This is a genomic window from Pseudomonas sp. DCB_BI, from assembly GCF_026240995.1.
GTDB lineage: Bacteria > Pseudomonadota > Gammaproteobacteria > Pseudomonadales > Pseudomonadaceae > Aquipseudomonas.
In genome coordinates this window covers 1-230,686 of record NZ_JAPFCG010000007.1, presented here as the reverse complement: position 1 = coordinate 230,686, position 230,686 = coordinate 1, and the positions used below count along the sequence as shown (strand labels likewise).

Sequence of the window (230,686 nt, the reverse complement as noted above, 5' to 3'; positions counted from 1 at the left end):
CGGGCCAGGGGATCGTGCTCCAGGCTTTGCAAGTAGCGCTGACTGGCGTTTGCATAGTTGACCACCGCGGCCAGTGGCTGATTGATCTCGTGGGCAATGCCCGAGGCCAGCTCACCCAGGGTGGACAGGCGCGCACTATGGGCAAGGCTTTCCTGCGCTTCGATGCGCAAGGTGATGTCGCGAGACACACTGACTACCTCCACTACCGCGCCGGTGTAGGTCTCGCGGATCGCCCGGCTGGCGATTTCGAACCACCGGTAGCCGCCGCTCGCCTGGCGTACCCGGCAGGTCATGGTGTGGTAGCCGTCCTGGTCCAGAGCCGCGGCCGCCTGGCGCAGCACCTGGCGGCGCTCCCGCGGGTGCAGCAGGCTGTGCACGCGCAGGCCACGCAGTTGCTCGGGCCACAGCCCCAACAGGCGGTAGGCGGCCGGTGAAGCATCGAGAAAGCGGCCATCTGGGCTGTGCCGCGAGATCAGGTCGGTGGTGTTTTCGATAATCAGCCGGTACAGGCGCCGTGCGCGGCTGGCTTCGCGTGCACCTTGGCGCTCTTCGCTGGCGTCACGGCAGCGGCCCAGCACGCGCTGGCCCTGATCGTCCGGCATGAAGGTCCACAGCACGACGCGCTCGCCAACCTGCACCTCGACGTCACTGATTGCCCGGTGCTGCCGCAGGCAGGCACGTACCAGCGCCGCGCAGTTTGCCGGCAGCCAACTGTGCAGCGCCGGCCCTTCGGCGACCCACGCCTGCAATGCCGGGTTTAGCGCCAGTGGGCTGGCATCGCCGGCCAGCAGCAGGCTGGGTTGGGGGTCGTTGGCGAGCAAGGGGGAAACAGTGTTATCCAAAGTGGCCGGCTCTTTTTATAGTAGTTTTACTATATTGCTATAGTCGATATTCCTACTACCATAGCGAATCGCGTAAAACTGCGACAGAGGGAGCGGCCCACCGTCCGGTTCCCTGCACCCTGAACAGAGCTAACAATCAGCCACCGGGGGCCAGGCAGCACAGCTGCGCCTGCCTCCCTTACAGGACTACCGCATGTCGATCTATGCCCAGGGCCTGATGCCCGCTGCCGTCAACCATATCGCCTTGACCCCGCTGAGCTTCATCGAGCGCACCGCTGCCGTGTACGGCAGCTACCCCGCAGTGATCCACGGCGCCATCCGCCGCAACTGGCAGGAAACCTACCAGCGCTGCCGGCGCCTGGCCAGCGCCCTGGCCGGCCGCGGTATTGGTCGAGGCGACACCGTGGCGGTCATGCTGCCCAACACCCCCGCCATGCTCGAAGCCCACTTCGGCGTGCCCATGACCGGTGCCGTGCTCAATACCCTGAACGTTCGCCTGGACGCCGAAGCCATCGCCTTCATGCTGCAGCATGGCGAGGCCAAGGTACTGATCACCGACCGCGAGTTCCACACCGTCATCGAGGCTGCCCTGGCGCTGCTGCAGCACCCGCCGCTGGTAGTCGATGTGGATGACCCGGAGTACGGCGAAGGCCGCGCGGTCAGCGCGCTGGACTATGAAGCCTTGCTCGCCGAAGGCGACCCGGAATTTGCCTGGGAATGGCCGGATGACGAGTGGCAGGCAATTTCGCTGAACTACACCTCCGGCACCACGGGCAACCCCAAGGGCGTGGTCTACCACCACCGTGGCGCCTACCTGAACGCCCTGGGCAACCAGATGACCTGGGCCATGGGCCACCGCCCGGTGTACCTGTGGACCTTGCCGATGTTCCACTGCAACGGCTGGTGCTACCCCTGGACCATCACTGCCCTGGCCGGTACCCACGTGTTCCTGCGGCGGGTCGATCCGCAGAAAATCCTGACCCTGATCCGTGAACACCGGGTCAGCCACTTGTGCGGCGCGCCGATCGTGCTCAACGCGCTGGTCAACATGCCCGAAGCGGCCAAGGCTGCCATCGAGCACCCGGTACAGGCCATGGTCGCCGGCGCCGCACCACCTGCCAAGGTCATTGGCGCAGTGGAAGAAATGGGCATCAAGGTGACCCACACCTATGGCCTGACCGAAGTCTACGGCCCGGTGACCGTGTGCGCCTGGCACGACGAATGGGACGAACTGCCACTGGAAGCGCGCGCACGGATCAAGTCCCGCCAGGGCGTGCGTTACCCGACCCTCGATGGCCTGATGGTCGCCGACCCGCAAACCCTCGAACCGGTGCCGCGCGACGGCGATACCCTGGGTGAGATCTTCATGCGGGGTAACACGGTGATGAAGGGCTACCTGAAAAACCCCGAGGCCACCGCTGAAGCCTTCCGGGGTGGCTGGTTCCACACCGGTGACCTGGCGGTGTGGCACGCCGACGGCTACGTCGAGATCAAGGACCGGCTCAAGGACATCATCATTTCGGGTGGCGAGAACATTTCCACCATCGAGGTCGAAGACGCGCTGTACAAGCACCCAGCAGTGCTCGAGGCCGCCGTGGTAGCCCGCCCGGACGAAAAATGGGGCGAAACACCGTGCGCCTTCGTTGCCCTCAAGCCAGGCCGGGAAGACACCCGTGAGGCCGACCTCACCACCTGGTGCCGCGAGCACCTGGCCGGGTTCAAGGTGCCGAAGACCGTGGTGTTTGGCGAGTTGCCCAAGACCTCCACCGGCAAGATCCAGAAGTACCTGCTGCGCGACCGGGCCAAAGCACTCTGACGCCCGCGCGGTCAACCTCACTTTTTCAAGAGCAACCGATGACCACCTATTCCGCCCCCCTGCGCGATATGCGCTTCGTCCTGCACGACGTGTTCAACGCCCCGGCCCTCTGGGCCCGCCTGCCTGCCCTGGCCGAGCGCATCGACGCCGACACCGCAGACGCCATCCTCGAAGAAGCCGCCAAGGTCACCAGCCAGCTCATCGCACCGCTCAGCCGCAACGGTGACGAGCAAGGCGTACGCTTCGATGCCGGTACGGTTACCACCCCCGATGGTTTCCCTGAAGCCTGGAACATCTACCGCGCGGGCGGCTGGGTGGGCCTGGGCGGCAACCCAGAGCACGGCGGCATGGGCATGCCCAAGATGCTCGGGGTGCTGTTCGAAGAAATGCTCTATGCCGCTGACTGCAGCTTCAGCCTGTATTCGGCGTTGAGCGCCGGCAGTTGCCTGGCAATCGACGCCCACGCCAGCGAGGCACTCAAGGCCACCTACCTGCCGCCACTGTACGAAGGCCGCTGGGCTGGCACCATGTGCTTGACCGAACCCCATGCCGGCACCGACTTGGGGCTGATCCGCAGCCGCGCCGAACCCCAGGCCGATGGTAGCTACCGTATCAGTGGCAGCAAGATTTTCATCACCGGTGGCGAACAGGACCTGACCGAGAACATCGTCCATCTGGTGCTGGCCAAGCTGCCGGATGCGCCTGTCGGCGCCAAAGGTATCTCGCTGTTTCTGGTGCCCAAGTACCTGGTCGAGGCCAATGGCGGATTGGGCGAGCGCAACGCTGCCCATTGCGGTTCGATCGAGCACAAGATGGGCATCAAGGCGTCGGCCACCTGCGTGATGAATTTCGACGGTGCCACCGGCTACCTGGTCGGCGAGCCGAACAAGGGCTTGGCAGCGATGTTCACCATGATGAATTACGAGCGCCTGTCCATCGGCATCCAGGGTATCGGCTGCGCCGAAGCCTCCTACCAGAGCGCCGCCCGTTATGCCAACGAGCGCCTGCAAAGCCGTGCGGCCACAGGCCCGCAGGTGCAAGACAAGGTCGCCGACCCGATCATCCACCACGGCGATGTGCGGCGCATGCTGCTGACCATGCGCACCCTTACCGAAGGCGGCCGGGCGTTCGCCGCCTACGTTGGCCAGCAGCTTGACCTGGCGCGCTACGCCGAGAATGCCGGTGAGCGCGAGCATGCCCAGGGCCTGGTGGCACTGCTGACCCCGGTCGCCAAGGCATTTTTCACCGACAACGGCCTGGAAAGCTGCGTACTCGGCCAGCAGGTGTACGGCGGCCATGGCTATATTCGCGAATGGGGCCAGGAGCAACGCGTGCGTGATGTGCGCATTGCGCAGATCTATGAAGGCACCAACGGCATCCAGGCCCTCGACCTGCTCGGGCGCAAGGTGCTGGCTGATGGCGGGCAGGCACTGGCCAGCTTTGCCGCGGAGGTGCGGGCGTTCAGCGTGAGCGCACCCCTGCACCGTGAGGCTTTGCAGGCCAGCCTGGCGCGGCTGGAGGTGACCAGCGCCTGGCTACGGGCACAGGCCGTTGAAGATGCCAACCTGGTCAGCGCGGTGGCGGTGGAGTATCTGCACCTGTTCGGGCTGACCGCCTATGCCTATATGTGGGCGCGGATGGCGGCAGTGGCGCTGGCCAGGCGCGAGCAAGACAGCGCTTTTTACGGGGCCAAGCTGGCGTGTGCGGCGTTCTTCTTCCAGCGGGTATTGCCGCGGGGGTTAGGGTTGGAGGCCAGTATTCGGGCAGGCAGCGCCAGCCTTTACGGGCTGGAGGCAACGCAGTTCTGATGAACCGCCGGGGGCGCATTGCGCCCCCTTCCCGACCTGATGCCGCTCTCCCACCTCAGGCACAGGCGCGCGAAGGGTTCTCAAACACTGGAAAACCGTTGCAAATCCGACGAAAAACCGTCACAACTGATAGTCATTCGCCATTACGCCGGTTCTCGGGGGCCCTTCAGCAAGGGTAGAATGCGCAAAACCCGGAGCCGCAATGAACCACGACCGCCTCAATCCCAGCCCAGACGATGCCATCACCGACGCCGCCGCGCATTGGTGCATGCGCCTGCATGCCGAAGATTGCACAGCGGCCGAGCGTGAGGCATTCGCCCGCTGGCAGGGGGCTGACCCGCGGCATGCCGAGGAATACCAGGCGATGCTGGAAATCTGGCAAACCGCCGATCTGCTGCCGCGCACGGCCACCGTCATCGACTTCAATCCGCCCGTCAGGCCAGCCGCGCGCCCGCGCAGCTGGCGGCCGCTGGCATCGGCCGCCGCCATCGCCCTGGCGGTGCTGCCGCTGGCCGGCTGGATGGGGTGGGAGCAGGGCTGGCTCCCCAACCACTACCAGCACTTCGAAGCCGGCGATCGCATGCAGACCGTAGAGCTGAGCGACGGCAGCACGGTGCAACTCAACCTCAATACCGAGCTTACCTACCTCAACTACAAGGATCAGCGCCAGGTCACGCTCAAGCGTGGCGAGGCGTTCTTCAAGGTACAGCACGACAGCAGTCACCCGTTCGTCGTACGTGCAGGGCGCGGCCAGACGCGCGTCACCGGCACCCAGTTCAACGTGTGGAAGTATCAGGACCAGGTCAAGGTGACGCTGGTGGAAGGTTCGGTGCTGGTTTCCAGCGACGGCAGCGCCGGCGGCTATCGCCTCGGCCCTGGCATGCAGGCCAGCTATCACAAGGGTGATTTCGAGCCGCAACTGGAACAGAGCGACGACTACAGCAATAGCCTGGCCTGGCGCAACGGCAAGCTGGTACTCGACAACCTGAGCCTTGAACAGGCACTGCCGATGATAAACCGCTACCTCGATGCGCCGCTGCTGCTGGCCGATGCCAGCACCGGGCGCATTCGCATCAGCGGCGTCTACAACACCCGTGAAGTGGGGCGCCTGGTCAATAACCTGCCCAAAGTGCTGCCGGTCTACCTGACCCGCAGCAAGGACGGCAGCACCGTGCTCAACCGCATCTCGCCGCCGCCCGACAAGGGCTGACGCCCTCCCCGTCTTACAAGGTCATCGCCGCCAGCCAGCCGAACACCAGCAGTGGCAGGTTGTAGTGGATGAAGGTAGGCACCACGGTGTCCCAGATGTGGTGGTGCTGGCCATCTACGTTCAACCCCGAGGTCGGGCCCAGGGTCGAGTCCGAGGCCGGCGACCCCGCATCGCCCAGGGCACCGGCAGTGCCGACGATGCACACGGTGGCCAGCGGGTCGAAGCCCAATTGCACGCACAGCGGCACAAAGATCGCGGCCAGGATCGGCACAGTGGAAAACGACGAACCGATGCCCATGGTCACCAGCAGGCCCACCAGCAACATCAACAACGCGCCAACACCCTTGCTGTGGTCTATCCACTGCGCCGAGGTTTCCACCAGGCTTTGCACCTCACCCGTGGCTTTCATTACGTCGGCAAAACCGGACGCGGCAATCATGATGAAGCCGATCATGGCCATCATCTTCATGCCTTCGGTGAACAGGCCGTCGGTATCCTTCCACTTGACGATGCCCGACAGCGAGAAGATCAGGAAGCCGACCATGGCGCCGATGATCATCGAATCCAGCAACAACTGGACAATGAACGCGGCGGCGATTGCCAACCCGGCCACCAACAAGGTGAGCGGGTTGTACTGCACACTGACCTGCTCCACCTGCTCGATGCGCGCCAGGTCGTAGTCACGCTTGCGGCGGTAGCTGACGAACACCGCCAGCAACAGGCCGACGAGCATGCCGGCGGCCGGAATGGCCATGGCATGGGTGACATTGACGCCACTCACATCGATACCGGCCCGGGCGACGTTGGCCAGCAGGATTTCATTGAGGAAGATGTTGCCGAAACCCACCGGCAGGAACATGTACGGGGTGATCAGGCCGAAGGTGATCACGCAGGCGATCAGGCGGCGGTCGATGCGCAGACGGGTCAGCACGTACAGCAGCGGTGGTACCAGCAGCGGGATGAAAGCGATGTGGATGGGCAGGATGTTCTGCGATGAAACCGCGACCACCAGCATCAGGCCGATCATCAACCATTTGACCTTGCCGCCATGGGTGTGGCCCTGGCGGTCGATCATGGCCAGGGCACGGTCGGCCAGGGCATGCGCCAGGCCGGACTTGGCAATCGCCACGGCAAAGGCGCCGAGCAGCGCGTAAGACAAGGCCACCGTGGCGCCGCCACCCAGGCCGCCGTTGAAGGCCTTGAGCGTGCCTTCGATACCCAGGCCCCCGACCAGCCCACCGACCAGGGCCCCAATGATCAGGGCGATGACCACGTGCACGCGGGACAGGCTGAGTATCAGCATGATGCCGACCGCGGCGATCACTGCATTCATGGTTGGCTTACCTCATTGCGACAGAAAAAAGCGCGAACTCTGAAGCAGTGGGCGGCAGATGTCAAAAATGCCACGTCGCGGCGGCTTACCAATGCCTGGCGCGAGGACCGCATCGGCAGAAATTAAATTGAACGTTTGAATAAAGAAAAATGCACGCGCGCCGACACAGTCGCTAGCCACACTCTTATTACAAGGGATCCGCCCCATGCCTTTGCGACAACTTTCCATCCAGTGGAAGATCACCCTGCTCGCCGGTCTCTGCCTGGCCGGCATCGTTACCCTGCTCGTCGGCCTGTCGCTGTACCGCATGGACCACAGCTCGGACCTGGTCAAGGCCAGCAGCATGCAGATGCTGAGCGAAGCGGCGCAGTCACGCATCGAGTCGCAAGGTGAAGTGCAGGCGCTGAACATCCGTCGCCAGTTCATGGACGCCTACCAGTACGGCGCAGGATTTGCCCGCCAGGTGCTGTTCCTGCGCGAGCAGGCAGAAAAACGCTTTCTCGATGCGTTCGACCTGCGCGAGGACATGACCCGCCAGGTACGCGCCGCCCTGCAGGCCAACCCCGACCTGCTCGGCCTGTCGCTGGTGTTCGAGCCTGACGCGCTGGACAACAAGGACAGCCTGTTCGCCGGCAAGGCAGAACTGGGCAGCAACGAAACCGGGCGCTTTGCCCTGTATTGGTCGCAACCGCGCGCCGGCCAGTTGACCTCGATGGCCCTGCCCGAACATGACATGGCCGACACCAAAATCGGCCCCAGCGGCCAGCCGGCCAACACCTGGTGGGTATGCCCGCGTTCGTCCGGCAAGGTCTGCGTGGTCGAACCCTATTTCTACAACATCGATGGCCAACAGGTGCTGATGACCAGCATCGTCTTCCCGCTGGCGGTCGATGGCAAGATCATTGCCACCCTGTCCATCGACATCAACCTCGACAGCCTGCAGGCCCTGAGCCAGGAGGCCAGCCGCAGCCTCTACGAAGGCCGCACCACGGTCGGCATCCTCAGCCCGGTCGGTTTGCTGGCCGGCTACAGTGCCGACGCCAGCAAGCTGGCCCAGCGCTTCGACCAGGTCGACCCGGCCAAAGGCGCCGAACTGGTACGCAAGCTGGCCGATGGCAAGCTGAGCATCCTGCACGACCAGCAGCGCCTGAAGGTGCTGGCGGCATTCCGGCCGATCCCCGACGCTCAGCCTTGGGGCGTGTTGCTGGATGTACCGGAAAACGCCCTGACCGGGCCAGCCGAAACCCTGAAGCAGGAACTGGACGCGCTGAACACCAGCGGCACCCTGCTGGAGCTGGGCCTGGGGCTGGCCGCCGCAGTCATCGGCCTGCTGCTGGTCTGGCTGATGGCCCGTGGCGTTACCCGGCCGATCCTGGGCGTGGCCGCCATGCTCAAGGACATCGCCAGCGGCGAAGGCGACCTGACCCGTCGCCTGACTTACCAGAAGCATGACGAACTGGGTGAACTGGCCGGCTGGTTCAACCGCTTCCTCGACAAGCTGCAGCCGACCATCGCCGAGGTCAAGCGCTCGGTGCAGGCCGCCCGCGGCACTGCCGACCAGTCCTCGGCGATTGCCACGCAAACCAGCGCCGGCATGGAGCAGCAGTACCGCCAGGTCGACCAGGTAGCCACGGCCTCGCACGAAATGAGCGCCACCGCCCAAGACGTCGCTCGCAGCGCCGCCCAGGCCGCGCAGGCCGCGCGCGAGGCTGACCAGGCGACCCGTGAGGGCCTGGCAGTGATCGACCGTACCACCACCAGCATCGATACCCTGGCCGCCAACATGAGCGACGCCATGGCCGAAGTCGAAGGCCTGGCACAGAACAGCGAGAAGATCGGCTCGGTGCTGGAGGTGATCCGCTCGATCGCCGAACAGACCAACCTGTTGGCGCTCAACGCCGCCATCGAGGCAGCCCGCGCCGGTGAGGCCGGCCGTGGATTTGCGGTCGTCGCTGATGAAGTGCGTAACCTGGCCCAACGCACCCAGGAATCGGTGGAAGAAACCCGCCAGGTCATCGAAGCGCTGCAGAACGGCACCCGTGAAGTGGTCGGTGCCATGGACCACAGCCACCGCCAGGCACAAGGCGGCGTGGAACAGGTCGGCCAGGCGGTCACCGCACTGCAGCGCATCGGCCAGGCGGTCACGGTGATCACCGACATGAACCTGCAGATCGCCTCGGCCGCCGAGGAACAAAGCGCGGTGGCCGAGGAAATCAACAGCAACGTGGCAACCATCCGCGATGTGACCGAGTCGCTGTCGGGCCAGGCCAACGAGTCGGCGCGGGTCAGCCAGTCGCTGAACAGCCTGGCCAACCAGCAGCAGGCACTGATGGACCAGTTCCGCGTTTGAGGCAAAGGGGCTACGCCTGTGGCCCCGCAGCTGGCTTCACCTCGTCGTCTACACTTGCCTCCACTGTCGACGACGAGGTATGCATGAAAAGAATTCCAGCACTGCTGGCCGGGCTGCTGATGACAGTGGGCCTGGCCAGCACCGATAGCGCCGCATCCGCAGAAAAGCCAGCCCCCATCCATTTTGGTGCCATCACCTGGGAAAGCGGCGCACTGACCACCGAAATCCTGCGGGTTATTGTCGAGCGTGGCTACGGCTACCCCACCGACACCCTCCCAGGCAGCACCGTCAGCATGGAAGTGGCTTTGGCGCGCAACGACATCCAGGTAATCGCCGAGGAATGGGCCGGGCGCAGCCCTGCCTGGGTCAAGGCCGAACAGGCCGGCCAGGTGATCGCAGTGGGCGACACGGTGAAGAATGCCGAGGAAGGCTGGTGGGTGCCGGCCTATGTGATCGAGGGCGATGCTGAACGCAAGCTGAAACCCGTGGCCCCCGAGCTGCGAAATGTCGAAGACCTGAAACGCTACCCGCAGGTGTTCCGCGACCCCGAATCACCCGACAAAGGGCGTTTTCTCAACAGCCCCAGCGGCTGGACCTCAGAGATCGTCAACACCCAGAAGCTCAAGGCCTATGGGCTGAATGATCTGTATAGCAACTTCCGCAGTGGCTCCGGCGCTGCCATGGATGCCGAGATCGCCTCGGCCATCCGCCGCGGCCAACCGGTGTTGTTCTACTACTGGAACCCGACGCCGCTGATGGGCCGTTACAAGCTCATCCGGCTGGAAGAACCACCATTCGACGCCCAAGCCTGGGCTACGCTCACCGACGCCAGCAACCCCAACCCCAAGGGCAGCCGCTCCCTGCCGGCGAAACTGTCAATCGGCGTGTCCAAGGCCTTTCATGAACAATACCCACAACTGGTAAGCGTGTTCGAACAGGTCGACCTGCCCATCGACAAGCTGAACAAGGCCTTGGCTGAGATGAGCGAGCAACGCACGCCGGCGCGCGAGGCTGCCCTGGACTTCCTGCGTGATAATCGCGAGGTGTGGAAACCCTGGCTGCCGACGGACGTTGCCGCCAAGGTCGAGGGCAGCCTGTGAGCGGGGGCTTTCCGCAATCCCTGCAGTTCTCGTTTGCCGACATCGTCAACCGCCTGGTCGACTGGCTGGTGCTGAACTACGGCGACCACCTGCGCAGCGTCTCTGACCAACTGCTGCAAGTGCTGGTCGGCCTGGAAAACCTGCTGCGTCTGATTCCCTGGTGGCTCCTGTTGCTGCTGGTCGGGTTGCTGGCCTGGCATGCCAGCCGCAGCCTGCTGCGCAGCGCCGTGCTGGTGGTACTGCTGGCACTGATCGGTATGCTCGGGTTGTGGGACAAACTGCTGCAGACCTTGGCCCTGGTGCTGGTGAGCACCGGCTTGTGCGTGCTGGTAGGGGTGCCGCTGGGTATCCTGCTGGCTTACCGGCCAATGGCCAGGCGGTTGCTGTTGCCGGTACTGGATGTGATGCAGACGCTGCCGGCTTTCGTCTACCTGATTCCGGTGCTGATGCTGTTCGGCCTGGGCAAGGTGCCCGCCGTGTTCGCCACGCTGATCTATGCCCTGCCGCCGCTGGTGCGCCTGACCGAACTGGGTTTGAGCCAGATCGACCCGTCGTTGCTGCAGGCCGCGCACGGCCTGGGTGCCAGCCGCTGGCAGCGGTTGCGACGCATTGCCCTGCCGCTGGCGTTGCCGAGCATCATGGCCGGCCTGAACCAGTCAGTGATGATGGCCTTGTCGATGGTGGTGGTGGCGTCGATGATTGGCGCCCGCGGGTTGGGTGAAGATGTACTGGCCGGGATCCAGACCCTGAATGTCGGCCAGGGTGTAGAGGCAGGCCTGGCCATTGTTGCCCTGGCCATGGTGATCGACCGGATCAGCCAAGCCTATGGGCGCAGTACACGCTAAGCGGTGTTGACCGCAACCGACCACGGAACACTGACCATGCTGCACCTGCTGCTGACCACCTTGCTACCGATCATCCTGCTGATTGCCCTGGGCACTTTCCTGCGCCTGAGGGGGTTTCTGGCAGAACACTTCTGGCCCGGCGCCGAGCGCCTGAGCTACTACGTGCTGCTGCCGTCACTGTTCCTGCACGGCTTGGCCACCGCCAACCTCGATGGCGTACCCGTGCTGGGCATGGTCGGCGCACTGATGCTCTCGACCTTGGCCGGTGCAGCATTGCTGGTGCTGTACCAGGGAATGGTGAGCCACGATGGCGCCGACTTCACCTCGGTGTTCCAGGGCGGTATCCGCTTCAACAACTACATCGGCGCCACCCTGGCCGCGGGCATCTACGGCAGTGCCGGGATTGCCCTGGCGGCGGTGGCCAACGCGGCCATCGTGCCCTTGGTCAACCTGCTTTGCGTGCTGGTGTTCGCCCGTTTCAGTGCCCGCCACAGCTCACCGGCCGACGTACTGCGGGCGATCTTCGCCAACCCGCTGATTGTCGGCTGCGCGGCCGGCCTGCTGCTGCGGGTTACCGGCCTGGGTCTGCCGCCGGGCATCGAACCCACCGTCAAAGCCTTGGGCCAGGCCGCCCTGCCACTGGGCCTGCTGTGCGTGGGGGCGGCACTGGGTGGCGCCAGCCTCGGGCAGCAAGTGCGCCCGCTGATGGCGGCGTCGATGTTCAAGTTCATGGTCATGCCACTGACCACCTGGGGCCTGTGTCGTTTGCTCGGCCTGAGTGGCCAGGCGGCGGTGGTGGCCGTGCTGTTCCAGGCGCTACCTACCGCTTCGTCGTCCTATGTAATGGCCCGGCAGATGGGCGGCAATGCACCTCTGATGGCGACCATCATCGCCCTGCAGACCGTGGCGGCCGCCGCCACCCTGCCTTTGGTGTTAATGCTTACGCTTGACTAGACTGTGACTCATCCCACAGTTCGGAAACTTGCCCATGCGCTTTTCGTGGATGGTGATCGGTTTGATCTCGGCCCTGCTCGCAGGCCCATTGCATGCGGCCGATCCGGCCAAGGCCGCGGTTGCCGAGGACAAGGCCGAAGCGCTCGAAGAAAAGGTAGTCGAGGATGCACCACCGCCGCAAAAAGCAGAGAAGCTGACCCCGAGCGAAGCACAGGCGGTCGACCCGGCTGGCAAGGCACCGCTGGATGACAGCATCACCTGCCTGGCCCGCACCATCTACTGGGAAGCCAAAGGTGCCGACAAGGAAGATATGACGGCCGTGGCCAGCGTGGTGCTCAACCGACTGGGCCACGATGGCTTTCCGGATACCATCTGCGGTGTGGTCAAGCAGGGTGTGGAAAGCAAGGCCTGCCAGTTTTCGTGGTGGTGTGACGGGCGCTCGGACCAGGTCGAGGAAGCGCAACGCTACGACGTGGCCAAGGAGATCGCGCGCAAGGCGCTGAACCAGCAGTTACCGGACCCTACCGGGGGCGCGTTGTACTTCCATGACCGCACGGTGAGCCCGGATTGGGCCAAGGCTTATCGCCGCACGGCCAAGACCACGCATTTCCTGTTCTACAAACCCAACCAAGCGCTGGCCCGTTGAACAGGCAGATCAGAAGGCGATGCTGCAGGTTGACGTTGCCGTTCGCGCCGGCACTGGTCGGGCTGGGTCCGATAAGTTTCGGCATTGCTTCCAGCCGATGTTACGAATGATTACCAAGTAGTCGCACTTTTCCGCAGGCCAGTGGTCTACTCCCTCTTTTGCCGCCAGCAACGATTGCCGGCGTTTTCATTGCTTTGCACGAGCCCGGGCCAAAAGCCGCGGGCTTGTGTAGGATGAGCAGCGCATACCACGACGCTGCCAGTCATAGGGAGATCCACATGCGCGTCCTGTCATCCGTTGCCGCCTTGTCGCTGGGCCTGCTCGTTTCGAGCGGGGCACTGGCTGCCACCGGCGAAGAGGCGCAACTGATCGATTCGATCAATGTCTACCGCAGCCAGGCCCAGCCCTGCGGCGGCGAGGCATCGCTGGAACTGCCGCCCCTCAACAGTGACACTCGCCTGGCACTGTCGCCAGAGGGTACCCGCGACCTGCAGCAGGCGATGACCCGCGCCGCCTACCCCATGGTCAACGTGCAGGCCATCAGCCTGTCAGGGCCGCGCGATGCGCGTGCGGCCATGCATGCCATCGAAGAAAGCTTTTGCCAGGTGGTGCTCGACCCGCAGTTCGTCGATATCGGCGTCAGCCAGGAAGGCCGCGACTGGCGCATCGTGCTGGCCCGGCCACTGCTCAGCGGCCGCCTCGGCGACTGGCAGGCCGAAGGGCAAAAGCTGCTGCAGGAGATCAACGCTGCGCGCCAAGTACCGCGCCAGTGTGGCGGCCAGCCCTTCGCCGCTGCGCCGGCTTTGAGCTGGAGCACGGTACTGGCCGGGGTCGCCGCCAACCATACGCGGGCCATGGCCAACCAGAACTTCTTCGACCACATCGACAAGGATGGCCGCACCCCCGGTGACCGGGCAGAACTGGCCGGCTACCTGTACCAGCAGATCGGTGAGAACATCGCCGCCGGGCGTGATACTGCGCGCAAGGTGGTCGATGGCTGGCTGGACAGCCCAGGGCACTGTGCCACGCTGATGAACCCGGACTTCCGCGAGCTGGGAGCCGCCTATGCGGTAGACCCGAAGAGCGATGCCGGCATCTATTGGACAGGGTTGTTCGGCACGCCGCAGTAAGCCTACCTGAGGGCGATCGATGCGGGAGTGAGGAATGGCGCAGGGCTTCAGACCGCTTGCCTGCCCTCACGCAGCCCCAAGGCGGTACAGCCGAACCGCCGACGTATGCACTTGCCCAAATGGCTGGCATCCCCCAACCCCACTTCATCCGCAATCTGCGCCAGGCTGTGGCTGGAATTGAGCAGCCGCCAGCGCGCCTGTTGCAGGCGTATTTCCAACCACCAGGCCTTGGCGCTGACGCCGTGGCTGGCCTGAAACTGCCGGTCTAGCTGGCGCCGGCTGATGCCCAGCTCTGCGGCCAGTTGCTCCACGGCCAGCGGCGAACCCAGGTGATGACGCATCAGCGCCTGCGCCCGCTGCACCTGGCGCCCCTGCCCGGCATCCAGGTCCAGCGAGCGCAAGGCATGACGGCTGTCACGGGTTTCGTCCACCAGCATGTCGGCCAGCCCCTTGAGCGCGCGCGTTCGCCCACAAGCCCCTGACAGCAGCGCGACAGCGAGGTCGATGGCAGCAGTGCCGCCGGCACAGGTTATGCGATTACCGTCGATGCAGTACAACTGCTCACGCAGTACCTGCAAGTGCGGGAATGCAGCGCGAAACTCGGCTTCGTGGCGCCAATGCACCACCACCTTACGCCCCCGCATCAGGCCGCAGGCGGCCAGCAGGAAGGCGCCGTTATCAACCCCCACCAGCTTGACGCCGGCCTTGCCGGCCTGCCTGAGCAATGCCTGGTAGCGGGGGGCCAGTGCGGCCGTGGCCATGGCATTGCGCCCGCCAAATACTACCAGGTAGTCGAAACTGCCCAGGTCGAGCTGGCCGGCAACGGCCTCGACCTGCACTACTGCGCCGCTGCTCGATGTCACCGGGTCAAGGCTGAGCCCTGCCACGGTCCAGCTGCAGTAGCGTTGCTGGCTATAGTCCTCGTCATCGGCGCTGAAGCGCAATTTGTCGAGAAAGGCGCCAAATGGGAGCAGGGCAAAATCCGGTAACGGCACGATCAGCAAGCGGATGTCGGGTTGCACGGTTAACGTCCAGGAACGACCATTGAATGTCCAGATCATACTCTTGCAGATTAAGGGGTGCGCCATAGACTGACGCCCTCCCTGTCTTCTGGTATTTCCGGCATGGCCCTCGACACTTGGCTCATCTACTTGCTCGCCAGCATCGGCCTGTCGCTGACCCCTGGCCCGAACAGCTTGCTGGCGCTGACCCACGGTGCCCTGTACGGCGCGCGGCGGACATTGTTCACCATCGTTGGCGGGGTGTTCGGCTTCAGTGCCCTGATTGCCCTGGCAATGTTCGGCCTCAGCGCATTGCTGCAGACCTCGGCCTCTGTGCTGGGTGTGCTGAAGTGGGTCGGTGGGGCTTACCTGGTCTGGTTGGGCGTTCAGCTGTGGCGCAGCCCAGCCCTGCACCTGGAGCTGACCGGCCGCAGCGCACAACTGGGTAACGCGGGGTTGTTTCGCCAAGGCCTGCTCTCGGCCATGGCCAACCCCAAAGTGCTGCTGTTCTATGGCGCTTTCCTGCCACAATTCATCGACCCGCAGCGCGGGCTGGTGCTGCAGTTCGTGGTGATGGCGGCGACCTTTGCGAGCATCGAGTTTCTGGTGGAATACCTGCTGGCGCGCCTGGCGTTTCGCATTCGGCCCTGGCTGGCCAAAGGGGGCAAGGGCTTCAACCGTTGTTGCGGCAGTTTGTTTGCGTTGATTGGCGTGGCATTGCCGCTAAGCCGATAGCCTGCACCGCCCCTCTTGCCGCGACTGCCTTGGCGGGTTAGCGGTCACCCCTGACGTGCCTTGAACAGAAACACCAGCAACGCCAGGCCCGGCAGCGCGGCCCCCACCAGTGCCACCCCCGTCCAGCCAAACTGGCTGAACAGCGCGCTGGCCACTGCAGAGCCCAGGGCCCCGCCCAGGAAGATGCTGGTCATGTAGACCGCATTCAGCCGGCCGCGGCTGGCCGGGTCCAGCGCGTACACTTCACGCTGGCCGATGACCATGTTCATCTGCACCGCAAAGTCCAGCAGCACACCGGTCAGGCCCAGGCCAATCACGCTGTAACCCGGCACCGTCAGCCCCAGCAACAAGGCCACCGGCGCCAGCAGCAGCGCCAGCAGCGAACCGGCGCGGGCATGTCCGGCATCGGCAAGGCGACCGGCCATCGGCGCCGCAACCGCACCCACCGCACCGACCAGGGCGAACACGGCGATCTGGCTCTGCGACAGGCCATGCGCACCGGCCAGGGCCATCGGCACCGCCGTCCAGTACAGGCTGAACGCAGCGAACATCAAAGCCTGGTACAGCGAACGCTGGCGCAGCAGTGGATAACGGCGCAGCAAGGTCAGCAGCGACAACATCAGCCCGGCATAACTGGCCTTGTGCTCGGGGCGCCGCTGCGGCAGGGTCAGCGCCAGCAACAGGATGATCGCCAGCATGACTGCAGCGGCGCCAATGAATACCGCGCGCCAGCCAAAGTGGTCTGCAACCAGGCTCGACAATGGCCGCGCCAGCAGGATACCCAGCAGCAGGCCACCCATGATGTTGCCGACCACCCGCCCCCGCTGCTGCTCCGGCGCCAGGTGCGCGGCCAGCGGGATCAGCATCTGTACCGCCACTGAACTGAAGCCGATCAGCAATGCATAGGCCAGGAACAAGCGGCCCTGGCCGCTACTGCTGGTGCCCGCCAGCAGCAGGCTGATGCAGGCCAGCACCGCGGTAGCCACCATCAGGCGGCGGTTTTCCAGCAGATCGGCCAGCGGCACAAGCAGCAGCAGGCCCAGGGCGTAACCCAACTGGGTGAGGGAAACGATCAGGCTGGCATGTTCGGTGGACAGCCCGAGGTCCGGGGCGATCAGGCCGACGATGGGCTGGGCATAATAGATATTGGCGACGATTGCGCCGCAGCAGAACGCCAGCAGCACGATTAGCGCCCGGCTCAGGCCGGCGGCGGCCGGTTGCGCTGCGGCAAGTGAAGGGTTCATGGGTGGTTCCTCGACAAGCAGTGGAATATGTCGGCCACCTTACCCTTGCGCCATGGCGCCCGGAATCCAGGCCCGGCGCAATGCGCCTTTGCGTACTGCGCAACACCGCACGCCCTAGTTCAGCAATTTTGCGCAAAACTCGATAAAGGCATTCACTCGCCGCGAGCCACGGTGGTTGGGCAGGTAAAGGGCACTGATACTGTCGCTGGCCGTGCCAGGGCTGGCTTGCCAATCGGTGAACACCCGCTGCAGGCGCCCGGCCTGCACATCATCACGCACCAGCCAGTCAGCCAGCAGCGCGATGCCGCTGCCCGCCAGCGCCGTTTCGCGCAACATGTCGGCATTGGCACTGCGCAACGGCCCGCTTACGTCCAGCTCCAGGCTGTCCTGGCCGCGCGCCAGGCGCCAAGGTCGCGCTTTCTGCCCATAGCGAAAGCGCAGGCAGGCATGGTCGAGCAACTGGCTAGGGTGTTGCAGCGGCTCGCGCCCGGCCAGGTAAGCCGGGCTGGCCACCAGCCAGCGCTGGAAGCGACCCAGCTGGCGGCATACCAGTTCGTCATCGGGCGCGGGGTCACCCAGGCGTATTGACAGGTCATAGCGCCCGTCGAGCAGGTCATCCAGGCGGTCGCTGAGGTCGATATCCAGTTCCAGGCCCGGGTAGCGTGCCAAAAACGGCCCCAGGTGCGGGGCAATGACCCGCCGGCCAAACTCCACCGGCAGGCACAGGCGCAAGACACCGACAGGCTCTTCGCCGCGATCGGCGACGCTGGCATCGGCCTCGTCCAGCGCCTCGAAGATACCCCGTGCACGTTCGTAGTAACGGGCACCGGCCTCGGTCAGGCTGACCTGACGCGTCGAGCGGTTGAGCAAGGTAGCGCCCAACGCCGCTTCCAGGGCATCGACCAGGCGCGTCACCGACGATGTCGCCAGCCCCAGCCGGCGTGCGGCAGCAGAAAAGCCTTGGGCATCGACGGTAGCCACGAACATCTTCATCGCCATGAGTTTGTCCATGTGCTGGCCGCCTTCCAAAACTCGGAAAGTTCTTACAAATCGCTGGGTAGGTCAAGCAGCGCGGAGCACGGCAATTGCGTCCATAGTGGACTTATCTCCATCCAAACGAGGCATGCCATGACACCGACCAACCTGCTGACGCCACTGCCACCTTGCGACCCTTCCCGTGCCGAGCAGGTCGACGAACTGCTCAACCGCCCGGGTGTGCGCGTGGAGCGTATCGTCTCCAGCGGCCAGGCCAGCCCGCCTGGCTTCTGGTACGACCAGGCCGAAGGTGAATGGATCGTGTTGGTCAGCGGCGCGGCCGGCTTGCGGTTCGAGCACGAGCCCCACACCCGCCTGCTGGCCCCGGGCGATTGCCTGGATATCCCGCCCCACTGCCGCCACCGGGTCGAATGGACCGCACCCGGCACGTCCACCGTCTGGCTGGCGGTGTTCTACAGCAGCGCGACCCCTTGGCCAGTTTGAGATGGCTGCTGCCACGGCGGGAGGAGGATGCAGCACGCCATACCCGACCAAAGTATGAATCGCATTGCATTGCATATATGAACACCTCGTTTAATGCATTTTTCGCCGCCTGATCTAGACTTTTCACCACAAACCAGCAAGTTCAGCCCTGCGACAATCAGCCTCACAAAATTATGTACCAACTTGTTAATTAGCAAGCTAAGGGCTTAAACTGCGCGCATTCCACCTGCTGAGATCCCTGGCATGAACGAAACTCCGCGCGCCTCTGGCGCCACAAACATCATCCTGATCGGCCTGGGCGTAATCATCGCCCTGCTCGGTCTCCTCCTGGCTGCGGGTGGCGTCAAGCTCGCTGGCCTGGGTGGCTCCTGGTACTTCCTGATCGGCGGCCTGGCCATGGCCATCGCCGGTGTGCTCATTGCTCGCCGCAAGAAGGCAGGCGCCTGGCTGTACGCCCTGTTCCTGGTGGGCACTGCCATCTGGGCGCTGATCGACGCCGGCCTGGTGTTCTGGCCACTGTTCTCGCGCCTGTTCATGTTCGGCGCGATCGGCATGGTGGTGGCATTGGTCTACCCGCTGCTGGCGCGCGCCAATGGCGCGAGCGCTGGCCGTGGTGCCTACGGCATCGCCGCAGTCATGGCAGTGGTGCTGGTGATCGCCGCAGGCAACATGTTCGTTGCCCACCCAAGCGTCGCCCCTAACGGCAAAGGCCCGGGCATGACCCCGGTCGAAGCCGGCAAGGAACAGAAGGACTGGGCCCACTACGGCAACACCGAGGGGGGCAGCCGCTTTGCCGCGCTGGACCAGATCAACCGTGACAACGTCAACAAGCTGAAAGTGGCCTGGACCTACCACACCGGCGACGTGGCGGTCAGCGACGGCAACGGTGCCGAAGACCAGCTGACCCCGCTGCAGATTGGCAACAAGGTGTTCATCTGCACCCCGCACAACAACCTGATCGCCCTCGATGCCGACACCGGCAAAGAGCTTTGGAAGAACGCGATCAACGCTCAGTCCAAGGTCTGGCAGCGCTGCCGTGGCATGGCGTACTTCGACGCCACCGCCGCCATCGCCCAACCAACCCAGCCGAACAGCTCGCCGGTCACCGGCGGTACCGTACCGGCTGGCGCCAACTGCCAGCGTCGCCTGCTGACCAACACCATCGATGGCCGCCTGATTGCCGTCGACGCTGACACCGGCGAGTTCTGCCAGGGCTTCGGCAACAACGGCCAGGTCAACCTGATGGCCGGCCTGGGTAACGTGCCAGACTCCTACTACCAGCTGTCTTCGGCACCGCTGATGGCCGGCACCACCGTGGTGGTTGGCGGCCGTGTTGCCGACAACGTCCAGACCGATATGCCAGGCGGCGTGATCCGCGGCTTTGACGTGATCACCGGTGAGATGCGCTGGGCTTTCGACCCGGGCAACCCGGAAGACCGCCAGGCTCCGCAGGGCGACAAGACCTACGTGCGCAGCACCCCGAACAGCTGGGCACCGATGTCCTACGACCCGGCGATGAACACCGTGTTCCTGCCGATGGGCTCGTCGTCCACCGACATCTACGGTGTTGAACGCAGCAAGCTGGACCACACCTACGGCGCTTCGGTGCTGGCCCTGGATGCCGCCACCGGCAACCAGAAGTGGGTGTTCCAGACGGTGCACAACGACCTGTGGGACTTCGACCTGCCGATGCAGCCGAGCCTGATCGACTTCACCAAGGACGACGGCCAGTCGGTACCGGCGGTGGTGATCGGCACCAAGGCCGGGCAGATCTACGTGCTCGACCGTGCTACCGGTAAGCCGCTGACCCAGGTCGACGAAGTACCGGTCAAGCCAAGCAACATCCCGAACGAGCCGTACTCGCCAACCCAGCCGAAGTCGGTGGGCATGCCACAGATCGGCGCGCAAACCCTGACCGAATCGGACATGTGGGGCGCTACCCCGTATGACCAGCTGCTGTGCCGTATCGATTTCAAGAAGATGCGTTACGACGGCCTGTACACCGCGCCAGGCACCGACCTGTCGCTGAGCTTCCCGGGTTCGCTGGGTGGCATGAACTGGGGCAGCCTCTCCACCGACCCGGTGCATGGCTTCATCTTCGTCAACGACATGCGCCTGGGCCTGTGGATCCAGATGATCCCGTCGCAGAACAAAGGTGGCGCGGCTTCCGGTGGCGAAGCACTGAACACCGGCATGGGCGCAGTGCCGCTCAAAGGCACCCCGTATGCGGTGAACAAGAACCGCTTCCTGTCGGTTGCCGGTATTCCATGCCAGGCGCCACCGTTCGGCACCCTGACCGCTATCGACATGAAAACCCGTCAGGTTGCCTGGCAGGTCCCGGTGGGCACCGTTGAAGACACCGGTCCGCTCGGTATCCGCATGCACCTGCCGATCAAGATCGGTCTGCCAACGCTGGGCGGCACCCTGTCCACCCAGGGCGGCCTGGTGTTCATCGCCGGTACCCAGGACTTCTACCTGCGTGCCTACGACAGCAGCAACGGTAACGAAATCTGGAAGGCTCGCCTGCCAGTCGGCAGCCAGGGCGGCCCGATGACCTACGTCTCGCCGAAGACCGGCAAGCAGTACGTGGTGATCACTGCTGGCGGTGCACGCCAGTCGACTGACCGCGGCGACTACGTGATTTCTTACGCCTTGCCGTAAGACCGCGTCGCCCCCTTCGCGGGTGAGCCCGCTCCCACAAGGCCAACGCTGGCCATGCGGGAGCGGGCTCATCCGTGAAGTGCCCTGAATAACAACCCGAGACACAGCAATGCCATCCGCACTCCGCATCACCCCTACCCTGCTGCTGGCCCTGGCCAGCACCACTGCCCTTGCCAACGACGACCTGCTGACCCGCAGCACCCTGACCGGTGACTGGGGTGGCCTGCGCCACCAGCTGGAAGAAGACGGTGTGAAGATCACCGGCGACTACAGCGGTGAAACCGCCTACAACGCCCACGGCGGCCTGCACCGCTCGGCGCGCTACTCGCAGAACGTCAAGCTTGGCGTGCAGTTCGACCTGTCGAAACTGTACGGCCTGGACAACGGCGGCAAGGTCCAGCTGACCATCAACGACCGCCGCGGCAACAGCGCCTCGGAAGACCTGGTCGGCAACCGCCTGCCAATCCAGGAAAACTACGGTGGCCTGTACACCCGCCTGACCGAGCTGAGCTACGAGCGCACCCTGTTCACCCCCGCGCTCAACGTCAAGCTGGGCTACATGGCCATGGGCAACGACCTCGGCGGCCTGGACAGCGGCATCCTGTGCAACTTCATGAACGCCGGTTTCTGCGGCCACCCGCTGAACATGTCCGGTGGCAGCGGCTGGACCAACTACCCCAATGCCCACCTCGGCGTGCGGGTGAAGTACGACCTGTCGCCAGCCTGGCAGCTGCGCGTGGCGGCGTTCAACGTCGACCCCGAGAGCAACGGCAACTCCAGCCGCGCCTGGCACCTGGGGCCCAAGCACACCACCGGCACCGTTGTACCCGTGGAACTGGTGTACAAGCTGCAAGGTGAGCTGCCGGGCGAGTACAAGCTGGGCTACTACTACGACAGCTCAGACGTGAAACGCATCGGCAGCGACGACGAAGTGTCTGGCCGCGGTGGCCACTACCTGCTGGTCGACCAGGCGGTGTGGAACGATCAGGCCTCGCCTGGCCGCAGCCTGCACGCGTTCGGCCAGTACTCGGCTTCCAGCAAGGCCGCCTCGCCGTTCACCAAGTGGTATGGCGCCGGCGTGGTGTTGTACAAGCCATTCGAAGGCCGCCCGAAAGATACCCTGGCACTGGGTTACGGCCGCGCGGTGCCCAACCCGCGTAGCCGCGATGTGCTGGAAGATGCCGCGTTCGATGCAGGCCAGCAGTTCCCGGATATCGACAGTGCCGAGCAGTTGATCGAGCTGAGCTACGGCTACCAGGCCACGCCATGGCTGAACCTGCGCCCGGATGTGCAATACATCATCGAGCCGGGGGCGTTCTCCGGTAAGGATATCGACAACGCGCTGGTGGTAGGCCTGCAGGTCAAGGCTACCTTCTGAATCGCCAGGGCCGCGCTGCGGCCCATTCACCCCTGCCTGAGGTAATCCGCCAGCCGCAGCAGCATGGCATCACAGCCCTGCAACTGCTCGACGCTGACAAACTCATCCGGCTTGTGCCCCTGGTCCATGCTCCCAGGCCCGCAGACCACGGTCGGAATGCCCGCCTGGTCGAACAAACCACCTTCGGTACCAAACGCTACGGTGCCGAACTCCTCCGAGCCACTGAGCAACGCCACCCAACGCGCGGCCTCGCTGTCTTTCGGCGTGGCCAGCCCCGGGTAGGCACTGAGCGGTTCAAGGCGGATGTCGCTATCGGCGTGAACCTGGCGCATACGCGGCAGCAACTCGGCCTCGGCGTATGTCTGCAACTGGTCGGCCACCGCCTGCGCCTCGAACCCCGGCAAGGCGCGGACTTCGAAATCGAACGAGCACTCGGCCGGCACGATGTTCAGTGCCCTGCCCCCTTTGATTACCCCAGTCTGTACCGTGGAGAAGGGTGGGTCGAAACGCGTGTCGTGATGCGCCGGCAAGGCCAGCGCATCGCCAATATCGCCCAGCTTGCCGATCAGCCTGGCCGCATACTCGATGGCGTTCACCCCGTATGGCGCATACGCAGAGTGGCAAGCCGCGCCCTGCACCTGACAGCGCATGGCAAGCTTGCCCTTGTGCCCCAGCACCGGCTTGAGCTCGGTGGGTTCGCCAATCAGGCACAGGCGCGGCTTGTGCGGGCGCTGCTCCAGCGCTGCGAGCATGGAGCGTACGCCCAGGCAGCCCACCTCTTCGTCATAGGAAAACGCCAGGTGCACCGGCATGCGCAACGGCTGGGCAAGAAACGCGGGCACAGCGGCAAGTACCGAGGCAATGAAGCCTTTCATGTCGGCTGTGCCACGGCCATACAAACGGCCATCGCGCTCGCTGAGGGCGAACGGCTCCACGGTCCAGGCCTGGCCGTCCACCGGTACCACATCGGTATGCCCGGACAGTACAACGCCGCCAACATCTTTTGGCCCAATGGTCGCGAACAGGTTGGCCTTGGTGCCTTCCGGGTTGTGGAACAGCTCGCACACCACGCCCTGCTCTGCCAGGTAGTCACGGATGAAACCGATCAGCGCCAGGTTGGAGTCGCGGCTGACCGTGGCAAAGCCGATCAGCCGGGCCAGCAGCGCGCGGCTGGGGAACTCACTCATCGCCCGGCACCCCGTAGCTTGGCGCGGCGGTCGGGTTGAGCGCGCGGGTGACATAATCCTGCATCTGTGGGCGATAGGCTTGCCACAGGCCATCGAGCACCCCGATCGGGTCGCTATCGGCCCAGTCGACGCGCAGGTCCACCAGCGGCCAGGTCAACTCACCGGCGATTTTCAACGCAGCCGAGTGCACCGGCCCCGCCTCACCGCCAGCAGCCATCGCTGCGTGCATGGCAGCCAGAAGGCGGTCGGCCAGGTGCCCGCCGGCCTGCTCGAAGGCCTGCACCATCGCTTCGATCACCTGGGTCGAGGACAGCAGGTTGCCCGCCGCCGCGCATTGCTCGCCGGCCACGGCATTGTGCGTACCCAGCGCCTCGCGCCCCGTGAACAAGGCTACCTGGCCATGACTGTCGATCACCGTCACCTGGCGATATTCGCTCCAGCCATTGGCGCTCAGCACGCGGTCCAGCGCTGCTGCGGGCGGTAACTGAGCCTGCTCCATGGCATCGAGAATCTGCGGGCCCAGCGCCGGCAGGGTGATGTTCTGAGTAGAGACTGCGCCTACGCCTGCACGCACCCACGGGCAACGGGCCCCCACGGCGATACTCGACGAGCTGATGGCGATACCGACCTGGCCGGTTTCCTGGCAACGACCGATGATGGAGAACGTCATGTCTTGGTTCCTGTTGTGCTGTGCGATACAGGGCATTCTGGGCGCAACGTTCTTCACCACGAAACCAACATTTTCCGAGGGGTTAGGCAGGAAAAAGCTAGGTTCTGCCAGCGTTCGAGCGCCGCCCGCGGGGTGTTCGAACCCTGCGCCATTTCAAAAACCACGACGTGCACTGGGTCGCCCTCACCGCAAGCCACAAAATCCAAGGCCTTCGCCGTTTTATCGGCAAGCAGCAGCTAAATACTATTTTCGCCATTTCCACAGCATCCCTAGTCTGGCCCCAGGCAACGGCGGTCCTCCAAACCGACCTGACAAAAACCGCCTGAACAAGGGCTCGGACATGACACTGAACAATCTCGAAATCGATACCCTCGTGGTCGGCGCCGGCCAGGCCGGCGTGGCCATGAGCGAACACCTGAGCAAACTTGGCGTGCCGCACCTGGTGCTGGAGCGCAACCGCATCGCCGAAGCATGGCGCACCGGCCGCTGGGACTCGCTGGTGGCCAACGGCCCGGTTTGGCACGACCGCTTCCCGGGGCTGGAATTCAACCTCGACGCCGACGCCTTCGCCGGCAAGGACCAGGTGGCCGACTACTTCGAACAGTACGTACGCAAGTACAACCTGCCGGTTCGCACTGGTATCGAAGTGAAGAAAGTGCAGCGCAACAGCGACCGCCCCGGCTTCACCATTGAAACCAATGAAGGCGTGATCCGCGCCAACCGCGTGGTCGCCGCAACCGGCCCGTTCCAGAAACCGGTCATCCCGGCCATTGCACCGAAAGACCCCAACCTGCACCAGATCCACTCCGCTGCCTACTTCAACCCCGAGCAACTGCCTGAAGGCGCTGTGCTGGTGGTGGGGGCCGGCTCTTCCGGTGTGCAGATCGCCGAGGAGCTGATGCGTGCAGGCCGCCAGGTGTACCTGTCGGTCGGCGCCCACGATCGCCCGCCCCGCGCCTACCGCAATCGTGACTTCTGCTGGTGGCTGGGCGTGCTGGGTGAGTGGGACGCGGAAATCGCCAAGCCCGGCCGCGAGCACGTGACCATCGCCGTGAGTGGCGCGCGTGGCGGCCACACCGTGGACTTCCGTGCCCTCGCCCACCAGGGCATGACCCTTGTCGGCCTGACCCAGTCGTTCGAAAACGGCGTGGCGCGCTTCCAGGACAACCTGGTCGACAACATCAACCGTGGCGACGAGAACTACCTGGCCCTATTGGATGCCGCCGATGCCTACATCGAGCGCAACGGCCTGGACCTGCCGGAAGAGCCCGAAGCGCGCCAGCGCCTGGCCGACCCAGCATGCATGGTCAACCCGCTGCAGCAACTGGACCTCGCCAAGGCCGGTGTCAGCAGCATCATCTGGGCCACCGGCTACGGCGTGGATTTCAGCTGGCTGCAGGTCGATACCTTCGATGCCAACGGCAAGCCCCAGCACCAGCGCGGCGTGGCCCGCGAGCCGGGTGTTTACTTCCTCGGCCTGCCATGGCTGTCACGCCGTGGCTCGTCATTCATCTGGGGCGTGTGGCACGACGCCAAGCACGTCGCTGGCCATATCGCCACGCAGCGTACCTACACCGCCTACCGCGACCGCGATCAGCGCGCAGCGGATGAGCAACAACCCGCCAAGTTCAGCAACGTCAGCACCCTCGGAGCCCACTGATGCCTACCCATACTCGCATCCGCATGTTCAACACCAAGGAAACCTACCCCAACCAGACCCTGGACAACGACCTTTGCCAGGCGGTGCGTGCCGGTAACACCATCTATGTGCGTGGCCAGGTCGGTACCGACTTCGAAGGCAAGCTGGTGGGCCTGGGTGACCCGCGGGCGCAGACCGAACAGGCGATGAAGAACGTCAAGCAACTGCTTGAGGAAGCCGGCTCGGACCTGTCGCACATCGTCAAGACCACCACCTACATCACCGACCCGCGCTTCCGCGAGCCGGTGTACAAGGAAGTCGGCAAATGGCTCAAAGGGGTATTCCCGATTTCCACCGGGCTGGTGGTGGCGGGCCTGGCCCAAGCCGAGTGGCTGATGGAGATCGATGTGATCGCCGTGGTACCCGATCAGGCTTGACCGGCAGCCGGCGTGGCGGGTGGCGACGGCCGCCCGTCACGCAACCACGCCTGGGTTACCTGCCCCGCCGCTTGCAGGCGCTGTTCAGCGTGCACGCCGGCACCAGGCACTTCCACGCTGATACACAGGTCCTCAGGCAAGGCCGCGAGCAACTGCGCCAGCGGCAGTTGCCCTTGCCCCGGCAGCAGGCGCCCCTCACGGGCTTCCGGAATGATCAGGCTGTCGGCAGGTGCCTGCAAAGGCGCATCGCACAACTGCACCGCTTGCAGCAAACGCGGGTCTACTGCCGCGATATCCGCCACCTGGCCACCAGAACGGAACAGGTGCAAGGCATCCACCAGCACGCCAGCGTTGCCCTGCGCCGCCCCTGCAACCACCGCGCAAGCCTGGTGCAGGTTTGCCACCGGGCGCCAGCGCATGAATTCCAGGTCCACGCGCAAACCGTGGCCTCGCGCCATTTCACACAACGCGGCAAAGTTGCCGGTCAGCCGCGCAAAGTCGTCATCGTCCCCGGATACCGTCAGGCTGTGCGCGCCAAGTTCGGCGCCTGCTGCCAACAGCGCCTCGTAGTCGGCGACCTGTGTCTGTGCCGTCAACGAAACGAACTCGATGTCGGCAACACGCACACCTTCACCCGCCAGTACCGCGCGCAGTTCACGCATCACCGGGCTACCGGCTGCCACCGGGTAGGCCAAGGCCCCCGGCAGCACCGGGTGCAGGCGCAGGCCGACCGCGCTGAAGCCGGCACGCCGCGCCTCACGCACCAGCCTGGCCGGCGCCAGCTGCAACGCCGTCAGGTGTGCGACACCCAGCCCTCTCAATAGGTCGCCCTCCCGCCACTGAGGTCGAACACGAAGCCGGTGGTAAAGCTGCATTCCGGGCCGGCAATCCAGCTGACCATGTTGGCGATCTCCTCGGCCTTGAGAAAGCGCCCCATGGGGATCTTGGCCTTGCTCGCAGCGATGTGTTCTGCGGTCATCTCGGCCATCAGCGGCGTCTCGACCATGGCCGGTGCCACGCAGTTGAGCAGCACCCCGTCCTGTGCCAGCTCCTTGGCCGCCGCCTTGGTGAAGGCGATGACCCCGGCCTTGGCGGCGGAGTATGCCGAGATGTACTGCACGCCATCCTTGCCGGCCATGGAGGCGATGTTGACGATGCGCCCGTAGCGGTTCTGGCGCATGTGCGGGATGGCGGTACGGCAGCAATAGAACACACCGTTCAGGTCGATGGCGATGACCTTGTCCCACGCTTCTGGCGGGTATTCCCACGAGGCTACCACTGGGCCGTTGATGCCGGCGTTGTTGACCAGGACATGCACCTGGCCAAGGCGCGCCAGCGTCTCGGCGAAAGCCGCCTCTACCGAGGCCAGCGAGGCGACATCCACCGCTTGGCGCAACACCGGCTCGAAGCCGTTTTCGGCGTGGCTCCAGCCATCGACGGCGAGGTCCCAGATCACCACCTGGGCGCCGGCAGCATGCAGGCGTTGGGCGATTGCCAGGCCGATGCCGCGCATGCCACCGGTCACGATTGCGGTCTGGCCTTGCAGGTACTGGCTCATTGTCTTGCTCCATTTTCAGCAGAAGGAATATCCGGCAAGCGACGCAGGTCGCTGACCATGAACAGGTAGCACAGCGCCCCGAGCACGGTGATCGACGCCACGAACGCCAGGGCCCAGACGAACGAGCCGGTCAGCGAAACGATGATGCCGATGGTCAATGGCGTGACGATGCCGGCCGCGTTGGCGAACAGGTTGAACAGGCCGCCGCTGAGGCCCAGCAGGCCTTTGGGAGCGATGTCGGAAACGATCATCCAGGCCAGCGCCGACATGCCTTGGGCGAAGTAGGCAACGCACAGGATGGCGATCACCAAGGCATCGGACTCGACATAGTTGGCCAGCACGATCACCGAAGCGGTCAGCAACCCGGCGATCACGGGCAGCTTGCGCGCCACGTTCAGCGAGTAGCCCCGGCGCAGCAGGGCATCGGAAAGCCAGCCGCCGACCAGCGTGCCCAGCGAAGCGGCAATGAACGGTAGCACCGCCACCCAGCCGACCTTGAGCCAAGGCATGTGCCGCTCGGTCACCAGGTAGGTGGGGAACCACGTGAGGAAGAACACGTTGGTCGAGTTACAGGCGAACTGGCCAAGACAAATGCCGAGCATGTTGCGGTGTTTGAGCAGCGCCGGTATCTGCGACCAGCTGAACGACGTGGCTTTCTGCCCGCCATCGACGACCCCGCCGCCCGCGGCGATGTAGTCCAGCTCAGCCTGGTTGGCCGTGGTCGACTGGTACGGCTCGTGGTATTTGCGCCACCACACCAGGCCATAGAGGATGCCCAGCAGGCCCACGGCCATTAGCAAAAAGCGCCAGCCATAAGTGTGCAGCACCCAGAACAGAAGCGGCGTCAGGAACGCCAGGCCGGTGTATTCAGCGAAGGTGTAGATGCCGGTTGCCCTGGCGCGCTCGCTCTGCGGGAACCAGGTGGCCACCACCCGGCTGTTGGTGGGAAAGCACGGGGCTTCGGTCGCGCCCACCAGAAAGCGCATGCCCAGCAGGGACAAAAAGCCCTGTGCCAGCCCCTGCAGGCCGGTGAACAGCGACCACAGGGTCAGTGCCAGCCAGTAGGTCAGCTTGGTACCCAGCCGGTCGATGAGGATGCCACCCGGGATCTGCGCGGCGGCGTAGGTCCACGAAAAGGCGGAAAAGATCACCCCCATCATCGCTGCGTTCAGGCCAAGGTCGGCACTGATGCTGGGTGCGGCAATGCCCATCACGCTGCGGTCGAGGTAGTTGATCATGGTGCCGCCGGAAATCAGCGCCAGGATCATGAAACGGGTGCGTGTGCGCTGCTGGGCGCGCGCCGGCGTGTCGAACACCCCGAGGCTGGCGTTCTGTTCAGTGTTCATGACGAATGCTCTCTTGTTATTGGAATGGCAAAATCGCGCGCTTGCAAGCGTGGGGTCCGTGGGGCTGCCATTGGCTGACAGACATCAGTCTTCAGCCGAACCCGAACAACCGACAGGGGGTATCCCACATCACCGCGCGGCGCTGGCGGGCATCGGGCATCAGGTGTTCGGCAAGCTTCAGCAACGGGCCGTAGTCCACCCGCGAGCGCTGGCGAATGAAGGGCCAGTCCGAGCCCCACACGCAGGCCTCGGCGCCAAACGCTTCGAGCAGGGCCTGCACATAGGCGCGGCTCTCTTCCAGCAAGGCATCGGCCGCAGCGAACTTCTGCATGCCCGACAGCTTCACGCACGCGCGGCCACTGTCGGCCAGCCGCAACAACGCTTGAAAACCGGCTTGCTGCACCCCGGCCGCTACCTCGGGGCGGCCGCAGTGGTCGATCAGCAGAGGTGCCTTGGCGTTTTGCAGCAAGCCATGCAGGGCCAGCAGCTGGTCTTCGCACACTTGTACCTGGGCGAACATGCCAAGCTCGGCCAACTTGCCGAACAACGGGTCAACGCCCTGCAGGCTGGAGACGCCGTACAGCGCAGGGTTGAAGGCGATGCCGACCACGCCTTGCGCCTGCAATGCCGCCAGCGCGTCGAGGGTGATATCCGCCTCGACCACCGCCACGCCCTTGAACCGCCCCTGGCCGGTGGCCAGGGCATGCAACAGGCAGCGGTTGTCGGTGTGGTAGCCACTGTTGGGGCCCACGAGCAAGGCGTGCTGCACCCCGTAGGCGTCCATCACCCGGGTGAACTGCGCCTGGGTGGCGACTTCCTGGCCGGAGGGTGCATAGGGCGCGTCTGGGTGGTAAGGGAAACGCTCAGGGTCAAACAGATGGTTATGGCAATCGATCTTCGCTTCATCAAAGATGTTCACGCAGCACTCCCTTCAAGCGCCACTGCGCTTGCTTGCAGATCTTGTTATTGTGCGCCGCAAGGGCGATCAGGACGGGTTCACGATACTGTGTGGCGGGGTTTGGCGCTCATACCCAGATGGCGAAAACCATAACCAAAGGTAATACACATGCTGCTTGGCAACGAAGGCGCAGATACCAGCCCTATGGTGTTCAAACTGCGGCACATGGAGGTGTTCCGGGCGGTGATGCTGACCGGCTCGATCAGCGCTGCGGCCAAGTTGCTCTACGTGTCGCAACCAGCGGTAAGCAAGCTTATCCAGTACATCGAAGGGCGCCTGACCTACCCGTTGTTCGAGCGGATCAACAACCGCCTGGTGCCCACGGCCGAGGCGCAGGTGCTGTTCCGCGAAGTGGAGCGGGTGTACCAGGCAGCGCTGGAGGTCAACGAGTGCGCCCTTGCCCTGGGCGCTGGCGGCCAGCGCAAACTGCGTATCTCGTGCAGTGCATCGTTGTCGACGGTGGTAATTCCTATCGCCCTGGCCCAGCTCAAGCGTGAATCACCGTCGCTCAACATCGAATGGCAGACCTCGCTGATGGGCGAAATGCCCAACCAGATCCTGTCGAAGAAGGTCGACTTGTCGATTGCCGCCCTGCCGGTGGTACACGACCACCTGCATTCACAGGCGTTCATGCGCGGGCGGATGGTGGTGGTGATGCCACCCGACCACCCGCTGGCCGGGCAGCCCGCGCTGACCCTGCAGCAGCTGGAAGGCCATGCCCTGCTGCTGTTCCGGCCCGACATGCCGTTTGGCAAACTGCTGGCCGGGCATATCGAGCGGCGCGGTTTGCAACTGAAATCGCTGTTGTCGTTTACCAACGCCAACGAGGCTGTAGCGCTGGTCAGGCAAGGCATGGGCATCAGCGTGATCGACGAGTTCGTGGCACAGGACAGCGGGCTGGCGGTGGTGCCACTGGCCGATGAGATTCACTTTGATATCAGCTTCGTCCACTCGCGCTTCGAGCCCCCGTCGCATGCAGCGCTGCATTTGATGAGGGTGCTGCAGGGGCAGGCGCAGAAGCTGGGGCGGGCCATCTCAGATTGAGGTCATTGGGGGGCCGCACAACGGCCCCGGGCGTTTGAGCTAGAAGCCGACTGTCGCCGACAGCAGATAGGTGCGCGGCGTGGACAAGGTCAACCCCGGCTCGCTGTCATCCGATGCCCCCGCCGAGCTCCAGTAGCGGTCATCCAGCACGTTCTCGACACTGGCGCGCAAGGTCACCTCGGTTGCATCCACCTTGAACGCATAACGCGCGCCCACGTCATAGCGTTCCCAGCCATCGATCTGCTTGCTGTTGTTCTGGTCCAGGTACTGCGAGCTGGAATGAATGCCGCGCGCCGTGAGGGTCAGGCCGTTCACCCCGGGCACGTCCCACTCGGCACCGAGGTTGACGTTGTACTCAGGCGTGGCCGGCGCGCGGTTGCCATCGTACGCCCCGCCGACGGTGTCGGTCAGTTCGCTGTCGATGTACATCACCCCACCCAGTACTCGCACGCCCTGCACGGGCTCACCGAACACACTCAGCTCGATGCCACGGTTGTCACGCTTGCCATTGGCACCGAACACCCGCGTGGTGGGGTTGGTCTCGTAGGCCGGCTGGCGAATGCGGAAGGCACTGGCAGTGAATGCCAGCCGGCCAAAGTCGTACTTGGCCCCTACCTCGACCTGCCGACTGATGAACGGCGGGAAGATCTGATCTTCGTTGATCGAGGTCGACGGGGCGATCTTGCCTTGGCTCAGGCCTTCCATGTAGTTGGCGTACACCGACAGCTGGTCGGTGACCTTGAGCAGCACACCGCCCGAGGGCGACACCTTTTCTTCGTCGTAGGCCGTGGCCCCCTTGATCCCGTCACTCCAGTCATCCACCTGTACCCGCTGCCAGCGCGCGCCCAAGGTCAGCAGCAAACGGTCGTCGAAAAAGCCCAGCGTGTCGGCCAGGGCTACACCCGAGAAACGGTTTTCCGTGTACACCTCGGGGTCGATGCGGGTGGGCGTGCCCGGCGTCGGTGTGGCCACCGGGTTGTACAGGTTGCTGGGCGCCGAGGCATAGCGCGCACCGCCGTTGGTGAAATCCATGTAATAGTAGCTGGCGGCCAGGTTCAGTTCGTGGCTGACCGGCCCGGTATGGAACCAGTTGCGCAGGCCGGCCATGGCGGTGCGTACCGACTCGTCCCGCGTGAAGTCGCGTGGCTGCACGGTGAAGTCGCCAGCATCATTGGTGATCGACACGTTGTGGCGCAGGAAGTCATGGTTGCTCTTGCGCGCGCCGACCGCGCCATAGGCCAGCAACGACTCGCTGATGTCGTACTCGGCATGCAGCGCGCCAAAGGTGTCGTTGGTGCGTGCCTTGCTCCAGGCCTGGGCATAGTTGCGGCGTACCTCGTTGGCATCCGGTACCCGGGCATTGGCACCGATCAGCACGCGCTCCTGCGGCGCATCGGTATTGCGCTCGGTGTGCCCCAGGTCTGCCGAGAGGCGCAGGCGCTCGCCGCGAAAATCCAGGCCCAGCACGGCCATTTCACGCTCGACGCTTTGATGATCCCATTCGGTATCACCTGACTGCTTCACGCCGTTGAAGCGCACGCCGAACTGGTCGCCCTCGCCAAAGCGGCGCCCGATATCCACGGCGCCGCCGGCCTGGCTGCCGGAGGCATAACTGCCGGTGAACTCGGTAAGCGGCGTGTCGCCTGCGCGCTTGGGCTGCACATTGATGCCACCGCCCACGCTGCCACGCGGCGAAATACCGTTGATCAACTGGCTGGGGCCTTTGATGATGTCGACCCGATCGGCCATTTCCATGTCGATGGAATAGGTCGGCAAGATGCCGTACAGGCCGTTGTAGGCCACATCGCTGTTGAACAGGCTGAAGCCGCGGATGGTGAATTGCTCGAAACGCCCGCCGGCCGGGTTGGTGGCGCGTACCGACGGGTCACTGGCAATCAGCTCGCCCAAGGTGCGCGCCTGCTGATTCTTTACCAGCTCGCTGGTATAGCTGGTGATGCTGAATGGCGTTTCCATGAAGTCACGAGAGCCGAGCAGACCTTGCGCCCCTTGGCGTGCGACCTGCCCGCCCGCATAAGGTTGCGCCTCGCCGCCAGTCGCCAGGCCGCCAACAATACTGGTCGGAGCGATTTCCAGCGCCTCGCCCGCCTGGGGCGCAGGCACCAATGTGAAGGCGCGCTCACTCACCGGCAGCAACTGCAGGCCGCTGCCGCGCAGCAGTTGGGCGAAGCCTTCGTCGATACTGTAGTTGCCAGACAGGCCGTTGCTTTGCCGGCCTTGCACCAGTGCCGGGTCCAGTGAAAGGCTCACGCCCGCCTGATCGGCGAAGTGGGTCAGTACGGCCCCAAGGCTGGCTGGCGCTACCTGATAGGTGCGGCGGACGGGTTCATCGGCCCAGGCCGGTGAACACATCAACAGGCTCATGGCGAACAACGGATGCGCGGCACGCGCCAGTGGGCGCAGGCGGCAAGACTTTACTGCAGGCATTGAACAAGGCTCCCCTTTATTTTCTCCTACCGGTAATGACCGGCGAGTGAAAAAAAGGGGACAGCCTTACGCACGATTTTCTCGCGCAGACAGGGTGACCCAATAACGTGTGCGTGACTGCACCTGCAACGGCAGGCTGGCAGCAAGCAAGGCCAGCACCCGGTCGGTATCGTCCAGGCGGAAGGTGCCGGTCACGCGCAGGCGCTCAAGCGCTGGCGCCCAGCGCAGAAGCCCGGGGCGGTACCTGCGCAGTTCCTGCAGCAACTCGCCCAGCGGGCGGTCGTCCAGCCGCAGCACGCCTTCGCGCCAGCCCAGCGGCCAGGTGTCAAACGGTCTCGCAGGGCCGACGCCCGCCGCCTGCAGGCTGGCCTGCTGCCCGGCCTGCAGCAGCACCGTCGAGGCCCGCAACGGCTGCAGGCGGGCCGCACCGTTGAGCACCGACACCTGGCAGGCATCATCGAACAGACGCAGACAGGCCTCACCGTCACTGAGCATCACCTGGCCGTAAGGCACCTGCAAGGCCAAGCTCAAGTCAGCGGGCACCTTGACCGCCACTTCGCCCCGCAGCAGTGTCAGGCGGCGGGCGCCCAGGTCAATATTCACGGCACTGTCGGTGTTCAACTGCACGAAAGTACCGTCGCTCAGCAGCACCTGCCGTCGCTCCCCTACCGACGTGCGCAGGTCGGCAGCCCAGGCATCCAGCGGCAGTTCCCGGCTCACCAGCCATGCTGCGGGCAATAGCGCCGCCACGCCCAGGGCCTGTTTGAGCAACGCACGGCGGCCAGCATCCGGGCGGTCCAGGGTGGCCATCGCCAACGCCCCGGGCAACCCGGAGAACCGCGCACGCAACGCCGCCGCCTTTTGCCAGGCGTCTTCGTGCAGGCTGTTGCTGGCACGCCATTGCGCCAGGCGCCGCAAGTCTGTTTCACTGGCGCCGCCAGAATCCAGCAACGCCAGCCAACGGGCGGCAGCACGCACCGCCTCGCGGGTTTCGGGAGCATGCTGGGTCACTGCAGGTCGGCCAGCAGGCAATGCTCGTAGGCCTGCGCCATGTAGCGCTTGACCGAGCGCTCGCAAACGCCCAGGCGCTTGCCGATTTCGGCGTAGCCCAGGCCTTCCAGCTGGCTCCAGAGAAAGGCCTTGCGTACCGGCGCCTTCAGGCCGTCGAGCAGTTCATCCAGTGCTTGCAGGGTTTCCAGCACTATCCAGCGTTGCTCTGGCGAGGGCACATGCTGTTCGGGTAGTTGCACGATGGCATCAAGGTAGGCCTGCTCAAGGCTGCGGCGCTGATGGAAGTTGCTGAGCAGGCGCTTACCCACGGTCAGCAGGTAGGCGCGTGGTTCGCGAATGTCTGCCAGCGGCTGGGCACTGGCCAACACGCGCAGGAACGTATCCTGGCTGAGGTCGGCGGCATCCCAGGCATTGCCCATGCGCCGGCGCAGCCAGCTCTCCAGCCAGCTACGATGCTCCCGGTACAGGGCAGGCAGGCTTGGCTCCGGTGGCGGCGCGGCGTCGATCATGGGGAAGGCCCTGCGGCGGCGTAAATAGGATTAATTCTAATTTACATCGCGCCACAGAACCAAGCGGTTTGTTACCGGTCAGGCAATTGCCGCGTCCACCAACACCTGGGCTTCCTGCACCAGGCGCTGCAAGTGCGCCTCGTCGATGAAGCTTTCGGCGTAGATCTTGTAGATGTCTTCGGTGCCCGACGGGCGCGCAGCGAACCAGCCATTGGCGGTCATCACTTTCAGGCCGCCAATGGCCTGCCCGTTGCCTGGGGCGTGGCTGAGAATCTGCACGATCGGCTCACCGGCCAGTTCGGTCGATTTCACCTGCTCCGGCGCCAGCTTGCTCAACAGGGCCTTTTGCCGGGCGTCGGCCTTGGCCTCGACACGGGTGGCGAATGGCTTGCCCAGGGCTTCGGTCAGGTCGGCGTAGGCCTGGCTCGGGTTGCGCCCGGTGCGGGCGGTCATTTCGGCGGCAAGCAAGGCCGGGATCAGCCCGTCCTTGTCGGTGGCCCACACCGAGCCATCGCGGCGCAAGAACGAAGCACCCGCACTCTCCTCGCCACCAAAGCCCAGCGAACCATCGAACAGGCCCTGGGCGAAGAACTTGAAGCCAACCGGCACTTCGTACAACTTGCGGCCCAGGCGCTGGGTAACGCGGTCGATCAGGCCACTGGAAACCACGGTCTTGCCAACGGCGGCGTCGCTGCGCCATTGCGGGCGGTGGCGATACAGGTAGTCGATAGCAACGGCCAGGTAGTTGTTCGGCTGCAACAGGCCGTCGGCGGTCACGATGCCATGGCGGTCGTGGTCAGGGTCGCAGGCAAAGGCCACGTCGAAGCGCTCGCGCAGGCCGATCAGGCCCTGCATGGCGTACGGCGAGGACGGGTCCATGCGGATCTGGCCGTCCCAGTCGACGGTCATGAAGCGGAAGGTTGGGTCGACCTCGGTGTTCACCACTTCCAGGTCGAGCTGGTAGTGCTGGGCAATCGCCGACCAGTAGCGCACCCCTGCCCCACCCAGCGGGTCAACGCCCAGGCGCAACTTGGCATTACGGATGACGTCGAAGTCGATGACGTTCTCCAGGTCGGCCACATAGTTGCTCAGGTAGTCATGGCGCTGGGTGGTGGCTGCCTGCAGCGCCTGGGCATGGTCCATGCGCTTCACGCCCGCCAGGTTTGCCGCCAGCAGCTCGTTGGCCTTGGCCTCGATCCACTTGGTGACGTCGCTGTCGGCCGGGCCGCCATTGGGCGGGTTGTACTTGAAACCACCGCTTTGCGGCGGGTTGTGCGACGGGGTGATGACGATACCGTCGGCCAGGCCTTGGGCGCGGTCACGGTTGTGGCAGAGGATGGCGTGCGACACGGCCGGCGTTGGCGTGTACTCGTCATCTTTGGACAGCATCACCTGCACGCCGTTGGCGGCCAACACTTCCAGGGCGCTGGCAGTGGCCGGTGCCGACAGGGCATGGGTGTCGGCGCCAATGAACAGCGGGCCATCGATGCCCTTCTCCTGGCGGTACAGGCAAATGGCCTGGGTAATGGCCAGGACGTGGTACTCGTTGAAGCTCAACTCAAGTGAAGTGCCCCGGTGCCCCGAGGTGCCGAAGGCCACCCGCTGGGCCGCCACGGCAGCGTCGGGGCGGCCGGTGTAGTAGGCGGTGAGCAGCCGGGGAATATCGACCAGCACGCTGGCCGGAGCCGGCTTGCCTGCCAAAGGACTGAGCGTCATGCAAAAACCTCGAGTTCAACGGATGTTGGTATTTGAGCATGCAGTGTACTGAGAGTTGCAATGCCGTGCGATGGGCGACCTCAAAGAAAACAGCAGGTAACGCGCCCCTTTCCTGGGAGCGGACTGCCGTCGCCCAAAGGCCGCAAGGGCGACCCCACAAACACCCTGTGAACCAGTACCCAGGCCGCAACGGTCTAGAGTAGAAGCCACACCCACAGTAAATGAGGCCCCATGGCTTTCCACCGCCTGACCCGAACCCACCCCCGCCTTAGCCTGGCCGCCGCCGTTGGCCTTCTCGGCGCCTGGCTGATCCCCGCCGGTGACACCGTGCAGCACATCCTCGCTGGCTGGAACCTTGGCGTGTGGCTGTACCTGCTGCTGGTACTCTATCTGACCTGTACCGCCAGGCCGGAAAAGGTCCGCAAGGTTGCCCGCGTCGAAGACGAAAACGCAGGCATCGTCCTGCTCACCGTGTGCATCGCCGCCATCGCCAGCCTCGCGGCAGTCACCCTGCAGCTGGTGTCGAGCCGTGGCCTGCAAGGCAGCGCGCTGGCACTGCATTACCTCTACACCGGCCTGACCGTGGCCGGCTCGTGGCTGCTGATCGGCTGCATCTTCAGCCTGCACTACGCCCGGCTGTTCTACACCGGGCAAAACCACGAACCACCGCTGCGCTTCGCCGATGGCCAACGCAACCCGGATTACTGGGACTTCCACTATTTCTCGTTCACCATCAGCGTGGCCGTGCAAACGTCCGATGTGGGCGTTGCCGGGCGGGGGTTGCGGCGCGTGGTGCTGGCGCATTCACTGGTGGGGTTTGTGTTCAACACGGCGATTTTGGGTTTTACCATCAATATCGCCGCTGGCTTGCTGGGCTAAGCGCACCGTTCGTCTGAAAGCGCTGAGCGTGCAGCGTCGGTGAAATCGGTAAAAACCACCGGAACCAACGGGGCATTCCGGCCGGGAAAACGTTTGCCATGCGGCCCCTTGAAAACCTGCAGCCGAGACAATGATGTGACGCTAGTCATGCATTAGCACATTTGTCGTATTTGCAGCCGAGAATCGCGCGTGCCAAGTGCTATGTTTACTTTCCCGGCGGCCGCATCGATGTGGCCACCCGCTCACCACGTCCAGGCACGGACAAGGAGGCAGGCATGAACAAGATGACGTTCCCAAACGCCTGCCAGGTGATGCGCTGGCATTTCCACCCGCTGGGGTTCGAGGCCAGCATGGATGCGCCACGCAGCATGATTGCGCGGCTGTTCGACCGCGCCACCGGTGAAACCGTGCTGGCGATAGCCGGCATCCCCTGTGCGGCAATCATGGCCGCCGCCGATGTAGAGCGTATCATCGAGGCCGTCGAGGCGGAGATGGATGCGTTCATCCCCGCCTTCACCTTGCGTGACGCTGTTTAACCCGTAGCCCTGCTTTCCTGGCCAATGGCCTGCAACTTGCCCATGAACTGCTCGGGCGGTACTGGCTGGCCCAACAGGTAGCCCTGCAGCGAATCACAGCCCAGTCGGGTCAGGAAATCTTGCTGCCGGTCGGTCTCTACCCCTTCGGCAACGATGCGCAGGCCCAGCGCCTGGCCCAGCGCGACAATCGCCGAGACGATCGCCGCATCGTCGCTGTCGTGCTCCAGGTCGCGCACGAAGCCACGGTCGATCTTCAATTCGTTGGCCGGCAGCCGCTTGAGGTACATCAGGCTGGAATAGCCGGTACCAAAGTCATCGATGGACAGGTCCACACCCATGTCGGACAAGCGCTGCAACACGGTCAGGCTGGCATCCGCGTCGTGCATGGCGGTGGTTTCGGTGATTTCCAGGGTCAGGCAGTTGGCTGGCAGGCCGTTCTGCTGCAGGGCCCGGGCGACGCTCTCGACCAGCCCGGCGTGGCAGAACTGGATAGCCGACAAATTCACCGCCATGCGCCAGCCATGATGCCCCTGGTCCAGCCACTGGCGCATCTGCCGGCAGGCTTCATCGAGCACCCACTCACCGATAGGGATGATCAGGCCGGTCTTTTCTGCCAAACCGATAAAGCGGTCAGGCAGCAGCAGGCCCTGCTGCGGGTGCTCCCAGCGCAGCAGCGCCTCGGCCCCGATCGGCTGGCAGGCCTGGGCGTCGAACTTAGGCTGGTAGTGCAGGCGGAACTGGCGCTGCTCCAGGGCCTGACGCAAATCCTGCAAGAGTTGCAATTGCTGGCGGGCGTTGCTGTTCATCGACACGTCGAAGAAGCTGTAACCGTTCTTGCCGGCGCTCTTGGCGTGGTACATGGCGGCGTCGGCATTGCGCAGCAGTTCATGCTGGTCCTGGCCATTGCCCGGGTACAGGACGATGCCCAGGCTCGCCGACAGTTGCAGGTCATGCTCGGCCACGCGGAATGGGCGCGACACCAGGTTGACCTGCTTGACCGCCACGTCCATGGCATCGTCCGGTTCCTGCAGCTCTACCAGCAGCACGAACTCGTCGCCACCGATGCGCGCCAGGGTGTCCTGGCTGTGCAGGTGGCCGCGCAGGCGCGCCGCCACGGCCTTCAGCAGCAAATCGCCGATGTGGTGGCCAAAGGCATCGTTGACCGGCTTGAAGCCGTCCAGGTCGATGAACATCAGGGCAAAGCAGCCGCCCTGCTCCGCCACCTTGGCAATCGCCTGCTCGATGCGGTCGGCCAGCAGGGTACGGTTGGGCAGGTCGGTGAGGGTATCGTGCAGGGCCAGCTGGGTGAGTTCCTGGTTGGCCAGGGTCAGCGAGCGGGCCAGCTCGGCAGTACGCGCTTCCAGGCGGGCATCCAGCACCGAGGTCAGCAAGGCCGCCGCCAATACCGCCAGGGTGGTGATCAGCACCAGGTAAACCAGGCCGTCGCCTTGCAAGCCGCCACCCGCCAGCGCACCACAGAAGCTGCCATCAGGGAAGTTCGCTGCCGCCATGCCGGTGTAATGCATGCCAACGATCGCAAAGCCCATCACCACCGCCGCCAGGCCCCGAATCTGCCGCACATAGGGGGTGTGCGCACGCAGGCGAAAGGCGATCCACAACGCCGCTGCCGAGGCCCCCACGGCGATCAGCAGCGAGGCGCCAAACAGCGTCGGGTCATAGTCGATGCCCGGCAGCATGCGCAGCGCAGCCATGCCGGTGTAATGCATGCACGCGATACCGGCGCCCATGATCAGCGCGCCAAACGCCAGCTGCAGCCCCGGCATGCTCGGCTGGCTGACCAGCCACAAGGCAAAGCCCGAAGACAACACGGCAATCAGCAGCGAGAACGCGGTCAGGGCCAAGTCGTAGCCCAGGTCGATGGGCAGGCTGAAGGCGAGCATGCCGATGAAATGCATCGACCACACACCGATGCCCATGGCCAGCGCCCCGCCGCCCATCCACAGGTAGGCAGCGCGGCCCTTGGCCGTGGCGATGCGGCCGGTCAGGTCAAGGGCGGTGTAGGACGCCAGGATCGCCACGCACAGCGAGATCAACACCAGCGAAGAGGAGTAGCTACCGGTCAGCATTGGGAGTACCAGCATCGGGACAAGGGGGCCCGGAAAAGGCTGACGATTGTACTCAAGCGTTGGCGAAACGCACGGGGTTTTTGCGAATGGGAATGGATCCAAAGGAAGAACCCGATACGCTCCGCCAAACACCGATGTGTAGCCCATCGCTGGCAAACCCACTGCCACTGCCAGTGCGCCGCTGCAAAGGCCTGCGCCTGAGCGGCTGGAGCTGGTTTGCCGGCGCTGCGGCCTGCACGGTCAATACGAGGACCAGATTACCGGCCCTGCTCGGCAAATGCCTGCCCTGCATCCCAGCCACCGCCCAGCGCGGCCACCAGTTGCACGCTGGCCACCAGCCGCCCTTGCAGCAGGTTCAGCACGCTGCGCTCGTTGCTCAGCGCCGTGGTCTGCACGTTGACCACATCCAGGTAGCCGATCAGGCCCGCGCGGTATTGGTTCTCGGTCAGGCGCAACGACTCGCGGGCAGCGTCCAGTGCCTCCTGGCGCACCACCGCTTCATCGCCGTACACCTTCAACTGCACCAGCAGGTTCTCCACTTCCTTGAAACCGTCCAGCACGGTCTGCCGGTACTGCGCCACGGTCTGGTCATACACCGCCACCGTGCGGTCCACCTCGGCGCTGCGCTTGCCGGCGTCGAACAGCGTCAGCGCCAGCTGCGGGCCTACCGACCAATAGCGGTTGGGCAACTCGATCCAGTTGCTGAAGCTGCTGCTGGAGTATCCGCCGCTCATGCTCAGGCTGAGGTCCGGGAAGTACGCCGCCCGCGAGACACCGATGTTGGCGTTGGCGGCCATGACGTTACGTTCCGCAGCGGCAATGTCCGGGCGCCGCTCCAGCAATTGCGAAGGCAGCGCAACCGGTATCTGCGGCAGCGCCGGAATATCCTTGCTGTCGGCCAGGGCGAAGTCGGCCGGGGTCTTGCCCAGCAACACGGCAATGGCGTTCTCGAACTGCGCGCGCTGCCAGATCAGGTCGATCAGGTCAGCCTGGGTGCTTTTCAGCTGGGTACGCGCCTGGGCCACCGCATCCGGGCCGGCAACACCGGCGCGGTACTGGTTTTCGTTCATCCGCAACGAGCGCTCATAGGCCGCCACGGTGGCTTCCAGCAAGCGTTTCTGCTCGTCGATGACGCGCAATTGCAGGTAGTTCTGCACCAGTTCCGACTGCTGGCTCAAGCGGATCGACGCCAGGTCGGCGAAACTGGCTTCGGCACTGGCCTCGTTGGCATTCAGGGTTTCCCGCAGCTTGCCCCACAGGTCGATCTCCCAACTTACGCCCAACTGCGCGTTGTAGGTATTGCGAATGCCACTGCTGTTGTTGGAAAGGCTGGAGCTGGAGCTGCCGGTACCCTGCGCCGAGCGGTTCTTGCTGGCGCTCAGGTCAAGGCTTGGGAACAAGGCCGCACGGCTGCTGCGTACCAACGCCTGCGCCTGGCGATACTGGGCTTCCGATTGGGCCACGGTCTGGTTGCTGCGGTTGAGCTCCTCGACCAGCGCATTGAGCCCGGCATCGCCATAGATTTCCCACCAGGCGCCACGGGCGATGGCATCGGAAGGCGTAGCCTGGGTCCAGCCTTCGGCGTGCTTGAACTGCGCCGCCGTGCTGTTCAGCTCGGGGCGGTGGTAGTCCGGGCTCAGGGTGCAGGCACTGAGCAGGGCCACGCACAACCCGGCGCCGAGCAGGCGCGAGCCACGCCCACGGGTCAGCGCTTGCAGGGCACGGTGAAGTGGGGTCTGGGCAAAAGTCATAGCGGGGTTTCCAGGGCGGCGTCGGTGCGCACGCCGCGCCAACGGTTGAAACGGTGACGCAGGCGGTCGAGGTACAAGTAGACCACCGGTGTCGTGTAAAGGGTGAGGATCTGGCTGAAGACCAGGCCGCCGATGATGGTCAGGCCCAGCGGCTGGCGCATTTCTGCGCCTTCGGCCTGGCTCAGCAGCAGCGGCAAGGCGCCAAGGATGGCCGCCAGGGTGGTCATCAGGATCGGCCGCAGGCGCAGCAGGCAGGCGCGGCGGATCGACTCCTCCGGCGATAGCCCTTGGTGGCGCTCAAGCTGCAGGGCCAGGTCGATCATCAGGATAGCGTTCTTCTTCACCACGCCAATCAGCAGGAACAGCCCCAGCAACGAGATCAGGCTGAACTCGCCACCGGTGACATACAGCGCCAGCAAGGCACCGACGCCGGCCGAAGGCAGCGTCGAGAGGATGGTCAGCGGGTGGATGTAGCTTTCATACAGAATGCCCAGCACCAGGTACACCAGCAGCAACGCCCCCAGGATCATGAACGGCTGGCCCTGCTGCGTCTTGGCAAAGGCATCGGCGGTGCCACCCAGCTTGGCAATCACTTCCTCGGGCAGGCCAAGGGTGGCCACTGCCCGCTCCACAGCAGCCATGGCCTGGTCGGGGCTATAGCCTTCGGCAACGTCGAAGGCGATGTCCTCGGCGGCGAACTGGCCTTCGTGGCTGACCCGATCGTTGGCCAGGCTGTTCTCGTAGTGGGCAATGGTCGACAGCGGCACGCGCGCGCCGTCGGCGGTAATCACCTGCACTTGCTCCAGGGTACTCGGGTCCCAGGCATATTTCGGGTTGATCTCCAGCACCACCTGGTACTGGTTGAGGCTGTCGTAGATGGTGGAGATCTGCCGCTGGCTGTAAGCGTTGTTCAGCACGGTGGTGACCATGTCCATGTCGATACCCAGGCGCTTGGCCTGGTCGCGGTCGACCACCAGCGTCACCTGCTGGGTGCCGGCACCGTCGCGGGCGTCAATGGCGGTCAATTGCGGCAGGGCGCGCAGGGCCGCAACCACCTTGGGGAACCACTCGCGCAAGGCCGTCAGGTCGCCACTTTGCAGGGTGTACAGGTATTGCGACGAGGTCTGGTCACGGCCACCGCCGCCCAGTTGCAGGTCCTGGTCGGCCATCAGGAACAGCCGCCCGCCCGGCACCTTGGGCATTTCCTTGCGCAGGCGCTCGATCACTTTCTGGGCGTCCAGCTTGCGCTCGCTGATCGGTTTCAGGCGCACCAGCACCATGGCATTGTTGGTGCCGCTGTTGCCGCCGATGAAGCCGGCAACGCTCTGCACCGCGGGGTCGGCAAGCAAGGCGCGGCGGTAGATTTCCATCTTCGGCTGCATCACGCCGAACGACAGGCCATCGTCCCCCCGGATAAAGCCCATCAGCTGACCGGTGTCCTGCTGTGGCATCAGCGTCTTGGGTACCACCACATACAGGGCGATATTGAGGCCAATGGTGGCCAGCAGGCTGAACAGGGTCAGACGCCTGTGGCGCAGCGCCCAGCCCAGGCTGCGGTCATAGGCGTCGACCATGCGTTGGTGGAGCTTGTCGCTCCACCGCTGCAGGCGGGTCTGCTCGGCCTGGTGGGCCTTCAGCCAGCGTGCGCAGAGCATTGGGGTGAGGGTCAGCGACACCACCAGCGAGACGATGATCGCCGCGGCCAGGGTAATGGAGAACTCCTGGAACAGGTTGCGCACGATGCCACCCATGAACAGGATGGAGACGAACACCGCCACCAGCGACACGTTCATCGACAGCAAGGTGAAGCCCACTTCCCTGGCGCCGAGGAAGGCCGCCTTCATCGGCGGCTGGCCGTCCTCGATATGCCGGGAGATGTTCTCCAGCACCACGATGGCGTCGTCCACCACCAGGCCGGTGGCGAGGATGAGCGCCATCAGCGACAGGTTGTTGAGCGAAAAGCCACACAGGTACATGACCGCGAAGGTACCCACCAGCGACACCGGCACCGCCAGGCTGGGAATCAGCGAGGCGCGCAGGCTGCCGAGGAACAGGTAGACCACCAGGATCACCAGGACCACCGCGATCAACAGGGTATGCTCGGCTTCCTTGAGGCTTGCCTTGATCACCGGCGAGCGGTCCATGGCCACGTTCAGTTGCACACTGGCTGGCAGCAGCGACTGCAAGGCTGGCAGCTGCGCCTTGATCTGGTCGACCGTCTCGATGATGTTGGCACCCGTCTGGCGGTTGACCACCAGCAATACCGCAGCCTGGTCGTTGAAGAAGCCACTGTTGTAGCGATTCTCGACCCCATCGGTGATGGTTGCCACGTCGGTCAAGCGCAAGATGGTGCCGTTCTGCTGGCGGATCACCACCGGCTCGTAGTCCCTGGCCGTTTCCAGCTGGTCATTGGCCCGCACCTGCCAGTTGCGCTCGGCATCCTCGACAAAGCCCATGGGCCGGCGCTGGTTGGCATTGGACACGGCAGTGCGCACTTCATCCAGCGACAGGCCGTACTGGTTGAGCAGCTGGGGCTCGACGGCAATGCGCACCGCCGGCAACGAACTGCCACCGATTTGCACCTCCCCTACCCCAGACACCTGCGCCAGGCTCTGCGACAGGATGGTGTCGGCCAGGTCATACAACTGGCCTTTCTGCAGCACGTCCGAGGTCAGCGACAGCACCATGATCGGCGCTTGCGACGGGTTGATCTTCTTGTAGGTGGGCATGCTGCGCATGCCACTGGGCAGCAGGTTGCGGGTGGCGTTGATTGCCGCCTGCACCTCGCGCGCCGCCCCGTCGATATCACGCCCCATCTCGAAGCCGATGATCACGCGGGTCGAGCCCTGGTTGGAGCTACTGGTCAGCGTGGTCACCCCGGCGATACTGCCCAGCTTGCGCTCCAGGGGCGTGGCCACGGTAGAGGCCATCACCTCGGGGCTGGCGCCGGACAGGTTGGCCGACACCACAATCACCGGGAAGTCCATTTCCGGCAGCGGTGCAACCGGCAGCAGCTTGAAGCTGACACCGCCCAGCAACATGATTGCCAGGCTCAACAGCATGGTCGCCACCGGGCGACGAATGAAGGGTCCCGACAGGTTCATGCCTCGGCCTGCTTCGCGTCAGTGGCCGGGCGCCAGCGGCGTGCCAGGCGGTCGAAGTACAGGTAGATGACCGGGGTGGTGAACAGCGTCAGCACCTGGCTGACCAGCAACCCGCCCACCATCACCAGGCCCAGCGGCTGACGCAACTCGGCGCCGGAACCGGTGGCGAGCATCAACGGCACGGCCCCGAACAGCGCCGCCAGGGTGGTCATCAGAATGGGCCGGAAGCGCAGCAACGCGGCCTGGTAGATGGCATCGCGCGGGGTCATGCCCTGATGGCGTTCGGCCTCGAGGGCGAAGTCGATCATCATGATCGCGTTCTTCTTGACGATACCGATCAGCAGGATGATGCCGATAATGGCGATCATGCCCAGGTCGTTGCCGCTGATGAGCAAGGCCAACAAGGCACCCACCGCTGCCGAGGGCAGGGTCGAGAGGATGGTCACCGGGTGGATGTAGCTCTCGTACAGCACCCCCAGCACGATGTACATGGTCACCACCGCCGCCAGGATCAGCAGCAAGGTGCTCGACAGCGACGCCTGGAAGGCTTCTGCCGCGCCCTGGAAGCGGGTTTGCACCCCTAGCGGCATGCCGATGTCCTTCTGCACCTGCTCGATCACCTGCACCGCCTCGCCCAGCGAAGCACCGTGCGCCAGGTTGAAGGACATGGTCACCGCCGGGAACTGGCCAATATGGGAAATGGCCAGTTGCGCCTGGCGTTGTTCCACCCGCGCCAGGGCCGACAGGCGCACCTGGCCGCCATCGGCGGCCTTGACGTGGATCGACTCCAGCGCCTGTGGGCCGATGACTGCTGCATCTCTGGACTGCAGCACCACCCGGTACTGACTGGCCTGAGTGTAAATGGTCGAGATCTGGCGCTGGCCAAAGGCGTCGTACAGGGCGTTGGTGATCTGCGACACGCTGATGCCCAGGCGGCTGGCCATGTCACGGTCGATCAACAGGTAAACCTGCAGGCCCTTGTCTTGCAGGTCGCTGGCCACGTCGGCCAGTTCCGGGCGCTGCTGCAGCGCCTGTACCAGCTTGCCGCTCCAGTGCGCCAGCAGGTCGGCGTCGGGCGACGACAGGCTGAACTGATACTGGGTGCGGCTGACCCGGTCTTCGATGCTCAGGTCCTGTACCGGTTGCATGAACAGGCGGATACCGACCAGTTTGTCGACCTGTGGCTGCAAGCGGCTGATGACCTCGCCGGCAGTGACATCGCGCTCACCATGGGGCTTGAGGTTGATCAGCAAGCGGCCGCTGTTGAGGGTCGCATTGTCGCCGTCGACGCCGATGTAGGACGACAGGCTCTGCACGGCCGGGTCCTGCAGGATCACCTTGCTCAGCGCCTGCTGGCGTTCGCTCATGGCGGCGAACGACACGGACTGCGGCGCTTCTGAAATCCCCTGGATCACGCCGGTGTCCTGCACCGGGAAGAAGCCCTTGGGCACCACCATGTACAGGAACACGGTCAGCGCCAGGCTCGCCACCGCGACCAACAGGGTCAGCGGCTGGTGCTTGAGCACCCACTGCAGGGCGCCGCCGTATTGCTTGATCAGCCAGTCAATCCAGGCGCCACTGGCGCGGTAGAAGCGGCCCTGCTCCTGTTCCTTGGGTTCGCGCTTGAGCAGCCGGGCGCACATCATCGGCGTCAGGGTCAGGGACACCACCAGGGAAATCAGGATGGCCACCGCCAGGGTGATGGCGAATTCGCGGAACAGGCGGCCGACCACGTCAGCCATGAACAGCAGCGGGATCAGTACCGCAATCAGCGAGAAGGTCAGCGAAATCAGGGTGAAGCCGATCTGCCGGGCGCCCTTGAGGGCGGCCTGCATCGGCGTCTCGCCTTCTTCTATATGGCGAGAGATGTTCTCCAGCATGACGATCGCGTCATCCACCACGAAACCGGTGGCAATGGTCAGCGCCATCAGGGTCAGGTTATTGACCGAGAAACCCGCCAGGTACATCACACCGAAGGTGCCGATCAGCGACAGCGGCACGGCGATCGACGGAATCAGGGTGGCACTGAAGCGACGCAGGAAAACGAAGGTGACCATGACCACCAGGACGATCGCGATCAGCAGTTCATGCTGCACGTCCTTGACCGCGGCGCGGATGGTCTGGGTGCGGTCGGTCAGTACCGAGACGTCAAGGCCGGCCGGCAGGTTGTCAGTAATCGACGGCAACAGGTCCTTGATGCGGTCGACCACTTCGATCACGTTGGCACCCGGCTGGCGCTGGATATTCAGCAATACGGCGTGGTTCTCGTTGGCCCAGGCGGCCAGGCGCTCGTTCTCTGCGCCATCGACGATTTCTGCCACATCCTTCAGGCGCAGCGGCGCACCATTGGTGTACGCCAGGATCAGGTTGGCGTATTCCTCGGGGGAACGCAGCTGGTCGTTGGCATCGAGCATCGACACCCGGGTCGGGCCGTCGAAATTGCCCTTGGGCTGGTTGACGTTGGAGGCACCGATCAACGTGCGCACGTCATCCAGGTTCAAGCCGTTGGCCGCCAAGGCATCGACATTGACCTTGATTCGCACGGCCTGGCGCTGGCCGCCAGCGATGCTGACCATGCCCACGCCACTGATCTGCGCCAGCTTCTGCGCCACGCGGGTATCGACCAGGTCGTTGAGCTTGGGCAGCGGCATGGTCTTGCTGGAAATGGCCAGGGTCAGCACAGGCGTATCGGCCGGGTTGACCTTGTTGTACACCGGCGGTGCCGGCAGGTCGCTGGGCAGCAGGTTGCTGGCAGCGTTGATCGCGGCCTGCACCTGTTGCTCGGCCACATCCATGTTCATGTCGAGGTTGAAGCGCAGGGTCAGCACCGAGGCCCCGCCGGAGCTGGTCGACGCCATTTGCTCCAGGCCCGGCATCTGGCCGAACTGACGCTCCAGTGGCGCAGTGACGGCACTGGTCATCACTTGCGGGCTGGCCCCGGGGTACAGGGTCATGACGCGGATGGTGGGGTAGTCGACCTGCGGCAAGGCCGACACCGGCAGCAGCTTGTAGGCGATCAGGCCGGCCAGGACGATCGCCAGCATGCTCAGCGTGGTGGCGACCGGCCGCAGGATGAACAGGCGCGAAAGGTTCATGCGCCCGCCTTGCCTGCTGCTTTACCAGGGTGCGCTTCACCGCCCTGCGCCGAGCCATTGGCATCCTGCCCCTGCAGGTGCTGCCCAGGCGTGGTGGGCACTTGCGAGCTGTCTTCGACCACCTCCACCTTGGTGCCTTCACGCAGGCGGTCGGTGCCTTCCAGTACCAGACGGTCGCCGGCCTTGAGGCCGTCGAGGATGACGCTGTTTTCGCCATCGCTGGCGCCAACCTTGAGCTTGCGCACGTTCACGGTATTGTCGGCGTTGACCACGTAGGCGAAGGTGCCGTCGTTGCCGAACTGGATGGCTGCTGCCGGAGCCAGGACCACCTGTTTGAGGGTATCGGCCAGCAAGCGAACGTTGACGAACTGGTTGGGGAACAGGGCCAGGTCCTTGTTCTCGAAGCGGCCCTTGAACTTCAAGGTGCCGGTAGTGGTGTCGATCTGGTTGTCGATGCTGCCAAGCACACCCGTGGACTGCAGCTTGCTGTCGCTGCGGTCCCAGGCCTCGACGGGCAGGCTGGCACCGCTGCGGTAGCGCTCGAGCACGGTGCTCAGCTCGGTTTCCGGCAGGGTAAAGGCGACGCTGATTGGCTCGGTCTGGGTAATCACCACCAGCGCGGTAGTGTCGTTGGCGGCTACCAGGTTGCCCAGGTCGAGCTGGCGCAGGCCTACACGGCCGTTGATCGGTGCGCGGATCTGGGTGAAATCGAGGTTCAGGCGAGCATCGTTGACCTGCGCCTGGTTGGTCTTGACCAAGCCGAGGAACTGCGCGACCTGGGCTTCGGCGGTATCGAGGGTTTGCTTGGCGATGCTGTCTTCGGCATACAAGCCTTTATAGCGGGCCAGGTCGACCTGGGCGTTCTTCAACTGCGCCTGATTCTGCGCCAGCGTGCCTTCGGCCTGTTGCAGGGCAATACGGTACGGGCGCGGGTCGATTTCGGCGAGCAGGTCGCCGGCCTTGACCTGTTGGCCTTCCTTGAAGTGAATCTTCACCAACTCACCCGCCACACGGCTACGCACGTTGACGGTGTTGGTCGCGGTGACCGTACCCAAGGCCTTGTAGTACAGCGGGAAATCACCCACCTTCACCGGTTCGACGCGCACGGGCACCGGGTCGGTGGAGCCGCCAAAACCTGGGCGGCCGCCCATGCCCATGCCCACGCCTTTGCCACCGCGCCCACCACCGGCTTCTTTATGCACAGGCGCCGCTGCGGGCCACAACCACCAGGCGAGGGCCGCCACCAGCAGCAGGATCAGCAGGCCGACGAGCCAGCGACGAGGGGAACGGGAATTGGACGCTTGCATGGGTTGAACGAACCTTGTTCGGAATGACGACTTGGGGAGGATGAACCATAAGCACTGGCATTGTTTTAGCAAAGGGCCTTTACCAGAGGTTTACCTTTGGCTGACGTAGCCAAGATGCGGAATTTTAAATGAAAACGGCCCGGAACGTGTTCCGGGCCGTTACAGGGTGTTGCTTGGAGCGGTGGCGGGCTTAAAGGTTTCCATAGGCCTTACCGGCCTTGAAGCAGGCAAGCCCGCGCCAACGCCGGAACAGGCAACAAGTGCCCGCCCTGCCCCCCACAACCCTTACTTCAGTACAGCCAGCGCGGCGTCGTAGTTCGGCTCATCGGCAATTTCGCCAACCAGCTCGCTGTGCAGCACCTTGTCGTTCTCGTCCAGCACCACCACGGCACGGGCGGCCAGGCCGGCCAGCGGGCCGTCGGCGATGGCTACGCCGTAGTTTTCGAGGAACTCGCGGCCACGCAGGGTCGACAGGTTCTTCACGTTTTCCAGGCCTTCGGCGCCGCAGAAGCGTGCCTGGGCGAACGGCAGGTCAGCCGAGATGCACAGCACCACGGTATTGCCCACTTCGTTGGCCTGGGCGTTGAACTTGCGCACCGAGGTGGCGCAGGTCGGGGTGTCCACGCTTGGGAAAATGTTCAGCACCTTGCGCTTGCCGGCGTAGTCTTTCAGCGACTTGTCAGCCAGGCCTTCACCTACCAGGGAGAAAGCCGGTGCCTGGGCGCCGGCCTGTGGCAGGTTGCCGTTGACCTGGACCGGGTTGCCTTTGAGAGTCACTTGAGCCATGACGAAATCCTTATGCGGGGTTTGAAAAGGACACTGAGTTAAGCATGAAGGCGGCCGGGTGCCTATGGGGGGATGTGAAATTGTTCCAATTCCGGACTATTTTTGTGGACAAACCATGCCGCAATCAGCCGTCACGCCCCTGTTACTTTTCAGTTGGCGAGCGCCTGTCCAGAGCTCCAGATATGGGCCCGCTACAACGCGGGATATCTAATTGCTCAGGGCTGTACAAGCCTGCCATCACTCTTGAAGTAAAGATTCCTACAACCCTATCGGAACTTTCGCTAACAAGTTCACCTTGTGCATCTTCAAGATGACGCTACCATCAGGTGCGCGGCAAAAACAACACTTAATTGGGGATACCTAGATGAAATGAAAAGGTCCTATTTTTTGCTTTTCAAAACTCGGCAGTCGGCGGGATTGGTCGTATGAGCCGCCATCCGGCTTCCCTACAATGCCATTTGAATTCTGTGTTGCTAATTCTGATGTGTCTTTTAGGCGTATTTCCGTTAGATGTGATCCTGCCATCATTCCCAGCGCTCGCAGGCACATTTCGGGTCGACCCCAAGCAAATAGCGTATTCGGTGAGCGCTTTCGCTATTGGTGTCGCCATGGCGCAAATAGTGATTGGCCCTCTTTCAGATCGCATCGGGCGCAAGCGTTTGCTGCTTGCCGGATTGGGCGTATCCATTGCGGGGGCGCTCGGTTGCGTATTTTCAACCCGCTATGAAACGTTCATGGTCTTTCGTCTGGTGCAGGCCCTGGGTTGCGGCAGCCTCGTGCTAGGCCAGGCGCTTGTGCAGGACCTCTACAGCGGTACACAACGCAATGCCATGCGCATCCTGTTAACAAGCGCGAGCGGGTTGTTCATCTCCCTGTCACCGCTGGCAGGCGCTTTTCTTCAACAATCTTTCGGCTGGAAGGCAAGCTTTACGGTATTCGTGGTAATCGCTGTAATCGTTTCACTTTTATCGTGTGTGCTGCTTCATGACACACCTGCGTCGCATGACCGGGCGCCAAGTATATCCAGTTATCGGGTGATGCTGCGAGACACCAACTATCTCGCGCACTCCATACTGTCCAGCCTCGCCTTTGCCTGCCATTTTTCCTTCATCGTCATAGCGCCATTGCTGCTGATGGATAGGCTGGAGCTCACGACTTATCAATTTTCTATTGTATTTATCGGCTATGGGTTGGCCTACATCGCTGGCGGCATGGCTGCGACCTACCTGAACAGTCGCGTAAGCACGCAAGCTCAAATAAAAGCAGGCCTGCTGCTTATAAGTACTGCCGGCATTACCCTTTTGACGTGGGAATGGGTGGCAGGTTTATCTGTGCTAGGGGTTCTACTGCCGATGATTGTCTGTACCACCGGCACAACCCTGGTACGCCCCGCTGCAACGACCCAGGCTTTGGCGCGCTATCCGCGTCAGGCAGGTGCGGCAGCGTCGCTCCATACGACACTGCTGTTTGCTGGCGGCGGTTTGACGAGCAGTCTGGTCACAGGCTTCGAAAGCGCGCTGCCGGCGGGCCTGGCTGTGCTGTTCGTGATGGCCAGCCTGTGCGGAGGGTGGCTGCTTGCGTGCACCAAGGACGATGCAATGCAACGCTGCTGATACCTTGATGAGGCAAAAAAATGCCCGGGTGGCGACAAGCGACCCGGGCATTCTTGAATGAAACGGTGAATCAGCTTACAAGGCCGTACATCACCGAAGTCAGCGCAACAAGGCCCACCACCACAACGAACACGTTGGAGGCCGCACCGCTGTACTTGCGCATCGATGGCACCCGGCGGATGGCATACATCGGCATCAGGAACAACAGCACCGCGAGAATCGGGCCGCCGAGCGACTCGATCATGCCGAGGATGCTCGGGTTGAGGGTGGCGACTATCCAGCACACCACCAGCATCAGTGCAGCAACTACGCGGTCCAGGGCCTTGGCGCCCGGACGCGCACCGGTCTTGGCGATAATACCCTTCAGGCCTTCGCTGGCACCGATGTAATGGCCCAGGAACGACTTGGCGATGGCCACGAAGGCGATCAGCGGCGCAGCGAACGCGATGGTCGGGTTGCTGAAGTGGTTGGCCAGGTACGACAGGATCGACAGGTTCTGCGCCTTGGCTTCGGCCAGCTGGGCGCTGCTCAGGGTGAGCACGCAGCTGAACACGAAGAACAGCACCATCACCACCATCAGCAGGTGCGCGCGGCGCAGGATCTGGCCGCTGCGCTCATCGGCGTGTTCACCGTAACGGCGCTTCTGGTCGACGGCAAAGGCCGAGATGATCGGCGAATGGTTGAATGAAAACACCATCACCGGAATGGCCAGCCACAGGGTGTGCAGGAAGGCCGAGGCCGGCGGCACCTGAGTGGCGCTGTCGAGAATGCCACCGGTCCAGTGCGGCACCAGGTACAGGCCCAGCAACGCGAGGGCGACGATGAACGGGTAGACCAGCAGGCTCATGACCTTGACCGTGGCCTGCTCCCCGCAGCGCACGATGGCCAGCAGGCCGAGGATCAGCACGAATGACAGGATTGCCCGTGGTGGCGGCTGCATGTGCAGCTGGTGTTCCATGAAGCTGGACACGGTGTTGGTCAGCGCCACGCTGTAGATCAGCAGGATCGGGAAGATGGCGAAGAAGTACAGTACGGTGATCGAGGCACCGGCGTGACTGCCGAAATGCTCCTTGACCACTTCGGTGATGTCGCCGCCATCACGCCCGGAAAGGACGAAACGGGTCAGCCCGCGATGGGCGAAATAGGTCATCGGGAAGGCCAGCACGGCCAGGATCAGCAGCGGCCAGAAGCCGCCAAGGCCGGCGTTGATCGGCAGGAACAGTGTCCCGGCGCCGATGGCTGTGCCGAACAGGCCCAGCATCCAGGTGGTGTCGTGACGCGCCCAGCTGCCGAGGGTGGCGGGGGTCGATTCTACAAAGCGTTGTTCAACGCTTGGGGCCTGCTCATTCATTCCGGGTGAAGCTCCACTCGCAAGACTGCAACAGGCTGAGAATGGCGAAATAGACCTTTCGCCCAACTCAACCGGAAAAGAGGGGCGCGATTGTGCACGGAAAGGTTGCACTTGCGAAGCCCTTTTCCGAGGAGCGGTTGCACTTGTCTTTACAAGTGGAAGGCATTGCTGGTGTCGTTCGGTGGAATGTCGCGGCCTGGGGGCCTGTGGGAGCGGCCTGTGGGAGCGGCCTTGCGTCGCGAAAGGGCCGCAAAGCGGCCCCAGCAATGTCAGCGGCAAAGCTGCAATCGTGGGGGCGCTCCGCCCCCCTTTCGCGACACAAGGCCGCTCCCACAAAGTCCAACCGCGCCCCGCAGGAGGGTCCGTGGCTGGCGAGTTACTTCTGAACGGCAGCGAACGCTTCGGCAACCCGTTGCAGGTTGGCCGGGCGCAGGCCGGACATGCACACGCGGCCGCTGTCGATCAGGTAAACACCGAACTCGTCCCGCAGGCGGCGCACCTGCTCGACGCTGAAGCCGGTGTAGCTGAACATGCCGCGCTGGCGCAGGAAGAACTGGAAGTCCTTGCCTGGCAGCAGCACGGCCAAGGCATCGACCAGCGCCTGGCGCATGTCGAGGATACGCTTGCGCATCACTTCGACTTCTTCGGCCCACTGGGCATTCAGGCCGGCATCGCTGAGTACGCCAGCTACCAGCTGTGCACCGAAGTTGGGCGGGCTGGAGTAGTTGCGGCGCACGGTAGCCTTCAGCTGGCCAAGCACGCTTTGGGCAGTGGCCTCGTCGTCGCAGACCACCGACAGGCCGCCAACCCGTTCGCCGTACAGCGAGAAAATTTTCGAGAACGAGTTGCTGACCAGGCAGGGCACGCCAGCGCGGGCCATTTCGCGGATGGCGTAGGCGTCCTCCACCAGGCCTTCGGCGAAGCCTTGGTAGGCGATGTCCAAAAACGGGATCAGCTGGCGCGCCTTGACCACTTCGACCACTTGCTGCCACTGATGTTGATCCAGGTCGGCACCGGTGGGGTTGTGGCAGCACGGGTGCAGCAGCACCACGCTGTTGGCCGGCAGGGACTGCAGGGTGGCCAGCATGCCGTCGAAGTCCACACCGCGGGTGGCCTGGTCGAAGTACGGGTAGGTGTGCACCTTGAACCCGGCACCCTCGAAGATGGCACGGTGGTTGTCCCAGGTCGGGTTGCTGACCCAGACTTCCGACTGCGGGAAGTAGCGCTTGAGGAAGTCGGCACCGACTTTCAGAGCGCCGGAGCCGCCCACGGTCTGCACGGTGGCTACGCGGCCGCCGGTCACGGCGGGGTGATCGGCACCGAACAGCAGCGCCTGGATCGCCTGGCGGTAGCTGGCCAGGCCTTCCATCGGCAGGTACAGGGAGGCTTCGTGGTCCTGGCCGGCGATGCGTTTTTCCACCGCATCCACAGCCGCCAGCTGCGGCACCACGCCGGCCTCATCGTAGTACAGGCCGATGCTCAGGTTGACCTTGTCGGCGCGCGGGTCGGCCTTGAAGGTTTCCATCAACGAGAGGATCGGGTCGCCGGCATAGGCATCGACATGTTTGAACACAGCGTGCAGCTCCTTGGATCAGGACAGTACGAAAAGTCAGCCCTGAGCATACCCGGAGTGCGGGCTCAGGAACATCCACTAATGTGCAAGGTTGTCTATGCAACATTGCATGACTGGGAAATTGCTGCGCTGTCACGCAGAGAACACTGGTCATTGTGGGAGCGGGCTTGTCCCGCGAAGGGAAGCGCGCGGTGCATGGCACCGGCCTTGCCGGTGTTCGCGGGGCAAGCCCGCTCCCACAGCGGATCAGCCCAGCAACTCTTTCAGGCCCTGCAACTCTTGCTCGGTCACCGCCACGCCCTCTTCCTCGGCCACCTCACGCTCACGATACCGCCGCTCGCCCGGCATCCGCGTCAGCCCCGCAGCCTGCATCTGCTCGACCAGCTCGCGACTGCGCTGGGCAAACCGCTCGCCTTCGGCCTTGCCCGGATCGATGACAATGATCAACTGCCCCGTCCATGGTGTTTTTGCCCCCGGGTGCCCGGACCAATCGAACTCCCAGGAGAAATTACCGCCGGTCAGTGCCGCTGCCAGCAGCTCGACCATCATCGACAGTGCCGAGCCCTTATGCTCGCCAAATGGCAGCAAGGCGCCGCCTTCGAGAATCGCCTTCGGCTCGGTGGTGGGCTCGCCATTGGCGTCCACGCCCATGCCCTCAGGCAACTGCTGGCCCGCACGCGCGGCAATCTGCACATCGCCGTGTGCCATGGCGCTGGTGGCCATGTCGAAGACGATCGGGTCATGTTCGGCACAAGGTGCCGCAAAGGCGATGGGGTTGGTACCGAACAGTGGCTTGCGCGCGCCATGTGGCACCACGCACGTCATGCTGTTGACCACACTCAGGGCCACCAAGCCCTCTTCGGCAAACGGCTCCACATCTGGCCACAGCGCGGCAAAGTGGTGCGAATTGTGAATCGCCAGTACGGCAATGCCCGCATTACGCGCCTTGGCCACCAGGAGGCCGCGGGCCGCTGCCAGCGCCGGTTGGGCAAAGCCGCCGGCGGCATCGACGCTGACATAGCCGGCAGCTATGTCACTCACCTTCGGCCGGGCCTGGCCATTGACCCAGCCACTGTTCAGCGTGGAGACATAGCCAGGCATGCGGAACACCCCATGGCTGTGGGCGCCATCGCGCTGGGCGCTGGCGCAGTTATAGGCCAGCACCTGGGCCACGCTGTCGCTGCAGCCGTGGCGCTGGAAAATGGCCTGCAACAGATCCTGCAGCTCGGTAAAAGGCACGCGCACGACGGTGCTGGTGGACGGTGCGGACATCTGAAGCTCCTTGTTGATTTTGGAATGGCTACAGCGTTGCAACGACAAAAACTTTCCTGCATGTGACAGCAATCTGTCAAATGTTGACTTGATGACAGAAAACATTCATTTTCTTCCCAAGCCTTACCCTCTGGAGCCGCAGCATGAGCCAACCGATCAAGCAACGCCTGGAAAACAGCCTCGAAGGGGCTGCTGCCTCAGGCCGCAAGATCGCTACCTACATGCTCGCCAACCTGCACGAGTTGCCGTTCCAGACGTCGGCCAGCATCGCCGCCAAGCTAGGCGTCAGCGAATCCAGTGTCGGGCGCTTCTGCCGCTCATTGGGTTATGCCCATCTCAAGGCACTTAAGCAAGACCTGCAGAACGACCTGGGCGATGGCCCGTGGCTGGTGGGTGACCGCTTGCAGGATTACCGTCAGAGCCAGGACGCCAGCGACAACGGCGGCAGCCTGGAGCTGGAAATCGCCGCCTTGGTACGCGTGCACGAGTACCGCCAGAGCCCGGCCTGGCACAGCGTGGCGCAACGCCTGGCGAGCAAACCGCGGGTATTCGTCGCCGGCTTCCAGACCGAGCGTGGCGTCGCCATGTGCATGAGCCACTTGCTGCAATACCTGCGCGACGGCGTGCAACTGGTCGACCTTGGCGCCGGCCACTTCGGCGAAGTGCTGCTAGGCCGCGCCGAAGACAGCGCCCTGGTGGTGTTCGAAGCGCGCCGCTATTCGCGCCACGCCTTGCTGCTGTGCCAGAAGGCGCGCGAGGCTGGCATTGCGGTCACCCTGGTGACCGACACCTTTTGCGACTGGGCCGATGCCAACGCCGACGAGGTGTTCCGTATCCCCACCGAGTTCAATCTGTTCTGGGAATCCACCTCGGCGATGCTGTCGTGGGTGCACCTGATGGTCAACGAGGTCTGCAAGAAGCTCGGACCGGATGTTGAAAAACGCTTGGAAGCAACTGCCGCTCTACATAACGCATTCGTCGGCTACACCTCGTGGTCGGCGGGAAAACAACAATAGCAAGAGTGCAATGAGGTGCGAGATGAACAAGTCCATGGCCTTGGTGGGTGCGTGCGCCCTGCTGCTGGCGGGTGCCGCCAGCGCTGAAACCCTGCGGTTCGCCACCGAGGGTGCCTACCCGCCCTTCAACTATGTAGACGCCGATAACAAGCTGCATGGCTTCGATATCGACATCACCCACGCCCTGTGCGAGCAGATGAAAGTCGAATGCACGCTGGTGGCCCAGGACTGGGAAGGCATCATCCCCGCCCTGATGGCGCGCAAGTACGATGCGGTGGTGGCGTCGATGATCGACACCCAAGAGCGACGCAAGAAGATCGCCTTCACCGACCACTACTACCGCACGCCACTGACCGTGGCGGTTGCCAAGGACAGCAAGATCGACAGCGCCCAGACCGACTTTGTCGGCTACACCGTCGGTGCGCAGTCATCGTCGACCCAGGCCATCTACGCCGAAGACGTGTATGGCAAGGCCGGTGCCGACGTGAAACTGTACCCGACCATGGACGAAGCCAACGCAGACCTGGCGGCAGGCCGCCTGGACGGCGTGATTGCCGACAAATTCCCGTTGCACGAGTGGATGAGCAAGAACGGCGGGGATTGCTGCAAGATCCTTGGCGACGTGGCCGACACCAAGGCCGATGCCGCTATCGCTGTGCGCAAGGACGACGAAGCCTTGCGCCAGCGCCTGAATACCGCGCTGCAACAGATCGTGGCCAACGGTACGTATCAGAAGATCGCCAGCAAGTACTTCGCTTTCGATATCTACAACTGATCTTCAGGAAGTTGTGCGAACTCCCTGTAGGAGCGGCCTTGCGCAGCCCTTTCGCGACGCAAGGCCGCCCCCACAAGGCCGCATAACCTGCCCAAGAGGTTCGTCATGCTCGATCAATTGTCCTTGCTGTCTTTCGCCAGCGGAGGCTGGGGCCAGGCGTTGCTGGCCGGTGCGCTGGTTACCGTTTCCCTGGCCCTGGCCTGCCTGCCCATCGGCCTGCCCCTGGGCCTGGTGGTCGCGCTGGCGGCGCGCTCACGCAAACGCCTGCCACGGGCCTGGGCGACCACCTTTTCTACCGTGTTCCGCGGCCTGCCCGAGCTGCTGACGCTGCTGATCATCTATTACGGCTGCCAGATTGCCGCGCAGAAGATCCTCGCTGCCATGGGCTACCAAGGTGAGTTCATCATCAACACCTTCCTCGCCGCCATGATCGCTTTCAGCCTGGTGTTCGCTGCGTTTTCCAGCGAGATCTGGCTGGCCGCCTTCAAGACCCTGCCCAAGGGCCAGCTGGAAGCCTGCTCGGCGCTTGGCCTGAGCAAGCGCACCGGGTTCTTCAAGGTGGTGCTGCCACAACTGACCCGCATCGCCCTGCCCGGCTTGTCAAACAATTGGCTGTCGCTGCTCAAGGACACCTCGCTGGTATCGACCATCTCGCTGGTCGACCTGATGCGCCAGACCAACCTGGCGGTGAGCGTGACCAAGGAGCCGATGTTCTTCTATGGCGTCGCCTGCCTGGGCTACCTGCTGTTCGCGGCACTGTCCGGGCGGGTGTTCGCCTTCATCGAAAGGCGCAGCAACCGCCACCTGCAAGGAGCACGCGCATGAGCCTTGATCAACTGCTGGCACTGGTGCTCGACCCCGACTTGCTGGAGCGCTATGGCCCGCGCTTCCTCGACGGCCTGCTGGTGACCGCCAAGCTGGTGGCCATTTCCTTCAGCCTGGGCGCCGTGCTCGGCCTGCTGCTGGCCCTGGCGCGCATGTCGCGCAGCCTGCTGCTGCAGCGCATGGCCGCAGGCTATGTGTACTTCTTCCGTGGCTCGCCACTGCTGGCCCAGCTGTTCCTGCTGTACTACGGCCTGGGCTCGCTCAAGGGCTTCTGGCAAGACGTCGGCCTGTGGTGGTTCTTCCGCGAGGCGTGGTTCTGCACCTTGCTGGCATTCACCCTGAACACAGCCGCCTACCAGGCCGAGATCTTCCGCGGCAGCCTGATGGCCGTCGCCCCTGGCCAGCATGAGGCTGCACGCGCACTGAACCTCAAGCGCTCGACCACCTTCTTCAAGGTGATCTTGCCGCAGTCGCTACTGGTGGCGATCGGCCCGCTGGGCAACGAACTGATCCTGATGATCAAGGCCAGCGCGATTGCTTCGCTGGTGACCATCTACGACCTCATGGGCGTGACCAAACTGGCCTTCTCGCGCAGCTTCGACTTCCAGATCTACCTGTGGGCTGCCGTGCTCTACCTGGTGATCGTCGAACTGGTGCGGCGCCTGCTGAAACACTTGGAAGCCCGCCTGGGCCGCCACCTGAACTGACCGAAGGATACGTTCCATGCATTGCCAGACCCTTGTCCTCGGCGCCGGCATCGTCGGCGTCAGCACCGCCCTGCACTTGCAGGCCCGCGGGCGCCAGGTGATCCTGATCGACCGCGACGAACCGGGCAGCGGCACCAGCCACGGCAACGCCGGGCTGATCGAGCGCTCCAGCGTCATTCCCTATGCGTTCCCACGGCAACTGGGTGCGCTGCTGCGCTACGGCCTGAACCGCCAGCCCGATGTGCGCTACAGCCTGATGCACCTGCCCAAGGCCGCACCGTGGCTGTGGCGCTACTGGCGCCAGTCCGCCCCCGGGCGTTTGGCGGGGGCTGCCGCCGACATGCTGCCGCTCGTGCAACGCTGCGTTGAAGAACACGATGCGCTGATTGCAGCTGCCGGCCTTGAGGGCCTGGTGCACGCCAAAGGCTGGATCGAGGTATTCCGCGACCCGGCGTTGTTCGAGCAGGCCAAGGCCGATGCCAAGGGCCTGAGCCGTTATGGCCTGCAGTTTGAAATTCTCGAATGCGCCCAGTTGCAAGCCCGCGAGCACCAACTGGACGCCACCGTGGTCGGCGGCATCCACTGGCTCGACCCGAAGACCGTGAACGACCCCGGCGCCCTCACCCGTGGCTATGCCGCGCTGTTCAAGCGACGCGGCGGGGAGTTCCTGCATGGCGATGCGCGCAGCCTGCGCCAGGCAGGCGACAAATGGCAGATCGGCAGCCGCCGCGGCCCGATCATCGCCGACGAGGTGGTAGCCTGCCTTGGCCCGCAGTCGGCCGACGTGTTCAGCGGCCTGGGCTACCAGATCCCGCTGGCGATCAAACGTGGCTACCACATGCACTACGGCACTCGTGATGGCGCGCAGCTGGAGCACTCGATCTGCGATACCCAGGGTGGCTACGTGCTGGCGCCGATGGCGCGCGGTGTGCGCCTGACCACCGGCATCGAGTTCGACGCCGCCAGTGCGCCTGGCAATGAGATTCAGCTGGGGCGCTGTGAGGCCCTGGCGCGCAAGTTATTCCCGGCCCTGGGCGAACGCCTGGATGACACACCGTGGCTGGGGCGCCGCCCCTGCCTGCCCGACATGCGCCCGGTGATCGGCCCGGCGCCGCGCCACCCGGGGCTGTGGTTCAACTTCGGCCACGCCCACCACGGCCTCACCCTGGGCCCGGTCAGCGGCCGCCTGCTGGCCGAGCTGGTCACCGGCGAGCGCCCCTTCACCGACCCCGCGCCGTACAGCGCGACCCGTTTCGACTGAACCCACGCGGGAGAACAACAAGATGACCGCACCCTTGAGCCTTGCCAACCTTGCCCCCGAACCCGACCCGCGCCCGGTGCTGATCCGCATCGAAGGCCTGAACAAGCACTACGGGGCGTTCCACGTGCTGCGTGACATCGACTTGCAGGTGCGCGAAGGCGAACGCATCGTGCTGTGCGGGCCGTCGGGCTCGGGCAAGTCGACACTGATCCGCTGCATCAACCGCCTCGAAGTGGCCCAGCAGGGCAGCATCCAGGTAGACGGCATCGACCTCGCGTCCACCGGCCGGGAGGCAGCGCAGGTGCGCAGCGACATCGGCATGGTGTTCCAGCATTTCAACCTGTTCCCGCACATGAGCGTACTCGACAACTGCCTGCTGGCGCCTACCAGCGTGCGCGGGCTATCGCGCAAGGACGCCGAGGAACGGGCGCGCATGTACCTGAGCAAAGTCGGCATCGAAAGCCAGGCGCACAAGTACCCCAGCCAGTTGTCTGGCGGGCAGCAGCAGCGCGTGGCGATTGCCCGGGCGCTGTGCATGAAACCGCGGATCATGCTGTTCGACGAACCGACTTCGGCGCTGGACCCGGAGATGGTGGCAGAGGTGCTGGATGTGCTCGTGCAACTGGCCGGCACCGGCATGACCATGCTTTGCGTGACCCATGAAATGGGCTTCGCCAGGCAGGTGGCCGAGCGCGTGCTGTTCCTCGAGGGCGGGCAGATCATCGAGGACAGCCCGCCGCAGGTGTTCTTCAACCAGCCGCGCACCGAGCGGGCCAAGGGGTTTCTGGCGCAGATACTGCATTGATCGAAGCCCTGTCACCTCGGCCCCACAAGGACCGAGGTGACTTAAAGCGACCTATCATTGCACCGCTGCAAAGACCCGACTGCATCGTTAAATATTATTGACCTTACCCCCCGCCAAACCCACGCCACGACAGGCCCGCATCGGTTTCAGCCCCCGAAAAACGGCGCCTCCCCTGCGGTAAAGCCCGCTTGCGTCGTTTGACATATCGAACGGCTCTGGCAAGCTATCTACAGGCCCCGACCGGAATCGTCACCACGACGAGCCGGCAGTGCTCGGGGCTACAGGCAGCACTCAGAGCCCCGCGCCGTGCGCCTGCACAACAACGACAGGCTGAACCTGTCCCAAGGTGACATATGTCCAACAGCAACATTGGCAACAAGCAACCTTCCCTGCGCAAACCCGTCGTCCTGATGACCATGGGCAGCCAAGAGCGCAAAGGCCATGACTATCAGGTCATGACCCACAAATACATTACCCCGCTGGTCGAATTCTCCGATTGCGTCCCGGTGCTGGTCCCCACCTGCTGCGGCACCGAAGACCTCGACACCTACCTGGACATGGCCGACGGCGTGTACCTGACCGGCGCTGGCAGCAACATCGACCCGGCCCTGTACGGCCAGGAAAACCAGACCCCCGGTAAAGGCCAGGACCAGAATCGCGACCTGTTCGATATTCCGCTGGTCAAGGCAGCGCTCAAGCGTGGCCTGCCCATCTTCGGCATCTGCCGTGGCATGCAGGAAATCAACGTGGCGCTGGGTGGCGACATCTACCAGAAGGTGTACGCAGAGCCTGGCTTCAACGACCACCGGGAAAACCCCGAAGACCCAGTCGAGGTGCAGTACGCCCAGGTGCACAGCGTGAAGATCAAGCCGGGCAGCTGGCTTCGTGACACCCTGGGTACTGACGTGATCCGCGTCAACTCGCTGCATGGCCAGGGCCTGCACAAGCTCGGCGCTGGCATTGAGGCCATCGCCCACGCCGAAGACGGCCTGGTCGAAGCCATTCATGCCCCGAGCATCTCGCCGTTCCTGTTCGCCGTGCAGTGGCACCCGGAGTGGCAAGCGGCGAAGAACCCTGATTCGATCAAGATTTTCCAGGCGTTCGGTGATGCCTGCCGGGCCCAGGTACGTAAGGCGCAGATCAAGCGCGCAGCCTGACCTTCGGTTTCCTCTGCTTTGATCGCGGGGCGGCGCAAGGCCGCCCCCGTTTCCCCGGTCACCCTCTGCTGGTCCCAGAACGCTTCCCGTGGAATCGGGCGGTAGGCTTGTGCCTGTCTCCGCGATCGTTTTTTCTCCCCACCTCAAGAGATACGATGACTCCCATGTGGTTGTCGTCATATCTGCTGCGCCGGTGAGATCGCGCGCCGCGCGGGCGGCGCCGGATATCCGCGCCACCGCCATTCTCAAACTGAACACCTCGGCACCTGAACACCTAAACACCAAAACAAAAAATTCCGAAAAGGGGCTAGTCATCTTTGAGGTTGTACGATAACTTACCTCCAACGCAAAACAACACCTTCACCCAAGCGCCACAGGATGCCAACAACAATGAATCCCCAAGAACTCAAATCCATCCTTTCCCACGGCCTGCTGTCTTTCCCGGTCACCGACTTCACCGCCCAGGGCGACTTCAACCAGGCAGGCTACATCAAGCGCCTGGAATGGCTGGCCCCCTACGGCGCCAGCGCCCTGTTCGCCGCCGGTGGCACCGGTGAGTTCTTCTCCCTGGCGGCCAGCGAATACAGCCAGGTGATCAAGACTGCCGTCGACACCTGCGCCACCTCGGTACCGATCCTTGCCGGTGTTGGTGGTTCCACCCGTCAAGCCATCGAATACGCGCAAGAAGCTGAGCGCCTGGGTGCCAAGGGCCTGCTGCTGCTGCCGCACTACCTGACCGAAGCCAGCCAGGACGGCGTCGCCGCCCACGTTGAAGCCGTGTGCAAATCGGTGAAGATCGGCGTGGTGGTCTACAACCGCAACGTCTGCCGCCTGAACGCCGACCTGCTGGAAAAACTGGCCGAGCGCTGCCCCAACCTTATCGGCTACAAGGACGGCCTGGGTGATATCGAGTTGATGGTGTCGATCCGTCGCCGCATGGGCGATCGCTTCAGCTACCTGGGTGGCCTGCCGACCGCCGAAGTGTATGCTGCCGCGTACAAGGCGCTGGGCGTGCCGGTCTACTCCTCGGCGGTGTTCAACTTCGTGCCGAAGACAGCCATGGACTTCTACAACGCCATCGCCCGCGACGACCACGCCACCGTGGCCAAGCTGATCGATGATTTCTTCCTGCCGTACCTGGACATCCGTAACCGCAAGGCGGGCTACGCCGTGAGCATCGTCAAGGCCGGCGCCAAAATTGCCGGTTACGACGCCGGCCCGGTACGTACCCCGCTGACCGACCTCACCGCCGAAGAGTACGAGATGCTCGCCGCGCTGATGGACAAGATGGGCCCGCAGTAAGCCGCCTGCGGCCTGCCAGATGCCGCGCCCGGAGTGGGCTAGCCCCACTCCGGTTACAATTCGTGAGCCCGCACAAAAATAACTAGTGGGAGTATTACCAGCATGCAAGCGACTAAGAAGACGCATGTGCGCTACCTGATCCTGTTCATGCTGTTCCTGGTGACCACGATCAACTATGCCGACCGCGCTACCATTGCAATCGCAGGCTCCAGCCTGCAAAAAGACCTCGGCATTGACGCCGTAACCCTCGGTTATATCTTCTCCGCCTTCGGATGGGCTTACGTGGCTGGCCAGATTCCTGGTGGCTGGCTGCTCGACCGCTTCGGTTCCAAGAACGTCTACGCCTTCAGCATCTTCACCTGGTCGCTGTTCACCCTGTTGCAGGGTTTTGTCGGCGGCCTGCCGGTGGCCTGGGCGGTGGTGACCCTGTTCACCCTGCGCTTCCTCGTCGGTTTCGCCGAAGCCCCGTCGTTCCCGGGCAACGCCCGTATCGTCGCGGCCTGGTTCCCTACCCAGGAACGTGGCACTGCCTCGGCCATCTTCAACTCGGCGCAATACTTTGCCACCGCCCTGTTCGCACCGATCATGGGCTGGATCGTGTTCAGCTTCGGCTGGGAGCACGTGTTCGTGGTGATGGGAGCACTGGGCATCATCTTCTCGATGGTATGGCTGAAGACCATCTACAACCCGCGCCAACATCCACGCATCAGCCAGGATGAGCTCGAACATATCGAGCAGAATGGCGGGCTGGTCGACATGGACCAGAAGCGCGGCAACGATGGCCCGAAATGGGGCTACATCAAGCAACTGCTGACCAGCCGCATGCTGCTGGGCGTGTACCTGGGCCAGTACTGCATCAACGCCATCACCTACTTCTTCCTTACCTGGTTCCCGGTGTACCTGGTGCAGGAGCGGGGCATGACCATCCTCAAAGCTGGCTTCATTGCCTCGCTGCCGGCGGTATGCGGCTTTATCGGCGGCGTGCTGGGTGGGGTGATCTCGGACTGGCTGCTGCGCCGTGGCAACTCGCTGACCTTCTCGCGCAAGCTGCCGATCGTCTGTGGCCTGCTGTTGTCGACCACCATGGTGTTCTGCAACTACGTCGACGCCGAGTGGATGGTGGTCGGCTTCATGACCCTGGCCTTCTTTGGCAAAGGCATCGGCGCGCTGGGCTGGGCGGTAGTGGCAGACACCTCGCCGAAGCAGATCGCCGGTTTGTCGGGCGGCCTGTTCAACACCTTCGGCAATATCGCCTCGATCACGACGCCGATCGTCATCGGCTACATCATCAGCGCTACCGGCTCGTTCAAATGGGCCCTGGTGTATGTAGGCGCCAACGCCCTGGTGGCCGTGTTCAGCTACCTGGTGATTGTCGGCCCGATCAAGCGTATCGAGTTGCGCGACGATGCCCCGAAGCCACAGGCTGAGCCTGCTGCCAACGGCGAACTGGCCAGCTCGCGTCACTGAGTGAACACGCCCGCGCCGGCTGGTCCGGTGCGGGCGGATGTACAAAAAAGCCTGAGAACCTGACAAGTAGGGCCCAAACATGCAGTTGATCGAACATTCCGACTCGCCCCGCTACGTCCGCCTGCACGACGACGATAACGTTGTGGTAGTGGTCAACGACGGCGGCCTGGGCGAAGGCGCCCGCTTCGCCGACGGCTTGACCCTGGTCGAAGGCGTGCCACAAAGCCACAAGGTTGCCACCGTGGCCATCGCCAAGGGCGAGCCCGTGCGCCGCTACGGGCAAATCATCGGTTATGCGCTGGAAGACCTGCGCCAGGGCAGCTGGGTGCAAGAAAGCCAGCTGGCCATGCCCGCTGCCCCGGAGCTGGACAGCCTGCCGCGCTGCGATGCCGTGCCACCGCCACTGCCGCCGCTGGAAGGCTTTACCTTCGAAGGCTACCGCAACGCCGACGGCACTGTCGGCACGCGCAATATCCTTGGCATCACCACCACCGTGCAATGCGTAACCGGCGTGTTGGAGCACGCGGTCCAGCGCATCCGCAGCGAACTGCTGCCCAAATACCCCAACGTCGATGACGTGGTCGCCATCACCCACAGCTACGGCTGCGGCGTGGCAATCAACGCGCGCGACGCCTATATCCCGATCCGCACCGTGCGGAATCTGGCGCGCAACCCTAACCTGGGCGGCGAAGCACTGGTCATCAGCCTGGGCTGCGAAAAACTGCAGGCCGGGCAGGTCATGCACGACAACGACCCTTCGGTGGACCTCAGCGACCCGTGGCTGTACCGCCTGCAGGACGCCAGCCTGGGCTTCGTGGAAATGATCGAGCAGATCATGGCACTGGCCGAAACCCGGCTGAAGAAGCTCGACCAGCGCCGCCGCGTCAGCGTGCCGGCCAGCGAACTGATCCTCGGCATGCAGTGTGGCGGCAGCGACGCATTCTCGGGCATCACCGCCAACCCGGCGCTGGGCTATGCCGCCGACCTGTTGGTCCGTGCCGGCGCCACCGTACTGTTCTCGGAAGTGACCGAGGTGCGCGACGCCATCTACATGCTGACTTCGCGCGCCGAAAACCAGGACGTCGCCGACGCGCTGGTACGCGAGATGGACTGGTACGACCGTTACCTGCAGCAAGGCGCCGCTGACCGCAGCGCCAACACCACACCGGGCAACAAGAAAGGCGGCCTGTCGAATATCGTCGAAAAATCACTGGGCTCGATCGTCAAGTCTGGCAGCGGTGCCATTCAGGGCGTACTCGGCCCGGGCGAGCGCGTCAACCGCAAGGGCCTGATCTTCTGCGCCACCCCTGCCAGCGACTTTGTCTGTGGCACCCTGCAACTGGCTGCCGGCATGAACCTGCACGTCTTCACCACTGGCCGCGGCACCCCCTATGGGCTGGCCATGGCACCGGTCGTCAAGGTGTGTACCCGCAGCGAGCTGGCCCAGCGCTGGCCCGACCTGATCGATATCGACGCCGGGCGCATCGCCAGTGGCCGCTCGTCCATCGAGGAACTGGGTTGGGAGCTGTTCCACTACTACCTGGACGTGGCCAGCGGTCGCAAGCAGACCTGGGCCGAACAGCACCGCCTGCACAACGACATTACGCTGTTCAACCCGGCGCCGATCACCTGATGAGTCAGGATGCCTGAATAGCCCTTTTCCTTAAGCGACTTCTACAGGAGCACCCCATGCCTGAAATCCTCGGCCACAACTTTATCGCCGGCCAGCGCAGCGCCGCTGGCGCCCAGCGCCTGCAAAGCCTGGACGCAAGCACTGGCGAAGCCCTGCCTTACAGCTTCGCCCAGGCCACCGAACATGAAGTGGACCAGGCCGCCAAGGCCGCTGCCGCCGCCTTCGCCGAATTCCGTCAACTGGCCCCGGTCCGTCGCGCCGAATTCCTCGACGCCATCGCCGCTGAACTCGACGAACTGGACGACGCCTTCGTCGCCATCGTCTGCCGCGAAACCGCCCTGCCTGCCGCCCGTATCCAGGGCGAGCGCGGTCGCACCAGCGGCCAGATGCGCCTGTTCGCCCAGGTGTTGCGCCGTGGCGACTACCTCGGTGCACGCATCGACCTCGCCCTGCCCGAGCGCCAGCCGCTGCCACGCGTAGACCTGCGCCAGATGCGCATTGGCGTCGGCCCGGTCGCGGTGTTCGGTGCCAGCAACTTCCCCCTGGCCTTCTCCACCGCAGGCGGCGATACGGCCGCAGCACTGGCCGCCGGTTGCCCTGTGGTGTTCAAGGCCCACAGCGGCCACATGGCCACCGCCGACCTGGTCGGCTGCGCCATCGTGCGTGCCGCGCAGCGTACCGGCATGCCCAAGGGTGTGTTCAATATGGTGTTCGGTGGCGGTGTGGGCGAGTGGCTGGTCAAACACCCGGCCATCCAGGCCGTTGGCTTCACCGGCTCGCTGAAGGGCGGCGATGCCCTGTGTCGCATGGCCGCCGAGCGCCCACAGCCGATTCCGGTGTTCGCCGAAATGTCCAGCATCAACCCGGTGATCATCCTGCCGGGCGCCCTGGCCAAGCGTGGCGAAGCCATTGCCAAGGAGTTGGCCGGCTCCGTGTGCATGGGGGCCGGGCAGTTCTGCACCAACCCGGGCCTGGTGATCGGCCTGCAATCGCCACAGTACAGCCAGCTGCTGGCCGACCTGGGCCAGCACTTGGGCCAGCAGGCCGGGCAAACCATGCTCAACGCCGGTGGCCTGCGCAGCTACGTCGCTGGCCTGGCGCACCTGCACGCCCATGCCGGTATCGACCACTTGGCCGGCCAGGCACAAGAAGGCAGCCAGGCCCGTGCCCAGCTGTTCAAGGCCGATGCCCGTTTGCTGGTCGAGTCTGATCCGCTGCTGCAGGAAGAAGTCTTCGGCCCCACTACAGTGGCCGTGGAAGCACAGGACAACGACCAGTTGCGCGCCGCCCTGCTCGGCCTGCGTGGCCAACTGACCGCTACCCTGATCGGCGAGCCAGAGGACCTTGAGACCTTTGCCTGGCTGGTGCCGCTGCTGGAAGAAAAAGTCGGGCGGATCCTGATCAATGGTTACCCGACCGGTGTCGAGGTGTGCGATGCCATGGTCCACGGTGGCCCCTACCCGGCCACCTCCGACGCGCGTGGCACCTCGGTCGGCACCCTGGCCATCGACCGCTTCCTGCGCCCAGTGTGCTACCAGAACTACCCGCAGGCACTGCTGCCTGAGGCACTGCGCGACGGCAACCCGCTGGGGCTGCGGCGGTTGGTGAATGGGCAGTGGACTGACGGAGCGATCTGAATTCACTCCACTTGAAAACAGAAAAGCCCCGTATCAACGGGGCTTTTTCATGTGCCTGTACCGGGCTTCAGGCGCCTTGCGCCTCTGCCTCCTCATGCGCTTGACGCAAGCGCTCGCGGCTGTTGCTCAAGTGCATGCGCATGGCCATCTTCGCCCCTTCGCTGTCACGTCTGGCAATGGCTTCGTAGATGGCTTCATGCTCATGCCTCAAGCGGCTCATGTAATGCGCCTGGTCATCATGCGCCAACCGCGCCGAATTCAGCCGGGTGCGCGGGATGATGCTGGTACCCAGGTGGTTGATGATGTCGGCGAAATAATGGTTGCCGCTGGCTTGGGCGATGCGCAGGTGGAACTGGAAGTCCGCCGACACTGCATCGGTGGCGTGCGCTGCCCCTTCGTTCAACTCGTCCAGCGCCGCACGCATGCCGGCCAGCTCTTCATCGCTGCGCCGTTGTGCCGCCAGGCCAGCCGATTCGATTTCCAGGGCTATGCGCAATTCCAGCACCGCGAGCACTTCACGCAGGGTGACCACAGTCGCCGGGTCGATGCGAAAGCCCCCGGTAGCCGGGGCATCCAGCACGAATGTGCCGATGCCATGACGCGTCTCGACCTGCCCGGCGGCCTGCAGCCGCGAGATCGCCTCGCGCACCACTGTGCGGCTGACGCCCTCTTCGGCCATGATCTGCGACTCGGTCGGCAGCTTGTCGCCGCGCTTGAGCTGGCCGCTGCGAATGCGCTCGGTCAGCACCGTGACCAGTTCCTGGGCCAGACTGCGCGGCTTGCGCCGGGTCCTTGCCTGTACCTGCTGCTCTGTCATTGCCCTGTATTTCACCTTGAAAGACAGCGCTCATCATAGCGCAAGCGGTTGTACGATCACATACACCCGGTGCGGTATTTATCACCCAGTTTTCCCGCGGGGTACCCCGAAAAAAGCGGCGGAAATACTGGCCTGGAGCCTGCGCAAGCCTGTACCGTGCAGGTTCACGCTCACCTATCCATGGAAGGAAACCGCAGCATGAAAACCCTCGACCGTCTGTTGCTCGGCAGCGGCTTGCTGATTCCCCTCTGGCTGCTGGCGGGGGTATGGCTCACCGCCCAGGCCTACCCGGGCTACGACCACCTGCAACAGGCGATGAGCCAGCTCGGCGCTGTAGGTTCGCCAACTCACGACTGGTCCCCACGGGTCAACAACTTCCCCCTCGCGGCGTTGTTCATCCTGTTTGCCTGGGGCCTGGCGCGACGCTGGCAGGGTTCCAAGCTGGCGTTGCTCAGCGCAGGCCTGGTGTTGCTGCATGGCCTTGGCAGCCTGGGCGCAGGCTGGTTTTCTTGCGACCAAGGTTGCGCCCCGGCCCAGCCGTCCACCTCACAGCAACTGCACAACCTGTCAGGCTTGCTGATGTTCCTCTCGCTGACACTGGCTAGCGCCCTGTGGGCCTGGCTGGGCAACCGTATCGCCGGCAGCCGGCCACTGGCGCTGTTTTCCCTCGCCTGCGTGATCCTGGCCATCGTCACCGTCGCGCTCATGGGCCAGGCGGCCCAAAGCGGGCAGCTGTTCGGCCTGTACCAGCGCCTTAACTATGGGGTAGCGGTACTGTGGGTCGCCGGCCTGGCCTGGGCCAGCCTGCGCAGGCCAGCGGTCAGCCCGCTGCGCATGGCCGCGATCTGAGGGCAAATTGCTGGCCCCCAGCCTGTCAAAGCGAAGGCAAACTTCGTTCTCCTTCAGATGCTTAGGACAGCAACATGCGAGTACTTCTAGCAACGATGGCCGGCTGCCTGCTGGCCACGCTCGCCTTCGGCGCCCAGGCACGGGCGCTAAGCCAGAATGATCGCCACACGTGCAGCTGGGGCGCACAGATAGCGGGTGAAGCCCAACAGGCCAAACTAGCCGGGGTAACCTTGTATGCCACGCGCAAGAAGCTTCAGGTGCGTAAATTCCCCAAGCCTTGGATGCGCATGACAGCATTCGGCATTACCGAGCAAACCTACAACAGCCGTTCAAGGCTGAAACCTGCGGCGATAAAGCAGACGTATTACGAGCAGTGTGTGCAGCATGCTGTAGCAAAACGATAACGTATTATTTTCATAGTGTTACGAATGAAAGTTAACGCTCTGCAACAGCACCGCTTGCAGCAGTTTCACAGCCATGCTGCGATACCGTCTCAGCAGCCGTTCAGCACCGCCGGGCGGCGTTCACCGGCAAAGAACAGCGGGCGCAAGCGCACGCCGATCAGGTTGCCCGTGTACGCCGCCACCAGCCACAGCCAGCCGTGCACGCTGCCCGAGGCAATGCCGCTGAAGTACGCACCGATGTTGCAGCCATAGGCCAGGCGCGAGCCGTAGCCCAGCAACAGGCCGCCAATCACCGCAGCCACCAGCGACCGCAGCGGGATTTTCAGGCTGGGTGCAAAGCGCCCGGCCAGCCCCGCCGCCAGCAGCGCCCCCAGCACGATGCCAAGGTCCATGACGGTGGTGATGTCTTGCCACAGTGGCGAAGCCAATGCCTTGGCATTGGCCGGCGCCTGCCAGAACACCCAGCTACCCACATCCACACCCAGGCCGCTGAGGGTTTTGGCACCCCACAAGGCGAAGGCCGAGGTAATACCCCACGGCCGCCCTGCCAGCGCCAGCGTTGCGTAATTGAGCAAGGCCAGGGCGACCGCGCCCCACAGCAGCGGCCATGGGCCCCGCAGGAAGCGGCGCAGGCCTTGGTGCTCGCTGGCGACCGGCGCTTCAAGCCCGCCATGACGGCGCTTTTCCAGCACCACCGTGGCCCAGGCGATCAACCCGAACACTGCCAGGCTCACCAGCAGCGCCGGCGCTACGCCCCAGGCTTGCACGATCGAGGTGGCCGGGAACGACGGCAAGGCGAACCACCAGTCGGCATGGTGGGTGGCCGTGACCGACCCGATGATGAAGAACAACAGGGTCACCAGCATGCGCGCATTACCGCCGCCCACGGTGAACAGTGTTCCCGATGCGCAACCGCCTCCCAGTTGCATGCCGATGCCGAAAATGAACGCACCGAACACTACCGAAACACCTGCCGGGGCCACCAGACCAGTGACCGGATTGCCGAACAGGCTGCCCGCCGACAGCGCCGGGAAGAACAGCAGCACAGCCAGGGCCAGCATGACCATTTGCGCACGCAGGCCCGCCCCCCGGCGTTCGTTGATGAACACCCGCCAGGCCGAGGTGAAGCCAAAGGCGGCGTGGTACAGCGTCAGGCCCAGCGCGGCGCCGACCAGCAGCAGCAAGACCTGCTTGAAGCCGGCATTGAGGTTGAGGAACCAGACACCGGCCAGCAGCAGGCCCAAGGCGATCAGAGGGGCGCCAAGGCGACGCGGTTCGGGTGTGGCAGTTGCGGAAAGACCCATCGGATTACTCGGATAACAATGAAACGGATGGGGAGTATACCCCCAACAGCTGACGCGGTCCTTGTAGGGGGGGGCCTCGAGAGGTCAAGGTATTTGTTAAGCTAATCGGCAGTGCCAAAACTGACCAAGAGCATTCACCCCATGGATGAACTGCGCAAGATCGACCTCAACCTGCTACTCGCCCTGCACGCCCTGCTCAGCGAAAAGCACGTGACCCGTGCCGCCCTGCGTCTGCACCGCAGTCAGCCGGCGGTCAGCCACGCCCTGGCACAGCTGCGCAAGCACTTCGACGACCCCTTGCTGGTCCGCCAGGGTGGCAGCATGACCCTGACCGCCCGGGCCCAGGCGCTGGCGCAGCCGCTGCAGGAAGCACTGGGCAATCTGAACGGCCTGCTGGCCACGCCGCAGTTCGAGCCGGCCAGCGCCCGGCGTCGGTTCCGGCTGTCGCTGTCCGACTACTCTTCGCGCATCGTCCTGCCACCGCTGATGCGTCACCTGCGCCAAGTCGCCCCTGGGATAGACCTGGCGATCAGCCAGGCCAGCCGTGAAACCATGCTGGCCCAGTTGCTCGACGGCGAACTGGACCTGGCCCTGGGGCTGTTCCCCGACCTGCCCCACAACATTACTGCCCAGCCGTTGTTCGCCGACAGCTTCGTCAGCGTGGCCGATCGCCAGGTGCTGCCCGCCAGCGGCGTCCTGGCCCTGGAGGACTGGCTGGCACGCCCACATGTATTGATGGCCATGCGCCCTGATGCTTTCGATGAGATAGAACGTGCGCTGGCTGCCCAAGGTTTGCAGCGCCGTATAGCCCTGGCCCTGCCACACTGGAGCGCAGCCCTGGAGGTGCTGGCCGGTACCGACCTGATTTTGACGGTAGCCAGCCGCGCTGTAGGCTCGTTGCGCCAGCACAAGACGTTGCGTCAGTTCACCCCGCCGCTGGTCATCCCCGCGTTCGATTACCAGCAAGCCTGGCACAGCCGCAAGGATCGCGACCCCGGGCACCGCTGGTTGCGCGAGACCGTGTGGGCCTGTAGCCAGCCAGGGCGCTGATCACCCTTCAGGTTGTTTCACGGCAGCTGTGCTGCTGGTTGCAGGCCCAGCGCCCCAGTTGCCCTGTACCAACAGCATGCCGCACAGGATCAGCACAACGCCCGCCAGCCTGGCCAGGCTGAGCGGCTTGCCGCCCAGCCCCATTACCCCGAAGTGGTCGGCGAGCACTGCCGTGATGATCTGCCCCGCCACTACCAGCACCAGAAACCCGGCTGCACCCAACTTATGGGTAAGCGCCGCCGCAGCGGCTACGTACATCGCCCCCAGCACACCGCCGATCCATAGCCACCAGGGCCCCTGCAGTGCCTTGCCCATGTCCGGCGCCGGTACCCTCAGGACCAGTAACGCGGCAATCACTACCAGAGAACTCACCGTCAGCGATGCGAACGCCCCCCATAACCAGTGGCCCAGCGCCCGGCCCACGGCAGCGTTGGCCGCAGCCTGAAATGGCAGCACCGCGCCGGCAAGCAGCGCCATGGCCACCGGCAGAACCAGTACAAGCATTGTCTTACTGAACATGGCTAACGGCTTCCCACCTGTCGATGCCGCTCATGATCGCCAATCAGCGTTGCTGATGGAAATCAAAACCCTGCACCCAGGGCATTCGCAACATGCATGATTGAGCAGCTTCACAGGTGGCCAGCTGCTCGCTTGCCCTTCAACCCTCAGCGCGAGGTTTCGATGCGCAGCACTTCGGTATAGATCGCGTCCACTGTCTGGCCTACCTTGAGATTCTTCATGCGCGCCTGCAGGTCAGGGTTCTCGACCTTGACTACCTGCAGCTTGCCTTCCGGGGGCAGCAGGCTTACCTCATGCTTGTCGAGGTCGATCTTCTTGATCTGCGAGGTCACCCTGACCTGGCGGAATGCCTCGCCGCCAGGGTTGGGGTTTGCCGCTGTAGCACGAATGGTTCCGGACTCTTCAGTTGCCTTGGGTGCCCCGCCCACCTCGGTGTTCAGCACGTACGCAACCGCGCGCGTCACGTAGATGTCGACTTGGTCACCTACCTTGAGGTTGGGCAGCGCCTTGGCCTTTTCGGTCAGCTGGAACGTTACATCCTGCTTGTCATCCGGGCCCTTCACCGTGACCTGGCGGTTGGCCAGGTCAATGGCGGTGACTTGGGTGGTGACATGGCTTTCCAGCGCCTCGCTACCGATGGGGACATCGGCAGCCTGCACTGCGAAGCTGGCAACAGAGGCCAGGGTGGCAAGGGCTACAGCACGAGCAAGAGTGCGAATCGGGTTCATAGGCCTGCTTCCGTGTAATCAAGTCCAAGGGCGCGTGAAACGTTCACGCGCCAACAAGCATAGCCATCCCCGGCAAGGTTGCCGGGGATGGCCTGGCTCAGCGGTTACGCGTGACTCGCCACAGGGTGTTGGCCAAATCATCGGCAATGATCAACGCCCCACGCGGGTCCACCGTCACCCCCACCGGCCGGCCACGGGTCTTACCGTCCTCACCGCGAAAGCCTGTCGCAAAATCGATCGGGTCACCCGCCGGCTTGCCATTGCTGAATGGCACGAACACCACCTTGTAGCCCACCGGGTTGGGCCGGTTCCAGCTGCCGTGCTCACCCACGAACACACCGTCGGCGAAGCGCTCGCCCATGGCCGGGATCGAGAAGTCGACACCCAATGCCGCCACGTGCGAACCCAGGCTATAGTCCGGCTTGATCGCTGCCGCTACTTTGTCCGGATTCTGCGGCCGCACCCGCTCGTCCACATGCTGCCCCCAGTAGCTATAGGGCCAACCATAGAAACCACCTTCGCGTACCGAACTCAGGTAATCAGGCACCAGGTCGGGGCCCAATTCATCCCGCTCGTTGACCACCGTCCACAACTGCCCGGTCTGCGGCTGGATGGTCAATGCCGTCGGGTTGCGCAGGCCAGTGGCGTAAGGGCGGTGCGCGCCGGTTTCGGCATCCACCTGCCAGACCATGGCGCGGTCGATCTCCACTTCCAGGCCACGCTCGGTGATGTTGCTGTTCGAGCCGATACCCACGTACAGATAGCGACCATCCGGGCTGACTGTCAGCGCCTTGGTCCAGTGGTGGTTGATCTCGGCCGGCAGGTCGGTGACCTTGGTTGGCGGGCCGTCGGCCTGGGTCTGGCCTGCCTGGTAATCAAAGCGTACCAGCGCGTCCTGGTTGGCGACATACAGCTTGCCATTGGCGTAAGCCAAGCCGTACGGTGCGTTGAGGTTCTGCGCGAATACCGTCTGCATCTCGTAGCTGCCATCACCATCGGCATCGCGCAGCAGCGTCAGGCGGTTACCGCCCTTGACCTGGGTATTGCCCTTGGCCTTGATCTGGCTGGCGATCACATCCTTGGGCTTGAGCTTGGCCGCGCTACCGCCCCGGCCCTCGGCCACCAGGATGTCGCCATTGGGCAACACCAGGCTCTGCCGCGGGATTTTCAGGTCGGTGGCGATGGCCGTTACGCTGAAGCCCTCAGGCACGGTCGGTTTCTGGTCACCCCAGGAAACCGGCTGAGCAATCTTCATGCTCGGCAGCAAGCCGCGTTGCGGCTCCGGTAACTTCGGGTCGGGGCCATGTGCCTGGGTCGGCTCGCCGTCGCCACCACAGGCAGTCAGCAAGACCGCCACGCCCAATAGGCCAAGTGCGTGAACAGGCTTCATGCCACACCTCCCGAACGCAGGTTGCTCAAACCGGTCCACGCGGCCACCACCGCGAGCACGGTCACGATCACCGACAACACCAGCCCGGCAGGCATCACCGCCCAGGCGTCCTTGGCATGTTCAAACGCATTGATCAGCCCAAGCACCCAGGTCACCAGCAGCAGCACGAAGTACAGCGTAGGGCGCCCGCCCTTGGGCTGGGCACGGATCAGGTTGGCCAGCGCGAACAACAGTGCCAGCCCACAGAACACCAGGCCACCGGCAATCAGCCAGGCGGCGAAGTTACTCCACTGGATCTGGTAGCTGTTGTAGTAGGCGACATCGCTCAGCAGCGCGCCCAGGAACAACGGCACACTGCCTGCCAACAGCAGGGCGTGCAGCGGGCTGGGCGTACAGCGGTAGAGGGTTTGGTCAGATACGGTCACGGTGCCTCCCTTTCATTCAGTGACCCAGGGCTGATGGGCTTGTGCCATCAGGCGAGCGCAACGTGCGCTTAGCAAGGGAGCACCTTGACGACGCGATAGTTCACCGCTTCGCTCAAATGGAATAGGGTGGAGGGGCGGGTTCACCCGTAAAGGTCGCAACACGGAGCATGGCACCGCCGTTGCCATTGACCGCGAGTGAACACACGCCGGCAGATGACAGCGGCCCTGCTGACACCGAGGAGACAACGCATGAGCAGCAAACCGATTGGCCCATGCCCACCCTGGGTGCTGACCACCCTGCTCGCCCTCAGCCTGGCGCTCACGGCTGGATGCTCCAGCAAAGCCCGCTATGCCACACCTGCGGTGGGCTCCAACTGCTTCGCCAAAGCCGTGCCCACGACCGGTGAAGGGGGGCTGGCCTGGGGCAACACACTGAGCATTGCCCGGCAGAAATCAATGAACAATTGCATACGCTATGCCAGCCGCTCGGGGGGCGCGCCGAGGACTTGCCAGGTGGTGATGGCCAAGTGCAAGAACTGAACAGCCGGCCAACTGCTACCTCCGGGTGAGCACCACCTCAAGGTATTCACTCGGTACCACCAACGACGAAGGGCCGGCGATGTTGCGTTCATCCAGCAACTGGGTCAGGTCCCTCTCCAACTCCCTGGCCGCCTCCTGCTCCAGCGAAGCGAACGCCTTGTGCACCGGCCCATACCAGGTGCGGAACACCTCGATGAAATGCGCTGGCGAGCGGTAACGGAAGTTGAACTGCTGACGGCTGACCTGCACGTCACCCAACGCCCCTTCGAACAGCACCCGCAACTGCTCCTCATCGCCCCAGCGTGACGGCGGTAGTGCGCCGGCTGGCGGCGGCACGTGCCGCCCGAGGACCTTGAACATCTGCCCGACGAAGCCTTGTGGGGTCCAGTTGGCCAAGCCTATGCGCCCACCAGGCCGACATACTCGCGCCAACTCACGGGCGGCCTGCGCCTGGTCTGGGGCGAACATCACCCCGAAGGTGGAAAGCACTGCATCGAAGGCCCCATCGGCAAACGGAAGCGCTTCGGCATCGGCAACCTGGAACAGTACATTCAGGTGTTCGGCCCGGGCCCGCTCCTCACCACGCTTGAGCAATTCGGGCACATAGTCGGTGGAGGTAACGCGGCAACCGCGACGGGCAGCGGCCAGGGTGGCATTGCCATTACCGGCGGCAACATCCAGCACCTGCTCGTCCCAGCGCAGGTCACAGGCTTCGGCCAAGCGTTCGCCGACCAGTTGCAGAGTGGTGCCGATAACCGCGTAATCGCCGCTGGCCCAGGCGGTTTGCTGGCGGGCTTTGAGGGCATTGGTATCCAAAGGGGTGCTCATGGTCTGCGCCTTCTAGTCGTGCGCGGCCGAGGTCCTTCTGGCGGTGTACGCGCCGTGGATCGAGGAGTGGGGGCAAAAACAGTACGCGCTTGGCAGGCGAAGCAGCAAGACCAAATGGGGATAAAGGCAAGATTGAAGCGATCTATGAAGGCGGCTGCCTGTATCGCCGGCAGGCCAGCGCCCGCAGAACTGCAACAGGGCTGAGGCCTGCGCGACACCTGTGGGTGCTGGCTTGCTGGGGATGAGGCCGGTAACACCGGCCCCTACCGAGCGAACAGCGGTCGTCAGGCGAGCTTGGCCCGGGCGGCATGCAGTTTCTTGTAACTCTCGATCAGGCGCAGGTGGCGATCGAGGCCTTCGAGTTTCATGCTGGTCGGGGTCAGGCCATGGAAACGCACGCTGCCATCCACCGAGCCCAGCACCGCGTCCATGCGCGCATTGCCGAACATGCGGCGGAAGTTGGCTTCGTAATCTTCCAGCGCCAGTTCGTCATCCAGCTGCACTTCCAGCACCACGTTCAACGCCTGGTAGAACAGGCCGCGCTCGACGGTGTTGTCGTTGAACTGCAGGAACGCTTCGACCAGTTCCTTGGCATCTTCAAAGCGCTGGACTGCCAGGCAGATCAGCAGCTTCAGTTCAAGAATGGTCAACTGGCCCCATACCGTGTTCTCGTCGAACTCCACGCCAATCAACGTGGTGATGGTGGTGTAATCGTCCACATCGCAGTTGTCCAGGCGCTTGAGCAACAGTTTCAGCGAGCGGTTGTCGAGGCTGTGCAGGTTGAGGATGTCGGCGCGGAACGACAAGGCGCGGTTGGTGTTGTCCCAGATCAGGTCCTCGACCGGGTAGATTTCCGAGTAGCCCGGTACCAGGATGCGGCAAGCGGTGGCGCCAAGGTTGTCATACACCGCCATGTACACTTCCTTGCCCAGGTCTTCGAGGATGCCGAACAGGGTCGCGGCCTCCTGCTGGTTGGAATCCTCACCGTGCCCGGAGAAGTCCCACTCGACGAATTCGAAATCCGCCTTGGCGCTGAAGAAGCGCCACGACACCACGCCGCTCGAGTCGATAAAGTGCTCGACGAAGTTGTTCGGCTCGGTCAGTGCGTGGCTTTCGAACGTGGGTTGCGGCAGGTCGTTCAGGCCTTCGAAGCTGCGGCCCTGCAGCAGTTCGGTGAGGCTGCGCTCCAAGGCCACTTCCAGGCTCGGGTGGGCACCGAACGAGGCGAACACGCCGCCGGTGCGCGGGTTCATCAGGGTCACGCACATCACCGGGAACTCACCACCCAGCGAGGCGTCCTTGACCAGCACCGGGAAACCCTGTTCTTCCAGGCCCTGAATGCCGGCGACGATCGCCGGGTACTTGGCCAGGACTTCGTGTGGCACATCCGGCAGGCACAGCTCACCTTCGAGGATTTCGCGTTTCACCGCACGCTCGAAAATTTCCGACAGGCACTGCACCTGTGCCTCGGCCAGGGTGTTGCCGGCGCTCATGCCGTTGCTCAGGAACAGGTTCTCGATCAGGTTGGACGGGAAGTACACCACCTGCTGGTCGGACTGGCGCACGAACGGCAGCGAGCAAATACCGCGCGCGGTGTTGCCCGAGTTGGTGTCGTACAGGTGCGAACCACGCAACTCGCCGTCCGGGTTGTAGATCTCCAGGCAGTGCTCGTCGAGGATCTCGGCCGGCAGCGCGTCGCGCGGGCCCGGTTTGAACCACTGCTCGTTCGGGTAATGCACGAACGGCGCATTGGCCAGGTCCTCGCCCCAGAACTGGTCGTTATAGAAGAAGTTGCAGTTGAGGCGCTCGATGAACTCACCCAGCGCCGAGGCCAGCGCGGCTTCCTTGGTGGCGCCCTTGCCGTTGGTGAAGCACATCGGCGACTGCGCGTCACGCACGTGCAGCGACCACACGTTAGGCACAATGTTGCGCCACGAGGCGATCTCGATCTTCATCCCCAGCCCGGCGAGGATGCCCGACATGTTGGCGATGGTCTGCTCCAGCGGCAGGTCCTTGCCGGGGATGTAGGTGCTGGTGTCCGACACCGGCATCAGCAGGCCCTGGGCATCGGCGTCGAGGTTGTCGACCACTTCGATGACGAACTCGGGGCCGGTCTGCACCACTTTCTTGACAGTACAGCGGTCGATGGAACGCAGGATGCCCTGGCGGTCTTTATCGGAAATGTCCTCGGGCAACTCGACCTGGATCTTGAAGATCTGGTTGTAGCGGTTTTCCGGGTCGACGATGTTGTTCTGCGAGAGGCGGATGTTTTCCGTAGGGATATCGCGGGTCTGGCAGTACAGCTTGACGAAGTAAGCCGCGCACAAGGCCGAAGACGCCAGGAAATAGTCGAATGGGCCTGGGGCCGAACCATCGCCTTTGTAGCGGATGGGTTGGTCGGCGATCACCGTGAAGTCGTCGAATTTGGCTTCGAGACGGAGATTGTCGAGAAAGTTGACCTTGATTTCCATGCGGGATTACCGTGATTTAAGCGTGCAAAACGAAATTGCCGGCATTATCCGGGTTTTCACAGCGGAAGTCCTGTTTGACTGCCACGCTTGCGCATTCCACCGGATTGCTTGCCCGATCCTCTGAACCTGCATCCGCAACCAGACCAGCGGTCACCCCCCTGTGCTAGCGTTTGCAAGTTGGGAACAACGTATTCCCACTCGAAAATTACACAGCGACAACAACCGATGACTGGCAGGTGAACCATGGAACTACGCATCAACCAGAAGACCTACCAGGTCGAGGCAGACGCCGACACGCCCCTGCTGTGGGTGATTCGCGATGATCTGGGGCTGACCGGTACCAAGTATGGCTGCGGCCTGGCCCAATGCGGCGCCTGTTCGGTACTGGTCGACGGCAACGTGGTACGCGCCTGCGTCACCCCGGTGGCCGGCGTGGTCGGCCGCGAGGTCACCACCATCGAGGCTATCGAGGCTGATGCCGTCGGCAAACGGGTGGTCGCGGCCTGGGTCGAGCACCAGGTGGCGCAGTGCGGCTACTGCCAGTCCGGCCAGGTGATGGCGGCCACGGCGCTGCTCAAGCACACGCCCAAGCCGAGTGATGCGCAGATCGACGCCGCCATGGTCAACCTGTGCCGCTGCGGTACCTACAACGCCATCCATGCCGCCGTGCATGACCTGGCCCAAGGGGAGCAGGCCTGATGAACACGCCCGTCGATACCCCCGCCGAACTGCTCAGGCTGCAGCTCGGCGAAACGGTCAACCTCTCACGCCGGCGCTTTCTGGCCGGCACTGCGGTCGGCGCCCTGGTGCTGGGTTTTGGCCTGCCCATGGGCGCGGCGCGCGTGCAGGCAGCAGCTGCGTCAACTGCAGAACGCGGTACCCAGGTGCCGGCGTTTCTGGAAATTCGCCCGGATGGCACGGTGCGCCTGCTCAGCCCGTTCATGGAGGGCGGGCAAGGTCCGTTCACTGCCATGGCGCAGATCGTCGGTGAAGAACTGGACGTCGACCCGGCCCAATTCGTGGTCGACAGCGCGCCCCCCGGCGAAGCCTATGTGGTGATGGAAAACGGCATGCGCATCACCGGTGGCAGTATGTCAGTACGCATGAGCTACCCGACCATGCGCCGCCTGGGTGCCCTCGCCCGGGCCATGCTGTTGCAGGCAGGCGCCGAGCAACTGGGCGTGCCGATCGAGGAGCTCTCCACCACCCCGGGTAACGTGGTACATACCACGACTGGCCGTTCGCTGCCCTATGGCGAACTCGCTGGGCGCGCCATGGACCTGCCGGTGCCTGACCCGGCCAGCGTCAAGCTGCGTGACCCCAGCCAGTTCCGCTGGATCGGCAAGCCCGTGCGCCGCCTGGATGCCTACGACAAGTCCACCGGCAAGGCCCAGTACTGCATCGACATCAAGGTTGATGACATGCTCCACGCCGCCGTGCAGCACGCACCGCGCCTGGGCATGACCGTGGGCAGCCTGCGCAACGAAGCACAGGTCAAGGCCATGACAGGCGTGCATTCGGTGCATCAATTGCCAGGCGCCGTGGCGGTGGTCGCCGAACGCTGGTGGCACGCCAAGCGTGCCGTAGAAGCCCTCCAGGTGGACTGGAAAGAGCCAGCCGCCGACAGCAAGCTGCGGCCGATGCCGGCCGACTTCTCCAGCGACGGCTGGCGCGAGCACCTGGCCTCGGTCGACGGCCCGGCCCGGGATGAAGAGAACGAGGGGGATATCGCCGGCGCCCTGGCCAATGCCAAGACCAAGGTCGAGGCCAGCTACCACAACCAGTACCTCAACCATGCCCAACTGGAACCACCGTCTGCCCTCGCCCGCTTCAACGCCGATGGCACCCTCGACGTGTGGCTGCCCAACCAGGCACCGGATATGTTCCGTGACGACATTGCCAAACGCACCGGCCTGGAAACCGGGCAGATCAACCTGCATTCGCCATTGCTGGGCGGCTTCTTCGGCCGCCACTTCCTGTACGACTCGGCCAATCCCTACCCGCAGGCCATAACTTTGGCCAAGGCGGTGGGCCGGCCGGTGAAACTGATCTGGAGCCGCGAAGAGGAGTTCCTGCGCGATGTGCTGCGCCCGGTCGCCGTGGTGAAATTCCGCGCCGGGCTGGATGCCGATGGCATGCCGGTGGCGATCGAAGCGGTAAGCGCCACCGAAGGCCCGACGGAGGCCCTCGCTGGCAAGCAAGGTGACAAGATCGACCCGACCGCGCTTGAAGGGCTGTCGGGCAAGGCCTACGCCATTGCCAACAAACGCATCGCCCAGATATACGTCAAAGGCCCGGCCATGCTCGGTTACTGGCGTTCGGTCGGTAATTCGCTGAACGACTTCTTCTACGAATCATTCCTGGACGAACTGGCTGACAAAGGCGGCAAGGACCCATTTGAACTGCGCCTGCACCTGCTGCGCGACAACCCGCGCCTGACCAACCTGTTGAATGCAGTGGCCGACTTGTCCGGTGGCTGGAAGCGCGGGCCTTTCACTGCCGAAGATGGCAGCAAGCGGGCACGTGGCGTGGCCATGGCCTCACCGTTCGGCTCGGAGGCTGCAGTCATCGCGGAGGTGTCGATAGAGAACGGCCAGGTCAGGGTGCACGATATCTGGCAAGCCATCGACCCGGGCAGCATCGTCAACCCGGCGATCATCGAGCACCAGGTCAACGGCGCTGTCGCCCTGGGCCTTTCGCAGACGCTGGTGGAAGAAGCGGTGTATGTCGACGGCAAGCCGCGCGCGCGCAATTATGACCTGTACCCGATCCTGCCACCTTCGCGCATGGCCCGGGTGCATGTACGCATTGTCGAAAGCGGGGCGAAGATGGGCGGTATCGGTGAGCCACCGCTGCCCGCAGTGGCGCCAGCGGTAGCCAATGCGGTCGCGCAGCTTACCGGCCAGCGCGTACGCAGCCTGCCAATGAGCCGTCACACCTTCAGCTAGCGCACAAGGAATGCCCCATGACCCACCGTTTCGCAAGAACCGCTGGCTGGCTGGCGCTGCCGTGCCTGGTCGCGGCAGGCCTGCTGGCCTGGTATGTCACCCGCGAGCCCGCCTCGCCGTTTACCGATGCACAGGCCAGCACTGCCGACCCGGCGCTGGTCAGCCGGGGCGAGTATGTAGCCCGGCTGAGCGATTGCGTGGCCTGCCACAGCGTGCCAGGCGGCAAGCCGTTTGCAGGCGGGCTGCAAATGGCCACGCCGCTGGGGGCCATTCATGCCACCAACATCACCCCCGACCAGGGCACGGGTATCGGCAACTACAGCCTGGCCGACTTCGACCGCGCCGTGCGCCATGGTGTCGCCCCCGCAGGTCGGCGGCTTTACCCGGCCATGCCCTACCCGTCCTATGCCAAGCTCAGCGATGACGATGTGAAGGCGCTTTACGCGTTCTTCATGCACGGCGTACAGCCAGTGAAGCAGGCCAACCTGGCCAGCGACATCCCCTGGCCGCTGAACCTGCGCTGGCCCATCGCACTGTGGAATGGGCTGTACGCCGCCAACACGCCGTACGCCGCCAAGGCCGGTCAGGACGCACAATGGAACCGTGGCGCCTATCTCGTCCAGGGGCCCGGCCACTGCGGCAGTTGCCACACCCCACGCGGCCTGGCCTTCAACGAAAAAGCCCTGGATGGCAGCGGCGAATCGTTCCTCGCCGGCGCATTGCTCGATGGCTGGTACGCACCCAGCCTGCGCACTGACCACAACACCGGGCTGGGGCGCTGGAGCGAGGCGGAAATCGCCCAGTTCCTGAAAACCGGCCGCAACCGGCATGCGGTGGTGTTCGGTTCGATGACCGAGGCGTTCAACAACTCCACGCAGTTCATGACTGACGGCGACCTGGCTGCCATTGCCCACTACCTGAAGTCGCTGCCGGGCGACCCGCAGCGTGATGGCCCACCGTGGCAGTATCAGGCAGAATCGGCAGCCGTGCGGCTCGACACGCCGGGGGCGCACACCTACGTGACCCGCTGCGCCTCGTGCCACGGCCTGGATGGCAAAGGCCAGGCCGAATGGATGCCGCCGTTGGCCGGGGCCACGTCGGCACTGGCGCAGGAGGACGCCTCGGCGATCAATATCACCCTGAACGGGTCGCAGCGGGTGGTGACTGCCGGGGTGCCGGATGCCTACCGCATGCCGGCTTTCCGCGAACAGCTGGGGGATCAGGAGATTGCCGAGGTGCTGAGCTTTGTGCGTTCAGCCTGGGGTAACCATGGTGGCGCGGTGAATGCGCAGGCGGTGGGCAAACTGCGCGGGCATACCGACCCGGCCAGCAGCAGTCCCATCATCTTGCATATGCGCTGACGCCGGGTGCCTGTGCCGGCCTTTGAATATCCGGGTTAATGGAGCCCCAATGGAAAGCATCGACCTGCTGGTCCTACGCACCACCCGTGACTGGCTCGCCGCCGGCCACCGCGCCCTGCTCGCCACCGTTGCCCGCACCTGGGGCTCCTCGCCCCGCCCGGTCGGCTCGATGATGGCCTTGCGCAGCGATGGCCGGGTGGTGGGCAGTGTTTCCGGCGGCTGCATCGAGGACGATCTCATCCATCGCTACACCCGTGCCTACGGCGGCCCGGGCATGCCCACCAGCCTGCCCCAGGTGGTGCGCTATGGCGTCAGCGCCGATGAAGCCCATCGCTTCGGGCTGCCCTGCGGCGGCACTCTCGAACTGGTGCTGGAGTTCGCCCCTTCATTACCGCACCTGGAGCAGCTGCTGGCCTGCCTGGATAGCGGGAGCCTGGTACGCCGCGACCTCGACCTGCGCAGCGGCGCAGCCAACCTCACTGCCACTGCCACACCTGAACTGTTCAGTTTCGATGGCCAGCGCCTGCTCAGCACCCTCGGCCCCGGTTACCGCCTGCTGCTGATCGGTGCCGGGGCACTGGCCGAGTATCTGGCCACCATGGCCTTGTTCAATGGCTTCAGCGTTTCGTTGTGCGACCCGCGCCCGGAGTACACGGCGGGTTGGAGCATCGCCGGGGTCACCTTGCTGCCCGGCATGCCGGACGATGTGGTCCGCGCCTTCAGCGCAGATGTGCGCAGTGCCATCGTCGCCGTCAGCCACGACCCCAAGCTGGACGACCTGGCGCTGCTCGAGGCCTTGCACAGCCCGGCGTTCTATATCGGCGCCATTGGCTCGCGACGCAACAGCCAGCTGCGCCGGGAGCGGCTGATCGAGCACTTTGGGGAAAGCGAAGCATCGCTGCAGCGCCTGCACGGTCCAATCGGCATCTATATCGGCAGCAAGACCCCGGCGGAAATCGCCGTCAGCGTCATGGCCGAGATTCTTGCGGCCAAGAACGATGTCAGTTTGCCCAGCGCCGTCGACGTGACCAAGGCCAAGGAAGCCAAACAGCTGGCGCAGTCCCTGTAAAAGCGCGCACAGGCAGTTATTGCCAGCGCTCCAGGTTCTGCTTCACCAGTTGCTCGGGCAAATCTCCACTCACGATCTTCGCCATCTCGCGCGCCAGTGCCTCGCGCAACTGCGGCCGGTTGCAGGGCGAATCGTGCGAAATTGCCAGGTACAACCCTTCGCTGGACACAGGGGGCTGCAGCACCTGCACAGTGCCTGCAATACCCAAGGTCCGCGCCAGCGCCATGCCGGGGTACTGCTCGTACACCACGTAATCGCTGCGCTTGTGCATCAATTTCTCGAACGCCTGCCGGGCGCCGGGCACCGCTTCGAGGGTGAGGTTGGCATGGGCGTAGTCATCGAACTGCTGCCCGTGGCTGTTATTGACCAAAGTACCGCCCTTGCGCCCCTTGAGGTCGGACCATTGCCGGTAGGCGAAGGCATTGTCCTGACGCACCCAGATCACGCTGGGGGTGTACAGGAACGGCGGGGCAATGAAGTCCATCTGCTGGCGGCGCGCGTCGGTCTGGAAATAACCGGCGAGCAAGTCGATACGCCCGGTGCGAACTTCTTCCTGGGCACGCGACCACGGCCCTCCGTAGACCACCTCGACTTCGAGCCCCAATTGCTTGCCCAGGTACTTGAGCAGGTCGGCATTGGCACCAATCAATTGCTGAGGGTTTAGCGGGTCACGCCACAGGTAGGGCGGGTATTCAGGGTTACCAGTAGCGGTCAGCCGTCGGCAGGCATCGTCCGCTACCGCCGCCAGGGGCAGCAGCGACAGGCACAACAGGAGCAGGGCGTGGCGAAAGCAACGCTCGATCATCTACGACCCTCGGCACATGTAACATCCGGCGACCCCGCGCGGTGGCCAAAGGCTGCCACCTCCTGTGGTCGACTGCAGCAATCATCGATGCGTGCCAGAGACAGTCTGGACCATCAGCGGCGAGGAGGACAGCCTTTCATCGGCCAGAAGCACTGTGTGGGGGGGGCGTTCGCGGGCCTGCGCGCTCAGTCGGCACTCTGCCGCTTGGCCGCTTTCTTGGTGATGGCCTTCATACGCGTCGCCGCGCGTTGCACGGTGGCCATCTTCTCGGGGCGCTTCATGCCCCGCCATTTGCGGATTTCTTCTCGGGTACGGCCGCAGCTCACGCACAGCTCGCTATTGAGCTGGCATAACGAAACACAGGGGTTGTCGATGTCTTTGGCCATGCCACCACTCAGCCAGTCAATTCTGCCCGTGCACGCTCGCCGGCGTTATTGAATACCTGGCGCACTTCCTCGGCCTTGCCCTTGCTCACCGAGTGGGCAGCCACGAGTTCATCGACCACGCGCAGCCCCTGATCCACTGCAGTGGCCAGTTGCTCGGCATCGGAGGCGTCAGCGATATCACCCAGATAAGGAGCGATGAGGTACACGTAACGGTCCTGCAGCTTGAGTGTTTCCAGCGCGTCGAGGGCTTTCTGGAACCGATCGGCAGCGGCAGGGCTCATGCTCAATTTATCGAAATGAATCAGGCTCACACGGTCAGTGGCCATGTTGACGAATCTCCGTTTCCTGGTACGGCCAGGCCCACAGGCAGCAGCGCTTCTACGCGGCTCGAATGTGCGGGCCGGGGTAATGCCCATCAGGGTACCAGAAGCCGAGGCAGAATGGGCCACTGCCCCCAGAACTAAAAGTATTTGCCAAGTCGCGCAATGGACGCCCCAGGGCGTTATCGGGACAGGTGCCGCCGTTTACCGCGCAGGATAATCGCGCCAGCACCTCACCCCGCCGAGGCCATCAGCGCCCTCGGTAGCCCACACAACAACAAGCCTGCCCGCGCAGGTAAGCCACTCAGGGGCCTCATCATTCATGGCAAAGGAACACATCAACGAAACACTCGACCTTGGCGTGACCGACCCCTCGAAAACCGCAGAAGCCCGCCAAGACCGGCATTTCGAGGGCAAGCTGGACTGGATCGTCTTCGGTTTCACCAGCCTTTTGGCCATCGCCTTCGTGCTCTGGGGCCTGTTCAACCAGGCCAGCCTGGCCAACAGCGCCTCAGGTGCACAATCCTGGGTCATCCTGAATTTCGGCTGGTTCTTCGTGCTCACCTCCACGCTGTTCGTGGTGTTCGTGCTGTGGCTGGCGGCCAGCCGCTATGGCCGGGTACCGCTGGGCCGTGATGGCGAACAGCCAGAATTTCGTACGGTGTCGTGGGTGGCAATGATGTTCAGCGCCGGCATGGGCATTGGCCTGATGTTCTTCGGCGTGGCCGAGCCCCTGTCGCACTACGTGTCACCACCGCCAGGTTCGGCCAGCGGGCAGACCAGCGAAGCGATGCAGGTGGCGATGGCCACGACACTGTTCCACTGGACCCTGCACCCTTGGGCGATGTACGCCATCGTCGGCCTGGTGATTGCCTATGGCACCTACCGCCGGGGCCGCTCACAGTTGATTTCTGCCGCGTTCCGGCCATTGATCGGCAAGCACGCCAACGGCCCGCTCGGCCGCCTGATCGACATGATGGCGATCTTCGCCACGCTGTTCGGTTCAGCCGCCTCGCTGGGCCTGGGTGCCCTGCAGATTGCCGGTGGCCTGGAGTACAACGGCTGGGTCGAAAGCCCCGGCAAGCTGTTCTACATCTCGATCATCACCCTGCTGACCGTTGCCTTTGTGTCCTCGGCGGTGTCGGGCATCGGCAAGGGCATCCAGTGGCTGTCCAACATCAACATGGTGCTGGCGCTGGTGCTGGCGGTGTTCGTGTTCATGGTCGGGCCGACCCTGCTGATGCTCAACCTGCTGCCGACCTCGCTCGGCATCTATATCAAGATGCTCCCTGAGATGATGGCCCGCACCAACGCCAGCGGCGGTGAACAGATGGACAGCTGGCTGGCCGGCTGGACCGTGTTCTACTGGGCCTGGTGGATATCCTGGACGCCATTCGTGGGTATGTTCATCGCCCGCATCAGCCGCGGCCGCACCATCCGCCAGTTCGTTACCGGGGTACTGCTGGTACCGAGCCTGGTCAGCCTGGTGTGGTTCACCGTGTTCGGCGGCGCCGCCATCGATGCACTGCGCGAAGGCGCGTTCCAGCTGGCCAACGGCGCGGTCAACAGTAACCATGCGCTGTACCAGTTGCTTGACAGCTACCCGCTGGCTTCGGCGACCTCGGTGCTGGTAATGGTGCTGGTGGGTATCTTCTTCGTCTCCGGTGCCGACGCGGCCTCGCTGGTGATGGGAACGCTGTCGGAACATGGCACCACCACGCCCTCCCGGCGCACGGTGATTTTCTGGGGCGCGCTGACCGGCACGGTGGCGGCGATCATGCTGGCGATCGGCGACCCGCGTGACCCCGGAAAGGCGCTGACCGGGCTGCAGAACCTGACCATCGTCGTGGCCCTGCCGTTCGTGGTGGTGATGGTGCTGCTGTGCCTGGCGCTGTACCGCGACCTGCGCAAGGACCCGATGATGCTGCGTCACCTGCGTGGCAACGAACTGATCGAAAAGGCCGTGCTGTACGGCGCCGTGAAACATGGCGAGGAGTTCTACATCGTGGTGCAGGAAAAGAAGGCTTCGCTGAAACCGGCGGCAGCAAGCGAAATGTCCGAAACCTGACCCTTGAGGCCTGGGCGGTCCCCTGCAGGACCGCGCAAGCTTTCACACGGGTTATTCGAACTCCAGGCTATACCCCACCCCATACACCGAGCGGATCGGGTCATGCGCCGGGGTAATCGCGGTCAACTTGCGCCGCAGGTTCTTCACATGGCTGTCCACCGTGCGGTCAGCCACCACCCGGTGGTCCTGGTAGATGTGGTTCATCAACTGGTCGCGCGACAGCACCTGCCCCGGGCGCACCGCCAGCGCCGCCAGCATGCGGAACTCCACGGGCGTGAGTTCCAGTGCCACACCCCGATAGCGTGCCTGGAACGCCCGAGCATCCAGCTCCAGGCCGAGGCTGCCAGGCTGCTCGCCACTGCGGCGCAGCACCGCCTTGACCCGCGCCACCAGCTCACGCGGCGAAAACGGCTTGCAGATATAGTCGTCCGCGCCCAGTTCCAGGCCCAGCAGGCGGTCGATCTCGTCGACACGGGCAGTCATCATGATCAACGGCACGCGGCTGAAACCGCGGAGCTCGCGGCAAATATCCAGGCCGTCACGGCCCGGTAGCATCAGGTCGAGCAACACCAGCGCGTACTGGCCCTGGCGAATGGCCGGAATCACCCCCAGGCCGTCGGCCAGGTGCTCGACGCTATAGCCGCCCGCGCGCAGGTAATCGCCCACCAATGCCGCAAGCTTGGGCTCATCTTCCACCAGCAGAATCCGGCTCATGCCTGCTCTCCCGCGACCGGCAAGGTCAACGCCAGCAACAGCCCACCCATGGCCGAGGCTTTGGCCGTCAACCGGCCGCCATGCACCTCGGCGATACCACGGCAGATCGCCAGGCCCAGCCCGGTGCCGCCACTGGCGCGGTTACGCGAGCGCTCAGCCCGGTAAAAACGCTCGAACAGGCGCGCCAGCGAGGCACTGTCCACGCCGGGGGCGGTATCTTCACACTGCACCAGCACCTGATCCCCTTCCTGGAGTGCCCGCAACACCGTGTGGCCACCGGCATCGGTGTAGCGGCGACTGTTCTCCAGCAAATTGTGCAACAACTGGCCCAGGCGTGCCTCGTCGCCCAGTACCCACAACGGCTCCCCGGGTATTTCCACACGCAGTTCCAGGCCACGCTCGGTGAAACCGGCCTGAAAGGCTTCGGCAACAACCGACAACAGCACGCACAGGTCGATGCGTTCACGGCGATAGGTGGGGCCACCCACCTCGGCCAGTGACAGCTCGAACAGGTCGTCGACGAGCTTGCTCAGGGCCCCCACTTCGCCTTGCAGCGACCGCAAAGCATTGCCATCGAGCGGGCGAATGCCGTCTTCCATGGCCTCCAGTTCGGCGCGCATCACCGCCAGCGGCGTGCGCAGTTCGTGGGAAATATCGGCCATGAAGTCGCGCCGCAGGCGCTCGTTGCTGGCCAGCGTGGCGGCCATGCGGTTGAAGTCCTCGGCCAACTGCCCGGCTTCGTCCGCCGAGCGCACCGGCAGCTGGATGGCGTAATCACCCGCCGCCAGGCGATGGGTGGCGCTGGCCACTTCCCGAATCGGCCGCAGCAAGGCGCGGCTCAACCACCAGGCGATCACCGCCGTGGCCAGCAGGCAGGCCAGGCCGATCAGCAGGCTTGAGCGCAGTTGGTTGAGCTGGAAGCGCTGGTCGCCAATGCTGGTCACCGACTGCAGCGGGGCCAGGGCCATCCAGCCGACCACCTGGCCCTGATGGCGAATGGGCCGCAGCAGCATGTCGGCGGGCGCTGCCTGGTAGCCGATGATCGGCTGGCGCCCGCTGTCGAGTAAGGCAAAGCGGACGAACGCCCCGGTCAGGTCCGAGACGGTCAGCTGGCTGGGGTCGAAGACCTTGTCTGGCTGGGCGTCGTCTGGGCGCAGCAGCTCGAACCACTGGTCCTTGTCGCGGCGGATGAAATCCCAGCTGCCATGGCGCGCATAGGCCTGCTCGACCCGCGGCACGATGCGCTCCATGCGTTCTTCCGCCTGTTGGTTGAGGTAGCCGAGAAAACCGTATTTCAGGCTCAGGTAGGCGGCAAACACCATGCCCAGCACGGCGAATGCGCACACCGCGAGCATGGCGAAGAAGAACTTGCGCGATAGGCTGACTTTCATGGCACCGCCGGCACATTGGAATGGCCCGTATTGAAGCGCGCACGCCCGGGTGCCGCAAGGCATGCCGGGCAATCTCCTTGCTTTCTGCACATTGCCTGCACAATTGCCGAGCACGCTGGTGGCCTCGAAATCCCTGGCTCGGAGCCTGCGATGCCTACGTTATTCCACTCCTTGATGTTCGCCCGTTCGCCGCTGGTGCGTGCCCTGCTGCTGGGGGCCGGCCTGCTGGTCATCGGCGGTTGCCGCGAGGCCGAAAGCCCTGCCGCGCAACCACCGCTGCAAGAGGTCGCGGTGTATGAAGTGACCAGCGCCGCCCAGGCCCTGACCACTACCCTGCCCGGCCGCGCCAGCGCCCACCTGATTGCCGAGATCCGTCCGCAAGTCGGCGGCATCATCCAGAAACGCCTGTTCAACGAAGGCGACAGGGTCAAGGCCGGCCAGGCGCTGTACCAGATCGACCCGCAAACCTACCAGGCAGCCCTGGCCCAGGCTGAAGCCACTGTCAGCTCCGCGCGTGCCACGCTCAAGGCTGCTCAGCTCAAGGCCAGACGCGATGCACAGCTGGTGAAGCTCGACGCCATCAGCGCCGAAGACAACGAAAGCGCACAGGCCGCCCTGCTAGAAGCCCGCGCCAGCCTGCAATCGGCCCAGGCTGCGCAGCGCACCGCGCGGATCAACCTCGACTACACCCGCATCAATGCGCCGATCGAAGGCCGCACCGGCACCTCGTCGGTCACCCCTGGCGCACTGGTCACCGCCGAACAGACCACGGCGCTGACCACCGTGCAGCAGCTGGACCCGATCTACGTCGATTTCACTCAGCCCAGCAGCACCCTGCTGCGCCTGAAACGCGAGCTGGCCGAGGGCAAGCTGGCACCGAGCCCACAGCAGGACGCCACGCGCATCAGCCTGGAACTGGAGGACGGCAGCACCTACGCCCATGCCGGCACCCTCACCTTCAACGGCGTGAGCGTGGATGAAAGCACTGGCAGCGTAACCTTTCGCGCCGTGGTGCCGAACCCCGACGGCCTGCTCATGCCCGGCATGTACCTGAAAGCCACGGTGCAAGAAGGCGTGCAGGCCGATGCGGTCCTGGTGCCGCAGCAGGGCGTGAGCCGCGATGAGCGTGGCGGCGCTACCGCACTGGTGGTGGTCGACGGCAAGGTGCAGCAACGCGAGCTGACCCTGGCCCGCGCCGTTGGCAACCGCTGGTGGGTCAGCCAGGGCCTGGCGCCGGGTGACCAGTTGATCGTACAGGGCCTGCAGAAGGTCCGCGTCGGCCAGCAAGTGCAGGTGCAGGACAGCAGCCTGACGGCCCGCAACGACAGCCAGCGAGGCGAATGACATGGCACGATTCTTCATTGACCGGCCGATCTTCGCCTGGGTCATCGCCATTCTGGTGATGCTCGGTGGCGGCCTGGCGATCTTCCAGCTGCCGCTCGCCCAGTACCCCAACATCGCTCCGCCACAGATCAGCCTTAAGGCCAGCTATACCGGTGCATCGGCCAAGACGATGGAAGATTCGGTAACCCAGGTGATCGAGCAACAGATGACCGGCCTCGACGGCCTCACCTACATGTCCTCCAGCAGCAGCTCGGCGGGCAGTGCCTCGATCACCCTCACCTTCGCGGCCGGCACCGACATCAACACCGCGCAAATGCTGGTGCAGACCAAGCTGGAGCAGGCCAAGGCGCGGCTGCCCGAAGCCGTGCAGCAGCAAGGCATCGAAATCCACAACTCGGCCAGCGACTTCCTGATCATCCTCTCGCTGGTGTCGGACAACCCGGACGTCAGCGCCACCGATATCAGCGACTTCATTTCCAGCACCTTGTACGACCAGATCAGCCGGGTCAGCGGCGTCGGGCAGGTGACCACGCTGGGGTCGAGCTACGCCATGCGCATTTGGCTCGACCCGGACAAGCTCAAGCAGTATGCGCTGATGCCGTCGGACGTGAGCAGTGCCCTGGAGGCGCAGAACGTCGACACCTCCGCAGGCCAGTTGGGTGCCCTGCCCGCGCGTGCCGGCCAGCAACTGAATGCCACCATCAACGCCCGCAGCAAACTGCAGACCGCTGCACAATTCCGCGAACTGGTGCTCAAGCACAACAGCGCCGGTGCCGTGGTGACCCTGGCCGACGTGGCCCGGGTAGAGCTGGGCAGTGAAAGCTATGACGTGGTCGCCGAACACAATGGGCGGCCCTCCGGCGGCCTGGCGGTAAGCCTGGCTACGGGCGCCAATGCCCTGGACGTATCCGAAGCGGTGCAGGCGAAGCTGGCCGAGCTTGAGCAGTTCTTCCCCGGCAAGCTGCAATTGCGTAGCGAGGTGGCCTACAACACCGCGCCGTTCGTGAAGATTTCCATCGAGGAAGTGGTCAAGACCCTGTTCGAGGCCATCGCTCTGGTAGTGCTGATCATGTACTTGTTCATGCAGAACCTGCGCGCCACGCTGATCCCCGCCATCGCCGTGCCGGTGGTGCTGCTGGGTACCTTCGGCGTACTGGCCATCCTTGGCTACTCGATCAACACCCTGACCATGTTCGGTATGGTGCTGGCCATCGGCCTGCTGGTCGACGATGCCATCGTGGTGGTGGAGAACGTCGAGCGCATCATGGCGGAAAAAGGCCTGTCGCCGCGCGAAGCAACGCGCCAGTCGATGAGCGAGATCAGCGCCGCATTGGTCGGCATTGCCGTGGTGCTGTCGGCCGTGTTCGTGCCAATGGCGTTCTTCGGCGGCTCAACCGGGGTGATCTACCGGCAGTTCTCGGTCACCCTGGTGGCAGCCATGGCGCTGTCGGTGCTGGTGGCCATGACCCTGACCCCGGCCTTGTGCGCCACCCTGCTCAAGCCAGTAACCGCCCACGGCGAGCCGCGCCAGGGCTTTTTCGGCTGGTTCAACCGCACCTTCGAGCGCAGTGCCCTGCGCTACCAGCAGGGGGTTGCCAAGGTGCTGGCGCGGCCGCTGCGGGGCCTGATGGTCTACGCCTTGGTGCTCGGTGGCGTGGTGCTGATGTTGCAGAAACTGCCCACCGCGTTCCTGCCCGAGGAAGACCAAGGCATGCTGATGATGCAGATGACCCTGCCTGTGGGCGGCACCGACCAGCGCCTGCAGGAAGTCAGCCGCCAGGTGCAAGACTACATGCTGCAGCAACCTGAAGTGGCTTCACTGCTGACCGTGCGCGGCCTGGGCAATGGCGGCAACGCACAGAACTCCGGGCGTGGCTTCATCAAGCTGAAGGACTGGAGCGAACGCCAGGGCGAACAGCACAGTGCTGCCGCCGTGGCGCAGCGGGCCAACAGGGCGCTGTCGAAGATCCTCGACGCCAATGTCTTCGTCATCGCCCCGCCGGCCATCCAGGGCCTGGGCCAGAGTGCCGGCTTCGACGTGCAACTGCAGGACCTGGCCGGCCTCGGCCACGCCGAGCTGCTCAAGGCGCGTGACCAGTTCATCGCCTTGGCTGCCAAGGACCCCCGCCTGGCCAATGTGCGCGCCCAGGGCCTGGAAGACACGCCGCAATTGAACGTCAGCATCGATGACCGCAAGGCCGGCGCCATGGGTGTGGCGGCCAGCGACATCAACGACACCCTGAGCACGGTCATGGGTGGCAGCTACGTCAACGACTTCGTTGATGCCGGCCGGGTGAAAAAAGTCTACCTGCAGGGCGAAGCCGACAAGCGCATGCTGGCCGAAGACATCGGTGCCTGGTACGTGCGCAACGACAGCGATGCCATGGTGCCGCTGTCGGCGTTCACCCGCACCTCGTGGAGCACGGCTTCGCCGCTGCTGGAGCGCTTCAATGGCTTTGGTTCGTACGAACTGGTTGGCGAGCCGGCCCCGGGCGTCAGCTCTGGCGACGCCATGGCGGCAGTCGGAGAGATCATGGCGCAGCTGCCTGAAGGTATCGGCTATGCCTGGGCCGGCCAGTCATACCAGGAACGCCTGGCCGGCAACCAGGCCCCGCTGCTGTATGCCATTTCGATCCTGTTCGTGTTCCTGTGCCTGGCGGCATTGTACGAAAGCTGGTCGGTGCCGTTCGCGGTGATGCTGGTGGTGCCAGTGGGCATCCTGGGCGCGGTGTTGCTGACCGGGGTGCGCGGGCTGGCTAATGACGTGTACTTCCAGGTCGGGCTACTGACCACGGTGGGCCTGGCGGCGAAGAACGCGATCCTGATCGTGGAGTTCGCCAAGGAACGCTACGAGCGTGGCCAGGACCTGTTGACCGCCACCCTGGAAGCCGTGCGTGTTCGCCTGCGACCGGTGCTGATGACCTCGCTGGCGTTCATCCTTGGCGTGTTGCCACTGGCCCTGAGCAGCGGCGCCGGGGCCGGCGGGCGCCAGGCCATCGGTACCGGCGTACTCGGTGGCATGCTCGCCGCCACCTTGCTCGGCCTGTTCTTCATCCCCTTGTTTTATGTGCTGGTGCAGCGCCTGGCCACACGCAGCAACGCCCCACGCCGCAACGTTGTCGCAGGAGAAGCCTGATGCGCATGCCCCCTCTGTTGATGTTGGTGCTGGCCCTTGGCGGCTGCGTCAACCTGGCCCCTGACTACCAGCGCCCGGCGGCGCCCGTGGCCGAGCAGTGGCCAACCCCCACCGCCAGTAGCAGCACCAGTGCCGAGATCGGCTGGCAGTCGTTGTTCGTCGATACGCGCCTGCGCGACACCGTCGCCCTGGCCTTGGCCAACAACCGCGACCTGCGGGTAGCGGCGCTCAATGTCGAGTACCAGCGCGCGCAGTATCGCATCCAGCGGGCGGCCCTATTCCCGGCGGTGTCCGCTACCGCTGACGGCACCCGCCAGCGTAGCGTCAGTAATGGCAGCAACGCGGTCAGCAGCCAGTACAGCGTTGGCCTGGGGGTGAGCAGTTACGAGCTGGACCTGTTCGGCCGCCTGGGCAATCTCAAGGACGCCGCGCTGGAGGACTACCTGGCGCTGGAACAGACCCGGCGCAGTACGCGGATCAGCCTGGTGGCGGAAGTCGCCAGCGCCTGGATGACCTTGGCCGCCGACCAGCAGTTGCTGGCGCTGGCCCGCGAGACCTATGCCAGCCAGCAGAAGACCCTCGATCTGGTGCAGCAGAGCCACGCGCTGGGTGGCGAGTCCGGCCTCAGCCTGGCACAGGCATTGAGTACCGTGGAGTCGGCGCGGGCGGACGTGGCCAACTACCAAAGCCTGGTTGAACAGGACCGCAATGCCCTGGAACTGCTGGCAGGGTGCCGCGTGGATGACACGCTGTTGCCCCGGGGTGCCCGCCTCGATGCAGCGCTGCTGGTCGGCGTACCGGCGGGCCTGCCTTCGAGCCTGCTGCAACAGCGCCCGGACGTGCTGGCCGCCGAGCACACATTGAAGGCAGCCAATGCCGACATTGGCGCGGCGCGAGCGGCGTTCTTCCCCAGCGTCACCCTGACCGCCAGCGGTGGTACTGCCAGCAGCGAGCTGTCGGGGTTGTTCGCTGGCGGCAGCCGTGCCTGGAGCTTGGCGCCGTCGATCAATCTGCCGATCTTCAATGCCGGCAGCAACCGTGCAGCGCTGAATGCGGCCAAGGTCAGCCGGGATATCGAGCTCGCCACTTATGAGAAGACCTTGCAGACCGCGTTCAGTGAGGTAGCGGATGCCTTGGCCGTGCGCGGGCATGTCAATGAACGGCTGGACGCCCAGCGCAGCCTGACCAGCGCTACCGAGAAGAGCTACGACCTGTCGCTGGCGCTGTACAAACAAGGGTCGGAAAGTTTTCTGGAGGTGCTGGATGCGCAGCGTTCATTGTATTCGGCACAGCAGACGCTGATCAGCCTGGAACTGGTCGAACAACAGAACCGGGTGACTTTGTACAAGGTATTGGGGGGTGGCTGGCAGGGTTGAGCGAAAACCTGCCAGAGCCGCGAGCTGGAGTAGCGTAGGCGCATCATTGGCGCCTGCGTCAGCCCGCCAGCGCCGCCTGGATAGCAGCCACATCAATCTTGCCCATCTGCAGCATGGCGTCGAACGCGCGCTTGGCCGCCGCAGGGTCGGGGTGGGCGAAGGCCTCGATGAGGACCCGCGGCGTGATCTGCCACGAAATCCCCCACCTGTCCTTGCACCAGCCGCACACGCTGGCCTCGCCACCGTTGTTGACGATGGCATCCCACAAGCGGTCGGTCTCGGCCTGGTCCTCGGTACACACCTGGAACGAAAACGCTTCGCAGTGGCTGAACGCCTTGCCGCCATTGAGCCCTATGCAGGGAATCCCCATCACGGTGAACGCCACGGTAATGACATCACCTTGCTTGCCCGAGGGGTAGTCACCCGGTGCCTTGTGCACCGCACCCACCTGGCTATCGGGGAAAACGCTGGCGTAGAAATGTGCCGCTTGCTCTGCGTCGTGGTCATACCAGAGGCAGATGGTGTTCTTGGCAGTCATGGCCCTGCTCCATGAACGTGTATGAGCGTTTGAGTCTAGCCCTGCCATTGGCCATAGGGGCTTACGGCCATCCGGTATTGCGGGATACCCAGGGGGCTATAGGGCGGGTGCTGCAACATTCTGCAGACATTTCCGACCTCCGGTGATGAACCTGCTGACAAAAATACGGTCTTTCGCTGACGGTCAACCCACCGACCGGTTCACCGGCCCAGTCACCGGGCCTACTTTTGTCCTGTTTCAGCGAAGACCCAACATGCCCGATTCCCGCCCAACTGCCTCCGCCCTCACTGCACTGCGCGGCGGCCTGATCGCCACACTCGTGGCCCTGGCCGCACCGGTACACGCCGAAGAGCCTGCCAGCGATGCACGCTGGGTCAGCGACAGCCTAAGCACTTACGTGCGCAGCGGCCCGACCGACGGCCACCGCATCGTCGGCACGCTCAAGTCGGGCCAGAAGCTCACCTTGATCGGCAGCCAGGGCAACTACAGCCAGGTACGCGGGCAGAATGGCGACGTGGTATGGATCCTCAGCAATGACTTGCAGGCGGTGCCTGGGCAGAACGAGCGGCTGCCGGAGCTCGAAGCCAAAGTCGCGGAACTCACCGGACAGTTGAATACCATCGACGACAGCTGGAAGCGCCGCGTGCAAGGCACGCAGGAAACGCTCGACTCGCGCAAACAGCTGATCGACGAACTGGAGACACGCAACAAAGCCCTGAACGAGCAGCTCGACCAAAGCCAGTCGGCGTTGCGCGATACCCAGGCGCGCCTGGGGGACGAGAACAAGCAGGTGATGATGCGCTACATGGTCTATGGCGGCAGCATCGCCGGCGCGGGCTTGCTCGCGGGGCTGATCCTGCCGGCGCTCACCCGCGGGCGCAAAAAGAACGATCGCTGGTTCTGAGCCACCGGCTTGCGTAAACCTGCCGGGGCGATGCAGATCGGGCCTTAGAACTTCGCCAGCTCTTCCCGGCAGAACTCCACGAACAACTGCGCCGGTTTGGTCAACTGCACCCGCTTCAACCACGCAGCGGCCAGCCCCGACAGCGCTACCGGTTCGGTGATATCCAGCATGACCAGGCGTTGGCCGTCGTAGGTGTATTCCGAATGCGGGCGAGTCACCAGCAGCGAAAACCCGAAGCCTTGCCCCACCATGCCACGCACCATCTCGATCGAGGGTGAGCTGAAGACAATGTTCGGTGTCAGCCCTAATTCGTTGAACAAGCTGACGAAGTAGGTGCGACTGGGAGCAACGTCCAGCAGGATCATCGGCTCGGGGCACAGGTCGCGCAGCGATACCTGGGCCTGGCCGGCAAAACGGTGGTGCTCCGGCAGCAGCACGTAGGGTTTCTGCGGCGGCATCAAGGGCTCGGCCTCGATGGTGCCGTCCAGGTCGTGGTCATAGAGAAATGCCAGGTCGAATGTGCCGGCGGTCAGGCCCTGGATCAAGTCCTGCTGTTCACCGTCGCGCAGGCGAATGTCCACGCCTGGGTAGCGCTGGCGAAAGCCGGCGATCAGGCGCGGCAGGTACAGCGGGGCCACGGTTTCGAAACAGCCAATGTCGATTTGCCCGGCGACGGTATCGTTGTCGGCCAGGGCGTTCTGTTCGAACTCATGGGCCATCTGCAACAGGGACTTGGTCTTGGCATAGAAACGTTTGCCGCTGGGCGTCAATGACACGCCCTGGGCGTGGTGGCGGATGAACAGCTGTACACCGAAACTTTCCTCCAGGCTTTTGATGGCCGTGGAAATGGACGGCTGGGCGATGTACAGCTGGCGTGACGCTTCGGCCACACTACCCGCTTCCACGGTGGTGACGAAGTACTTCAGTTGTCGCAAGGTATAGGCAGCCACAGGGGACCTCTCCGACGCTGGTCTGGGCAGACTGGGATCATGCCTCACACTGTACCCCCGACTCGCGGTGGGTGGGCGCTGGGAGCTGAAGGATTTACCTATGCCTTGAGCAGGTTTTTTGTAAGGGCCGGGTTGCCCCGGCCCAGTGCATCACTCAAACCCGGGGTTCGCCCGAATGCAGTCGTCCCCAATCTGCTTGTACCCCGACTCACAGGGCATTCCGACAACCGGAGCCGCACCGCGCTTGCGTCGGGACAGCGTTGCAGACGGCGCGGTGGTTTCCGCTTGATCCTCATCATGGGCGTCCGGCAGGTCTTTCATCGATTCTTCTTGCATGCATTTCACTCCTTGGTGGGTTGGTAACGCCAGGCCAACGATAGGACGCGCCTCTGCTGCCACCCAGCTGGAAACAAGCCCAAGGGGCGATGCAGCCACTGGTCAAAAACGCCTGAACGTCTTTACTGAGAGTCATCGGCCCCAGGTAAACGGTGTGCGCTTATGAAGATTGTGGTCACCAGCATCCTCGTCGACGACCAGGCCAAGGCCCTGGCTTTCTACCACTACGTACTCGGTTTCGAGCCCAAACATGACATCCCGATGGGTCGGCATCGCTGGCTGACACTGACCTCGCCCAACGACCCCAATGGGGTCGAACTGCTGCTCGAACCCGACGCGCACCCGGCGGCCAAGGTGTACAAGGCCGCGCTCAAACAGGATGGCATCCCCGCCAGCTCGTTCGGCGTGCGTAACATCGAGGCCGAATACACCCGGCTGTGCGCTGCAGGCGTGCAGTTCACCCAGCCGCCTACCCGTATGGGGCCGGTCACCGTAGCGGTGTTCGACGACACGTGCGGCAACCTGATCCAGATTGCCCAGAAGCACTGAACGCCCATTGTCCCTCCCCCAATGCGCACCAATAAGGAAAACAGATGCGCCACGAATTCAGCGAAGTGCTCAACGACCTGGTCGACTACTTTCTGCTCGGCGATATCCAGTTGCTCGAGCGCTTCAAGCAAGACCATCAACTGCCCGACGACCTGGCTCATGCGTTCACCCACGGTGACAGCGGCGACCAGGCGGTGCGCGAAGGCGTCGTGCTACCGCTGGCCGGTGTCGACAACCTGCCCTACCGCATCCTGTTCACCCTGGACAACCACACCCCGGCCTTGCGCGAGGCCGGCAGCCGCCTGAAACACCGGCGCAACGGTTATGTACTGCGGGTCGAGCACGGTGCCCTGATGCTGTACACCTGGCGCATCCTGCAGCATTTCACGCCCAAGACCCTGGGCGACCTGATGGCGCGTTACCAGGTGCCGGGGCGGCCGATCATCGAACTGGAAAATGGCTGGTACGACGTCGAGGTGCTGGCGGGAGCAGTGGTGCGCGACGGGTTGTACGAGCCGGCGTTCGAGTTCGTGCTGAAGAAGCGCTGGAGCCGCGGTGAGGCGACCGCTGTGGACACCGGGTATGCGTTCGGGCTGCGCGGTTACTTTGATTGATGGGTTGCCTGTACCGGCCTCTTCGCGGGCAAGCTTGTCCCGCGAACGCGGGCGCAGCCCATGCCATGCACCCTGTTGGATGCTTCGCGGGACAAGCCCGCTCCCACAGGTACCCCGCAGGCTTGAGGCTGATGCAGTACCTGGGGAAGAACTGGCTTGCTCAATTTCCCCCGCGAACACGGGCGAAGCCCGTGCCATCCACCATGCTGGATTGTTCGCGGGCCCGCTCCCACAGGTACAGCACAGGCCTCTAAAGCTTTGCAGTCCAGGGACTGCACAGGCCTCGAAACCAGTGCAGTTCCTGTGGGAGCGGGCTTGCCCGCGAAGGGGCCAGCACAGGCAAGCTTACCTTCAGGTGTGAGTGATGTCCCGGTCCTTGGTTTCCGGCAGGAAGAAGATCCCCAGCACCGCCGTCATCACGGCAATCACGATCGGGTACCACAACCCGTAATAGATATCCCCGGTCGCGGCCACCATGGCAAATGCCACGGTCGGCAGAAAGCCGCCGAACCAGCCGTTGCCGATGTGGTAAGGCAGCGACATCGAGGTGTAGCGGATGCGCGCCGGGAACAGTTCCACCAGCCATGCGGCGATCGGCCCGTAGACCATGGTCACGTAGATGACCAGGATGGTCAGCAGCAACAGTACCATCGGGTAGTGGATCTTCGCCGGGTCGGCTTTTTCCGGGTAGCCCGCCTCTTTCAATGCCCCACTCAAGGTTGCGGTAAACGCGTCGCTCTGCCCCTTGAAGTCCGCCGCCGCCAGGCTGCTGCCCTCAAAGCTCGGCAACACCCGTTCGCCAATGCGGATCTGTGCCACGCTGCCGGGCGCCGCCGCTTCATTGGTATACGGAATGGCGCGCTTGGCCAGCAGGCTCTTGGCGATGTCGCAGGAACTGGTGAATTTGGCCTTGCCTACCGGGTCGAACTGGAATGCGCATTGGCCTGGGTCGGCCACCACCACCACCGGGTTCTGCTCCTGGGCAACGAATACATCCGGGTTGCCGTATTCGGTCAGCGCCTTGAAGATCGGGAAGTAGGTCAGCGCGGCGATGATGCAGCCGGCCATGATGATCTTCTTGCGGCCGATGCGGTCAGACAGGCTGCCGAAGAAAATGAAGAAAGGTGTGCCGATCAACAGCGACCCGGCAATCAGCAGGTTGGCGGTTTGCGGTTCGATCTTGAGCATCTGCAACAGGAAGAACAACGCATAGAACTGCCCGGTGTACCACACCACGGCCTGGCCGGCGGTACCACCGAGCAGCGACATGATGACCACCTTGAGGTTGTCCCAGCGGGCGAACGATTCGGTCAGTGGCGCCTTGGATGCCTTGCCCTCGGCCTTCATCTTCATGAACACCGGCGACTCGTTGAGCTGCATGCGGATGTACACCGAAATCACCAGCAGCAGGATCGACAGCAGGAACGGTATCCGCCAGCCCCAGGCCTCGAACACCTCCGTCCCCATGGCCGTACGACAGGCCATGATCACCAGCAGTGACAGGAATAGCCCCAGGGTGGCGGTGGTCTGGATCCAGGCGGTGAAAAAGCCGCGTCGGCCCTTGGGCGCATGCTCGGCCACATAGGTGGCAGCACCCCCATACTCGCCGCCCAGCGCCAGCCCCTGCAGCAAGCGCAAGGTGACCAGGATGATCGGCGCGGCCACGCCGATGGTGGCGTAGCCCGGTAGCAGGCCCACCACCGCAGTGGACAGGCCCATGATGACAATGGTGATGAGGAAGGTGTACTTGCGCCCGATCATGTCGCCCAGGCGGCCGAACACGATGGCGCCGAACGGGCGCACGGCAAAGCCTGCGGCAAAGGCCAGCAAGGCGAAGATGAACGAGGTGGTTTCATTCACCCCGGCGAAGAAGTGCTTGGCGATGATCGCCGCCAGGGAGCCGTACAGGTAGAAGTCGTACCATTCGAATACCGTGCCCAGGGACGAGGCGAAGATGACCTTGCGCTCCTCCTTGGTGATACCGCGTTGGGGCGCGCTACTGCCCGTGGATGCGCTGTCGAGAACCGCCATGGGTTGCCTCCGTCATGTCATCATGCAGGCCGGAGCACCTCATACCCATTTCACCGTCGCACCCAGGCCCTAGGGCTTGCTTTGGTTGCGCGAAGCACGACGAGGCTGGCCGCCTCGGATCGCAGCAAGGTATCTGAAGCATAATCGGCTTTGGCGGGATATCCACCCCGCCTGGCCAGGCACAGGAGCGCGGCATGAGCGACAAGCAGGGCTGGCGGACGATCACTGCCTGTTACTGGCTACGCTGGGCAAACCCGACAGCCACGTGCATTACGCGCATCAGGTACTGATCAGCCTCGGCGAGGATGTCGAGGGGCCTTTCAGCTCGACCTGGTTGCCATCCGGGTCATAGCAGTACAGCGACAACCCCTCGCCTTCGGCACCATAGCGTTCTTCCGCGGGTTCCACCTTAACCCCCGCAGCCTGCAGGTAGGCGGTCAACGCCGCTTCATCGAAGGGGTCTATGCGCAAGCAAAAATGATGCAGGTTGCGCCCTTGCGCACCAGGAGCGGCACCACCTGGCTGCCCCAGCGGGCCGTCCAGGGTCACCAGGTCGATCATTGCCGTCCCCGTGGCGAGGTGGATCATCCCCAGGTCGTCCCGTACCCGGCTGACGCTGCAGCCAAGCAGTTCGGTGTAAAAGGCCACGCTGCGTGGCAAGTCGCTGACCCGCAAAACAAGGTGGTCGATGTGCTTGATGACGAAAGGTCGCATGCCGGGCTCCTTGTGGCTTTGCGCTAGAACAGTAGCCACCATAGCCCAGCTGATCCCGGCATGACCATCATCAGCTACTCGTTGACCAGCCGTTGCAACACCCCTGCTTCGTGACGCGCGAGGATACGCAGCAGCTGGTCGACCAGTGCGCGGTCTGGCGCCTCCAGGTGGAAGTGATGCCCGCCCGGGTGCCACGAAACTTTCGCCTGGCCGGGCAGCGCCGCCTGGCGCCGGCTGAAGGCTTCGCCGGCAAATGCGCCCTGGCGGCCGAACATCAGGTATAACGGGCAGCGGATCTGGCTGAGCAGGTCGCACGCTTCGCGCTCGGTCAGCGGCATGGGCTCGGGCAGCACCAGGCGCGGGTCGTGACGCCAGCAGTAACCATCCCCCAGCTGCAGCAAGTCACGCAGCGCCAGTACACGTGCGGCACTTTCCGACAGCTCGGTGTCGAGGCGCTCACGCCGTTGCTCCAGCGCTGTTTCCAGGTCATCGAAACGGCCAGCATCCGGCCTGCCAAAGCCCTGCAACTGGCTGCGCTGGACCATGCGTTTCAGGCGGTAAGCACGGGCCAGGTGCTGCACTCGGTCATCGTCGGCAACCGTGAACGGTGCGCCCATGCCGTCAAGGAAGGTCATGCTGGCGATCCCGCTGGTCATGGCTGCCAGCAACGACGCCACACCAGTGCCCATGCCATGCGCCAGCACATGGAATTGCGCCAGCCCCAGGCTCTCGGTCACGGCCAGCATGTCCTCGGCATGCTCCCACAGGTAATAGCCACTGTCATGCCGGCGGTGGTCGGAACGGCCATGGCCAATCAGGTCTGGGGCGATGACGAAACAACCGTCCAGCAATGGCCCCAAACGCTCGAATGAAGCAGCGTTGTCCAGCCAGCCGTGCAATGCCAGGACCGGGATACCGTCCTCCGGCCCCCAGGTGCGCACGGCGATCTCGATGCCATCGAAGTCCAACAGGTGGTCCTTGGGACTGTGCAGCGAACGCATGAAGTGTCTCCTTGTCCAGGGGGCTGTTCCATGGCCAGCCCGGCTTGCAGTGACCCACCCTCGCGCACAACGCCGTTGCGCATAAGCCCCTGACCGACACCTGCATGCAAACAACCGACATCCAACAATTATCTACCCCAGCGGCGTACCCCTGGCTGGGTCTACTACGGCCTTCCTGAACCAACGGGCAACGCCAATGACCACCTCGACACCTTTGCACCAGGCCCAGATCGTACGCAGCTTGCCAGGCTGGAGCCAAGGCCTGCACCCAGACCATACCGAAGCGCTCCTGGACGCCGTCCGCAGGGCCTACATTGACCCGGAGGGGAACACCTACTCCTGGTACGCCACTGCCCTGACCGAAGAGCGCCAACGGCTGCAAGCACTGTACACGCAGCGCGACCGCTATCATGCCCAGCTGAGCGAAGCACTGGCTGGCTTCAAAGGCATCACCGACTTCTGCAAACCGCTGCTGGAACAGCGCCTGGGCCTGAGCACCCCGGTCGACAAGGCACAATATGTGTTCCAGCCCGCAGAGCAGATCAGCAACCCATGGCAACCGCCTCCCGACCTGGAGGTACCGCTGCCGGTACCTGGGCAGCACGATGTCACCACACGCCCAATGGGCAACCCGCAATACCGCAGCCTGCTCGAAGCTGCGCTGCACAATTTCGACATCATTGATGACACAGGCCCATATGACCGGCTGGTTCAGGGTGTGCACGACACCGCGGAGCTGCCACACCTGACCCCGGTCAACTTTGTGCGCATCTGCCGGCAGCTGGACCTCGGGCAGCAGTATCAGGAGCACATACAGTCGATTTACCAAGGCCCACGCCAGCAGGATATCCAGCGCTTGTCCATTGCCTTGAGCCAGCAAACCTTGCTGGTCGAGGCGCAAATCGCCTGGATGAAGGGCTTGTTGAGCAGTTCCGGTCGTGACGCACTGACACAACTGTGCACCCCCGCAGTTCAGCCACGCTACGCAGGCGAAGCGCTTCACGTCTGGCGGTTGAGCCTGTTCGCTACCGCTATCCACGAGGTGTTACTGATCGGGCCGGACCGCGACGACCAGCTGAACCCCTGCATCGTGTTCATCCCGGGCCACCCCGAGCACCCGATACGCGAGTACGGCTCGGCGAAAGCGGCCCGCGACTTCATGGCCAGCCGCCTGCTCAAGCGTGAATTCCGCCAATCGATCATTGGTTTTACCGCTAAGCATGACCAGGCCGCATTGGCGCGTCGGCTCGATGCTGCGTTGTTTGAACTACTTGACGATGGGGGCCGCAGGCCTCGCAAAGAGCCCAAACTGGGCTTTGCCCGCCACCCACTGCAGCGCGGGGCCGTCTGGTCGCTGCTTTACCAAAACCAACTACAGCGCCTTGAAGCGGATGCCAGGGCTGTAGCCGTGCCCACCGCCGATGCCAATGCCAAGGCACTGCAGGAGCGTATTCAATACTGGCTGGACCTTGGCATGAGTGTCCTCAACGTCGCCGCATTCTGCGTGCCGGCGTTGAACACGGTCATGCTTGGGGTATTTGCCTACGACATCGTCAAGTCGGTGTTCACGGGCGTAGAAGCCTGGGCCGAAGGCGATACTGCCCAGGCGCTGGAGCAGCTGAAATCCCTGGCGATCAATGCCACTGTCATCGCTGGCTTCGCGGTCGGCGCGCGAGCGGTCAAGGCATCCGGGTTCGTCGATGCGCTGCAATCGGTATGGCATGAAGGTCGCGAAGTATTGTGGCATGCCGAAATGGCGGAATACGCCAGCACGGTCAAGCGCCCGGCGCACATCGAGACCGATGACATGGGGTTGTATCGCACGGCAGGCAAGCAGTACCTGGAGCTGGACGGTACCAGCTACGAAGTCTTCCAGGACGCCGACAGCCAATGGCGCATTCGTCACCCCGCCAAGCCCGAGGCCTATGCGCCAAAGCTTCAACACCAAGGTGAGGGGCGCTGGAAGCTTGACCACGAGCACCCCTTGGAATGGGACGCCCCGCAAGCGTTACGACGCTTGGGGAAGGTAGCTGCCGGACTGGACGATGCAGCGCTGGAGACCGCCCTGCGCTGTTGCGGTGAAAACGGCGATGTTCTGCGCCACACCCACTCCAGCGGGCAGAAGGCGCCCTCCTTGCTGGTTGACACGATGTTGCGCATCCGGGCGGACAACGAAGCCCAGCTGATTATCGACAGCGTGCGCGAAGGTCGGTCACTGGCGGCTCATAAAAATTATGCGCTACCCGGATTGTTATCACTGCCGGGGTGGCCGGCTGACTGCATCCTTAAAGTATTCAACGGCCCGGAGCCCTGGGGCGACGCCCTCTACTATGGCGAGCGAGAAGGCCTGGGTAAGGTCGAAATCGAAATCACCCGGACAGACCTGGAAAACGGGCATCTCAGCCAGACCGTACTGGCGCAGATGAATGACCAGGCCATTCGCGCGCTGGTCGGTGATATCGAACCAGCACAGCGCGCCGCAACGCTGGATAGCACGTTGGCGCGAAGCCTTGAGACCCAGCGCGAAGCACTGTTTCAAAGCCTTTTGCACAGCCATGACCCAGTGCCGGGCACAGAGGCGCAAACACTCGGGCGCCAGTTTCCCGGGTTACCGAAACTGGCGCTGGAAGCGATCGAGGCACGGGTCAGCAGCAAAGAGCGCAAACAACTTGCAGCCGGCAGGGTCCCGTTGCGTGTGGCTGAGGAAGCACGTGCCTTGCAGGCCCAGGCTCGGCTCAACCGCGCCCTGCTCGGGCTCGCTCGGCCGACCCTGGCGACCCCCGACAGCCAGCTGCTCGACCAGGTTTTGCAAGCCGAATACCCTCGCGCCAGTGCGGAAAAACGCTTGGCGGCTGCCTTGGCCAATCGTCAGGGATGTGCAGCACGGCTTGGCCAGCAACCGATCAAACCCGGGTTCCGCTCGCCCCTGCGCCTTGCCGACGGTCGAGTCGGGTATCCACTGAGCGGTCGTGGCCTGACGGGTGCAGCCAGGCGGCTCAGTGTGCTCTACCCTGGCTTGGATATCGATGAAGTTCATGCGCTCAGAGCCCGCCTGGCTCAGGCAGGTGACCTGGGCACGCAGATCAAGCGCCTGGAGGCGGATCTGCGTTTACTCAAGACCGAACTGCAAGCCTGGGCCAGCGGCCCGGAGGCCTTTGACCGCAGCCTTTTCCAGAACCGGCTGATTGAAGCGTGGCAACAATCGCAAAGTGCAATCAGCACGCTCGAGCTGACTGGCATGCAGGTGAGCCGGCTGCCCGAGTTGACGGTCACCCTGCCGCATATCACAACGCTCAAGATGAATTGGCTTGACCTGGAGCGCATCGAGCCAAGCTTTCTTGCCTGCTTCCCGAATGTCGAAACCCTGGAAATCATCAACAACCCGCGGATTGACCAGGCTTCGCTATTCGAGGCCGTACAGGCGCTTGGCCCAAGGTCGCGGCTTCGCTGCCTGCGGCTGCAGGGTAATAACCTGCAGCTCGACGATGCGCGCTTGAGGGCACTCGCCAGCCTGCCTCTGGATGAACTGGACCTCAGTGGCAACCGCATCACACTGACCCCTGACCTGGCCAGCACGTTCACAACCGTCATCCACCCTCACACACTGCGAATGGCCGGCAACCCCTTGGGCCAAGCCCCCAACGTGACCTTCATGGCTCGTCTGCGAGTGCTCGACCTCAGCCATTGCGAATTGACCACATGGCCAGAGGGCCTGACCGCGTTGATGCAGCAGCCGCAGTACCAGTTGCGCACACTCGAACTGTCATTCAACAGGATTCGCACCCTGCCGAACCTGGATCAGGTATTGCGCAGCCCCTTCGCCCGGGACGTCGCGGCCCAGGTGCCCGAACGTCGGTGGTTGCACAACCGCAATACGCTGGAGGCCTCAACCAGAGACCGCTTGCGCGCCAGTCGCGTAAATGTCGCCGAGGCATCGTCTGCACCATCAGCAGAGCTGGGGTTCTTCCAGGTGGGAGCCGACGACGCTCAGTTGAGGCTTTGGGATGAATTGTTCGACCAGGGCGACAACCGCTACCTGCTCGGCGCGCTCGAAAGGCTGGCGGACTCGGCAGAGGCACGCAACCATCCCAAAGGGGTACGCCAACGGGTCTGGGCGTTGTTGAGCGAGGCCAGCCAGAACACTTCCCTGCGCGAGCACCTGGAGTACGTAGCGCAGCATTTCCCGGCCACCTGCGGCGATGCAGGTACCGACGCATTCAGCGAGCTGGAAATCCAGGTCATCGTGCACAAGACCAGCCTGCAGTCCACCAACCCGGCCAAACAGCTGTTGGCGTTGCAACGCAAATTGTTCCGGCGCGACACCGTCAACACGCTGGCTGAACGCATCAATGCAAGACGAAGCGAGCGTCAAGCAGCACTGCAGCACGACGTGGACGATGATAGTTTGCCCGCCCTTGACCCGCTGGACGAGCCCGAGGCCTTCCCGGACACTGAACTGCGCACTGGCCTGGTCGACGAAATTGAAGTGCGCCTGGCGTTGCGCCAGTCATTGGCCACCGAGCTGGACTTCCCCGAACCCAGCCGCGGCATGCGTTACCGGGCAACCGCCAATGTCAGCCAGCAGATCATCGACAACGTAGCGGCCGAGGTACGCCGACTCACCCCGGCTGAACAGGCCAGCAACGCATGGCTACTGCGCCAGTCGAGCTGGACCGGCTTCCTTAAACAGCAGAACCTCAAGGCATTCAACGCCATCACCGAGTTCTGGCGCCCGGGGTTGGACTACCTGGACTGGTGCAACGATGACCAAGCCAAAGCCGTAACCCAGCTACCTGCTTCGATCGTGAAAAGCCTGACCACGGTGCTGCGTGCCTCCCCCGTGGAAGCCGGCAAAGTGCAGCGAATCCCGATCAATGACCAGACCTACATCGATGGCATGTTGGCGTTGCGAGCGGAACAAGCGCTGAGTGAGGAAGGGCTTCTGCTCAGCCTCACTCGCGAAGTAGAGACGCTAGGCAGCTGACCGGCTTCACTGGCCGCGCAGGTCTTCGAAGAAGCCCTGCCGGCCATCCACCTGGGCCGAGGCCCGAGGCACAGCAGCAGCCTCGCCGTTGGCCGCCTCCACATGCCAGTAGCAATGCCTGACCGCGCGCGTCACCGCCACATAAGCCAGGCGCTGCACCTCCTCCTTCTGCGCGGTATCGAACGGCTGGGCATCGCCAGCCTTGCCCAGCCCGGCCTGGCGATACACCTGGTTCTTGTAGGGCGAACAGGTCAGGTACTGGCAGTCGCCCAGCATGAACACCGCATCGGCCTGCAAACCCTTGGCGCTGTGGTAGGTCAACTGGCGCAACCTGCGCTGCTCAGCCGGCAAACCCGCCTCGGCGTGCAGCACACCTTGCAGGTGCTCGTTCATCAGTGCCCTGTCGCTGCCCTTGCGGTACAGCATCATCACCGTCTCGCCACGCTGGTAGTGCTCGATCAGGGTTTCCCCCAACGCGGCTTCGTCCCGGTCGAATACCTTCACCGGCGTACCTGGCAATTCGGCGGCAGGGCCGCTGGCGCGGGCTTTTTTGCCGGCGATCGCCGGTGTGCCCTTGACCAGGTGCTCGGCCGCGTCGATCACTTGCTGCTGGCAGCGATAGTTGTCAACCAGCATCACCCGCGTGCTGACCGGCGACGGGAAGGCTTTGGTGAACTCCATGAAGTACTTGGGCGAACTGCCACGCCAGCCATAGATCGATTGCCAGTCGTCGCCCACGCACATCAGCGACGAATGCTGAGCATGGCGACCGGTGTGCATGGCCGGGCCACGTCGGCGGATTTCAGCAAGGCTGGCACGCAACCAGCTGACAATCTGCGGCGACACATCCTGGAATTCGTCGATCATCAGGTGCGCCAAAGGCCGCAACAACGGGTCGGGCAGCAGTTGCAGGTTTTCCGGGTTGTTCTCGCCGAACAGGGCAAACATGCGGTTGTAGCTCATGACCGGTGGGGACTGGTCCAGCAGGTGCGCCTCCAGCGCTTTCCAGTACAGGGCCAGGGCTTCGAAGAACAGCGCGTCGCTGTCGCCGGTCGGGAAGCTCATCGCCGCCACCGCCGTGTTCACATCCAGGCCGAGGTTTTCGATGAAACTGGCCGCGGCGACGAATGCATCCAGCAGCGGCGCCGCCGCCAGCTCGCCCTTGACCTTGTATTCGAAACCCGGCCCCGCCACCGCATCACCCGCCAGCGAGGCCGCCAGCCGCCTGGCCATGGCGTAGTTGTCGAGCCAGATCAGCGGCCTGTCGCAAAACGCCTGTAGCAAGGTGCGCTTGACCGCCCACTCGCCGCGTACCGCCAGCTTGGCGCCAGGGCGCTGATACTGCGCGCTTTCTGCCGGGTCGAAACCCAACACCACCCATGGCCCACCATTGGCCAGGCGCCCGTGCACATGGAAGCGGCTGCCACGGATCTCGACAGTTTCGCGGCACGGCTCGATACCCTTGATCGGCCAGGCGCCAGCGGCAAACCACAGGTCCTCGATCACGTCGCACAGTTCTTCGTCGCGCTGGGCGGCAAGCTGGGTTACCTGGGCGCGCTTTTGCACATCAGGGTTGTTCGGGTCCAGTGGCTTGAGTTGCAAAGCTTCACTGCGCAACAGACCGATCAGCTCGGCAAACCGCGGGCTCTCGCCCAACACCTGGCTGTAGCACTGGTTCAGCTGCTGACGCTGGGCATCGTTCAGGCGCAGGTCGAACGGGTTGCTGTCGGCCTCGGCCTCGCGCCCGGTGGGCATTTCGGCGCCCAGCGTCTCGAAGGCGCGCACTTGGTCGAAACCCGGCAGGCTGCGTACCAGTGGCAGAATGCGCGAATGAAAGGTACGTACCAGCTCGCGGGCTTGCGGCGGTTGCAGGTTGATCTGCCACAGGGCGAATACCTGGAGCAGGCGCTTGATGAAATCCTTGCGCGATTCGCGGGTGAAGGTGACCACGGTCATCGCATCCAGCTCGTAGCCCAGATAATGACGCAGCAGCAGGATCCGCAGCACCAGCGAGGTGGACTTGCCCGCCCCGGCCCCGGCCACCACGCAGGTGGACGGCGTGTCGCTGAAAATCAGTTTCCATTGCGCGGCGCTGGGCTGCGCCTCGGCGGGCAGGCGCTGGGCGACATCGGCCTTGAAGCGCTTTTTTAGCTCGGCAGTCAGCGGCAGGCGCCAGTCATCGAACAGCTTGTCATCCTGGCCCGGTACAGCGGCAATGTCGGGGCGGGTATCGCGAATCACCAGCACCTGGCGCCCGGCCTCGTACCCCTCCTCCCGCCCACGCTCGAAGCCGTCACGCAAACCTTCGGCGTGACCATTGCGCTGGCCGGTCGCGTGGCCAAGAAACCAGGATTCGCGGTGCTGCGCTTGCAGGCGGGTCAAGCCACGCCCCAGCAAGCGGGCGACCAGGCGGCGAAACCAGGGCAACTGGGCAGGTGGGGTAAGGTTGGCGGGGGCCTGGGGTTGCTCGTGGGCCACGGTCACTCCGTTGTAAAACCAAATCAGCGGGCATGTTCGCCGCATCGAGAAAAAATCGCCAGCGAATGCTTGCAGATCAGTGGATTAGGCGATGAAACGGGTAAAAACCCGCAGCAAAACACATCGATAGCATAGATAGTTTTGAGCCGATATTTACGCTTATTTTCGATCTATCGTTGGCGCATCATGGCGTCATTCCACTGATTGAAGGAGCACGACCATGCTGCAACTGCGACCGTTCGACAGCCTCGGCCACGCCAACCACGGCTGGCTCGACGCCCACCACCATTTTTCGTTCGCCGAGTACCACGACCCGGCGCGCATGCACTGGGGCAACCTGCGGGTCTGGAACGATGACCTGATCGCGGCCGGCAGCGGTTTCCCGCCGCACCCGCACCGCGACATGGAAATCATCACCTATGTACGGGAAGGTGCCATCAGTCACCAGGACAGCCTGGGCAACAAAGGCCGTACCGAGGCCGGTGATGTGCAGGTCATGAGTGCCGGTACCGGCATCGTGCACAGCGAGTACAACCTGGAAGACGTCGATACCCGCATCTTCCAGATCTGGATCGTGCCGGAGCGCACCGGTGAGGCGCCGCAGTGGGGTAGCCGGCCGTTTCCCAAAGGTGAGCGTGGCGAAGGCTTCGTGACCCTGGCCAGCGGCCGTGCCGGCGACCAGGACAGCTTGCAGATTCGCACCGATGCGCGCCTGGTGGCTGCCACCCTGAAGGCGGGTGAAACTGCCGAGTACCGCTTCGATACCGCACGCCGCGGTTACCTGGTGCCGGCCAAGGGCCTGGTGGACGTCAACGGGCTGCGGGCCAATGCACGTGATGGTGTGGCGATCGAACAGGAGGAAGTGCTGCGGGTGACCGCCCTTGAAGACAGCGAGATCGTGCTGGTGGATGTGGCCTGATCGATCGGCCAACGCAGGCTACCTCGTCCAGCCTGCACCGGCCTCATCGCCGGCAGGCCAGCGCCCACAGTGTCCCGTGCAGGCCAAGATCCACATACGCCTGCGCGGCCCCTGTGGGGGCCGAATTGCCGGCGATGGGCTGCACAGCAGCCCCATTCTGCACCCGCCTGAGAAATCAGGTGCGTACCCCGGCCATCGCACGGCAAGCATTCTTGTTGGCGCCTGCGCGCTCCCTGCACTAGCGTTGTGCTACCAGCCAGCCCAAACGTTCATGCGGAGCCCCCACCCATCATGCCGGACCTGCGCCCGAACCCCACGCTGTGCCTGGAATACCTTACCGGGCAACCGATCTACCAGGCCTTTCTGGAACACGCCAGCCGCTGCCCCGATGGCACCGCGATCATTGCCACGCACACCACTTGCAGCTACGCCCAGTTAGAGCAGGTAAGCCGGGGTATTGCCGCGTTCCTGCTCCAGAATATAGATAACACCTCCGATCGGGTGCTGATCGTCGCCGACCGTTGCGCCGCTCTGGTCTACGCCATGCTGGGTTGCCTGCGCGCCGGGCTGGCGTTCAGCGTGGCAGACGCAGCCTACCCTGCCACCCGCATCCAGCAACTCGTCAACACCCTGGCGCCTGCCGTCATCCTGCGCTGCGGCAAGGCCACCGTCGACGCCGCGCAGCGCCTCGTCGTACCGGTGCCGGAAGCCCCCGCCGAGGCACTGCACGCGTTCCCCCAAGCTATCGCACTGCCAGCTGTCAGCCCCGAACAACCGGCCTACATCACCTTCACCTCGGGCAGCACCGGCGAACCCAAGGGCATCATCACTCACCATGCGCCGTTGGTGCACTTTATCGACTGGCATGTGCAGCAGCATGGTTTCACCCAGGCCGACACCTTCTCGCTGCTTTCCGGCCTGGGCCATGACCCGGTGTACCGCGACGTGTTCACACCCCTCTCGCTAGGCGCAACCATCGCCTGCCCGGCCCAGTCGACCCTGACCGATCCGGCGCAACTGGCCAACTGGATTCACCAACATGCCGTTAGCGTGATTCATCTCACGCCGCCACTGGGCAAGCTGATCCAAACCGGTGCGCAAGTGAATGGCCAGGTATTCGCACAACTGCGCTACCTGTTCTGGGGTGGCGATGCGCTCAACCCGGCGCTTTACCAGCAGATCAGGGCCATCGCGCCGAATGCCGTCAACGTCAATTTCTACGGCACCACCGAAACCCCGCAAGCCATGGCTTTCCATACCCTCGACCCGGCCATGGACACTGCCCGGGTGCCGTTGGGCAAAGGCATAGCCGAGGCACAGTTGCTGGTGGTCAACCCAGCCAATCAGCTGGTCAGCACGGGCGAAACCGGCGAAATCCTGATTCGCAGCCCGTACCTGTCGCTGGGCTACTGGGGCGACCCGGCGCTGACCGAGGCCAAGTTCATCGCCAACCCGTTCACCGGCCTGGCTAGCGACCGTTGCTACCGCACTGGCGACCTGGGCACCTACCTGGCCGATGGCAGCGCCAGCTTCCTGGGCCGTGCGGACAGCCAGGTAAAAATCCGTGGCCATCGGATCGAACTGGCGGAAATCGAGAACACGCTGAACCGCCACCCGCATATCGAGCAATGTGTAGTGCTGGCCAATCACGACAGTGCATCGACCCGCCTGGTGGCCTATTGCGTCGCTCGTCAGGCCACCTCCGCTGATGAACTGCGCCAGGCCCTCGCCGGGCAACTGCCGGACTACATGGTGCCGGCGCTGTTGATAATGCTCGATGCCCTGCCACTTACACCTAATGGCAAGCTCGACAAACGCGCCCTTCCCGCGCCATTTGACGACAGCACGGGCCAAACCTTGTCACCGCTGGCGGAAAAACTGAGCTCAGCCTGGGCACGCATCCTTCAGGTACCGCACCTGGATGCAAGGTTGAGTTTTGTCGAGCTTGGCGGCGACTCTTTGTCGTTCGTCCAGGCTTCGCGCGTGCTGGAGGAGCTGATCGGCCACCTTCCGGGCCGTTGGGAAACCCTGCCGGTGTACCAGCTGGCCGAGCTGAGCGCGCCAGCCAAGAGCGCCTGGCGGGTGATGGAAATGCCGGTGTTCATCCGCATGCTCGCCATCATCCTGATCGTGGTCGGCCACCTGAGCGAGCTCGACCACTGGCTGATCGTCGGCGAAACCTCGGTACTGTTCCTGGTCTCTGGCATCAGCCTGGCGCGCTTCCAGCTCAAGGCCATCGAAGAACGCGGCGATGCACGTACGCTGCTTAGGTCGCTGGCGGCAATCGTCGTGCCAACGCTGTTGTACACCGCGCTGCTGCAACTGGTGTTCGACCAGCTGCACTGGCAATCACTGCTGCTGGTGTCCAACTGGTTCCCGGCCAACCAGGTCGGCCTGTTCAACTACTGGTACATCGAAGTGCTGGTGCAGATGATCGTGATCATTGGCCTGGTGCTGTCGATCAGGCGCGTGCGCCAGCGCGTCAGCGCCGACCCGTTCCGTTGTCTGACCATCGCCGCCTGTGCATTGGTGGCGCTGGATGTGCTGCTCAACCGCTTCGTGTTCGATGCCGGCCACCTGCTCAACCGGGTACCGCAACACTTTCTGGCGGTAATGGTACTGGGGATGGCCGTTCACCACGCCGATACCACGGCGCGCAAATGGATAGCCAGTGCGGTGGCCGTGCTGGTGGTGGGCGAGCTGGACCTGATGGCGGTAGCCGGTGTTGGCTGGGAGGCCTTCACGCGCTATGTCGACATTGCCTTGCCGGCGATGCTGGCGCTTATCTGGTTCCGTTCGCTACCCGTACCCGCGCTGGTGGCCCGGGCGGGTGCGGTGATCGCGTCGTCGACCCTGTATATCTACCTGACACACTTCCAGTTCCAGTCGCTGGCGGACCATTTTTTCCATCACCCGCTGTTCGAGGTGGCCGTGGCCATAACCGGTGGCGTGGCCGTCAGCTATGCCTGGACCACAGCGACGCGCTGGCTGCTTGCACGCATCACTACCGGCAACAAGCCACGCGGCGGAGATGATCCGGTGCAGCGTGCGGCCTGAACTCACGCGTACCGCCGCTAGGAGCGCCCGGCCAATTCAGCCAGCACTTCCGCCGAGGTGGTGACCTGGCGGAAATGGTGCTGCCACAGCTGAATGCCCAATTTGCCCGAGCGGTCCAGCGAAGAACCAACCGTCATATCGGTGACCAGGGTCGGTGTCAGCCCGGCATCGAACAGGGCGAAGCCGGCGGCCAGCACGCAGGTTTCCGTCTGCAGGCCACACACCAGCACGCGCTCGACACCCAGCTGGCGGATGTACTCGAGCGCTTCGGCGCTCTGCCCGTAGCCATGCTTGACGAACACCTGGTCAGCCTCGACCAGGCTCTCGTCCTCGGCTGCCGGGTGCCAGCCGAGCTGCCGATCGAACGGCGTGGCCTGCTCGTCGTGCAACTCGACCGAGGCGATGGTGGGGATGTTCGCCGATAACCGGCGCAGGCCATCGACCAGCCACTCGGGAGGGCTGAAGGTGGATTGGACATCGACGATGAGCAAAACCTGGCGCATGGGCGGATTCCGGCACGGGCAAAAAGCGCGGAGTATAGCGCGCAGCCGCTGCGCGGGTCGCTAGGCACGCCAGGGTAGAATTTCGGCGACTCCTTTCGCGGCAAAAGGGGCTGCTGCGCAGCCCCCCTGCAGTACCCGCAACAGCTAACCCCTGCGCCCCTCAACCGGCCAGGATGAAGTCTGCGGCAGTCACCGTGGTTGCATCCGCCACCCCCACCAAGCGTATGGAGTCGGCAGCACCGATGCTTACCAAGGTGTCCGCCCCCACATCGGCGATGGTCACGCTGGCGCCAAAGGTGGCTGCGGTGATGTTGAGGGCGGTGATATCCAGCCGGTCCTGGCCACCCGCGGCAATGGCATCGAAGTTGATGATCAGGTCGTTGCCAAAGCCTGCAGCGAACTGGAACACATCGTTGCCATCGATGGCCATCATGGTGTCGTTACCGGCACCGCCCACCACCGTATCGTTACCCGCCGCACCGTTGAGGAAGTCACTGCCGGCTCCCCCGATCAGGGTGTCGGTACCCACGTCGCCGAACAGGGTGTCGTTACCATCGCCGCCCTGCAGGGTGTCATTGCCGTTGCCGCCATCCAGGCTGTCATCGCCAGTACCCCCCGCCAGGTTATCGTTACCGGCCTCCCCGAGCACCGTGTCGTTGCCGTCACCGGCATCGAGGCTGTCGTCACCCCCGCCTCCGCTCAGTCGGTCAGCACCCAGGCCACCGAACAGCTGGTCGTTCCCGGCATCGCCATTGAGCGTATCGTTGCCGGCATTGCCGTTGAGCACATCGTTACCGCCATCACCGCTGAGCGTGTCATTACCTGCCCCGCCGCTGATGATGTTGGCCAGCCCGTTACCCGTGCCGGCGAAGTTGCTCACCCCGGTATAGGTCAGGTTGTCGACGTTGGCGGCCATGGTGTGGCTGGCCAGCGTGGTAAGTACAAGGTCCGTACCGGCCCCCGTAGCCTCGACCACCACATCCCCGGCGTCATCCACCACATAGGTGTCGTTGCCCACGCCACCCACCAAGCGGTCGGCACCCACACCGCCGTTCAGCAGGTCGTTGCCCGCCCCCCCCGTGAGGGTGTTGGCCAGCGCGTTGCCGGTACCGGTAAAGGCGCTGCTGCCGGTATAGGTCAGGTTCTCGACGTTGGCGCCGAGGGTGTAGCTGGCCAGGCTGGTCTGCACCTGGTCCGTGCCGCCGTTGAGTGCCTCGGTGACTGTATCTCCGGCGTTGTCGACCACAAAGGTATCGTTGCCGGCACCGCCGTTCATGGCATCTGCGCCAAGCCCGCCGCTGAGGGTGTCGTTGCCATCCTCGCCATTAAGGAAGTCGGGGTCGTCACCGCCATTGAGGATGTCGTTGCCAATACCACCGAACAGCTGGTCGCTGCCGCCCAGGCCGTTGAGCGTATCGTTGCCGCCCAAGCCCGAGATCACGTCATTGCCTGCACCACCGGTCAGGGTGTTGGCCGCATTGGTACCGACCAGTACTACACCCGGTGGCACGGTGACTGCAGCGGTCGCCGCCGAGGTCAGCGACTCCAGAGTGCCGAAGCCGTCGGTGTAACGCACGATCACCCGCAGCTGCTGGTTACCCTGGGCGAAGCCGGGGGTGAAGGTGGCCGCCGTAGCCCCGGCAATATTGGCGAAGGTGCCGCCGGTGCCTTGCTGCCACTGGAAGCTGAAGGCCCCCAGGCCGTCGATGTCGGCAATTGCGCCGGTGAGCGCGGTCAACGTCTGGCCCTGGTCAGGCGTGGTGTCGCTGATCAGCAACGCACCGGTCGGCGCATCGTTGACGTTGGCCACCGGGTCGAGAATGTCGGAGGCGACGCTTTCCTGCACGCCAAAGTCATCCACGTAGCTGACCACCACCCGCATGTTCTGCCCCACTTGCGCCTGGGTCAGGACGAACGTGCTGCTGATGGCGCCGGCGATGTTGACCCAACCGACACCCCGGTTGGACTGCCACTGGAAGGTGAACTGAGGGTTGCTCAGGCCGTCGGCGTCGACGATGGTTGCCGGGTTGGCGGTGAGCGTTTGATTCTGCACCAGCAGCCCGGTCACGGTCGGCCCGGCGCTCGGCGCGCTGTTCGGCGTCGAATCGACGATTTCCAGCGTGCCCTTGGCATCCTGGTACACCGCACGCACGCGGATGTTCAGGCCGGCGACGTCGTCCGTGACGCGGTAGGTCGTACCGGTGACCCGTGTCGCTTCACCAGCGGCCACTACCGTGATGTCTTCATAAACCCCGGAACCCGGCAGCGCCTCCACCTGCCAGTAGTAGGCCACAGGGCCGTTCACCGCACCGGTCGCATTGGTTGCACTGACATTGTCCGCGTCATGCACGGCGAGGTTGCTTACCCTCAGCAGCTGGCCACTGACCGGTGTATCGTCGCGTAGCCCGGTGCTAGCGTCGAGAATCGCCAGGTGGCCGGTGGGGCCGGCGTTGACTGCCGTACCCACGCCAGAGGCCTGCGAACTGTCAGAGAACTGCAGGCGCTCGATGCCGGTCAGGTGGTCGACGCCATCACGCCCGGCCACCAGGTCGGTGACGGTCACCGAGTTGCCATCGACCACCACGCTGTAGTCAGTGGACACCCCAGAGTACACCGCCGTGTCGTAGTGGTCGGTGCCGCTGAGGATCTCCCGCACGATCACCAGCTGGCCCGGCTTGTAGGTGCCATTGAGCATATACGGCACCATCGGCTCCATGCTGTTGAAGCTGGCGATTTCCGGGCCGGTGCCATCAGGGTTGGCGCGTACGCTGATGCGCACGTTCAGCCACTTGTCGCCGTCGAGGATATCGTCGCCACCCCGGCCTTCGAGCAGATCGCTGCCGCTGCCGCCGAGGATGATGTTGCCGCCGTCATAGAAGGTCGCCCCGGCCGCCAGCAGGCCGGCCAGCCCGTCGATCAGGCTGATGTTGGTCAGCACGCTGCCGTTAGCACCTGCAGTAGGCAGCGAGGTGGCGTCTTCGCTGTCGCCGCGCAGGAAGTCGCCATGCGCCGAGCCCGACAGGCCTTCCATGATGTCGAAGCGCACCAGCGTCGAAGCGCCCGAACCCGGTACCAGTGGCACATCGAAGAAGCGGTCGCTCATGTCGATGGACACGCCTTGGGCCAGGTCCTTGAAGGTTGCCCAGTCGTAGCCTGAGCCACCAATGTAGCGGTCACCAAACCCCAGGCTGCCGACCATGATGTCGTCGCCGCCTTCACCGTTGAACTTGTCGTTCTCGTTGCCGCCGACGAAGACGTCGTTGCCGATGATCGGGTCGTTGCCGAGCGGGTCGAAGTTGTCGCCAGGCGCGCCGTCCGAGGTGCCCTTCTCGATCCAGTCATCACCTTCGTTGCCCATGTCCTGCTCGTTGGCCTTGCTGCCGAGGATGAAGTCATTGCCCTGGCCGCCAATGGCTTCGGAGGCATCCTCACCGGTGACGATGAAGTCATTGCCGAAACCGCCGATGATCAGGTTGATGCCATTACCGCCGTGCAACACATCGTTGCCGTCGCCGCCCTGGATGTTGTCGTCACCGCCCATGTCGCTGATGATGTCGTCCCCGGCGCCACCGCGCAGCTGGTCGTTACCGTCCCCCCCCTCGATGCGGTCGTTGCCGGCATCACCCCAGACCGTATCGTCGCCTTCGCTGGAGACCAGAATATCGTCCCCGTTGGTGCCGCCCAGCACGATGTGCTCGGCACCGGCATAGCGGATGTAGTGGGTGTCTGGCCCAGCCGTCAGCGGGCTGTCGCGGAACACCACCTGCTCGCCGTTTTCGCCCAGCGGGTCGGCGCTGCCAAGGCCCTCGTTGTACTGCTTGGTCTGGTCCAGTTCCAGGTAGAAGCCAGGGTCGGAGAACACCAGGCCTGGCAGGTGGGTGGCTGAGCTGTTGGCCATGATCAGCTTGGCGAACGAGTTGCTTTCCAGCTCGGCGTTCATCGACAGGCCCGCGGTGCGCTCCAAATAGTAGAAGCGGTCGCCGTCCTGCAGTTTCTCCATCTGGTTCTCGAACACGAAGTTGAAGGTGCTGCCAAGCATGCCGCCAAATGGCGCTTTTGCTTCCGCCAGGCCGCCGATCCACAGGTCGATGGCATCGACCCCGGTCACGGTGACTGCCTTCAGGTCATCGGCAGTACCCGGTACACCGTCCTTGCCGGGCAGGGTCACGTTGGCCCAGGCGCCGCTGCTGTTGAGGAAGTCCATGCGGTCGGCGGGTGCGCCATCGCCGCCGAACACCAAGGCCATGGCCGCGGCGCGTTTTTCCAGCAGGGTGGTGGCAGCGGTGATGGTGCTGTGGGTGCCGTAGGCCGCGATGAAGTTGATCAGCGACTCTGGATGTTTCAGGTGTTGCACCAGGTCGACCCAGCTGCTGTACGGTTTAAGCTGGGTATCGCCGGTTTGCCCGTAGATTTCCCGGCGCACAGCGTTCAGCGAAGGGATGCCGACGTCGCGGCCACGGGCGATGTTGATCGCTGGCAAGTCCAGTGGCAGGCCGAGCAGGTTGTTGCGCAGCGCCTCGGTGACGAACTCGTCGATTTCGTTACCGGCCTGGCGAGTGACCCCGCGCACGATGGCGCTGGTGGCGTCCTCGGGGGTTACGCCACTGGCGGCATAAGCCAGCGGGTTGAGGAAGGCCGCGATCAGCCCCAGTTGCTGGTCGGGGTTGGCGCTGGCCGGGTCCTGGATGACGTTGAAGTCGATGTCGAAGCGGTCGACAGTCTCGGTCAGCATCGAGTGGCCGAAGCGGTACACGGTGTGGGCGAACTCGGCCACGATCGAGGCATCGAGGTCAACGTCGTACACCTGGGTCGGGGCAAAGAACAGGTCGACCCGAGGTTGCACGGTGCGGGCGAACTCCTCGAACACCAGGTGCTGGTACTGCATTTCGGTGCCGAACTTGGCCGCCTGGAACAGCCGCTCGCCATTCCACACCAGGGCACCGATCTCGGCCGGGGTGACCGGCAAGGCGCTGACCGGGTTGAGCAGCCACTCGTTGAGGAAGGCCAGGTCACCCGAGTCGAGCACGGTGTCCATGGTCTGCGCCACCAGCCGGTTGTGCTCGGAGTGGAAAATCGCATGCACGGCGGTCAGGCCGATGTTCTCGTTGACCCGGCCGTCACCGGCGATGTAGTGCGCGTCCAGCAGCTCGTTGTCGTAGGCCAGGTTGGCACCGGTCTGCGGGTTGACCGGCACGGCATTGCCGGCAACGTTGTCGGCATCCGGCGCCAGCACGCCGCCACTGAACACCGGCACGGCATTGTGGGCGATGTCGGCAAGGAACTGGTGCCCGGTACGCACGGCGTTGGTCAGGTCGAGCGGTGCCAGCGGGTTGCCTTCGACCTCCTGGTCATCAGCGGTGCCGGCAATACCGTCGAGCCCCTTCATCACCACCATCGGGTAGCCGTTGGGCCCTTTGATGAAGTTGCCGTAGGCGTCGGTGGCCAGCAGCGGCACGTTGTCGACGTCGGCATCGGTCAGGTTGATGCCGAGCAGGTCGCGGGCCTGGGCCTTGACCACCTTCCAGGTGGCCATGCCGCCGATCTCGGTGTCGTCGGCCGTGCCGAACCTGCCATCAGCGCCCAGGTCGCGATTGGTGATCAACCGGCCCGTGGCGACCGGGCCGTCGTCAGTCATGACATACGCGCGCAGGAACACCTGGTGCGAGGGATGCGAGCTGTAGGTCTGGTTCTGGTCGACGAACGGCGTGGTGGTGTTGGTGTGTTCGCGGATGTCGTCGGCGTTGCCAAGGATGCCGTCCGGCCCAGGCAGGTTGGTGGCACGGGTTACCACCATGAAGTTGGTGAAGCCACCCTCCACGTACAGCGGGTCATCCGGTTGCAACGGGATGTAGATGGTACCGGAGCCGCCTTTGGTGACCAGGTCCAGGCCATGGTCGAAGAACTGCCCGAAGAAGGTCATCCACGCGTTGAACGGCGCAGACAGCCCGGCATCGGCAGCGGTGTTCTCGAACAGGTACACGTCATGGTCGTCGGTGGTGCCGAACTGGCCGTCCATACCTGGGCTGGCGACGATGCGCACGCCATCCTTGAGCACGTCGTCGTTGCCTGCGGCGCCGAAGTTGAGCACGCCATCGGCACCCGGGTCATACGCGGTGGCGTAGGCTGCTGGGTTGTTGGAGGTCTGGTCGACAATCAGGTTGCTGATGGTACGTGGCTGCGAATCGAACACCGGTCCGCTGGTCTGCTGGTACGACGAACCCGGGATGGCGGGGGAACCTGGGCCGAAGAAACCGGCTGGCGCACCTTCGGCCGGGTTGAATACCGGGTCGGTCACGCGCGGGAAGACGTTGTCGGCGGCACCGTATTGGGTGTTGTTGTTGCCGTTCAGGTTCATCAGGTTGTTGTTCGAGCCATCCACCGCACGCAGGCCCATGGCTGCGCGGACGTTGGGGATCAGCGAGAGGATGTCCTGCCCGGCGGCATCGGCCTCGGCAATCTTGATTTGCGCGAGGATAAAGTTCAGGTCGGAGCGCACCATGTGCAGGCCGGCACCGCCGTCACTGGCATCCACCACCGGGGTGGCCACTGTCGGCACCACGGGCGCGCCAGGTTGCACCACGGTGGTAGGCTGCGAGTACAGCACTTCGGTAGTGCCATGGGCATCCTGATAGATCGCCTTGACCCGCAGGCTCAGCCCGGCCAGGTCTGGCGACACCTTGAACGAAGTGCCATCGGCGCTCTGGAAGGCCAGGTCACCGGCCGGCAGCAGGATGATGTCCTGGAACACACCGCTGCCCGGGTCGGCCTCGAACTGCCAGTAGTAAGACACCGACCGGTCGGCGAGCGAGCCAGTCGGGTTGCCCGCACTGATATTGTCGGCGTCGAGCACAGCGGCCACGCTCACCGTCAGCATGTCACCCACGGTAATCGCACCGCCGTTGCCGTCGAGCAGGGTCGGGCTGCCGGTGGGTTGTGCGTTCACCCCCTCCACCAGTACACGCTGGCTATCGGCAAACTGCAGACGCTCGATGTGCAACAGGGTATCGACGCCATCGCGGCCGGCCACGGTGTCGGTGACAGTCCAGACGTCATCGGCAACATCGGCGGTGCCCTTGGTGTTCTGGGTCACCACGTACTCGTTCTGTAGCCCAGAGAATATCGCCGTGTCGAAGGCGGCCCCGCCGGTCGAAGTCCCGGGCAGGATTTCGCGCACAGCCTTGAGTTGGCCGGGGTTGTAAGTGCGGTCAAGCATGAACGGAATCATGTCGGCCATGCTGTCGAAGCTGGCGATTTCCGGGCCGGTGTGGTCGACGTCGCCAGGGGCATACACGGCGATGCGCACGTTGAGCCACTTGTCACCATCGATCAGGTCATCGCCACCCCGGCCTTCGATCAGGTCACTGCCATTGCCGCCGAGCATGATGTTGCCGGTGGCAAAGCCGGTGGTGGGCAGGCCGGCATCGGCCAGGAACTGCTGCAGCCCCCGTATCAGCGCCACGTTGGTCAGCGCACTGCCGGTGGCGCCGCCATGGTTGAGAATGGTCACGGCATCGACGTCGTCACCCTTGAGGACATCGGCGTAGGCCGAACCGGACACCCCTTCGACCTCGGCGAACCGGTCCAGAATCGATGCAGGCGAAGCGCCCACCGGGTTGAACACGCCAGCGTTCTGGTTCGGTGCGTTGCCATGGGGCTGAGCCAAGGCGGCCAGGCTGAGGTCCACGGTGACACCTACGCGGTCATTCTTGTTGGTGACCCAGTCGAAACCGGACATACCGTCCATTTTGTCTTGGGCATCGCTGCCGACGAAGATATCGTCGCCGCCCTCACCGATCATTTCGTCGAAGCCGCCGCCCCCGACGAAAATGTCGTTGCCAATGACTTCGTCACCCAGCAAGGGCGCGAAGTTGTCGCCAGGTGCGCCGTCCTGGGTACCCTTCTCGATCCAGTCGTCACCTTCGTTCCCGGTAGGTGGCAGGTTGGTCTTGGCGCCGAGGATGAAGTCGTCGCCCAGGCCGCCGAAGGTGGTGCTGATGTCCTCGGTGGTGATGATGAAGTCCTGGCCATCGCCACCCAGGATCAGGTTACCGGCAACTCCCATGCTGCCGGCGACGATCACATCGTTGCCGGCGTTGCCTTCCAGGCGGTTGTCGCCGAACGAATCGGTGATGATGTCGTCGCCCGCGCCACCCAGTACCGCGTCGTTGCCGGCGCCGCCTTCGAGCAGGTCATCACCGGCATCGCCATAGAGGGTGTCGTCGCCTTCGCTGGAGATGATGATGTCGTTGCCAGCGGTGCCACCCAGCACCACATGGTCTTCACCGGTGTAATGCAGGAAGTTGCCGTCTGGCCCGACAGTATCGGGGTTATCGCGGATCACCAACGGAACGATTACAACCCCGTTGATCTCGATGCCGCCAGTGGGGTCGGCCTTGCCGTCGGCGCCCAGCCCGGTGAACTGGTTGGCCTGGTTCACCTCCAGCGTGAACGTGGGAGTGAGGAACACGGTGTTGGACAGGTGGGTGACGTCGGAGTTGGCCATGATCAGCTTGGCGAAGGAGTTGTTTTCCAGCTCCGTACCAAAATTCATGCCCGCCGTGCGCGACAGGTAGTAGAAGCGGTCACCGTTCTGCAGCGCTTCCAGCTGGGTTTCGAAGACAAAGTTGAAGCTGGAGCCGAGCATGCCGCCAAACGGCATTTTCTTCTCGGCCAGGCCGCCGACCCAGAAGTCGATGGCGTCGACCCCAGTCACGGTCACCCCGGCAATGTCGTCGGCGGTGCCGGCGATACCGTCCGCGCCCGCCAGCGTCACGTTGGCATAGGCACCGGTGCCGTTGAGGAAGTCGAGGCGGTCGAGGGGTGCGCCGTCACCGCCAAGTACCAGTGCCACGGCGGCGGCGCGCTTGGCGGCCTCGGTGGTGGCCCCGGTAATACTGCTGTGGGTGCCATAGGCGGCAATGAAGTTGATCAGCGACGCCGGGTGCTTGAGGTGGTCGGCAAAGTCGACCCAACTGATGTAGGGCTTGAGCTGGCTGTCGCCGGTGGCGGCATAGAACTCGCGGCGGGCCTCGTTCAGGCTGGGGATGCCGGTATCACGACCGCGGGCGATGTTCAGCGCAGGCAGGTCAAGTGGCAGGCCGAGCAGGTTGTTGCGCAGGGCTTCGGTGACGAACTCGTCGATCTCGTTGCCCACCTGGCGGGTAACGCCGCGGATGATTGCGCCCGCCGCTTCATCGGCCGTGGCGCCGCTACCGGCGAACGCCAGCGGGTTGAGAAACGCGGCAATCAGGCCCAACTGCTGGTCGGGGTTGGCCGGGTCGGCAGAAACCGGGTTGAACGCCGGGTCGTAGCGGTCGACGGTTTCGGTCAGCATCGAGTGGCCGAAGCGGTACACCACATGGGCGAACTCGGCGAGGATGGCCGGGTTGATCGAGGTGTCGTAGCCGTTGGGGGCGAGGAACTCATCGATCTGCGGTTGGATGGTGCGGGCGAACTCTTCGAACACCAGGTGCTGGTACTGCATCTCGGTGCCGAACTTGGCGGCCTGGAACAGCCGCTCGCCATCCCACACCAGCGCGGCGATGCCGGCAGGCGTGGTGGGGATGGCGGTGACGTCGTCGATCAACCACTCATTGAGGAACGCCAGGTCGCCCGCGGCCAGCAGGGTATCCTTGGTCTGCTGCACCAGGCGGTTGTGCTCGGAGTGGAACACATGGTGCACGGCAGTCAGGCCGATGTTCTCGTTCACCCGGCCGTCACCGGCGATGTAGTGCGCATCGAGCAATTCGTTGTCGTAGGTCAGGTTGTTGCCTCCCTGCCCGACCGGCTGTGCGTTGCCCACCAGGGTGTCGGCGTCAGCCTGCAGCACACCCCCAACCACCACGGGCGCGGCATTGTGGGCGATGTCGTCAAGGAAACCATGCCCGGTGCTCACGGCATTGGCCAGGCTGATCGGCGCATTGCGGTTGCCCTCGACCAGCTGGGTGACGTCATCGGCGGTGCCAGCGATGCCATCGGCGCCGTTGTTCACGCGCATGACCACCTGCGGCATGCCGTTGGGTCCGCGCAGGAAGTTGCCGTAGGCATCGGTCGCCAGCAGCGGCACGCTATGCACGTCGGCATCGGTCAGGTTGATACCCAGCAGGTCACGGGCCTGGGCCTTGACCACTGCCCAGGTGGCCATGCCACCGCTTTCGCCGTTGCCATCGTCGGCGGTACCGAACTTGCCGTCGGCGCCCAGATCACGGTTGGTGATCAGCCGCCCGGTAGCCACCGGCTCACCTGCCGCGTTGACCATGTATTCGCGCAGGAACACCTGGTGCGAGGGGTGCGAGCTGTAGGTCTGGCTCTGGTCGACGAAGGGCGAGGTGGTGTTGGGCTGGCTATCGTCGGCGGTACCCACCACGCCATCGGCGCCAGCGGTGCGCACGGCGCGGGACAGCACCATGAAGTTGGTCGGGCTGCCGGCCACGAACAGGGGGTCGTCCGGGCGCAGCGGGATGAACACGATGTCGGTGCTGCTCTTGCTGACCAGGTCCAGGCCGTGGTCGAAGAACTGGCCAAAGAAGGTCATCCAGGCGTTGAAGCCGGCGGTCAGCCCGGCGTCTGGCGACACGTTGGGCATAAAGAACACAGGCTTGTCGTCAGCGGTGCCGAACACGCCGTCGATACCAGGGCTCATGACCGGCGCGGCACCGCCGTTGGCCTCGACTGCGGCCGGGTTGTTGGCTGTCTGGTCGACGATCAGGTTGCTGATGGTGCGCGGTTGCGAATCGACGACATTGCCGGTGCCAACATAGTTGGCGCGGTAAGAAGCTTCGAGCAGCCGCAGGAACGAGTTGTCGGCTGCGCCGAACTCGCTCTGTCCGGCGACCAGGTTGTTGTAGCTGCCGTCGACCGTGCGCAGGCCAAAGGGCACCTGGCTGTTGGGCAACAGGTCGCTCAGGCTGGCGCCATCGGCGTGCGCCTCAGCGATGAAGATCTGTTTGAGGATGAATTCAAGGTCCGACTTGCTGAAATTGGCCATTGCAGTTGCCCTCGATCTGTCCGGAGATGACACAGGGCAACAGGGTCCTTCCCGCGCCCAGTCAGTGTTGACGTGCGCAGAATCTGGTTGGGTGTACCGGGCTCAGTAGCCCAGCACTCGTGTGCTGAAACCTCTGGCCTCTTCTTGGCAAGCTGGCACCCCCGTTGCGGGAGGGGCCCTGTAAACCGTGCGCAACAGGTGTAACGCACGTGCATCGATCCCAGCTCGCACAGGGCCCGAATACTTCAGACTAAAGTCGTAGGCCAAAAGCTTGTCAATATTTCGTCAAAAAAATCTCGGCCGATGATAATGCGATGCAACTCACTGTTTTCCTGTGACTTATAAAAAGTTCAAAGTATTTATAGAGCAAAATGATATTACCGAATGTTTCGTTGCAACCTACGCTGCTGCATGTGGGAGCAACGCAGCGTTTTGGCCAATATCGCCATCAGAGCGACCCGCCTGCGAGCCGACCAAGAAGCCACAACTACCGTTTTACGGGGCGCCGCAAGGGCTTCCCGCTTTGTGATGAAGGGAGGCCCCCCGATGGCTAAGCCACCACGCACCCGCTCCGAGCTGGCCGACGTGCTGTTTCGCTTGCGCCGCAGCTTCTACGCCCTAGCCGCCTTCAGCGGCGTGATAAACGTCATGATGTTGACGCCAGCCATCTATATGTTGCAGGTGTACGACCGCGCCCTGGTCAGCCGCAACGTCACGACGTTGGGCATGCTCACCTTGCTGGTGGTCGGGCTGTTCCTGCTGATGTCGGCGCTGGAGATGGTTCGCACCCGGGTGTTGATAAGGGTGGGCAACGGCCTGGACATGAGCCTGAACCGGCGCCTCTTCAGCGCTGCCTTCGAACGCAACCTGAGCCGTGCCGGCGGTAACCCGGCCCAGGCCCTGCAGGACTTGGCGCAGGTTCGGCAGTTTCTCACCGGCAACGGCCTGTTCGCGTTCTTCGACGCTCCTTGGACACCGATCTACCTGCTGGTTTGTTACCTGATCCACCCCTGGCTCGGGCTGGTCACCACGATTGGCTCGCTGATCCTCGTCGGGCTGGCCTACCTCACTGAAAAGGCTACGCAAAAGCCCTTGGCCGAAGCCAACCAGGCAGCCATGTCGTCAGCCAGCTACGCCAACAACAACCTGCGCAACGCCGAAGTGATCGAAGCCATGGGCATGCTGCCGTCAATCGGCAAGCGCTGGTACCAGGGCCACTTGCGCATCCTGCAGATGCAGACCCTGGCCTCCGACCGCGCGGCGCTGATCAGCAGCACCGGGCGCTTCGTGCGCATCACCCTGCAGTCGCTGATCCTCGGCACCGGCGCGCTGCTGGCGATCGAGGGCACGATCACCCCCGGCATGATGATCGCCTGCTCGATCCTGACCGGCCGAGCCCTGGGCCCGGTGGAACAGGTAATCGCCGCGTGGAAGCAACTGCTGGGCTGCCGCCTGGCCTGGGGCAGGCTCAATGACCTGCTGCAGGACTACCCGCAACGGCCACCGAGCATGTCGCTGCAGCGGCCAATGGGCATGCTGGCCGTGGAGAACGTGATCGCCGGCGCCCCTGGCAGCAGCACCAGCATCGTACGCGGGGTGAGCTTCAGCCTGGCCCCGGGTGACAGCCTGGGTGTCATCGGCCCTTCGGCCTCGGGCAAGTCCACCCTCGCCCGCCTGCTGGTAGGTGTGTGGCCGGCCCAGGCCGGCAAGGTGCGCCTGGACGGCGCCGATATCTTCACCTGGAACAAGGCCGAACTGGGCCCGTGGCTGGGCTACCTGCCGCAGGACGTGGAGCTGTTCGAAGGCACCATCGCCGAAAACATCGCCCGCTTTGCCGAGGTGGACAGCGACAAGGTAATCCGTGCCGCCCGCAGCAGCGGTGTACACGACATGATCCTGCGCTTCCCGCAGGGTTACGACACCCGCCTGGCCGCCGATGGCAGCCCATTGTCTGGCGGCCAGAAGCAACGCATCGCGCTGGCCCGCGCCCTGTATGGCGAGCCCAACCTGGTGGTGCTGGACGAGCCCAACGCCAACCTCGATGACGTGGGTGAAAAAGCCCTGGTCGATGCCCTGGCCGAGCTCAAGGCACGCGGCGCCACGGTGGTGCTGATTTCCCACCGGCCCAATGTGCTGTGCGCAGTCGACCAGATACTGATGCTGCGCGACGGCGGTGTGCACATGCTTGGCAGCCGCGACGAAGTGTTCGCCGCCCTGCGCAAGGCCGCGGTGATTCCGGCAACGGCTGCGGCACCGCTGGCTTCGGTCAAGGTACGGGAGTAACCGATCATGCAGATGACTCAACATGCCGAACTGATCCCCGCCGAGACCAGCCACCTGATCGACCTGGACGCGGGCCGCCCGGTACGCTGGGGCGTATGGCTGGTCATCGCCGGCTTCGGCGGCTTCCTGCTGTGGTCCTGCCTGGCGCCACTGGACGCCGGCGTGGTCGCCACCGGTACGGTCAAGGTCACCAGCAACCGCAAGGCGGTCCAGCACCTGAGCGGTGGCACCGTTGAAGCGATCATGGTGCGCGAAGGTGATGTGGTGAAGAAAGGCCAGGAAGTGGTGCGCCTCGATGCCCTGCGCGCGGTGGCCGAACAAGGCGCTCTCAGCGCCCAGTACATCGTCAGCAAGACCGTGGAAAACCGCCTGGAAGCCGAACGCGATGGCCGCGATACCGTTACGTTCGACCCTGCCCTGCTGGAACACTACGCCAATGACCCACGCTTGCTGGCCGCCATGGACCTGCAACAGCGCCTGCTCGACACCCGCCGCGCGGGCCTGGCCGGCGAACTGAGCATCCTTGAAGAAAACCTCACGGCCTCGGCAGTGCAACTGAAAGGCCTGCAGCAGGTGTACGGCGCCCGCGCCTCGCAGATCGGCTTCCTCAACCAGGAACTGCAAGGCACCCGGGTACTGGCCGCCGAAGGTTATGTACCCCGCAACCGCCTGCTGGAGCTGGAGCGCAGCAATGCTGACCTGTCCGCCGGCCAGGCCGAAAACCTCAATAACATTGCCCGGGCGCGCAGCCAGGCGACCGAGATCAAGCTGCGCATCCTGCAGCGCCAGCACGATTACCTGAAGGAGGTGGAGTCGCAACTGACCGATACCGCCAAGGAAAACACCACCCTGGCCGATCGCTTGCGCGCACTGGACTATGAAGTGACCCACACGGTGATCCGCTCGCCGATCGACGGCATGGTCCAGGGCCTGAGCATCGCCACGGTCGGCGGCATCATCCAGCCCGGGGCCAAGATCATGGAAGTGGTGCCCCTCGACCAGCCGCTGCAGGTCGATGCGATGATCCCGGTGCAGGCGATCGACAAGATGGTCCCAGGCCTTGACGTGGACATCGCCTTCCCGGCCTTCAACCATGCGCAGACGCCGAACATTCCCGGCCGGGTAAAAACCATTTCTGCCGACCGGCTGCTCGACGAAGAAAGCAAGCAGCCGTTCTACCTGGCCCAGGTGGAAGTGACGCCGGCCGGCATGGGTTTGCTGGGCAGCAACCACATCCGCCCCGGCATGCCTGCCACCGTCACCATCAAGACCGGCGAGCGCAACCTGCTCAGCTACCTGCTCAAACCAATGCTCGAACGCGTGGACGCCGCGTTCAAGGAGCAATGACATGAAACGCCCGTGCCTGCTGTTGTGCCTGCTGGGAGTTGCCGTACAGGCCAGTGCCATGGACCTGAAGCAAGCCTGGGACCTGTTGCAGTACCAAGGCCCGATCTACCGCGCTGCCGTGCATGAAAAACAAGCCGGTGGCGAAAACCGCGCCATCGGCGAGGCCGGCCTGCTGCCGCAGATCAACGCCGCCGCCTACTTCAACCGGGTCGATGGCAGCCAGCGCCAGAATGGCCAGGACAACGACCTCGACTATGACTCCAAGGGCGCCAACGTGCGCCTGCGCCAGCCGCTGTTCAACAAGCAGAAGATGGCCGAGTACCGCCAGGGCCAGCAACGCGCCGACTACAGCGTGGCAGTGTTCGACGCCAAGAGCCAGGACGCTGCGGTGCGCTTGGCCGACGCGTACTTCGACGTGCTGCTGGCCAGCGAAACCATCACCCTGGCCAAGGCCAAGCTGAACGCTTTCGAGGAACAGCTGGCATCGGCGAAGCGGCGCAAGGAACTGGGCGCCGGTACCATCACCGATGTCGACGAATCGGTGGCCCGCCGCGACCTGGCCGAGGCCGACCTGATCGATGCCCAGGACAACCTGGTCAACGCCCGGCGCAAGCTGGAGGAATACATTGGTGAAACGCCGCAGGCGTTGACCACCCTGCAGCCTGGGTTCACCACCCCGCCGCTGATGCCGGGCAACCTGCAGGAGTGGCTGGTCAAGGCCCAGGCCGACAGCCCACTGATTCATGCGCGCCGGCACAGCTACGCGCTGGCCGAGGAAGAAGTCAAGCGCGCCCGCGCCGGGCACTACCCCACGCTGGACTTCGTGGCGGGCTACACCGCTGGCAGCAGCCAGTCGATTTCCGAGCTGAACCAGCGCAACCACTACAGCTCGATCGGGCTGGAGCTGAACATCCCGCTGTACAGCGGTGGCAGCACCAGTGCCCTGACCCGCCAGGCCAGCGCCAACAGCTCCAAGGCCCTGGATGAACTGGACGCCACCCGTCAGGAGGTGATTTCCGACACTACCCGCGAGTACCGTGGCGTGCAAAGTGGCGCCCTGCGCATTCAGGCACTGGAAAAGGCGGTGGCCTCCAACGAGCGTTCGCTGACCTCGACCCGCAAGGGCTTCAAGGAAGGTGGCACCAGCACCAACTCGGATGTGCTCAATGCCGAGGAGCTGCTGTATGACGCCCGCCATGACCTGTTCGAGGCCAAGCTCAACTACCTGATGTCGCGCCTGCGGCTGGCCTCGTCGGTGGGCAGCCTGGGGGATGATGATATCGAGCAGATCAATGGTTACCTGGGGCCGGAGCTGGTCGTGAGCAACTGATACCTCGCGGGAGGAAGATTGCTCCATACTTCACTGGCTGACGCAGCCGCTGTGGGCTTGCGGCGTCTGCCCCATTTTGTCCTGTTTCAGGCTATGATCGGTCACCCCGCCGCGGACACCCATGCACCATGCCCGTAGACCTCCACGCGCTGTACCCAAGGCTGATCCACCTGATGCTGGACACGGTATTCGTGGTCGACAGGGACAACCAGATCGTCTTCGTCAGTGATGCCTGCGAAGCATTGCTGGGCTACCAGGCCAGCGAACTGGTCGGCACGCCGATCACCGACTACATGCACCCCGACGACCTCGCCGCCACCCGCGCCTCGATCGTGCGAGTGATGAATGGTCAGCCGCACTACGACTTCCGCAACCGCTACATCCGCAAGGATGGCGGCGTGGTGCATATCCTCTGGGCAGCCGGCTGGTCCGATGAGGCCGACGCGCGTATCGGCGTGGCGCGCGATGTCACCGCCCAATACCACGCCGAGGAAGAACTGCGCTTCCTCGCCCATCACGACCCGCTGACCCGGCTGGCCAACCGGGCCATGTTCCATCAGCGGCTGGATACAGCCCTGGCCTCGGCGCGGCGCCACAACCACGCGCTGGCGTTGCTGTTCCTCGATATCAATGACTTCAAGCAGATCAACGACAACTACGGGCACAGCGTGGGTGACCAGGTGCTGTGCACACTGGCCCGGCGCCTGGAAAACTGCATCGGCGCAGCCGGCACGGTGGCACGGATGGGTGGCGACGAGTTCACCGTGTTGCTGCCCGACTGCCCGTCGCCGGACGCCATCGCCATGCAGGTGCAGCACATTCTGGCGGTCATGGCCGAGCCGCTCGACGCCGACTTTTCCGGTATCGATGCGCCGACCTGCAGCATTGGCGTAGCGCGCTTCCCTGAAGACGGCAACGATGCCGACACGCTGCTGCGCCACGCGGACGGGCACATGTACCGGGTCAAGAAGCAGCGCGCTGTGGCAGGCTGAAAGGAGAGGTGCATGCGCAACCCTGAAGACGCTTTGCTCGACAGCTGGCAGCACAACGCCCAAGCCTGGATTGACGCCGTGCGCAGCGGTGCGATCGAGAGCCGGCGGCAAGTTACCGACCAGGCCATCCTGCTGGCGGTCCTTGGCCGCCAGCCTGAACGGGTGCTGGATCTTGGTTGTGGTGAGGGCTGGTTGCTGCGCGCGCTGGGCGCACGGGGAATCGAGGCGGTTGGCGTAGATGGTGACCGCGCATTGGTGGAGGCCGCCCGTGCTGCCGGGTCCGGCAAGGTGTACCTGGCCAGTTATGCGCAATTGGCGGATGCGCAGGTTGATGTCGAAACAGGCTATGACCTGATCTGCGCCAACTTTGCCCTGTTGCAGCAAGACATCATTGCCCTGCTGGCGGCAATGAATGCGTTGCTGGTGCCGGGTGGCGCGCTGGTGATCCAGACCCTGCACCCGTGGTGTGTCGCTGACGGGGATTACCAGGATGGCTGGCGGGAGGAGTCATTTGCCGGGCTGGCCGGGGACTGGCAGGTGATGCCGTGGTACTTCCGCACGTTGAGCAGTTGGCTGACCGCGCTGGACATGGCGGGTTTTCGGTTGGCTGGCTTGCAAGAACCGCAGCACCCCCAGAGTGGGGTGCCGCAGTCGTTGTTACTGGTGGCCGAACGCCCTTGAGCTTAGGCAGTCAGAGGACTGGCTTGCGCGCCGCACCACTGCGGGCCTTGGCCATGGCCGCCAGGCGCACCGCGACGTTGGCCGCGCCATAGCCGGCATAGCCGCCCTTGCGCTGGATGATCTCGAAGAAGAAACGCTCCTCGAACGGCTCGGTGTACACGTGGAACAGCTCGCCACCTTGGGCATCGCGGTCATAAAGCACGTTGTAGTAAGCCAGCTCGCTGAGGAACTCGTCGTCGAAGTCGAAGCGCGCCGCCAGGTCGTCGTAGTAGTTCAGCGGGATTTCCAGCAGCGGCACACCGGCCAGCTTGGCTCGGGCCACTTCACGGAAGATGTCGTCACAATCGAAGGCGATGTGGTGCACCCCTGAACCGCGATAGCTGGACAACGCATGGGCGATGGCGGTGTTGCGGTTTTCCGAGATATTCAGCGGCAGGCGCAAGGTGCCGCACTGGCTGCGCAAAGCGCGGCTCTTGACCAGGCCATACGGGTCGGGCAGCACCACTTCGTCGTCGGCGGCGAAGTCGAACAGACTCTTGTAGAACAGTACCCAGCTGTCCAGCGATTCGGCCGGCAGCGCCAGGGCCATGTGGTCGATGCGGCGCAGGCCGCCAGTGGCGGTGGCGTTCGAGTCCAGGCTGAAGTCGGTGTCGTACAGGGTATGGCCAGCAGTGCCCTGCTCCACCAGATACAGCAGGCTGCCATCCGGTGCACGTACCGCCGGAACTTCGCACTCGTTAGGGCCAACCAGGCCACGGAATGGTTGGCCACGGTAGGCAGTGGCACGCTTCAGGGCCGCCTGCTGGTCCTTGACCCGCAGGGCGGTGGCGCACAGAGACGGGCCGTGGGCCTCGAAGAAGTTGTGGCCAAACGAATACGGCTCGGCGTTCAGTACGATGTTGATGTCGCCCTGGCGCAGCAATTGCACTTCTTTGCTGCGGTGTTTCCCCGCTTCGGCAAAGCCCAGGCGCTTCAACCAGCTGCCCAGACGGGCGCCGACGGCCTCGTCGACGGCAAATTCAAGGAACTCGACGCCATCATAGGTGCTGGCCGGTGGCGGAGTGAACAGCACGCCAGGTTCGATCGGGGTGTTTTCCTGTTCCAGGCGCAGGCGAGTTTGTTCCTCAAGGTACAGCAGCGAACGCAGGCCATCGGCGGCGTTCTGCCGCGGCGGCGCGGCGCGGAAGCCGTCGTTGAAGATTTCCAGCGACAGCGGGCCACGGTAGCCGGTGGCGAGGATCGGCGCGAGGAAACCGGCCATGTCCATTTCGCCCTGGCCCGGGAAGCAGCGGAAGTGGCGGCTCCACTCCAGCACATCCATGGCCAGGATCGGCGCGTCGGCCATTTGCACGAAGAAGATCTTGTCGCCGGGGATGTCGCGGATCGCGCTCGGGTCGCCCTTCAGCGACAGGGTATGGAAGCTGTCGAGAATCACCCCAAGCGCCGGGTGGTCGGCCTGGCGCACCAGGTTCCACACTTGCTGGTAGGTGTTGACGTGGCGGCCCCAGGCCAGCGCTTCGTAACCAATGCGCAGCCCGCGCTTGCCTGCATGCTCGCCGAGCAGGCGCAGGTCGTCGACCAGCAGCTGTTCATCGCCAAGGGCATCGGCCTGGACGTTGCTGCACACCAGCACCAGGTCGGTACCCAGTTCCTGCATCAGGTCGAACTTGCGCTCGGCGCGGTCGAGGTTTTTCTGCAAGCGGTCGCGGCGGCAGCCTTCAAAGTCGCGGAACGGCTGGAACAGGGTGATGGCAATGCCCAAGTCGGCGCACATCTGGCGGACCTGGCGCGGGCTGCCCGCGTAGTAAAGCAGATCGTTTTCGAAGATCTCGACGCCGTCAAAACCGGCGGCGGCGATGGCTTCGAGCTTTTCCGGCAGTGTGCCGCTCAAGGACACGGTAGCGATCGAACGCTGCATGGCGGGAGTTCCTTGTTGTTAGTGAAATACGGTGCCTGACAAGTAAAAACACCTGTCACAGTTTATGGCACGATCGATTATTCGCAGGTAAAGTCGTCGCTTCAATCTCTTTGTACGGAATGGTTAGTTTTGCGTTCGATTATCGCACACAACCCGTTTTAGCGAATTGCCAGTCTACTGGCCCGTGGTCAACATGAACCACAGACGCAGGCACACCGACCGCTGCCTCCTGCCTTGGCAAATACCCCCTGGCGGAACCTGCGCAAACAACAATAACAACGGAGACAACGATGGCTCACTCCAGCTCGCAAGCGAAAAAAGCGACCGCCAGTGGATGGATAGGCTCGGCACTCGAGTACTACGACTTCTTCATCTACGCCCAGGCCGCTGCACTTATTTTCCCGCAGATCTTCTTCCCCAATACCGACCCGAAAATGGCCATCATCGCCTCGCTGGCCACCTATGGGGTGGGCTACCTGGCGCGGCCGGTTGGCGCTTTCGTGCTGGGCCACTGGGGTGACACCCGCGGCCGCAAGAACGTGCTGCTGCTGTGCATGTTCCTGATGGGCCTGTCGACCATGGCCGTCGGCCTGCTGCCGACCTACCACGACATCGGCTTCCTCGCACCGGCCTTGCTGGTGGTGCTGCGCCTGATCCAGGGCTTTGCCGTGGCCGGTGAAATTTCCGGGGCCAGCTCGATGATCATGGAGCATGCGCCATTCGGCCGCAGAGGCTACTACGCCAGCTTTACCCTGCAGGGCGTACAGGCCGGCCAGGTGATGGCAGCCGCGGTATTCCTGCCGCTGGCCTACTTCATGCCAACCGAAGCCTTCAACGACTGGGGCTGGCGCATTCCCTTCCTGATGAGCGCCATCGTGCTGATTGCCGGTTTCATCATCCGCAAGGAAGTGCACGAAACCCCGGCGTTCGTGAAGGAAGAGAAACAGGACAAAGTCGCCAAGTCGCCAATCAGCGAAGCCTTCCGCCACAGCTGGAAGCACATGGTGCTGGTGATGTTCATGGCACTGATGAACGTGATCCCGGTCGTGGCCACCATATTCGGTGCGGCCTACGCGGTGCAGCCTGCCTATGGCATCGGCTTCGACAAGAGCGTGTACCTGTGGATCCCGGTAGTCGGCAACATCGTCGCGGTGCTCGTGATTCCGTTTGTCGGCAACCTGTCGGACAAGATCGGCCGTCGCCCGACCATGATCGCCGGTTGCCTGGGCTCGGGCCTGCTGGCCTTCGTCTACCTGTATGCGATCAGCATCCAGAACGTACCGCTGGCGTTCACCGCCTCGATCGTGATGTGGGGCATGGTCTACCAGGGCTATAACGCGGTGTTCCCAAGCTTCTACCCAGAGCTGTTCCAAACCCGCTACCGGGTTTCGGCCATGGCCATTGCACAGAACATCGGCACCATGCTGACTGCCATGCTGCCGGCGCTGTTCGCCCTGGTTGCACCACCTGGCTCGGAAAACATCCCGCTGGTGGTCGGTGGGCTGGCGTTCTTCATCACCTGCGTGTGCGCCTTGGCGGCCTACATTGCTCCGGAAACCCACCGCCTGGCGATGGAAGACCTGGGTAACCCGCAGGCCAAGCCGATGGACAAGGAAGCGTATGAGGCTAACCGTAAAGGCAGCTTTCAGACGGTGAGTCACTGATAGATCGCTGGGGCTGCGCTGCAGCCCCAGCAATGTCAGCCTTTGACCACGCCCTGCAGACGCCCCCACAACCGCTCGACATCCCCCCGCTCAGTCGGCAAGGCCCCGATCGACACCCGCACCATCCACCGCCCATCCAGCGTCGCCGGTGTCACATAGGCATCCCCGGACGCATTCAGCCGCTCAGCCCAACCCTTGGTATGTGCATCCAGCGCCTCCCCTGCCAGCCCCGCCGGCCGATGGCGAATGCACAGGGTCTGCAACGGTACCGGCGCCAACACCTCCCACTCCGCCGCAGCCCCCACCTGCTCCGCCAGCCATTGGGCATTCTCCAGGTCACGCCGCAGCCGCGCCTGCAACGCCTCGACGCCCTCGCTACGCAACATGAACCAGAGCTTCAAGGCACGGAACCGGCGCCCCAGCGGGATACCCCAGTCACGCAGGTTCTTCACCTCGCCATCCACCGCCGACTGCAGGTAGCTGGGGTTGGTGCTCATCACCCGGATCAAATGCTGCGGGTCACGCACGTAGTAGATCGAGCAGTCGAAGGCCACGCCCAGCCACTTGTGCGCGTTGACCACCACCGAATCGGCCAGTTCGATGCCCTCCCACATCCAGCGGCACTCGGGCAGGATCATTGCCGAACCGGCCATGGCCGAGTCCACATGCAGCCACAGGCCATGGGCCTGGGCGATTTCGCCGATCGGGCGCAGCGGGTCGAGGGCGGTGGTGGTGGTGGTGCCGGTGGTCGCCACCACGGCACATGGCTGATTGCCGGCAGCCAGGTCTTGCTCGATCGCCGCCTGCAAGGCTTCAGGGCGCAGCGCGTAGCGTTCATCGGTTGCAATCAGGCGAATGTTGTCACGACCAAAACCGGCCAGCAGCGCGGCCTTGTCCACCGAGCTATGGGCGTGGGCGCTGACATACACAATCAACGGTTTGGCTTCGGCCTGCAGGCCGCCGCGCACCAAGGCATAGCCGGTGGCGCGCTCACGGGCGCTGATCAGCGCTACCAAGGTGCTGGTCGAGGCGGTGTCCTGGATCACCCCGCTCCATTGGCCAGACAAGCCCAGCAGCTGGCGCAGCCAGTCGAGCGTGGTTTCTTCCAGTTCGCTCAGGGCCGGGCTGGACTGCCACGACAGGCCCAGCACACCCAGGCCTGTGCTGAGGAAGTCCCCTAGCACCGAGGACAGGGTGCCGTTGGAGGGGAAGTAGCCGTAGAAGTCCGGGTGCTGCCAATGGGACAGGCCGGGCATGACCAGGTTGTTGACGTCGTCGAGAATAGCCGCGAAGGGTTCGCCTTGTTGAGGCGCGGTTGCAGGCAAGGCGGCCTTGAGATAGCCAGGTTCGACCTGGGCCATGACCGGGCGTTCGCCCACGGTCTGTCGGTAGTCGGCGATCAGGTCGATCAGCTGGTGGCCATACTGGCGGAATTGTTCGGGGGTCACGCTCGCTCTCCTGTGGGGTACGCATCGCCCCAGTCTAGGCACCTATCCCCAACCGAATAACCCCGCTTCCCGCATAGCTGCTATGGCAAACCCGCATGCCCGCCCTGCACACCAAACTGCGACTGGCGCCACAACTCGAATACCCGGTTCCGCAACCAGCGGTGCTCGGCCGAGGCCTGCAGGCGCTGGTGCCACACAACCCAGTACCGCTGGCTGTGGTCGATGAAGCCCAGTGGTCGCCAGGCCAGGTCATGCAAACGGCTCAGCTGCCGGGCGATGTGCTCGGGGACCGTGGCCACGGCCTGAGTGCTGGCAATCACGTTGACCGTGGCAGAGAAAAACGGCACTTCCAGGCTGACCCGCCGCTGCAGGCCCTGCGCGCGCAGATGGCGGTCGATGAAGCTGTCCTTGTCCCCGCCGCCGGAGATACGCACGTGCTTGTGCGCCAGGTAGTCGGCCTGGCTGAGCGCGGCATGTGCAGTCAGCGGGTGATCGCGGCGCATCAGGCACACGGCGCGGTCCTCGCCCAGCAGGCGCCCGTGCAGGTTGGGCGGTGACTCGTCGAACAACGTGGTCGCCAGGTCGATTTCGCCACTGGCCAGCAAGGCATACTGGCCGGCCTGCCAGGTGCGGTACTCCAGCGATACGCCGGGCGCTTCGTGCTCCAGCGCAGCGACCAGCAACGGCAGCATGTGCTCGGCCACATAGTCCGAGGCCGCCAGGCAGAAGCGCCGCTCGCAGCGGGCCGGGTCGAATACGGCAGGTTGGCGCAGCGCGTGCAGTTCTTCGAGCACTTGCCGCAGCGGCTCGACCAAGGCTTCGGCATGTTCGCTGAGCACGTAGCCACGGCCTTGGCGCACCAGCAAGGGGTCGTCGAAGGCTTCACGCAAGTGCGCCAGCTGGCGGCTCAGGGCCGACTGGCTTACGCCCAGGCGTTCGGCGGCGTGGCTGAGGTTTTTCAGCTGCAGCAGGTGGTCGAGGGTGCGCAGGTGGGCAAGGCTGAGGGAGGCGAAGGTGGGGTTCATGCAGGCTCCCTGCGGTGGAGTTCAAGGGCCTATTCGCGGGCAAGCCCGCTCCCACAGGGTTTTCACATATTTCAGCATCGTGAATAACCTGTGGGAGCGGGCTTGCCCGCAAATGGGCCGCCAGGCGGCCCCAGCTTTTTAGGCGGTCAGACCCACGTAGACGTTCTGCACGTCATCGTTCTCGTCGATCGCTTCGAGGAACGCTTCCACCTCAGCCAGTGCTTCAGCACTCAGGCTGGCCGCGCTCACCGGATTTTTCGGGGTGTAGCCGATCTTCGCCGAGGTCACGGTGAAGCCGTGCTCCGGCAGGGCCTTCTGCACTGCGTCGAGGTCGGTGGTGTCGGTGATGAACAGGGTCGAGCCCTCTTCTTCACCTTCTTCGAAGTCCTGGGCACCGGCTTCGATGGCAGCCATTTCCGGGTCGGCGTCGCCTTCCGGGGTGGCTTCGATCAGGCCGACATGGTTGAAGTCCCAGGTCACCGAGCCGCTGGCACCCAGCTGGCCCTTGCGGAACAGCACGCGGATTTGCGCGACGGTGCGGTTGACGTTGTCGGTCAGGCACTCGACGATCAGCGGCACTTGGTGCGGAGCGAAGCCTTCATAGCTGACGGCATGGTACTGCACGGCCTCGCCGTCCAGGCCCGCGCCTTTCTTGATCGCACGCTCCAGGGTTTCACGGGTCATCGACGCTTTCTTGGCCTGGACGATGGCCAGGCGCAGGCGCGGGTTCATGTCCGGGTCGGCGCCCGACTTGGCAGCAATCTGAATTTCCTTGGCCAGCTTGCCCATGATCTTGCCCTTGGCGTTGGCAGCTGTTTCTCTATGCTTGGCTTTCCACTGTGCGCCCATGTCGACTCTCTTTGTTTCAGCGGCCGGTTCAGGAAGCGACCGGCCAAAAGTGGGTGCAGTTTATACGCCCTCGGGCATGGGATCGACAAGAAATCTCATCAGCCTTTATCGGCTTTGCCTGCCGCCGCAGCGAAGCGTGCCAAGCGCACATCCAGCCGGCGCGGGCGCAACCCGTGGTCCTCGGCGCGCTCCTTGCGGCGGATGGCATTGCGCACCATCAGCGACCCCAGGTAGCGGATCGGCTCAGGCGGGAACAGCCCCAGCGGCCCCTTGACCAGCGGCGAGCGGGTCCACGGGTTGTCCAGCCCCAGTGCCAGCGACGAGAGAATCTGCCCGCCCATGTGGCACGGCCCGACACCGCTGCCGGAGTAGCCAAAGCCGTAGAACACGTTGCCCTGCCCGTCCAGCCGGCCAAAAAAAGGCAGGCCGGTCACCGAGCGGTCCGACGGCCCGTTCCAGCTGGCCGCCAGCGGCACCTCGGCCAGCGCCGGGAAGAACTCGCCCAGGGTTTCGCGCAGCAATGGCCGGTACGGCGAGGGCTGGTCGAATACCGGCAGCATGCGCCCGCCATAGGCAAAGGTGTTGCCGCCCTTGCCCAGCATCAGCCGGCCATCGGAGGTGTTGTGGTAGTAATGCACGAAAATCCGCGAGTCGAGCACGCTGACCCCGCTGTCCAGGCCGATCTCACGCAGCAGTTCGGGGCACGGTTCGGTGATCACCATGTCGCTGGAAACAATCGCCACGCTGCGCTCGAACTGCGGGAAGGCCCGCGCCATCCAGGCATTGAGGCCCAGCACCACGCGGTCGGCGCGCACGCTACCATTGGCCGTGCGTACCTGCACCGGGGCGCCATGCTCCAGCCCGGTCATGGTGGTGCCCTCGAAGATGCGCACGCCGCGCTGCAAGGCCACCCGGCGCAGACCGCGCACCAGCTTGCCGGGTTGCACGGTGGCAGCGGCCGGCGAGAACCAGCCTTCCAGGTGCCGCGCCGAACCGGCCAGGCGCTGCACCTGCTCCAGCGGCAGGCGGCGGAACGAGTTGATGCCCTTTTGCTCCAGCGCGGCGATCACCGCGTCGGTGCCACCGACCTGGGCGGCATTGGTGGCGGTGTACAACGTGCCGTCCAGGCGGTAATCGCAGTCGATGTCGTTGGCCGCACAGAACGCGCCGATTTCGCCGATGCTACGCTCCGACTCGCGTACCAAGCGCACCGCCTCGGCTGCCCCGAACAGCCGTTCGAGGGTGAAGTACTTGGCCGACCAGGACAATGCACAACCACCATTGCGGCCGCTGGCACCGGCACCGCAGATATCGGCCTCGATCAGCACGACATCCAGCGCCGGTACCGCCTCCTTGAGCATCAACGCCGTCCACAGGCCGGTATACCCACCGCCGACGATGCACACATCGCAACGGGCATCGCCCTGCAGCGGCGGGCACACCGCGTCCTCGGTCGATTCCAGGGCCTGTTGTAGCCAGAAGGGTCTCATTCGCTCGCTTTCCTCAGGTACGCAGTGGCTTGATTGCCATGCTGGTGTTCGGCGCCACATCGGTGCTCTGCGGGCTGCTGGCCGGGCGGCTGTTCCAGTGCGGCAGCAGCACCAACGCCGAGAACAGCGCGCAGCCGGCAAACACGATGAACACTGTGACGCCATCGAAATAACCCGGCAGCAGCCCGCCCAGCACCGCCCCCACCGAGCCGCAACCGTTGACGAACCCGGCCGCGGTAGCACCGGCCTTGGCGGTGCCGAAGTCGATGGCGGCGGCGCCGCTGATCATCGAGTCCGGCCCGTAGAGGGTCAGGCCCATGACGAACAGCAGGCATACCACCAGCATGACACTGCCGGTGTGCATGGCCGCCATGAACGCCGCCAGCGTCACGGTCAGCAACACCAGGCTGATCACGCAGGCCGGCATGCGCCGCGCGCCGAACAATTTGTCGGAGGCCAGGCCGATCATGATCGGGCCCAGCAGCCCGGCCAGTTCGAAGGCGGTCGGGATGATCGCGGCGCCTACCTTGCCCACCGAGGGCATCTGCTCGAAAACGATCACCGGGCCCCACAGCAGAATGGCGTAGCGCGCAGGCTTGAGCAGGAAGTACGCCAGGCCCAGGGTCAGGACGGTGCGGTTGCGCAAGATTTCCTTCAACGGCGCCCAAACACTGCACAGGCTGTCGGCCGGTGCCATGCTCTGCGGCTCAGGCTCTACCGCCGGCAGGCCGACATCTTCAGGCTTGTTGCGCTGCAGGAAGAAGAACAGCACCGCCACCAGCGCAACCACGGCCGCACTGGAGAAGAACGCGGCATGCCAGCTGCCCACCAGGGTGTAGGCCCACCAGCCAGCAAACGGCGAGGCCACCAGGCCGCCGAAGGCATAGCAGGAGCTCCACAGGCCCAGCACCCGCCCACGCTGCGAAGCCGGGAAGAAGCTGCCGATGTTCTTGCACAACCCGGCCCAGCCGGTGGATTGCGCCAGGCCCTGCACCAGCATGCAGGTAGCGAAGATCGGGAAGGTGGCGTAGCTGCCCATCACCACCGCCGCCACTGCCGAAATCAGCAACCCGCCCAGCACCACCACACGCGGGCCGAAACGGTCGGCCAGCATGCCCCAGGTGAACTGGCCCACCGCGTAGGCAGCCAGGTAGATGGCGTCGAGGTTGGCCATGGCGGCCTTGTCGAGCATGAAACCGGGGTCTTCGGCGATGCCCAGTTTGGCCACCGAGAAGGCCTTGCGGGTGAAGTAGAAGGCGGCGTAGGCCAGCCAGGTGATGGCGAAAATCTGCATGCGCCAACGCTTGAACGTGGCTAGGGAATGATTCATGTAAGTCTGACCTCTTGCTTGAGTGTGCCGGCAGAATGTGAAGAAACGCCTGTCTTGTTCTTGTGTTACGCACAGCGATGACGAGGCTGTCATCGGGTCAGGTGGCGCCGGGTGAGCGCCATGGCCCTGGCGGCACTCGTGGTGCCAGCGTCGGGCTGAAATACATGGAAACAGCTGCTGCAAGATAAATAAAATCGATTTATCGTATTTCACACATAAGCCCAGCTTGTTACTGAGGTCGTCATGTCGGTTTCCCACGCTCAACTCAAGGCTTTCCACGCGGTGGCTGTGCACGGCAGCTTTACCCGCGCCGCAGAAAAGCTGTTTCTTACCCAACCTGCGGTGTCCGACCAGGTGCGCAAACTGGAGGAGCGCTTCGGGGTATTGCTGTTCCACCGCAACAAGCGCTCGGTGCAGCTCACCGATCTCGGCGAGCGGCTGCTGGGCATCAGCCAGCGCCTGTTCGCCTGCGAGGCCGAGGCACAGGAGCTGCTGCACGACTCGCGGGCGCTGCACACCGGCAGCCTGGTGCTGGCAGTGGATGCGCCGGTGCATGTGCTGCCGCAGATCGCCCGGTTTTGCCAGCGCTACCCGGGCATCCAGGTGAAGATCGAAACCGGTAACACCGATGAATCACTGGCCCGGCTGTTCAGCTACCAGGCCGACCTGGCCCTGCTGGGGCGGGATGTCGACGATGAGCGCCTGCATTGCCTGCCACTGCGTCGTGACCCGATGGTGGCATTCGTTTCCCACCACCACCCATGGGCCAGCCGCGGCTCGATCAGCCTGGCCGACTTGGACGACACGCCACTGGTGCTGCGCGAGCCCGGCTCGGTCACGCGGCAAACGCTGGAAGAAGAGATGCAACGTGCCGGCCTGCGGATCCGCGCAGCCATCCAGGTGGAGGGCCGCGAAGCAGCGCGAGAAGCGGTGGTGGTAGGGATTGGCGTGGGCGTGGTGTCGGCGGCCGAGTTCGGTGCCGATGCGCGGGTGTGTGCGTTGCCGATCGTCGATTGCCAGCGGCACTTGACCGAGACCCTGGTGTGCCTGAGTGAGCAGCGTACGCGGCGGGTGGTGGCGACTTTCCTGCAGATGGTCGAGGAAGGGGTGTAGGCCCGATCAAACACCCAACTATGCTGGGATAATCCCAGTCCCCCCGGCACCCAAACCATGCTGTACCGCCTTCTTGCCGACACCCTGGTGCTGTTGCACCTGGCCTTCATCCTACTGGTGCTGTTCGGCGGCCTGCTGGTGCTGCGCTGGCGCCCTGCCCTGTGGCTGCACCTGCCGGCCCTGGCCTGGGGCCTGGCGGTAGAGTGCCTGCACCTGGGCTGCCCACTGACCACGTGGGAAAATCGCATGCGCGGCGCCGCCGGGGATGCGGGCTACGACGGCGGCTTCGTCGAGCACTACATCTGGCCGTTGATCTACCCCGCCGGCCTGACACCGCCTATCCAGCTCCTGCTGGGCAGCTTCGTGCTCGTGCTCAACCTGGCCATCTACAGCTACGTGGTTTGGCGCTGGCGCCGTCCTAGCGGGTAGCGATCACGAACAGGCGCGGGAACGGCAACAGCACCTTGCCATCGGTGGCCGGCGGGTAGTCGCGCTGCATCGCCTGCAGGTACATCTGCAGGAAGTCGGCCTGCTCCTGCGCGTCCAGCCGGCCCAGGTAAGGGCGCAACGCCGAGCCCTTGAACCATTCCACCACCGCTTCGGCGCCACCCGGCAATGGGTGGTGATAGGTGGTGCGCCACACATCGACCCGGGCACACAGTGGGCTGAGCAGGTCGTAATAGAATGCTGCACCGTGCCGGGGCGGCAGCTGGAAGTCGGCGAATTTTGCCGCCCAAGGCCCTTGGCTGGCAATCTCGCGCAACTGCCGGTGGGCGGGTTCGTCGAGGTTGTCCGGGGTCTGCACGGCCAGGCTGGCGCCTTCGCTGAGCTGGCGCACCAGGTGCGGGTACAGCGAGGCATGGTCAGGTACCCATTGCAGCGAGGCATTGGCCAGGATCAGGTCCTGCGACTCGGGCGCGGACCAGCCGCCGATGTCGCCAATGACCGTGCGTACCCGGGGGATGCACAGGCGTTTGCGTTCGCGGGCTTTGGCGATCATGTCGGGGTCGCTGTCCAGCGCTGTTACCTGGGCATCGGGATAACGTTGCAGCAGCACCTCGGTTGAATTGCCGGGGCCGCAACCCAGGTCGGTGGCGTGGCGTACCGGCCGTGGCGGGATGGCGGCAATCAGGTCGCGTACGGCGCGCGTGCGTTCGTCTTCGAACAGGGAATACTGGTTGGCGGACCAGGCCATGTGCGGCTCCTTTGGACGGGCTATGTGCCTAGCATATGCCATCTGTCGCCCGGCGGGAGGGTTGCGAAAGGATTACGCCGGAACTGATCACCTCTGCTTGAAGTCAGTCCTTGCATGCGCACACCCATGAAAACCTACATCGCAATCGCCATCCTGGCCCTGATCGGGGCCGCTGCCCTGCTCGGTTCACCGTGGATGAACCAGCGTTTCCATATGCCCGCAGAAAAAGCCCAGGCCCAACAACGCGAAACGGCCGGGTCCCCGAGGGAGCCGGCCGTTTCCAGACGCGAATGACGCTTAGTGCTGCTTGCTACCAGAGCGAATCTGGTGCACCACACCCATCGCCACTACGACCGCCGCAGCGATGCCGGTGGAGATCACCAGGATCTGGTAGTCAGGCATGAAGGCCATGGTGACCAAGGCAGCCACGATGAACGCGATCACCAGGTAGGTCAGCCACGGGAACAGCCACATCTTCAGGCGCACTTCCTTGCCTTCGGCGATCAGCTTGCGGCGCATGCGCAGCTGCGAGAAGGCGATGACCAGGTACACCAGCAGGGCGATCATGCCGGTGGTGTTCATCAGGGTGTCCAGCACGTCTTTCGGGCGCAGGGTTTCGCTGAAGTTGATCAACGCACAGACCACGGCCACGGCGCACGAACCCATGATCGCGTACACCGGCACACCGGTACCGGCGCGGGTGATCTTGAAGAACGACGGCGCGTCGCCACGCTGGGCCAGCGAGAACAGCATGCGCGAGGCAGTGTAGTGGCCGGAGATCAGGCAGCTGCTCACCGAAGTCAGCACCACGAAGTTCATCAGCAGCTCGGCATACGGCACGCCCAGCAGTTCCAGGGTACGGCGGTAGGCGCCATAGCCAGAAACACCCAGGTGCGGGTCGTTCCACGGTACCAGGCAGACGATCAGGAAGATCGAACCGACGTAGAACAGGCACACACGCCAGACCACCGAGTTGGTCGCCTTGACGATCTGCGCGGCCGGGTCCTTGGCTTCGGACGCGGCGATGGTCACGATTTCCGCGCCGAGGAAGGCGAACATCACCCCGAGCAAGGCACCGATCACCGTGGTGATGCCATTGGGCATGAAGCCTTCGGCGGTGAGGTGGCTGATGCCACGCACTTCACCGAACTGCCAGATGTTCATCACGGCAGCAGTACACACGATCAGGAAGCAGACGATCGCGATGACCTTGATCAAGGCGAACCAGAACTCGAACTCACCGTAGTGCTTGACGTTGAAGAAGTTGACGGTGATCAGCAACAGGGTCGTGGCCAGCACGAATACGTTGACGCTCACATCGGGGAAGAAACCATGCAGGATCTTACCCGCCACGTAGGCTTCCCAGGCCATCAGGATGACCCAGTACCACCAGTACAGCCAGCCGATGGTGAAACCGGCCCAACGGCCAATGGCGCGATCGGCGTAAGTGGAGAACGAGCCGGTGTCTGGCGAGGAAGTCGCCATTTCACCCAGCATGCGCATGATCAGCACCACCAGGATGCCGCCCGCCAGGTAGGCCAGGACAGCGGCTGGGCCGGCGCTGTGGATCACGCTGCCGGAACCGACGAACAAGGCGCCGCCAATAACCCCGGCGATCGACATCATCGTCAGGTGGCGCGACTTCAGCGAGGCACTGAGCTTGCTCTCGTGCCCGCTTTTCGCGGTGGTGGTTGTGGATGTTGCGTCCATCAGTTGTGTACCCCGTGCTTCTTTTTATCCAAGGAAAACCGTGAAACCCCGATGGCTGGCGGTTTCACCTGTACATCAGTGCTAATGCGGGCAGGATGGTGTGTGCGAACACACGCAGGCCTTCCATGGCGGCCTGCTGACGCGCCCCAGGGCGACTGCCTGGAGCGAACTGAACATGCTTTATGTGGCGATATCCGACACCTAATGTAAAAATGTCCGACGCAGAGAGCCATGCACAGTGGCATGAAACTCGCACTGCACTGTACAGGTCGCCCATGCAGTACACCCTGCAAACGCCAGGCGATACGCACCCTGAAGGCCCCGAATGTTCGAATTACACCCAGACTCCTCGACCCCGTTGGTGAACCAGATCATCGACGGGTTGCGCGAGGCCATCGACAACCAGACCCTCAAGCCAGGCGCCAAGGTTCCGTCGATCCGCGCCTTTGCCGCGAGCTATTCGGTAAGTACCTTCACCGTGGTCGAGGCCTACGACCGCCTGGTCGCTCAGGGCCTGTTGGTGAGCCGTGGCAATGCCGGGTTCTTCGTCAACCGCGCGGCGGGCGAACTGCTGGAACAGCACAACGCCGAGGCCGACACCACTCGACCAACGTTCAACTCCGAGTGGTACCTGCAACAAATCTTCGAGATCCGCCAGTTGCCCTTCAAACCAGGGTGCGGCTGGCTGCCCAACGACTGGATGTACGAAGACGGCCTGCGCCGCGGCCTGCGCCAGGTGGCTGGCAGCCCGCTGGAACTGTCTGGCTATGGCGACCCCATGGGCCTGCCTGAGCTGCGTGCGCTGACCGCGCAGAACCTGCAGCAGGAACTGTCGATCGTCGCCAACCCAGCGCAGTTGATGCTGACCCACGGCGCCAGCCAGGCGCTGGACCTGGCCGCACGCACGCTGGTACGCCCGGGCGACGTGGTGCTGGTGGACGACCCCGGCTACCCCAACCTGATGAGCATTCTGCGTACCCAGGGCGCGACCTTGGTCGGCGTGCCGCGCACCCCGGCCGGCTACGACCTGAACCAGCTGGAACAGCTGCTGACACACCACCGCCCGACCGCGTTTTTCACCCAGCCACACCTGCACAGCCCGACCTGCTCGCGCACCCCGCTGCCGCAGTTGCACCGCTTGCTGCAACTGGCCAGCCAGCACGGCTTCCGCCTGGTAGAGAACAACCTGTACGCCGACATGGTTGCCGAGCCGCAACCGTGCCTGGCCAGCCTCGATCACCTGCAGCAGGTGGTGTACGTGGGCAGCTACTCGAAGAGCATCTCGCCCAACGTGCGGGTCGGCTACATGCTGGCCAACCCTGAATTGATGCAGAAACTGCTGCACCTGAAAATGCGTTCGGGCCTGACCACTTCACAGGTGATGGAGCGTGTGGTGTACGCCGCGATCATCGACGGCCGCTGGCGTAAGCACCTCAAGCGCCTGCGCCAGCGGCTGGCCGAGGCGCACCAGGAAGTTGGCCGGCATCTGCATCGATTAGGCTTCGAACTGTTTACCGAATCGGATGAAGGCATGTACATCTGGACCCGCCACCCGGCCATTCCGGACAGTGCCGCGTTGCTGGACGATGCGCTGGAGAAAGGCATCATGCTTGGGCCTGGGCAGTTGTTCATGGTCGACGCCAAAGCGACCGGGTGGATGCGCTTCAACGTGGCCTTCAGCACCGACCCGGCGATGTGGGAGTTGCTGGAGAAGGTGCTGGTGAAGCATGTGCGACGCGCCGCTCCTTGATGCCAGCCAGTTGATGCACTGATAGAACAAAACAACACTTATTGATTTGGCAGGGACACTGCAAGAGCAACTGCCTTGCTCAATTTCTAGAATCTAGCGCGATCCCTGTGGGCTTGAGGCTGATGCAGTACCTGAGGAAACAACTGGCTTGCTCAATTTCCAGAATCTAGCGCAATCCCTGTGGGAGCGGGCTTGTCCCGCGAACACGGGCGAAGCCCGTGCCATCCAACATGCTGGATTCTTCGCGGGTGTATGACCGGGGACATCCTTAAGACCGGCAGCCAAACCATAGATGCCGGCCTCTAGCACTTATCGCCAGTCCGCCTGTTCAGCAAAGAACGCCTGCGCATTCACCTCCAGGCTCTCCAGGTGGTAGCCCCCCTCTTGGACAATCAGGCAAGGCAAGCGCAACGCGCGAATTCGCTCACCCAGCGCAGCGAACCCTTCAGTGGTCACAGCCACCTTGCTCTGCGGGTCCAGTTCGAAGATATCGAACCCCAGCGACAGCACCAGTACCTCGGCACCAAAGTCCTTCACTGCCGCCAGGGCAACCTCCAGTTGCACCATGAAGTCCGCCTCGCTCGCCCCATGCGCCATCGGCAGGTTGAGGTTGTACCCCTCCCCCTCACCACTGCCACGCTCGTCCGCGAACCCGGCCACGCCTGGGTAGAAGTTGGTCGGGTCGCCATGGGTCGACACATACAGCACATCCCGGCGCTGGTAGAAGATCTCCTGAATCCCTTGGCCATGGTGCATGTCGGTGTCGAGGATCGCTACACGGCTGTAACGGCTGCGCAGGGCCTGGGCGGCGACAGCGGCGTTGTTGATGTAGCAGAAGCCGCCAGCGGCATCGAACCGCGCATGGTGCCCCGGCGGCCGGCACAGCGCATAGGCGGCGGGCTCGCCGTCGAGGATGGCCTTGGCCGCGGCAACCGCGCTTTGCGCCGACCAATAGGCCGAGTGCCAGGTGTGTTCGCCCACCGGGCAGCTACCGTCTGCCAGGTAGCGGCCAGCCTGGGCGAGGATGCCGCGCAGAGCGTTGGGCTCACGCACGAAAATGTTGGACATGACCTCATCGCCCCAGTCCTCGGGCACTTCTTTCCAGCGCGCATGGGCTTCTTCGAGAAAGGCCAGATACGCCTCACCATGCACCGCCTTGAGCGGTTCCAGGCCGGCATCCTCCGGTTCAAGGATGTCAAAACCCAGGTTTTGGGCCGCCTGCAACAGCCGCAGGGCGCGCTCGGGGACTTCCTGCGGGGTACGCATGGCGCCGCGCGAGTAGTAGCTACGCGGGTGGTGCAGCAGTTGTGCGGGGTGGAAGTAACAACGCATCAGGCTTCTCCTGGGTGTGCGACAAGGCCGGCACGGGCCAGCACGGCGTTAAGCAATACATCGGCCCCTTGGCGGGCATCGTCGGGCCATACATCCTCGGCTTCGTTGTGGCTCAGGCCGCCGATGCAGGGGATGAACACCATCGCCGTCGGGCAGTAACGGGCCAGTAAAATGGCGTCATGGCCCGCGCCGCTGACGATGGTCTGCTGGGCATAGCCGAGGCCATCCACCGCCTGCTGCACGGCCGCCACGCAGTCAGCGTCAAAGGGGGTGGCAGGGCTGGCCCAGTGGCGTTGGATACGTACCTGCAAACCGCGCTGGCTAGCAATGGCTTGAAGTTTCAGGGCCAGCTCGCGCTCCATCGCCTCGATGGCTTCATCACGGTGGTGGCGCAGGTCGACCGTGAACTGCAGCAGGCCGGGAATGGTGTTGCGCGAAGACTTGGCGATGGACAGTTCGCCCACCGTAGTCAGGCCTTCCGGGGCAAAGTCCGAGGCCAGTTGCTCAACCACCTGGATCATCCGCGCCGCACCGTACAAGGCATCCTTGCGTAGCGGCATTGGCGTGGTACCCGCGTGCGCCGCCATGCCCTCGACGGTCACATCCAGCCAGCGAATGGCCTGGCCACCCTTGACCACGCCAATGGCCTTGGCGTTATCTTCAAGGATCGGGCCTTGTTCGATGTGCGCTTCGAAATAGGCATCCACAGGGGCGCCCAGCGGGCGCTGGCCGGCGTACCCGGTACGTTGCAGTTCATCAGCGACGCTGATGCCATCGGCATCACGGATGGCCAGCGCTTCTTCCAGTGCCAGAGTGCCGGTGAACACTGCCGAGCCGAACATGGCCGGGGTGAAACGCGCACCCTCCTCGTTGGTCCATACGGCGACTTCCAGTGGTTTACGCGTCTGGATATTCAAGTCGTTGAGGCGGCGCACCACCTCAAGCCCAGCCAGCACGCCGTAGACACCATCGAAACGCCCGCCTTCGGGTTGGGTATCGAGGTGGCTGCCGATCATTACCGGCGCGGCATCCGGGTCAATGCCAGGGCGTCGGGCGAACAGGTTGCCGATGGCATCCACGGTCAGCGTCAGGCCAGCTTCGCGGCACCAGTGGCTGAACAGTTCACGGCCGGCCTTGTCCTCGTCGCTGAGGGCCAGGCGGCAGCTGCCGCCGCGGGCGGTCGCGCCGATTTCGGCCATGGCCATGAGGCTCGCCCACAGGCGCTCGCCATTGCTTTTCAACATGTGCGGTACTCCAGAATGAAACGGTTCGATCAGGCAAGTTCCAAGTGCTGGCTACGGGCGTGCTGGCGCGCCAGGGCGAGCACGCAGACCAACGAGACGGTGGCGATCAGGGTGTAGAACACTGCCATTGGCCACCATTGCCCAGTGAAGGAATGGGCCAGCCAAGTGCCGATCAACGGGGTCAGGCCGCCGGCAATGGCACCGCAGATCTGGTAGGCCAGGGAAATGGCGGTGTAGCGGACGCGGGTTTCGAACATGCCGCTGACATAGCCAGCGATCACCGCATAGAACGAGGCCATGCACGCTGCCGCCAGCGCAATGCCGAGCACGATCAGCGGGCCCTGGCCCGAGGTGACCAGCACGAACATCGGGTATGGCGAGGCCATCGCCAGCAGCGCGACCAGGGCCAGGAAACGGGTGGCGCCGATCTTTTCCGACAGCCAAGCGGCCAGCGGCTGCACGCAAAACTGGATGATCGCCACGAAGAACAGGCACTCCAGGATCAGCGAGCGCTCCAGGTGCAACTGCTGAGTGGTGTAACTGATCATGAACGTATTGGTGAAGTAGACCCCGGCAATGCCCAGGGTATTGGCACCGATGCACAGCAACAGCGGGCGCCAGGCAGTGCGCAGCACTTGGAACACGGGCGCCTGCTCCTTGCGCCGGGCCTTTTCCGCCTGTTCGCGGCTGGCGATGAACTCGGGCGACTCATTCACCCCGAGCCGAATGGCCAGGCCCACCAGCAACAGCAAGGCGCTGGCCAGGAACGGCACACGCCAACCCCAGCTCATCAGTTGCTCTTCAGGCAGGCGGGTAACCGCACCGAAGGCCAGGAGCGAGAGGATCAGGCCCGCTGGGCTACCCAGCTGGGCGAACGAAGCGAAGAAGTTGCGCCGTCCCTTGGGCGCATGTTCACCGGCCATCAGCACCGCCCCACCCCACTCGCCGCCCACGGCAATGCCCTGAACGATGCGCAGTAAAATCAGCAGCACCGGCGCGGTGGCGCCGATCTGTGCATAGGTCGGCAGCAAGCCGATGCACACGGTGACGATACCCATCATCAGCAGGGTGATGACCAGCGATTTCTTGCGACCGATACGGTCGCCCACATGGCCGAAGACGATGCCACCCAACGGCCGGGCGAAGAAGCCTACGGCGAAGGTGCCAAACGCAGCCATGGTGCTGAACAGGCTATCGTCGGAGGGGAAGAACAGCGCGCCGAACACCAGCGCGGCGGCGGTGGCGTAGATATAAAAGTCGTACCACTCGATCATGGTGCCGATGAATGCGGCAGCGGCGGCACGGCGCGGCTGGGCAGAAGCGGTGGGCTTCATGGGGGGCTCCTTTGCTTGTTGTTCTGGCAGGAGTTGATGGGTCACGGTAGCGCTCTGCTGGCGCTTGGCCTGCTGGTTCGGTGCTGGCCTCAATGCCTGGGATTTATCGGCCCGGGGCTATGATTAGTCAATTTTCTATTTATTATGCGAACTATTAGCCATGCTTATCATAGAGCCCTGCCATGTCCGACCGCCTGCTCAACGACCGCCTCGACTGGAATTTGCTGCGCACCTTCCGGGTCATCGGCCAGGAGCTGTCCATCAGCCGTGCCGCCGCCCGCCTGCACATCACCCAACCGGCAGTAAGCCAGGCACTCAAACGCCTGGAAGAACAACTCGGCCGCCAGCTCATCGCCCGCCGTGGGCCGCGCTTCGTGCTGACCGAAATGGGCGAACAACTGTTCCAGCTGGCCGGTGAGGTGTATGGGCAGATGTCGCAAATCGGCAATTTGCTGGAGCAACCGGCGGACGAACTGGTAGGCAAGGTGCGGCTGCTGATGATAAGCCGCATCGTCAGCGACCCCTTCGACAGCTTCCTCGCCGACTTTCACCGCCAGCACCCAAGGGTCGATCTGGAAATCGACGTGATGCGCAGCTCCGACATCGTCGCCGCCCTGCAAGAAAAAACCGCAACCGCCGGCCTCAGCCTCAACCGGCGTGCACAATCACGGCTGGAGCAACGGCTGTTCCTGCGCCAGCGCTATGCGTTTTTCTGTGGCAAGCACCATGCCCTGTTCGGCCAGGCAGAAGGCGACTTGCAGCGCGAGAACTTCGTCAGTTTTACCAGCGACCAGATTGGCGGCATGCTGTCGCCGTTGACCATTTTCCGCGACCAGCAGGGCTTTGCCGGGCGCATCGTGGCGTCGTCGCCCAGCCTGGAGGAAGTGCGCCGGCTGGTGGTTGCCGGGTTCGGTATCGGCTGCTTGCCCGAACATGTGGTGGCACCGGATGTTGCAGCAGGATTGCTGTGGAAGCTGCCGCCACAGGAAGGCATTGCCGATGTGGATATTCACCTGCTGTGGAACAGGGAGCAGCGCTTCAGTCGAGCGGAAGCGGTGTTCATCGAGGCACTACAGGCGCGCGTGGATCAAGCGCCATCACTGCGCCACCCGTCATTTCTGCCAGTAGCCACTCCAACATGACGTAGCCCACTATCGGGCCAGGTAATCAAGAGGGTCCCCTCAATGGACTGGTTGATCTTGTTGCATCTGGCAAGCTATGGCACCGCACTGCTCATCATCGCCGCTTTTGCGCTTATCTATGCGACCCGCTCGCAAATCATGCCCTACCACGCGGCGGCAATCGAACGCCCCTGGCACACCTTGGATGCCCCCTTGCAATTGCTGTTGTTAGCCCTGCTACGCCTGGTCGGCTGGGGTTGGCTGGCCATCGCCTGCGCGGGGCTGCTGCTGCTTCACCAAGTGGTTGTGCTACGCGTTCCGCTGCAATTGCTGGTGTTGTTACAGGGGTACTGCCTGCTGGCGATCACCCCGATCATCGCGGTGGCTGGCCAGGTAAAACGCCGTAGCAACGGCTCACCACCGGTCATGGCCAGCTGGCTAGCCATGATGCTTTGTTGGCTGGGTTTTCTGTTCGGGCTGTTGGCCCGGGCTGGTGCCTGACACGGGAGTGAAGCACATGAAAGACAACCTCTTCTGGCAAATCGTCGCGGGTTTGGTGCCACGGCCTAACGCCGCACGCTTGCTCGGCTGGAACTTCATCAGCCATGAACTGGCAACGCGCGAAGTCAAAGTACAGTTCGATGCATCGGAATCGTTGACCAACCCATTGGGCAAAATCCAGGGCGGGATGCTGACAGCGATGCTCGACGACTGCCTTGGCCCTGCCGTCTATGCAACGTTGGACACCCACGAAATTGCACTGACAGTGAAACTGGCAACCACCTTTGTTCGCCCCGCCTCACCCGGGAACATCATGGGCATTGCCAGGATGTACAGGCGTCGTGGCGCTTATTGCTACGCCAAAGGTGAGCTCAGGGACGGTAATGATAAAACCCTGGTCACGGCATCGGCCTGTTACAAAGTGGTCAGCCTGGCCAGCACCGGTTACAGGGCGACCTGATACGAAACCTTGGATCCCATTCGCTGGCAAGGTATGCTGAGCGATAGCTAAACGCCATCACTCAGGCAGGCCCGGCGCCTGCCTTCAAGGACGAAGCCTTTGCCCAGCCACCCTACCCGCCATACCATCGCCCGCCAGTGGCAGTTGCTCAAACTGCTGCCGGGTCGCCACCCAGGCATGAGCTCTACCCAGCTGCAGGCGGCCCTTACAACGGTGGGTCATACCACCAGCAAACGGACCGTCGAGCGCGATTTGGTCGAGCTCGCCGCGCTGTTCCCACTGCAATGCAACACCAAAGGCATGCCTTACGGCTGGTACTGGCAGCCGGGCCTGAGCCTGGGCGAAGCGCAGCAGCTGCAGCCGGACGTGCTGACGCCACCGGCACCGGTTGAACTGCACGCCTGGGTCGATGACGCCCTTGCCAGCCGCCTGAAACAAGCGCCATTGTCCGCAGACATGCAACTCACGCCGCACGCCAGCGGTGGCGCCGCCTTGGTAGCTACCGTCGATGACAACCGGGCGCTGATGGGCTGGCTGCTATCGCATGCCGGCTCGATCCGCGTGCAGGCGCCGCAGGCGCTACGTGTGGCGCTGCTCGAACAGCTGCGTCGGAGCCTGGCACTGCAAGAGGCGCGCGGCATGTAGGCGCAGCCTCGTGCCGCGATGAGAGCGGCTTTTAGCGTGGGTTACGCCGTGCCAGGCAGGCATAGCTCAAGCCAAGCACGCTGAAAGCCAGCACGCCCAGCAGCACCATCAGTTCACGACTGTAGCGGGCGACCGTGGCCGGAAAACCGATGACCTCGTGGTACACCTGCACATCGGCCACCCCATCGGCATGGCTGATGCCGACCCCGCCCTGGCGGATCTGCGAGTAGTCGGCATCGAAGTACACCCACACCTTGCACCTGCCCCCCGGCTCGATCGCCGGAATATCGACCAGCGCGGTGGCGTTCTCCAGCAGCGTGTCGTTGCCGGCAGCATCGCGCACCTGCACCAGGCCCTTGGCCGGCAGGCGGATTTTTACCTCGCGTACCTGGGCGTCACCCGTGTTGTGCAGTTCGACGAGCAAGCCGGTACGGTGGTCAACCAGCCCGGCCTCGAACGGCTTGGCGAACAACTGGGCATAAGGTGCCTGGGCCATCTCGATCAACCGCTCGACCTGATCGGAGCTCAGCGCACCCTGGCCGATACTGTTGATTCTCCCCTGCAACTGCTCGTACTTGAGTTGCTCGCTCGCCTTGCTGATACGCTCGCTGAACTGGCTGGGGTAGGTGAGATAGGCATAGGTCAGTGACGCCTCCAGGCGCGGGTTGCCCCTGAATAACGCGTAAGCAGCCAACAGGACCATCAGGCCGATCAGCACGGCGACCAGAAGCTTCCCCACCTTGTCCCAGCTCAATGCGTACTTCCTTCTGTCGTGTGCAGACGATTAAATCTGCCCAAGGGTGCCAAGTTCGAGGCCCCCAGGCAAGCATGGGCAGCTGCGGCCGCATTTGCACCGGTTCGACATCGGGGTTGCCAAAACGGCTGGCGGGGCGGACGATCAATCACCCCACTTCAGGACGAACACCATGCTACGGATTCTGGGCAGAGCCTCTTCCATCAACGTGCGTAAAGTCCTGTGGGCGTGCGCGGAATTCGAGGTAGCGTTCGAGCGTGAAGACTGGGGCGCAGGCTTCCAGCCGACCGACAGCGCCGAATTCCTGGCGCTGAACCCCAACGCCATGGTCCCCGTCATTCAGGATGGCGACTTTACCCTGTGGGAGTCCAACAGCATCATCCGCTACCTGGCCAACCGCTATGGCGCCACGGCTTTTTACCCCGAGGAGGCGCAGGCGCGGGCGAGGATCGACCAGTGGATCGACTGGCAGGCCACGGACCTGAACCGTTCCTGGAGCTACGCCTTCATGTCCCTGGTCAGGCACTCGCCCGCTCACCAAGACCCGCAGGCTCTGGCCGCCGGTTGCGCGGACTGGTCGCACTACATGCACATCCTTGACCACCAGCTAGCCCGCACCGGTGCCTACGTTGCCGGAAGCCAGTTCACCCTGGCCGACATCCCGATCGGCCTGTCGGTAAACCGCTGGTTCGAAACGCCTTTCGAGCACCCGCAGTTGCCGGCCGTGCGGGATTACTACGAACGCCTGAGCGAGCGCCCGGCCTATCACCTGCATGGCCGCAACGGTACGCCGTAACACCTGGACGTGTGACGCAAAGCCGATCGCTTACCCTGTGCGAGCGGCCTTGCGTCGCGATGGCGGGCAAAACTACCACGGCCATTCCGTTCCGTTACGCCGCCACTTGGCCCGGCGCCGCGCCGACCCGCCCGCGCCAGGCAAACAGCAGTACCAGCAGTAACCCGACCGCCGCCATCGCCGCCCCTGCCAGGGAAATCGCCGGGTAGCCCAACCCAGCATTGATCACCGCGCCCCCGAGTGCCGCGCCAATTGCATTACCCAGGTTGAACGCGCCAATGTTCACCGCCGATGCCAGGTTGGGTGCGTCCTTGGCCGCTTCCATCACCCGCATCTGCAACGGCGGAACCAGGGCAAAGCTGGCGGCGCCCCAAACCAGGATCGCCAATGCCGTCGGCAGCGGCCAGTCCAATACCAGCGGGAACACGAGCAGCACGGCAATCAGCACCGCCAAGGACAGGATCAAGGTGCGATCGATCGAGCGGTCTGCCGCCTTGCCGCCCCACACGTTGCCCAAGGTCAGCCCGACACCGAACAACACCAGCATGGCTGTGACGAAGGCGGTGGATGCAGTGGCCTCACTCTGCAGGATCGGCGCAATGTAGGTGAACACTGTGAACATCGCGCTCGACCCCACCACGGTCAGTAGCAACGCCGCCAGCACCGGCCCGCGACCGAGCACGCGGATTTCGGCCATGGCCCCGTCGCCTTTGGGCGACGGCACATTGGGCAGGGCGTACCAGAGCGTGGTCATCGCTATCAGGCCAAGCCCGGCAATGCCCCAGAACGCCGTGCGCCAGCCCAGCATTTCACCAAACCAGGTCGCCAGCGGTACGCCGCCGATGGTGGCCAGGGTCAGGCCCATGAACATCGCCGCCACCGCCCCGGCGCGCTTTTCGGGCGGAACCACACTGGCCGCAACGATCGAACCGATGCCAAAGAAGGCGCCGTGGTTGAGCGAAGTGACCACGCGCGCCACCAGCAGGCTGGTGTAGTCGCTGGCCAGGGCAGACATCAGGTTACCCAAGGTGAAGATGGCCATCAGCCCGATCAGCAGGTAACGCCGCGGGATTTTCACCGTGGCCAAGGTCATCAGCGGTGCGCCGATCAGCACGCCGAGGGCATAGGCACTGACCAGCAGCCCGGCGGCAGGGATGGATACGCCAAGGTCGGTGGCGATACTGGGCAACATGCCCATGGGGGCGAACTCGGTGACACCGATGCCGAAGGCACCGATGGCGAGTGCGACCAGGGGGGGATTGATACGCATGGCAAGCTCCTTATCTATGCTGCAAATGCTACGATCTGCGCTCCAAGCGCACTAGACTGCCTTTTTGCCAATCACCTTTGCTCACGAGGCACAAATGGACGTCAGTGGAAGATCCGGAGAGATGGAGGTTTTTGCCAGGGTGGCGCAGGAGGGCAGCCTGTCTGCCGCCGCTCGGGCGCTGGGCCTCACGCCCTCCGCAGTCAGCCGTATCCTCGCGCGCACCGAGCAGCGCCTGGGCACCCGCCTGCTGTTGCGGACTACCCGGGCGATCACGCTCACGCCCGAGGGTGAGGCGTACCTGCTCGGGGCGCGGCGGGTGCTGGCGGACATGCAGGAAGTGGAACAGGCCGTCACCGACCAGGGCGTGCCCCGCGGGCGTTTGCGGGTCAGCGCGGCGCTGGGCCATGCCAGGCAGACCGTGGTGCCACTGCTGGCCGCGTTCAGCGCCCGTTACCCGCAGGTGCTGGTCGACCTTAGCCTCAGCGACGAGGTGGCCGACATTCTCGGCGGCCAGGCCGACGTGGCGTTGCGCTTCGGCCGGCTGCCAGACAGCTCGCTGAGTGCCCGCGCCATTGGCGAAACCGGCCAGGTGGTTGTGGCCTCGCCTGAGTACCTGGAGCGCTGTGGTACGCCACAGGTGCCGGAGGACCTGGCCAGGCACAACTGCTTGCGCTTCAACTTCCGCCGGGCAGCGCCCGATTGGCCATTCCGTCGCGACGGGCAGGTGTTTTGGTTGAAGGTGACCGGCAACATCGAATGCAGCAGCGGCGAAGCCCTGGCGCAACTGGCCCGGCTGGGTGCCGGCGTGGCGCGCATCGGCACCTTTACCGTAGCCGATGACCTGGCCAGCGGTCGGCTGGTGCCGTTACTGGAAGCGTACAACCCTGACGACCGCGAACCGATCCATGCGGTGTTCGTCGGTGGCCCGGCGATGCCGGCGCGGGTACGGGTATTCGTGGATTTTCTGGTGGAGCAGCTGACTGGCAATTTGCGCAATCATTGATAGGCGCGGTCAACGTTGCGCAGCAGCGTCATGCAGGCCCATGTCGACAACGGCTTGTTGGGTTATCTTGCCTACTTCACCGTACCGCCAAGGCCAGAACACCATGCGCATTGTCATCCCGGACGATTATCAGGACGTGATTCGTACGCTCGACTGCTTCAGCCGTTTGCACGGGCACGAGGTCAGCGTGCTTCATGAGTGCCAGCCTGCCACGCTGGACGAACTTGCCCAGCGCTTCGCCGACGCCGACGCACTGGTGCTCACCCGCGAGCGCACGCGTATCGACGCGGCGTTGCTCGACCGCCTGCCCAGGCTCAAGCTGATCAGCCAGACCGGCAAGGTGTCCAGCCACCTCGACCTGGCCGCCTGCACGGCTCGCGGCATTGCCGTGACAGAGGGGCGCGGCTCGCCGGTGGCGCCTGCGGAACTGGCCTGGACGCTGATCCTCAATGCCCGCCGGCACCTGGTGCCAGCCATCGATGCCTTCCGGCAGGGCCAGTGGCAGGTCAACCTGGGCCGGGCGCTGGCGGGCCAGGTACTGGGTATCTGGGGTTATGGCAAGATCGGCCAACGCCTGGCGCGCTATGCTCAGGCGTTCGACATGCCGGTGCTGGTGTGGGGCAGCGACAGCAGCCGCGCCGCAGCCGAAGCCGATGGCCACCGTGCAGCCCCTTCACGCCAGGCATTTTTTGCCGACGCGGATATCGTCAGCCTGAATCTGCGCCTGTCGGAACAGACACGGCACGGCGTCACTTTCGATGACCTGTCCTCGATGAAGCCCGACGCCCTGCTGGTGAATGTCAGCCGCGCCGAACTGCTAGCCCCTGGGGCCTTGCTGAAGGCCCTGGACGCAGGGCGCCCAGGCTACGCGGCGGTGGATGTGTACGAGCAGGAGCCGCTGCTCGACCCGGGTCACCCACTACTGCGCCACCCCCGTGTGCTCGCTACGCCGCACCTGGGGTATGTAGAGAAGAACGGCTACGAGCTGTACTTTGGCGATGCCTTCGACAACGTACTGGCATTTTTCGAGGGTGTGCCGAAGAACGTTGCCAACCCCGAAGCGCTGGCTCGCAGCTGAACTGGCGGACCGGCAGGCCTGAGGGCGTTCGTCGTGACGCAGGCGTACACTTGCCTTCAGCACAGCTTCAGGAGTTGTTCAATGCCCTACCCTATCGAACAGAAACTGGTCATCGGCGTTGCCTCGAGCGCGCTGTTCGACCTTACCGTCCCCGACGACATCTACCAGACCCAGGGCGTTGAGGCTTACCGTCAGCACCAGCAGCAGAACCTGGATGTGCCATTTCCCAAAGGCGTGGCGTTCCCATTCATTCGCCGCTTCCTGAGCATCAACCAGGCCTTCCCCGACCAGCTGCCCGTGGAGGTGGTGCTGCTCTCGCGCAACTCGCCGGAAACCGGCCTGCGGGTGTTCCGCTCGATCGATCATTACCAGCTGGACATCACCCGCGCAGCGTTCATGTCGGGCCGCTCGCCCTACGAATACATCCCGGCGTTCAATGCTTCACTGTTCCTCAGCGCCAACGAACAGGATGTGCAGAAGGCCATCGACGCCAACTACCCAGCCGGGCGTGTACTGCCCACGCGCATCTACGATGACGAGATCGACACCGAACTGCGCGTGGCATTCGACTTCGATGGCGTGATTGCCGACGATGAAGCGGAGAGTGTGTTCAAGCGCGACAACAACCTGGATGAATTTCAGGAGCACGAACGGGCGCGCAAGGGCATCCCCCACTCACCCGGGCCATTGGCGGACCTGTATCGCAAGCTCTCGCTCATCCGCATGCTGGAGGACCGTAAGCTGGCCGAGGATCCGGCGTACAAACGGATCCTGCGGATTGCCATTGTCACCGCGCGCAATGCGCCATCGCATGAACGCGTGGTGACCACGCTGAAGGATTGGGGCGTGTCGCCGGACGAATGCTTCTTTCTCGGCGGGATGGAAAAGCCCAGGGTGCTGTCGATCCTGAAGCCGCATGTGTTTTTCGATGACCAGCGCAGCCACCTGCAGTCCCCTGCGGGGGATCTGCCGATGGTGCATGTGCCGTTCGGGGTGGCTAACAGAGGGTGCTCACCTGAGCCAGAACGGCTGCAAGACGACGCATCATCGCCCGCGTCATGAACCGTGGCGCACGCTGTGCGCGGCCGGGGCAACCGGGCGGCTACGCCGACCCAACAAGGCCCGCGCGGCCAGCGCCGCCACCACCAGCCCAGGTGACGCTGCCAGCAGCAAGCCACCCACCCCCGCGCCCGCCGCCAGGATCTGCCCGGCGGCCAACGGCCCGGCCATCGACCCCAGCCGCCCAACCGCCACAGAAGCGCCCACACCGGTCGCGCGCACCTGGGTCGGGTACAGCGTCGGCGCCAGCGCATACAGCACCAGCTGCCCGCCAATGGCGCAATAGCCGGCGGTGAACCCTGCCAACAGCATCAGGCCGAAACTGCCCGAAAACCCCAAGCCCGCCAGCGAAGCCAGCATCCCGGCATAAGCAATGAAGACCGCGCGCCCCGCGTAACCTTTGTCCATCATGCGCCCGGTCAGGAACGAGCCTGCCGCGCCGCCCAGGTTGAACAGGATCTGCACCGCGCCTGCCTGCGGCCGGCTATAGCCCTGCCCGATCAACAACGATGGCAACCAGTTCAGCAGCATGTACAACACGGTGAGCGTGAAGAAGCAGGCCAGCCACAGCAGCAAGGTACGGCTCGCCTGCCCCGGCCCGAACAACTGCGCCAACATGCCATTGGCAGCAGTGCTGGCTGCGGGCCGGGCACTGAACGCCTGGGACTCCTTCAGCCATACCGCCAGCACCAGGGCGATGGCGATAGGGGCGATACCGCCCACGTAGAACACCATTCGCCAGTCTTCGCCCAGCCCGGCCATGCCGATGACCGACGCAATCGCGCCGCCAAGCGGCACCCCGCAATAGGTCACGCTCACCGCCGTGCTGCGCAGCCGCTCAGGTGCGGCCTCGCTGGCCAGGGCGATCAGGATTGGCAAGGCGGCGCCCAGCCCCAGGCCGGTCATCAGCCGTGCAATCAGCAGCGCGGTGTAGCTTTCAGCGTGGGCCGTGCCCAGCGAGAACCCGCCAAACAGCAGCACTGCCACGATCAGGATGGTTTTGCGGCCCAGCCTGTCGGCCAGCCAGCCGCCCACGAATGCTCCCGGTAGCAAGCCCAGCAAACCGGCGCTGAACACCCAGCCCAGCATGACCGGGGTCAACGCGAATTCCTTGGCCATGTGCGGTGCGGCGACACCGGTGGCCTGCAGGTCCAGCCCCTCCAGCAAGGCGACCAGGAAACACAGGCCGATGGTAAGCACCGGCCTGCTTGAAACTGAGGTTGCATGAGTCATGTGTGGCCCCTTTTGTTGTTATGGATCGGGATGTCAAAGCCTGAACGTGGCACGCAATGAGACGAACGAAGCATCCACGCCGCCAGCGTCCTTGATCGCTGCACCCACGTCGTAGTACTTGAGGTCGAGGTCCAGGGTCAGGTTGGGCGTAGCCAGCCAACGGGTGTTGGCGCGATAGATGGTGCCGACATGGCGCCCGGTGCCACGGGTGTTGGCCAGCATGCTCATGCCGGGCATGTAAACCCCGTCCTCCTCGCGCTGCTTCCACACCTCAAGTACCCCCTGCTCGAAGCGCACCGTGCGCCAAGGCGAAAAGCCGAAGGTAGGCCCGACCACGATGACGTTGCTCAAAGTGGTCAGGCTGGCCTCACCGTAAACGCCGTTGCGCGGGAACAGCGGGTCGAAGGTGCCGACCTTGCCGTCGCCAGCGTCGCTGTCGCCGCTGGCAGCATCCACGCGCATGCCCAGGCGTGGCTGCCAAGGGTGGGCGAAGGTGTAGCCGCTGTCGCTGGATACCGCCCAGGCGCGGATCGAGGCGCCGCCCAGGTGGCCGCCCTGCCCGGCCAGGTTCCAGCTCCAGTCCAGCGCCTGGTAACGGCCGAACAGGCGGGTGCCGTAGGTGTAGCGCTGTTCGTCGCCGGTTTCACCGGCCAGGCTGCGGTCGTCGGTTTCCAGGCCGAAGGCGAACACGTCCATGGCCCAGGCCGGGGTCAGCGGCAACGTGCCGTAGACGCCGTAGAACTTCACCGCGTTGTTGCTGCCGTCATCCCAGCTGTCTTCGCCGGTTTTCAACGGCCTGACGGCGAACGCATCGAGCTTGCGCCCGTCCTTGAGGTTAAGGCTTGCGCGCACGCCATCGAAGCTCAGGCGAAGGTTGGGCACGTCGCGGTAAGTCACGAACACCTGGTCGCCAAAGGCCATTTCCTGGCGCCCGACCCGCGTGGTGTAACGGCCGCCGGCAAAGTCGTGGTTGAAGTCTATGAAGGCCTGGCGGACCTCGTTGCGGCCTTCGTCGTTGGGCGAATACAGGTCCTTGCCGAAAGCCCGGGTGTTTTCCACCTGGACGAAGGTGCGCAGCGCATCATCGAACAGGTGCAAGTCGGCGTGGGCCTGCAGCCGCTGCAGCAGGTAGGAATCGTCCTTCAGCCCGCGCAGGCCGAAAAACGGCTGGTTCAACACATCGGCACGGTAACGGGCTTCGGCACCCAGCTGCAGCCAGGCCGACTCGGACAAACGGTGGTAACGCAGCCCATCGAACGGGTCGCTGGCCTTGGCCGGGTGGTCGAGAAAGCGGTAGTCCTCGACCCAGCGCGGGGCACCGGGCCGGCCAGGCCGGCTTTCCTCAAGCGGGCTGGCCGCGTAGGCACACTGGCACAGCGACAGCAGTACAACGGGCACGCACGCCCGATTCAACAGCCTCGTCATCAGAATTTCCCTTTACTTGTTTTTATAAAATTGGATAACTCTATTAACGATTATTTTTGTTAACGATGTTGCCGTCAATAGCCAATAAGTGCCTGTAAGGAGTGGATGAGAGGAAGCGTTCGCTGATCGAACGCTTCTGCATCCGACCTCGGCAAGCAGCCGCCATTGGCCGCTAGTATTGGCGCTGCGGCATGTCTGGCTTGCGTCTGTGCATGCCTTTTCACTCATTACAACAACAAGAGCACCTACATGAATTGCCTCAAACCCCTTGCCGCCTTCGGCGTGCTCATGCTTGGCGTCAGCCAGGCCATGGCTGCGCCAACTGTTAAACAACCAAACATTCTGCTGATCGTTGCCGACGACCTCGGTTTTTCCGACCTGTCGGCGCTGGGCAGCGAGATCCGCACACCGCACCTGGACAAGCTGCTGGCCGATGGCCGCCTGATGCTGGACTTCCATGCAGCACCCAGCTGTTCCCCCACCCGCGCCATGCTGATGTCGGGCAACGACCCGCACATTGCCGGGCTGGGCATGATGGCCGAGGCACGCAAACGCCTGCCGGCGGGGTCTGAGGTGCGCGCTGGCTACGAAGGTGTGCTCGGCGCCAATGTCGCCACCCTGGCCGAACTGCTGCACGACGCCGGCTACCGGACGTACATCTCCGGCAAATGGCACCTGGGCATGCAGCCAGCGCAACAGCCGCAGAACCGCGGCTTTGACCAGGCGTACGTGCTGCTCGAGGGCGGCGCCGCCCACTTCAAGCAAGCCAACATGGACCTGCAGTCGAACTACAGCGCGACGTTCCGCCACAACGGCAAGCCTATCGACCTGCCCGACGACTTCTACTCCAGCACCTGGTTCACCGACCGCCTGATCGCCTCGATCGATGAGGGCAAGGCCAGCCACAAGCCGTTCTTCGCCTTCGCCGCCTATACCGCACCGCACTGGCCGCTGCAGGCGCCGGAGCCGTATCTGGCGCAATACCGTGGCCGCTATGACCAAGGTTATGAAGCCATCGCCCACCAACGCCTGGAACGCCAACGCAAGGCCGGCCTGGTGCCGGCGGACTTCCCGCTGCAGGCCCAGCTTGAAGGCGTGCCAAGCTGGGCATCGCTGAGCGATGAGCAGAAGCGCCAGTCGGCGCGCACCATGGAGGTGTACGCAGCCATGGTCACGGCGCTGGATGCCGAGGTCGGACGCCTGGTAGAGCACCTGCGCAAGACCGGCGAACTGGACAACACGCTGATCCTGTTCATGTCCGACAACGGGCCGGAAAACGCCACCCGCGTCGACCCGGACTGGATCGCACAGCACTTCGACAACCGCCTGGAAAACTATGGCCGGCGGGATTCGTTCCTGATGATCGGTTCGGCCTGGGCCCAGGTCAGTGCCCTGCCCAGCCGCCGCTACAAAATGACCACCTACCAGGGCGGCATCCGCGTGCCAGCCTTCGTCTACTACCCGGCCACCATCAAGCCAGGGCGCAGCGAACAGCTGGCCAGTGTCCGCGACATCATGCCGACACTGTTGCAGCTGGCCGGTGCAGCGATGCCCGGCATCAAGTACCGCGACCGCGATATCGTGCCGCCACAGGGCACCTCGGCCCTGAGCTACCTGCAAGGCGACGACACGCGCATCCACGCCGAGGACGAAGCGCTGGGCTGGGAAATCAACGGCAGCGCCTCGCTGCGCAAGGGCTCGATGAAACTGTTGTGGGATGCCACCGACGGTAAGCCGGGCTGGCGCCTTTATGACCTGCGCAAAGACCCTGGCGAGCACCATGACATCGCCGCCGCACACCCCGGGCAAGTGGCGCATATGCTGCGTGACTGGAAGGCTTATGCGCAGCGCAGCAACATCGTGATCGATGCCGATGGCCGCCCCGCCAGCCCGGCGAAGCCGGCCAACCAGGCCGTGGCCAGCAAGCCATGATCGCCCGAATAGCCGGTGGCGCACTGCTCGCCGCCGGTTTGCTCGCCGTGGGCTATAGCGCCTGGCCGCAAGCCCCGGCGCCGGCGCTGCTGTGCGATGGCTACAGCGGCCTGCCGGGGCTGCGCCAGGGGGTCTGGCGAGAGGGCATGGTGCGGTTGCCGGGTGGTGTGTTCAGCTTTGGCTCAGACCGGTACTACGATGAAGAAGGCCCACCCCACCCAGCGAACGTGTCGGGCTTCTGGATCGATGTGCACCCGGTCACCAATGCCCAGTTCGCACGCTTCGTCGCGGCCACCGGCTACCTCACCCATGCCGAGAGGGGCATCAGCGTCGCCGACGACCCCACCTTGCCCGAGCACCTGCGGGTGCCGGGGGCGATGGTGTTCCAGCAAGGGCCGGATGTGCCCGAGCCTGGCTGGCAGTTCGTGCCTGGCGCGAATTGGCGTCATCCGCAGGGCCCGGGCAGCAGTGTCACCGGGCAGAGCAACCACCCCGTCGTGCAGGTGGCCCTGGAGGATGCCCAGGCCTATGCTCGCTGGGCCGGGCGCAAGCTGCCCAGCGAGGCGCAGCTCGAGTACGCCATGCGCGGTGGCCTGCAGGATGCGGATTTCAGCTGGGGCACGACAGAACTGCCCAAGGGCAAGCTCATGGCCAATACCTGGCAGGGCCAGTTCCCCTACCACAACGCGGCGACCGACGGCTTTACCGGCACCTCGCCGGTGGGCTGCTTCCCGGCCAACCGCTTCGGCCTGTTCGACGCCGGCGGCAACGTCTGGGAGCTTACCGCCACGGGTTACCGCCCAGGCCACGAGCCGCAGAGCGAAGTGGCTATCGATCCGCCCGGCCCAAGCGTGGACGAAAGCTTCGACCCCGCCGAGCCGGGCGTGAAGGTTGCGGTGATCAAGGGAGGGTCGCACCTGTGCTCGGCGGACCGGTGCATGCGCTACCGGCCGTCAGCCAGGCAGCCGCAGCCGGTGTTCATGGCTACTTCACACGTAGGCTTCAGGACGGTGCGCTGAGGTAGGGCAACGGTGCAGCGGCCGCCTCCACGGCCGCTACCTGTCGGTCGAGATCTGGCAGCAGGTAGCTGACGAAGAAATTGGCGCTTTCCTGCTTCGTCAGCCGCTGCGGCGCATCCGCCGGCAGTGCCTGAATGCAGCGTTCGGTGCGGGCCCACGCGTAGGCCTGCAACGCCGTGGCGCACAGCTGGAGAAAGTCACCGGCTGCACGGTACGGGTATTCGGGGTCGTCCGCCGCATTCAGCATCACCTTGGCAAGCACAGCCGCAAGCGTGTCGCAGACCCTGCGCAGTGCAGCCGCCGCCCTGCCCGCACCTTTTTCCTTGCGAAGTTCGCCCAGCAGCAGGGCGAACCCTTCACCGCCATCACCCAGTACCTTGCGCAGCAGCAGGTCATTGGCCTGCACCTCGTTGGTACCTTCGTAGATCATCGCGATGCGGCTGTCGCGCAGGGTTTGTTCGATGGCGAACTCGCAGGTGTAGCCGTAGCCGCCGAACACCTGCAGCGCCTTGCTGGCCAGGTGAAAGCCCTGTTCAGTGAAGGCTGCCTTGACGACCGGGGTCAGCAGCGCCGCCAGCGTCGCTGCCTTGGCCCGTTCCGCGACGTCTGCAGAAGTGCCAGCGATGTCCAGCCAGTGTGCGGTCCAGTAGCCCAGCGCGCGCATGCCTTCGCTGCGCACCCGCAGTTCCAGCAGCACCCGGCGCATGGCGGGGTGCAGGTGAATGGGGTCGGCCTGGCCCTTCGGTTGCCCCGGCGCGTTCATCTGCCGGCGCTCCAGGGCGTAGTCCCGGGCGTACTGCCAGGCGGCCTCTGCATGCGCCAGCCCTTGCAGGCCGACATGCAGGCGGGCCGAATTCATCATCACGAACATCGCCTCCAGGCCACCGTGGGCCTGCCCGACCAGCCAGCCGCTGGCGCCGTCGAAGCGCAGCGCGCAGGTAGCGCTGCCGCGAATGCCCAGCTTGTGTTCCAGGCCATCGCAGTACACGGCATTGGGTTGGCCATCCTCGAGCCTTTTCGGCACCAGCAGCAACGACAGACCGCGGCTGCCGGCCGGCGCCCCCGGCAAACGCGCCAGCACCAGGTGCAGGATATCGTCGGTCAGGTCATGGTCGCCGCCAGAGATGAACAGCTTGTTGCCGGTCACGGCATAGCGGCCGTCGCCCATTGGTTCGGCCCGGCAACGCAGCAGGCCGAGGTCGCTGCCGGCCTGGGGCTCGGTGAGGCACATGGTGGGCAGGGTTGCGCCGCTGACGATGCCGGGCAGGAAGCGCGCCTGCAACTGCTCGCTGGCATGGGTTTTCAGGCACAGATAGGCGCCGTGAGCGATGCCGGTATACATGGCCCAACCATGGTTGCTGGCAAACAACATCTCTTGCAGGGCGGCGTCGAGCACCTGGGGCAACCCTTGGCCGCCCAGATCGGGCGCACAGGCCAGCGCCGGCCAACCTCCCTGGACATACGCCCGATAGGCCGCCGGGAAGCCATCCGGGGTGCGCACTTTACCCGCATCCAGACGACAGCCCTGGCGATCACCCGTGGCATTCAGCGGCGCCAGCACTTGCTCACTGAAACGCGCCGCCTCTTCCAGCACTTGCCCCGCCAGGTCCAGATCGAACTCGGCGTAGGGCGGCATTGCCTGCCAGGCCTGGTCGGCCCGCAGCCAGTGTTGCAACACGAATTGCATGTCCGGCAATGGCGCTTTCCAGGCCATGGATCACCTCACATTCAAGCGCTGAAACAGGGGTTTTCGATCAGCAGCGCCATGCCTTGGCCGCCGCCGATGCAGGCGGCAGCGATGCCATGACGCAGGTTGCCCTGGCGCAGCTGCCGGGCCAGGGTATGCACCAGGCGCAGGCCCGTGGCAGCCAGCGGATGACCGAGGGCGATCGCGCCGCCGTGAACGTTCAGCTTTGCCACATCGAGCCGCAGCGCCTGGGCCACGGCCAGTATCTGCGCCGACTGCGCCTCATTGATTTCGAAGCGGCCGATCTGGTCCAGGCGCAGGCCGCTGCGTTGCAACAGCAACTCGATAGCCGGAGCGGGGCCAATGCCCATGGTCCGCGGCGGCACGCCAACCGCGGTGGCCATCAGCAAGCGTGCCAGCGGTGGCCGGGTACAGCGGGAGTAACGTGCCACCACTGCCGCCGCCGCACCATCCACCACCGCACAGCTGTTGCCGGCGGTTTGCACGCCGCCTTCATGCACGGCACGCAGCCGGGCCAATGCCGCCGCATCGGTGGGCCGTGGATGGCTGTCGCGGCTGACTTCGCTCACGCCACGCGGTAACCCGATTGCGCGGGGCATCAAGCCTTCGGCGTCGAAGGCCTCATCGCTGACGCTGACGATTTCCTCATCGAACCAACCGGCGTGCTGCGCCTGCAAGGCGCGCTGGTGACTGCGCAGGGCCCAGGCATCCACGGCCTCGCGCTGCAAGCCATGCTCACGGGCCAGGTTGTCGGCGGTGGCGATCATGTCCACACCCGCAGCCGGGTCGTACAGCGCCTCCCAGAGAAAGTCCTTGAACCCGACCGGTGCGCCAAGGCGAAAGCCGCCCCGATGCTCATAAGCGGCAATCGGGTTGCGCGACATCGACTCGGCGCCCACGCACAACACCTGCTCCACACCACTGCGCAGCTGTTCGCCAGCCTGGCGCAACAGTTCCAGCCCGGTGCCACAGATGCGCTGTACCGCCAGTGCCGGAACCGCCTGCGGCACACCGCAGTACAACCCGACATGGCGCGGCAGGAAGTAGGCATCGAAACTGGCCTGGGCCATGCTGCCGCACAGCACGCTGTCCACCGTCTGCGGATCGATACCGGCCCGCGCCAGCACAGCGCGCCCAGCCTTGATCCCGAGGTCGACAGGTGAAACAGCCGCCAGCGCGCCACCCAGGCCGACCCAAGGGGTGCGCACCATCTCGACGATGGCCGCGTCATCGAACGCAGTGCACAGCCCGCCGCGGCTCATGGCTGTGCCTGCGCGTGGAGCTGGCCAGGGGCTTGCCCCCGGTACAGCGCGTCCACCAGCGCAGCCCGCCGCTGCAGCACCGCACGCTGGTTGATCGAACCCTTGTCGGTGATTTCCCCGGCATCGATCGAGGGTGGTTCTTCAAGCAATGCCAGCCATTCGACGCGGCTGGCGTTGCCCTGGGCTTCACGGTTCAACCGTACCAGCCAGGCGGCGAACCAGTCGCGCACGGCCTCATTGCCCAGCACCTCGGCGTCGCTGGCAGTGGCCGGCAGCCCGGCCAGCTGGCGGCATTCGGGCAAACGCGGGAACACCAGGATACCCAGGCACTCGCGGTCGGGCGCGGCCACCACGATGTCCTGCACACAAGGCGAGCCTTCCAGTACCGCGCGGTTGCGCAGCGGGCCGACACTGACGAACACCCCCGACGACAGCTTGAAGTCTTCGGCGATACGGCCATCGAACATCAGGCCCTGCTCTGGCTGTTCCTGATCGGCCAGCTTCAGTGCGTCACCCGAGCAGTAGAAACCCTCCTCGTCGAAGGCGTCGGCGGTTTGCTGCGGGGAGCGCCAGTAGCCCGGCATGATATGCGGGCCGCGGAAGCGCGCCTCGAGCTTGCCGGCCTGGGGTACCAGTTTCACTTCGCAGCCCGGCGCCGGCAGCCCCACGTAGCCGGCCATGGACAGCGGCCCGGTGGTGAAAGTGCAGGACGGCGCCGCTTCGGTCATGCCCAGGCCGGCCATCATGCGGATACGCTCGCCGCAGTGCTGTTCGGCGATGCGGTCGAGGCGGTCCCACACGCTTTGCGACAGGCCGGCTGCCGCAAAGAAGAACAGCTTGATGCGGGCGAAGAACACTTCGCGCAACTGCTCATCCTGCTCCAACGCCTTGGCCAGTTCTTCCCACCCTTTGGGTACGGTGAGGTAGGCCGTGGGCGATATCTCACGCAGGTTGCGCAAGGTTTCGCCAAAGCCCTGCGGGGTGGGTTTGCCAGCATCCAGGTAGAAGCTGCCGCCGTTGTACAGCACGATGCCCAGGTTATGGCTGCCGCCGAACGTGTGGTTCCAGGGTAGCCAGTCCACCAGCACGGGCGGTTCTTTGGCAAACACCGGGAAGGTTTGCAGCAGCATCTGCTGGTTGGCGCAAAGCATGCGCTGGGTAGTGATCACCGCCTTGGGCAACTTGGTGGAGCCTGAGGTGAAGAGGAACTTGGCGATGGTGTCCGGCCCGGTCGCGGCAAACGCGGCATCGGCCGCCGCCAGGTCGCACGGCTGCAGCAGGCTGGCGAAGGTTACATGGGTACGGCCAGGCGCCTGGCCGTGAACGCTTACCACGGGCACCGACTCATCCAGTACCGCAGCGAAGGCGCGCGAGAACGGCTGGGTGTCGCTGGCAAACACCAGCCCGGGGGTCAGCACCTCGCAAACATGCCGCAGCTTGGCGAAGTCCTGCGACAGCAACGCGTAGGCTGGCGACACCGGGCAGTACGGGATGCCGGCGTACATGGCGCCCAAGGCCAGCTGCAGGTGCTCGATGTCGTTACCGGAAAACAGCGCCAACGGCCGCTCGGCGCCAAGGCCAAAGTCCAGCAGGTTGGCGGCGATGGTGCGGACCTGCCCGAGCATTTGGGCATAGCTGACTTCGCGCCAGCGCCCATCGGGCTCACGCGCCGCGATGAACGTGGTGTCGGGACGCACGTGCGCCCAGTGCAGCAGGCGGTCGAGCAGGCGCGTCGGCAGGGGTGCCAAGGGTTCGACCGGCTGCATGCGCAGGATGCCATCGGCCTGGCTGACCTGCACCTGGGGGTGGCCGATCGATACCGGGCGATAGCGCGGGCATTGGCCCGGGCCGGAGGACCGTGGGCGGGCTTCGGTATTCACGCAGGTTGCTCCTTGTTCTTGTTGTACATCCTGCCGCCGCGCAGCGATGCCGGCGGCGGCGTGTCGCGTGTCGCTCAGATGGGGTAATGCCGCGGGCCATGCTGCAGGGTGACCCAGCGCAACTGGGTGAACTGGTCGATCGCGGTCCGGCTGCCAAAGCTGCCGTAGCCGCTCGACTTGACCCCGCCGAAAGGCATCTGCGCCTCGTCGTGTACGGTCGGCCCATTGATGTGGCAGATGCCCGACTCCACCCGCTGGGCCAGCGCCAGGGCACGGCTGGTGTCGCGGCTGAAGATGGCCGAAGACAAGCCGAACTCCGAATCGTTGGCCAGCTGCAACAAGGCTTCGTCACCTTCCGCCCGCAACACCACCGCCACCGGGCCAAAGGACTCTTCGCGGTAAAGGCGCATGCTGCTGTCAACGTGATCGAGCAAGGTCGGCTGCAGGATGCTGCCCTCCAGCTGGCCGCCGCACACCAGGCGAGCGCCCTTGGCCACGGCATCGTCAATCAGCCCCTTGATACGTTCCCCGGCCGCACCGCTGACCAGCGAGCCGAGCACCGAGCTACTGGCCTGCGGGTCACCGGCGCGCAGGCCGGCCACCTTCCGTGCCAGCTTGTCGACGAAGGCATCGGCAATGCGCTCATCGACCACCAGACGCTCGGTGGACATGCAGATCTGCCCCTGGTTGAAGTAGGCGCCAAAAGCCGCCGCTTCGACAGCGGCGTCCAGGTCGGCGTCGTCAAGGACCAGCAGCGGCGCCTTGCCGCCCAGCTCCAGCAATGCCGGTTTCAAGTGCCGCGCCGCCAGCTCACCGACAATGCGCCCGACATGGGTGGAACCGGTGAAGTTGATGCGCCGCACTGCCGGGTTGGCGATCAGCCGCTCGACAATGGCCGGGGCGTCTTCCGGGGCATTGCTGATGACGTTGACCACGCCGTCGCCCAGGCCGGCATCGTGCAGCACCTGGCCGATCAGCCGGTGCACCGCCGGGCTGAGTTCCGATGCCTTGAGCACCACGGTGTTGCCACACGCCAGTGGCATGGCGATGGCGCGGGTGGCGAGGATGACCGGGGCGTTCCACGGTGCGATACCCAGCACCACGCCGCAGGGCGCGCGCAGGGCCATGGCGAAGCTGCCAGGCACATCCGATGGGATCACCTCACCGGTGATCTGCGTGGTCATGGCCGCCGCCTCACGCAGCATGTTGGCGGCCAGCTTCACATTGAAGCCGTACCAGTTGGCCATCGCCCCGGTCTCGCCCGCCGCCGTCATGAACTCGCCGGCCCGCGCCTGCAACAGGTCGGCGCCCGCCAGCAAGCGGCTGCGCCGCTCGCCCGGTGCCAGCGCCGCCCAGGCAGGGAACGCGGCACTGGCGGCAGCAACCGCCGCATCGGCATCGGCCAGCGTGGCAGCGGCGGCCTGCGAAACACGCTCACCCGTGACCGGATTGCACCGTTCAAAGGTTCGTCCATCACTGGCGGGGCACGAGCGCCCGCCTATCAGCAAAGGCACCTGCAACATGGTCATTCCTTTTTTTGTCGTTGTAGGGAATATCCGCAGGCTGCAGCCAGTAACGGCGCAGCCTGGCCAAACTCAGCGCTTGTAGGTCTGCAGCCCCGGCTTGATGCTCTTGTCATCGAGGAACTGCTTCATGCCTTGCTCGCGCCCGCCTTCGGTATCCAGCAGGCGCGACTGGTCGAGCTTGGCGTACAGGTAGTCTTCGTTCTGCTCCCAGGTCAGTTCACGGCAACGCTTGAAACCGTTCTTGGCGGCGCGCAGCACCACCGGGTTCTTTTCCAGCAGGTTCAGGGCCAGCTCGCGGGTGGTGTCACGCAGCTGCGCCAACGGCACGCTCTGGTTCACCAGGCCCATCTCGGCTGCCTTGGGGCCGCCAAAGGTCTTGCCGGTCATGATGTAGTACAGCGACTGGCGATGGCCAACGGTATCGGCCATGGCCTTGCTGACCAGGTTGCCCGGCGGGATGCCCCAGTTGATTTCCGACAGACCGAAGGTGGCCTCATCGGCGCAGATGGCCAGGTCGCAGGCCACCAGCGGGCTGAAGCCACCGCCGAAGCACCAGCCGTTGACCATGGCGATGGTCGGCTTGGCGTACATGCGCAGCAGCTTCCATTGCCATTGCGAGGCTTCGCGGCGGATCTTTTCCTGGAGGATCTCCGGGCCGGCGTCCACCTCGCGGAAGTACTCCTTCAGGTCCATGCCCGCGGTCCACGACTCACCGGCGCCGGTCAGCACCAGTACGCCGGCTTCGGCGTCCTGCTCAAGGGTTTCCAGCACCTCGACCATTTCCCGGTTCAGGGTAGGGCTCATGGCGTTGCGCTTTTCAGGGCGGTTAAGGGTAACCCAGGCGATGCCCGACTCCAGCTCGACCTTCACGGTTGCCCAGCGGCCTTCGTATTTGCTCATGGTTTTGCACTCTTGTTGTTCGAGGTGATGCTCATCAAACTAAGCCAGCAAATTAGTTATGTCAATTAACCATTATGAAAATTATCTTTACTTTATCGAACGGCTTGACAGGCATTTTCCAGCGCCCGCCCCTAGCCGGATGGCGCCAAGGCAGGCAAACTGGGTAACTTTCTTATCAGTGAACGAGGAGCATGCACCCCCATGGCAAGGTCTGCCCGCACTAGCGAAACAGCCACCCCCCCCGCCACTGCCGCGGACGGTGTGCTTGAAGACTTGCTCGGTTACGCCCTGCGCCGTGCCCAGTTGAAGCTGTTCCAGAACCTCATAGGCCGCCTTGCGGCGCACGACCTGCGGCCGGCACAGTTCTCGGCACTGGCGGTGATCGAGCAAAACCCGGGATTGATGCAAGCAGACCTGGCCCGCTCGCTGGCGATCGAGCCTCCGCAGGTGGTGCCGCTGCTGAACAAGCTGGAGGAACGCGCCCTGGCTGTCCGTGTGCGGTGCAAGCCGGACAAGCGCTCTTATGGGATATTTCTCAGCAAGGCCGGGGAAGCCTTGCTGAAGGAGCTGAAGCAAATTGCCAGCGACAGCGACCGCGAGGCGACAGCGGCGCTGGATGATGAGGAGCGCGGGCAGTTGTTGCGGTTGTTGACGAAGATCTATCAGGAGTGAAGTGCCAACCCGCATTGCAACCAAGACGCCAACACTGAGGAGCCAGCGCATGAGCCTGATCCCCAACCTTGCAGACAAGGCCGATGTATTGATTTGCGGTGCCAGCCAGGGCATTGGCCTGGCGCTGTGCAGCGCACTGCTGGCCCGGCGTGATGTTCGCCAGGTGTGGGCGGTATCACGCCACGCCAGCACCAATGAGGCACTGCTGGCGCTGGCCAGGGCACATGGCGAACGCATGCGATTGACGGACTGCGATGCCCGCGATGAAACAGCGCTCGCAGGCCTGGCGCGTGAGGTGGGCCTTGCCTGCGAGCACCTGCACCTGGTCATCAGCACCTTGGGCATCCTGCATCAGGAAGGTGCCAAAGCCGAAAAGTCGTTGGCCCAGCTGGACCTGGCGGGGTTGCAGGCCGGTTTCGCCACCAATACGTTCGCGCCGATCCTGCTGCTCAAGCATTTGCTGCCCCTGTTGCGCAAACAGCCCGCCACATTCGCCGCACTGTCGGCCAGGGTCGGCTCGATCAGCGACAATCGCCTGGGGGGCTGGTACAGCTATCGTGCGAGCAAGGCGGCGCTGAACCAGTTGCTGCACACGGCGAGCATCGAACTGAAACGCCTCAACCCTGACGCTACTGTACTGGCGCTGCATCCGGGCACCACCGACACCGCGCTGTCGCGCCCCTTTCAGGGCAACGTACCGGAGGGGAAACTGTTTGACCCGGCGTTTGCCGCGCAGTGCGTGATAGAACAGGTAGCACGGCTAGGGCCGGCGGAGAGTGGCAGTTTCTGGGGGTGGGACGGCAAGCGGATAACGTGGTGAAGGTCAGAACCCTCGGCCGGGCGTGCTGTTGCCACCCAGCCGAGGCAGTGCGTTCCATCGCGGGGGCAGCTTAGCGCGGGCCGCCGCCCTGATGGCCGCCAAAGCCACCGCCACCACCACCGTGGCCCCCACCGTGACCACCGCCACCACCCGGCGGCATGAACATCCAGCAACCCGACAAGGCGGATACCAGCGCCGCAACCAGGGCTGCGCGGAAAAGGTGTTTCGACTTCATTGGAACGCTCCACAAGGCTAGATCTGCTGCCCGCCGTTGACCGGTGCGGCAGCGGGCGGATTCTAGAGGTGCGGGATGATGGCACGGGGAAACTTTGCATATCTTTACAGTCACCGCGGCGACCGGGCGACGGGCCGGGACCCCGGAGCCACCAGACGGGCGTCCTGATCAGAACACCGGGTGCTAGTAACCGGTCATCTCCAGATACCCGCGCCCACCCGAACTCCCGCTCAAGCGCACCGGCCCCTCCCAATACGGGAACCGTGTCTGCATCCACGCCTGCGGCTCCACGGCCTCGGCCTGCACATCCACCCCATGCCCCGGCACCTGCACCCGCCAGCGCACCGGTACGCGCTTACCGTTGCCCTGCCTTGCCCAGGCCAGCGCCTGCAGCTGGATCTGTGCGCCGTGCAACGCAACCACCTCACCCAGCGGCCCAACCCAGGTCCCGGCGCGATAGGCCTCCCCCTGCGCCTCACGCACCTGAAACAGCATCAGTTTGGCGCCACTGTCCAAGTGCAGCGAGAACCAGTCCCAGCCTGTCTGACCGGCTGCCAACGGTTGGCTGCTCCATTCCCGGTCCAGCCAGGCCTGGCCGCTGACCGCGATACACTGGCTGCCGCGCTGAACATCACCCTGTACCTGATAGAAAGGCTGGCTGTAATAATACGAAGCCTGCCCCTTGCCAGACTTCTCGCTGTAGCCCTGCGCCCCATGCAGCACCAGCGGCCACTCGCTGTGGAGGTGGAGGCGGTAGCGGAAACCCTCACCATCCGCGGTCATTTGCAGGTTGTCGACAGTGTCCGCGCCCTGCAGCGACCAGCCATTGATCCACGCCCGAAAGGGCTCGGCCTGCACCCCGGCCTGGCCGATACCGCCACGCGCCAGGGTTTCAGCCGATTGATGGCCGCCCGGGCCAGTCAACGCCGCGTGCCCCATCCACAGGTTCGGGCTGTTCCAGTCGCCGGTTTCCGGACCGGGGCGCAAGGCTGAGCGAAACAGCGTCCACTGCGCGCCCCAGTCACGCCCTTGGGCGTCCTTGAGGTTGGCAGTGATGTACCACCACTCGATGCGGAAGCCATCGTGGGCGCCGTGGTCGCGAGGGAATACCAGGCGATGCTCGCGGCTCACCTGGCTGAACCCGCTCGCCTGCTGCCCAAGCCCCGCATAGCTCTGCGGTGCCGGCTGATCACACCCGCACAGTATCCCGCAGAGCAACAGCCAGGCATTAGGTTTCATCGGCAAACGGCCTCAACAGTTCGCGCGGCTGGCGACGCGCCAACTGCCACAGCGGCCAGGCACTGGCCAGCAGGCTGGTTAGCAGGCCCAGCAGGGCCAATTGCAGCAATTGCGAGGGGAACACGTAGAGCGGCAAGCGCCAGCCAAACGCCTGCACGTTCACCACCGCGACCAGGCACCAGGCCAGCAGCAGCCCCAACGGGATCGCCAGCAGCACGGTGAGGCCACTGAGCATGAGTGCCTGGCCCAGGCTCAGCCAGACCAGCCGTGCGCGCCGCACGCCCAATGCCCACAGCGGCGCCAGCTGGCTCAGCCGGGCCTGGCCAAGGGTCAGCAGGTTGATGAACAGCGCCACACCGGCGACGCCCAGGGTCAGGCTGTTGAGCGCGGCAGTGGCGGCAAACGTACGGTTGAACACATCGGTCGACCAGCGTTTCAGCCGTGCCTGCTCGACCACGCGGCTGTCGTCCAGGTTGAAGCGCCGTTGCAACTCGGCCTTGATGGCTTGCCCATCGTCAGTAAGCAGGTCCACGCTCAACCCTGCCAGGGTTGCGTCTGGCCAATGCTCACGCAGCCAGCGGGCATTGACCAGCACATGCCCTTTGGGGTTGCCGTAGTCGGCGTAGATACCCACGACAGTCAGGGCTGGCGACTGCGGTGCTGGCAACGCAAGGCTGTCGCCCAGTCGCAGTTTCAATCGCCTGGCCAGTTGCTCACTGAGCATCACCGCCTGCCCGCTGGCCAGTAGTGCCCAGGCGCGAGGCTGTTGTTCCAGCAACGGCCAGCGGGTTCGATAGACCGGGTTATCGACGATGCCCTGGGCCTGCACCGGCCAGCCTTGCAGCTGTATTTCGCCACGCCAGCCAGGCAGCACCGCGCTGACCGCAGGTTGCTGCCCAAGCCACTCGGCCATCTGCAAACCCTGGTCAGTATCGCGTGGGGTCAGGTACAGGTCGGCGGACAGGCGCTGGTCAAGCCAGCCAACAAAGGTTTTGCGAAAACCCTCGGTCATGCTGCCCACGCCAACGCTGGCGGCCAATGCCAGCAACAAGGCCATCAGCGCCAGGCTCAGGGCGGGTAGCTGCTGACGGCTGTCGGCGACGAACCATTGCGCCAATGGCCGACGGCAAAGGCGCGCCAGCCCGGCCAGTACCCGGTCGAGCAACGCTGGCAACAACAGCGCCGCCGCCAACAACAGCGCAGCCAGCATGGCGAAGGCGTTTGGCAGGCTGTCGCCGAGCACGCCACAGCCCAAGGCCAGCAACAGCAACAGGCCCGCAGCTGATGCCTGACGTTTCAGCCATGGCCCCTGCGCCGCTCGCCAGGCCTGAGGCTGTGCCAGCGCCAGTAACGGTAAACGGGCCGCACGCAATACGCTGCCTACCCCTGCCAGCAATGCCCCCGTCACGCTCACCAGCAACCCCGCCAGCCACCACCCCACGGGCAGGCTCAAGGTGCCCGCGACCTGCGCGCCGTACAGGCCGCGCAAGCTGGCGGACACATCGGGCAGCAACCAGGCCGCCAAGCCGTAGCCACTGGCCACCCCGGCCAATCCGCCCAGCACGGCGAACAACCCAAGCTCCAGCGCCAAGGCACACAGCAGGGTGTTCAAGCTGACACCGCAGGCGCGCAGGTTGCGAATCAGCCCCCGCCGCTGCTCCAGCGCCAGGCCGATCGCGGCATGGGTGATGAACAGGCCGACGACGAACGCCAACAGGCCAAGGGCAGTCAGGTTGAGGTGAAAGCTGTCGGTCAGGCGCTGCAAACCGCCGTCGTCTTGCCGGGGTTGCAGTTCAAGGTAAGGCGCGATATCGGCAGGCAACGGCCCAGCGTTGCCTGCCAATAAAAGACGCGACAACTGCCGAGGTGCCTGCAGCAACGCCTGCGCGTGGCCGATATCGACCACGATCACTCCGGGCGCCAGTTCAGGTTGCAGGATCAACGGTGGCAGCGAGTGCCCTTCGCGGTCGCGTGCCACCTGCCCAGCGTTCATGTTCAACTGCCGCAAGGTGTCTGGCCCAACCCAGGCTTGCCCGGGCATGCCGATGAACGCCTGCAGGTCGAATGCCTGTGGCTGCACGCCGGCAACGCTGCTGGCCGGTGGCAGGCTCAACGGCTCGATGCCGATCAATTGCACACTGCGAGTGGGCTCACCAGGCAGGCGCAACCGCCCTTCCAGCACCGGCGTCACCGCCCAGCCCTGACTGCGCAGTTGCACGTACAGCGCCTGGTCAAAGCGCTCGCCATGACGCGGCAGCAATTGCGCCTGCAGCGGCCCTGCCAGCACCGCGCTGGCCCGAGCGTAGTCGCTGCGTGCCTGGCTGTTCAGTGCCTGCACACCGCTCCACAGCGCCGTGGCCAACCACAGGCCGGTAAAAATGCTGAAGCACTGCACACGATGCCGCCGCCAGTGGCTGAGCAGCGCCAACACCGCCAGCGACAACAGCCTCATCAGCCCTTCCCGGCTTGCACACGGCCGGCGCGCAGGTAGCAACGCTGCTGCAAGCGCGCCGCCAGCCGAGGGCTGTGAGTCACCATCAGCACACCGCTGCCGGCTTCGGCGACCAGTTGCAGCAACAGGCTCAACACTTCATCACTGCTGGCTTCATCGAGGCTGCCGGTGGGTTCGTCGGCCATTAACCAGGCCGGGCGCCCGGCCAATGCCCGGCCGATGGCGACACGTTGCTGCTGGCCACCTGACAGTTGCTCCGGGTAATGCGCTAGCAGCTGCGCCAGGCCCAGGCGTTGGGCCAGATAAGCGACCCAGGCGGGGTCGTGCCGGTTGGCCAGCCTGGCCTGAAATGCCAGGTTGCTCCCCACGTCCAGGCTGCTGATCAGGTTGTACTGCTGAAACACCAGGCCAATGCCCTGCCGCCGCCACTGTGCCAGCGACGCCTCCGAGCGGCTGTCGAGGGCAACCCCATCGACCATGATGCGGCCGCTGTCGGCACGGTCCAGCCCCGCTATCAGGTGCAGCAGGGTGCTTTTGCCACTGCCCGACTCGCCCATCAGGGCCAGGCTGCTGCCGCGTGGCAAGCACAGGTCGACACCTTGCAACACCGGCAGCGGGCCTAGGGGGGTGGGGAAGGATTTGTGGAGGTTTTCGATGGCCAGCATCAAGGGGCCTTGGTGGGTTGGGGATCCCTTAAGCAATAGCAGGTCAGGGCAAGCACACCTGAACGTTTATCTGATTTTGCTCATGCGCACATGATCGCCCAGGTCGCTGGCGTTCTGCGGACTGTCGTTGCCGGGCACGCAGCGAAGTGGAAGGCACAGCCGAAGCGCTACGGGGTGGATTTCACGACAATGGATCCATGGCGAGTTCGATAATCGCACAAAGCTCACAAAACATGGACAAATGATGTTGACCTTGTCTTTTCACCATGGCTCTAATGGATCCATTAAATAAAAACAAAACCCGGAGAGCCTCCCCATGTACCCCAAAAATACCTGGTACGTCGCCTGCACCCCCGACGAGATCGCCACCAAGCCTCTGGGCCGGCAGATCTGCGGCGAAAAGATCGTGTTCTTCCGCAGCCACGATAATCGCGTAGCGGCCGTGGAGGACTTTTGCCCACACCGTGGCGCGCCGTTGTCGCTGGGCTATGTCGAAGACGGCAACCTGGTCTGTGGCTACCACGGTCTGGTCATGGGTTGCGATGGCAAGACGGTGTCGATGCCGGGCCAGCGGGTACGGGGCTTTCCTTGCAACAAGACCTTCGCTGCGGTCGAGCGCTATGGCTTCATCTGGGTGTGGCCCGGCGACGCGGCGCAGGCCGACCCGGCGTTGATCCCACACCTGGAATGGGCGGTGAATGATGAGTGGGCCTACGGCGGCGGGCTGTTCCACATCGGTTGCGATTATCGCCTGATGATCGACAACCTGATGGACCTGACCCACGAAACCTATGTGCACGCGTCCAGCATTGGCCAGAAGGAAATCGACGAAGCACCGCCAGTCACCACCGTTACCGGCGACGAAGTGGTTACCGCCCGGTACATGGAGAACATCATGGCCCCGCCGTTCTGGCGCATGGCGTTGCGTGGCAACGGTCTGGCCGATGATGTGCCGGTGGACCGCTGGCAGATATGCCGCTTCACCCCACCCAGCCATGTGCTGATCGAAGTGGGCGTGGCGCATGCCGGCAAGGGTGGCTACCACGCCGACGCGCAGCACAAGGCGTCGAGCATCGTGGTCGACTTCATCACCCCGGAAAGCGACACCTCGATCTGGTACTTCTGGGGCATGGCGCGCAATTTTGCAGCACACGACCAGACCCTCACCGACAACATCCGCGAGGGCCAGGGCAAGATTTTCAGCGAAGACCTGGAGATGCTCGAACGCCAGCAACAGAACCTGCTGGCCAACCCCGAGCGCAACCTGCTGAAGCTGAACATCGACGCCGGCGGCGTGCAATCGCGCAAGGTGCTGGAGCGGATCATCGCCAAAGAGCGCGCACCGCAGCCGCAACTGATCGCCACCAGCGCCACCCCTGCCTGAGGAACTGCCAACATGATCGATGCCGTAGTGGTATCCCGAAACGATGAAGCGCAGGGCATCTGCAGTTTCGAGCTGGCGGCAGCGGACGGCAGCCAGCTACCGGCGTTCAGCGCTGGCGCACACATCGACGTGCACCTGCCCGACGGGTTGGTGCGCCAGTATTCGCTGTGCAACCCCCCTGAAGAACGCCACCGCTACCTGATTGGCGTACTCAACGACCCGGCGTCGCGTGGCGGCTCACGCAGCCTGCACGAGCGGGTGCAGGCCGGCGCGCGGCTGCGGATCAGTGCGCCGCGCAACCTGTTCCCGCTGGCCGAGGCCGCGCGGCGCAGCGTGCTGTTTGCCGGGGGCATCGGCATTACCCCGATCCTGTGCATGGCTGAACAGCTGAGCCACGGCGGCCTTGACTTCGAGCTGCATTACTGCGCCCGCTCCAGCGAGCGTGCGGCGTTTGTCGAGCGGATGCGCAGCGCGCCGTTTGCCGATCGGCTGTTCGTGCATTTTGACGAGCAGCCGGAAACCGCGCTGGACATCGCCCAGGTACTGGGCAGCCCGCACGGTGATGTGCACCTGTATGTATGCGGGCCAGCCGGGTTCATGCAGCATGTGCTGGGCAGCGCCAAGGAGCTGGGTTGGCAAGAGGCCAACCTGCACCGCGAGCACTTTGCTGCGGCGCCAGTGGATGCACGCAACGACGGTAGCTTCTCGGTGCAGGTCAGCAGTACCGGGCAGGTATTCGAGGTGGGGGCCGACCAGACCGTGGTTCAGGTGCTGGAACAGAACGGTATCGAGATCGCCATGTCGTGCGAGCAAGGTATATGCGGCACCTGCCTGACCGGCGTGTTGCAGGGTACACCAGACCATCGCGACCTGTTCCTGACCGAGCAGGAGCAGGCCTTGAACGATCAGTTCACGCCCTGCTGCTCCCGGTCGAAGACGCCGTTGCTGGTGCTGGATATCTGAGCCGGCTTACGAAGCCGGCAGGATGACCTTCATGCCCGCGTCTGGCACTGCGCCGCCGAAGGTTTCAGCGTAACGCAGGGTGGCATTGGCGTGCTCGCGCATGATCGCTTCGGCGCGGGCACCCTGGCGGTTGATCAGGGCATCGAACACCGCGTGGTGCTGCATATGGGCGAAGTTGAAGCGCCGGTATTCACGGACCAGGTCATGGCGGTCCACCGCCAGTGCAGTGACCGAAGCGAATGGCAGGTGATCGTTGCGCGCCAGCGCTACGGCGATGGCCGGGTTGTGGCTGGCTTCGATGATCACGTGGTGAAAGCGCATGTTGAGGTCGTGGTAGGCCTGCAGGTCTTCTTCGGTGACGAAGCCCTTGTCGAACAGTTCGTCGCCATCGACCAGGCACTGTTGCAGCGCCGTGCGTGCCTGTGCGGACAAACCACGTTCCGCAGCCTGGCGTGCAGCCAGGCCTTCCAGTACGCCGCGCACTTCGACCGCACCCGCGATGTCATCGGCGCTGACCGAACGCACCTGAAAGCCCCTGCCACCAAAACGCACCAGCAGGCCTTCCTGCTCGAGGGTACGAAACGCCATTCGCACGGGCATGCGCGAGACCCCGAACAGCTCGGCGGTGGGAACTTCCATCAGGCGCTCGCCGGCCGCCAGTTCGCCCGAGGCGATCATCTTGCGCAACGCGACCAACACCATTTGACCGGGCTTGCTCATCCAGGCAGTTTCCAGAAACAGGAGCGGGCATCTTAGCGCAAGCCGGGGCGTTGCTGCTGATCTGTTCGGGTTGGCCAATGGAAGTCGCATGGCTTGTAAGTTGGCGAATGCGAAGACGCCCCTCTCGGCTCAGGCTGGCGACCCATGCACTTTCAGCGCCCGGCCATGAACAAATCTTCATGATCCACCACAGCGCCCTGATCACGGGGTGCACAGCCCATGCCAGGCCACCACCACTGGGCGCTCGGCTTGAGGCTACGGGATGTGTTGCGTAGCATCCCCCGCCCGTTCGCGCGCCCGCACGGTCATCGCGAAACCCGTCGAAAAGAGCCCCTGATGCCGCAACCTATCCCTCTCAAGGACCACGAAAAGGAAAAACACCTGGTCAACCGCCGGCTTCTGGCCTGCGCCGCCCTGGTGTTCAGCCTGTGTGCCGTGCTGGTGGGCCGGCTCTATGTGCTGCAAGTGCTGCAGCACGACCAGCAGACCGCCGTGTCGGAAAACAACCGCGTGCACGTGCTACCCATCGCCCCAGAACGCGGGCTGATCTACGACCGCAACGGCGTGGTGCTGGCCGACAACAAGCCCAGCTTCGACCTGACCATGACCCGCGAGCGGGCCGGCGGCGACTCGGCCAAGGTACTCGACACCCTGACGCAGGTGCTTGGCCTGAGCGAGGACGACCGCAAGCAGTTCGACAAGGACCTGCGCCGTGGTCGCAAGCCGTTCGAGCCGGTGACCCTGATGGTGGGCCTGACTGAAGAGCAAATCGCCTTGGTGGCGGTCAACCAGTTCCGCCTGCCGGGCCTGGAGGTGGAGCCGCAGTTCATCCGCGAGTACCCGATGGCCGAGCATTTCGCCCACTCGGTGGGTTACGTGGGGCGCATCAACGAAAAAGAAGCCAAGGTCCTCGACAGCACCGAATACCGGGGCACGCAGTCAATCGGCAAGACCGGTATCGAACACTTCTACGAAAGCCAGCTGCATGGTCATGTGGGCTACGAAGAAGTCGAAACCAACGCCCAGGGCCGGGTGATGCGCGTGCTCAACCATAAGGACCCGACCCCGGGGCAGGACATTGTCCTGACCCTGGACGCCCACCTGCAGGTGGCTGCAGAGAAGGCCCTGGGCGACCGTCGCGGCTCGGTGGTGGTGCTGGACCCGGCCAATGGCGACGTCCTGGCGATGGTCAGCAACCCCAGCTTCGACCCCAACCTGTTCGTCAAGGGTATCAGCTTCAAGCAGTACGCCGCGCTGCGCGACTCCATCGACCGTCCGCTGTTCAACCGCGTACTGCGCGGCCTGTACGCGCCCGGCTCGACGGTAAAACCGGAAGTGGCCATCGCCGGGCTCGACAGTGGCGTGATCACCCCAGGTAGCCGGGTATTCGACCCGGGCTACTACGAACTGCCCAACTATGCGCACAAATACCGTAACTGGAACCGTAGCGGCGACGGCTGGGTGGACATGTACACGGCCATCATGCGCTCCAACGACACCTACTTCTACGACCTGGCGCACAAGCTGGGCATCGACCGCCTGCATGACTACATGGCCGAGTTCGGCCTGGGCCAGAAGGTGTCACTGGACATGTTCGAGGAGGCTTCCGGGCTGATGCCTTCGGCCGAGTGGAAGCGTGCCACCCGGCGCCAGGCGTGGTTCCCAGGCGAGACGCTGATCCTTGGCATTGGCCAGGGTTACATGCAAGTCACCCCCCTGCAGCTGGCACAGGCCACCAGCCTGCTGGCGAGCAAAGGCGTGTGGCACCGCCCGCACCTGGCCATGACCGTAGGTGGCGATGCGCCGATCGACCCCCACCCGATGCCCGACATCGTGCTGCACGACAAACATGCGTGGGACCAGGTCAGCCAGGGCATGCAGATGGTCATGCACGACCCGCGCGGCATTGCCCGTGCGGCGGCGGCCGGTGCGCAATACCGGATTGCCGGAAAGAGCGGCACCGCGCAGGTGGTGGCGATCAAGCAGGGCGAGCGTTATAACCGCGACAAGACGCTGGAACGCCACCGTGACAACGCCTTGTTCGTCGGCTTTGCCCCAGCGGACCACCCGAGCGTGGTGGTGGCGGTGATGATCGAAAACGGTGAGGCCGGCGGCCGAGTGGCCGGACCGGTGGTGCGTGAGGTGATGGATGCGTACCTGCTGGATGCGCAGGGGCATCTGAAGCCGGAATATGCGGGCGGGGCAGCGCCTCACAGCGTGCCGCACACTTGAAATTGCCAGGGCTGCGCAGCAGCCCCAGGCCCTCTTGTCATGGTGACTGGATCATTCGCCCAGGTAAGCCTTCTTCACCTGATCGTCATGCAGCAGGGCTTTGGCACACCCTTCCAGGCTGATGCGACCACCGTCGATCACATAGGCACGCTGGCAGGTTTGCAACGCTAGCCGGGCATTCTGCTCGACCAGCAGCAGCGTCACCCCACCCTTGACCACCTCGACGATGGTTTCGAAAATCTTCTGCACGATGATCGGTGCCAGGCCCATGGACGGTTCGTCCAGCAGCAGCAGCTTGGGCCGCCCCATCAGCGCACGGGAGATGGCCAGCATCTGCTGCTCGCCGCCCGACATAGTGCCGGCCAGCTGGAAGGCGCGCTCTTTCAGGCGCGGGAAGATGCCGTACATGTGCTCGATGTCAGCGGCAATGGCGTCCTTGCCGTCGCGTCGGCTGAAAGCGCCCATCTCGAGGTTTTCGTGCACCGTCAGCTTGGGGAAGATGCCGCGTCCTTCCGGGACCAGCGCCAACCCTTCACGGATCAGGTCGTGCCCCTTGATCGCCGCGTGCGCCTTGCCGTCGAAGGTGATGCTGCCGGCGCTGGGCTTCAGCAACCCGGCCAGGGTTTTCAAGGTGGTGGTCTTACCCGCGCCATTGGCGCCGATCAGCGCTACCATCTCGCCCTCGCCCACTGTCAGGTCGATGCCCTTGATAGCCTGGATGGCGCCATAGCTGACCTGAAGGTTGCTCACTTGCAGAATGTTCTTCATGCCACTGCCTCCGCGCCGAGATAAGCCTCGATCACTCGTGGGTCCTTGCGCACGTCGGCCGGTAGGCCGTCGGCGATCTTGCGACCAAACTCCAGCACGGTGATGTGGTCGCACAGCCCCATCACCAGCTTCACATCGTGCTCGATCAGCAACACCGTTTTGCCGTCCGCCTGCATCTTGCACATCAACTGGCGCAAGCCTTCGGTTTCCGAAGCGTTCATGCCAGCCGCCGGCTCGTCGAGGGCGATCAGCTTGGGTTCGGTAGCCAGCGCCCGGGCGATTTCCAGGCGGCGCTGGTCGCCATAGGACAGGCTTTTGGCCAGCTCGCCGGCCAGGTGCCCGATACCGACGTAGTTCAGCCAGTAGCGCGCGGCCTGACGGATCTCCCGTTCTTCACGTACACAGGCCGGCGTGCGCAAAATCGCGCCAAACACGCCGCTGCGGGTGCGCACATGGCGACCGATCATCACGTTTTCCAAGGCGGTCATGTTGTGGAACAGGCGGATGTTCTGGAAGGTGCGGGAAATGCCCGCCTCCACCACCTTGTGCGGCTTGCTGATGCGCAGTGGCTTGCCGTCGAACATCACCCGCCCCTGCTCGGCCCGATACAGCCCGGTGAGCACGTTGAACAGGGTGGTCTTGCCGGCGCCGTTGGGGCCCAGCAGACCACGGATCTCACCACGGCGGATGCTCAGGTCGATGCCGTGCAGGGCCTGCAGGCCACCGAAGAACTTACTGACCTGATGCAGTTCGAGAAGGATGTCGCTCATGCCTTGTCCGCCTCTTTTATCGGGAGTTCGAAGGATGCTTCGCTGGCTGGAGCATGCACTGCGGTGGTGAGCGCTGCAGGCGCCGCCTCCAGCTCGGGGTCGCCATCGTGCAACTCGGCACGACGGCGGTCGGACGGCCACAGGCCTTCAGGACGGAAACGCATGACCAGGATCAGCGCCAGGCCGAACACCAGCATGCGCAGCGTCGAAGCGTCCAGCACGTTGCGCAGGATGTCGCGGCTGATGAAAGTGACGTTGTCCATCACCCACGGCTGGACCCAGTTGACCAGGTCGCGGAACAGTTCGGGCATGACCGAGAGGATCAGCGCGCCCAACACCACGCCACGGATCGAGCCCATACCACCGAGTACCACCATGGCCAGGACCATGATCGACTCCATCAGGGTGAACGATTCGGGGCTGACAAAGCCCTGGTAGCTGGAGAACAGCACGCCGGACACGCCACCGAAGGTGGCACCCATGGCAAAGGCCAGCAGCTTGAGGTTGCGCTTGTTCAAGCCCATGGCCTCGGCGGCCACTTCGTCTTCGCGCAGGGCCATCCAGGCGCGACCGATGCGCGAGACCTCCAGACGCTTGGACAAGACGATGCAGAGGATGACGATGAACAGGAAAAACAGGTAGTAGCTGATCACGGGCGACACTTGCAGGCCGAACAGGCTCCAGCCTTGCTGCAACGACACCACTGGCGTTGTACCTGCCCCGGACGCATGCGCCCATGGCCCGAAGTCGACGTGCAGGGGGGCGATGTTGCTGATGCCCTGCGGGCCGTTGGTGAGGTTCACCGGCTGGTCCAGGTTGTTCATGAAGATGCGGATGATCTCGCCGAAGCCCAGGGTGACAATCGCCAGGTAATCACCGCGCAGCTTGAGCACCGGTGCACCGATCAGCACTCCGCAAATGGCCGCGGCGACCGCCGCCAGCGGGATGATGACCCACACCGGCCAGTCCAGCACACCGTCGACCAGGCCGGCCATGTGCAGGTGCGGCGAGGCAAGCAAGGCGTACAGGTAGGCGCCGATGGCGTAGAAGCCGATGTAGCCCATGTCGAGCAGGCCAGCGTAGCCGATGACGATATTCAGGCCCAGCGCCAACAGCACGTAGAGCATGGCAAAGCCCAGGATGCGTACCCAGGTCGGCCCGAGCATGGGGATGGCCTCGACCAGAAACGGCAAGGCGATGAAGCCGAGGATCAGCAGCAAGTACTGGCTCTTTAGGTTTTTCATGGCTGCCTCCTTACGCCCGGTCGGCCTGGCGTTCGCCAAGCAGGCCGTTGGGGCGGAACAACAGCACCAGAATCAGCACCGCAAAGGCAAAGATGTCTTGGTAGTTGGCACCCAGGAAACCGCCTGTTATCTGCCCGGTATAACCCGCGGCCAACGATTCGATCAGCCCCAGCAGCAAGCCGCCAGCCATGGCCCCGAACAGGTTCCCGATGCCGCCGAGCACTGCCGCCGAGAAGGCCTTAAGACCCAGCAGCAGGCCCATGTAGGCGTCAGCCTGGCCGTAGTTGACCGCGCGCATTACCCCGGCGATCGCGCCCAGGCTGGCACCGATCAGGAACGTGGCGCTGATCACCCGGTTGATATTGATGCCCATCAGCCCGGCCACTTCCTGGTTCTGCGCGGTGGCACGCATGGCCTTGCCCAGGCGAGTCTTGTCCACCAGCAGCCACAGGCCAAGCATGATTACCACCGCGATCAGCATGATCGACAGCTGCACGTTGGTGATGGTGGCGCCAAAAACGTCCACCGGCTGGGTCTCGACCACTTCGGGGAAGGTCTTGTAGCCACGCCCCCAGATCATCATTGCCAGGTTCTGCAAGGCGATGGAAATGCCGATGGCAAGAATCAGCGGGGTCAGCCGCGGGGCCTTGCGCAAGGGCCGGTAGGCGTACTTTTCCATGCCCTGGGCCAGCAGCATGCACACCACCACAGCAGCCATGATCGCCAGCAGCAAGGTGATGATGCCGGGGGCAAAGCCTGCGCCGGCAAGCATCGTCAGTACCGAAATGGTCACCATGGCGCCAACCATCACCACTTCGCCATGGGCGAAATTGATCAGGCCAATGATGCCGTAGACCATGGTGTAGCCCAGCGCTACCAGGGCATAGATGCTGCCCAGCACCAGGCCGTTGAGCACCTGTTGCAACAAAATATCGAAGTTACCGTCCACGAGCTGAATCCTCGAAGCTGCATTGATGTCGTCGCGCGGCAGCACACCGCCGCGCGACCGACAGGCCTGGCAGGTAGGAAATGTCTTCTTGTTATACGGCGGGCAGGCGCCCGCTTGTTATTGGCGGTACAGCTCAGTCACGCTCGACCGACAGGGTCTTCCAGCCGCCGTCAGCGAACTGGAATACGGTTGCCGCAGGGTTTTTGAGGTTGCCCTTGTCATCGAAGGCGATGGTGCCGGTGACGCCGTCATAGCTCTGGCTCTTGAGCACCGGCAGGTACACCTTGGGGTCGTCGGAGCCGGCTTTGACCATGGCATTGATCGCAGCCCAGGTCGCGTCGTAGGCTGCTGGTGACGACTGCACCACACCCACGCCGAACTTGTCCTTGAGCTTCTGCTCGAAGGCTGCCCCTTTGGGCATCTCCAGCAGCGGCATGCCGTAGTTCCAGGCATAGGTGCCCTCGGCAGCGCTGCCGGCCATCTGCTTGAACGAGTCGTTGGGCAGGTTGCCGATGTTCATGAAGCGCGCCTTCAGGCCCAGGTTCTTCATTTGCCTGGCCATGGGCGCAGCCTGGTAGTCGAGTGCGGCGAAGAACACCGCATCGGCCTTCTGCGCCTTGGCCGTGGTGAGAATGGCGTTGAAGTCGGTGGACTTGTCGTTGGTGTACTCGCGCACGACCACGTTGCCGCCCGCCGCCTTGACCGCTTTGGTTACCTCGTCGGCCAGGCCCTGGCCATAGGCGGTACGGTCATCGAAGATGGCGATGCGCTGGGCCTTGAGCTGACTGACCAGGTAGTTGCCGGCGTAGCGGCCAAGGGTCGCATCGTCGTTCACAGTACGGAACACCGAAGGAATCCCCTGCTGGGTCAAGGTGGGGTTGGTGGCCGACGGCGAGATTTGCGGGATGCCAGCGGCCGCGTAGATCTTCGAGGCGGGGATGCTGGTACCGGAGTTGTAATGCCCGATCACTACAGCCACTTTCGAGTCCACCAAGCGCTGCGCCACCGCAGTGCCGGTGCGCGGGTCGGCAACGTCGTCTTCGGAAACCAGCTTGAAGTTGGCAACCTTGTCACCAAGTTTCAGCTGCTGCTGGTTGGCCTCCTCAATGGCAATCTGAATCCCATGTTCGACGTCCTGTCCCTGGTGCGCCGAAGGGCCTGTCAGGGGGCCGGCGAAGCCGATCCTGACGGTTTCACTGTCTGCTGCGTTTGCCGTCCCCATGGCCATCAGCAATGTTACCGCGGTCGCGAGGGCTGCACGCCCTCCCTTGTTGTTATTCATGCTCAGCTCCCAGTAGTGATTGGACGAACCTCGACATCGCTTACCGCATGCGAATTGGCCGGAACGCCATCGCACTTGTAAGATAACAGTCAGCAGGCAACTGTCAATGGGTGTATGCTGAAGCCGTGGTCAAATATTTTTACCGGCACATGTGCAGGACGGTTCAAGGGGTAAGCCCGCTCCTACAGATCAGATGTTTGATAACATATGCCTACAACATCACCGCTGGTTGGCTACGGATCCCGCCGCAAGGGGCATCAGGGCTGCGCGCAACCTGCCGGAGAACCCACCGTGATGAGCCAACCAGTTTCAGGAGCAACTTTTCTATGAATGCGTCGTTAGGCACGCGCCGCGCCAACCTGGCGGAAACCGTAATCCAGGAACTTTCCAGCCGGATCGACAACGGCACCTACGGCCCGGGCGACAAGCTGCCGTCCGAACAGGAGCTGTGCAAGGAGTTCAACGTCAGCCGCCCGGTCATTCGTGAGGCGGTGGCCTCGCTGCGCCTGGGCGGGCGCCTTATCGCTCGCCAGGGCGTGGGTGTGTTCGTGGTCGAGCAGGATGTGAAACGCATCGGTTTTGCCATCGACAGCGTGGTTGATGACGTGCGCGCCGCCGCACAAATACTTGAACTGCGCCTGGGCATCGAAGCCGAATCGGTGGCCCGTGCCGCCGAGCGCCGCAGCCCGGCCAGCATGGCGGCGATTACCGAAGCATTCGACCGCTTCAACTCACTGGACGGCGCAACGCAGGAGGAAGAAGCCAAGGCCGACTTCGAATTCCACCTGGCGATTGCGCGCGCCACCAACAACCCCCACTTCACGCAACTGCTGGAAGCGCTTGGGCCGGACATCATCCTCGACCTCAACCTCAAGCATGGCCAGGTCACTGGCAAGAACCGCCAGGCACACATCAAGAAGATCGCCCGCGAGCACGGCGCGATCCTGTCGGCGATCAGCATGGGGGATGTCGCCAGTGCGCGCACGGCGCTGCGCAAGCACCTTGAAGAGAGCCTGTCGCGGTATCAGCGGTTGCTCGACAGCAAGGCCTGAGTGATAGACCGGTCTCTTTGCGGGCGAGCCCGCGAAGAGACCGGTGCAGGTCACATCAGGGGTTCAGCAGGGCCTCACAACCCCAGGCACACATACTTGATTTCAAGGTAATCCTCGATCCCGTAGCGCGCCCCTTCCCTGCCCAGCCCTGATGCCTTCACCCCGCCAAACGGGGCCACCTCGGTCGCCACCACGCCGACGTTGACCCCGACCATGCCGTACTCCAGCGCCTCGGATACTCGCCAGATCCGCCCGACATCCCGTGCATACAGGTAGCAGGCCAGCCCGAACTCGGTATCGTTGGCATGGGCAATAACCTCCTCTTCACTGCTGAAGCGGAAGATCGGCGCCACCGGGCCGAAGATTTCCTCGCGTGCCACGCGCATGTCCGGCGTCACATCGGCGAGCAAGGTCGGCTCGAAGAAGGCCTCGCCCAGCGCATGCCTGCGCCCACCGACCACCACCCGCGCGCCCGCCTCCACCGCGTCGCCCACCAGGCGCTCGACGCCACTGGCAGCACGCCCGTCGATCATCGGCCCTACCTGGGTGCCAGGCGCATCGCCCTGCCCCACCACCAGTTCGCGCACGCGCTCGGCAAAGCGCGCGACAAAGCGCTCATAGATACCTTCCTGGATGTAGAAACGGTTGGCGCAGACGCAGGTCTGGCCGCTGTTACGGAACTTGGCGATCAACGCGCCCTCCACGGCCTTTTCCAGGTCGGCATCGTCGAACACGATGAAAGGCGCATTGCCACCGAGCTCCATGGTCACTTTTTTCACCGTCGCCGCTGACTGTTGCAACAGCTGGATACCAATCGGCGTGGAGCCGGTGAACGACAACTTGCGCACCACCGGGCTGGCCGTCAGCTCACCGCCAATCGCCGCCGAATCGCCGGTTACCACGCTGAGCACGCCGGCAGGGATACCGGCGCGCTCAGCCAGCACACAGAGTGCCAACGCGCTGAAGGGGGTTTGCGAAGCAGGCTTGAGTACCAGCGTGCAGCCTGCGGCCAAGGCAGGCGCTGCCTTGCGGGTAATCATCGCCGCAGGGAAATTCCAGGGTGTGATCGCCGCGCACACTCCGATCGGCTCCTTGGTCACGATCAGCCGGCGATCAGCGCTCGGCGAAGGAATGACATCGCCGTAGATACGCTTGCCCTCCTCGGCGTAAAACTCCACATAGGCTGCCGCAAAGGCAATCTCGCCACGGGACTCGGCCAATGGCTTGCCCTGCTCGGCCGTCATGATGCGTGCCAGGTCTTCCTGATGGGTGAGGATTTCGCGGAACCACGCCTGCAGCCGGGCGGCGCGCTCCTTGGCGGTGAGGGCACGCCAGGCCGGCAAGGCGCGTTCGGCAGCGGCGATGGCGCGGCGGGTTTCATCGGCGCCCATGCGGGGTACATAGCCGATGACCTCGCCGCTGGCGGGGTTGGTCACCGCAATGCGCTGGCCACTGTCGGCAGCCAGCCATTTTCCGTCGATATAGCAAACTTCACGCAGCAGATCACGATCGGCAAGGTTCATGTCGATTGGCTCGTTCGAAGAAAGAAAAAGGTGGGGCCGGACCGCGCCCCACCTGAGGCGAATCAGCGCTGGGCCTGCAAGGCCTTGTCGCGGATCTGGCTGAGGGTCATGCGCGGCGTCAGGGCCTCGGGATCGACCTGGATCTCGATCAGCGCCGGCTTGCCCGAGGCCTGGCAGCGCTCGAAGGCGGCGGCGAAGTCTTCGGTGCGGGTAACCGTCTCACCGTGCAGCCCGTAGGCGCGTGCAAGTGCCGCGAAGTCCGGGTTGTGCAGTTCGGTGCCGGAAACCCGCCCTGGGTAGCTGCGCTCCTGGTGCATGCGGATGGTGCCGTACATGCCGTTGTTGACGACGATGGTGATCAGCCGAGCGTCGTAGTGCACCGCTGTGGCCAGCTCCTGGCCGTTCATCAGGAAGCAGCCGTCACCAGCGAAGGCCACCACGGTGCGTTGCGGGCAGGTCAGTTTGGCGGCCACCGCTGCGGGCACTCCATAGCCCATCGAGCCGTTGGTTGGGCCCAGCAGCGTACGGAACACCTGGTGCTGGTAACCACGGTGCACCCAGCCAGTGTAGTTGCCAGCCCCGCAGGTGAGAATGCTGTCGGCTGGCAGGGTTTTGTTCAGCCAAGCAATCACTTCGCTCATCTGCACGTCGCCCGGCGAACGCGGGTTTTCGAAGTTGCCCCGGTAGCCACTGTTGAGGCTGGCGACCCAGTCGGCGAACGCGTCCGGGCGCACCGGACCGAGGATATTGGCCTGACGCAGGAAGCTGCCCGGGCCTGCATTGATGCCCAGGGTCGGCTGGTAGACCCGGCCGATTTCCTCAGCGCTGGCATGCACGTGCACCAAGGCCTGCTTGGGTGTGGGGATGTCAACCAAGGCGTAGCCGCCGGTCGTCATCTCACCCAGCCGGGCACCGACCACGATCAGCAGGTCGGACTGCTTGACCGCCTCTACCAGCACTGGGCCGGCCGCCAGACCCAGGTCACCGGCGTAGTGCGAGTCGGTGTTGTCGAACAGATCCTGGCAACGGAATGAGGCCGCCAGCGGCAGGTTCTGGGTGTGCACGAACCGTTTCAGGTCGGCCACTGCCTCGGCCGTCCAGCCCCCGCCGCCAACCACCACCAAGGGCCGCTCGGCCTTGGCCAGCAACTGCTGCAGCTCCCCCAAGGCTTCCGGTGCCGGCGCTGCCTCGACGCGCTTGGCCGGGCGAGCATCGGCCACCTGCACCAGGTCAGTCAGCATGTCTTCCGGCAAGGCGATCACCACCGGGCCGGGGCGGCCACTGATGGCACGCTGGAAAGCCTGATTGACCAGTTCGGGGATGCGTGTGGCGTCGTCGATCTGCACCACCCACTTGGCCATCTGGCCGAACATGCGGCGGTAGTCCACCTCCTGGAAAGCCTCGCGCTCGATCTGGTCGCGAGCCACCTGGCCGATGAACAGCAGCATCGGCGTGGAGTCCTGGAACGCTGTGTGCACGCCCACCGAGGCGTTGGTCGCACCCGGGCCACGGGTGACGAAGCAGATACCCGGCTTGCCGGTCAGCTTGCCATAGGCCTCGGCCATGTAGGCGGCGCCACCTTCCTGGCGGCAGACGATCAGGTCGATTTCATCCTGTACGTCATGCAGCGCATCGAGCACCGCCAGGTAGCTTTCGCCAGGCACGCAGAAGGCGCGCTCGACACCATTCACGCGCAAGGCATCGACCAGCACCTGGCCGCCACTGCGCTTTACTTCGGAGTTGCTCATTGTTGTTCTCCCTCAGGCGCTGCGATCAGATGACCGAATCTTCCAGGAACGGCTTGTTGTCGATTACCCGCTGGTAGCTCAGCGCGCCCAGGTCGAGCGAGCGGTAGGCACCATAGGTGATCAGCTCGGACAGCCCGCGGCCGATGGCCGGTGCCTGCTGCAGGCCGTGGCCGCTGAAGCCGTTGCAGAACAGGAAATTGCCGACCTCGTTGTGCGGACCGACGATGGCATTGTGGTCGAGCACGCAGAAGTCGTAGTGCCCGGCCCAGTAGTTGACGACCTTGATGCCTTCGAATGCCGGCACGCGCTCGGCGAGGATCGGCCAGACTTCTTCGTCAAACTCGGCGTGCAGCACCTCGAAGTCCTCGAAGTCCACTTCCGGGTCGTTTTTTGGATAGGTGCCGCCCAGATAGAACTTGCCCTCCGGGCGGAAGAACACCCCGGTCGGGTCGATGGTCAGCGGCACGGTACCTTCCAGCGGCGTACGGCAATCGAACACGAACAGTGAACGACGGCGTGGCTCGACCGGAATGTCCAGGCCGGCCATGCGCGCGACCTGGGTGCCGCGGGTACCGGCACAGTTGACCAACAGGCCGCAGCCAATGCGCTCGCCGCTGGCCAGTTGCACGCCAGTGATGCGATCGCCTTCACGCTGGATACCGACCACTTGGTTCTCGATGTACTCGATACCCATCGAACGCGCCTTGCGACGGAAGCCGTTGAGCATGCCCAGGCTGTCGAACCAGCCTTCGCCGCTCTGGCCGTAGCTGGCGCCTGCGAGGCTGTCGATATTCACCCAGGGGAATTTGCGCTTGAGCTGTTCGGGGTCGAGCAGATGGACATCGGCGCCGTGGGATACCTGGGTATCGTGCAGGCGGCGAAGCACCTCATAACCCTTGTCGTCACCGAGGAACAGGTAGCCGTTTTCGTGAAAGGCCAGGTCCGGGCGATCGCCTTCCACTTCCATCACATCCGGGAAGCTGCGCACGAACTCGGCGCCGAATTTGGAGATTTCGATGTTGATCGGATTGGAGAACTGCTGGCGAATCGAACTGCTCGACAGTGCGGTGGCCGATTTGTTGTAGGTCCAGTCGCGCTCGATGACCAGTACCGAACCTTTGAAGTCCGGGTTGTTGGCCAGGAAGTAGGCGGTAGCGCTGCCGTTGACTGCGCCGCCGACGATCACCACATCATAATTCTGTTGTTTAGCGGTGGAAGCCATGGAGTGAGCTCTCTTCTGATGTTGCGCTGATCACACATGCAGATGGCCCTGTTCCGGCCCTCTCGCCGGCAAGCCAGCGAGAGGGCCGGAACAGGTCATTTCGGATCTTCGAAATGCCCGGCACCGGCGAAGTTGCCGCCGTGGTAGCGTGCGGCTGGCTCGTCAGGCTTGAGCGGCGGATGCTCGGCAAGCACCTTCTCGCGATAGTCATCGGCGCTGTCTTTCGGCACGTAGCCGATGGACGAGGCCAGACGGTTGTCCCACAGGCTTTCGCGGTTGTTCGACATGCCGTACACGATCATGTGGCCAACCCGCGGCGCCAGCAGTGAGCGCTCGGTGAGCTGGGCGAAGTCGTCGAACGACAGCCAGGTGGCGAGCATGCGCCGGTCCAGCGGCTCGGGGAACGACGAGCCGATGCGCAGGTTGACCGATTCGATGGCGAACTTGTCCCAGTAATAGCGGCCCAGGTCCTCGGCAAAACATTTGCTGAGGCCATAAAGACTGTCGGGGCGATGCGCGGCGGTAGCGTCAATGGTCTCGGTGCGATCGTAGAAGCCGATGGCGTGGTTGGAACTGGTGTACACCACGCGCTTGACGCCGTTGCGCCGGGCGGCTTCATAGATGTTGTAGGTGCCGACGATGTTGCCGTTGAGGATCTTGTCGAAGGTGTCCTCCACCGGCACGCCACCGGCATGCACGATGGCATCGACACCCTCGGTCAGCGGCAGCACGTCGTCGAAATTGCCCAGGTCGCAGCGCACCAGTTGTTCATGGGGCGCAGCATGGCCCAGGTCGGCGATGTCGGTCAGGCGCAGCTCGTCAGCGAATTGCGCCAGGTGCTTGCGCAGCACGCTACCCAGGCGCCCGGCGGCGCCGGTGATCAGCAGGCGTTTGAATGGCTTGCTCATGGTTTACCTCTGTGTAGATCGATTGATCAGACCAGCGCCGCAAACGCGTCGCGCAGCTGGCCCAGTGCCTGTTCCAGTTCCTGACGGGACGTGGCGAAAGACAGGCGGACATAAGGCTCCACGCCGAACGCCGAGCCTGGTACGGTCGCCACCTTGCCCACACGCAACAGGTACGCCGACAGCTCGGTATCGTTGCTGATCACGTGGCCGTCCGGGGTGCGCTTGCCGATGAAGGCGCTAACCTCGGGGAAGGCATAGAACGCACCCTGCGGCATCTGCAGCTTGAGGCCGGGGATCTGCGCCAGGCCGTCGACCACCAGGGCGCCACGCGCCTGGTACTCAAGGTTGGCGTCACGCACGAACGTCTGCGGGCCGTTCAGTGCCGCCACCGCAGCCAACTGCGAAATGCTCGACGGGCAGGTGGTGGTCTGCGATTGGGTCTTGTTCATGGCCACGATCAGGTCTTTGGAACCTGCCGCATAACCCAGACGGTAGCCGGTCATGGCGTAGGCCTTCGACACACCATTGATCAGCAAGGTGCGCTCGCGCAGTTGCGGGCACGCCGTGACGAACGACACGAAAGGCTGGTCGCCGAGCACGATGTGCTCATAGATTTCGTCCGAGATGATCAGCACCTTCGGGTGGCGCTCCAGCACCTTGCCCAGGGCGGCAAACTCCTCGCGGGTGAAGATCGCCCCACTCGGGTTGTTCGGCGAGTTGAGCATCACCCAGCGCGTACGCGGGGTGATCGCAGCCTCCAACTGCTGCGCAGTGACCTTGAAGCCCTGTTCGGCACCGCAAGGGATAACCACCGGGACACCGCCGTTGAGCATCGCCATGTCGGTGTACGAGACCCAGTAGGGTGCCGGGGTGATCACTTCGTCGCCTTCTTCCAGAGTGGCCAGGAAGGCGTTGAACAGCAATTGCTTGGCACCATTGCCCACACAGATTTCGTCCAGGCCATAGACCAGGTCGTTTTCCCGGGCGAACTTGTCGACGATAGCCTGGCGCAGCACTTCCAGGCCGTTGGGCCCGGTGTAGTGGTTGTTGCCGGCGAGCATCGCCTGATAGGCCGCCTCGATCACGTGGGCCGGCACGTTGTAGTCCGGCTCGCCCAGCGCGAGGTTGATGACCGGTTCGCCCTTGGCCAGCATCTGCTTGGCCAGCACCGACACGGCCATGCTCGGCGAGCTTTTAACCGCCTTGACGCGACTGCTTTGCACGTCCATCGCTCAACGCTCCTTGGCGGCTTCGAAGCCGTAGTCGTGACGCGCCTGGTCGGCGCTGATGTAGCCGAAGCGCAGGTCACGCTCGACTTGCTGGCGGTCGCGTAGACGGGGGTCGCCGTAGCCACCGCCGCCGGGCAGTCGCAATACCAGCCGACGGTCTGCCGGCACGAATTGCTGGCCCTTGCCGCGCAGCAGGGTGCCGTCATCCAGGCCGACGAAGCCCTCGGCGCCCTGCTGGCCACCCTCAAGGCCGCGAGCAGCATGCTGGATACGGTCGAACATGGCGCTGAAGCGGAAGCTGTAGCCCTCGGCCGCAGACACTTCGATTTCCTGGCCCAGACCGCCGCGCAGCTGGCCGGCACCGCCGGAGCCTTCACGCAGCTCCTTGCGCCACACCACCACGGGGCCAGCGTGCTCGGTAGCTTCCACCGGCATGGTGTGCACGCCACTGGGGAAGGCGGTGGCGCTGAGGCCATCCATCGCCGAACGGGCGCCCATGCCGCCACTGTTGAACATCAGCATCTCGGCGTTGCGGCCGTGCGGGTTGTTTTCCAGCGGGCGTACGCTCAAGTGCAGGTTCCACAGGGCACTGGCACCTTCGGCCGGCACCTTGCCCGGCAGACACTTGTGCAGCGCACCCAGCACCAGGTCGGGGACGAAGTGGCCGAGCACATGGCGCACCGACACTGGCGCCGGGTGCTTGGCATTGAGGATGCAACCCTCTGGTGCTGTGACTTCGAACGGCTCCAGTGACGCGCTGTTGTTAGGAATTTCAGGTGCGACGATGCACTTCAGGCCATAGCAGGCATAGGCCTTGGCGTAGCCCAGCGGCACGTTGATGCCAAACTGGCTCATGCCCGAGGTGCCGGTGAAGTCGCTTTTGATACCATCGGGACCGACCGTGATGGTGACCGCCAGGGTCACCGGCACGTCGTAGCCGTCAAGGGTCATGCTGTTGCTGTAGGTGCCATGCGGCAGCGACTTGAAGCACTCCAGCGTGGCGCGGCGGCTGTGCTCGAGGATGAAGCCGCCGATGTGCTCCAGGTCATCCAGCCTGAACTCTTCGAGCATGTCGAGCAGGCGCTTGTGGCCAGTCTCGTTGCACGCCGACAATGCGTAGAAGTCACCCACCACGCGATCGTTCTCGCGTACGTTGTTGCGCAGGATGTTGATCAGGTCACGGTTGACCTGGCCGCGCTCGAACAGCTTCATGATCGGGATGAACAGGCCTTCTTCGTACACCTCGCGAGCATCAGGACCAAAGCCGCGGCCGCCGATGTCGACCACATGCGCGGTGCTGGCGAAGTAGCCGATCAGCTTGCCCTTGTAGAAGGACGGGGAAACGATGGTGATGTCGTGCAGGTGACCGGTACCCTTCCACGGGTCGTTGGTCACGTATACATCACCTTCGAAGATGTTGTTTTCACCGATGTCGTTGATGAAGTGCACCACCGCCTCGGCCATGGTGTTGACATGGCCAGGGGTGCCAGTGACGGCCTGGGCGAGCATGTTGCCAGCCCGGTCGAAGACGCCGGCCGACAGGTCGCCGGCCTCGCGCACACTGGTGGAAAACGCCGTGCGGATCAGGGTCAGGGCCTGTTCTTCGACCACCGAGACCAGGCGGTTCCACATCACCTGCATTTGAATGTCGATCAAAGTATCGCTCATGGTTCTGGCTTCCGGATTCAGGCGTTAGCGGCGCACGACCAGCAGGCAGCCGTCTGGCTGGACCGTGGCGGTGAAGTTGGAGGTGACGAAAGTCGAGGTCTCGCGCTCGACGATGATCGCCGGGCCTTCGACGCGGGCACCTACCTGCAGCTCTTCGCGCGGGTGGATGCCAGCCTCGACGAACCCACCGGCAGCCACGTCGAATACCTGGCGACGGGCAACTTCGTGAGCGCGATAGGCGGCGCCCACTTCGTCGATCTGCTGTACCGGCGGTAGCGGCGAACTGGCCTTGACCGACCAGCTGACGATTTCGATATCCGGGCCTTCGATGGGGCGGCCAAAGAAGCGGGTGTAGGCCTCTTCGAAGCGAGCCTTGAACTCCACCGTATCGGCGGCACTGAAAGCCTTGAATGGCAAGGCCACCGGAATTTCCCAACCCTGGCCGACATAGCGCATGAACGCCGTGCATTCCATTTCCGGCTCACCGACCGGCATGCCCTGGCGCAGGAAGCCCAGCGACTCGGCCTTCATTTCTTCGATCAGCGCATTGACCACTGCTGCATCGAACTCGGACAAGCGCACGAAGGCGCTGCGCACGGCTTCGTAGCCGAACGGCGCACGCAGGAAGCCGATGGCCGAGCCCACGCCCGCACCAGCCGGCACGATAAAGCGCGACACGTCCATCTTCTCGCACAGCCGAGCGGCATGCAGCGGGCCGCCGCCACCGAAGGTGATCATGGTGTAGTCGGCGATGTCCTTGCCGCTTTCCACCGCATGTACGCGGCCGGCGTTGGCCATGTTCTCGTCGACCACCTCGCACACGCCAAACGCAGCGGTATCGGCCTGCATGCCCAGCGGCTGGCCGATGACCCGGGCCATGGCGTTGGCGGCGCTGTCAGCGGACAGGCGCAAGGCGCCACCGGCGAAGTTATCGGCATCCAGGCGGCCAAGCAGCAGGTTGGCGTCGGTAATGGTGGGCTCCAGACCGCCACGCCCGTAGCAGGCCGGGCCTGGCTCGGACGCCGCGCTGTGCGGGCCAACGCGGATCTGGCGCATGCTGTCGATGCTGGCGATGGAGCCGCCGCCTGCGCCGATTTCGACCATTTCCACCACTGGGATGGAAATCGGCATGCCGCTGCCTTTCTTGAAGCGATAGGTGCGCGCTACCTCAAAGGTCTTTGCGGTTTTCGGCACCTGGTCTTCGATCAGGCAGATTTTTGCCGTGGTACCGCCCATGTCGAACGACAGCACGTTTTCCAGCTGGTAACGGCGAGCAATGTCAGCGGCGAATATCGCACCACCGGCCGGGCCGGATTCAACCAGCCGTACCGGGAACTCGGCGGCACTCTGCACGGAGATGATGCCGCCACCGGAATGGATCATGAACACCGGACAGTGGGCGCCCGCTTCCTTGAGGGTGACCACCAGACGGTCCAGGTAGGACTTGATCAGCGGCTTGACATAGGCGTTGGCGCATACGGTGTTGAAGCGTTCGAATTCACGCATCTGCGGCGAGACTTCGCTGGAGATGGAGATCGACAACTGCGGCAGGCGCGCTTGCAGGGCATCGCGCAACTGGCGCTCGTGGGCGCCATTGACATAGCTGTGGATGAAGCCGATGGCCACGCTCTGGTAGTTGCCTTCGGCGATGCGCTCGACCAGCGCCTCAATGTCGGCCTGCACCGGGGCGATCAGCACCTTGCCCTTGACGTCCAGGCGCTCGCGCAGGGTATAGCGGTGTTCGCGATCAATCAGCGGCGGTGGCAGGACGATGTTGATGTCGTACTGCTCAAAGCGGTTTTCAGTGCGCATTTCCAGGGTGTCCCGGAAGCCTTCAGTGGTGATGAAGGCTGTGCGGGCGCCACGGCGCTCGATCAGCGCGTTGGTGGCCAGGGTGGTGCCATGGATCAATTGATCGATGTCCGACAGCGCCAGGCCCGCCTGCTCCACCACCTGGCGTACGCCGGTGAGGATGGCCCGCTCGGGGAGCTCGTAGTCGGTCAGGATCTTGGTCGAATGCAGCACGCCGTTCACATCCAGCGCGATATCGGTGAAGGTGCCGCCTATGTCCACGCCGACCCGGCATGATGTCGCAGTCATCGTCATATCCCCTGCAATGCTCTGTAGTTGTCTCGACCGGTTAAGGCGGTCTTCATGTAAGTTATATGTTGTCTTACAGGTGGTCAAGCACCTATTTGCTGAAATCTGTTGTGTTGGCACCGACCTCTTCGCCGATGGACCCACGCTTACAGGCTCGCCGCAAACCCTGAGGGCAGCGCCCTGAGCTGCGGGGTCGGGCGCACCCGCGTAGAGGCCAGTGCCACCACCCCTCAATCTGCCGTCTTGACCATTCTCCCCCCGCCCACCGCCTGCGCTGTGGGGAACACTTCCATCCGGGACACATCCACTTGCCGCGGCATCTTCAGCGCAGCCAGCAAAAGCTCGGCAATGTCTTCCGGCTGAATCGACTCATACCCGTCATACAGTTCGCTACCTGCCGCCTGCATGCCCATGGCGGTTTTGTACAACTGAGTCTGCACCCGGCCCGGGGCAATCTCGGTCACTCGCACCCCGCTGCCCAGCAGATCACAGCGCAAGGCATCGCAGAACAGGCTCACCCCGGCCTTGGACGCCCCATACACCGCCGCTCCCGGATGCGCTGCGCGGCCGGCACTCGACCCAATGAAGAACAGATGCCCCCTACCCCGCCCGACCATGCCGGGCAACACCTGGCGCGCCAGGTGCAGCGGCGCCTTGAGGTTGATATCGAGCATGTTGTCGATCTCGGCTTCGTCCATGTCCTGGAACGCCGCACGGGTAGACAGAATGCCCGCGTTGTTGACCAGTACATCTAGTGCCTGCCCTTCCAGTGCGGCCGTCAGCGAACGGTAGTCGCGCACATCCGCCTGCAAGGTACTCACCCCGGGCTCGCCGGCAAGCTCTGCCAGCGCCTCAGGGCTGCGGCCCACGGCGATCACCTGCAAACCAGCGTCACGTAGCGCCAGCACGATGGCCCTGCCGATACCGCTGGTGGCCCCGGTTACCAGCGCGCGCTGGTAGCCCTTGGGGAATGCGACTTCAGGCATAGATGTAACCCCCGCTGACAATCACGTTTTCGCCGGTGGCGTAGCTGTTGCGGCTGCTGCCCATCATCACGATCCATTCAGCAATTTCTGCGGGTTCTGCGGCGCGGCCCAGCGGGTTGGCCGCTGCCAGTTCACCAAGGAAGCCCAGCTGCCTAGCGCGCTCGGTGGCGAAACCGGCCGGGGCCACCGAGTTGACCAGGATCTGGTCCTTGGCGCAGGCCTGGGCAAAGGATTTGGTCAGGCTCACCACCGCTGCCTTGGTCGCCGCGTAATGGGCGTTTTGCGGGTGGGCCTTGAAGGCATCGACCGAAGTGACGTTGACGATACGCCCCGTAACCGCCGGGGCCGCCACGTACTGCTGCATGTGGCGCACCGCAGCGACCATCATGTGGTAGGTGCCCTTGATGTTGACGGCGTTTTCCAGGTCCCACTCATCGTCGGTGATCTCGAAGATGTCCTGGCGCGGGTAGATTGCCGCGCTGTTGACCAAACAATGCACCCGCCCCAGGCCCTCGACAATCTGGCCAAAAGCAGCGTGGGCGGTATCCTTGCGGGCAATATCACCCACCGCGATCGCCACCTGTACACCTTGCCCGCGCAGCTCTTCTGCAGCTTGTACCAGCAATTGCTCATTCCGGTCGATCAGGCCGATCTTGTCGGCGCCACGCTTGACCATCAGCCGGGCTGTTTCCAGGCCTAGACCCGCGGCACCACCTACAATCACCACCGTTTGCTTGTCCACGAAACACCTCCACGATTGAGTCTTTACGTAAGATGCCTGTTGTCTTACATTTGGTCAAACATCAATTCGCCGACAGGTGCCGCCATGCCCGCTTACAGCCGCTCGTCCGTACCCGCCCCGCATGCCCGGGACCGCCTGCTGGATGCGGCCAGCGCGCTGTTCGCCAACCACGGCTACCAGGCCATCGGCTTGCGCGACCTGGCCAGCCACCTGGGCTTGCGGGCGGGGTCGCTGTATCACCATATCGAAAGCAAGCAGGGACTGCTGTTCGAGCTGATCGAATCGAGCCTGATCGATCTGCTGTATGAAACCCGACAATGCCTCAGAGGCGCCCGTACCAACAGTGAACGCTTACCGTGCTTCGTCCGGGCATTCGTCGCGTACAGCCAGGCCAACCCTGACAAACTGGTGCTTTTGACCCGCGAGGCAATGAACCTCAGCGAAGAGCAGTTGTTGCAGGTCGAACAGCTGAAGGCGGAGTACAGCGGGCTGCTGAGTGACATCGTTGCTGCCGAATGCGGGCTTTCGGCATCGCGGGCGCGTTCGATTGCCCACGCGGTACTGGGATTGTTGTGCGGCCAGGCGCAATGGGGAACTTTGCTGAACGCCCGGGAGCAGTTGGTGACCTTCGTCCAGGGCATTGTCGGCACCGGCAAGCCCCCACAACTGATTGTGCGTTAAGGCGCTGCTGCAGGTTGTGGGGCCGGGCTTGCCCGCGAACGGGCCGGCACATCGGTACAAGGCAACCAGGCCACCGGCATGCTTCAATACACCGCCCCCCTTCACTCCGGAACCTGAGCCCTCATGAACCGCAACGACCTGCGCCGCGTCGACATGAACCTGCTGGTGCTGTTCGAAGCCCTGATGATCGAACGCAACCTGACCCGCGTCGGCGAAAAGCTGTTCATCACCCAGTCCACCGTCAGCGCCGCCCTCGCCCGCCTGCGCGAGCTGTTCGACGACCCGCTGCTGATCCGTAGCGGCCGGGCCATGGAGCCCACGCCGAGGGCCATGCAGATCTTCGCCGAGCTGGGCCCGGCCATGGATGTGATTTCCGCGGCCATCAGCCGCGCCCGCGAGTTCGACCCGGCCAACAGCTGCAACGTGTTCCGCCTGGGCCTGTCGGACGACGCCGAGTTCGGTCTGTTCCCGGCCCTGCTGCAAGCCCTGCGCGAAGAGGCCCCGGACATCAGCGTGGTGGTCCGGCGGGCCAACTTCCTGCTGATGCCGGGCCTGCTGGCCAGTGGCGAGATCTCGGTGGGCGTGAGCTATACCACCGACCTGCCAGCCACCGCCAAACGCCGCAAGCTGCGGGATATCGGGGTACGGGTGCTGCGCGCCGACGACCGCCCGGGGCCGCTGACCCTCGACGAATACTGCGCGCGCCCGCATGTAATGGTGTCGTTTTCCGGTGACATGAGCGGCAACATCGACCTCGACCTGGCGCGCATCGGCCGTTGCCGCAAGGTAGTACTGGCCGTACCGCAGTTCGGCAGCCTGCGCGCCCTGCTGCGCAACACCGAACTGATCGCCACGGTGCCGGACTACGCCGCCTGCGCGCTGGCCGACGACGGTAGCCTGCGTGCCGACCCGGCGCCGTTCGAGATCACCGAGGCCGAACTGTCGATGGTGTGGAGCGGCGCACAGGACAACGACCCGGCCGAGCGTTGGCTGCGCGAACGCATCCTGCAATTCATGGCCACACAGTGAAGCAGCGACCTCATCGATAGCCGCAATTGACGACTCGTTACTGGCTGCTACTCAGGGGGCAAGCATGGCACTGACTGGGCCGGTGCAGGTTTCTACTTGCCCCGCTGCATCCACGCCGCCCCCAACCCACTGAGGCATATCACCGAGATGCCCACCAGGCTCAGGGTATCCGGGACCTGGCTATACACCACGAGCCCAAGCAACCCGGCGAACACGATCTGGCAATAGCTGAAAGGCGCCAGCAACGCCGGTGCAGCGTGGCGGAAGGCCTGGGTCAGCAGCAGGTGCGCGGTCATGCCAAAGCCGCCCAGCGCCAGCATCAGCAGCGCATGGTCCCAACGCGGTACCTCCCAGAAGAACGGCACCAGCGCACTCATCGCCAATGTGTTGCACAGCCCCGCATAAAAGTTACTGGTGGTCGGACTGTCATGCGCAGCGAGTATGCGCGTCAGCAACTGATAGAAGCAGAAGCCCAATGCTGAACCGAACGGGTACAGGATCGCCGGGGTGAACATTGCCCCGCCCGGGTGCACCACCACCAGGACGCCGATGAAGCCCAGCACCACTGCCACCCACTGCCCCACCGTCACCCGCTCCTTCAACAGCGGCGCCGACAGCGCGGTGACCAGCACCGGGGCAAGGAAGTTGACTGCGGTGGCCTCGGCCAACGGCAAGTATTGCAAGCCGGTGGTGAACAGCAGGCTGGTGCTCAGCAGGCTCAGAGCGCGCAAGGTTTGCAACAGCGGGCGGCGGGTACGCAGTACGTTGAGGCCGGCCTTGGGCAGGAAAATGCCGGCCATCAGCAGGGTATGCACCACATAACGCGCCCACACCACCATGACAATCGGGTACAGGCCGCCAAGGAACTTGGACAAGGCATCGTGGCTGGCGAACAGGAACGTCGCCACCACCACCAGGGCGATGCCGCGCAGGGGTTGGTTGACGCCGGACAGCGGTGTGCTGGAACTCATGGCTCTCTCGATGACGGCGCGGCCCGATGCCGCGCCCAGGAAAGGCCGCACAGGCATACGCCTGGCGGGTGCAACAGCTCGAATTCTAGAAGAGATGCAGCAAGATAAGGAAGTTGATTCACCGTTTGTCCAGCACGGGGGCAATTTGTGTTCGCTGATCGACCACTTTATGCCCCGCAAGCATGGCCCGGGAGCTGCTGATCACCGACCATCGAACATGACCCCTGCCCACCCTACAAGGAATTTACATGCAAAGGCTCACTACCCGTAACGGCCTGGACCTCCCCGCAATCGGCCTGGGCACCTGGCCGATGACTGGCAGCGAGTGCACGGCCGCCGTGCACCAAGCCCTGGACGTGGGTTACCGGCACATCGACACCGCCACCGCCTACAACAACGAGGCGGCTGTCGGCCAGGCGCTGCGCGACAGCGATGTGCCTCGCGAGCACATCCACCTCACCACCAAGGTCTGGTGGGACCGCCTTGAGCCAAAAGCCATGCGCCAGTCGCTGGAAGACAGCCTGCGCGCCCTGGGGACCGAACAGGTCGACCTGTTCCACATCCACTGGCCCGGCAAGGACTGGGACCTGGCCCGCAGTATCGACACGTTGGTGGCCTTGCGTGACGAGGGCAAAGCGCGCCATATCGGCGTGGCCAACTTCCCGCTGGGGCTGCTGCGCCAGGTGATCGAGACCCTGGGCGCGCCGTTGTCGGCTATCCAGGTGGAATACCACGTGCTGCTTGGCCAGCAACCGCTGCTCGACTACGCCCGCAGCCACGACCTGCTGCTGACCGCCTACACCCCACTGGCCCGCGGCCAGGCAGCGGCGCAGCCGGTCATTCAGGAAATCGCCCGCAAGCACGGCGTGCTGCCCAGCCAGGTGGCGCTGAAGTGGCTGCTGGACCAGGACGGCGTGGCAGCGATACCCAAGGCCAGCAGCCGGGAAAACCAGCTGGCCAACCTGGCAGCATTGAACGTGCGGCTGGATGATGAAGACCGCGCAGCCATTGCCGGGCTGCCGAAGGACCAGCGCGTGGTCAGCCCGGCGTTTGCGCCAGACTGGAATAGCTGAGTTGCGCGCAGAACGGCCCTTCAAACCCGGGTAATGATCTGCTTCAAACGCTCGCTGGCCGGCGCCGGCCGCCCGTACAGGTAGCCCTGGAAGTGCGAACAGCCCTCCGCGGCCAGCCGGCGCATCTGCTCCTCCGACTCCACGCCCTCGGCGGTGGTCTTGATCATCAGGCTGTTGGACAAATCGGTGATCGCACGGATGATCGACATCGCCTCGCGGCTGTCGCACATGTCGTGCACGAACGACTTGTCGATCTTGATCCGGTCGAACGGGAACGACCGCAGGTAGCCCAGCGACGAATAGCCGGTGCCAAAGTCGTCCAGCGAAATCGACACACCCAGGTCTTTTAGCGCGCGCAAGGTGCGCACATTGTCTTCGCTGTTGCCCAGCAGCACTGATTCGGTAATCTCCAGTTCCAGCCGCTGCGGCGCCAGGCCAGAGTCGGCCAGCGCCAGGGCGACGATGTGCACCAGGTTGCCCTTCTTGAACTGCACCGCCGACAGGTTGACCGAAACGGTCTGCTCACTGTCCCAACTGGCCGCCTCCTGGCAGGCCAGGTTCAGCGCGCGGGTACCGAGTTCGTGGATCAGGCCGGTTTCTTCGGCGATGGGGATGAAGTCCATCGGCATGACCATGCCGCGGGTCGGGTGCTCCCAGCGCAACAGCGCCTCATAACCGGTGACGCTGCTGGTCTGATGGTCGACCACCGGCTGGTAGTGCAGTTGCAACTGGCCCAGGTGCAGCGCCGTGCGCAGGTCGGTTTCCACCAGACGCCGCTGGCGGGCGGCAACGTCCAGTTCGACGTCGAAGCACTCGTAGCGGTTGCGGCCGTTGCGCTTGGCTTCGTACAGCGCCATGTCGGCATAGCTCAGCAGTTGCTCGGCCTGGTCGTTGTCATCCGGGGCGATGGCAATGCCGATACTTACCCCCACGCTGAACTGGTGCCCTTCTATCTGGAACGGCGGGTAAATGGCATTGATCAGTCGCTGTGCGGTATTGCAGGCCGCCTCGCGGCTTTCCAGGCCGGTGAGCACCACGGCGAACTCGTCGCCGCCCAGCCGGGCCAGGGTGTCGTGTTCACGCAGTTCGCGGCGCAGGCGCTTGCCAAGGGCGCGCAGCAGCTTGTCGCCAAAGGCATGGCCCAACGAGTCGTTGATGTTCTTGAAATTGTCCAGGTCCAGGCACAAGGCCGCGCTCAGCTTGTCCTGCTCGCTGCCGCGCACCAAGGCCTGGCGCAGGCGTTCGTTGAACAGCGTGCGGTTGGGCAGCCCGGTGAGCGCATCGTGGTGCGCCATGTGGTGGATCTGCGCGTGGGCGGCCAATTCTTCGGTGGCGTCCTCGGCCACGAACAGCACGTAGTCGGCCTGGCCCTCGCGGTTCTGGCTGAGCAAGGTACGGCTGCGCAGGGTGCGCGGGCCACGGGCGGTATCGACGCAGGTTTCGGCGGCATGGCCCTTGGTGCTGCGGGCACCGCGCACCAGTTGCTGCTGCAGGAAGTCGGCCGCCGCCGGTGCCAGGCAGTCGCTGGGCAGCTGGCCGATCATGCTGTGCTGCGGCCCGCCGAACAGGCGCTCGGCCTGCTGGTTGGCCAACAGGATCCGCTGGCTTTCCAGGTCCTGGACGATGACGCTGGCGGGGATGTTGGCAATCACCGAATCAAGAAACTGTGACAACTTGGCCATTTCCTGGCTGTACTGCTCGGCCAGCTCCTTGGCCCGCAGCAGTTCCTGTTCCTGCTGGTAGCGTTCGGAAATGTCACGGGTGACCTTGGCAAAACCCACCAGGTGCCCGGCATCGTCGTACACGGCGTCGATCACCACATGGGCATGGAAAGCTGAACCGTCCTTGCGCAGCCGTGAGCCGATTTCCTCGAAGCGGCCGGTGTTGCGCGCCTGCTCCAGGTTGAGCGCAGGCAACCCGGCAGCACGTTCGGCATCGCTGTAGAACAGCGAATAGTGCTGGCCGACGATTTCTTCGGCCTTGTAGCCCTTGGCGCGCTGCGCACCAGGGTTCCAGTTGGCAACGATACCTTCGGGCGTGAGCAGGTAGATGGCATAGTCCACCACACTCTGGATCAACAGCCGGTACATGATGTCGGGGCTGGCAACTAGCGACATGAACTTTACCTGAGCCTTTGCAGGGCATGAAAAGAGACCGGCAAGCGAGTGCCGGGCTTGAGTGAGCATTGATGGCATTATGCCGCCCATGACAATTTTGTGAAGTGGCTCACAAAAATGTCGCCATCCCTTCATCAAGGACGAACCAAGGCGAGGAACACCTCAGTGGCGAGCGCCGGTCACCAGGAAATTGAGCAAATCAGGATCATCATCCACGGCGATGGCGTGCGTCGGGCGGGACAGGTTGGCCAGCACGGCCTTGCAGAAGGCTACCGCGGGCGGGTCTTGCGCGTAGCAACGCAGCAGCCAGTCGCCTTCGCCACCCAGCAGCTGTAATGCCACTGCCTGGCCGATGCCCTGGCGGCGGTACTTCTTCAGGATGAACAGGTCGGCCAGTTCCAGCGCATCGATGCCCGGCAGTTCGCTGCGCTCGACCAGCACGAAGCCGGCAATGAAGCCGTCCGCCAACACCAGGCAGGCGCGCCAGCCGTCATCCTGCCAATAGCGCTGCAGGTGCTCGTCGTGGATGTAGAAGCGGCCGTCCACCTCGACATCTTCCTGTTCCCAGTCGGAGGACTCATAGGCATAAAACTGGTACAGGTTGCGGATCAGCGGGGCCTGGTCCGCGGTGGTTGGCAGCAGCGCGATGGGCAGCATGGTGCGGGGCTCGGTTAAATTGCCGATTCTAGATCACCCGCCTGCGGCAGTAAAAAGCCCGGGCCCTCCCCGCACGGAAAGGCCCAGGCAAGAAACACAGCAGATGATGGCTAGAGGTCCGCGGGGCGTGGGCGTTGTGCAGACCTTAGGGTCGCGGCCTTGGGGCAGACCTCAAGCCGACACTCAGCCCGCCTGCAACGCCCGCGGACGATGACTGCGCGCCTCGGCCTCTGGCGCCTTGGCCGCCTGCAGGTGGAAGTCGAACGCCAGCTCGGCAAAGCGCTCGCCTTGCACGCCGCGGTCATGCGCCGCCGCCGCATCCTCGACAAAGTGCAGGTCGCCGATCAGCCCGTCACGGGTGGCGTAGGCAAAGTCATCCCACAGGTACTGGTCACCGGCGAAGTTGATCTGCGTGGTCAGGTGCCGGTGCCCCGGTGCCGAGATGAAGAAGTGCACATGCGCCGGGCGCTGGCCGTGGCGGCCGAGCAGGTCGAGGCATTCCTGGGTCGGCCCCTGCGGGTCGCAGCCGTAACCCGACGGCACGATCGAACGCGCACGGTAGCGGCCCTCGGAATCGGTGATGATACGGCGGCGCAGGTTGTACTCGGACTGGCTCGAGTCGAAGTACGAATAGGTGCCTTGGGTATTGGCGTGCCACAGGTCGACAGTAGCGCCGGCCAGCGGCTTGCCTTCGGCATCGAATACCTGGCCTTGAAGGAACATCACCACGCCAGGGTCGGTGCCATCGTCCATGCGCGCTTCACCTTGCGCCAGCGGAGCGCCGGCAACATAAAGCGGGCCTTCGATGGTGCGCGGGGTGCCACCGGCCAAGCCGGCTTCGGCGTCCTTGGCGTCCTGCAACAGGTCGAGGAAGTGCTCGATGCCAAGGCCGGCAGCCAGCAAGCCGGCCTCGTTGCGGCCGCCCAGGCGGTTGAGGTAGTCAATGGCGTGCCAGAACTCGTCCTCGGTGACTTCCAGGTCTTCGACCAGGCGTGCGGTGTCTTGCAGCACGCGGCGGATGATCTGCTTGAAGCGCGGGTTGCCCTCGGCATGGTCCAGGCCAGCGACTTGGTTGAAGAAGGCTTGAATGTCGGCAGTGTGGGAAATTTTCACGGTCATCGTGCTCACCTCATATTGTTCTTGTCAGGTAGACAGGCGCGGATCAGCGGTCGTCGCTGTGGATCGACGAGGGGTGCCGGCACAGGCCGTCGACCTCGATGTCCATGTACGGGAACAACGGTAACTGCATCAACGTGTCGTGCAGCGCCTCGACGCTGGGCACATCGAACACGCTGTAGTTGGCATAGTGCCCGGCAATGCGCCACAGGTGGCGCCAGGTGCCTTCGCGCTGCAGGCGTTGGGCCAGTTCCTTTTCGTCGGCCTTCAGCTGGGCAGCCTTGGCCGGGTCCATGTCGACCGGCAATTTCACGGTCATCTTCACGTGGAACAACATGGTTGATCTCCTTGCTTGCTATGCAATCAGCGACGGGCGAAGCGCGCCAGGCGCTGTTCGTCCAGGGTCAGGCCCAGGCCTGGTGTACGGGGAATGTGCAACTGGAAGTCGTGGTACTGCGGCGGCTCGTTGACGATTTCTTCGGTCAGCAGCAATGGCCCGAACAGCTCGGTGCCCCAGGTCAGCTGGCGCAGGGTCAGGAAGGCATGGGCCGAAGCCAAGGTACCGATCGAGCCTTCGAGCATGGTGCCGCCGTACAGGGCAATACCCGCGGCCTCGGCGATTTGCGCGGTGCGCAGCACGGCACGTGGGCCACCGTTCTTGGCGATTTTCAGGGCGAAGATGCTGGCGGCGCCGTCGGCGGCCAGGCTGAAGGCGTCTTCAACGCTTTCGATCGACTCATCGGCCATGATCGGTGCCGGGCTGCGCTGGTTAAGGCGCACCTGGCCACCGCGGTTGATGCGCGAAATCGGTTGCTCGATCAGGTCGATGCCGTTGTCGCCGAGCACCTGGCAGGCTCGCAATGCCTGGGACTCATCCCAGTACTGGTTGACGTCGACACGCACGCTGGCGCTGTCGCCCAGCTCGCGCTTGATCGCCACTACGTGCCTTAGGTCCTGCTCCACCGGGTTGGCGCCGATCTTCAGCTTGAACACCCGGTGCCGGCGGATTTCCAGCATGTGCTGGGCTTCGCCGATGTCGCGCGCGGTATCGCCGCTGGCCAGGGTCCAGGCCACTTCCAGGCTGTCACGCACACGGCCACCCAGGAGTTCGCTGACCGGCAGGCCCAGGCGCTTGCCCTGGGCATCGAGCAAGGCGCTTTCGATACCCGACTTGGCAAAGGTGTTGCCCTTGGCCAGCTTGTCCAGTTTGAGCATGGCGGCGTTGATGTTGTCTGCCGGCAGCCCGATCAGCGCCGAGGCCAGGTGCGCGTCGATATTGGCCTTGATGCCCTCGGGGCTTTCGTATCCATAGGCCAGGCCACCAATGGTGGTGGCCTCGCCGATACCTTCCACACCATCGCTGCAGCGGATGCGCAATACCACCAAGGTCTGCTGCTGCATGGTATGCATGGCCAGCTTGTGCGGGCGAATGGTCGGCAGGTCGACGATCACTGCCTCGATACGTTCAATCAGCGCGCTTGTCATTGTTGCCAGGTCTCGTCAGGTCGGGCAGCCAGTTGCAGGCCCGAATGGTGCATTAACTTGATTGTTCAAGGATTGCGCGAGACCCTGACCAGCGTCCAATATCAAATGAATCTCCCACCATACCCTGGAGGTCTGATGGAGCTGCGCCACCTGCGTTACTTCAAGGTTCTGGCCGAAACCCTGAACTTCACCCGCGCCGCCGAGCTGCTGCACATTGCCCAGCCACCGCTGAGCCGGCAGATCAGCCAACTGGAAGATCAGCTCGGCACCCTGCTGGTGGTGCGCGAACGCCCGCTGCGGCTGACCGAGGCCGGCCGGTTCTTCTACGAGCAGACCTGCACCGTGCTGCAGCAGTTGCAGAACATCAGCGACAACACCCTGCGTATCGGCCAGGGCCAGCGGCAGTGGCTGGGTATCGGTTTTGCGCCGTCCACGCTGTACACCGTGCTGCCGGAGCTGATCCGCGAGCTGCGCCAGGACAGTGAGCTGGAACTGGGCCTGAGCGAGATGACCACCCTGCAGCAGGTGGAAGCCTTGAAAAGCGGGCGCATCGATATTGCATTTGGGCGCATCCGCATCGACGACCCGGCCATTCACCAGCAGGTACTGTGCGAGGACCCGCTGGTGGCCGTACTGCCCAAGGGCCACCCGCTGGCGGGCCAGCCGCTGAGCCTGTCGCAGCTCGCCGGGGAAGCGTTCATCCTCTACCCGGCCAACCCCCGGCCCAGTTACGCCGACCATATATTGGCGTTGTTCGCCCACCACGGCATGAGCATCCGGGTCAGCCAATGGGCCAATGAGCTGCAGACAGCGATTGGCCTGGTGGCCGTTGGCGTGGGCATTACTCTGGTGCCGGCATCGGTGCAGCAGCAGCACCGTACCGATATCGAATATGTCGGCCTGCTGGACAGTGACGCTGTCAGCCCGATCATCCTCAGCCGGCGCAAAGGTGATGTAAGCCCGATCGTGCAGCGTTGCCTGGCGTTCATTGAGCAGCAGGCCCGATGAACAGGCTGCCCCATTGCGTTGCCTGTGTGCTCTGCCCCCGGGCAGCCGCGGTCGGGCAGTAGCAAGGCCGCCCTGCTTACGCCACAATCGGCCGCCAGGTTCAAACCGGACACCCCGCATGCTCACCACCCTCGCCATCGGCAATTACCGCTCGATCAACCACCTCGTACTGCCCTTGGGCCAGCTCAACCTGGTGACCGGCGCCAACGGCAGCGGCAAGTCCAACTTGTACAAGGCCCTGCGGCTGCTCGCCGAAACCGCCCAAGGCGGTGTGATCGAAGCCCTTGCCAGGGAAGGCGGGCTGGATTCGACCTGGTGGGCCGGGCCAGAGATGAGTGCGCGCATGAAGCGCGGTGAGGTACCGATTCAAGGGCAGCATCCGAGCGAGGCCAGGCGCCTGCGCCTGGGCTTTGCCACCGAGGACTTCGGCTTTGCCATCTCCCTCGGTTTGCCGATCCCGCTGCCTTATCCCACCGCTTTCATGCTTGACCCCGAAATCAAGACCGAGGTCATCTGGGCTGCCGGGGCCTATCGGCCTTCGTCGTCGCTGGTAGAACGCAAGAATGCCCTTGTACGGGCCCGCGAGGGCAATGCCTGGACGGTGCTCGACCAGCATGCCGACAGCTGCGAGAGCTTCTTCAGTATCGTTGGCCGGCCAAGGCAGGCCCCGGAAATTGGCGAGCTGCGGGCATTCATCAACAGCTGGCGGTTCTACGACCACTTTCGCATCGACCGTGATGCGCCCTGCCGTCAGCCACAACTGGGGACTCGCTCACCGGTGCTGCATCACGACGGGCGCAACTTGGCCTCGGCGCTGCAGACCATCGTCGAGATTGGCGAGGTTGAAGACCTGGAAGAGGCGCTCGAGGACGCGTTCCCCGGTAGCCGTCTGGAAATCAATGCGCCACCGGGTGGGCTGTTCAGTGTGCGGCTGCACCAGCATGGCCTCTTGCGGCCACTTGAAGGTGCTGAATTGTCGGATGGCACGCTGCGCTATCTGTTGCTGATGGCTGCGCTGTTGACGCCGCGGCCACCGTCGTTGATGGTGCTGAACGAACCGGAAACCAGCCTGCACGCCGACCTGCTGCCGGCCCTGGCGCGGCTGATTATCCGGGCGTCTGGCCGTAGCCAGGTCTGGGTGGTATCGCACAGTGCGCCATTGATTGCAGCGCTGTCGGCGTGTGACGGGTGCAATGTGCTGGAGCTGGAAAAGGTACAAGGGCAAACCCAGCTACGCGGGGTGGGGATGCTGGATGAACCGCTGTGGCGGTGGGTTGATTGAGCCCGGCAACAATGATAGCCCGGGGACCGTCTTGGTTATTGCGGTGCCTGTGAGATCGAGCGCCGCGCGGGCGGCGCTCGATCCCCCAGGCGCTGCAATAACCAAGACGAACATCAGGCTGAAATCGCCTGTGCCCCCGGCCAGATGACCGCCTGAGCTACGATCACATTCTTGCCATTGAACGTCAGCGCAGGCCCGCCATGGAGTTGATAGCCCAGCTCCAAGGCATCACTCACCCGATGGCAAAAAGACGCGTCATCGGGGCCGGTCAATACACGGTAAATCGGCAGGCCATCGGGTGGTTGGGTCATGTATTCGGTCCTTGCAGCAGTAGGTGTGTCTTCCAAGAATACTGTTTTCTGCCGGATCACGGCTGGATTGTTCCATGCGGTGTCTACGACATCGCTTTTCATGCAGAGCCTAGGCTGTGTGGGCTGACCCTAGAGGGGCGGTGAGAACCTCCCGAAGGCGCTGAAGGGCTGGCAAGTTACGATTTGACTCACTATAAGCCAATACGATGTTTCGGCTGTAACGGGTATCCTGACTGACGGGCATATAGTGAGCATTGAACGACCCTGTCGTGAGCCACTGAGGTACAAGTGATACTCCCTGACCATAGGAGACCAGCAAATCAATGGCTTCCAGTGAGTCGATATCGCACCCCACCCTCACATCAATGTCACGATCATCAAGGTACCGCTGAGCCAATGATCCGCCCCATGAGTTAACGTCGTAGCGTATGAAGGGCTGAGTTTCCAGGGCGGATAAAACTGCGTCTGCAGTGACCGGCGTACCGCTTAGCAGCCCAAGCGGCTCGGCGCGGAGCAAACATAACCTTACAGACTTAGGTGGTTTGAACGGTGGCTCGACGAGAATGGCCGCGTCCAGCTCGCCGCCGACAAGTTTATCGTACAGGAGCTTTGAATCGCCTGGGGTAATCTTCAGCTTCACGTCAGGTGCGCATACCGAAAACTGTTCGATAGCTGACGGTATGATTCCCGTTAATGCGGTAGATATAGCGCCAAGATTAAGATCCCCCCGCAAGTCATCCAGTTGCAGATCGAATTTCAATTCATTGGCTTGTAGTAGGATGTCACGGATTTTTTGTGTAACAGCAATTAGCCTCTGATTAGGCCTTATCGAATGAGCATCTCGGTTGAAAAGCTCGCACTCCAGTTCTTTCTCGAGGCTTTGAATTCGCAAGCTGATGGCCGTCGATGACACATTCGACTTTTTTGCAGCGCTGGCGATTGACCCATTGTCAATGACAGATATAACGGCCTCCAGCGTTCTGATGTCCATACCGATTCCTTATGCTCAGACCAAGCGTGGGTGGGTGTACATGCGTCGCGCGTTCTGAAAAGCTTTTCTCCCCTGCTGAGGAGAGTCGCCATGTTTAATCCTTTCCATATCGCCTACCATGTTACCAGCCTTGAAGACGCCCGAAAATTCTATAAAGATTACCTGGGATGTATCGAGGGGCGAAGTACTGACACCTGGGTAGACTTTGACTTTTTCGGGCATCAGATTTCCCTGCATCTTGGTGAGCCATTCAAGACTACCCGCACAGGCAAAGTGGGCCAGCATAGGGTGCTGATGCCCCATATTGGCGTGGTACTGCCGCTTGATCGCTGGCTGGAGCTTGCTCAGCGGTTAGAGGCCAAAGACATGGTGTTTGAGATCCCCCCAGTCATTCGTTTCAGGGGGGAGCCCGGGGAGCAATGTACGATGTTCCTCCTTGACCCGAGCGGCAACCCAATCGAAATCAAAGGCTTTAAAAATCTCTCCGCCGTCTTCGCTTCTTGATTCATCCCAATAATAACAAGAGACCCAACACCATGGCTGCGAAAAGAAAGATCAGCTTGATCACCCAGATTGCAATCGGCTTGTTTTCAGGGGTTATTGTCGGGCTCCTGCTCAACTACTTTCCCGATCAAAAAGGCTGGTGGGTAGCGCAGGTCCTTCAGCCCGCGGGCGATGCCTTCATCAAGCTGATGAAAATGATCATCGTCCCGCTGGTGTTCTCCTGCATGGTAGTGGGGATTGCCGGATCTGGGGGCCGCTCTCTCGGGCGAGTGGGAACAAAGGCGTTGGTTTACTTCTTCTCGGTTACCGGCGTGGCAATTGTGTTCGGATTATTAGTGGGTAATATTTTCCAGCCTGGCGTTGGCGCCGACTTTTCCAGCACAGCAACTAGCACGGTACAAGCCCCGATGCAGGGCGCATCACAGGGGTTAGGCAATGTGCTGCTGGGAATCATCCCGGATAACATCATCGCGGCGATGGCTGAAGCCAAGCTACTTTCCGTACTGTTTTTTGCGATAATTTTTGGGGTGGCGCTTTCTACTCTGGAACCGCAAAAGCGACTTCCCTTGGTCGGTGCGTTACAAGTCGTTGCCGATACCATGTTCAAAGTAACCCACATGGTGATGGCGTATTCTCCGATCGGCATTTTTGCCCTGATTGCAGTAACGGTATCCAGCTTTGGCATTCACGCCCTGCTGCCGCTGGCGAAGCTGATCGGCGTGACATACCTGGCGGTACTATTCTTTGCTATCGTGGTGCTGGGCTTCATTGCAAAGCTGGTCGACGAAAACATTTTTGAAATCATCAAGGCTTTCAAGGATGAATTAGTGCTGGCATTCAGTAGTGCCAGCTCCGCGACGGTCATGCCTCAACTGATGGCCAAGAGCGAAGTGAGAGGCGTACCACGCAACATCACCACGCTGGTCATACCGCTGGGATATTCGTTCAACCTTGATGGTGCCTCTTTGTTTGCAGGGTTAGGGACACTCTTTATTGCCCAGGTTTACAATATTGAGCTCGCCCTGGCAGACCAGATCATGCTTGTTTTCATCATGGTACTCACCTCCAAGGGCGCTGCTGGCGTACCGGGGTTCATGTTTGTCATCCTCACTGCCACGCTCACCGCCGCCGGGTTGCCGTTGGAGGGCGTTGCCTTGATTGCTGGGGTGTACAGGCTAATGGATATGCCGGTTACTGCACTGAATGTGCTAGGCAACGCGCTGGCCCCCTTGGTAGTGGCAAAATGGGAAAGTCGATCCCTGAACCGTGATGAACCTGTGAAGGGTGATGCTGAAGCCAGCGCACTCCCTCAAGAACAATGACTCGGTCAGTATCGCTGCGTTTTGCCAAGCTGGAGGAAGCGCAGTAGTCAGTCGATCAGGTTCACAGGACGAAATGGAAGATAGGGTAAACCCCATGCTCTTCCATTTCCTTTTTCTGCACGACCCACCTTTCTAATCCAGGGCAACCATGGAGTCAGCGGCAGGGAGGCCCTGCTCCGCTATTCGGCGCGCCCGCACAACACCCCAGGCCAGCGCGCGGGCCATCGACTCACTTGGCCGGGAAGCGCAGGCCTCCTCGTGCAAAGCCATGCCAGAACGCGCATATACCCCCAGGAACATTTGCGTACTACCGGTGCGCGAAAGCCTTACCTGGACATCGATCCGGATGCCATCGCCCAGCATTTCTTCGTGGCTACGGTGGTGGAGCGTAGGGTCGACCCACGCCCAGTACACGTTACCCCTCATTCGCATACAGCCTCCAGCAACCGAAGTTGGTAGCGTCCAAAGTCGCCGGGCTAACCCCACTTTAGGATTAACCCTATACAACTGGATCGACCACGGGTTGCGAGGATCTGCTCCATTTATTTTTTCAACACTTCATCGCCGTCCCAGCCATGTCGGAGGCACAAGGCGCACACGGGGTCAGTCGAAGGCTCCGTTCAGCACTTCATAAATCAGGCCCGTCGCCACAGCGACCAGGATCAGATCGGCACCGGCCTGCATCCACTCGTAGCCGTCATAGTGCGGCAACTGGCCGAGCAGGCGACCGTCCAGTTTCTTGGCGATACCTGGAGGAAGCGGCTTGCCACGAGCGAGATTCTTTTGGATACCGGGTGGTAGCGAGGGGCCCGGACTCCAGTAGTCACGATGGCCGCTCAAGATGCCGAGGACATCACCACGGTCTATAGACGGGCCACCGTGTCGGCCACCATGATCGCCCCCCTTCTTGCCGCCACCTGACTGGCCAGGTCCTTGGGAGTGTGGAGGCTGGCCCTTCCCGTTCCCCTGCCCTTTGCCATTGCCATTGCCAGGATCAGCCGATGAAACGCAGGGCGCTAATGCCATTACCATCGATGTAATGCATGCAACGAAAATCCGGGGCTTGGCCATGGCTGCTTCCTTTTGCGATGGAGGAATCTATGCAATGTAGACGACGCCAGGGGCACTCGTCCGTGACAGCTATCACGTTGCCTGCCTCCCGCTAGCACAGGCTCCACTCCCATACATCAGGTGCGAGACGTCACTTGATCACGCTCTGATACGTCTCGGCATGGGCATGGCCGTGCAGGATGGCAACTACTCAACGTTAGCGTGCCGGCGGTGATGTTATCGGTCCCAACCTCCACAGGCAGGCAGCCACATACGCGCTGCTTGGCTGAAGACGTTCAGCCTTGGCTCTTCCTGAACGGCCATCCGCTGCCGGCAAGTTCCAGTTAACCAGCGTCGCCACCCCATCACGCCCTTCGCAGGGCAACAGCTTGCTGCCACGAAGCCTGCGATAAAAAAATTGGATATCTCATTAAAGAAATCCCGCAGGCGCTGCCATGGACCATGGCAGTACAGTCCGCCTCACGCCGCAGTCCGGCGGGGTGATTGCTGCTGGGCCGTTACGCGTTCAAAGCCTTAGCGGAACCCAGCGCAATTCACACCAATACAAGAATAAAGGTGACCACGCATGCTTAAGCCTCCTGTCGATGCCCCTATCGATGTCAAAGACTGGATCGATAACCGCCCCATTGCCGCCTACCAGTGGCTGATCCTGTCGCTGTGCTTCCTGATCGTGCTGTTCGATGGCTTCGATGTCGCCGTCATGGGTTTCATCGCGCCTTCGCTGATGCAGGACTGGGGCCTGTCGCGCGCCGCCTTTGGCCCGGTGATGAGTGCCGGCATGGTCGGCCTTGCCATCGGCGCACTGACCGCCGGCCCGTACGCCGACCGATTGGGCCGCAAGAAAGTACTGCTGATCGCGGTCAGTGGTTTCAGCCTGCTGAGCCTGGCCTGCGCCTTCGCCCGCAACCCCTATGAGCTGGCTGTGTTGCGGTTGCTGACCGGCATTGCCCTGGGTGCGGCCATGCCCAACTGCACCACCCTGCTCGCCGAATACCTGCCTACCCGCAACCGCTCGTTGATGATCACCATCATGTTCACCGGCTTCAACATGGGCTCGGGCCTGGGCGGCTTTTTGTCCGCCTGGCTGATCCCTCATCACGGCTGGAAGTCGGTACTGCTGGCCGGCGGCCTGCTGCCATTGGCTTTGCTGCCCCTGCTGTGGTGGCTGCTGCCAGAGTCCGCCCGCTTCCTGGCTGCACGCCAGGCACCGGCCAGCCAGATTGCGGCAGCCTTGGCCAAACTCGGCGGCCGCTTCGCTGCCGGCACGCGCTTTATCGTCAGTGAGCCAACCACGCAGCACAAGGCACCGGCCCGGCAGCTGTTCAGCGAGCGCTACCGGTTGGGCACCCTGGCCCTGTGGCTGACCTATTTCATGGGCCTGCTGGTGATCTACCTGACCATGGGCTGGTTGCCGACCCTGCTGCGTGATGGCGGGCTGTCCATCGAGCGCGCCGCCACCATCACCGGGCTGTTCCAGATTGGCGGCGCAGTGGGCGCAATCGTGGTCGGCTGGATCATGGACCGACGCAACCCCAACCGGGTCATCGCCATCGCCTACGCCCTCGGCGGCCTGTGCATCGTCTCACTGGGCGCCCTGAGCCTGGAGTCGAGCCTGCTGGTGGTGGGCGTGGCGGCTGCCGGGTTCTGCATGAGCGGTGCGCAGACCGGCCTGAACGCCTTCGCCCCTGGCTACTACCCGACCGAGTTCCGCGCCACAGGTGTAAGCTGGATGCTCGGTATCGGGCGCTTTGGGGCCATTTTCGGCTCCCTCATCGGTGGTGCCGTGCTCAGCCTTGGGCTGGGCCTGCCGCTGCTGTTCACCCTCCTCGGCCTGCCGGCATTCGCCGCCGCCCTGGCGATCCTGGCCAACGGCCACGCCCGGCTGCGCGCGAACTCCGCAGTAACCGCGCCGTAACCTGTAACAGAGGACTTTCGCATGGCTCGTATCATTGGTGGCCTGGCCGTCTCCCACACCCCAACCATCGGCTTCGCAGTCGACCACGACAAACAGGAAGAAGCCGCCTGGGCGCCGATCTTCGAAAGCTTCGAGCCGATCCGCACGTGGCTGCAGCAGCGCCAGCCGGACGTACTCTTCTATATCTTCAACGACCACATCACCTCGTTTTTCTTTGACCATTACAGCGCCTTCACCCTGGGCGTAGACGAGCAGTATGGCGTGGCCGATGAAGGGGGCAACCCGCGGGACCTGCCGCCAGTGGGCGGCCACGCAGCCCTGTCGCGGCACATCGGCCAGAGCCTGATGGCCGATGAGTTCGACATGAGCTTTTTCCGCGACAAGCCGCTGGACCACGGCTTCTTCTCGCCCATGTCGGCGCTGCTGCCCTGCGATGAAAGCTGGCCCGTACAGATCGTGCCGCTGCAGGTCGGCGTACTGCAGCTGCCGATCCCCACGGCCCGGCGCTGCTACAAACTGGGCCAGGCATTGCGCCGCGCCATCGAGAGCTACCCCGAAGACCTCAAGGTGGCGATCGTCGCCACCGGCGGGGTGTCACACCAGGTGCACGGCGAGCGTTGCGGCTTCAACAACCCGGAGTGGGACGCGCAGTTCCTTGAACTGCTGGTGAACGACCCACAGCGCCTTACCGAGATGACACTGGCTGAGTACGCCACGCTCGGCGGCATGGAAGGCGCCGAGGTGATCACCTGGCTGATCATGCGTGGCGCATTGTCTGCCAATGTTGAGCGCAAGCACCAAAGCTACTACCTGCCGTCGATGACCGGCATTGCCACCCTGCTGCTGGAAAACCGCGACCAGGCACTGCCGGCGCCGGTCAACGAACGCCACCGCCAGCACATGCAGCATCAGCTGGCAGGGGCTGAGCAGCTCGAGGGCACCTACCCCTACACCCTGGAGCGCAGTGCCAAAGGCTACCGCCTGAACAAGTTCTTGCATCGCATGATCGAGCCGCAGTGGCGCCAGCGTTTCCTGAGCGAACCCGAAGCGCTGTACCGCGAGGCAGGCCTGAGCGAAGAGGAAAGCGACCTGCTGCGCCGCCGCGACTGGCGCGGGCTGATCCACTATGGGGTGATTTTCTTCGTGCTGGAGAAGCTAGGCGCCGTGCTGGGTGTGTCCAACCTGGACATTTACGCCGCCATGCGCGGGCAGAGCAGCGAAGACTTCATGAAGACCCGTAACCAGCAGGTTCGCTACTCGGTGGCCGGCAAAGCGCCAAACTGACCGATGCAACCCGCTTGATCCTGTGACGGCGCGTCCCGCGCCGCCACCCCCACCGCTCCCTGATTCAACCTGCCCAGCGCCGATGCGCCGCTGGCAGGCAGCGCTTTGCCCATCCCTGGAGAATAAAAATAATGAAATGCCGCACCCTGTACCCGCTCGTCCCTACATTCGCATTGGCAGCCAGCCTGCCACTGCAAGCCCTGGCCGAAGGCTTCGTCGACGATGCCAAGGCAAGCCTGACGTTGCGTAACTTCTACATGAACCGCGACTACACGGGCACGGCAAGCCAAGGCAAAGCCGAGGAATGGACGCAAAGTTTCATCCTTGACTTCAAGTCCGGCTACACCCCCGGCGTGGTCGGTTTCGGCGTTGACGTGCTGGGCCTTTACAGCATCAAACTTGATGGCGGCAAGGGCACCGCCGGCACGCAGTTGCTGCCTGTTCATGACGACGGGCGCCCGGCGGACGACTTTGGCCGCACGGCGCTGGCGGGCAAGATGCGGGTGTCCAAGACGGAACTCAAGGTTGGCGAGTGGTCACCTACCCTGCCCATCCTGCGCGCCGATGACGGCCGCTCGCTGCCACAAACCTTGCAGGGCGCGCAGGTCACCTCCAACGAGCTGGCCGGCCTGAGCCTGTATGGCGGCCAGTTCCGCCAGAACAGCCCGCGCAACGACGCCAGCATGCAGGACATGAGCCTGTTCACGCGCACAGCCTTCACCTCGGACCGCTTCAACTTCGCCGGCGGTGAATACCGCTTCAACCAGGAGCGCACCCTGGTCGGCGCCTGGTATGCCCAGCTGGAAGACATCTACCAGCAGCGCTACTTCCAGGTGCAGCATCAACAGCCGCTGGGCAACTGGGTACTGGGCGCCAACCTGGGCTATTTCTGGGGCAAGGATGACGGTGGCGCCAAGGCAGGCGAACTGGACAACCGCACCGCTTCGGGCCTGTTCTCGGCGAAGCTGGGTGGCAACACGTTCTACGTCGGTTTGCAGCAGGTCATGGGCGATGATGAATGGTTCCGAGTCAACGGCACCAGCGGCGGCACGCTGGCCAACGACGCCTTCGGCTCCAGCTACGAAAGCGCCCGCGAGCGCTCCTGGCAGGTGCGCCACGACTTCAACTTCGTGGTGCTTGGCATACCCGGCCTGACCCTGATGAACCGCTATATCCACGGTGACAACGTGCACAACGCCAGCACCCAGGACGGCACCGAGTGGGGCCGCGAAAGCGAGCTGGCCTATGTGGTCCAGTCCGGGCCGTTCAAGGCCCTGAACCTCAAGTGGCGAAACTCCAGCCAGCGCCGGGACTGGGGCAGTACCAACAGCTTCGATGAAAACAGGCTGATCGTCAGCTACCCCCTGAGCCTGCTTTGAGGCCCCTCCCGAGCTTACGCCTGCTCAGTGATGACCTGGCGGATACAGGTCATCAGCGCGACTGCTGCTGGTGACTGCAGGCAGCCACTGCGCTGCATGAGCCCGATGGCGCGGGCAGTGCCGGGCAGTGCCAGCGGCAGGCGTTGCAGTTCGCCGCTGGCAATCTCGTAAGCCAACTGGTGCGCAGACACCGCCGCCAGCATGTCCGAACGCACCAGCAGGCCACGGATAACCGCCAGATCAGCGCTTTCCACTACCGGCCACGGCGCTGTCAGGCCCGCGGCGGCGAAGCAGTTGTCGAGCAGCTGGCGGGCCGGCGAGCCCGCCCGCGGCAACACCCAGCGCGCCTGGTGCACGCCCTTGAGCGTCAGGTGTGTGTGCAACAGCGGGTGCCCTCGACGGGCCAGCAACACCATTTCCTCGTTGATGAGCGGCTCGCCCACCAGATCGCTGGCATAGTCGTGAGGCCGCAACGCGCCCAAGACGAAATCCACATCCCCTACCCGCAGCTCGGTTGCCAGCAGGTCGAACGGGCTTTCGTTGGTCACCACCCGAACCTGTGGGTGCTGGGCCGTGAAGCGTAAAATGGCGTCCGGTAGAATGCGCGAGCGGCCCAATGGCAACGCGCCGACATGCACCACCCCGCGCAGGGTGCCTTGCATCGCGCTCAGGTCACTGTCCAGCAGGCGCAACTCGTTCAGCGCCCGGCGGATGGGGAACAGAATGTCCCGGCTGGCCACAGTGGGCTGCAGGCCGCGCGACGTGCGCACGAACAAGGGCTGTCCGCAGCCGCCTTCGAGCACTTTCAAGGCAGCACTGACCGCCGGCTGGCTAAGGCCGAAGTGCCGCGCCACGGTTTGCATGTGCCGTGTTTCACAGAGCTTCACGAACACCTGCAGGCGCCGCGCCTGAAACAGGTAAAGGGGCTCGCCCTGCACGGCGCCCAGCAAACTCGGCACGCCGTCCAGTTCCGCCAGCACGCGCTGTGCACGCGGCAGCAGGCACTCGCCATAGTCGGTCAGGCGCATGCCATTGGCATGGCGCTCGAACAGGGGCACGGCAAAGCGCGCCTCCAGCTCGGCGATGGCGCGAGTGACCACGGACTGAGCACGGAACAGCACCTCCGTCGCCCGCGAAACGCTGCCCAGCTCGGCTACCCGGATGAACGCGCGGACTTGCATCAGGTTGGGCAGTTCGACATCGATCATAAGGGCTCCCGGCGCTCGGCTCGTGACTGCGGCGACTATGCCTCTACCCCGCTTGCCCGGCAATAAATAAAACGCATAGCCGCTGCAAATGAACGCATTAGTGCCCTGCACAGGCCAGTGACATCCTGCGCCCACCCCCACTGCAGGAGCCAACGAACCATGAATACCCCACAAAAATCCGCCCTGGTGGTCAGCGCACATTCGGCCGACTTTGTCTGGCGTGCCGGTGGCGCCATTGCGCTGCATGCTGAGCAAGGCTATGCCATGCACGTGGTCTGCCTGTCTTTCGGTGAGCGTGGTGAGTCTGCCAAGCTGTGGCGCAAGGGTGAAATGACTGAAGCCAAGGTCAAGGACGCACGCCGTGAAGAGGCCATGGCCGCGGCCGAAATCCTCGGTGCCAGCGTGGAGTTCTTCGACATCGGCGACTACCCGATGCGCGCCGACAAGGACACCCTGTTCCGCCTGGCCGATATGTTTCGCCGGGTACAACCGGAGTTCGTGCTCAGCCACTCCCTCAAAGACCCTTACAACTACGACCACCCGCTGGCCATGCACCTGGCCCAGGAAGCCCGCATCATCGCGCAGGCTGAAGGCTACAAGCCGGGCGAGAAGATCGTTGGCGCACCGCCGGTCTACGCCTTTGAGCCGCACCAGCCGGAGCAGTGCGAATGGCGCCCGGACACGTTCCTGGACATTACCCCGGTGTGGGACAAAAAGTATGCCGCCATCCAGTGCATGGCCGGCCAGGAACACCTCTGGGAGTACTACACCCGCGTGGCCCTGCAGCGCGGCGTGCAAGCCAAGCGTAACGTGGGCATCACCAGTGCACGCAACATCGTCTACGCCGAAGGCCTGCAGAGCGTGTTCCCACGCGTGACGGAGAACCTGGCATGAGCGGGCTGATCGGCAAGACCGGCATCGTCGTGCGTAATATCCCACGCGTTGAGCCACACATCATCGATGCCCTGGGCCGGCTGGGTGTCGCCACGGTGCATGAGGCCCAAGGTCGCAAGGGGCTGCTCAATACTGCCGTGCGCCCCCTCCAGCAAGGTGTGGCAGTGGCCGGCAGCGCGGTAACCGTGCTGGTGGCCCCAGGCGACAACTGGATGTTCCATGTTGCCGTGGAGCAGTGCCGCCCAGGCGACGTACTGGTGGTGGCGCCCAGCTCGCCGTGCAGCGATGGCTATTTCGGCGACCTGCTGGCGACCTCGCTCCAGGCCCGCGGCGTGCGCGGCCTGGTGATCGATGCGGGCGTGCGCGACAGCCAGACACTGCGCGACATGGGCTTTGCCGTGTGGTCCCGCGCCATCAACGCCCAAGGCACAGTGAAGGAAGTGCTGGGTTCGGTGAACCTGCCGCTGCTGTGTGCCGGGCAGCTCGTCAATGCCGGTGACATCGTGGTGGCCGACGACGACGGCGTAGTGGTGGTGCGCCATGGCGAAGCCCAGGCGGTACTCGAAGCCGCCACCCAGCGCGCCGACCTGGAAGAACGCAAACGCCTGCGCCTGGCCGCCGGCGAGCTTGGCCTGGACATCTACGAGATGCGCCCGCGCCTGGCGGCGAAGGGCCTGCGTTATGTCGACCACCTCACCGACCTGGAAGGCTGAAGATGGGCCAGACCCGCATACCCTGCCTGCTGATGCGCGGCGGCACCTCCAAGGGCGCCTATTTTCTGCATGACGACCTGCCCGCCCCTGGCCCGCTGCGCGACCGGGTATTGCTGGCGGTGATGGGCTCGCCCGATGCCCGGCAGATTGACGGCATCGGCGGCGCCGACTCGCTCACCAGCAAAGTCGCCATTATCCGCGCTTCGCAGCGCGATGACGCCGACGTGGACTACCTGTTCGCTCAGGTGGTGGTGGACGAGGCGCGGGTGGACTATGGGCAAAACTGCGGCAACATTCTGGCCGGCGTAGGGCCGTTCGCAATTGAGCGCGGCCTGGTGGCCGCCAGCGGCGCGAGCACACCGGTGCGCATCTTCATGGAAAACACCGGGCAGATCGCCGTCGCCCAGGTGCCGACCGCCGAGGGCCAGGTGGAGTATGCCGGCGATACCCGTATTGATGGGGTGCCGGGCCGTGCGGCGGCGCTGGTGGTCACGTTTGCCGACGTGGCCGGCGCCAGCTGCGGAGCGCTGTTGCCCACCGGCAACAGCCGCGACTGTGTCGATGGCCTGGAAGTCACCTGCATCGACAACGGCATGCCCGTGGTGCTGCTGCGTGCAGAAGACCTTGGCGTGACCGGTTACGAGCCGTGCGAAACGCTGGAGGCCGACAGCGCCCTGAAAACACGCCTGGAAGCCATCCGCCTGCAACTGGGCCCACGCATGAACCTGGGTGATGTCAGCCAGCGCAATGTGCCAAAGATGTGCCTGCTGTCAGCACCGCGCAACGGCGGCACGGTCAATACGCGCTCGTTCATCCCGCACCGCTGCCATGCGTCCATCGGGGTGTTTGGTGCGGTGAGTGTTGCTACGGCCTGTTTGATTGAAGGGTCGGTTGCACAGGGCCTTGCCAGCACGTCCGGCGGTGATCGTCAGCGTTTGGCGGTGGAGCATCCGAGTGGGGAATTTACGGTGGAAATCAGCCTGGAACATGGCGTGATCAAGGGGTGCGGCTTGGTGAGGACAGCGCGTTTGTTGTTTGACGGGGTTGTGTGCATCGGTCGGGATATTTGGGGTGGGCCGCAGAAGTGACTCATCAATGGTTGCTTGGGGTTTCAAAAATGAATGGACACCGCAAGTGCACTGACCAGCAAACAGAGGCTCGCGACAGCCGTTAGATGCACGCGCATCGGCAGATACCACCCAGGCATGGCTTGCGCCAGTTTGCGATCCTGCCAAAGATGGCCGACAAAACCAAAGGTCAACACCAGACACCCCACTGGCACAGGCAGCAACGTGCCAACCCAACCGATCAGGGCCGGTATAACGCTCCACACCAGTCGCTCTTGACGCTGCTTCGCGGGCAACCCCTGCAACGTCATGGCGAACCCCCAGTGCAGGGCACCGACGAAGCTCAATATCACCGCGCCATAGCCAACCAGCATCATCGAGAAAAACGCTCGATATTCAGCCGAAAAGAGGATGAGCGCCGTCAAACCAATAAACGGCAGCAGGCCGCCGTAACCCAGGACAGCGAAGCGGCTTGGAGATAAAGCGGTAGCAACGGAACTCATCTGGGCGCCCCTTCGCAACGGTTCAGGACCGGATGTCAGTTGTGTCGTCCAATGAGGTTAAGGAATTCGTGCCGCGTAGAGGGGTCGTCGCGAAATTCACCTAACATCACGGATGTCATCATCACCGAGTTCTGCTTCTCTACCCCGCGCATCATCATGCACATATGCTTGGCTTCGATCACGACCGCTACTCCTGCAGCATCCGTGACCTCCTGCACGGCATACGCAATTTGCCGCGTGAGGTTTTCCTGTATCTGTAAACGACGGGCGAACATATCCACCACGCGTGCAACCTTGGAAAGCCCTAGCACACGCCCTGTTGGCAGGTACGCGACATGCGCCTTGCCAATAAACGGCAACATGTGGTGTTCGCACAATGAGTAGAGTTCAATGTCACGCACCACAATCATTTCATCGTTTGCACTCTCGAACAAAGCGCCGTTCACGACCTCGTGGAGATTCTGGGCATACCCGTTGCACAGGTACTGCATGGCTTTGGCCGCACGCTGGGGTGTGTCCAGAAGCCCTTCGCGCTGCGGGTTCTCACCAATGCCGACGAGGATTTCATGAAAGTGCTCGGCTAACGAATGTGACATTTGGACTCCTCACCGCTACAGCGGTGCCCGCCATCGGGATGTGGTAGCCAGGCCAAGTGTGGCCTCAATCGACAGAACAGCCTGTAAAGAACCGAAAACAGGGGACGTAGCGGACGCCAGGCCAGTGGCGCGACCCACAGGCCCACATCGGCAGCACGCCAACTCCACAAGGTGGCGTCCAAGCCTGTAACCCAGTGCCCGCTCGCGAACCTTCCATGCAGGCATGACCTCAGTTGCTCAACCGTCAAGCCCAACGCCCCTGCATCGAAATCATCAGCACTGATGTCAACCAGGATGAGCTTTCCCCCGGTCGATTGCCTGCGCAGGAAGGCGATCTCCCGAGCGCACAATGGGCAGGCGCCGTCGAAGTACAGGGTGAAGGGCCATTCGCAATACATGTACAAGACCTCAATCTTGTATAGGTTTTTGTATAAGTTAGCTGAAACCAGGAAATTCGCAATGGGGGGGCTAGGGGGTGTTCGCCGGTGGATTTGTGGTGGCGGTGAGATCGCGCGCCGCCCGCGCGGCGC

General features: G+C 63.8%; 186 protein-coding genes and 3 pseudogenes (1 of these 189 cut by a window edge). 90 read left to right on the top strand and 99 right to left on the bottom strand.

Annotated features, from left to right (window positions below):
* A protein-coding gene (locus OO258_RS10265) for a sensor histidine kinase (RefSeq protein WP_266030213.1) crosses the window boundary here: on the bottom strand, positions 1 to 842 show its 5' portion. The gene continues 565 nt to the left of window position 1, outside the view; only the first 842 of its 1,407 coding nucleotides appear in the window; its start codon is at positions 840 to 842; the stop codon falls past the left edge of the window.
* A 193-nt stretch (positions 843 to 1,035) separates the two neighbouring features.
* Here OO258_RS10265 and OO258_RS10260 point away from each other — a divergent pair, with 193 nt between their 5' ends.
* From OO258_RS10260 to OO258_RS10250, 3 genes are all read left to right on the top strand, one after another.
* Entirely contained in the window at positions 1,036 to 2,658 is a 1,623-nt protein-coding gene (locus OO258_RS10260; protein ID WP_266030211.1) for an acyl-CoA synthetase, read from the top strand.
* 38 nt (positions 2,659 to 2,696) lie between these two features.
* A complete protein-coding gene (locus tag OO258_RS10255; protein ID WP_266030210.1) occupies positions 2,697 to 4,466 on the top strand; it encodes an acyl-CoA dehydrogenase C-terminal domain-containing protein in 1,770 nt (589 codons plus the stop codon).
* Between the two features lie 202 nt (positions 4,467 to 4,668).
* Positions 4,669 to 5,676, top strand: coding sequence for a FecR family protein (locus OO258_RS10250; RefSeq protein WP_266030209.1), 1,008 nt, complete (start codon positions 4,669 to 4,671; stop codon positions 5,674 to 5,676).
* 13 nt (positions 5,677 to 5,689) lie between these two features.
* Here OO258_RS10250 and OO258_RS10245 read toward each other — a convergent pair whose 3' ends face one another.
* Positions 5,690 to 7,009 (bottom strand): Na+/H+ antiporter family protein, encoded by a 1,320-nt coding sequence (locus OO258_RS10245; RefSeq protein WP_266030207.1) that lies wholly within the window; start codon positions 7,007 to 7,009, stop codon positions 5,690 to 5,692.
* 205 nt (positions 7,010 to 7,214) lie between these two features.
* On the opposite strand from OO258_RS10245, the pseudogene OO258_RS27630 reads away from it, so the two are divergent.
* From OO258_RS27630 to OO258_RS10215, 7 genes and pseudogenes are all read left to right on the top strand, one after another.
* Positions 7,215 to 8,501, top strand: a pseudogene (locus OO258_RS27630) (HAMP domain-containing protein); the annotation flags it as partial.
* Positions 8,502 to 8,603: 102 nt separating this feature from the next.
* Positions 8,604 to 9,359, top strand: a complete 756-nt coding sequence (locus tag OO258_RS27625; protein WP_416309204.1) for a methyl-accepting chemotaxis protein — start codon at positions 8,604 to 8,606, stop codon at positions 9,357 to 9,359.
* 83 nt (positions 9,360 to 9,442) lie between these two features.
* Entirely contained in the window at positions 9,443 to 10,459 is a 1,017-nt protein-coding gene (locus OO258_RS10235) for an ABC transporter substrate-binding protein (protein ID WP_266030205.1), read from the top strand.
* Entirely contained in the window at positions 10,456 to 11,304 is an 849-nt protein-coding gene (locus tag OO258_RS10230; protein WP_110744109.1) for an ABC transporter permease, read from the top strand. Before OO258_RS10235 ends, OO258_RS10230 begins: the two co-directional genes overlap by 4 nt.
* A 36-nt stretch (positions 11,305 to 11,340) precedes the next feature.
* Positions 11,341 to 12,258, top strand: a complete 918-nt coding sequence (locus OO258_RS10225) for an AEC family transporter (protein ID WP_266030203.1) — start codon at positions 11,341 to 11,343, stop codon at positions 12,256 to 12,258.
* A gap of 34 nt (positions 12,259 to 12,292) precedes the next feature.
* Positions 12,293 to 12,904 carry a cell wall hydrolase gene (locus OO258_RS10220; RefSeq protein WP_266030202.1) on the top strand — a complete coding sequence of 204 codons (612 nt, stop codon included), beginning with the start codon at positions 12,293 to 12,295 and terminating at the stop codon, positions 12,902 to 12,904.
* A gap of 278 nt (positions 12,905 to 13,182) precedes the next feature.
* On the top strand, positions 13,183 to 14,034 hold the full coding sequence (locus tag OO258_RS10215) for a CAP domain-containing protein (protein WP_266030201.1): 852 nt from the start codon (positions 13,183 to 13,185) through the stop codon (positions 14,032 to 14,034).
* A gap of 47 nt (positions 14,035 to 14,081) precedes the next feature.
* Here OO258_RS10215 and OO258_RS10210 read toward each other — a convergent pair whose 3' ends face one another.
* On the bottom strand, positions 14,082 to 15,056 hold the full coding sequence (locus OO258_RS10210; protein WP_110744113.1) for a GlxA family transcriptional regulator: 975 nt from the start codon (positions 15,054 to 15,056) through the stop codon (positions 14,082 to 14,084).
* 102 nt (positions 15,057 to 15,158) lie between these two features.
* Here OO258_RS10210 and OO258_RS10205 point away from each other — a divergent pair, with 102 nt between their 5' ends.
* Positions 15,159 to 15,770 carry a LysE family translocator gene (locus tag OO258_RS10205; RefSeq protein WP_110744114.1) on the top strand — a complete coding sequence of 204 codons (612 nt, stop codon included), beginning with the start codon at positions 15,159 to 15,161 and terminating at the stop codon, positions 15,768 to 15,770.
* 44 nt (positions 15,771 to 15,814) lie between these two features.
* On the opposite strand, the gene OO258_RS10200 is transcribed toward OO258_RS10205, so the two are convergent.
* Both OO258_RS10200 and OO258_RS10195 read right to left on the bottom strand, forming a co-directional pair.
* A complete protein-coding gene (locus tag OO258_RS10200; protein ID WP_110744115.1) occupies positions 15,815 to 17,014 on the bottom strand; it encodes an MFS transporter in 1,200 nt (399 codons plus the stop codon).
* Positions 17,015 to 17,128: 114 nt separating this feature from the next.
* Entirely contained in the window at positions 17,129 to 18,025 is an 897-nt protein-coding gene (locus tag OO258_RS10195) for a LysR family transcriptional regulator (RefSeq protein WP_266030198.1), read from the bottom strand.
* A 117-nt stretch (positions 18,026 to 18,142) separates the two neighbouring features.
* Here OO258_RS10195 and OO258_RS10190 point away from each other — a divergent pair, with 117 nt between their 5' ends.
* The 3 genes from OO258_RS10190 to OO258_RS10180 all read left to right on the top strand — a co-directional run bounded on the left by OO258_RS10190 (position 18,143) and on the right by OO258_RS10180 (position 22,532).
* The gene (locus tag OO258_RS10190; RefSeq protein WP_266030196.1) at positions 18,143 to 18,493 is read left to right on the top strand and encodes a cupin; all 351 of its coding nucleotides are present in this window, start codon (positions 18,143 to 18,145) and stop codon (positions 18,491 to 18,493) included.
* A gap of 243 nt (positions 18,494 to 18,736) precedes the next feature.
* A complete protein-coding gene (locus tag OO258_RS10185; RefSeq protein WP_266030194.1) occupies positions 18,737 to 21,154 on the top strand; it encodes a glucose/quinate/shikimate family membrane-bound PQQ-dependent dehydrogenase in 2,418 nt (805 codons plus the stop codon).
* Positions 21,155 to 21,263: 109 nt separating this feature from the next.
* Positions 21,264 to 22,532, top strand: coding sequence for a carbohydrate porin (locus tag OO258_RS10180; protein WP_266030193.1), 1,269 nt, complete (start codon positions 21,264 to 21,266; stop codon positions 22,530 to 22,532).
* A 26-nt stretch (positions 22,533 to 22,558) separates the two neighbouring features.
* Here the strand turns inward: OO258_RS10180 and argE are convergent, their stop codons facing one another.
* Positions 22,559 to 23,719, bottom strand: coding sequence for an acetylornithine deacetylase (gene argE, locus OO258_RS10175; protein ID WP_266030192.1), 1,161 nt, complete (start codon positions 23,717 to 23,719; stop codon positions 22,559 to 22,561).
* Positions 23,712 to 24,389: a DUF1028 domain-containing protein gene (locus OO258_RS10170; RefSeq protein WP_266030191.1), complete on the bottom strand. Its 678-nt coding sequence runs from the start codon at positions 24,387 to 24,389 to the stop codon at positions 23,712 to 23,714. Before OO258_RS10170 ends, argE begins: the two co-directional genes overlap by 8 nt.
* Positions 24,390 to 24,729: 340 nt before the next feature.
* Between OO258_RS10170 and OO258_RS10165 the strand changes: the two genes are divergently transcribed.
* Positions 24,730 to 26,049: a flavin-containing monooxygenase gene (locus OO258_RS10165; RefSeq protein WP_266030190.1), complete on the top strand. Its 1,320-nt coding sequence runs from the start codon at positions 24,730 to 24,732 to the stop codon at positions 26,047 to 26,049.
* A complete protein-coding gene (locus OO258_RS10160; protein ID WP_016713864.1) occupies positions 26,049 to 26,465 on the top strand; it encodes a RidA family protein in 417 nt (138 codons plus the stop codon). The genes OO258_RS10165 and OO258_RS10160 overlap by 1 nt, the downstream gene beginning before the upstream one ends.
* Here OO258_RS10160 and OO258_RS10155 read toward each other — a convergent pair.
* The 4 genes from OO258_RS10155 to OO258_RS10140 all read right to left on the bottom strand — a co-directional run bounded on the left by OO258_RS10155 (position 26,456) and on the right by OO258_RS10140 (position 30,288).
* The gene (locus OO258_RS10155) at positions 26,456 to 27,286 is read right to left on the bottom strand and encodes a sugar phosphate isomerase/epimerase family protein (RefSeq protein ID WP_266030189.1); all 831 of its coding nucleotides are present in this window, start codon (positions 27,284 to 27,286) and stop codon (positions 26,456 to 26,458) included. The genes OO258_RS10160 and OO258_RS10155 overlap by 10 nt on opposite strands.
* Positions 27,283 to 28,023 (bottom strand): SDR family NAD(P)-dependent oxidoreductase, encoded by a 741-nt coding sequence (locus OO258_RS10150; protein ID WP_110744123.1) that lies wholly within the window; start codon positions 28,021 to 28,023, stop codon positions 27,283 to 27,285. Before OO258_RS10150 ends, OO258_RS10155 begins: the two co-directional genes overlap by 4 nt.
* A complete protein-coding gene (locus OO258_RS10145; protein WP_266030187.1) occupies positions 28,020 to 29,369 on the bottom strand; it encodes an MFS transporter in 1,350 nt (449 codons plus the stop codon). Before OO258_RS10145 ends, OO258_RS10150 begins: the two co-directional genes overlap by 4 nt.
* Positions 29,370 to 29,460: 91 nt before the next feature.
* A complete protein-coding gene (locus tag OO258_RS10140) occupies positions 29,461 to 30,288 on the bottom strand; it encodes an amidohydrolase family protein (protein WP_266030186.1) in 828 nt (275 codons plus the stop codon).
* A gap of 147 nt (positions 30,289 to 30,435) precedes the next feature.
* Here OO258_RS10140 and OO258_RS10135 point away from each other — a divergent pair, with 147 nt between their 5' ends.
* The gene (locus OO258_RS10135) at positions 30,436 to 31,371 is read left to right on the top strand and encodes a LysR family transcriptional regulator (RefSeq protein WP_266030184.1); all 936 of its coding nucleotides are present in this window, start codon (positions 30,436 to 30,438) and stop codon (positions 31,369 to 31,371) included.
* Positions 31,372 to 31,410: 39 nt separating this feature from the next.
* On the opposite strand, the gene OO258_RS10130 is transcribed toward OO258_RS10135, so the two are convergent.
* The 4 genes from OO258_RS10130 to pgm form a co-directional block, all read right to left on the bottom strand.
* On the bottom strand, positions 31,411 to 33,816 hold the full coding sequence (locus OO258_RS10130; protein ID WP_266030182.1) for a TonB-dependent receptor: 2,406 nt from the start codon (positions 33,814 to 33,816) through the stop codon (positions 31,411 to 31,413).
* 66 nt (positions 33,817 to 33,882) lie between these two features.
* Positions 33,883 to 34,827 carry a FecR domain-containing protein gene (locus OO258_RS10125; protein WP_266030181.1) on the bottom strand — a complete coding sequence of 315 codons (945 nt, stop codon included), beginning with the start codon at positions 34,825 to 34,827 and terminating at the stop codon, positions 33,883 to 33,885.
* On the bottom strand, positions 34,824 to 35,336 hold the full coding sequence (locus tag OO258_RS10120; RefSeq protein ID WP_110744129.1) for a sigma-70 family RNA polymerase sigma factor: 513 nt from the start codon (positions 35,334 to 35,336) through the stop codon (positions 34,824 to 34,826). Before OO258_RS10120 ends, OO258_RS10125 begins: the two co-directional genes overlap by 4 nt.
* 78 nt (positions 35,337 to 35,414) lie before the next feature.
* On the bottom strand, positions 35,415 to 37,052 hold the full coding sequence (pgm, locus tag OO258_RS10115; protein WP_266030180.1) for a phosphoglucomutase (alpha-D-glucose-1,6-bisphosphate-dependent): 1,638 nt from the start codon (positions 37,050 to 37,052) through the stop codon (positions 35,415 to 35,417).
* A 231-nt stretch (positions 37,053 to 37,283) separates the two neighbouring features.
* Between pgm and OO258_RS10110 the strand changes: the two genes are divergently transcribed.
* Both OO258_RS10110 and OO258_RS10105 read left to right on the top strand, forming a co-directional pair.
* Complete coding sequence (locus OO258_RS10110; protein WP_110744131.1) at positions 37,284 to 37,931, top strand: DUF1345 domain-containing protein; 648 nt, start codon at positions 37,284 to 37,286, stop codon at positions 37,929 to 37,931.
* A gap of 275 nt (positions 37,932 to 38,206) precedes the next feature.
* The gene (locus OO258_RS10105) at positions 38,207 to 38,467 is read left to right on the top strand and encodes a DUF1652 domain-containing protein (protein WP_266030176.1); all 261 of its coding nucleotides are present in this window, start codon (positions 38,207 to 38,209) and stop codon (positions 38,465 to 38,467) included.
* Here OO258_RS10105 and OO258_RS10100 read toward each other — a convergent pair.
* From OO258_RS10100 to tpx, 6 genes are all read right to left on the bottom strand, one after another.
* A complete protein-coding gene (locus OO258_RS10100; RefSeq protein ID WP_266030174.1) occupies positions 38,464 to 40,554 on the bottom strand; it encodes a putative bifunctional diguanylate cyclase/phosphodiesterase in 2,091 nt (696 codons plus the stop codon). The genes OO258_RS10105 and OO258_RS10100 overlap by 4 nt on opposite strands.
* A 257-nt stretch (positions 40,555 to 40,811) precedes the next feature.
* Complete coding sequence (locus tag OO258_RS10095) at positions 40,812 to 42,305, bottom strand: efflux transporter outer membrane subunit (protein ID WP_110744134.1); 1,494 nt, start codon at positions 42,303 to 42,305, stop codon at positions 40,812 to 40,814.
* Positions 42,302 to 45,409, bottom strand: coding sequence for an efflux RND transporter permease subunit (locus tag OO258_RS10090; protein ID WP_266030171.1), 3,108 nt, complete (start codon positions 45,407 to 45,409; stop codon positions 42,302 to 42,304). The genes OO258_RS10095 and OO258_RS10090 overlap by 4 nt, the downstream gene beginning before the upstream one ends.
* Positions 45,406 to 48,504, bottom strand: a complete 3,099-nt coding sequence (locus OO258_RS10085; RefSeq protein ID WP_266030169.1) for an MdtB/MuxB family multidrug efflux RND transporter permease subunit — start codon at positions 48,502 to 48,504, stop codon at positions 45,406 to 45,408. Before OO258_RS10085 ends, OO258_RS10090 begins: the two co-directional genes overlap by 4 nt.
* Positions 48,501 to 49,811: an MdtA/MuxA family multidrug efflux RND transporter periplasmic adaptor subunit gene (locus OO258_RS10080; RefSeq protein ID WP_266030167.1), complete on the bottom strand. Its 1,311-nt coding sequence runs from the start codon at positions 49,809 to 49,811 to the stop codon at positions 48,501 to 48,503. The genes OO258_RS10085 and OO258_RS10080 overlap by 4 nt, the downstream gene beginning before the upstream one ends.
* Before the next feature lie 285 nt (positions 49,812 to 50,096).
* Entirely contained in the window at positions 50,097 to 50,597 is a 501-nt protein-coding gene (gene tpx, locus OO258_RS10075) for a thiol peroxidase (protein ID WP_266030165.1), read from the bottom strand.
* Between the two features lie 425 nt (positions 50,598 to 51,022).
* Here tpx and OO258_RS10070 point away from each other — a divergent pair, with 425 nt between their 5' ends.
* Positions 51,023 to 52,210: a Bcr/CflA family efflux MFS transporter gene (locus OO258_RS10070; protein ID WP_266030163.1), complete on the top strand. Its 1,188-nt coding sequence runs from the start codon at positions 51,023 to 51,025 to the stop codon at positions 52,208 to 52,210.
* Positions 52,211 to 52,280: 70 nt separating this feature from the next.
* Here OO258_RS10070 and OO258_RS10065 read toward each other — a convergent pair whose 3' ends face one another.
* From OO258_RS10065 to OO258_RS10055, 3 genes are all read right to left on the bottom strand, one after another.
* Positions 52,281 to 53,561, bottom strand: a complete 1,281-nt coding sequence (locus OO258_RS10065; protein WP_266030161.1) for a serine/threonine transporter — start codon at positions 53,559 to 53,561, stop codon at positions 52,281 to 52,283.
* Between the two features lie 376 nt (positions 53,562 to 53,937).
* Positions 53,938 to 55,134 (bottom strand): aromatic amino acid transaminase, encoded by a 1,197-nt coding sequence (locus tag OO258_RS10060; protein ID WP_266030160.1) that lies wholly within the window; start codon positions 55,132 to 55,134, stop codon positions 53,938 to 53,940.
* A 246-nt stretch (positions 55,135 to 55,380) separates the two neighbouring features.
* Positions 55,381 to 56,406 (bottom strand): Ldh family oxidoreductase, encoded by a 1,026-nt coding sequence (locus OO258_RS10055; RefSeq protein ID WP_266030159.1) that lies wholly within the window; start codon positions 56,404 to 56,406, stop codon positions 55,381 to 55,383.
* 143 nt (positions 56,407 to 56,549) lie between these two features.
* On the opposite strand from OO258_RS10055, the gene OO258_RS10050 reads away from it, so the two are divergent.
* The 11 genes from OO258_RS10050 to OO258_RS10000 all read left to right on the top strand — a co-directional run bounded on the left by OO258_RS10050 (position 56,550) and on the right by OO258_RS10000 (position 68,991).
* On the top strand, positions 56,550 to 57,422 hold the full coding sequence (locus OO258_RS10050; protein WP_110744143.1) for a MurR/RpiR family transcriptional regulator: 873 nt from the start codon (positions 56,550 to 56,552) through the stop codon (positions 57,420 to 57,422).
* 22 nt (positions 57,423 to 57,444) lie between these two features.
* Complete coding sequence (locus OO258_RS10045) at positions 57,445 to 58,197, top strand: transporter substrate-binding domain-containing protein (protein ID WP_110744144.1); 753 nt, start codon at positions 57,445 to 57,447, stop codon at positions 58,195 to 58,197.
* Positions 58,198 to 58,302: 105 nt separating this feature from the next.
* On the top strand, positions 58,303 to 59,022 hold the full coding sequence (locus OO258_RS10040) for an ABC transporter permease (protein WP_266030158.1): 720 nt from the start codon (positions 58,303 to 58,305) through the stop codon (positions 59,020 to 59,022).
* Positions 59,019 to 59,729, top strand: a complete 711-nt coding sequence (locus OO258_RS10035) for an ABC transporter permease (RefSeq protein ID WP_110744146.1) — start codon at positions 59,019 to 59,021, stop codon at positions 59,727 to 59,729. Before OO258_RS10040 ends, OO258_RS10035 begins: the two co-directional genes overlap by 4 nt.
* 16 nt (positions 59,730 to 59,745) lie before the next feature.
* The gene (locus OO258_RS10030; protein WP_266030156.1) at positions 59,746 to 60,990 is read left to right on the top strand and encodes an NAD(P)/FAD-dependent oxidoreductase; all 1,245 of its coding nucleotides are present in this window, start codon (positions 59,746 to 59,748) and stop codon (positions 60,988 to 60,990) included.
* 22 nt (positions 60,991 to 61,012) lie between these two features.
* The gene (locus OO258_RS10025; RefSeq protein ID WP_323054378.1) at positions 61,013 to 61,795 is read left to right on the top strand and encodes an amino acid ABC transporter ATP-binding protein; all 783 of its coding nucleotides are present in this window, start codon (positions 61,013 to 61,015) and stop codon (positions 61,793 to 61,795) included.
* A 353-nt stretch (positions 61,796 to 62,148) separates the two neighbouring features.
* On the top strand, positions 62,149 to 62,952 hold the full coding sequence (locus OO258_RS10020; RefSeq protein WP_266030155.1) for a gamma-glutamyl-gamma-aminobutyrate hydrolase family protein: 804 nt from the start codon (positions 62,149 to 62,151) through the stop codon (positions 62,950 to 62,952).
* A gap of 390 nt (positions 62,953 to 63,342) precedes the next feature.
* Positions 63,343 to 64,254, top strand: a complete 912-nt coding sequence (gene kdgD, locus OO258_RS10015) for a 5-dehydro-4-deoxyglucarate dehydratase (protein ID WP_110744150.1) — start codon at positions 63,343 to 63,345, stop codon at positions 64,252 to 64,254.
* A 102-nt stretch (positions 64,255 to 64,356) separates the two neighbouring features.
* Positions 64,357 to 65,721 (top strand): MFS transporter, encoded by a 1,365-nt coding sequence (locus OO258_RS10010; RefSeq protein WP_266030152.1) that lies wholly within the window; start codon positions 64,357 to 64,359, stop codon positions 65,719 to 65,721.
* A gap of 79 nt (positions 65,722 to 65,800) precedes the next feature.
* Positions 65,801 to 67,354 (top strand): galactarate dehydratase, encoded by a 1,554-nt coding sequence (gene garD / locus OO258_RS10005; protein ID WP_266030150.1) that lies wholly within the window; start codon positions 65,801 to 65,803, stop codon positions 67,352 to 67,354.
* A 56-nt stretch (positions 67,355 to 67,410) separates the two neighbouring features.
* Complete coding sequence (locus tag OO258_RS10000; RefSeq protein WP_266030149.1) at positions 67,411 to 68,991, top strand: aldehyde dehydrogenase (NADP(+)); 1,581 nt, start codon at positions 67,411 to 67,413, stop codon at positions 68,989 to 68,991.
* A gap of 67 nt (positions 68,992 to 69,058) precedes the next feature.
* Here the strand turns inward: OO258_RS10000 and OO258_RS09995 are convergent, their stop codons facing one another.
* The gene (locus OO258_RS09995) at positions 69,059 to 69,808 is read right to left on the bottom strand and encodes a FadR/GntR family transcriptional regulator (RefSeq protein ID WP_110744154.1); all 750 of its coding nucleotides are present in this window, start codon (positions 69,806 to 69,808) and stop codon (positions 69,059 to 69,061) included.
* A gap of 198 nt (positions 69,809 to 70,006) precedes the next feature.
* Here OO258_RS09995 and OO258_RS09990 point away from each other — a divergent pair, with 198 nt between their 5' ends.
* The gene (locus OO258_RS09990; protein WP_266030148.1) at positions 70,007 to 70,657 is read left to right on the top strand and encodes a DUF998 domain-containing protein; all 651 of its coding nucleotides are present in this window, start codon (positions 70,007 to 70,009) and stop codon (positions 70,655 to 70,657) included.
* Between the two features lie 74 nt (positions 70,658 to 70,731).
* Positions 70,732 to 71,061 (top strand): hypothetical protein, encoded by a 330-nt coding sequence (locus OO258_RS09985; RefSeq protein WP_266030147.1) that lies wholly within the window; start codon positions 70,732 to 70,734, stop codon positions 71,059 to 71,061.
* Between the two features lie 89 nt (positions 71,062 to 71,150).
* On the opposite strand, the gene OO258_RS09980 is transcribed toward OO258_RS09985, so the two are convergent.
* The gene (locus tag OO258_RS09980) at positions 71,151 to 72,365 is read right to left on the bottom strand and encodes a YeeE/YedE family protein (protein WP_266030146.1); all 1,215 of its coding nucleotides are present in this window, start codon (positions 72,363 to 72,365) and stop codon (positions 71,151 to 71,153) included.
* Positions 72,366 to 72,506: 141 nt separating this feature from the next.
* Between OO258_RS09980 and OO258_RS09975 the strand changes: the two genes are divergently transcribed.
* The gene (locus OO258_RS09975; RefSeq protein ID WP_266030144.1) at positions 72,507 to 73,415 is read left to right on the top strand and encodes a LysR family transcriptional regulator; all 909 of its coding nucleotides are present in this window, start codon (positions 72,507 to 72,509) and stop codon (positions 73,413 to 73,415) included.
* On the opposite strand, the gene OO258_RS09970 is transcribed toward OO258_RS09975, so the two are convergent.
* The 4 genes from OO258_RS09970 to OO258_RS09955 all read right to left on the bottom strand — a co-directional run bounded on the left by OO258_RS09970 (position 73,416) and on the right by OO258_RS09955 (position 76,477).
* Positions 73,416 to 73,934, bottom strand: a complete 519-nt coding sequence (locus tag OO258_RS09970) for a DMT family transporter (RefSeq protein ID WP_266030143.1) — start codon at positions 73,932 to 73,934, stop codon at positions 73,416 to 73,418. It abuts the gene before it with no gap.
* 146 nt (positions 73,935 to 74,080) lie between these two features.
* Positions 74,081 to 74,662 (bottom strand): hypothetical protein, encoded by a 582-nt coding sequence (locus OO258_RS09965; RefSeq protein ID WP_266030141.1) that lies wholly within the window; start codon positions 74,660 to 74,662, stop codon positions 74,081 to 74,083.
* A 97-nt stretch (positions 74,663 to 74,759) separates the two neighbouring features.
* Complete coding sequence (locus OO258_RS09960) at positions 74,760 to 76,052, bottom strand: PQQ-dependent sugar dehydrogenase (protein WP_266030140.1); 1,293 nt, start codon at positions 76,050 to 76,052, stop codon at positions 74,760 to 74,762.
* On the bottom strand, positions 76,049 to 76,477 hold the full coding sequence (locus tag OO258_RS09955; RefSeq protein WP_110744162.1) for a DUF2231 domain-containing protein: 429 nt from the start codon (positions 76,475 to 76,477) through the stop codon (positions 76,049 to 76,051). Before OO258_RS09955 ends, OO258_RS09960 begins: the two co-directional genes overlap by 4 nt.
* Positions 76,478 to 76,726: 249 nt before the next feature.
* On the opposite strand from OO258_RS09955, the gene OO258_RS09950 reads away from it, so the two are divergent.
* A complete protein-coding gene (locus tag OO258_RS09950; RefSeq protein ID WP_266030138.1) occupies positions 76,727 to 77,017 on the top strand; it encodes a hypothetical protein in 291 nt (96 codons plus the stop codon).
* Positions 77,018 to 77,032: 15 nt separating this feature from the next.
* On the opposite strand, the gene OO258_RS09945 is transcribed toward OO258_RS09950, so the two are convergent.
* Both OO258_RS09945 and OO258_RS09940 read right to left on the bottom strand, forming a co-directional pair.
* The gene (locus OO258_RS09945; RefSeq protein WP_266030137.1) at positions 77,033 to 77,845 is read right to left on the bottom strand and encodes a class I SAM-dependent methyltransferase; all 813 of its coding nucleotides are present in this window, start codon (positions 77,843 to 77,845) and stop codon (positions 77,033 to 77,035) included.
* A gap of 284 nt (positions 77,846 to 78,129) precedes the next feature.
* Positions 78,130 to 80,316 carry an OsmC domain/YcaO domain-containing protein gene (locus OO258_RS09940; protein WP_110744165.1) on the bottom strand — a complete coding sequence of 729 codons (2,187 nt, stop codon included), beginning with the start codon at positions 80,314 to 80,316 and terminating at the stop codon, positions 78,130 to 78,132.
* Between the two features lie 243 nt (positions 80,317 to 80,559).
* On the opposite strand from OO258_RS09940, the gene OO258_RS09935 reads away from it, so the two are divergent.
* From OO258_RS09935 to OO258_RS09920, 4 genes are read left to right on the top strand one after another with little or no spacing between them, the layout of a single operon-like run.
* Positions 80,560 to 81,015: a (2Fe-2S)-binding protein gene (locus tag OO258_RS09935; protein WP_012271943.1), complete on the top strand. Its 456-nt coding sequence runs from the start codon at positions 80,560 to 80,562 to the stop codon at positions 81,013 to 81,015.
* Positions 81,015 to 83,264, top strand: a complete 2,250-nt coding sequence (locus tag OO258_RS09930; protein ID WP_266030136.1) for a xanthine dehydrogenase family protein molybdopterin-binding subunit — start codon at positions 81,015 to 81,017, stop codon at positions 83,262 to 83,264. Before OO258_RS09935 ends, OO258_RS09930 begins: the two co-directional genes overlap by 1 nt.
* A gap of 17 nt (positions 83,265 to 83,281) precedes the next feature.
* On the top strand, positions 83,282 to 84,625 hold the full coding sequence (locus OO258_RS09925) for a c-type cytochrome (protein ID WP_266030135.1): 1,344 nt from the start codon (positions 83,282 to 83,284) through the stop codon (positions 84,623 to 84,625).
* Positions 84,626 to 84,674: 49 nt separating this feature from the next.
* Positions 84,675 to 85,694: an XdhC family protein gene (locus OO258_RS09920; RefSeq protein ID WP_266030133.1), complete on the top strand. Its 1,020-nt coding sequence runs from the start codon at positions 84,675 to 84,677 to the stop codon at positions 85,692 to 85,694.
* A gap of 16 nt (positions 85,695 to 85,710) precedes the next feature.
* On the opposite strand, the gene OO258_RS09915 is transcribed toward OO258_RS09920, so the two are convergent.
* From OO258_RS09915 to OO258_RS09905, 3 genes are all read right to left on the bottom strand, one after another.
* On the bottom strand, positions 85,711 to 86,499 hold the full coding sequence (locus OO258_RS09915; protein ID WP_266030131.1) for a substrate-binding periplasmic protein: 789 nt from the start codon (positions 86,497 to 86,499) through the stop codon (positions 85,711 to 85,713).
* A 185-nt stretch (positions 86,500 to 86,684) separates the two neighbouring features.
* A complete protein-coding gene (locus tag OO258_RS09910) occupies positions 86,685 to 86,885 on the bottom strand; it encodes a DUF1289 domain-containing protein (RefSeq protein ID WP_266030130.1) in 201 nt (66 codons plus the stop codon).
* Positions 86,886 to 86,893: 8 nt separating this feature from the next.
* On the bottom strand, positions 86,894 to 87,211 hold the full coding sequence (locus tag OO258_RS09905; RefSeq protein WP_266030129.1) for a hypothetical protein: 318 nt from the start codon (positions 87,209 to 87,211) through the stop codon (positions 86,894 to 86,896).
* A gap of 316 nt (positions 87,212 to 87,527) precedes the next feature.
* Between OO258_RS09905 and OO258_RS09900 the strand changes: the two genes are divergently transcribed.
* Positions 87,528 to 89,273, top strand: coding sequence for a BCCT family transporter (locus OO258_RS09900; RefSeq protein WP_266030128.1), 1,746 nt, complete (start codon positions 87,528 to 87,530; stop codon positions 89,271 to 89,273).
* 51 nt (positions 89,274 to 89,324) lie between these two features.
* Here OO258_RS09900 and OO258_RS09895 read toward each other — a convergent pair whose 3' ends face one another.
* Positions 89,325 to 89,987, bottom strand: coding sequence for a response regulator (locus OO258_RS09895; RefSeq protein WP_110744174.1), 663 nt, complete (start codon positions 89,985 to 89,987; stop codon positions 89,325 to 89,327).
* Positions 89,984 to 91,378 carry an ATP-binding protein gene (locus OO258_RS09890; protein ID WP_266030126.1) on the bottom strand — a complete coding sequence of 465 codons (1,395 nt, stop codon included), beginning with the start codon at positions 91,376 to 91,378 and terminating at the stop codon, positions 89,984 to 89,986. Before OO258_RS09890 ends, OO258_RS09895 begins: the two co-directional genes overlap by 4 nt.
* A gap of 150 nt (positions 91,379 to 91,528) precedes the next feature.
* Here OO258_RS09890 and OO258_RS09885 point away from each other — a divergent pair, with 150 nt between their 5' ends.
* The 3 genes from OO258_RS09885 to OO258_RS09875 are packed head-to-tail and all read left to right on the top strand — an operon-like array spanning position 91,529 to position 97,234.
* Positions 91,529 to 92,722, top strand: a complete 1,194-nt coding sequence (locus OO258_RS09885; RefSeq protein WP_266030125.1) for an efflux RND transporter periplasmic adaptor subunit — start codon at positions 91,529 to 91,531, stop codon at positions 92,720 to 92,722.
* A gap of 1 nt (position 92,723) precedes the next feature.
* A complete protein-coding gene (locus OO258_RS09880) occupies positions 92,724 to 95,858 on the top strand; it encodes an efflux RND transporter permease subunit (protein WP_266030124.1) in 3,135 nt (1,044 codons plus the stop codon).
* Complete coding sequence (locus OO258_RS09875; protein ID WP_266030122.1) at positions 95,858 to 97,234, top strand: efflux transporter outer membrane subunit; 1,377 nt, start codon at positions 95,858 to 95,860, stop codon at positions 97,232 to 97,234. Before OO258_RS09880 ends, OO258_RS09875 begins: the two co-directional genes overlap by 1 nt.
* Before the next feature lie 58 nt (positions 97,235 to 97,292).
* On the opposite strand, the gene OO258_RS09870 is transcribed toward OO258_RS09875, so the two are convergent.
* Entirely contained in the window at positions 97,293 to 97,772 is a 480-nt protein-coding gene (locus tag OO258_RS09870) for a VOC family protein (RefSeq protein WP_266030121.1), read from the bottom strand.
* 253 nt (positions 97,773 to 98,025) lie between these two features.
* Between OO258_RS09870 and OO258_RS09865 the strand changes: the two genes are divergently transcribed.
* The gene (locus OO258_RS09865; RefSeq protein WP_266030120.1) at positions 98,026 to 98,676 is read left to right on the top strand and encodes a TIGR04211 family SH3 domain-containing protein; all 651 of its coding nucleotides are present in this window, start codon (positions 98,026 to 98,028) and stop codon (positions 98,674 to 98,676) included.
* Positions 98,677 to 98,720: 44 nt separating this feature from the next.
* Here OO258_RS09865 and OO258_RS09860 read toward each other — a convergent pair whose 3' ends face one another.
* Positions 98,721 to 99,626, bottom strand: coding sequence for a LysR family transcriptional regulator (locus OO258_RS09860; protein ID WP_110744181.1), 906 nt, complete (start codon positions 99,624 to 99,626; stop codon positions 98,721 to 98,723).
* Between the two features lie 150 nt (positions 99,627 to 99,776).
* Positions 99,777 to 99,962: a hypothetical protein gene (locus OO258_RS09855; protein WP_266030119.1), complete on the bottom strand. Its 186-nt coding sequence runs from the start codon at positions 99,960 to 99,962 to the stop codon at positions 99,777 to 99,779.
* Between the two features lie 162 nt (positions 99,963 to 100,124).
* Here OO258_RS09855 and OO258_RS09850 point away from each other — a divergent pair, with 162 nt between their 5' ends.
* Positions 100,125 to 100,511, top strand: coding sequence for a VOC family protein (locus OO258_RS09850; protein ID WP_266030117.1), 387 nt, complete (start codon positions 100,125 to 100,127; stop codon positions 100,509 to 100,511).
* A gap of 44 nt (positions 100,512 to 100,555) precedes the next feature.
* The gene (locus tag OO258_RS09845) at positions 100,556 to 101,125 is read left to right on the top strand and encodes a hypothetical protein (protein WP_266030116.1); all 570 of its coding nucleotides are present in this window, start codon (positions 100,556 to 100,558) and stop codon (positions 101,123 to 101,125) included.
* Between the two features lie 351 nt (positions 101,126 to 101,476).
* Here OO258_RS09845 and OO258_RS09840 read toward each other — a convergent pair whose 3' ends face one another.
* From OO258_RS09840 to OO258_RS09830, 3 genes are all read right to left on the bottom strand, one after another.
* Positions 101,477 to 103,156 carry an MFS transporter gene (locus OO258_RS09840; RefSeq protein WP_266030115.1) on the bottom strand — a complete coding sequence of 560 codons (1,680 nt, stop codon included), beginning with the start codon at positions 103,154 to 103,156 and terminating at the stop codon, positions 101,477 to 101,479.
* A gap of 279 nt (positions 103,157 to 103,435) precedes the next feature.
* On the bottom strand, positions 103,436 to 103,870 hold the full coding sequence (locus OO258_RS09835; RefSeq protein ID WP_266030114.1) for a VOC family protein: 435 nt from the start codon (positions 103,868 to 103,870) through the stop codon (positions 103,436 to 103,438).
* A gap of 74 nt (positions 103,871 to 103,944) precedes the next feature.
* Entirely contained in the window at positions 103,945 to 104,871 is a 927-nt protein-coding gene (locus OO258_RS09830; RefSeq protein ID WP_266030112.1) for an alpha/beta fold hydrolase, read from the bottom strand.
* A 196-nt stretch (positions 104,872 to 105,067) separates the two neighbouring features.
* On the opposite strand from OO258_RS09830, the pseudogene OO258_RS27620 reads away from it, so the two are divergent.
* The 3 genes and pseudogenes from OO258_RS27620 to OO258_RS09825 form a co-directional block, all read left to right on the top strand.
* Positions 105,068 to 106,063, top strand: a pseudogene (locus OO258_RS27620) (dermonecrotic toxin domain-containing protein); the annotation flags it as partial.
* Positions 106,064 to 106,191: 128 nt separating this feature from the next.
* A pseudogene (locus tag OO258_RS27615) lies at positions 106,192 to 106,257 on the top strand (hypothetical protein); the annotation flags it as partial.
* An 88-nt stretch (positions 106,258 to 106,345) separates the two neighbouring features.
* Positions 106,346 to 109,855 (top strand): NEL-type E3 ubiquitin ligase domain-containing protein, encoded by a 3,510-nt coding sequence (locus OO258_RS09825; protein ID WP_416309203.1) that lies wholly within the window; start codon positions 106,346 to 106,348, stop codon positions 109,853 to 109,855.
* 6 nt (positions 109,856 to 109,861) lie between these two features.
* Here OO258_RS09825 and OO258_RS09820 read toward each other — a convergent pair whose 3' ends face one another.
* Positions 109,862 to 112,378: a UvrD-helicase domain-containing protein gene (locus OO258_RS09820; RefSeq protein WP_266030110.1), complete on the bottom strand. Its 2,517-nt coding sequence runs from the start codon at positions 112,376 to 112,378 to the stop codon at positions 109,862 to 109,864.
* A gap of 175 nt (positions 112,379 to 112,553) precedes the next feature.
* Here OO258_RS09820 and OO258_RS09815 point away from each other — a divergent pair, with 175 nt between their 5' ends.
* Both OO258_RS09815 and OO258_RS09810 read left to right on the top strand, forming a co-directional pair.
* Complete coding sequence (locus OO258_RS09815) at positions 112,554 to 113,252, top strand: pirin family protein (protein ID WP_266030108.1); 699 nt, start codon at positions 112,554 to 112,556, stop codon at positions 113,250 to 113,252.
* Positions 113,253 to 113,543: 291 nt separating this feature from the next.
* A complete protein-coding gene (locus tag OO258_RS09810; protein ID WP_266030107.1) occupies positions 113,544 to 116,309 on the top strand; it encodes an amino acid adenylation domain-containing protein in 2,766 nt (921 codons plus the stop codon).
* A 17-nt stretch (positions 116,310 to 116,326) separates the two neighbouring features.
* On the opposite strand, the gene OO258_RS09805 is transcribed toward OO258_RS09810, so the two are convergent.
* Together OO258_RS09805 and OO258_RS09800 are read right to left on the bottom strand one after the other, a co-directional pair.
* Positions 116,327 to 116,812, bottom strand: coding sequence for an isochorismatase family cysteine hydrolase (locus OO258_RS09805; RefSeq protein ID WP_110744192.1), 486 nt, complete (start codon positions 116,810 to 116,812; stop codon positions 116,327 to 116,329).
* Between the two features lie 160 nt (positions 116,813 to 116,972).
* Positions 116,973 to 127,799, bottom strand: coding sequence for a peroxidase family protein (locus OO258_RS09800; protein ID WP_266030106.1), 10,827 nt, complete (start codon positions 127,797 to 127,799; stop codon positions 116,973 to 116,975).
* A gap of 546 nt (positions 127,800 to 128,345) precedes the next feature.
* Between OO258_RS09800 and OO258_RS09795 the strand changes: the two genes are divergently transcribed.
* The 5 genes from OO258_RS09795 to OO258_RS09775 all read left to right on the top strand — a co-directional run bounded on the left by OO258_RS09795 (position 128,346) and on the right by OO258_RS09775 (position 134,432).
* Positions 128,346 to 130,082 (top strand): type I secretion system permease/ATPase, encoded by a 1,737-nt coding sequence (locus OO258_RS09795; protein ID WP_266030105.1) that lies wholly within the window; start codon positions 128,346 to 128,348, stop codon positions 130,080 to 130,082.
* 6 nt (positions 130,083 to 130,088) lie between these two features.
* Complete coding sequence (locus tag OO258_RS09790) at positions 130,089 to 131,429, top strand: HlyD family type I secretion periplasmic adaptor subunit (protein WP_266030104.1); 1,341 nt, start codon at positions 130,089 to 130,091, stop codon at positions 131,427 to 131,429.
* 1 nt (position 131,430) lies between these two features.
* A complete protein-coding gene (locus OO258_RS09785; RefSeq protein WP_110744196.1) occupies positions 131,431 to 132,759 on the top strand; it encodes a TolC family outer membrane protein in 1,329 nt (442 codons plus the stop codon).
* A 128-nt stretch (positions 132,760 to 132,887) separates the two neighbouring features.
* Positions 132,888 to 133,751, top strand: coding sequence for a GGDEF domain-containing protein (locus OO258_RS09780; RefSeq protein ID WP_266030103.1), 864 nt, complete (start codon positions 132,888 to 132,890; stop codon positions 133,749 to 133,751).
* Positions 133,752 to 133,763: 12 nt separating this feature from the next.
* Positions 133,764 to 134,432, top strand: coding sequence for a class I SAM-dependent methyltransferase (locus OO258_RS09775; RefSeq protein WP_266030102.1), 669 nt, complete (start codon positions 133,764 to 133,766; stop codon positions 134,430 to 134,432).
* 10 nt (positions 134,433 to 134,442) lie between these two features.
* Here the strand turns inward: OO258_RS09775 and quiC are convergent, their stop codons facing one another.
* On the bottom strand, positions 134,443 to 136,350 hold the full coding sequence (gene quiC / locus OO258_RS09770; protein WP_110744199.1) for a 3-dehydroshikimate dehydratase QuiC: 1,908 nt from the start codon (positions 136,348 to 136,350) through the stop codon (positions 134,443 to 134,445).
* Between the two features lie 290 nt (positions 136,351 to 136,640).
* On the opposite strand from quiC, the gene OO258_RS09765 reads away from it, so the two are divergent.
* Entirely contained in the window at positions 136,641 to 138,014 is a 1,374-nt protein-coding gene (locus tag OO258_RS09765) for an MFS transporter (RefSeq protein WP_266030100.1), read from the top strand.
* A gap of 35 nt (positions 138,015 to 138,049) precedes the next feature.
* Here the strand turns inward: OO258_RS09765 and OO258_RS09760 are convergent, their stop codons facing one another.
* The 5 genes from OO258_RS09760 to OO258_RS09740 all read right to left on the bottom strand — a co-directional run bounded on the left by OO258_RS09760 (position 138,050) and on the right by OO258_RS09740 (position 144,156).
* Positions 138,050 to 139,462 (bottom strand): DOPA decarboxylase, encoded by a 1,413-nt coding sequence (locus tag OO258_RS09760; protein ID WP_266030098.1) that lies wholly within the window; start codon positions 139,460 to 139,462, stop codon positions 138,050 to 138,052.
* Between the two features lie 80 nt (positions 139,463 to 139,542).
* Positions 139,543 to 140,487: a LysR family transcriptional regulator gene (locus OO258_RS09755; RefSeq protein ID WP_110744202.1), complete on the bottom strand. Its 945-nt coding sequence runs from the start codon at positions 140,485 to 140,487 to the stop codon at positions 139,543 to 139,545.
* A 138-nt stretch (positions 140,488 to 140,625) separates the two neighbouring features.
* Positions 140,626 to 141,336 (bottom strand): YebC/PmpR family DNA-binding transcriptional regulator, encoded by a 711-nt coding sequence (locus OO258_RS09750; RefSeq protein ID WP_051097568.1) that lies wholly within the window; start codon positions 141,334 to 141,336, stop codon positions 140,626 to 140,628.
* Positions 141,337 to 141,434: 98 nt separating this feature from the next.
* Complete coding sequence (locus OO258_RS09745; protein ID WP_266030094.1) at positions 141,435 to 142,826, bottom strand: FAD-dependent oxidoreductase; 1,392 nt, start codon at positions 142,824 to 142,826, stop codon at positions 141,435 to 141,437.
* Between the two features lie 13 nt (positions 142,827 to 142,839).
* Positions 142,840 to 144,156 (bottom strand): MFS transporter, encoded by a 1,317-nt coding sequence (locus OO258_RS09740; protein WP_110744205.1) that lies wholly within the window; start codon positions 144,154 to 144,156, stop codon positions 142,840 to 142,842.
* A 243-nt stretch (positions 144,157 to 144,399) separates the two neighbouring features.
* Between OO258_RS09740 and OO258_RS09735 the strand changes: the two genes are divergently transcribed.
* Together OO258_RS09735 and OO258_RS09730 are read left to right on the top strand one after the other, a co-directional pair.
* A complete protein-coding gene (locus tag OO258_RS09735; protein ID WP_064490792.1) occupies positions 144,400 to 145,269 on the top strand; it encodes a LysR substrate-binding domain-containing protein in 870 nt (289 codons plus the stop codon).
* A gap of 57 nt (positions 145,270 to 145,326) precedes the next feature.
* Complete coding sequence (locus OO258_RS09730; RefSeq protein ID WP_266030091.1) at positions 145,327 to 145,698, top strand: DUF2784 domain-containing protein; 372 nt, start codon at positions 145,327 to 145,329, stop codon at positions 145,696 to 145,698.
* On the opposite strand, the gene tam is transcribed toward OO258_RS09730, so the two are convergent.
* The gene (gene tam / locus OO258_RS09725) at positions 145,688 to 146,464 is read right to left on the bottom strand and encodes a trans-aconitate 2-methyltransferase (protein WP_110744207.1); all 777 of its coding nucleotides are present in this window, start codon (positions 146,462 to 146,464) and stop codon (positions 145,688 to 145,690) included. The genes OO258_RS09730 and tam overlap by 11 nt on opposite strands.
* Positions 146,465 to 146,578: 114 nt before the next feature.
* Here tam and OO258_RS09720 point away from each other — a divergent pair, with 114 nt between their 5' ends.
* On the top strand, positions 146,579 to 146,758 hold the full coding sequence (locus tag OO258_RS09720) for a hypothetical protein (RefSeq protein WP_266030090.1): 180 nt from the start codon (positions 146,579 to 146,581) through the stop codon (positions 146,756 to 146,758).
* A 3-nt stretch (positions 146,759 to 146,761) separates the two neighbouring features.
* Here the strand turns inward: OO258_RS09720 and OO258_RS09715 are convergent, their stop codons facing one another.
* On the bottom strand, positions 146,762 to 148,174 hold the full coding sequence (locus tag OO258_RS09715) for an amino acid permease (RefSeq protein WP_004575400.1): 1,413 nt from the start codon (positions 148,172 to 148,174) through the stop codon (positions 146,762 to 146,764).
* A gap of 325 nt (positions 148,175 to 148,499) precedes the next feature.
* Between OO258_RS09715 and OO258_RS09710 the strand changes: the two genes are divergently transcribed.
* Positions 148,500 to 149,924, top strand: coding sequence for a PLP-dependent aminotransferase family protein (locus tag OO258_RS09710; protein WP_266030089.1), 1,425 nt, complete (start codon positions 148,500 to 148,502; stop codon positions 149,922 to 149,924).
* Positions 149,925 to 150,233: 309 nt separating this feature from the next.
* Here the strand turns inward: OO258_RS09710 and OO258_RS09705 are convergent, their stop codons facing one another.
* From OO258_RS09705 to OO258_RS09695, 3 genes are read right to left on the bottom strand one after another with little or no spacing between them, the layout of a single operon-like run.
* Positions 150,234 to 151,256, bottom strand: coding sequence for a histone deacetylase family protein (locus OO258_RS09705; RefSeq protein ID WP_266030087.1), 1,023 nt, complete (start codon positions 151,254 to 151,256; stop codon positions 150,234 to 150,236).
* Entirely contained in the window at positions 151,256 to 152,500 is a 1,245-nt protein-coding gene (locus tag OO258_RS09700; protein WP_266030085.1) for a Zn-dependent hydrolase, read from the bottom strand. The genes OO258_RS09705 and OO258_RS09700 overlap by 1 nt, the downstream gene beginning before the upstream one ends.
* A 29-nt stretch (positions 152,501 to 152,529) precedes the next feature.
* Positions 152,530 to 153,834, bottom strand: a complete 1,305-nt coding sequence (locus OO258_RS09695) for an MFS transporter (protein WP_266030083.1) — start codon at positions 153,832 to 153,834, stop codon at positions 152,530 to 152,532.
* 182 nt (positions 153,835 to 154,016) lie between these two features.
* Between OO258_RS09695 and OO258_RS09690 the strand changes: the two genes are divergently transcribed.
* From OO258_RS09690 to OO258_RS09675, 4 genes are all read left to right on the top strand, one after another.
* Positions 154,017 to 154,976 (top strand): LysR family transcriptional regulator, encoded by a 960-nt coding sequence (locus OO258_RS09690; RefSeq protein WP_266030081.1) that lies wholly within the window; start codon positions 154,017 to 154,019, stop codon positions 154,974 to 154,976.
* A 42-nt stretch (positions 154,977 to 155,018) separates the two neighbouring features.
* Positions 155,019 to 155,456 (top strand): hypothetical protein, encoded by a 438-nt coding sequence (locus tag OO258_RS09685; RefSeq protein WP_266030079.1) that lies wholly within the window; start codon positions 155,019 to 155,021, stop codon positions 155,454 to 155,456.
* A 16-nt stretch (positions 155,457 to 155,472) separates the two neighbouring features.
* Positions 155,473 to 155,916, top strand: coding sequence for a PaaI family thioesterase (locus tag OO258_RS09680; protein ID WP_266030078.1), 444 nt, complete (start codon positions 155,473 to 155,475; stop codon positions 155,914 to 155,916).
* Between the two features lie 99 nt (positions 155,917 to 156,015).
* Positions 156,016 to 156,561, top strand: coding sequence for a WYL domain-containing protein (locus OO258_RS09675; RefSeq protein ID WP_266030077.1), 546 nt, complete (start codon positions 156,016 to 156,018; stop codon positions 156,559 to 156,561).
* Positions 156,562 to 156,592: 31 nt separating this feature from the next.
* On the opposite strand, the gene OO258_RS09670 is transcribed toward OO258_RS09675, so the two are convergent.
* Positions 156,593 to 157,315: a hypothetical protein gene (locus tag OO258_RS09670; RefSeq protein WP_266030075.1), complete on the bottom strand. Its 723-nt coding sequence runs from the start codon at positions 157,313 to 157,315 to the stop codon at positions 156,593 to 156,595.
* 172 nt (positions 157,316 to 157,487) lie between these two features.
* Here OO258_RS09670 and OO258_RS09665 point away from each other — a divergent pair, with 172 nt between their 5' ends.
* Positions 157,488 to 158,111 carry a glutathione S-transferase family protein gene (locus OO258_RS09665; protein WP_266030074.1) on the top strand — a complete coding sequence of 208 codons (624 nt, stop codon included), beginning with the start codon at positions 157,488 to 157,490 and terminating at the stop codon, positions 158,109 to 158,111.
* A gap of 94 nt (positions 158,112 to 158,205) precedes the next feature.
* Here OO258_RS09665 and OO258_RS09660 read toward each other — a convergent pair whose 3' ends face one another.
* Positions 158,206 to 159,381, bottom strand: a complete 1,176-nt coding sequence (locus tag OO258_RS09660) for an MFS transporter (RefSeq protein ID WP_266030072.1) — start codon at positions 159,379 to 159,381, stop codon at positions 158,206 to 158,208.
* 94 nt (positions 159,382 to 159,475) lie between these two features.
* On the opposite strand from OO258_RS09660, the gene OO258_RS09655 reads away from it, so the two are divergent.
* From OO258_RS09655 to OO258_RS09645, 3 genes are all read left to right on the top strand, one after another.
* Positions 159,476 to 160,384, top strand: a complete 909-nt coding sequence (locus tag OO258_RS09655; RefSeq protein ID WP_266030070.1) for a LysR family transcriptional regulator — start codon at positions 159,476 to 159,478, stop codon at positions 160,382 to 160,384.
* Positions 160,385 to 160,487: 103 nt separating this feature from the next.
* The gene (locus OO258_RS09650) at positions 160,488 to 161,462 is read left to right on the top strand and encodes a D-2-hydroxyacid dehydrogenase family protein (protein WP_266030068.1); all 975 of its coding nucleotides are present in this window, start codon (positions 160,488 to 160,490) and stop codon (positions 161,460 to 161,462) included.
* A gap of 81 nt (positions 161,463 to 161,543) precedes the next feature.
* The gene (locus OO258_RS09645) at positions 161,544 to 162,524 is read left to right on the top strand and encodes a 5'-nucleotidase (RefSeq protein ID WP_266030067.1); all 981 of its coding nucleotides are present in this window, start codon (positions 161,544 to 161,546) and stop codon (positions 162,522 to 162,524) included.
* Here the strand turns inward: OO258_RS09645 and mhpT are convergent.
* Positions 162,519 to 163,754: a 3-(3-hydroxy-phenyl)propionate transporter MhpT gene (gene mhpT / locus OO258_RS09640; protein ID WP_266030065.1), complete on the bottom strand. Its 1,236-nt coding sequence runs from the start codon at positions 163,752 to 163,754 to the stop codon at positions 162,519 to 162,521. The genes OO258_RS09645 and mhpT overlap by 6 nt on opposite strands.
* A 33-nt stretch (positions 163,755 to 163,787) precedes the next feature.
* Positions 163,788 to 165,179: an alginate export family protein gene (locus tag OO258_RS09635; protein WP_266030063.1), complete on the bottom strand. Its 1,392-nt coding sequence runs from the start codon at positions 165,177 to 165,179 to the stop codon at positions 163,788 to 163,790.
* A 249-nt stretch (positions 165,180 to 165,428) separates the two neighbouring features.
* On the opposite strand from OO258_RS09635, the gene OO258_RS09630 reads away from it, so the two are divergent.
* Positions 165,429 to 167,111: an arylsulfatase gene (locus OO258_RS09630; RefSeq protein WP_266030061.1), complete on the top strand. Its 1,683-nt coding sequence runs from the start codon at positions 165,429 to 165,431 to the stop codon at positions 167,109 to 167,111.
* Positions 167,108 to 168,130, top strand: a complete 1,023-nt coding sequence (locus OO258_RS09625; protein WP_266030060.1) for a formylglycine-generating enzyme family protein — start codon at positions 167,108 to 167,110, stop codon at positions 168,128 to 168,130. The genes OO258_RS09630 and OO258_RS09625 overlap by 4 nt, the downstream gene beginning before the upstream one ends.
* Here OO258_RS09625 and OO258_RS09620 read toward each other — a convergent pair.
* The 5 genes from OO258_RS09620 to OO258_RS09600 all read right to left on the bottom strand — a co-directional run bounded on the left by OO258_RS09620 (position 168,114) and on the right by OO258_RS09600 (position 175,406).
* A complete protein-coding gene (locus OO258_RS09620) occupies positions 168,114 to 169,844 on the bottom strand; it encodes an acyl-CoA dehydrogenase family protein (RefSeq protein WP_266030059.1) in 1,731 nt (576 codons plus the stop codon). The two genes, OO258_RS09625 and OO258_RS09620, sit on opposite strands and share 17 nt — an antisense overlap.
* A gap of 14 nt (positions 169,845 to 169,858) precedes the next feature.
* The gene (locus tag OO258_RS09615; RefSeq protein WP_266030057.1) at positions 169,859 to 171,100 is read right to left on the bottom strand and encodes a thiolase family protein; all 1,242 of its coding nucleotides are present in this window, start codon (positions 171,098 to 171,100) and stop codon (positions 169,859 to 169,861) included.
* Entirely contained in the window at positions 171,097 to 172,980 is a 1,884-nt protein-coding gene (locus tag OO258_RS09610) for a feruloyl-CoA synthase (RefSeq protein WP_266030055.1), read from the bottom strand. The genes OO258_RS09615 and OO258_RS09610 overlap by 4 nt, the downstream gene beginning before the upstream one ends.
* A gap of 74 nt (positions 172,981 to 173,054) precedes the next feature.
* On the bottom strand, positions 173,055 to 174,503 hold the full coding sequence (locus tag OO258_RS09605) for an aldehyde dehydrogenase (protein ID WP_266030054.1): 1,449 nt from the start codon (positions 174,501 to 174,503) through the stop codon (positions 173,055 to 173,057).
* Positions 174,504 to 174,575: 72 nt separating this feature from the next.
* Positions 174,576 to 175,406, bottom strand: coding sequence for a p-hydroxycinnamoyl CoA hydratase/lyase (locus tag OO258_RS09600; protein ID WP_266030052.1), 831 nt, complete (start codon positions 175,404 to 175,406; stop codon positions 174,576 to 174,578).
* A gap of 201 nt (positions 175,407 to 175,607) precedes the next feature.
* On the opposite strand from OO258_RS09600, the gene OO258_RS09595 reads away from it, so the two are divergent.
* Positions 175,608 to 176,078 (top strand): MarR family winged helix-turn-helix transcriptional regulator, encoded by a 471-nt coding sequence (locus tag OO258_RS09595; protein ID WP_266030050.1) that lies wholly within the window; start codon positions 175,608 to 175,610, stop codon positions 176,076 to 176,078.
* Positions 176,079 to 176,127: 49 nt separating this feature from the next.
* Entirely contained in the window at positions 176,128 to 176,898 is a 771-nt protein-coding gene (locus OO258_RS09590; protein ID WP_266030048.1) for an SDR family NAD(P)-dependent oxidoreductase, read from the top strand.
* A 70-nt stretch (positions 176,899 to 176,968) separates the two neighbouring features.
* On the opposite strand, the gene OO258_RS09585 is transcribed toward OO258_RS09590, so the two are convergent.
* From OO258_RS09585 to OO258_RS09570, 4 genes are all read right to left on the bottom strand, one after another.
* Positions 176,969 to 177,133: a hypothetical protein gene (locus OO258_RS09585; RefSeq protein WP_266030047.1), complete on the bottom strand. Its 165-nt coding sequence runs from the start codon at positions 177,131 to 177,133 to the stop codon at positions 176,969 to 176,971.
* 183 nt (positions 177,134 to 177,316) lie between these two features.
* The gene (locus OO258_RS09580) at positions 177,317 to 178,372 is read right to left on the bottom strand and encodes a lipocalin-like domain-containing protein (protein ID WP_266030046.1); all 1,056 of its coding nucleotides are present in this window, start codon (positions 178,370 to 178,372) and stop codon (positions 177,317 to 177,319) included.
* A complete protein-coding gene (locus OO258_RS09575) occupies positions 178,362 to 180,824 on the bottom strand; it encodes an ABC transporter permease (RefSeq protein ID WP_266030044.1) in 2,463 nt (820 codons plus the stop codon). The genes OO258_RS09580 and OO258_RS09575 overlap by 11 nt, the downstream gene beginning before the upstream one ends.
* Entirely contained in the window at positions 180,824 to 181,489 is a 666-nt protein-coding gene (locus OO258_RS09570) for an ABC transporter ATP-binding protein (RefSeq protein WP_266030043.1), read from the bottom strand. The genes OO258_RS09575 and OO258_RS09570 overlap by 1 nt, the downstream gene beginning before the upstream one ends.
* Positions 181,490 to 181,805: 316 nt before the next feature.
* Between OO258_RS09570 and OO258_RS09565 the strand changes: the two genes are divergently transcribed.
* Positions 181,806 to 182,873 carry an aromatic ring-hydroxylating oxygenase subunit alpha gene (locus tag OO258_RS09565; RefSeq protein ID WP_266030042.1) on the top strand — a complete coding sequence of 356 codons (1,068 nt, stop codon included), beginning with the start codon at positions 181,806 to 181,808 and terminating at the stop codon, positions 182,871 to 182,873.
* A gap of 12 nt (positions 182,874 to 182,885) precedes the next feature.
* Positions 182,886 to 183,836 (top strand): PDR/VanB family oxidoreductase, encoded by a 951-nt coding sequence (locus OO258_RS09560; RefSeq protein ID WP_266030040.1) that lies wholly within the window; start codon positions 182,886 to 182,888, stop codon positions 183,834 to 183,836.
* Positions 183,837 to 183,842: 6 nt separating this feature from the next.
* On the opposite strand, the gene OO258_RS09555 is transcribed toward OO258_RS09560, so the two are convergent.
* Positions 183,843 to 184,556 carry a GntR family transcriptional regulator gene (locus OO258_RS09555; RefSeq protein ID WP_110744225.1) on the bottom strand — a complete coding sequence of 238 codons (714 nt, stop codon included), beginning with the start codon at positions 184,554 to 184,556 and terminating at the stop codon, positions 183,843 to 183,845.
* 336 nt (positions 184,557 to 184,892) lie between these two features.
* Here OO258_RS09555 and mrdA point away from each other — a divergent pair, with 336 nt between their 5' ends.
* A complete protein-coding gene (mrdA, locus tag OO258_RS09550) occupies positions 184,893 to 186,788 on the top strand; it encodes a penicillin-binding protein 2 (protein WP_266030038.1) in 1,896 nt (631 codons plus the stop codon).
* A 51-nt stretch (positions 186,789 to 186,839) separates the two neighbouring features.
* Here mrdA and OO258_RS09545 read toward each other — a convergent pair whose 3' ends face one another.
* From OO258_RS09545 to OO258_RS09525, 5 genes are all read right to left on the bottom strand, one after another.
* Positions 186,840 to 187,556: an ABC transporter ATP-binding protein gene (locus OO258_RS09545; protein WP_346648644.1), complete on the bottom strand. Its 717-nt coding sequence runs from the start codon at positions 187,554 to 187,556 to the stop codon at positions 186,840 to 186,842.
* A complete protein-coding gene (locus tag OO258_RS09540) occupies positions 187,553 to 188,326 on the bottom strand; it encodes an ABC transporter ATP-binding protein (RefSeq protein ID WP_105948506.1) in 774 nt (257 codons plus the stop codon). The genes OO258_RS09545 and OO258_RS09540 overlap by 4 nt, the downstream gene beginning before the upstream one ends.
* Complete coding sequence (locus OO258_RS09535) at positions 188,323 to 189,570, bottom strand: ABC transporter permease subunit (protein WP_110744228.1); 1,248 nt, start codon at positions 189,568 to 189,570, stop codon at positions 188,323 to 188,325. The genes OO258_RS09540 and OO258_RS09535 overlap by 4 nt, the downstream gene beginning before the upstream one ends.
* A gap of 10 nt (positions 189,571 to 189,580) precedes the next feature.
* Positions 189,581 to 190,519: a branched-chain amino acid ABC transporter permease gene (locus tag OO258_RS09530; RefSeq protein ID WP_108481449.1), complete on the bottom strand. Its 939-nt coding sequence runs from the start codon at positions 190,517 to 190,519 to the stop codon at positions 189,581 to 189,583.
* 133 nt (positions 190,520 to 190,652) lie between these two features.
* Positions 190,653 to 191,801 carry a branched-chain amino acid ABC transporter substrate-binding protein gene (locus OO258_RS09525; RefSeq protein WP_266030030.1) on the bottom strand — a complete coding sequence of 383 codons (1,149 nt, stop codon included), beginning with the start codon at positions 191,799 to 191,801 and terminating at the stop codon, positions 190,653 to 190,655.
* A 326-nt stretch (positions 191,802 to 192,127) separates the two neighbouring features.
* Between OO258_RS09525 and OO258_RS09520 the strand changes: the two genes are divergently transcribed.
* On the top strand, positions 192,128 to 192,853 hold the full coding sequence (locus OO258_RS09520) for a FadR/GntR family transcriptional regulator (protein ID WP_110744229.1): 726 nt from the start codon (positions 192,128 to 192,130) through the stop codon (positions 192,851 to 192,853).
* A gap of 74 nt (positions 192,854 to 192,927) precedes the next feature.
* On the opposite strand, the gene OO258_RS09515 is transcribed toward OO258_RS09520, so the two are convergent.
* The 9 genes from OO258_RS09515 to OO258_RS09475 form a co-directional block, all read right to left on the bottom strand.
* Complete coding sequence (locus OO258_RS09515; protein ID WP_266030026.1) at positions 192,928 to 194,376, bottom strand: NAD-dependent succinate-semialdehyde dehydrogenase; 1,449 nt, start codon at positions 194,374 to 194,376, stop codon at positions 192,928 to 192,930.
* Between the two features lie 62 nt (positions 194,377 to 194,438).
* Positions 194,439 to 196,124: a thiamine pyrophosphate-binding protein gene (locus OO258_RS09510; protein WP_266030025.1), complete on the bottom strand. Its 1,686-nt coding sequence runs from the start codon at positions 196,122 to 196,124 to the stop codon at positions 194,439 to 194,441.
* 25 nt (positions 196,125 to 196,149) lie between these two features.
* The gene (locus tag OO258_RS09505) at positions 196,150 to 197,346 is read right to left on the bottom strand and encodes an NAD(P)/FAD-dependent oxidoreductase (RefSeq protein WP_266030024.1); all 1,197 of its coding nucleotides are present in this window, start codon (positions 197,344 to 197,346) and stop codon (positions 196,150 to 196,152) included.
* A 95-nt stretch (positions 197,347 to 197,441) separates the two neighbouring features.
* Positions 197,442 to 198,254, bottom strand: coding sequence for an NAD-dependent epimerase/dehydratase family protein (locus OO258_RS09500; protein WP_266030022.1), 813 nt, complete (start codon positions 198,252 to 198,254; stop codon positions 197,442 to 197,444).
* Positions 198,255 to 198,280: 26 nt separating this feature from the next.
* Complete coding sequence (locus OO258_RS09495; protein WP_266030020.1) at positions 198,281 to 199,483, bottom strand: pyridoxal phosphate-dependent aminotransferase; 1,203 nt, start codon at positions 199,481 to 199,483, stop codon at positions 198,281 to 198,283.
* A 3-nt stretch (positions 199,484 to 199,486) separates the two neighbouring features.
* Positions 199,487 to 201,151: a hydantoinase B/oxoprolinase family protein gene (locus OO258_RS09490; RefSeq protein WP_266030018.1), complete on the bottom strand. Its 1,665-nt coding sequence runs from the start codon at positions 201,149 to 201,151 to the stop codon at positions 199,487 to 199,489.
* Positions 201,152 to 201,175: 24 nt separating this feature from the next.
* Positions 201,176 to 203,251, bottom strand: coding sequence for a hydantoinase/oxoprolinase family protein (locus tag OO258_RS09485; protein WP_266030016.1), 2,076 nt, complete (start codon positions 203,249 to 203,251; stop codon positions 201,176 to 201,178).
* Positions 203,252 to 203,481: 230 nt separating this feature from the next.
* The gene (locus OO258_RS09480) at positions 203,482 to 204,237 is read right to left on the bottom strand and encodes an SDR family oxidoreductase (protein ID WP_266030014.1); all 756 of its coding nucleotides are present in this window, start codon (positions 204,235 to 204,237) and stop codon (positions 203,482 to 203,484) included.
* Positions 204,230 to 204,979 carry an SDR family NAD(P)-dependent oxidoreductase gene (locus tag OO258_RS09475; RefSeq protein WP_266030012.1) on the bottom strand — a complete coding sequence of 250 codons (750 nt, stop codon included), beginning with the start codon at positions 204,977 to 204,979 and terminating at the stop codon, positions 204,230 to 204,232. The genes OO258_RS09480 and OO258_RS09475 overlap by 8 nt, the downstream gene beginning before the upstream one ends.
* Before the next feature lie 84 nt (positions 204,980 to 205,063).
* Between OO258_RS09475 and OO258_RS09470 the strand changes: the two genes are divergently transcribed.
* Both OO258_RS09470 and OO258_RS09465 read left to right on the top strand, forming a co-directional pair.
* Positions 205,064 to 205,660, top strand: coding sequence for a TetR/AcrR family transcriptional regulator (locus OO258_RS09470; RefSeq protein ID WP_266030010.1), 597 nt, complete (start codon positions 205,064 to 205,066; stop codon positions 205,658 to 205,660).
* A gap of 123 nt (positions 205,661 to 205,783) precedes the next feature.
* On the top strand, positions 205,784 to 206,689 hold the full coding sequence (locus OO258_RS09465; protein ID WP_266030008.1) for a LysR family transcriptional regulator: 906 nt from the start codon (positions 205,784 to 205,786) through the stop codon (positions 206,687 to 206,689).
* A 92-nt stretch (positions 206,690 to 206,781) separates the two neighbouring features.
* Here OO258_RS09465 and OO258_RS09460 read toward each other — a convergent pair whose 3' ends face one another.
* Complete coding sequence (locus OO258_RS09460) at positions 206,782 to 207,660, bottom strand: DMT family transporter (RefSeq protein WP_266030007.1); 879 nt, start codon at positions 207,658 to 207,660, stop codon at positions 206,782 to 206,784.
* Between the two features lie 248 nt (positions 207,661 to 207,908).
* Between OO258_RS09460 and OO258_RS09455 the strand changes: the two genes are divergently transcribed.
* A complete protein-coding gene (locus OO258_RS09455; RefSeq protein ID WP_266030004.1) occupies positions 207,909 to 208,733 on the top strand; it encodes an aldo/keto reductase in 825 nt (274 codons plus the stop codon).
* A 20-nt stretch (positions 208,734 to 208,753) separates the two neighbouring features.
* On the opposite strand, the gene OO258_RS09450 is transcribed toward OO258_RS09455, so the two are convergent.
* From OO258_RS09450 to OO258_RS09430, 5 genes are all read right to left on the bottom strand, one after another.
* Positions 208,754 to 210,850 carry a putative bifunctional diguanylate cyclase/phosphodiesterase gene (locus OO258_RS09450; RefSeq protein WP_266030002.1) on the bottom strand — a complete coding sequence of 699 codons (2,097 nt, stop codon included), beginning with the start codon at positions 210,848 to 210,850 and terminating at the stop codon, positions 208,754 to 208,756.
* A 162-nt stretch (positions 210,851 to 211,012) separates the two neighbouring features.
* Positions 211,013 to 211,507 carry a GNAT family N-acetyltransferase gene (locus tag OO258_RS09445; protein WP_266030001.1) on the bottom strand — a complete coding sequence of 165 codons (495 nt, stop codon included), beginning with the start codon at positions 211,505 to 211,507 and terminating at the stop codon, positions 211,013 to 211,015.
* A 183-nt stretch (positions 211,508 to 211,690) separates the two neighbouring features.
* The gene (catA, locus tag OO258_RS09440; protein ID WP_266030000.1) at positions 211,691 to 212,626 is read right to left on the bottom strand and encodes a catechol 1,2-dioxygenase; all 936 of its coding nucleotides are present in this window, start codon (positions 212,624 to 212,626) and stop codon (positions 211,691 to 211,693) included.
* 43 nt (positions 212,627 to 212,669) lie between these two features.
* Positions 212,670 to 212,960 (bottom strand): muconolactone Delta-isomerase, encoded by a 291-nt coding sequence (gene catC / locus OO258_RS09435; RefSeq protein WP_003256111.1) that lies wholly within the window; start codon positions 212,958 to 212,960, stop codon positions 212,670 to 212,672.
* A 26-nt stretch (positions 212,961 to 212,986) separates the two neighbouring features.
* Positions 212,987 to 214,108: a muconate cycloisomerase family protein gene (locus OO258_RS09430; protein WP_266029999.1), complete on the bottom strand. Its 1,122-nt coding sequence runs from the start codon at positions 214,106 to 214,108 to the stop codon at positions 212,987 to 212,989.
* Between the two features lie 135 nt (positions 214,109 to 214,243).
* Between OO258_RS09430 and OO258_RS09425 the strand changes: the two genes are divergently transcribed.
* Complete coding sequence (locus OO258_RS09425) at positions 214,244 to 215,116, top strand: LysR family transcriptional regulator (RefSeq protein WP_266029998.1); 873 nt, start codon at positions 214,244 to 214,246, stop codon at positions 215,114 to 215,116.
* 118 nt (positions 215,117 to 215,234) lie between these two features.
* Entirely contained in the window at positions 215,235 to 216,398 is a 1,164-nt protein-coding gene (locus OO258_RS09420) for an AAA family ATPase (RefSeq protein WP_110744248.1), read from the top strand.
* Between the two features lie 113 nt (positions 216,399 to 216,511).
* On the opposite strand, the gene OO258_RS09415 is transcribed toward OO258_RS09420, so the two are convergent.
* Both OO258_RS09415 and OO258_RS09410 read right to left on the bottom strand, forming a co-directional pair.
* A complete protein-coding gene (locus OO258_RS09415; RefSeq protein ID WP_266030236.1) occupies positions 216,512 to 216,709 on the bottom strand; it encodes a DUF1737 domain-containing protein in 198 nt (65 codons plus the stop codon).
* Between the two features lie 109 nt (positions 216,710 to 216,818).
* A complete protein-coding gene (locus OO258_RS09410; protein ID WP_266029997.1) occupies positions 216,819 to 217,700 on the bottom strand; it encodes a LysR family transcriptional regulator in 882 nt (293 codons plus the stop codon).
* A 90-nt stretch (positions 217,701 to 217,790) separates the two neighbouring features.
* On the opposite strand from OO258_RS09410, the gene OO258_RS09405 reads away from it, so the two are divergent.
* Positions 217,791 to 218,204 (top strand): VOC family protein, encoded by a 414-nt coding sequence (locus tag OO258_RS09405; RefSeq protein ID WP_266029996.1) that lies wholly within the window; start codon positions 217,791 to 217,793, stop codon positions 218,202 to 218,204.
* 32 nt (positions 218,205 to 218,236) lie between these two features.
* Positions 218,237 to 219,526: a cation:dicarboxylate symporter family transporter gene (locus OO258_RS09400; RefSeq protein ID WP_266029995.1), complete on the top strand. Its 1,290-nt coding sequence runs from the start codon at positions 218,237 to 218,239 to the stop codon at positions 219,524 to 219,526.
* Between the two features lie 132 nt (positions 219,527 to 219,658).
* Here the strand turns inward: OO258_RS09400 and OO258_RS09395 are convergent, their stop codons facing one another.
* Both OO258_RS09395 and OO258_RS09390 read right to left on the bottom strand, forming a co-directional pair.
* On the bottom strand, positions 219,659 to 219,958 hold the full coding sequence (locus tag OO258_RS09395) for a hypothetical protein (RefSeq protein WP_266029994.1): 300 nt from the start codon (positions 219,956 to 219,958) through the stop codon (positions 219,659 to 219,661).
* Positions 219,959 to 220,129: 171 nt separating this feature from the next.
* Entirely contained in the window at positions 220,130 to 220,597 is a 468-nt protein-coding gene (locus OO258_RS09390; RefSeq protein WP_266029993.1) for an anti-virulence regulator CigR family protein, read from the bottom strand.
* 565 nt (positions 220,598 to 221,162) lie between these two features.
* Here OO258_RS09390 and OO258_RS09385 point away from each other — a divergent pair.
* The 3 genes from OO258_RS09385 to OO258_RS09375 all read left to right on the top strand — a co-directional run bounded on the left by OO258_RS09385 (position 221,163) and on the right by OO258_RS09375 (position 225,175).
* On the top strand, positions 221,163 to 222,512 hold the full coding sequence (locus OO258_RS09385) for an MFS transporter (protein WP_266029992.1): 1,350 nt from the start codon (positions 221,163 to 221,165) through the stop codon (positions 222,510 to 222,512).
* A 21-nt stretch (positions 222,513 to 222,533) separates the two neighbouring features.
* Positions 222,534 to 223,796, top strand: a complete 1,263-nt coding sequence (locus tag OO258_RS09380; RefSeq protein ID WP_266029991.1) for a gallate dioxygenase — start codon at positions 222,534 to 222,536, stop codon at positions 223,794 to 223,796.
* Between the two features lie 131 nt (positions 223,797 to 223,927).
* Positions 223,928 to 225,175, top strand: a complete 1,248-nt coding sequence (locus tag OO258_RS09375) for an OprD family porin (RefSeq protein ID WP_266029990.1) — start codon at positions 223,928 to 223,930, stop codon at positions 225,173 to 225,175.
* A gap of 14 nt (positions 225,176 to 225,189) precedes the next feature.
* Here OO258_RS09375 and OO258_RS09370 read toward each other — a convergent pair whose 3' ends face one another.
* The gene (locus tag OO258_RS09370) at positions 225,190 to 226,383 is read right to left on the bottom strand and encodes a LysR family transcriptional regulator (RefSeq protein ID WP_266029989.1); all 1,194 of its coding nucleotides are present in this window, start codon (positions 226,381 to 226,383) and stop codon (positions 225,190 to 225,192) included.
* 117 nt (positions 226,384 to 226,500) lie between these two features.
* Here OO258_RS09370 and galB point away from each other — a divergent pair, with 117 nt between their 5' ends.
* Genes galB through OO258_RS09355 form a run of 3 tightly spaced genes read left to right on the top strand, consistent with a single transcriptional unit; the run spans position 226,501 to position 229,078 of the window.
* On the top strand, positions 226,501 to 227,277 hold the full coding sequence (gene galB, locus OO258_RS09365; RefSeq protein ID WP_266029988.1) for a 4-oxalmesaconate hydratase: 777 nt from the start codon (positions 226,501 to 226,503) through the stop codon (positions 227,275 to 227,277).
* Complete coding sequence (locus OO258_RS09360; protein ID WP_266029987.1) at positions 227,274 to 227,990, top strand: 4-carboxy-4-hydroxy-2-oxoadipate aldolase/oxaloacetate decarboxylase; 717 nt, start codon at positions 227,274 to 227,276, stop codon at positions 227,988 to 227,990. The genes galB and OO258_RS09360 overlap by 4 nt, the downstream gene beginning before the upstream one ends.
* Before the next feature lie 2 nt (positions 227,991 to 227,992).
* The gene (locus tag OO258_RS09355; protein ID WP_266029986.1) at positions 227,993 to 229,078 is read left to right on the top strand and encodes a 4-oxalomesaconate tautomerase; all 1,086 of its coding nucleotides are present in this window, start codon (positions 227,993 to 227,995) and stop codon (positions 229,076 to 229,078) included.
* Positions 229,079 to 229,101: 23 nt separating this feature from the next.
* On the opposite strand, the gene OO258_RS09350 is transcribed toward OO258_RS09355, so the two are convergent.
* The 3 genes from OO258_RS09350 to OO258_RS09340 are packed head-to-tail and all read right to left on the bottom strand — an operon-like array spanning position 229,102 to position 230,554.
* Positions 229,102 to 229,560, bottom strand: coding sequence for a DUF3429 domain-containing protein (locus tag OO258_RS09350; protein WP_266029985.1), 459 nt, complete (start codon positions 229,558 to 229,560; stop codon positions 229,102 to 229,104).
* Positions 229,561 to 229,595: 35 nt separating this feature from the next.
* A complete protein-coding gene (folE, locus tag OO258_RS09345; protein WP_266029984.1) occupies positions 229,596 to 230,156 on the bottom strand; it encodes a GTP cyclohydrolase I FolE in 561 nt (186 codons plus the stop codon).
* Positions 230,141 to 230,554 carry a thiol-disulfide oxidoreductase DCC family protein gene (locus OO258_RS09340; protein WP_012052868.1) on the bottom strand — a complete coding sequence of 138 codons (414 nt, stop codon included), beginning with the start codon at positions 230,552 to 230,554 and terminating at the stop codon, positions 230,141 to 230,143. Before OO258_RS09340 ends, folE begins: the two co-directional genes overlap by 16 nt.
* Between the last annotated feature and the right edge of the window lie 132 nt (positions 230,555 to 230,686).

What these genes read in the sequence shown, in the direction of transcription:
- OO258_RS09720 (WP_266030090.1), top strand. Translation starts at nt 146,579, where the DNA reads ATGCGCACACCCATGAAAACCTACATCGCAATCGCCATCCTGGCCCTG.
- OO258_RS10160 (WP_016713864.1), top strand. Translation starts at nt 26,049, where the DNA reads ATGCCTACCCATACTCGCATCCGCATGTTCAACACCAAGGAAACCTAC.
- OO258_RS09630 (WP_266030061.1), top strand. Translation starts at nt 165,429, where the DNA reads ATGAATTGCCTCAAACCCCTTGCCGCCTTCGGCGTGCTCATGCTTGGC.
- OO258_RS10010 (WP_266030152.1), top strand. Translation starts at nt 64,357, where the DNA reads ATGCAAGCGACTAAGAAGACGCATGTGCGCTACCTGATCCTGTTCATG.
- catC (WP_003256111.1), bottom strand. Translation starts at nt 212,960, where the DNA reads ATGTTGTTCCACGTGAAGATGACCGTGAAATTGCCGGTCGACATGGAC.
- OO258_RS09880 (WP_266030124.1), top strand. Translation starts at nt 92,724, where the DNA reads ATGGCACGATTCTTCATTGACCGGCCGATCTTCGCCTGGGTCATCGCC.
- OO258_RS09495 (WP_266030020.1), bottom strand. Translation starts at nt 199,483, where the DNA reads ATGGACGTGCAAAGCAGTCGCGTCAAGGCGGTTAAAAGCTCGCCGAGC.
- OO258_RS09865 (WP_266030120.1), top strand. Translation starts at nt 98,026, where the DNA reads ATGCCCGATTCCCGCCCAACTGCCTCCGCCCTCACTGCACTGCGCGGC.
- OO258_RS09500 (WP_266030022.1), bottom strand. Translation starts at nt 198,254, where the DNA reads ATGAGCAAGCCATTCAAACGCCTGCTGATCACCGGCGCCGCCGGGCGC.
- OO258_RS09890 (WP_266030126.1), bottom strand. Translation starts at nt 91,378, where the DNA reads ATGAAAGTCAGCCTATCGCGCAAGTTCTTCTTCGCCATGCTCGCGGTG.
- OO258_RS10020 (WP_266030155.1), top strand. Translation starts at nt 62,149, where the DNA reads ATGTCCAACAGCAACATTGGCAACAAGCAACCTTCCCTGCGCAAACCC.
- OO258_RS09995 (WP_110744154.1), bottom strand. Translation starts at nt 69,808, where the DNA reads ATGACAGAGCAGCAGGTACAGGCAAGGACCCGGCGCAAGCCGCGCAGT.
- OO258_RS10135 (WP_266030184.1), top strand. Translation starts at nt 30,436, where the DNA reads ATGCTGCTTGGCAACGAAGGCGCAGATACCAGCCCTATGGTGTTCAAA.
- OO258_RS09990 (WP_266030148.1), top strand. Translation starts at nt 70,007, where the DNA reads ATGAAAACCCTCGACCGTCTGTTGCTCGGCAGCGGCTTGCTGATTCCC.
- OO258_RS09470 (WP_266030010.1), top strand. Translation starts at nt 205,064, where the DNA reads ATGCCCGCTTACAGCCGCTCGTCCGTACCCGCCCCGCATGCCCGGGAC.
- catA (WP_266030000.1), bottom strand. Translation starts at nt 212,626, where the DNA reads ATGACCGTGAAAATTTCCCACACTGCCGACATTCAAGCCTTCTTCAAC.
- OO258_RS10040 (WP_266030158.1), top strand. Translation starts at nt 58,303, where the DNA reads ATGCTCGATCAATTGTCCTTGCTGTCTTTCGCCAGCGGAGGCTGGGGC.
- OO258_RS09570 (WP_266030043.1), bottom strand. Translation starts at nt 181,489, where the DNA reads ATGCTGGCCATCGAAAACCTCCACAAATCCTTCCCCACCCCCCTAGGC.
- OO258_RS09755 (WP_110744202.1), bottom strand. Translation starts at nt 140,487, where the DNA reads ATGAACCCCACCTTCGCCTCCCTCAGCCTTGCCCACCTGCGCACCCTC.
- OO258_RS09700 (WP_266030085.1), bottom strand. Translation starts at nt 152,500, where the DNA reads ATGTTGAAAAGCAATGGCGAGCGCCTGTGGGCGAGCCTCATGGCCATG.
- OO258_RS09430 (WP_266029999.1), bottom strand. Translation starts at nt 214,108, where the DNA reads ATGACAAGCGCGCTGATTGAACGTATCGAGGCAGTGATCGTCGACCTG.
- OO258_RS09525 (WP_266030030.1), bottom strand. Translation starts at nt 191,801, where the DNA reads ATGAATAACAACAAGGGAGGGCGTGCAGCCCTCGCGACCGCGGTAACA.
- OO258_RS09425 (WP_266029998.1), top strand. Translation starts at nt 214,244, where the DNA reads ATGGAGCTGCGCCACCTGCGTTACTTCAAGGTTCTGGCCGAAACCCTG.
- OO258_RS09450 (WP_266030002.1), bottom strand. Translation starts at nt 210,850, where the DNA reads ATGTCGCTAGTTGCCAGCCCCGACATCATGTACCGGCTGTTGATCCAG.
- OO258_RS09520 (WP_110744229.1), top strand. Translation starts at nt 192,128, where the DNA reads ATGAATGCGTCGTTAGGCACGCGCCGCGCCAACCTGGCGGAAACCGTA.
- OO258_RS09885 (WP_266030125.1), top strand. Translation starts at nt 91,529, where the DNA reads ATGCCTACGTTATTCCACTCCTTGATGTTCGCCCGTTCGCCGCTGGTG.
- OO258_RS09805 (WP_110744192.1), bottom strand. Translation starts at nt 116,812, where the DNA reads ATGCGCCAGGTTTTGCTCATCGTCGATGTCCAATCCACCTTCAGCCCT.
- OO258_RS09575 (WP_266030044.1), bottom strand. Translation starts at nt 180,824, where the DNA reads ATGAGGCTGTTGTCGCTGGCGGTGTTGGCGCTGCTCAGCCACTGGCGG.
- OO258_RS09460 (WP_266030007.1), bottom strand. Translation starts at nt 207,660, where the DNA reads ATGAGTTCCAGCACACCGCTGTCCGGCGTCAACCAACCCCTGCGCGGC.
- OO258_RS10055 (WP_266030159.1), bottom strand. Translation starts at nt 56,406, where the DNA reads ATGTCCGCACCGTCCACCAGCACCGTCGTGCGCGTGCCTTTTACCGAG.
- OO258_RS09780 (WP_266030103.1), top strand. Translation starts at nt 132,888, where the DNA reads ATGCCCGTAGACCTCCACGCGCTGTACCCAAGGCTGATCCACCTGATG.
- OO258_RS09740 (WP_110744205.1), bottom strand. Translation starts at nt 144,156, where the DNA reads ATGAATCATTCCCTAGCCACGTTCAAGCGTTGGCGCATGCAGATTTTC.
- OO258_RS09690 (WP_266030081.1), top strand. Translation starts at nt 154,017, where the DNA reads ATGTCCGACCGCCTGCTCAACGACCGCCTCGACTGGAATTTGCTGCGC.
- OO258_RS09680 (WP_266030078.1), top strand. Translation starts at nt 155,473, where the DNA reads ATGAAAGACAACCTCTTCTGGCAAATCGTCGCGGGTTTGGTGCCACGG.
- OO258_RS09705 (WP_266030087.1), bottom strand. Translation starts at nt 151,256, where the DNA reads ATGCGTTGTTACTTCCACCCCGCACAACTGCTGCACCACCCGCGTAGC.
- OO258_RS10245 (WP_266030207.1), bottom strand. Translation starts at nt 7,009, where the DNA reads ATGAATGCAGTGATCGCCGCGGTCGGCATCATGCTGATACTCAGCCTG.
- OO258_RS10250 (WP_266030209.1), top strand. Translation starts at nt 4,669, where the DNA reads ATGAACCACGACCGCCTCAATCCCAGCCCAGACGATGCCATCACCGAC.
- OO258_RS09925 (WP_266030135.1), top strand. Translation starts at nt 83,282, where the DNA reads ATGACCCACCGTTTCGCAAGAACCGCTGGCTGGCTGGCGCTGCCGTGC.
- OO258_RS09600 (WP_266030052.1), bottom strand. Translation starts at nt 175,406, where the DNA reads ATGAGCAAATACGAAGGCCGCTGGGCAACCGTGAAGGTCGAGCTGGAG.
- OO258_RS09410 (WP_266029997.1), bottom strand. Translation starts at nt 217,700, where the DNA reads ATGGACATCAGAACGCTGGAGGCCGTTATATCTGTCATTGACAATGGG.
- OO258_RS09935 (WP_012271943.1), top strand. Translation starts at nt 80,560, where the DNA reads ATGGAACTACGCATCAACCAGAAGACCTACCAGGTCGAGGCAGACGCC.
- OO258_RS10180 (WP_266030193.1), top strand. Translation starts at nt 21,264, where the DNA reads ATGCCATCCGCACTCCGCATCACCCCTACCCTGCTGCTGGCCCTGGCC.
- OO258_RS10080 (WP_266030167.1), bottom strand. Translation starts at nt 49,811, where the DNA reads ATGCAAGCGTCCAATTCCCGTTCCCCTCGTCGCTGGCTCGTCGGCCTG.
- OO258_RS09400 (WP_266029995.1), top strand. Translation starts at nt 218,237, where the DNA reads ATGGCTGCGAAAAGAAAGATCAGCTTGATCACCCAGATTGCAATCGGC.
- OO258_RS10095 (WP_110744134.1), bottom strand. Translation starts at nt 42,305, where the DNA reads ATGACTTTTGCCCAGACCCCACTTCACCGTGCCCTGCAAGCGCTGACC.
- OO258_RS09465 (WP_266030008.1), top strand. Translation starts at nt 205,784, where the DNA reads ATGAACCGCAACGACCTGCGCCGCGTCGACATGAACCTGCTGGTGCTG.
- OO258_RS09840 (WP_266030115.1), bottom strand. Translation starts at nt 103,156, where the DNA reads ATGGCGGTTCTCGACAGCGCATCCACGGGCAGTAGCGCGCCCCAACGC.
- OO258_RS10050 (WP_110744143.1), top strand. Translation starts at nt 56,550, where the DNA reads ATGAGCCAACCGATCAAGCAACGCCTGGAAAACAGCCTCGAAGGGGCT.
- OO258_RS10205 (WP_110744114.1), top strand. Translation starts at nt 15,159, where the DNA reads ATGGCCCTCGACACTTGGCTCATCTACTTGCTCGCCAGCATCGGCCTG.
- OO258_RS09510 (WP_266030025.1), bottom strand. Translation starts at nt 196,124, where the DNA reads ATGAGCAACTCCGAAGTAAAGCGCAGTGGCGGCCAGGTGCTGGTCGAT.
- OO258_RS09685 (WP_266030079.1), top strand. Translation starts at nt 155,019, where the DNA reads ATGGACTGGTTGATCTTGTTGCATCTGGCAAGCTATGGCACCGCACTG.
- OO258_RS10260 (WP_266030211.1), top strand. Translation starts at nt 1,036, where the DNA reads ATGTCGATCTATGCCCAGGGCCTGATGCCCGCTGCCGTCAACCATATC.
- OO258_RS09580 (WP_266030046.1), bottom strand. Translation starts at nt 178,372, where the DNA reads ATGAAACCTAATGCCTGGCTGTTGCTCTGCGGGATACTGTGCGGGTGT.
- OO258_RS09970 (WP_266030143.1), bottom strand. Translation starts at nt 73,934, where the DNA reads ATGTTCAGTAAGACAATGCTTGTACTGGTTCTGCCGGTGGCCATGGCG.
- mrdA (WP_266030038.1), top strand. Translation starts at nt 184,893, where the DNA reads ATGCCGCAACCTATCCCTCTCAAGGACCACGAAAAGGAAAAACACCTG.
- OO258_RS09340 (WP_012052868.1), bottom strand. Translation starts at nt 230,554, where the DNA reads ATGTATTGCGAATGGCCCTTCACCCTGTACTTCGACGGCGCCTGCCCA.
- OO258_RS09905 (WP_266030129.1), bottom strand. Translation starts at nt 87,211, where the DNA reads ATGGCCACTGACCGTGTGAGCCTGATTCATTTCGATAAATTGAGCATG.
- OO258_RS10045 (WP_110744144.1), top strand. Translation starts at nt 57,445, where the DNA reads ATGAACAAGTCCATGGCCTTGGTGGGTGCGTGCGCCCTGCTGCTGGCG.
- quiC (WP_110744199.1), bottom strand. Translation starts at nt 136,350, where the DNA reads ATGCAGCGTTCGATCGCTACCGTGTCCTTGAGCGGCACACTGCCGGAA.
- OO258_RS10105 (WP_266030176.1), top strand. Translation starts at nt 38,207, where the DNA reads ATGAACAAGATGACGTTCCCAAACGCCTGCCAGGTGATGCGCTGGCAT.
- OO258_RS09415 (WP_266030236.1), bottom strand. Translation starts at nt 216,709, where the DNA reads ATGACCCAACCACCCGATGGCCTGCCGATTTACCGTGTATTGACCGGC.
- OO258_RS10145 (WP_266030187.1), bottom strand. Translation starts at nt 29,369, where the DNA reads ATGAACACTGAACAGAACGCCAGCCTCGGGGTGTTCGACACGCCGGCG.
- OO258_RS09560 (WP_266030040.1), top strand. Translation starts at nt 182,886, where the DNA reads ATGATCGATGCCGTAGTGGTATCCCGAAACGATGAAGCGCAGGGCATC.
- OO258_RS09795 (WP_266030105.1), top strand. Translation starts at nt 128,346, where the DNA reads ATGGCTAAGCCACCACGCACCCGCTCCGAGCTGGCCGACGTGCTGTTT.
- OO258_RS10085 (WP_266030169.1), bottom strand. Translation starts at nt 48,504, where the DNA reads ATGAACCTTTCGCGCCTGTTCATCCTGCGGCCGGTCGCCACCACGCTG.
- OO258_RS09745 (WP_266030094.1), bottom strand. Translation starts at nt 142,826, where the DNA reads ATGAGACCCTTCTGGCTACAACAGGCCCTGGAATCGACCGAGGACGCG.
- OO258_RS09910 (WP_266030130.1), bottom strand. Translation starts at nt 86,885, where the DNA reads ATGGCCAAAGACATCGACAACCCCTGTGTTTCGTTATGCCAGCTCAAT.
- OO258_RS10090 (WP_266030171.1), bottom strand. Translation starts at nt 45,409, where the DNA reads ATGAACCTGTCGGGACCCTTCATTCGTCGCCCGGTGGCGACCATGCTG.
- OO258_RS09360 (WP_266029987.1), top strand. Translation starts at nt 227,274, where the DNA reads ATGAGCGGGCTGATCGGCAAGACCGGCATCGTCGTGCGTAATATCCCA.
- OO258_RS10130 (WP_266030182.1), bottom strand. Translation starts at nt 33,816, where the DNA reads ATGCCTGCAGTAAAGTCTTGCCGCCTGCGCCCACTGGCGCGTGCCGCG.
- OO258_RS27625 (WP_416309204.1), top strand. Translation starts at nt 8,604, where the DNA reads ATGGAGCAGCAGTACCGCCAGGTCGACCAGGTAGCCACGGCCTCGCAC.
- OO258_RS10100 (WP_266030174.1), bottom strand. Translation starts at nt 40,554, where the DNA reads ATGCTGACCGGTAGCTACTCCTCTTCGCTGGTGTTGATCTCGCTGTGC.
- OO258_RS09635 (WP_266030063.1), bottom strand. Translation starts at nt 165,179, where the DNA reads ATGACGAGGCTGTTGAATCGGGCGTGCGTGCCCGTTGTACTGCTGTCG.
- OO258_RS09710 (WP_266030089.1), top strand. Translation starts at nt 148,500, where the DNA reads ATGTTCGAATTACACCCAGACTCCTCGACCCCGTTGGTGAACCAGATC.
- OO258_RS09605 (WP_266030054.1), bottom strand. Translation starts at nt 174,503, where the DNA reads ATGTTGCAGGTGCCTTTGCTGATAGGCGGGCGCTCGTGCCCCGCCAGT.
- OO258_RS09535 (WP_110744228.1), bottom strand. Translation starts at nt 189,570, where the DNA reads ATGAAAAACCTAAAGAGCCAGTACTTGCTGCTGATCCTCGGCTTCATC.
- OO258_RS09945 (WP_266030137.1), bottom strand. Translation starts at nt 77,845, where the DNA reads ATGAGCACCCCTTTGGATACCAATGCCCTCAAAGCCCGCCAGCAAACC.
- OO258_RS10220 (WP_266030202.1), top strand. Translation starts at nt 12,293, where the DNA reads ATGCGCTTTTCGTGGATGGTGATCGGTTTGATCTCGGCCCTGCTCGCA.
- OO258_RS09950 (WP_266030138.1), top strand. Translation starts at nt 76,727, where the DNA reads ATGAGCAGCAAACCGATTGGCCCATGCCCACCCTGGGTGCTGACCACC.
- OO258_RS09445 (WP_266030001.1), bottom strand. Translation starts at nt 211,507, where the DNA reads ATGCTGCCCATCGCGCTGCTGCCAACCACCGCGGACCAGGCCCCGCTG.
- OO258_RS09380 (WP_266029991.1), top strand. Translation starts at nt 222,534, where the DNA reads ATGGCTCGTATCATTGGTGGCCTGGCCGTCTCCCACACCCCAACCATC.
- argE (WP_266030192.1), bottom strand. Translation starts at nt 23,719, where the DNA reads ATGAGTGAGTTCCCCAGCCGCGCGCTGCTGGCCCGGCTGATCGGCTTT.
- OO258_RS09850 (WP_266030117.1), top strand. Translation starts at nt 100,125, where the DNA reads ATGAAGATTGTGGTCACCAGCATCCTCGTCGACGACCAGGCCAAGGCC.
- OO258_RS10170 (WP_266030191.1), bottom strand. Translation starts at nt 24,389, where the DNA reads ATGACGTTCTCCATCATCGGTCGTTGCCAGGAAACCGGCCAGGTCGGT.
- OO258_RS09835 (WP_266030114.1), bottom strand. Translation starts at nt 103,870, where the DNA reads ATGCGACCTTTCGTCATCAAGCACATCGACCACCTTGTTTTGCGGGTC.
- OO258_RS09785 (WP_110744196.1), top strand. Translation starts at nt 131,431, where the DNA reads ATGAAACGCCCGTGCCTGCTGTTGTGCCTGCTGGGAGTTGCCGTACAG.
- OO258_RS10030 (WP_266030156.1), top strand. Translation starts at nt 59,746, where the DNA reads ATGCATTGCCAGACCCTTGTCCTCGGCGCCGGCATCGTCGGCGTCAGC.
- OO258_RS09590 (WP_266030048.1), top strand. Translation starts at nt 176,128, where the DNA reads ATGAGCCTGATCCCCAACCTTGCAGACAAGGCCGATGTATTGATTTGC.
- OO258_RS09585 (WP_266030047.1), bottom strand. Translation starts at nt 177,133, where the DNA reads ATGAAGTCGAAACACCTTTTCCGCGCAGCCCTGGTTGCGGCGCTGGTA.
- OO258_RS09810 (WP_266030107.1), top strand. Translation starts at nt 113,544, where the DNA reads ATGCCGGACCTGCGCCCGAACCCCACGCTGTGCCTGGAATACCTTACC.
- OO258_RS09940 (WP_110744165.1), bottom strand. Translation starts at nt 80,316, where the DNA reads ATGGAAATCAAGGTCAACTTTCTCGACAATCTCCGTCTCGAAGCCAAA.
- OO258_RS09800 (WP_266030106.1), bottom strand. Translation starts at nt 127,799, where the DNA reads ATGGCCAATTTCAGCAAGTCGGACCTTGAATTCATCCTCAAACAGATC.
- OO258_RS09870 (WP_266030121.1), bottom strand. Translation starts at nt 97,772, where the DNA reads ATGACTGCCAAGAACACCATCTGCCTCTGGTATGACCACGACGCAGAG.
- OO258_RS09915 (WP_266030131.1), bottom strand. Translation starts at nt 86,499, where the DNA reads ATGATCGAGCGTTGCTTTCGCCACGCCCTGCTCCTGTTGTGCCTGTCG.
- OO258_RS10150 (WP_110744123.1), bottom strand. Translation starts at nt 28,023, where the DNA reads ATGAGCCAGTACCTGCAAGGCCAGACCGCAATCGTGACCGGTGGCATG.
- OO258_RS10070 (WP_266030163.1), top strand. Translation starts at nt 51,023, where the DNA reads ATGAGCCGCCATCCGGCTTCCCTACAATGCCATTTGAATTCTGTGTTG.
- OO258_RS09775 (WP_266030102.1), top strand. Translation starts at nt 133,764, where the DNA reads ATGCGCAACCCTGAAGACGCTTTGCTCGACAGCTGGCAGCACAACGCC.
- OO258_RS09625 (WP_266030060.1), top strand. Translation starts at nt 167,108, where the DNA reads ATGATCGCCCGAATAGCCGGTGGCGCACTGCTCGCCGCCGGTTTGCTC.
- OO258_RS09985 (WP_266030147.1), top strand. Translation starts at nt 70,732, where the DNA reads ATGCGAGTACTTCTAGCAACGATGGCCGGCTGCCTGCTGGCCACGCTC.
- OO258_RS09555 (WP_110744225.1), bottom strand. Translation starts at nt 184,556, where the DNA reads ATGAGCAAGCCCGGTCAAATGGTGTTGGTCGCGTTGCGCAAGATGATC.
- tam (WP_110744207.1), bottom strand. Translation starts at nt 146,464, where the DNA reads ATGGCCTGGTCCGCCAACCAGTATTCCCTGTTCGAAGACGAACGCACG.
- pgm (WP_266030180.1), bottom strand. Translation starts at nt 37,052, where the DNA reads ATGACGCTCAGTCCTTTGGCAGGCAAGCCGGCTCCGGCCAGCGTGCTG.
- OO258_RS09650 (WP_266030068.1), top strand. Translation starts at nt 160,488, where the DNA reads ATGCGCATTGTCATCCCGGACGATTATCAGGACGTGATTCGTACGCTC.
- OO258_RS09405 (WP_266029996.1), top strand. Translation starts at nt 217,791, where the DNA reads ATGTTTAATCCTTTCCATATCGCCTACCATGTTACCAGCCTTGAAGAC.
- OO258_RS09595 (WP_266030050.1), top strand. Translation starts at nt 175,608, where the DNA reads ATGGCAAGGTCTGCCCGCACTAGCGAAACAGCCACCCCCCCCGCCACT.
- OO258_RS09420 (WP_110744248.1), top strand. Translation starts at nt 215,235, where the DNA reads ATGCTCACCACCCTCGCCATCGGCAATTACCGCTCGATCAACCACCTC.
- OO258_RS10235 (WP_266030205.1), top strand. Translation starts at nt 9,443, where the DNA reads ATGAAAAGAATTCCAGCACTGCTGGCCGGGCTGCTGATGACAGTGGGC.
- OO258_RS09620 (WP_266030059.1), bottom strand. Translation starts at nt 169,844, where the DNA reads ATGGCCTGGAAAGCGCCATTGCCGGACATGCAATTCGTGTTGCAACAC.
- OO258_RS09490 (WP_266030018.1), bottom strand. Translation starts at nt 201,151, where the DNA reads ATGAGCGATACTTTGATCGACATTCAAATGCAGGTGATGTGGAACCGC.
- OO258_RS09920 (WP_266030133.1), top strand. Translation starts at nt 84,675, where the DNA reads ATGGAAAGCATCGACCTGCTGGTCCTACGCACCACCCGTGACTGGCTC.
- OO258_RS09820 (WP_266030110.1), bottom strand. Translation starts at nt 112,378, where the DNA reads ATGCGGCGAACATGCCCGCTGATTTGGTTTTACAACGGAGTGACCGTG.
- OO258_RS10185 (WP_266030194.1), top strand. Translation starts at nt 18,737, where the DNA reads ATGAACGAAACTCCGCGCGCCTCTGGCGCCACAAACATCATCCTGATC.
- OO258_RS09875 (WP_266030122.1), top strand. Translation starts at nt 95,858, where the DNA reads ATGCGCATGCCCCCTCTGTTGATGTTGGTGCTGGCCCTTGGCGGCTGC.
- kdgD (WP_110744150.1), top strand. Translation starts at nt 63,343, where the DNA reads ATGAATCCCCAAGAACTCAAATCCATCCTTTCCCACGGCCTGCTGTCT.
- OO258_RS10035 (WP_110744146.1), top strand. Translation starts at nt 59,019, where the DNA reads ATGAGCCTTGATCAACTGCTGGCACTGGTGCTCGACCCCGACTTGCTG.
- tpx (WP_266030165.1), bottom strand. Translation starts at nt 50,597, where the DNA reads ATGGCTCAAGTGACTCTCAAAGGCAACCCGGTCCAGGTCAACGGCAAC.
- OO258_RS09900 (WP_266030128.1), top strand. Translation starts at nt 87,528, where the DNA reads ATGGCAAAGGAACACATCAACGAAACACTCGACCTTGGCGTGACCGAC.
- OO258_RS10225 (WP_266030203.1), top strand. Translation starts at nt 11,341, where the DNA reads ATGCTGCACCTGCTGCTGACCACCTTGCTACCGATCATCCTGCTGATT.
- garD (WP_266030150.1), top strand. Translation starts at nt 65,801, where the DNA reads ATGCAGTTGATCGAACATTCCGACTCGCCCCGCTACGTCCGCCTGCAC.
- OO258_RS09695 (WP_266030083.1), bottom strand. Translation starts at nt 153,834, where the DNA reads ATGAAGCCCACCGCTTCTGCCCAGCCGCGCCGTGCCGCCGCTGCCGCA.
- OO258_RS09665 (WP_266030074.1), top strand. Translation starts at nt 157,488, where the DNA reads ATGCTACGGATTCTGGGCAGAGCCTCTTCCATCAACGTGCGTAAAGTC.
- OO258_RS09750 (WP_051097568.1), bottom strand. Translation starts at nt 141,336, where the DNA reads ATGGGCGCACAGTGGAAAGCCAAGCATAGAGAAACAGCTGCCAACGCC.
- OO258_RS09930 (WP_266030136.1), top strand. Translation starts at nt 81,015, where the DNA reads ATGAACACGCCCGTCGATACCCCCGCCGAACTGCTCAGGCTGCAGCTC.
- OO258_RS09645 (WP_266030067.1), top strand. Translation starts at nt 161,544, where the DNA reads ATGCCCTACCCTATCGAACAGAAACTGGTCATCGGCGTTGCCTCGAGC.
- OO258_RS10000 (WP_266030149.1), top strand. Translation starts at nt 67,411, where the DNA reads ATGCCTGAAATCCTCGGCCACAACTTTATCGCCGGCCAGCGCAGCGCC.
- OO258_RS09615 (WP_266030057.1), bottom strand. Translation starts at nt 171,100, where the DNA reads ATGAGCCGCGGCGGGCTGTGCACTGCGTTCGATGACGCGGCCATCGTC.
- OO258_RS09715 (WP_004575400.1), bottom strand. Translation starts at nt 148,174, where the DNA reads ATGGACGCAACATCCACAACCACCACCGCGAAAAGCGGGCACGAGAGC.
- OO258_RS09765 (WP_266030100.1), top strand. Translation starts at nt 136,641, where the DNA reads ATGGCTCACTCCAGCTCGCAAGCGAAAAAAGCGACCGCCAGTGGATGG.
- OO258_RS09815 (WP_266030108.1), top strand. Translation starts at nt 112,554, where the DNA reads ATGCTGCAACTGCGACCGTTCGACAGCCTCGGCCACGCCAACCACGGC.
- OO258_RS10200 (WP_110744115.1), bottom strand. Translation starts at nt 17,014, where the DNA reads ATGAACCCTTCACTTGCCGCAGCGCAACCGGCCGCCGCCGGCCTGAGC.
- OO258_RS09540 (WP_105948506.1), bottom strand. Translation starts at nt 188,326, where the DNA reads ATGAGCGACATCCTTCTCGAACTGCATCAGGTCAGTAAGTTCTTCGGT.
- OO258_RS09790 (WP_266030104.1), top strand. Translation starts at nt 130,089, where the DNA reads ATGCAGATGACTCAACATGCCGAACTGATCCCCGCCGAGACCAGCCAC.
- OO258_RS09385 (WP_266029992.1), top strand. Translation starts at nt 221,163, where the DNA reads ATGCTTAAGCCTCCTGTCGATGCCCCTATCGATGTCAAAGACTGGATC.
- OO258_RS10255 (WP_266030210.1), top strand. Translation starts at nt 2,697, where the DNA reads ATGACCACCTATTCCGCCCCCCTGCGCGATATGCGCTTCGTCCTGCAC.
- OO258_RS09975 (WP_266030144.1), top strand. Translation starts at nt 72,507, where the DNA reads ATGGATGAACTGCGCAAGATCGACCTCAACCTGCTACTCGCCCTGCAC.
- OO258_RS10215 (WP_266030201.1), top strand. Translation starts at nt 13,183, where the DNA reads ATGCGCGTCCTGTCATCCGTTGCCGCCTTGTCGCTGGGCCTGCTCGTT.
- OO258_RS09515 (WP_266030026.1), bottom strand. Translation starts at nt 194,376, where the DNA reads ATGAACCTTGCCGATCGTGATCTGCTGCGTGAAGTTTGCTATATCGAC.
- OO258_RS09390 (WP_266029993.1), bottom strand. Translation starts at nt 220,597, where the DNA reads ATGGCCAAGCCCCGGATTTTCGTTGCATGCATTACATCGATGGTAATG.
- OO258_RS09505 (WP_266030024.1), bottom strand. Translation starts at nt 197,346, where the DNA reads ATGGCTTCCACCGCTAAACAACAGAATTATGATGTGGTGATCGTCGGC.
- mhpT (WP_266030065.1), bottom strand. Translation starts at nt 163,754, where the DNA reads ATGACTCATGCAACCTCAGTTTCAAGCAGGCCGGTGCTTACCATCGGC.
- OO258_RS09980 (WP_266030146.1), bottom strand. Translation starts at nt 72,365, where the DNA reads ATGGGTCTTTCCGCAACTGCCACACCCGAACCGCGTCGCCTTGGCGCC.
- OO258_RS10165 (WP_266030190.1), top strand. Translation starts at nt 24,730, where the DNA reads ATGACACTGAACAATCTCGAAATCGATACCCTCGTGGTCGGCGCCGGC.
- OO258_RS10120 (WP_110744129.1), bottom strand. Translation starts at nt 35,336, where the DNA reads ATGATCGACGCCGCGCCGCCACCGGAGCCAAGCCTGCCTGCCCTGTAC.
- OO258_RS09565 (WP_266030042.1), top strand. Translation starts at nt 181,806, where the DNA reads ATGTACCCCAAAAATACCTGGTACGTCGCCTGCACCCCCGACGAGATC.
- folE (WP_266029984.1), bottom strand. Translation starts at nt 230,156, where the DNA reads ATGTCACATTCGTTAGCCGAGCACTTTCATGAAATCCTCGTCGGCATT.
- OO258_RS09355 (WP_266029986.1), top strand. Translation starts at nt 227,993, where the DNA reads ATGGGCCAGACCCGCATACCCTGCCTGCTGATGCGCGGCGGCACCTCC.
- OO258_RS09960 (WP_266030140.1), bottom strand. Translation starts at nt 76,052, where the DNA reads ATGAAGCCTGTTCACGCACTTGGCCTATTGGGCGTGGCGGTCTTGCTG.
- OO258_RS09395 (WP_266029994.1), bottom strand. Translation starts at nt 219,958, where the DNA reads ATGCGAATGAGGGGTAACGTGTACTGGGCGTGGGTCGACCCTACGCTC.
- OO258_RS10110 (WP_110744131.1), top strand. Translation starts at nt 37,284, where the DNA reads ATGGCTTTCCACCGCCTGACCCGAACCCACCCCCGCCTTAGCCTGGCC.
- OO258_RS09855 (WP_266030119.1), bottom strand. Translation starts at nt 99,962, where the DNA reads ATGCAAGAAGAATCGATGAAAGACCTGCCGGACGCCCATGATGAGGAT.
- OO258_RS09830 (WP_266030112.1), bottom strand. Translation starts at nt 104,871, where the DNA reads ATGCGTTCGCTGCACAGTCCCAAGGACCACCTGTTGGACTTCGATGGC.
- OO258_RS09375 (WP_266029990.1), top strand. Translation starts at nt 223,928, where the DNA reads ATGAAATGCCGCACCCTGTACCCGCTCGTCCCTACATTCGCATTGGCA.
- OO258_RS09655 (WP_266030070.1), top strand. Translation starts at nt 159,476, where the DNA reads ATGGACGTCAGTGGAAGATCCGGAGAGATGGAGGTTTTTGCCAGGGTG.
- OO258_RS10065 (WP_266030161.1), bottom strand. Translation starts at nt 53,561, where the DNA reads ATGAATGAGCAGGCCCCAAGCGTTGAACAACGCTTTGTAGAATCGACC.
- OO258_RS10190 (WP_266030196.1), top strand. Translation starts at nt 18,143, where the DNA reads ATGACACCGACCAACCTGCTGACGCCACTGCCACCTTGCGACCCTTCC.
- OO258_RS09545 (WP_346648644.1), bottom strand. Translation starts at nt 187,556, where the DNA reads ATGAAGAACATTCTGCAAGTGAGCAACCTTCAGGTCAGCTATGGCGCC.
- OO258_RS09455 (WP_266030004.1), top strand. Translation starts at nt 207,909, where the DNA reads ATGCAAAGGCTCACTACCCGTAACGGCCTGGACCTCCCCGCAATCGGC.
- OO258_RS09485 (WP_266030016.1), bottom strand. Translation starts at nt 203,251, where the DNA reads ATGACTGCGACATCATGCCGGGTCGGCGTGGACATAGGCGGCACCTTC.
- OO258_RS09895 (WP_110744174.1), bottom strand. Translation starts at nt 89,987, where the DNA reads ATGAGCCGGATTCTGCTGGTGGAAGATGAGCCCAAGCTTGCGGCATTG.
- OO258_RS09480 (WP_266030014.1), bottom strand. Translation starts at nt 204,237, where the DNA reads ATGCCTGAAGTCGCATTCCCCAAGGGCTACCAGCGCGCGCTGGTAACC.
- OO258_RS10195 (WP_266030198.1), bottom strand. Translation starts at nt 18,025, where the DNA reads ATGGACAAACTCATGGCGATGAAGATGTTCGTGGCTACCGTCGATGCC.
- OO258_RS09370 (WP_266029989.1), bottom strand. Translation starts at nt 226,383, where the DNA reads ATGATCGATGTCGAACTGCCCAACCTGATGCAAGTCCGCGCGTTCATC.
- OO258_RS09730 (WP_266030091.1), top strand. Translation starts at nt 145,327, where the DNA reads ATGCTGTACCGCCTTCTTGCCGACACCCTGGTGCTGTTGCACCTGGCC.
- OO258_RS10025 (WP_323054378.1), top strand. Translation starts at nt 61,013, where the DNA reads ATGACCGCACCCTTGAGCCTTGCCAACCTTGCCCCCGAACCCGACCCG.
- OO258_RS09825 (WP_416309203.1), top strand. Translation starts at nt 106,346, where the DNA reads ATGAGTGTCCTCAACGTCGCCGCATTCTGCGTGCCGGCGTTGAACACG.
- OO258_RS09660 (WP_266030072.1), bottom strand. Translation starts at nt 159,381, where the DNA reads ATGCGTATCAATCCCCCCCTGGTCGCACTCGCCATCGGTGCCTTCGGC.
- OO258_RS09965 (WP_266030141.1), bottom strand. Translation starts at nt 74,662, where the DNA reads ATGAACCCGATTCGCACTCTTGCTCGTGCTGTAGCCCTTGCCACCCTG.
- OO258_RS09735 (WP_064490792.1), top strand. Translation starts at nt 144,400, where the DNA reads ATGTCGGTTTCCCACGCTCAACTCAAGGCTTTCCACGCGGTGGCTGTG.
- OO258_RS09845 (WP_266030116.1), top strand. Translation starts at nt 100,556, where the DNA reads ATGCGCCACGAATTCAGCGAAGTGCTCAACGACCTGGTCGACTACTTT.
- OO258_RS09350 (WP_266029985.1), bottom strand. Translation starts at nt 229,560, where the DNA reads ATGAGTTCCGTTGCTACCGCTTTATCTCCAAGCCGCTTCGCTGTCCTG.